Here is a 230,686-nt window from a genome sequence, read left to right on the forward strand (position 1 = left end):
TTGCTGGGCGCGGTTGCCCTAACGGTCATTTCGCCGCAGCTGTGCATCGCCGTGAACGCGTTGACCCGTTTGGTTTCTGGCATTCTGCTGTTTACGCTAAAGGATATCGACCAGAATACGGCCGCAGAGAAGTTCGAGGAAACGCAGTGTCCGGAAGGTGGAGAAGGGCGTAAGCCAAGCTTTATTCAATTGTGGAAGCAAGGGTGGTCCGTGCTGGTAGAACGGCGATTGCTGCTCAGCAGCTTTATCGTCAATATGACCGTGACGCTGGTGATCCTGATGATCGATTTTCAATTTCCGACGCTATACCGGGAAATCGCTCCGAATAACGAATCCCTGCTTGGCTGGATGATCGCTTCGACCGGCGTTGGGGCCGTCTTGACGATTCTGCTCTTAAATCGCCTCGGCAGGGTCCGCTACGGGATCGGGATCGGAGGCGGTGTGGCGCTGATCGGAGCAGCCTTTGGATGCATGGGGCTGCTTAGCCCGGAATCTTCGGAAGCGTGGAGCATCGTGCTCGGGCTGTTCATCGGCATCGGCAACGGGCTGACGATCGTGACGTATAACTATGTGCTGCAGAAGGAAACGCCGGAAGGGTTGACGGGCCGCATTTTCGGCATTCAAAATACGTCGGCCAGCACCATGATGATCGCAGCGCCGTTGATTGGAGGCGCACTGATTCAAGGAATGGGCGTGGGCAAGGTTTTCTTCATGCTGGGAATTGTGGTTCTCGTCATCGGAGCAGGCTGTCTGGCGTTTCAACGGTTGCTGTGGCCACCCTATCAGGTAACAACTGATTTACAAGCTTCGAAGGAAGTCTCCGGCTAACCGCAAAATGATGTATAGGGATTCGGAATGAGAGATGAAAGGCGTGACCCGGTACCGTTCGAAAATAGATTGACAGCCTTTTCCATTCTCACTTTAATAGAGGTTGAGGTGATGATCAATGACAACCGCTTTACTCATCATTGATATGCAGATTGCTTTATTCTCCTATGAGGGCGAACCTTTATACAGGGGAGAACAAGTGCTGGACAACATCGGCCGCCTGATTGATGGGGCCTGGCGTGCCGGGGCACCGGTCATTTACGTGCAGCACTGCAGCCTGGAGGACGACGAGTTCCGGGAAGGCAGCGACACGTGGCCGATCCATCCGCGGATTGCGCCGCAGGAGACCAACTTTATCGTCAAAAAATACTCCTGGGACGCTTTCCACGGAACGCCGCTTCAGGAATACCTTCAAAATCAGGGCGTTCAAAAATTGGTGATTGCCGGCGGACAAACGGAATTCTGCCTGGACACCACCTGCCGCAGAGCATACAGCATGGGGTACAAAAATATTCTTGCGCAGGATGCGCATACCACCTTGGACAGCAAGCTCATGACGGCCCCGCAGATCATTGCCCATCATGAACATGTGCTTGGGGGGAGATTCGTGGAGCTGAAGCCGTCGGCAGAGGTTATTTTTAAATAAACGAAAGAAAGCGGGGAATTCGCTATGATCCGATATCCGATCTTGAAGGAAGGGGCCGTCATCGGCAGCACAGCGCCTTCATCCGGCGTGGAGCAATCCATGCACGGCCTGATCCGGGAGGCAGTCAGCCGCCTGGAAAGCGCAGGATTTAACATGGTGGTCGGAGATACCGTATGGACGCAGGCCAAAGCCAAATCCGCACCGGCGAAAGTGCGCGGCGAGGAGTTTAACCGCATGCTGCGCGACGATGCCATCGATCTGATCGTGCCGCCATGGGGCGGTGAGCTGCTGATCGAGATTTTGGAACATTTGGACTTAGAACATATACCGGAAAAATGGATTCTCGGCTACTCCGACATCAGCTTGCTGCTGCTTACGATCACGCTCCGAACAGGCCTCGCAACCGCCCACGGCACCAACTTGGTCGATCTCCGCGGCGAGTATGCGGACGACACGACCGCGATGTGGCATACCGTGCTGTCGACGAAAGCCGGCGATTCCGTGCTTCAGCACTCGTCAGCCCGGTACCAGAAGGAATGGAATCACGCTGAACCCTCGCCATGCGTGTTCCACTTGACCGAGCCGACCGCTTGGGTGGCGGTGTCCGGTGGCAAGGTCAGCCTGAAAGGCCGCCTGCTGGGCGGCTGTATCGACGTGATCCGGCACGTAATCGGTACGCCGTACGGCGATGTCCGAAGCTTCCAGCGGGATACCATCGGGGGAGAGCCCGTCCTATGGTATCTCGAAAACTGCGAGTTAAACATGGCCGACCAGCGGCGGTCGCTGGTACAGATGAAGCTGGCGGGATGGTTCGACTACTGCTCGGGATTGATGTTTGGCAGAAGCGGGGCCAATCGCCCGGTTGAAGGGTACAAGGCCGAGGACATGTACCGCGAGCTTGCGGAAGAACTGCAGGTGCCGATCGTGTATGACATCGACTGCGGCCATGTGCCGCCGCAAATCACCTTGATCAACGGCGCGTACGCCGAGGTGGAGGTAGAGAACGGGCAGGGGAAGATTACGCAGTATTTTAGACCGTAAGCGTGCTACTTTTTCCGCCTGAGCGGTTTCGAACCAGCGGCCGATAGGGCAAGCCCAACCGGCTTACGGATGGAGATACTAGCCGGATGGAAAACAGTTGGCGGCGAAATGCGTGCATAGGTCTTTGTTTTTTAACAATCATGTGCAAACGTAGCGGAGGGGGCGGAATCGTTCTGAAGAAATGCAACGGTCGCCTTTGTCTCCGAATTTCAACCTTGTTAAAATAAAATTAAAAATTTGGAGACAACAGCGATCGGAAGAACGATCCGTCACCGGAGCGGCCACAAAGCACGATGACCAAAATTAAACGCCAAAGGACAGCCATGTCCCGAGGCGTTTTCTTTTTACAAGCTACACATTCACCTTAAAAAATCACCAGCCCATAACACAGGACGCCATGCAGCCTACACCATTCAGGCAGTAGTATATAGGCAAGCACAACCCGTGCATAAGAGGCGAAGGAGGCTCGTGATGTCCAACCAAACCGAAACGGCTGCACGCTTGCCAACCGGCATCAAGAGAAAAACGAACAAAGATAACAACATTTGGCGACTGATATGGAAATACAAGGTGCTTTACCTGATCTCCATCCCCAGCATTCTCTACTTCATCATCTTCAAATACATCCCGCTGGGCGGCTCGATCATCGCGTTCCAGGAGTACAACATTTTCAAGGGCTTCGGCGGCAGCGAGTGGGTTGGTTTTGCCCATTTTGCCGAGATGTTCAGGCACTACGACTTTCTGCGGATTCTCAATAACACAGTACTGATCGGCTTGTATGACCTGATCTTCGCTTTTCCGGCGCCGATCATCCTGGCGATCCTGCTGAACGAGCTGCGGCTCATCGTGTTTAAGAGGGTCGTGCAGACGGTGGTCTACATGCCGCATTTTCTCTCCTGGGTCGTCATCGCCGGTATGTCCGTGGCGATTTTGTCTCCGACGACGGGCGTACTGAATCAGCTGCTTGGCCTGTTCGGTATTGATCCTCTCTATTTTCTCGGCGATAACTCCTACATCCGCACCGTGCTCGTCGGTTCGGGCATTTGGAGGGATACCGGCTACGGCACCATTCTGTACTTGGCAGCGCTCGCGGGCATCAATCCCGAACTGTACGAAGCGGCGCAAATCGACGGGGCCAACCGCTGGAAGCAGACGCTGCGAATTACACTGCCGGCGCTGCTGCCGACAATCATGATTTTGTTCCTGCTGCATATTGGCAAGTTTCTGGATTTCGGCTTCGAACGGGTGTGGGTGTTCCTGAACGCCCTGAACACGGAGAACGGCGAGATTTTGGATACGTATATTTATCGCGCGGGGCTTCTCTCCCAGCAGTACAGCTATACAACGGCCGTCGGCTTGTTCAAATCGATAGTCGGGCTTGTGCTGGTGATGGCGGGTAACTTTTTCAGCCGCAAAACGACGGGCGAGAGCCTGTACTAACGAGGAGGGGACAACAGCATGTACGGAACCATATCCAAAAGCTACAAAACCTTCAACGCGTTCAATATTCTGTTTCTAACATTGCTCGGGCTGATCATGTTCCTGCCGTTCCTGAATGTCATCGCGCAATCGTTCAGCTCGTCCGCGGCCATTACGGAAGGAAAAGTCAGCTTTTTGCCGGTAGACTTTACCTTGATCAACTATCAGTATGTATTCAGCGATGCCTCCATCTGGCGGGCTTTCGGCGTATCCGTGTTCGTCACGATTGCCGGCACGCTGATCAACCTGGTCGCAACCGCGACGCTCGCGTATCCGGTCTCCAGACCCGAGTATGTGGGACGCCGGATCGTCGTGCTGATGGTGCTCATCACGATGATTTTCAGCGCGCCGCTCATTCCGAACTTCCTATTGATTAAAAACCTGCACATGATGAATACGCCGTGGGCGCTCATCATTCCGGGCGCGGTCAGCGCATTCAACTTTTTCGTGATGCATTCCTTCTTCAAGCAGCTGCCGCCGGAAATCATCGATTCCGCACGGATCGACGGCTGCGGAGAACTGCGGATCATGATGAAGATGGTTCTTCCTCTATCCAAGCCGGTCATGGCTTCGCTCGGCATCTTTTATGCCGTTGGGCACTGGAATGCATACATGAGTGCATTGTATTATATTGATCAGCCGAAATGGTGGCCGCTGCAGGTCAAGCTGAAGCGAATGTTCGAAACTGACGACATCAGCATCGACCCGAGCGCATCGCAGTTCACGGACCTGGCACATACCTCGCCCGAGGGCATCAAAATGGCGACCATTATCATTGCCACACTGCCGATCATTATGATTTATCCGTTTTTGCAAAGGCATTTCGTGAAAGGGCTTACACTTGGGGCGGTGAAATCTTAAAAAATGACATGTGCACATGAAGCTGCGACCTCACGGTATCTTCAAATTTGAGGATACAATCGAGTATATAAGCCAAAGTAGCGAAGGGAACGGAATCGATCTGAAGAAATGTAATGGTCGCCTTTGTCTTCGGATTTCCCCCTTTACAGGACTAATTCAGGAAATCCGAAGACAACAGCGATCGGAAGAACGATCCGTAACCGTAGCGTCCACCTAGCACGATGATGTTTTGTATTGCTTCTAAGACTTACCCGCAGCAATTCATTATTTCGGAAAAGAGGGGATTTGTTTGAAGAAGTGGGCCAGCTTGGCGTTAACCTGCATGCTCGCGATGAGCTTTTTGGCAGGATGCTCGGGGACAAAGGAACCGGCAAAGGAGGAGGCCGCAAGCGGCGGCGACAAGCCGGTGGAAGCAGCGGCGGATGAGGTCACGAAGTTCTCGATTTCCCTGCGGACGCTCAATTTCGGTTATGTGGAGAAATCGCCGGACATCAACGCGGATAAATGGGTGAAAAGACTCGAGGAAATGACGAAGACGGATATGGATATTCGTCTCGTGCCTCATAAGGAATATGAGCAGAAGATGGTGCAGATGTTCGCCACGAACGATATCCCGGACGTCGTGCAGGGACAGGGCGGCACGACCGGCAAAGAAATGGCGGGATCGGTGGAGGCGGGCGTGTTCATGCCGCTGGATGATCTCTTGAAGGAGTATGGACCGCATCTGCTGGAAAAAATTCCGAAAGAAGCATGGAATCGGATGTCCTATAAAGGTAAAATTTATGGTATCCCGGAATGGCTGGGCAATCCTTCCCGCCGGGCGACCTGGATCCGCAAGGATTTGCTGGACCAAACGGGATTACCCGTCCCGAAAACCGTGGATGAATACCTGAACGTGCTGCGCGCCTTCAAGAAGCTGGGCGTGGAGAACCCGTATATGGGACGCCAGGATTTCAAATACGCGGATACGTTTTTCGGCTCCTATGACGTGTTCCCTTACTTAAATCAGTTTGAGGAATCAGATGGTCAGGTGCAGCCGAAATTCATGGATTCGGACAATATGATGAAAGCGCTGTCTACTTATAAAACGATGTTTGACGAGGGCCTGATCAATAAGGAATTCGCAACGATCAACCCGACGACGTTCAAAAACACGATCCTGGCCGGCAAAGCAGGCATGTGGACGATGAATGCCAACGAGCTGATCCAGTGGCAGACTCAGCTGCAGGATACCGTGAAGGACGCCAAGCTTGAAATCATTCCTTCTCCGGTCGGACCGGACGGCAAAGGCGGCTATTACCTCTATGGCGACGTAGCCCGTTCTTATTTCATCAATGCCAAATACAAGCATCCGGAGAAGATCATTCAATTCTTCGACTGGATGGTGTCGGACGAAGCCGAGCAATTCTTCACTTATGGCGTTGAAGGCGAGAATTACACCAAAGAGGGAGACCAAATCAACTACAAACAGCCAACCGATTCCCAGGCTGTCGACGAGGAGCGCTACCGCCAGGCCTTCCTGTGGATGGTACAGGATACGACCTACAATAAAGGATCGCTGAGCCTGACAGAAGAGGGCAAAAGCCTGATGAGCGTCTTTGACAATACGCTGGCAAACGAAGGCCGGGACGGCATCGAGTTCGACCCGCGCCTGGAAGCATTCAAGAAGAATCCGGATATCACGCCGCTTTCCGATACGCCTCCGCCGCTGCTGATTACCCATATGGTGAAAATGGTATACGGCCAGGAGCCGATCGAGAATTGGCCGAAGGTCATCGAAGAGTGGAAGTCCAAGGGCGGCAGCGACGTGCTTAAGGAAGCGAACGAGCGCTATCAAACCAAGGAAGGCGTGTTCCTCCCTCGTAAATAGCGGACCAGCGCCATGCAGCCTGAAGCCGTGCCGGGATTGGCAACTATCCGGATATCTCTTCGCATATGGAATCGAAAGGAGCTGCATACGCATGTACCGAGTTCTTATTGTCGATGATGAGCCCATGATTCTGAAAGGATTAACGGTATTTTTGCAGCAGTCCGGTATCGGCACCGCTTCCATCCGTTCGGCTTCGAACGGAGAGGAAGCGCTCGCGGCGATCAGGGAAGAGCTTCCCGATTTTGTATTTACGGATATCCGGATGCCAATCATGGATGGCCTGGCGCTATGCGCGCGCATTGCGGAGATGGATCAGCAGATCCAGACTGTGGTGGTGTCCGGCTACGATGATTTTACGTACGCGCAGACCTGCATCAGCTATGGGGTGAGGGAGTATCTGCTCAAGCCGATCAGCAAGCGCGACCTGCAGGATACGCTCCGCAAGCTGATCCAGAGGGCAGAGGCGGCGAAGCCCGCCTCCTCATATCTCTCCGTGGCCAAGATGGATGAATGGCTGGAGGACATGGAGCAGGCGGTGTATTACATGAACCGGGAGCATGCGCAGGAACAACTGCGGATCTGGGAACGGGAAATTGCCGACTTCCATCTGCAGGATGCGCAGAAATCGGAGATGCTGGTCGAGCTTCATGTCCTGCTTATGAAAAAGCTGAAGGCACGGGACGTGAACATCGAACTGCGTCCGCTGCCCGGCCTGGAGCGGGAGCTTCCGTTCCATACGGCCTACGGACAGTTTGCAGGTAGCATTCTTGAAACGATGGAGAACCTGTACCGCCGCCGCAAGGGCAAGCTCAAGGACCCGATCGAGGAAGTGAAAATGTACATCGAGCAGAATCTAGGCAGCGAGGTATCGCTGGAAGAGGCGGCGGAGCTGCTCGGGCTGCATCCGAATTATTTTAGCGTCATGTTCAAGCAGATGACGGGTGAGACCTTCATCCAATACCGCACGAAGCGGCGCATGGAGCATGCCAAGCGCATGCTGGGCGAAGAGCGCTACCGGATTACCGATATTTCTTATGCGGTTGGATATGCCGATCACTCCAACTTCACGAAAACGTTCAAAAAATACGAGGGCATATCGCCCTCTGAGTACCGGCAGAAGCTGGGAATCTGATGCTCCGCATCTTCCGCAGAAGCATTTCGCACCGCATTTTCGGCTATTTCATGATTCTGATCGTAATTTCGCTTTCGGTGGTCGGCACCATTACCTATTTCCAGTCCTCCAAGCTGCTTGACCGGCAGCTGGAGCGTTATTTATCCCAGATGATTACCCACGCGGCCTATCATACGGATCTGTACCTGCAAACCTTCGACAACGCGAGCAAAATCATTTTGTCCAACGGGGATGTTCTGAAATTCGTGGAGATGGACCCGGATAACGGCTACCAGTATTATGAGCTGTCCAAAAAAATACAAAGCCAGGTGTTCGACTCGGCTTTTATTATCTATCCGCAGATCGAGCTCATCTATATCATCAATGAGGACGGGAAGGCGATCACGACCAAAGACATCATCCAGGACGAGGTCAAGGACTATAAATCGTATTATCAGCTGATCGAAAAAAACCTTCCGGAAAACGGTCTTGGCGCACTCATCAACTCCGCATCCATCGCTCCCGAGGACGATCAGTACATCACATTCGTCCGCCGGGTGCGCGGGATCGTCTCGCATCAGCCGCGAGGCATCCTCGGCATGAAGCTGAACACGCGCGAAATATCCAAGCTGTGGGGACAAATGGATCTCGGGGAAAAGGGATATTCGTTCATTATCGATTCCAAGGGGAATTTCGTGGATAAGCCGGGCCACGTTGCGGCAAGCGAATACATGGATGACGAGGTGAAGCGGAAGCTGCTCGCCGGGGACGGCGGTACCTTTACGGCCCGCGTGGGCGGAGAGAAGCGGATGTATGTGTCCGAAACCCTGCATGCAGCCGATTGGCGCATGGTGATCTCGGTACCGGTCAGCGAGCTGCGCAAGCCGATTATGAATATACGGTATACGACGGTCATCGCGGGCGCAGTGACGCTGCTGGTGGCATTATGGATCGCCGGACGTTTCGGCAAATCACTGGTACAGCCGCTGAAGAAGCTCGTGCGCAGTATGCGTCAGATGGAAAAAGGCGAATGGCAGCTGATCGAAACGGATCACAGGCAGGACGAATTCGGTTATTTGATCCTGAATTACAACAAAATGCTGACCCGGTTGTCCGAAATGATCGAGCGGGTCTATGAAGCGGAGCTGAAGTCGCAGAAAACGGAGCTGAATTTGCAGCGGATTGAGCTGGAGCAGCACAAAGCGGAGTTCCAGGCGCTTCAGCTGCAGATCAATCCCCATTTTCTGTATAACACGCTGGAGACGATCAAATGCTACGCGGTCGTGCAGGATTCCGAGGAGATCATGGACATGGTCGAAGCGATGGCCGCTATGCTGCGCTACGCCATCCAGACGAGCCTGACCGAAATCACGGTCGTCAATGAGCTTAAGCATGTCCTGAACTACATGACGATCCTGCGATACCGTACGCAGCGGCAGTTCGAGCTGGACGTCGATATTCCATCCGAGCTGCTGCTTCACAAAATGGTCCGGCTGACGCTGCAGCCGCTCATCGAGAATATGTTTCAGCATGCGTTTCCGAACGGCATTCAAGATCATCACCGGATCCGTATCCTTGCGTTTGTGGAAGGAGAACAATTCCATCTTGCCGTGGAGGACAACGGCGTCGGCATGACGGAGGAGAAGCTGCATGGGGTGCAGGAGAAGCTGCGCCTCAACCGGTTGGCCGAATCGGACTCCCACTCGCTGTACCATAAGGGCGGGCTTGGGCTGATGAATGTGCACCGCCGCATCCAAATGGTGTATGGCGATTCGTACGGGCTGTCCATCGACAGCAAAATGGATGAAGGGACGAAGATTACGATGTCGCTGCCGCTCGACGGCAGCATCACTTGCATATATGAGGAGAGAGTAGGATGACCATTCAACTGCAGGGAAAAATCGCTTTGGTAACTGGTTCGAGTTCAGGAATCGGGCGGCAGATCGCGGAGACGCTGGCTGCGTCAGGAGCGGCTGTGGCCTTCCATTATCGGAGTGGAAAAGAAGAAGCGGAGGCGGCGGCTGCGAGCATCGTGCAGGCCGGGGGCAAAGCTGCCGCTTTCTACGCCGACGTGACGAAGCTTGAGGAGATGGATCTGATGGTGGAAGCCGTAAAGGCAGAGCTCGGTGGCACGGTCGATATCCTTGTCAACAATGCGGGCGATCTGATCCGCAGGGTGCGAAACGCCGAGATGACCGAGGAGCATTACAACCAGGTCATGGACGTCAATTTGAAATCCTGCGTGTTCTTGAGCAAGCTGGTGCTTCCCGGCATGACCGCGAAAGGGGCCGGAAAAATCATCAATCTGACCTCGGTGGCGGCCCATGACGGAGGCGGACCAGGCGCGTCCATTTATGCGGCGAGCAAGGCAGCCGTCATCGCGTACACCAAGGGCCTGGCCAAAGAAGCCGCTCCCCTCGGCATCAACGCAAATTGCATCTCGCCGGGATTCATCGGCCAAACCGCTTTTCATGCCACGCACACCTCCGATGACGGGCGGAAGGCCACGGTCGCCAAAATTCCGCTCGGCCGCGAAGGAACGCCGCAGGATGTCGCGGACACGGCTTTGTTCCTGTCTTCTTCCTTGTCGGACTACCTGACGGGAGAGACGATCGAAATCAATGGCGGAATGTTCATGCGCTAATCTAAACCCTAAACCAAGGATGGAGGCATGCTAGACATGGGCACCACGAATGCGCTGTACCAGCCATTAAGCGGAGATTTGACGGTTCAGTACCTGCCCTGCGAGGAAGTCCGGATTAGCGAGAATCCGCCGCGGTTCACCTGGATTCCCGCGAAGCTCGAGGACGACAGCTATATGCTCGAAATCTCGTCTTCGCCGGAATTTGCACCGGAGAACACGAGAACGTACGGACCGGTTCCTTATAATTTTTTCACGCCTGACGATGCGCTGCTGCCGGGCAGCCACTACTGGCATTATGCGTTAATAGAAGGCTCGGGAAAGGAGGCGTCGCAGTCCGAGTGGAGCCTCACGCGGAAATTCGAGGTTCCCGAAGGACTGCCGGAAACGCCGCTTCCTCCACGTGCCGGCCGGTACGACGGGGTGAGCGGGAGTCATCCGCGGTTGTGGCTGCAAAAGAGCGGAATTGAAGCGTTCCGGGAGCGGCTGCAGCAGGATGCGGATGGAGCGGGCTGGACCGAATTCTATGAGAAATCGGTTCTGCCGTGGCTGAGTCGGGAATTGGTCGCCGAACCGGCTCCGTATCCTAACCATCAACGGACGGCTCCGCTTTGGCGGCAAAGCTATCTGGACTGCCAGGAAGTGCTGTACGCGATCCGGCATTTGAGCATCGCCGCGGTGGTCCTGCAGGATGAAGCTTTGGCGGACCGGGCGAAACAGTGGCTGCTGCATGCAGCTTCCTGGGATCCGCTGGGCCCGACGAATCGGGACTACAACGACGAGGCTGCTTTCCGGATCGCCGGGGCGCTCGCATGGGGATATGACTGGCTGCATGATGCGCTAACGGTCGACGAGCGGGAGCTTGTCCGCGGGCTGCTGCTGCAGCGGACGCGTCAGGTCGCATTCCACGTCATTGAGCGTTCCAAGATCCATCAGGTGCCTTATGACAGCCATGCGGTCCGCTCGCTGTCCTCCGTGCTGGTTCCGTGTTGTATCGCTTTGTTCGATGAAGAGCCGGAAGCCAGGGAATGGCTGGATTATACGGTGGAGTATTATTACACGCTTTTCTCCCCTTGGGGAGGCGAGGACGGCGGCTGGGCGGAAGGGCCGCATTACTGGACGACAGGGATGGGGTATCTGACCGAGGCGCTGGACCTATTGAAAAACTTTGCAGGGCTCGATGTGTTCCGGCGGCCGTTCTTCCAGCATACCGGGGACTTCCCGCTATATTGCTACAGCCCGACCACGTCCACCCGAACCTCCTTCGGCGATAACTCAACCCTTGGCGACGATATTATCAAGAAGGTGGGCTATAATATCCGCCAGTATGCCGGGGTGACGGGCAACGGCTGGTACCAGTGGTATTACGAGCAGCTGAAGGACCGGAATCCGGAGGCGGACGCTGCCTTTTACAATTATGGCTGGTGGGATTTCAATTTCGACGAGATGCTGTACCGCTCTAATTATCCCGTCATTCCGGCGGTGGAGCCGGCGGACATCGAGCCGGTCAAGTGGTTCCGCGACGTCGGCTGGGTGGCGATGCACCACCGGATGCATGACAAGGCGGAGCAGATCTCGCTTGTGACCAAGAGCAGCCGATACGGATCGGTCAGCCACAGCCACGGCGACCAGGGAGCGTTCATGCTGCATGCGTTCGGTGAACCGCTTGCCATCGAAAGCGGCTATTATATCGCATTCAACAGTTCCATGCATCTGAACTGGCGCAGGCAGACGCGTTCGAAAAACGCGATTCTGATCGATGACCAGGGCCAGTTCGCGGACCTCAACAAAGCGCTGAATATCGCAGCTAAGGGCGAAGTCGAAGACGCTTGTCACACCAAGGATTATTCCTATGTGCGGATGAACCCGACACAGGCCTATCTCGAGCATGTTCCTTATTTGAAGCAGTATAAACGGGAGATCTACTTTGTGCAGAATGCGTATTTCGTCATCATCGATTCCGTCGACCTGGAGCAGCCCGGCCGCATCCAGTGGTTGTTCCACTCGCTCCATGAGATGGAGCTGAAAGGTCAATCCTTCCATGTTCACGGGCAGCATGCGGACATGGAGGGCCGGTTCATATTGAGCACGGCCGGAGAGCTCCTGTTGACGCAAACGGATGAGTTTGCCGGCGTCGACCCAGCGGAGATCGAAGGGCTCGCAAAGCATTGGCATCTGAATGCCGAAACGCCGCCTGCCGCTTCGCACCGGATCGCGACGCTGCTCGTGCCGAAGCGGCACACCGAGCGCGGCAAATACGTTTCCTATTTTATGGATGATCAAGGCTTCAGTTATAATCTATACTTAACGGATAACGGCCGGACGCAGAAAATCGAAATCGCTAAGGCATTTTAAGTCCAGCCGGTCGCCTGGCTTAGCCTGCATAGAGGAGGAGATCAGAATGGGCAATATCGGAAAATGGGAAGATGCTGAACCCGGTGTGATTCGCAAAATTATGCCGCCGGGGGCTTCGCTGATGATGATGGAGGTTCATTTCGAGGAGGGAGCCGAGGGCTACGAGCACTCGCATCCGCATGAGCAGATGTCCTACTGCCTGAAGGGGCAGGTTGAATTCACCATTGAGGGGGAGAAGACCGTTATTTCCGCAGGTGAGACCATCGTCATTCCAGGCGGAGCGAGACATGGAGCCAAGGCGCTTGTACCAAGCGCGCTGCTTGACTGCTTCACACCGCTGCGCGAGGACTTGATCCGTAGCTAAACATACGTAAGGAAGGAGTCCCGGGAGGGACTCCTTTTTAAGATGTCAAAACGTATTAACTCCGAAGAGGCGCATCCTGGTATCGCAAGAAATGATTCTAATAATGGCCTTTTTTCAGGGAAATGACGTCGATGGACGTTTTTTTATTTTCTTTGAATGTATATATGAAAATACTGCCGTGCTAGAAATTATGTTAGTATTTGGAAAGAGGAATATTACTACAAATACATAGGCAGTGCCCAAGGGAGAGATGCGAATTGATAGAAACAGCGGGAAATTCTAAGGAACGCGTAATATCTATCCGCAATTTGAGAATGAGTTATGGAATCAAGCCAATTTTGCAGGGCATCGATTTGGATGTGTATGAGGGCCAAATTATTGGATATATCGGTCCGAACGGCGCCGGCAAAAGCACGACGGTCAAGATTATGCTCGGTCTCGTGGATGGCTACCAAGGAGAAGTGAGTATTTTTGGCAGGGACATCGCAGATGGGAATATTGAATACAAGCGGCGCATCGGTTATGTGCCTGAAGTGGCGGAGCTGTACGACAGTCTGACCGCACAGGAGTATCTGGGGTTCGTAGGCGAGTTGTATGGGCTTACCCAGCGGCAGGCGAACCATAAGGCGAGACGGCTGATGGGGAAATTCGGCATGGAAGAGGTCTATTTCGACCGGATTTCGTCATTCAGCAAAGGCATGCGGCAGAAGGTGCTGCTCATCTCCAGCCTGCTGCATAATCCGGACATTCTGTTCCTGGACGAGCCGCTCAGCGGCCTGGATGCCAACAGCGTCATGATCGTGAAGGAAATCCTGGCGGAGCTTGCGGCCGCGGGCAAAACGATCTTTTACTCATCGCATATCATGGACGTCGTGGAGAAGATCAGCAGCCGCATTCTGTTGTTGAACGGCGGGCAGATCGTCGCCGACGGCAGCTTCGAGGAGCTGCGCGAGCAGTCGCATGAGCGTTCTCTGGAGCAAATATTTAATGACCTGACGGGATTCCATGAATATAGGGACGTAGCGGCGTCGTTCGTGTCGATCGTCCAAGAGGTGTAGCCTATGGATACGATGAAATGGCTTAAGATCCTCGACCCGCTGCGCGGCGTGTTCGAAAAGTCCGGCGTCGATTATGTCATGATGCGCAAAATTTTGGAGATCAAGCTGCTGATGGACGGGCGTCGCGCGCCTACGATCATTCAGAAGTCCAAAAACGCCGATCCCGCCACGCAGTCCAACCAGTTCATCAAATCATTATGGATTTATGTGGTTCTCAGCATTGTGTTGGTGCCATTCGTTGCCATGAAGATGAACTTCATGTTTCAGATGAGCCTGGTGTTCGGCATTTTGATGTTCATGGTTACCACTTCGATGATTTCCGACTTTTCCTCGGTGATGCTGGATGTGCGCGACCGCAACATTCTATTTTCCAAGCCGGTTCAGCGCAAAACGATCAATATGGCGAAGATGCTGCATGTGATGATTTACCTGCTGCTGTTGACCGGATCATTGACCGTCATTCCGCTTGTGGTCGGACTGTTCAGGCAGGGTATCCTATTTTTCCTGCTGTTCCTTCTTGAAATCATTCTGATGGATATTTTTATCGTCGTGTTGACCGCGGCGCTGTACTGGCTGGTCCTGCGATTCTTCGACGGAGAGAAGCTGAAGGACATCATCAATTACGTCCAGATCGGACTCACCATCGCAATGACTGTCGGCTACCAATTTATCTCCCGGTTATTTAATCTGATGGATTTGAAGGTCACATTTTCGGCAAAATGGTGGGAGATTTTCATTTTCCCGACCTGGTTCGCTTCACCGTTCGAGTGGCTGCTGGGCAGCAGCCGGGAAGTGTTTATCGTCATCTTTTCGGTTCTATCCATTATTGGACCGCTGGCGGCCATATGGATCTATACCCTGCTGATGCCTTCCTTCGAACGGAATTTGCAAAAGCTTGCCAGCCATCAGGCTCGAGGTAAAACGAATCGGATTCGGCTCGGAGAAAGGTTCGGGAGGCTTTTGTGCCGGGGATCGGTGGAGAGAATTTTTTTCCGGTTTGCCTGGGATATGATGGGGCGGGAGCGCGATTTTAAGCTGAAGGTTTATCCGCAGCTGGGTTTCTCGATGATCTTTCCGTTTATTTTTATGTTTAACATGCTGCGCTTGGAAGGCGGATTTGCTGCGATGAGAACGGGAAGCGGTTTTTTGTTCTTGTATTTCTGCGCACTGATGATTCCGACCATCATCATGATGCTGAAGTTCTCGGGTAACTACAAAGGGGCATGGATCTATGGGGCGGCGCCGCTGACGGATACGGCTTCGATTTATAAGGGTACGCTTAAGGCGATGATCATTAGGTTGTTTGCTCCGGTGTTCGCTATTCAAACTGTTATTTTTATAATTATTTTCGGTGCGAGAATTATTCCGGACGTCATCGTTATTTTGCTGGGCATTTTGCTGTACACCGTTCTCAGCTTTCTGATTCTCGAAAAAGAGCTTCCGTTCTCGCTGCCCTTTCAGAACACGCAATCCGGCAACGGATTCGTCATTCTGGGGTTGATAGTGTTGCTAGGAGTATTCGCGGGTGCCCATTTGGGCTTTAGATTTTTACCATATGGGGAGTACTTGTGGATGCTCATACTTCTGGTCTCCAACTTCATCGCCTGGAAGCTGACTTTCCGCAAGGTGCCTGCAAGCTCGTTATCCAATGCGTGAAAAATGCGCTATCTCCCGGGCAGGAATATTCTTTGCACTTTACTGCCTATATTTCACACTTTGATTATGTCCCAAAGAAGTAGTACATTAATAGATGAAATCATAAGGAGGTTTCTGAATTAATGTTCTATGAAGACAATGAGAATTTGACCATCATGACCTACACCTTGAATAGTGGCATTAAAGGAACTGTACCTTTATCGAATAAGCAAATTCAGGAATGGATCGAGTGCTATCGTACCGATGCGAAATTCATCACAGCTATTGGCAAGGAGTTTTTCGGCCTGAATCCAGAGCTGGTTGCGGATTTTAAAGTGCATAACCGTTTCTCCAATTACGCTGAAGTGCTCAAGCCTGTAGGCAACCCGATCACAGAACCGGATAATGCCGATCAGCTTTCCAAAGCGTATGAAGAGAACCGTGTGTACTTTAAAGTCGACTGCAAGTGCGGTACCACCTACACGACCTTTTCCCAATACTACACGACGAAATGGTATTGTTCCAAATGTAAGGAGATCGTGTTTTTGGACAAGAAGAAGGGCAGAGTGTCGACCGACAAAGGCGATGCCTGGTACATGACCAACAAGTATTATGTATCAAGGGACTAGCATGAACGAGCGAAAAGCACCCGTCGCAGGGTGAAGATATAGAAGATCAATTGAACATGTTTTAAGGGACTGCTACCGGGCTGAATTACGGCTCGGAACAGTCCCTTTTGTTTTGTGGTTTATTTGAAAGTCTATAGTTTGAACTTCTCAATCAAATGCTGAAGCTTCTCGGATAGAGTAGAGAGAAAATGGGCGGAAGAGTCTACCTCCTCCATGGCAGCCAGCTGCTGCTGGGAGGCTGCCGACATGGTTTGTGCGCTGTCATTGTTCTGGTTGGCGACATCCACAATGGTTTGAATGGAGGATACGAGCTGAGCAGAACTCTCTGACAGCTTGTGAACGGAAGCAGAGATATATTCGCTTTGCTCGGCAATGAGGCTCGCGGAATGCTCGATCTCGCTGAAGGAGGTTCCGGCGGATGAGATGAGCTCACTGCCCTGCACAATCTGAAGGGCGGTTTGTTCCATGCTGGTTCCCGCTGTTTCCATCATATCCAGTGTTCTGAGTATCATGCCCTCAATTCGCTCCACGGAGCTTGCGGATCGTCCTGCCAGCTTGCGTACGGAGTCTGCCACAATCGCGAATCCACGTCCTTCTTCCCCGGCCCGTGCGGCCTCTATGGCGGCATTCAGGGCAAGCAGATGCGTCTCCTTGGCGATGTCCGAGATGATATCGAGCACGTTTTTGATCTCATGGGAGTGACTGGTCAGCTGCTGTATCGTTTGCGCCAGCTCCGCGAAAGCCTCATTGACCAGACCCATCTGATTCGCAGTATTCTCCATCGCGATGCAACCGTCGCGTGCCTTCTTGAGGTTGCCGCTGGCGGAGAGCAGAGCCTGCTCCGCATTCATGGATATATTGCGGATAAACAGGGACATATCCTGCACCAGCGCGGACCCCCTGCCAAGAATATGAAGCTGCATATCGGCGCCTTCAGCAAGCTCTGTTGTCACAAGCACCGTATGTTCTCCCGCTTCGCCGGTCTGTGTGGCGCTCGCGGATAACTGCTGCGCCGACGCCGAGACATGCCGGGAGGTTTCCCGAACTTCCGTAATGATATTTTTTAAGTTTTGCGTCATCTGATCGAAACTTCGTGCGAGCCGGCCGATTTCATCGCGTTTGGTGAAGGAGAGCGGACCAAGCGTCATGTCTCCGGCAGCTACAAGCTCTACCCTCCGGGTGAGTATGGTGAGAGGTCTGACCATACGGCTGACCATGAAATAAATGACGACTGCGGTAGCGAGCAGCATGGCAGCTCCCAGGGCATACGGCTTGACGATCATCTCCAACGTGCGCTCTTGAATGATGGAAGCGTCGAAATTGACTGCCATCAAGCCGACGATATCCTTGGTGGGATCATTCTCTTGAAAAATAGGTGCATAACCCGTTTTGAGCCGGGCCCCGTCGTATGTATAAACCTGCGAGTATAAGGGATGCTTCATGGTTCGCAACATTTGTGCATCTGCGGCATTAAGATAAAAATGGCTTCCTGCTTCATAACCTCTTTTTTGGAGCTTGCTGTCTGCTGCTAAAATAGTGCCGTCCATTGCGATGATAAAAGCTTCCTTAAAGATAGGCTTGTGCGAGGTAATCCAGTCGATGGTGTTCTCCACCTTGTCACGGTCAGCGGCATTCCCGCTTGAGAGCGCCTCGATTTCTGCCGGATCGACGAGTCCGGTCGTGATGTTGGCGCAGCCCACCAGCTCGATGCCTGCGGACTCGTCTACCTGACGGTATGCCATTCGAAATCCGAATAGTCCTACCGACATGCCCATGATGAAGAGCAGGGAGAGCATTGCCAATGTGATTTTTTGAGCCAGTTTCATTCACATGAACCTCCATTTACCGATATTGAGTTTTTGCAAAATCCTTTTCAGGGAGTAATGCCGCAGGAAAGAGTTTTTGATGGATCTAGGGAGATTTTGGTAATCATTGCGATGATTTTGGGTAATGAATCATGGGCTGCACCGGAGTACTGGAGTGGATATGTATGTCAATTCATAAGCCGGCGAGGGGTATTGCCTAAAATTTTTAATATTTTGTGACATAATTCACATTAACTTATTTTTGGACCGGAGAATGTGACATTTATCACATTGAAAGCATCGTTCGTCTGCCAGAATACATACATGAAAAGGATTTGCAGGAATCACTACAAGCATTGGAATCGGTTTTTGCACAATCCGAAAGCAAACAAATCATATGTGTTCACGAATCCGGGAAGTACGGGGTTCTAAGAATAACTTTGGAAAGAGGGAAGAAAAATGGATGTATTGATGCTGTCTCGGATCCAGTATGCGGCAACGACGATTTTTCACTTTTTCTTTGTACCCGTGTCGATCGGACTCGCTTTACTGATCGCCATCATGGAAACGATGTATGTCGTTAAAGGCAAAGAAGAATACAAAGCGATGGCCAAGTTCTGGGGTAAGCTGTTTCTGATCAACTTCGCTATCGGCGTGGTTACGGGTATTCTTCAGGAGTTTCAATTTGGCATGAACTGGTCGGATTATTCCCGATTCGTCGGTGATGTATTCGGAGCGCCACTGGCGGTCGAAGCGCTGCTTGCCTTCTTCCTGGAATCTACGTTTATCGGACTGTGGATTTTTGGCTGGGATCGTTTGTCCAAAAAGGTCCACGCGGCTTGCATCTGGCTGGTTGCCATCGGCACCGTGATGTCGGCCTTCTGGATTCTGGCTGCGAACTCTTTTATGCAAAGACCGGTCGGTTTCACTCTAAATAATGGACGCGCGGAAATGAATGACTTCCTGGCACTCATCACCAACGGCCAGCTGCTGCTGGAATTCCCGCACACCATTCTGGGTGCCTTCCTGACGGGAGCGTTTCTGATGGGAGGCGTGAGCGCATATAAACTGCTGAAGAAACAGGATGTTTCTTTTTTCAAAAAATCATTCACGATTGCCGTTATCGTTGGGCTAGTGACATCCATTGGCGTAGCTCTTGTGGGTCACCAACAGGCGCAATATCTCGTTAAAACACAACCGATGAAAATGGCCGCCACCGAAGCATTATGGGAAAACAGCGGCGATCCCGCGGCCTGGACGGTTACGGCATTTATCGATACGAAAAACCAAAAAAATTCGGGCGAGTTCCAGATTCCATATCTGCTCAGCTTCCTGTCGTACAGTAAGTTCTCCGGCGAAGTGAAGGGCATGAAGGAACTGCAAGCCGAGTACGAGCAAAAATACGGCCCTGGCGACTACATTCCACCTGTCCGCACGACATTCTGGAGCTTCCGCCTCATGGTGGCTGCGGGCTCGTTGATGATCTTGTTCAGTTTGTATGGCGTGTATCTGGCAGCGCGTAAAAAGCTCGAAAACAAAAATAAATGGTTTTACCGGATTATGCTGTTCAGCATATCGCTTCCGGTCATTGCCAATACATCCGGCTGGCTCATGACCGAAATGGGGCGTCAGCCATGGACCGTGTTCGGTCTCATGACCACGGCGGACAGCGTTTCGCCAAGCGTAACTGCCGGACAGGTGCTGTTCTCCATCATTGCTTTCGTAGGAGCTTATGCGATTTTGGGAACCGTTATGGTGTATCTGTTCATTCGTACCATTAAAAAGGGCCCTTACGAAGTTAAGCCCGTCAATGAAGAATCCCATGATCCATTCGATAAGGAGGGATACCATCATGCTATCTCTTAATGAACTTTGGTTTTTGCTGGTCGCTGTTTTGTTCACAGGCTTTTTCTTCCTGGAAGGCTTCGATTTTGGCGTCGGGATGTCTACGGGCATCCTGGCCAAAACGGATGGCGAACGACGCTTGCTCATCAACTCCATCGGACCTTTTTGGGACGGTAATGAGGTATGGCTCCTGACGGCGGGGGGCGCGATGTTCGCGGCCTTTCCGAACTGGTATGCCACGCTGTTCAGCGGATTTTACACCCCGCTTGTGCTCCTGCTGCTGGCGCTGATCGGGCGCGGGGTTGCTTTTGAATACCGGGGTAAGGTCGAAAAACAGTCTTGGAAAAAAACCTGGGACGTCATTATATTTACTGGCAGCCTGCTGCCACCACTACTGCTGGGCGTGGTGTTCTCGGACTTGATCCAAGGGTTGCCGATCGATCAGGCGATGGAAATGAAAGCTTCGTTCTTCGGTGATATCGTCAATGTCTATTCGGTGGTTGGCGGTCTGACGATGGTAATGCTCTGCCTCGTGCATGGACTTCTGTTCGCAACGCTGCGGGTAAGCGGCGATCTGCACGACCGAGCACGCAAGATGGCGCGAAATCTGATGGTGCCGCTGGCGGTGCTGGTTGTGGCATTCCTGACCCTGACGTATTTCAATACGAATGTTTTTGAGGTTCGGGGCGGTATTTTGGCGGTTGTCATCGTCCTTATGCTCATCGCTTTCGGACTGGCGGCGTTCTTCTCCGGCAAGAAAAAGGACGGCTGGGCCTTCGGTATGACCGGCGCGGTGATCGCGCTGACGATTGCTTTCTTCTTCATCGGGCTCTTCCCGAACGTGATGGTCAGCTCGATTGATGCGGCCTTCAACCTGACCTTAACCAACGCGGCATCCGGACATTACTCGCTTAAAGTGATGACCATCGTGGCTTTATCCCTGCTGCCTTTCGTGCTTGGTTATCAGATCTGGAGCTACTTCGTCTTTCATAAACGGGTTCACGAGAAGCATCTGGAGTATTAATGGATCGGAATTTACTAGGCTACAAAGGGATAAAGCCAACACTTGCCATCGTACTGCTGCTCACGCTGGTTCAAAGCGTATCGATCGTTCTGCTGGCAAGATGGCTGGCGGAGGTTCTCTCCGCCCTCTTTGCCGGTGAACCGCTTCATACGCAGTACACTAAATTCATGATGTTTCTCGGTGCTTTCCTGATCCGGCACATCATGAACTTCATTCAGCAAAAAATCAGCTACGCCTTTGCGGAGCGGACGGGAGGCAGCCTGCGTAAGCAGGTCATGGAGAAACTGTTCCAGCTCGGCCCCCGGTTCGCCAAGCAGGAAGGAACGGGAAATCTGGTAACGCTTGTTATGGAAGGTACAGCGAAGTTTCGTAACTATCTGGAACTGATCGTACCGCGGATGGCGGGCATGTCGATCATTCCCTGGGTCATTCTGGCGTACATTTTCATGCAGGATATCACGTCCGGGATTATTCTGATTCTGTCGATGCCGATTCTGATCGTATTTATGATCTTAATCGGGCTTGCCGCCCGCAAGCATACGGAGAAGCAGCTGGATACGTACCGCACGCTCTCGAACCACTTCGTGGATTCGCTGCGAGGCTTGGAAACGCTGAAGCTGCTGGGGCAGAGCCGCTCGCACGGCGATACGATCGCCCGGGTGAGCGACCGTTACAGATCTGCGACCATGCGCACGCTGCGCGTGGCCTTTCTGTCCTCGTTCGCGCTGGATTTCTTTACGATGCTATCGGTTGCCGTTGTGGCCGTAGGCCTTGGTTTGCGGCTCGTAAATGGCGATCTGGCATTGGTAACCGGGTTGACCGTGCTGATCCTGGCTCCGGAATATTTCCTTCCCGTCCGTATGGTCGGTGCAGACTTTCATGCGACGCTGGATGGGAAGGAAGCCGGCGCGGCGATGCAGCTGATCATCGATGAACCTCTGAGTCAGGAGTCGGCTGCTCAAGATGCCGGTCAGGAAGAGAAAAAACTGAACTGGTCGCATGACAGCAGCCTGGCACTGTCCGGGGTTGGCATACAGCATAAGCAGGAGGGGCCCCATTCGTTGGATGAGGTTACCCTGGATATTCACGGCATGGGTAAAATCGGCATCATCGGCGCAAGCGGCGCCGGCAAATCCACCCTTATAGACGTGTTGGGCGGATTTCTGAAGCCGTCGGAAGGGACCGTTGATCTGGACGGCCAGATTCTAAGTTCGCTTACGACGGACGCCTGGAGACAGCTGACGACTTACATCCCGCAGCATCCGTATATTTTTAGCAGCACGCTGGCCGATAATATCCGGTTCTATGCACCGGATGCGGGAGCTTTGGAAGTAGAGCAGGCCGTGGCGGCCGCAGGGCTGACGGAGCTGGTCAGCAGCCTGCCGCATGGTGCGGAAGAAATGATTGGCGGCGGGGGCCGCCAGCTGAGCGGCGGGCAGGAGCAGCGCGTGGCGCTGGCCCGGGCCTTCCTCAGCGATCGCCCCGTGATGCTGCTGGATGAGCCGACGGCCCATCTGGATATCGAGACCGAATATGAACTGAAGCAAACGATGCTGCGGCTGTTCGAGGAGAAGCTGGTATTTCTGGCGACGCATCGCCTGCACTGGATGCCGGACATGGATCTGATTATCGTGCTGGAGCACGGACGGGTGGCGGAAACCGGCACTCACGAGGAATTGATTGCCCGTAAGGGTGCCTACTATGAGCTGATTCAATCGCAACTGGAGGGAGCGTAAGTGAGAGAAGAAGGATGGCTGTTGCCTTATATTCGCACGTACTGGGGCCGTTTTCTGATGATCATTGCGCTGGGCTGCCTTACGCTCCTGACGGCTTCGATGCTGATGTTCACTTCGGGCTTCCTGATCTCCAAGGCGGCGCTGCGCCCGGAAAATATCCTGATGGTGTATGTGCCGATCGTTCTTGTTCGTACTTTCGGGATCGGGCGTGCTGTCGTTCACTATGTGGAACGTTTGGTCAGCCATGATGCGGTGCTTCGGATCGTATCGCTGATGCGCACCAGACTGTACCGGATTCTGGAGCCGCAGGCTCTGTTCATATCTTCGCGGTTCCGTACCGGAGATATGCTTGGCGTCCTGTCGGATGACATTCAATACTTGCAGGACGTGTATTTGAGAACCGTCTTCCCGAGCGTAGTTGCCTTCGTCATGTACATCGCCTCGATCGTTGCACTGGGTTGGTTTGATCTCCGGTTTGCGCTGTTCATGGCCCTGTATATCTTCATCCTTGTCGCCGTGCTCCCATGGGTGTCGCTGTTAATTACCAAAGCGAAAAGCCGCCTTGCCAAACAGCAGCGCAGCAGCCTGTACATCAAGCTGACCGATGCCGTGCTTGGCATGAGCGACTGGGTTATCAGTGGAAGGCAAGCGCAGTTTCTCGCAGCGTATGACGCGGATGAGCGGGAGGCTGAGCGAGTGAACCGCCAACTGAAGAGCTGGGCACGTTGGCGTCAGCTGATCGGGCAGGTCGTGATTGGCCTCAGCGTCATCACGATGACCGTGTGGGCGGCCCGCGAATATGCCGGCGGGCATATTCCGGCCACGCTTATCGCAGCCTTCGTGCTGGTGGTGTTTCCGATCATGGATGCGTTTATGCCGGTATCGGACGCGATAGAGAAGGTTCCAAGCTACCAGAGTTCGCTAAAGCGCCTCGGTGAGATTGAACAGTCAGCGGGTGAGAGTGGACGCGCCGGCGTTCCGATTGAGGAAGTCCGCCAACTGGCAGCATCGGATGTCCACCTGAAGGTGCAACATGCCAGCTTCCGCTATGATGAAGCTTCTCCCTGGTCGCTGCAGGATGTTACCCTTGATTTGCCGCAGGGCAAGCGAATTGCCATCATCGGCCGCAGCGGGGCGGGGAAATCGACGCTGTTGAAGCTGATCGAAGGCGCCCTGGTTCCTACGTCAGGCAGCGTCAGCCTGAACGGCACGGATGCGTTTGAGATTGGTGAACGTATGCCGCAGGTCGTGTCCGTATTGAATCAAAGCCCTCATCTGTTCGACACTACCGTGGCGAACAATATCCGTCTCGGCGACCGCGAGGCCGAGGACGAGGATATCCGGCGTGCAGCCGCACAGGTGAAGCTGGACCGGTTGATCGAGTCGCTGCCGCTTGGCTACAAAACGCCGATGCACGAGACCGGTCAGCGATTCTCGGGTGGCGAGCGCCAGCGGATCGCGCTGGCGAGGGTGCTGCTGCAGAATAATCCTGTTGTCGTTCTTGATGAGCCGACCGTCGGATTGGACCCGCGTACGGAGAATGACCTACTGGCCACCATTCTGGATACGATGAAGGGCAAATCCCTGATCTGGGTAACGCACCATCTGGTAGGCGCCGAGCATATGGATGAGATTATTTTCATGGAAAACGGACGCATCGAGATGAGGGGTTCACACACGGAGCTGATGATATCGTCCGAGCGGTACCGCAATTTGTACCGGCTCGACCGTCCGGAGGCGCTTATGGCGAAGTGAAGAGAGGATATTAGGAGTCACGCAGCTAAGAAGCGGCGCGGCTCCTTTTTTGATGGGTAAGGAATGTCGAATGCATAGCTGCATCATTGAATCTGATCGGAATCCGAACCTGCCGTCCCATGCTGATATTTGCATCTGAGCTTATGGCAATCTCCCCAAAGATGCATAAAACGCAGCGCACCGCTGCATCCTACATATGGGCAAGTTGGCAATTCATTGGTAACTGAAAGGGGTGCAAGCACAGGTGAGCAACAATTCCCAGGAGCCTAGCAAAGCTGAGGTGCAGACCACGAAGCTGAACAAAATGCCGGTACCGGACAAGCAAAGAGAAGAATTTGCCGATGAGATGGTGCAGGACGCGAAGGAAGCGTTCGGCAAGCAGCAATCGAAGAATCAAGAGTAGTGTTTTGGAGGGACTGGCGGCAGGAAGCTTCCGGTTCATTCAAGAGTAAGGAATACAGGGTGCACCATGTTTCTTCATGGGCACCCTGTTTTTTATGAAGCATAGGATGAACAAGCACACGGCAGCGAAGGCATATGCCATTGTGCTCGAATTATTTTCTTTAAAGAGCAGAGCCAATTCGATATAATTCCAAAACCGCATACAAAAGAGCAGCCCGTCCAAAACCGGACAGGCTGCTCTGCTGCTATAAATTAGTCTTCTTTCGGATGAATCATTTGCTCCGGACGCACGACTGCATCAAATTGCTCCTCGGTCAGCAGGTTGCTCTTCAAGGCTGCTTCTTTGAGCGTCAGACCTTCCTTATGAGCAAGTTTGGCAACCGCTGCGGCATTTTCGTAACCGATATGCGGGTTAAGTGCCGTAACCAGCATCAGCGATTGATTCAGGTTGCGATCGATCACGGCGCGATTAGGCTCAATACCTACGGCGCAGTGGTCGTTGAAGGATACCATCGCATCAGCCAGCAAACGTGCCGATTGCAGGAAGTTGAAGATGATGACCGGTTTGAACACGTTCAGTTCGAAATTGCCTTGGCTAGCCGCAAATCCGATGGCTGCATCGTTACCCATCACTTGGCACACGACCATTGTCAATGCTTCGCTTTGGGTTGGATTTACTTTACCTGGCATAATAGAGCTGCCTGGCTCGTTCGCCGGAATGACCAGTTCGCCGATGCCGCAGCGTGGACCGCTTGCCAGCCAGCGCACATCGTTGGCGATTTTCATGAGATCCGCGGCAAGCGCTTTCAGCGCACCATGGACATACACGAGCTCATCATGGCTTGTCAGCGCATGGAATTTGTTCGCGGCGGAGGTGAAGGTTTTGCCTGTCAGTTGGCTGATGTTGGCAGCCGTCATGTCTCCGAATTTCGGATGCGCGTTGATGCCAGTGCCTACGGCCGTACCGCCGATTGCCAGTTCGCGCAAGGACTCGATGCTGGTGCGGATCATGCCTTCGCTTTTCTCCAGCATGCGGTGCCAGCCGCTGATTTCTTGGCCTAGGGTAAGCGGAGTCGCATCCTGCAGATGCGTTCTGCCGATCTTGATGATATCCATGTACTCTTCGCTTTTCGTGCGGAACGTTTCTTTCAGCATGGCGATCGCAGGGAGAACTTGATCCTCAACCGCAACAAGCGCTGCGATATGCATAGCCGTCGGGAACGTGTCATTCGAGCTTTGCGATTTGTTGACGTCATCGTTCGGATGAATGCGCTGCTCGCTGCCTTTTTCCTGCAGCATCTGGTTGGCGCGGTTCGCGATAACCTCATTTACGTTCATATTCGACTGGGTGCCGCTACCGGTTTGCCATACAGCCAGCGGGAAGTGCTCGTTCAGCTTGCCTGCAATGACCTCATCGGCTGCCGCCACGATTGCATCGGATTTTTCGGCATTTAGCTTGCCTAGCTCTTTATTAGCGAGAGCTGCACTCTTTTTCAGGATCGCAAATTCGCGGATCAGTTCCAGCGGCATTTTCTCTGTGCCGATTTTGAAATTTTCAAAGCTCCGCTGCGTTTGGGCTGCCCACAGCTTGTCCGCAGGAACCTTAATTTCACCAATGGTGTCTTTTTCAATTCTGAATTCCAATTGCATTTCCTCCTTCACCACACGTGTGTTCATATTCAATTCTGAAGTCCATCCCCAAAACATGCGTATTGCAATGGACCCACCTGTTATGAAATATATCATAATCTTCCTTCTATATAAAATGAAATAAAGCAAACCTAACTTTCTTTCAATTTATCGATATAAAATGAAATAAAGCAAACCTGGCTTTCTTTCAATTTATATACTTTTTCTCATTCTACTATTGGCGTGTCCAGGAATTATACATAGAATTAACATTTATTAGCATTTTGTTTAACAGTTTCCTCCTATACTTGCCTTAAGAATCATTCATTTGAAGGAGGAATTGTGATGAGAACGAAAAAACGGGGTATCGTGCAAGCAGCATTGTGTCTGACGGCGGCAGCAAGTCTGGTCATTTCCGGAGGGCTCGCAGAGGCGAAAGGAACTGCAGCATCTGCGAAAGCGACGACCAAAGCGAAGAATGTCATCCTGTTTGTCGGGGATGGTATGGGTACGGCGCAGCGAGATGCCATTCGCTTGAATACGGTAGGATTAAACGGCAAGCTACAGATGGATGATATGCCTTATTCCGCATTCCTCCGCACGCATTCCACAACCGCTGTAACCGATTCGGCAGCCGCAGGAACCGCCATTGCCAGCGGTGTTAAGACGTATAACGGCGCCGTAGGCGTCGATGTGAATAAAAAGCCCGTTAAAACCGTGCTTGAAGTGGCAAAGGGACTCGGCAAGTCTACGGGTCTGGTGACGACAAGCCAGATTACGGATGCAACGCCGGCCGTATTCGGTTCCCATGTCGAGGATCGATCGCAGCAAAGTAAAATCGCCAAGCAATATTTGGATAACAGCAAGGTGGACGTGCTGCTCGGCGGGGGCGAAGACTTCTGGTATCCTGCGGGCAACCCGGGTAAATTCGCGGATCATCCTGCGGAGGACCCCACAGAGGAAAGCAAGGGAACCGAAGGAAATCTTGTCGATCATGCCAAAAAACTTGGCTATCAATATGTAACCAGCAAGGAAGAACTGAAGCAAGCGAAGAACGGCAAGATTCTCGGATTATTCGCCAATGAAGAAATGTTCCAACAGAAGCCTGAAGGAGAAGGGGACGTGTACAATCCGGTCGTGCCGTTGAAAGATATGACCCAAAAGGCGCTGGATACCCTGTCCACAAACAAAAAAGGCTTTTTCCTGATGGTTGAAGAGGAAGGAACCGATGAAATGGCGCACGAAAACAACGCGAAGCTGACGATTAAGGCCGGACAAGAGCTGGATAAGGCCGTGGGCGTGGCCAAAGAATTCGCGAAGAAGCATCCGGACACGCTTGTATTGGTGTTGGCTGACCACGAAACCGGCGGTTTTACGCTCGAGGGCGTGGATGATAAGGACGAGTCGGGCGACGGTATCTCGAAGGAGGACGGACCGTTCAGCATCTTCGGCTCCAAGGAGCAGTTTTATGTGGACTGGACGACTTCAGGGCATACTGGAGTCGATATCCCGCTGACAGCGATGGGAAGCGGTGCGGAGCTTTTCACCGGCGTACATGAGAACACCTATGTGCATGATGCGATCCTCAAGGCATGGGGTCTTAAGAAATAATCCTCTCAATGACAGCGAACGATCCTTATAGCTCGTATGAAAATAAGCCGCTTATCCCTGACCTAGATCAGGGATAAGCGGCCTTTTGTGCATGGTGCCCAGCTACTTGGCGTGTTTCGGTTTCCTCGCCGGCTTGCGTGCTCTGCGCAGGAAGAAGGACAGGAGCAAAGCAATGATGGCAATCCAGGTTGCCACGATGAAGGCATCGTTGATCCCCTCGATGGTACCTTTTTCAGAGACGATTCCGAATACGCTTTGTAAAGCCAGACTGTAGCCTGTTTCTACCGGAACGCCCGCTGAGGCGGCTACGCTCTGCCCGAGCGCCGCCAAATCCTCGCTGACAAACGGGTTATCCGAGGTATAGTGGTTGGCAGCATCGGTAATATGTAGCGTAGAACGGGTCGACATAACCGTAACGAGCAGCGCTGTTCCAATCGAGCCGGCCACCTGCCTCATGGTGTTGGACATCGCCGTGCCGTGAGCGCCAAGCTGCGGCGGCAGCTGGTTCAGGCCCTCGGTCTGCACAGACATCATGATCAGTGACATGCCGAAACTCCGTACGGTGTACATAACCATCAGATGCGAGAAGGAGGTGTCTGAGGTCAGCTTGCTGAACTCAAAAGTCATCACGGCGGTGATGAACAGGCCAACAATCGCGAGCGGCCGCGCTCCGATTTTATCGAAGATTGCGCCGGAGATCGGTGACATGACACCCATTAGCAAAGCACCCGGCAGAAGGAGCAGGCCGGACTGCAAAGGCGTAAATCCGCGAATGTTCTGCAAATAGATCGGCAGCAGCAGCATTGCCCCGAACATGGCCATGTTAACGAGCCCGCCGACTATCGTGGAGACCGTAAAAATATCGTATTTGAATACCCGGAACTCCAGCATCGGTACTTCCATCCTCAGCTCCCTCAGAATGAACAGCATGATGAAGATCGCGCCGACAAAGAGGGAGCCGAGTACGGTGACGCTTTCCCAGCCCTTGTCTCCAGCGGAGCTGAAGCCGTACAGCAGAATACCGAACCCAAGCGTTGAGAACACCACGCCCCAGAAATCGAACTTCGGCTTGGTGAGTTTATTGACGTTGGTCAGCCACCTGAAGGCAAAGAGAATATCCAGCAGCGCCAGCGGAATGACCATGATGAAGAGAATGCGCCAGGTGTAATGCTCTACAATCCAGCCTGACAGTGTCGGACCAAGTGCGGGTGCAAACATCATGGCGATGCCCATCGTGCCCATTGCGGTCCCCCTTTTTTCGGGCGGGAAAACCGTTAGGAATACGTTCATCACCACGGGCATAATGATTCCTGCGCCACTGGCTTGGATAATCCGTCCAATGAGCATCAGTACAAAGGAATTACTAAGTGAGCAGAGAACGGCACCCGCGGTGAACAGCCCCATGGCCGACATGAAGAGCGCCCGCGTACCGTACGAATTAATCAAAAATGCCGTAACTGGCACCAGTACGCCGTTCACCAGCATATAGGCAGTGGATAACCACTGAACGGTCGTGGCAGATACGTTGAATTCATTCATCAGATGGGGGATGGCAACATTCAGCAGCGTCTGGTTCAGAATGGAGATGAACGCTCCAAGCAGCAGCACCGTAAGCGTGCGTCCCATATGAAATTCTTTTTCCATGGCAAGACCTGCCCCCTCGCTAAATGTGAATTCGGACGGTTGCGTTCATGCCAGGGACAATTCCGAGACCTTTGTAGCCCTCAATTGTGATGATAATGGGTACGACCTGCGTCACTTTGGTGTAGTTGGCATTAGAGTTCGTGCTTGGAAACATGGAGAAGGTGGAGGCGGTGGCCAAGCCGATCTGATCTATTTTGCCGGTAAGCGTCGTATCCGGAAAAGCATCTACGTACACATCGACCGTCTGCCCGACTTTGATTTTATCCAGTTTAGTCTCCTCGATATTCGCCGAAATCCACAGATTGTTCAGATTATAGCCTCTGGCCAGGGAAGTGCCAGGTGCCACATAGGAATGGGGGATGGCGTTCTGCTGAACGATCGTGGAGCTGAGGGGAACCGTGACATCAAGACGTGTTCCCTGTGCCGCTACGCTCCCGATCACGTCGCCGGTTTTGAAGTATTGGCCGACCTGGCCGTTCCAGCTGTCCAGCTTTCCTGCGGCAGGCGCGGTGATGGACACGGCTTGCCCCGTAACCTGAGCATTATCCGTTTTGACGTAACTGGATGTTTGATTGTAATAGTAGATCGCCGCTCCGCCCAGTCCGAGCACAATAATGACGACGAGTACATTGACAAGAAGTGCGCGTGAATTCATAACGTGTTGTCTCCTCCTAAATGGTTGCTATCTTTAGCCAATTACGAAAGAGCATCCCCTAAATGCGGAATTTGTATTCAGCCGCGTTGATTTCAGCATGACATCTGAGGAAGCCCGTGGATAAACATAGAGCTTCTGGGGATAAATAAGAAATCAAAGCATGGAAAAGGGGACATTCCGCATGAAAATATATGTGATTTACGATAGTGAGAATGGGCATACCGAGGCGCTTGCCCGATCCGTGATGGAAGGAGTCTCCGGGGTGGAAGGGGCGGAAGCCGAGATTGCCCATGTCAATGATGCCGATATTTATAAGCTGGAGGATATGGATGCGATTATTTGGGGCTGCCCGGGTCATTTCGGTACGATCAGCGCCGGCCTCAAAACCTGGATTGACCGTCTGGGATATTTGTGGGCTCAAGGCAAACTGGTTGGAAAAGTAGGAGGCGTATTCTGTACGACGGCTACCGTTCACGGCGGCTTGGAGTCTACCATGATCAACCTGATTACTCCGATGCTCCATAACGGCATGATTATTGTCGGCCTTCCCGGCAATATTCCGGAGAATGCGCTGTACGGATCGTATTACGGCGTTGGGGTAACCTGTCCCGTGGAACTGTCGGAAGATGACCCGAAGAATCTGCCAAGTGAAAACGACTTGATTCTGGGTCGGGCCCTGGGAAGACGGGTAGCGGAGGTAACCAGGCAGCTGGTTGCTTCTGCAGCAAGGTAGGGGTGAGTGCTATATGGTAATTGCTTTTGTTGTATTGGCCATTGTGGCGCTTATTTTTCTTTTCGTGTATAACTCCCGTTTAACGAAAAAATCCGGACAGCGCCGGGAAGCCAGGGAGGAGCCTCCAGCTCCGCCCGCAGCACCCGCTACTCCGGCAGTCCCGCCTGCTGAATCTCCTATACCTGCAGCCACGGCTGAAGTAAGGGTGGAAGAAGAGCAGAGAGCGGTTGTGCCCGAAGTGTCAAATCAAACTGCGATCATGGAAGCCGAAGCCGAAGCGCACCGGTCAGCCAGTGAAGGAGACCGCGCCTACCGTGAAGCCCTCCGGAAATTCGCGGGCCACGGGCCGCAGGAAGAACAAAGCCTGCCTCCGGCTGCAAAGCAGCCGGATTCCAGCTCTGACGATGCTTACAGGGAAGCGCTTCGTGCCATGATGCGGGACCAAAAGAAGTGAGAAGCTCTCGAAACTTGATACGCGATGCAACGAAAAGCAGCCTTGCCGGGGATCTTACAGCCGGCGGCTGTTTTTCTTTTTTTACTGCGGAACATTTCATTGTCACCGGCATGCGGCGAATGTTATTTTTAAGGTATAGTTACCATGGCCTGAATCAGCGGGCAGCGGGAGGAAATCATGACGGCAGCAATAACGGTAATTGTATGTTTGATCTTCATTGTGCTGGTGCTTTTGGGAGCCAGCTTGTACTTCTATCATGTCGGGATACGACGCAGCAAAAAGGAATTTTTGGAGGAAGATCCGGCATTGATTAAATTGGATCACCCTTGGGAGCAAGAGGAGGAATGGCTGAGCAGCCAGCCGCTTGAAATGCTCCATCTTCAATCCGAGGACGGACTTCCTTTAACGGGCTACTATATTCCGGCTGATCATCCGTCGGAGCGGACGGTTATCCTGGTACACGGTTACTCCAGTCAGGGCAAGGAAATGGGTGCATTCGCCAAACTTTACCACGAAATGGGCTTCCATGTGCTTATGCCGGATAACCGGGGTCATGGAGAAAGCGGAGGCGACTACATAGGATTTGGTTGGCCTGACCGCCGGGACGTCATGCAGTGGATCGGTTATCTATTGAAGCGGAGCGGCAAGGAGATGCAGCTGATGCTGCATGGCGTATCGATGGGCGGTGCTACGGTGCTGATGACGAGCGGGGAAAAGTTGCCGGAGCAGGTGAAATGCATCGTGTCGGATTGCGCGTACACATCCGTAAAGGATATTCTGACGCATCAACTCAAGCAAATGTATAGGCTGCCCCCATTTCCATTGCTCCCCATAACCAGTCTCGTATGCAAGCTGCGTGCCGGGTACTTTTTTGGCGAAGGAACGGCACTGAAACAGGTGGCCAAGACGCATCTGCCCGTCCTGTTTATACATGGGGATCAGGATACCTTCGTGCCTTACGAGATGGTGCATCGGCTAGCGGCCGCGGCAGGAGGAGAGCATGAGCTGTATGTGGTGGCGGGCGCCGTGCATGCCAATGCGTATTTTGTAGATAAAAAAGAGTACAGGGATCGTATAAGCCGCTTTATCGGCCGTTATATGGTACCAGCTACGGAAAAGGCCGGGAATCACCCTGCGGTCTGAGGAAGAAACGTTCGTCAATTCTGAGCAGAAGGCAAGCGGATTAACGGAGTCTGTATCAGATAATATGCCGCAAGCTCATCGCTTAAGGCGGAGCTGATGGGACGGATTCGGTTCTGGAACATTTGCGGAAAAGAATATAATAAAAAAAACCGGCACTGCTCTCAGCAGCATGCCGGTTTGTTCGTTATGAATTTCAAACGGGTCATATCGCCCGCTGAAATTGGCTGGAATACAGCTCGTAATAGTAACTCTTGGCTTCCAGCAGTTCATGATGGCTACCCTGTTCGGCGATGCTGCCGTCACGGATGAAGAGGATGCGGTCTGCATCTTGTATCGTGCTCAGACGGTGGGCAATGACAAAGCTGGTCCGACCCTTCATGAGCGTCTTCATCGCCTCCTGGACATGCATTTCTGTACGGGTATCCACGCTGCTGGTCGCCTCGTCCAGAATGAGGATCGCCGGATCGGCGAGAATTGCGCGGGCAATGGTCAGAAGCTGACGCTGCCCGTGGCTGATATTGCTGCCTTCTGCAGCCAAAATGGTGTCGTAACCCTCCGGGAGACGGGTAATAAAGCGATCCGCATTCGCAAGTCTTGCAGCTGTCTCCACTTCTTCATCGGACGCATCGAGCCTGCCGAACCGAATGTTCTCCCGGATGCTGTCCGAGAACACATAAGCATCCTGAAGCACAATCCCCACCTTGGAGCGAAGGCTGTTCTTATCCATTTCCTTGATGCTTCTGCCATCGATCGAGATGTCACCATCATCAATCTCATAGAAACGGGTCAGCAGGTTGACGATCGTCGTCTTACCGGCACCTGTCGGTCCGACAAGGGCAATCATGTCCCCCGGCTCAGCTTCGATAGAGACCTGCTTCAGAACGGGATTGTCCGGATTGTAGCCAAAGGATACCTGTCGAAATTCAACGCGTCCGCGAACATCATCAAGCTCCTTGGCATGGGGGCTTTGATCTTCGTATTCGGTTTTCAAATCAAACACTTCGAACACCCGCTCGGCCCCTGCAATGGCAGACTGCATCAGGTTAAACTGATTGGCAAGCTCCGTAATCGGCCGCCCAAACTGCTTGGAGTAATTGAGGAAACTAACGATAATGCCGACGCTTGTATGTCCATTGAACGCCATCCAGCCGCCTACGGCAGCGATGAGGGCAAAGCTTACATTGTTCACCATGTTCATGACCGGACCGACCAAGCCGGAAACAATTTGCGCTTTGATGCCGATGCGGTTCAGATTGCGGTTGATGTTCTGGAACTGCTGCATAACAACGGGCTCGCGCCGGAACAGCTTGACGATTTTCTGGCCGCTGACCGTTTCCTCGATAAAGCCGTTCAGTTCGCCCAAATGCTGCTGCTGCGATTTGAAATATTTGCGGGTCACACCGGTAATCTTCCGGGTTGCCAGCAGGACGAGGGGAATGCTGATCATGCTGACCAGGGTAAGGCTGAGATTCAGCCTCAGCATAATGGTCAGAGAACCGGCGAGCATAATCAGGCTGTTCAACAACTGCGTGACGCTTTGATTGAGGGAGTTGGATACATTCTCAATGTCATTGGTCGTCCTGCTCATTAGCTCCCCCGTGTTATGGGTGTCGAAGAACCGCAGCGGCAGCTGCTGATACTTATCAAACAGATCATGCCGCAGCTCTAATACGGTGCGCTGTGAGACACCGGTCATGACATATACCTGAACCCAGGAAACAAGACTTCCCAGCACATAGATACCGATCATGAGCAGGCACAGGGACAAGAAACCCTCATGCTTATCCGGCATAATAAACTGGTCAATCGCCTTCCCGATCAGAAAGGGACCAATCAGAGCGATGATAGAGCTCAGAATGGTGGAAACATATACGGTAATCAGTCCCCAGCGCTGCCGGTTCAAATATGACCATAACCGTTTCAGCGTAGCGGACGCCTGTTTGGGCTTGGCTTTGTTCATGATCATAGGGCCGGGTCCCCCCGGTCCCCGCCCCATCATGGGAGGCGCTCCGCCCCCGGCGGACATTCCGGGCTTAGTTGGTTGCGGCATGTGCATGATCCTCCTTCCGCTGCGAACGATAAATATCCTGATAGATTTCGCTGGCTTGAAGCAGCTCCTTATGCGTTCCTTGTGCAGCGATGGTGCCGTTATCGAGCACAAGAATCTGATCGGCTTCCATAACAGAAGAGATCCGCTGGGCAATGATAATGCTCGTACTGTTCTGAACCAATTCTTTGAGTGCGAGCTGGATGCGGGATTCTGTTCCAACATCAACAGCGCTGGTACTGTCGTCAAGTATCAGGATTCGCGGCCGGATCAGCAGGGCACGGGCGATGGATATGCGCTGCTTCTGACCGCCGGACAGGTTCACGCCCTTCTGCCCGATCACGGTATCGTAACCTTCCGGCGTTTGCATGATGAATTCATGGGCCTGGGCTGCCTGGGCTGCCTGGACAACCTCTTCATAAGAGGCATCGGGACGGCCGTATCGGATGTTATCGATAATTTTGCCGCTGAACAGAACCGATTGCTGCAGCGTCATGCCGATCATCCCGCGCAGCTCATCCATCGGAATATCGCGTACGTCATGGCCGTCAATGCGGACCTGACCGCTTGTCGCCTCATAAAGGCGTGGAATCAGATGGACGAGAGAGGACTTGCCCGACCCGGTTTCGCCCAAGATGGCGGTTGTCTGACCGGGCTTCGCCTTGAAACTGATGTTTTTCAGGATGAGTTCTCTTGCATTGTGTTCATGCTGCCCTCCGTAGTCAAAGGAAACATCATGGAATTCAACCTCTCCGGACCATGAAGTCCGCTGTTCACGGCTGTCTGCCGGATCAGGATCATGGATTTCCGGCTCGGTATCGAAGACTTCCTGAATCCGGTCGGCGGATACTTTGGCACGCGAGATGAAGGTCAGAATGTTGGTGATCATCAGCATGGCGAACAGCAGCTGGGTCACATAGTTGATAAATGCGATCAACTCCCCTGAGGAGAGAGAACCGCCTAAAGTGAGCTTGCCCCCAAACCAAAGTACAGCGACGATACTCAAGTTAAGGATTAGTGTCATCACCGGCATGTTCAATGCCAGCAGCCGAGTTGCCTTGATGGCGACGCCGGTGTAGGCCTGATTGGCTTCGGCGAAACGTTCGCGCTCATAATCGGAACGCACAAAAGCCTTTACGACACGAATGCCGGACAAATTTTCCTGCAGCACACTATTCACGCCATCCAGCATGGCCTGCACCTTCGTGAACAAAGGGAAGGACCGTCGGATGAGCATCATCAGAAATACAAATAACAGCGGTATCGCTATGAGTAAAATCAATGACAGACGCGGACTCATCACGAGAGCCATGATAAAACTGCCGATAAATAGCAGCGGCGAACGGATGCTCCGCAGCATCATTTGAACAAAAGTCTGTACTTGTACAACATCATTCGTCAGCCTTGTAATCAGCGAACCGGTCTTTAGCTCATCGATATTGCGAAAAGAAAAGGTTTGAATTTTGGTGAACAAGCTGTTTCTCAAGTCCATGCTGACATTTTGGGACGCGTAGCTTGAAAAGATTGTACAGCCTACCCCGCCGAGCAGACCGATGAAGGCAACGCCAAGCATCAGAAGTCCTGTTCGCTGAATATAAGCCAGATCGCCTGCAATAATTCCATTATTCACGATGCTTGCCATCAAGGCAGGAAGCCATAAATCCATGCTTACCTCCAGCACCATAAACAATGGAGCCAGTATGACGGAGGTTTTGTAGGGACTCAGGTATGATCTCAGTTTCCACATATTCTTTCCTCACTCCGTATCTTGTTGGTCTGAAGCAGAGTGGGGAGAGGTGGATGTGTCTTTTGCGGCGGTGGTTTCAATTTCCCGAAGTTCAAACGTGTGAATGTAATCCTGCATCACTTGGTCTACGGCCTTCAGTTCACCGGTTATGATGGGCGCTATCGATTGAAATTCCGGCTGGGTGAGCTGCTGCATCAGCGTGTTCCGCTGCACCTGCAGGCGCTCCAGAAACATGAGCACGCGTCCACGACGGAATGTCTGGGCACTTTGGAAATTGCGCGCTTGCTCTTCCTCGCAGCCACCGTCTCTTCGTCCCCGTCCGCCATGGTCATGTCTTCCGTGTCCGCCGCGGCGTCCTCCATGTCCTCCATGATCCTCCTTACCATCGCTTGTTCCTGGCTTCATATCTTTAGAATCATCCCTCATATCTTCACTCCTTCTATGTGTATACAAATGAATACGTTTTGTTTATTGTATACAAATGTATACGAGGGTGGTTTGTCCTGTCAATCCTCCAGTGCCTCCATATGGCAATCAAATGCCAAGAACGGTTATATAATACCCGATACAAATTTGTTATAATGTTGACATTCAAATAAGCTAACAAAATCATGAGCGATATCATAACCGAACCACAAGGAGAGTCCTCAAGATGAAGGAGAACCGGAGACTGAACGCACGCTGGCGGCTGAGCGACATGAGCATGAAGCGGCGGTTGCTGCTGGTATTTATTATCATCATTATTCTTCCGCTGTCCGTCATCAGCCTGATTTCGTATAACAGCTATTCACGCTCGATTCAGGAAAATACGGTTCTCTATTCACGCAATATGATCGGTCAGATGATGGAGAGGGTGGACGATTACATCGAGGATATGAAACGGATTTCGTCCATCCCTGCCTATATTGATGATATCAAGCTCAATCTTGTGCGTTCCAATCAATACCATGAGCAGAGGCAGATGGTTGTGGGGAAGGATGGCAGCAATACGTTCCCGAATGATTTTGATCTGCAGCTATCCATCCAGCGAGGGATTGAGGGAAACATTGCTTTTATAAACAATATTAAAAGAGGCGCTAATTCGGTCTATATCTTCGATCAATACGGTAACGGGTACTATTCCAGCAAGGACGGCGCCGTACGGCTGGATATAACGGACAGCTACGAGCTCTGGCAGGACAAGGTGGCGACCACGCACGGTGAAGCGCTTCTGTTCAGCACACAGGAATACCGCAGCAATCTGAAAAGTACCCGTTACGCTTTCACGATTGTTCGCAAAATCCTGGACCGTTCGCTCAGTCCCATCGGACTGATCGCGGTAGACGCGAATATCAGCGTGATCGAGGATCAGGTAGTGGAGCTCGATAAGGTTACCCGGGGAACCTCGCTCATCATTGATGAGCAGGGGGATGTGATTTACGACAGCGGCCGTAAAATGCTGGCGACCAATGCGTCCAGCAACCCGGTGGTGCTTAAGGCAAAAGGGAGTAGCGGCAGTTTCTACGATACGGTGGACGGCAAACGCCAGTTGTATATTTACTCCACATCACCGCTAACGAAGTGGAAGGTCATTATTCGGATTCCGGTCAAGGAGCTCACGAAGGAAGCGGATGTGACTCGGAATGTGACGCTGTTGGCCACATTGTTTATCATAGGCGTCGCACTCCTTGCTTCCATTTTTTTGTCGTTTGCTTTTACGAAGCCGATGAAGAAAATGGTTGAGCTGATGCGGCGGGTGCAGGCGGGAGACCTAAGTGTCAAATTCAAAGTGAAGCACCGCGACGAGATTGGGCAGCTGGGGAACCAGTTCAATCGCATGCTTAGCCGTATTCAGCATTTGATCGATGATATTTACCAGATCGAGAGCCAGAAGAAGGAAGCCGAGATGCAGGCGCTGCAAAGCCAGATTAACCCGCATTTTGTCTATAACACGCTCGAGACGATCCGGATGACCGCTGAACTTAATGATGATACGGACGCAGCCGACATGATTTCCATTCTTGGCAAAATGCTGCGTTACAGCATTGGCGGCAAGATACATGACGAGGTTCCTTTGCGCGACGAAATTGAGCATGTCATTCACTATGTGCAGCTGCTGAATTACCGCTATCCGAACCGGTTCGAACTTCATCTGGATATCCCTGAGCCTTTGATGAAGTACGCCATCATCCGTCTGCTGTTCCAGCCGATTGTGGAGAACGCCGTTTATCACGGATTGGACGATCTCAAGCTTACAATGAATATATGGATGGAAGCGGAAGTAACGCCACGGGTGACCCGAATGACCATCCGGGATGACGGATGCGGTATGGATGAGGAAACGCTGGAGGCGCTGAATCAGTCGCTCCAGGCTGCTTCTGCCCGGCGGAGGGAAGGCAACGGGGGGATTGGCCTACGAAATGTGCATGAGCGAATCCGATTACGGTATGGCAGTGCCTATGGGATGAAAGTATTTAGCCGCGAAGGGGCTGGAACGGAGGTTGTCATTGAGCTGCCGCCGGAAACCAAGCCGGTCATGCTTAAAGGCAGCCCGGAAGATCATGGGGGGAATAGCCATTGAGAAGAATTTGGAACCGCTGGCTGCTTATCGGTATACTGCTTCTGTCTCTGCCAGCCGCGGGAGGGTGCAGAGAAAAGGCACTGCCGGACCCGATCGCTGAACAGGCGAAAAATGGACCACAAGCGGACGTACTGATGAGCGGAACCATCCATGTCATGACAAATCGGGTTGATCTGATCGAAAATGGCACGCTGGAGAAGTATGCCAAGCGTTTTGAGCTGAAGTATCCCGGTGCCAAAGTAGAGTTTGAAGGCATTACCGACTATACCAATGACGTTATGGCACGATTGTCAACGAGGGACATCGGTGACGTGCTTTTACTTCCGGTCAGCATTGCCAATAAGGATTTGCCCAGCTATTTCGAACCGCTGGAAGCGTCGATGTTCGAGCACGTCCGTTTTCCGGACTTTAAAGCGTATAATGGTGTGCGGTATGGTATTGCTACAGGGAGCAGCACGATTGGGATCGTCTACAATAAGAAGGCCTTTGCCAAGGCCGGAATCAACGGGGTTCCACAGACGTTAGATGCTTTTTATGAAGCTTGTGCCAAGCTGAAAGCGGCGGGTACAATTCCGCTGTACATGAATTACGGAGCCAAGTGGCCTCTTCAGCAGTGGGGGGAGAACATGGTGAACTACATGACGGGATCTGCGGATGCGCTGAATAACATGGTGAATGAAGACGAGCCTTTTCAGCTGGATAATCCCTGGGGACAAGCCGTTGGCATCGCCAAAACCCTGATTAACCGGGGTTACGTGGAGGATCATTTATTTTCGAATAGTTGGGAAATTTCCAAGAGCAAAATCGCCTCCGGCGAAGCGGCTATGTATTTTCTGGGCAACTGGGCGATCCAGCAGGTTATCGATGCCGGGGCAGATCCCAAAGATATCGGTCTATTTCCGTTTCCGTACGATAATAATACGCAGCATTACTCGCCTCTGACTCCCGACTGGTTCATCGGAGTAAGCAAATTTAGCACCCATAAAGAGCTCGCGCGAGCTTGGATCGAATTTTATGTCAAGGAATCAGGGTATGTGAACGACTCCGGCTTTTTACCGGTAGATAACACCCAGAAGACGACGTTGCCGCAGTTTCAGGAATTTCTGTCCTATAAACCTGAGCTTGTTGAGAACAAGCAGCAGACGGACGAGTTCATTGAACTGGCGAATAAGGCAGGGATTTCTTTCTGGTCAGGCGGTTATATTCAGGAGCTGATTGCCTCTCCCGATCTGGGCAAAGCTTTTGAGGAGCTGAACCGCAGATGGAAGCAGGCCAGAAGGATTTCTAAGATTTAAATACACGGAGGCTTGAATCCGTTCGAATAGGCGAATGCTGTAATAAGAGAATTCATATGAATCATTGTCAATTGAGGTGGAGAAAGAAATGGCTAAAAAGATAACGATGCAGCAAATTGCCGACCATCTGGGCGTGTCCAAATTTGTTGTATCCAAAGCGCTGTCCGGCAAAGGCGGCGTGAACGAAATGACCAAGGAGCGGGTCATACAGGCCGCCTCCCAGCTAGGCTATTTTTCGCAGAAGAATGCTTACATGAGAACCGTAAAAACGGAGCGGCCGCAAGGCTTGACGGGCGGGAAGCAATCCGTCATCGTATTGATGCCGAATATACGCTTTCAGACCAAGGACTCGCTCTACTGGGGCAAAATTGTCGAAGGAATATCGAGCTCTCTGGAGGACTTGGGCCTGGGTATGGTCATTATTTCCGAGCAAAGTGTGGATAATTTCGTAAACATCCTGAATCCGGACGGGATTCTCGGGCTGATCGGAGTAGGCCAAATCTCAACGCCCCTTCTGCTGGAAGTTCACCGGATGGGATTGCCGATTGTTCTGGTCGACATGGAAGATCCGCTCATCCCTTCGGATACCATCTTCGTGAATAATATGGATGCCATGGCGCGATTGACAAACCATCTCATCGGAATCGGTCATAAGCGGCTGCAATTTATCGGCAACGATCGTTTTTCGCGGAGCTTCCGTGACCGTCACATCGGATTTCGCAGCACGCTGGAGGAGCACGGATTGATGGCGGGCGTTCAAGAAGGGCTGATGCTGCAGCTGCAGGAACTGGAGCAAGGCGACATTGAAGGAGAGTTCAGAAGCTGGGTATCGCGTAAACTGAAGGCCAAATCCTTGCCGACGGCTATGGTGTGCGCTAATGATTCCATTGCTGTGACAGCTATGCGGGTATTGCAGGAACTCGGTGTTAAAGTGCCGGCGGAGGTGTCCGTGTCCGGATTCGATAATATTGAAGATTCACCGCCGGGCGGTTCACGTCTGACCACGGTGCATGTGCCGAAGGAGGCTATGGGACGCCGGGCGGTTCAGAAGCTGCTGGAGCGGATTGAGAAGGGGACGGAGCCCATGGAAAAGATTCTGTTAGCCGGTGATGTTGTCTATCGCGACTCGACGGCAGCAGCTGCGGGAAGCCAGTCATCGGCAGAGTAACGAAGAAGCTAAGCTTAGCGGTAAGGATGACGACCGGAACAAACGGAGCATGACGCGGCCTTTATTCTCTGAAGAGCTGCTGTCTCAGAGAATAAAGAAAATGCACCCCTGGAATCAGGGGTGCATTATTATTGTCCTGCAATTAAGCAGGGGTTATATTCTTATTTCGTTTCGATGATCAGCGGAACAAGCTGCTGCTTATCTACATCCACCAGACCCAGGTCTGTGATCTTCGCTTGCGGGATGACCGGAAGCGTGACGACGATCATGCGGTGGATCGGGTTTTTGCCCGGCATGATCTCAGCCTGGATGATATCGATGAATTCCTTGATCTTCGGAGCAAAGGTTTCGCCTTCTTCCAGGCTCATGATTCCCGCGAGTGGAAGCGACAGGAATGCAATCACTTTACCGTCCTTGACGGCAATCATGCCGCCATGACGTTTGCGAAGCTCATTGGCTGCGATAACCATATCTTCCGTATTCACGCCGAGCACGGTCAGATGATGGCTGTCATGGGCAACGGTGGTTGCCACGGCACCCGCGATGATGCCGAAACCTGCGAGCAATCCGAGTGCCTTGTTGTCGTTCAGTCCATGACGGTGCCAGACGGCCACGCGGTTCAGCGGTCCCTTGTGCCCATCATAGCTTTCCGGAACAAGCTGTCCGTCTTTTACCGGAAGTACGGTTTCAATGAATCCCGTTGGCAGACCTGGCGCAAAATCATATTCGATCACACGAACACGTGCCTCAGAAGCATGGGCATCTTCGACATGGAGATGCAGATCCTCTTCATGGATTTCAGGCAAATGAACGGTTTGCAGATATTCCTGCGGAGGCTCCAGATGCTGCTGGCGCTCTGTCAGCTTGCCTTCCGCAACGATGGTCTTGCCTCCGATAAATACGTCGGATACATTCATGGATTCGAGTGCATCGACGAGCACGATATCCGCGAGACGTCCCGGTGCAATGGCTCCGATATCCTTGCGGTTCAAGCGGTTGGCAGCATTCAGTGTTGCGTAACGGATCGCATCTACAGCCGGAATGCCTTCCTCGATGGCGCGTACTACCACATGGTTGATATGCCCGCGTTCGATCAGATCGGAAGCCAGAACGTCATCCGTACACAGGGTTACGTTAGGGAGATAACCTTTGCCGACGATGGCTTTGGCTACTTCCGCCATATTGAGGGAGAAGGAGCTTTCACGGATATCCACGATCATGCCGGCACGAAGCTTCGCAATCGCTTCTTCCATCGTACGGCATTCATGGTCGGAATCGGGACCTGCCACGAGATAAGCGGACAATTCGCGCCCAACCACGGTTGGTGCATGTCCTTGTGGGATCTTGCCAGCGCGTTCATTCGCTTCAAGGATGCCCATCATGCGCGGGTCTTCGTGGATGACCCCATGATAGTTCATCACTTCGGCAATGCCGTCGATTCCATCCCAGGTCAGCATGCGTTCAATGACCTCAGGCGTGAATTCGGCACCAGCGGTTTCAACGGCCGGCGCGGACGGTACACAGGAAGGTGCCAGCGTCATGACGCGCAGATCAAGCACCTTGCTGGCTTCGACCATGTAGCGAACGCCTTCTTCGCCGAGAATGTTTCCAATCTCATGCGGATCGGTGACGATCAGTGTAGTTCCGTGAGGCAGCACGGTCTCAGCGTAATGAGCCGGTGTCAACATGCTGCTCTCAATGTGCAAATGCGTGTCGATAAGTCCCGGCACGGCGAATTTGCCTTGTCCGTCAATGGTTTTCAGTGCTTCAAGCTCGGTTTCACCGGGTGCGGTGACGTGGACGATGGTACCATCTACGATGCCGATAGCTGCCGGATAAATTTCTCCGGTGAATACGTTGACCAACTGGATATTATTAATAGCCAGATCTAATGGATGATCGCCGCGTGCTGCGGCAATAAGTTTGCGGTTCATGTTGATCGATCTCCTTATTCCAGATTATTTTAACCAGAGGTAGTAAACGAGCGGAATGCAGAGTATCCACAGTCCGATATGGATGTCGCGGAATTTACCCATAAATACTTTGATGATGACATAAGACAAGATGCCGAATACAATCCCGTTAGCCAAGCTGAACGTAAGCCCGGCAGCAATAACGGTAAGCAGCGCCGGAAGGGATTCTTCCCATTCGTCCATATTAATATTCTTCAGCGTTGCCAGCATGGACAAGCCGATAACAATTAGTGCAGGCGCCGTTGCCGCACTTGGAATTAACAGAATGATCGGCGTAATGAAAAGAGCAAGCAGGAATACGATCCCGGTGGTGACAGCCGTAAGGCCTGTACGTCCACCAGCTTCAACACCACTGGCCGATTCAATGTACGTGGTAATGGTGGTTTGCCCCATAAGCGCACCGCCCACTGTCGCAACGCCGTCAACGATAAATGGTTTCTTGATATCGGGCAGGTTGCCTTCTTTATCTAACAAATTCGCCTTTGCGCCTACGCCAAGGACTGTACCCATCGTAGAGAAGAATTCGCCCGTAAAGAAGGTGAACAATAGTGGGAAGAACGCAAGCTTCAGTGCGCCTGGAATGTCAGCCTGGAACATAATGGACGACGGGTTAGGCGGCAGTGAGAATAGATCGGCAAAAGAATGCGGAAGCTTGGTGATACCCATTGGAATACCGATGATCGATGTAATAAGGATACCAATGAATACAGCAGCTTTCAATTTGCGGGCCATGAGCCCGATGATGATAACCAGTCCGATGACGGACAGCAGCACCGTTGGCGAATGCAGGCTGCCCAGCGTTAATGTGCCGGTTTTATTTTGAACAATGAGTTTGGCGTTCGAAAAGCCGGTACCGATGATGAACAATCCGACGGCCGCCCCAATGGCATGTTTGATATTTTTCGGAATAATGTGGGATATCGTCTCGCGTAATCCCAGGAACGTAAGCAGTAGGAAGAGCACGCCTGAGATGAAAATCATGCCGAGGCCTTGCTGCCAAGTAGCCAGTCCAGCCGCTACAATACTATAGGCAAAAAACGCGTTTCCACCCATACCTGGCGCTACCGCGAAAGGGCGTTTGGCATAAAGCCCCATAATGATGCTGAAGAGGCCGGATGCAATCAGTACGGTAACCATAACGGCACCTTGATCCATGCCTGCGGCTTTCATGAGGTCAGGTTGAACCACGATGATGTAAGCCATCGTAACGAAGGTAGTAAGACCCGCGATAATCTCAGTCTTGACATTCGTTTGGTGCTGGCTGAGCTTAAAGAAACGATCTAACCAGGATGAATTCGTGTTGTTCATGATTGCTAGAGGACTCCTTTTCGTCTTGTGTTTACGTTATTGTGCCCTGTAACTATAACATGTACTTTTCGAAACCGTCAAAGCCAAAAGCGAACTTTGTATAAATAAACAAACATGAATGTTCGTATTTACAGAAATCGTAAATGCTGAGGCAAGAGAAGATTGAACCCGGATTATCCATAGAAATTTGCTCGCGGCAGTGATATGGTGTATAGAAGTGAGGATGATTTTACAGGAAATCTGGCGCGCCAGAAAAAGATTGGAGCTAAGCAGATATGCAGATGACAGAAGAACTTATTCAGTGGTTAGGTACTATAGGTTCAGACTCGGATGGCGGGGTAACCCGTCTTTTATATACGCCTTCATGGAAGGAGGCGCAGGAAGCATTGGCGGCTAAAATGGAATCGCTTGGCCTGCAGGCTTATTTTGACGATGCGGGGAATCTGTGTGGACGTCTGCAAGGAACCGATGCCGATTGTTCGTGTATTTTAACAGGTTCACATGTCGACACGGTACAGCGTGGGGGTAAATACGACGGAGCGTATGGCATAGTGGCCGGAATCACAGCATTGTCGCGTCTTCGCGAGCGTTACGGCGCGCCGAAGAAGAGCATTGAAGTGGTGGCTTTTTGTGAAGAAGAGGGCAGTCGTTTCCCTTACAATTATTGGGGTTCAACTTTCATGACCGGAGCCGCGACGTATCAAGATATCGAACAAGCACGGGATCAGAAGGGGATACCGTTCATGACAGCGATGGAAGAGGCCGGATTCGGTCCGGGAACTCACGGGCGGGGTCTACGCGAGGACATTGAGACCTTTATCGAGCTTCATGTGGAGCAGGGGGCAATTCTGGAGCAGGAGCAGCAGTCGATCGGCATTGTGGAGCAGATTGTGGGTCTGCAGCGTTACACGGTTCGGGTTCAAGGAGAAGCCAATCACGCAGGTACAACGCCGATGGTTTACCGGAAGGATGCTATTCGGACCGCAAGCGAGATGGTCATTGCCATCATGAACAAGACGGAAGAGATGGGTGCTCCGCTGGTCGCGACCGTAGGACAGATGGAGCTAATACCGAACACGCCCAACGTCATTCCGGGACAAGTGAACTTCACCATTGATGTTCGCCATCCCGATGGAAGCGTTCTGGATGGCGCTTGCCAGCAATTGGTGGATACCGTTCGTTCAATTGCTACGCAGCAAGGCCGGGAAGTGGGGATCGAACGATGGATGAACGTTGCGCCAATTGCCATGGATTCGGCACTGACGGATGCAATTGAGGATATTTGTCAACAGCAGGAGCTGTCCTACCGCCGGATGCCAAGCGGAGCAGGACATGACGCTCAGATATTCGCCTCGTATTGCCGTACGGCGATGGTATTCGTACCCAGCCGAGGCGGCATCAGTCACTCCCCTCTGGAATATACAGAGCCGCAGCAACTGGAAGATGGCGTTCGCGTGCTCACGGACTTGCTGTATAAGCTTGCGTACTAACCCGGAACTCAAGTGTTGCGTACGTGAATCCCTGAATAGAGACAAGCCGGAAAAAGGCAGACCTGATGGAGAATTCCATCGGTCTGCCTTTTTTTGTGCAGTGGAGCTTTATTTCGCAACTTGCAGATTGCGTTCAACCAGCTCCAGACGCTGCTGAACACAAGCGTAGGAACGAAGAGGATCTTCCGGTGTATTCATCACATAGTCGAGCAGCTGCCCCACGGTCGTTGTTGCCACATGTACCCGTGTATCCGAGGATGCATAGTAGATATAGACCTCCCCATTGTCACGGGCAATGACGCCGTTGCAGAAGACCACGTTGGACACGTCGCCGACACGCTCCTCGCCCTCTGGCGCAATGAAGTGACCTCCTGGGGCATGGGTAACGCGGTAAGGCTCATTCAAGTCAGACAGGAAGGCATACAGCACGTAACGCAGCCCTGCAGCAGTGTTGCGTACGCCGTGCGCGATGTGCAGCCAACCCTTTTCGGTTTTGATCGGAGCGGGTCCCTGTCCGTTCTTCACTTCCTTGATGGTGTGGTAGTACCGCTCATCGATGATGATCTCGTGCTCGATAACGGCCTGTTCAATCGACTCCGACAAGCCCCAACCGATGCCGCCGCCTGAGCCTGTATCAATGAATCCATCTTGCGGACGGGTATAAAATGCGTATTTGCCGTCCACGAATTCCGGATGCAGCACAACGTTGCGCTGCTGCGGCGAGCTCGTCTTCAAATCGGCCAGGCGCTCCCAGTTGATCAGGTCCTTCGTACGGGCAATGCCGCACTGGGCGACAGCGCTGGACAGATCACCGCGGGGGGCATCCGGGTCCTTGCGCTCCGTGCAGAATAAGCCGTAAATATAGCCGTCCTCATGTTGCACGAGACGCATATCGTACACGTTAATGTCCGGATTCTCGGTCTCCGGCATCACGACGGGACGATCCCAGAAGCGGAAGCCATCTACGCCGTTATCGCTCTCTGCTACCGCAAAAAAGGATTTGCGGTCAACGCCCTCTACCCGGGCCATCAAGTAAAATTTGCCGCCAAGCTCGATCGCACCAGGGTTGAACACGCCATTTACGCCTATCCGCTCCATGAAATAGGGATTGGTCGCTGCGGAGAAATCATATTTCCAGATCAGCGGGGCATGCTCGGCGGTCAAAACCGGATATTTGTAACGGTCGTAAATGCCGTTGCCATCAGGCGATTTTGGATTGGGACGGGCGATTAGTGCCTCATAACGTTCTGTCAGCTGTTTCTTGCGTTCTTCGAAAATTCCGTTCATTGCGCTTCTTCCTCTCAAAGTTAGGATAATAGGAGAATATTCATTCCAATTCAATTAACTAAGACGTTCAATCATTTCCATGCAGGCCCGGCCATTATGATAAGGGCATTTCCAGGCACTGACCTTCGGCTGATCCCGGTTTGGCCGGCCTTTGCGGTCGGCGTTCCAGAACCATTCCCCATACTCATGATCGATGATGCTCTGCCCAATGAACTGCCAGGAGCGGAGGGAAGCCTCGCGGAATTTAATGTCGCCTGTCAGCTGATACGCATTATAGAAACCGACCATGGCTTCAGCCTGCGGCCACCAGTCTTTACGGGTATCGATGTATCCGCTGGCATTGGCCTCGTTCACCATGCCGCCGTCTTGATCAACGCCCCGGGCCAGCGCATGCTCTGCCATGGATACGGCTGTCTGCTTGACGCGGCTTAGTAATTCTTCATCTCCGAGTACTTCCGCGGCCTCGGCCATAAGCCAGCTGCCCTCAATGTCATGTCCGTAGGATATATGATCGGACTTTGCCACCCATGTCTCATCGAAGAACAGGAGGAAATGACTTTGATCCGGATGAACGATATGATTCAGAGTTACTTCAATGAGCTCGGTCAGCTGATGATGGAGCCTTGGATCAGGCCATACGCGGTATAGATTGGTATACGCCTCCAGCACATGCAGATGGGTGTTCATCGACTTTTTTTCGTTCAGATCCTTATCGCTCAGACTGAAATCGCCGGTCTGCTGCCAACTGCGCGATAGAGCCTCAAGGTACCCTTTGTGCTCGGAATCATAGCTGTACTCTTCCAGCAGGCGAAACAGGTGGATGGCCAGATCCAGTGCTTCCTCCTGCTGCACTGCCCGATAATACTCGGATAGCGCATAAATGGCGAAGGCTTGACCATATACCTGCTTTTTGTCATTAGACACGCTTCCGTCCGCGTGAAGCATCCAGAACAGACCACCGTACTCCCGGTCGACGAAATGACGGAGAATATATTGATAAGCACGTGTGGCTGGCTGCAGGTAAGTTTCGTTTCCGTACAGCCGGTAGGCGGCTGCAAATGTCCATAAAATACGGGCGTTCAGTACCAGGCTTTTGTCCGCATCGTCTCTCACCGTTAAATCCGTCGCGATTTCTCCGAGAAATCCGCCATGCTTCTCATCCAGGGCATACTTCATCCAAAAGCCGAGAATATGCTCATGCAGCTCCTTTTCCAGCTCGGATTTCCACGTTTCGGCCTGCGCCAGGAGATTCATGGGGCTTCTCTCCTTTCCGTTTGCTGTATTTTGGTTTCGTAATAGGAGCGGATGACGTGTTCGGCCTTTTTGGCATAAGGACAGTAGTCATCATTCGCTGCGGCCAGCCCCGGTTCATAGAGAGAAGCTGGCCAATCCCACAGCATGAATCCGGAAATCCAGTCTCGTTGTCCGCAGCTTTGGAACATTTGGTTATAATACCGAGCCTGTTCTTCCTCGCTGGGTTCTCCGGCAAGTCCCCAATCATTCGGAATTTGACTCGAACCGGTGCGGCTTGGACAGCCTGCCTCCATGAAGAAGAAGGGCTTGCCGTGCAGTTTCACGAGCGGTCCAATCCGGTCCAGCTGTTCTTCCCAGCTATCGATTGGATAGTAGCCGCTCGATGAGATGATATCGACAGCATCCCACCATTGAACCTGGTTTTCCTGGTACTTATCGCAGTTGTAAGTCACCAGGCCGGAGTATACCTTTCGTACTTCCCGGATGAGCTGACGCCATTCCAGCTCCCGGCGGTCCGTCTGAACCATTTCGCAGCCGATGCACAGCATCTCGCAGCCGGTTTCTTCGGCAATCTCGGCGTAGTGGAGGATAAAGCGGGTATAGGATGCAAACCAATCGGACCATTTTGGCTCACACGGTACATCCATATCAAAGAAGTTAATATGGGCGCGCCATGTGCCATCCGCGCAGTTTACCACCGGCTTGAGGCAGACATGAAGACCCAGTGAACGGGCTTCCTGAATTGCCCATCTTACTTCCGCATCCGTTACAGTAGGCTGTTCCCCGAGGTGAATCTCCGTAGATTGGGCTGTATCCTGGAGAGCCCCCAGTGCAATGGCTGTCCAGTTTACGCCCAGAGCATTCTTCATCTCCTGCATGGAATGAACCGCCTCCGGTATGTTCCAGGTTCCGCGAATGCCTGTCCAGCCCCAGGTCATCCCGGCGACATATTCGGGCAGTTGCTTTGATTGCATGTGATATACCCCTTCTTCCTCATGTTATCATAAACGCGATTTTGTTATCATAACGAGATACCTTTTTTATAATACGAATCCGTAAATATAGCAACCTTTCTCATGTAATTAACTAGAAAGCGCTTTAATAGATACGCGTAAACTGAAAATACAGACTATTTAATTCCAAATTAGTGAGTGTCTATGTATTGAAATCGCTATATTAAATAAAGTTATTATTTTGTTATACATGTCAATTGAAGACTATAAATAAAAATACAGACCATTTTTTAAGCGGTTTACATGCTCTATAATCGATTTTGTAAACGCTAACAAAAATGATATAAGGGGAGAAAACCATGAAAAAATTATTATCGTTATCATTGGTAGTGTGTCTGATGATAACAATGCTTGCAGCTTGCGGTGGAAAGGATACCGTCTCCAGCACAAATACGGGTACGGATGCGGCCGGCTCGGATAACAACGCTGAGACAAAGGATACCGGGGACTCTGCCAAGGATGATGGACCAAGCGGGAAGCTTGTGTTTCTGACCAACCGGACCGATATGATCGGCAAGCAGTATGACGACTACAAAAAACGTTTTGAAGAAAAGTATCCGAATGTGGACCTGCAGTTTGAAGCAATCACAGACTACGATAAAAATGTAAAAATCCGTATCTCCTCGGGTGAGTATCCGGATGTGGTATTCATTCCTACCATTCCGAATGCAGACCTTCCAAAATACTTTGAGCCGCTCGATGATATTCAGTTCTCCGGAGATCTTTATTTTAAAGATGCGAAGGTTCAGGATGGCAAAATGTACGGCATATCCTCCGGCGCTTCGACGGTGGGGATCGTATACAACAATAAGGCGTTTGAAAAAGCTGGTATCACCGAGATGCCTAAAACTTATGATGAGTTTCTTGCCATCTGCGAAAAGCTGAAGAATGCGGGCATTGTACCGCTGGCTTCCAACTTTAAGGACAAATGGCCGCTCGATACTTGGGTATATGATGTACCTTCCATAATCAGCGGCAAGACGGACCATGAAATGAAACGTGCCGAAACCGACACGCCGTACACCATGGACAACGAATACGGGAAGTCGTGGGGCATGTTAAGAGAGCTGCAGCAGAAGGGTTATTTGGAGAAGGATGTTAACTCAACCAACTGGGAGCAGTCCAAAAAAGATATCGCTCAAGGCAAAATGGCCATGTACCTTCTTGGCAACTGGGTCATTAACCAGGTTATCGAGAATGGCGCACCTTCGGAGGATGTCGGCTTCTTCCCGTTCCCTGCGGACAATTCCGGACAATATAAAGCCCCTTTGAACCCTGACTTCTTCTATGCCGTCAATAAAAACGGTAACGTGAAGGCGGCGAAGGCTTTCGTGCAATGGATGATGGAAGACTCGGGCTATGAGGATTTTGCCGGCTTCATCCCTGTCCTGAAGAACAAGGAACCTAAACTGCCGCAGCTGGCCGAGTTCAACAACTATAAACCGCAATTCCTGGAGGCTGTTTTTGGGGATGACACGGCGACTGCGATTCAAAACAAGGCTCAAATGGACCAACAAGCCATGGTGCAGGAGTTTGTATTAAGCAAGGATCCGCAGAAGGTACTGGACAAATATGATGCAGCGTGGGCAAAGGCGAAGAAGAGCTTGGGGAAATGATCCGCCAGCAGCCGATGAATCGAACAGAAGACTATAGATCGCCATGAAGCATGGAACATGCCGCAGCGGCTTTCGGGAGGGAAATTCCGGAAGCCACGCGGCTGATCTATTTGCTCTTCGACAGGCGATCATCATCAATGTGGGAGGAAGGGATACCATGCTCAGCCATCTTTCGTTTCGCAAGCAGAAGACCATTATCATGATCCTATTCACGGTAGTGCCTCTGCTTTTGCTGCTTACTTTTGCCTATTATCCGGCCGTTGAGCTCGTTCGTTTAAGCTTCACCAACTGGGATGGACTGAGTCCGGACAAACAGTGGATCGGGTGGGAAAACTATAAGGAGGTTTTTTCTAATCCGGAAATTTTCGGGGTATTCAAGCATAACCTTGCCTATTTTGTGGTAGGGATCGTCCAGAACCTATTGGCAATCTATTTTGCCGTCCTGCTGAACAGCAAGCTAAGGGGCAAATTATTTTTCCGTCTGCTGCTGTTCCTGCCCTATATCCTGAACGGGGTAGCCGTAGCCTATCTTTTCGGTTATGTATTTGACACCACTCAAGGCTCTCTGAATACGGTTCTTGGGGTGTTTGGGCTTCCGTCGGAGACCAGCTGGCTCGGCAGTGAATCCTTTGTAAACTACACGCTTGCATCCATCGGGCTATGGCGCTTTATGGGCTTTAATATGGTGGTTTATCTGGCAGCGCTGCAGTCGATTCCCAAAGACATTTATGAAGCGGCGGCGATTGACGGTGCCAGCGGGTGGCAGTCTTTTGTCCGTATTACGCTTCCGAATATATATCAGATTATCGAGCTTAACCTGTTTTTGACGGTAACCGGAGCACTTGAGGTATTCGATATTCCGTTTGTTCTCACCCATGGCGGGCCAGCAGGCGCGAGCGAAACCTTCGTCATGAAAATTCTCGAAACGGCGTTCCAGTTCAATAACTACGGGCTGGCTTCGGCCATGAGCGTTGTCTTGCTGGTGCTCGTTGTCGCCGTGCTTGGCGTCCAGCGTTATTTCTTGAACAAGGGGAGGGGTTAGGCTATGGTTACTCAAAAGAACGGCGCTCAGATTGCGATCCAGACGCTCAAATACATCTCTTTACTCATTGCGGTATTCGTCATCCTGTTTCCTCCATATATCATTGTGGTCAACTCCTTTAAGACGAAGGAGGAATTCCTGAATAATCCGACGCTGTCACTGCCGGATAACTTTTTGAATTTCAGCAACTTCATCCATGCGTTCAAACAGGCGGATATGGGCCTTGCTTTCGGCAATACCCTGATCATTATTGCGCTGACGCTCATTTTGAATATATTTCTGGGCTCCGCGTTTTGCTATGCGGTGGGCCGGTTCGATTTTCGCGGTAAAGGCCTGATCGTGGGTTTGTTTCTGTTTGCGACGATCATTCCCCAGATTACGACGCAGGTCGTGAATTTCAAAACCATCCAGGGCATCGGCCTGACCAATAACCTCCTCGGTCCTGTCCTGCTCTATATCGGGGCAGATATTATGCAAATCTATATTTACCTGCAATTTATCCGCAATATTCCGAATGAACTCGACGAAAGTGCGATGCTTGAAGGAGCTTCTTTGTTCCGGATCTACCGCTCCATTATATTTCCGCTGCTGGCTCCGGCCACGGCAACCATCGTTATTCTGAAGACGATTGCCATATATAATGATATGTTTACGCCATATCTGTATCTACCGAGACAGGAGCATGTCGTGGTGTCCACCTCGCTGATGCGATTTTTCGGCGTTAACAGCGGAGATTGGCAAATGGTCTCTTCAGCGATTATGATTATCATGATTCCGACAGCCATTTTGTATCTGTTCCTGCAGCGGTATATTTTCGCGGGGGTGACGAGCGGCGCGGTAAAGTAGTATATGTTTCTATTGGTTGTACTCTACCCTCATATGTGTAAGGATACGACTTGCGAAAGGGTGTGATGGCCTTGAATATCATGATCGTGGACGATGAGGAGGTTATCCGGCTGGGATTGGAAAAGATCATATCCAAGATGGACTTGGATGTGACGGTGATCGGTTCCTTCGGCAATGGGATGGATGCACTGAATCAGCTGTCCAAATATAATCCGGGCGAGGTGGATTGCCTCATTACCGATATTAAGATGCCGATGATGGATGGGCTGCGCCTGATCGAGCATGTGAGGGAGAAACTGGACCGACTTGCGATCATTGTGTTAAGCGGTTTCAGCGAGTTCGAGTATGCCCGTCAAGCGCTCCGATTCGGAGTGATGGACTACCTGCTGAAACCCATAGATAAGATGCAGCTGTATGAGCTGCTTAAGCTGTTAAAGAGTAAAGCTGTGAACGATAACGGCACAATGTCTATGAAGGCGGCGGAAGACACCGGAGATTGGGCCGATCACGAGGCTGGCGAGCATTATGTGGTGGATCAGATTAAGGGTTTTCTGGATAAGGAATATGATAAAAACTTCGAGCTCGAGCGTTTGGCTGAGACGACGGGCATGAGTCCGAGTTATATCAGCCGCCTGTTCAAATCCACAACCGGTCATACGATTACGGATTACTTGATCGAGGTGAGGATTGAGAAAGCTAAGCAGTTTCTGGTGGATCATCCGGATCTGAAGAATTATCAAATTTCGCAATTGGTTGGTTATAGTGACCCTGTATATTTCAACAAGCTGTTCAAACGGATGGTGCAAATGACACCCAAGGATTACAAGAAACGAAATACCAAATGACAGCGGTATATGCAAAAAAGAAGTCTCTCCCCGATCGGGGAGAGACTTCTTAGGTTTGGAATGCAGCATATTCGTCTTCTATGGGCATGGTACCGATGGTGACGGCGCTGAGTGGTTTACTTCAAAGGCTGCTGGTTCACATAGCTGTCAGACAGATTGAGCAGCTTCAAAGCCCGGTTGTACTCATCCTCGGTGGTACCTTTGCCGACTGAATCGTAACCGCTCAGCGGATACTGGGTGCCATCTTCATAGCCGCTGCCTGACATGAACATCGCGTTATCGTTCAAGAAGGAACCTGTCGGCAGATAGTAACGCTCGGGAATCAGATTGTACGTTTGATTGAGCAGATCCTGTCCGAAATGAATATAATTCTTCATGGATACTCCAAGCAGATTGGCGACCGTTGGCATGATATCAGACTGTGCGCCGATCTCTTCGCGGATCTGTTCATGCTGGACGCCGCTACCGGCAATGATAAGCGGAATGTTGAGCATGTCGGTGTACGAATATTCATGACCGTATATTTCCTTCATGAGCTCTTTATCATCGTGATCCAGCGAATAAATTGGAAGACCCATATGATCGCCGTAGAGAACGATCAGGCTGTCATCCCAAAGGCCTTTGCTCTTGAGATCGTCGATCAGTCGACCCAATGCATAATCGGCATAGTTCTGGGCCCGGATATAATCGCCGACAAAGGTGCCCTGATATCGTTCGGGAAGCTCCATCTTATACTTGTTCGCCGGAATGGTGAACGGGTGATGCGCCGACATCGAAATGATCTGGGCATAAAAAGGTTTGTTATCCTGGTCCATTTCCTTCATTTTATCCGTGGACTTTGCGTACAGCACTTCATCAGAAGAGCCGAAGAACACCATGTCCTCTGTACCGAAGAAGGATTGGTCGTAGTAATGCTGGAAGCCAAGAGATGAGTATAGCTCCGCGCGGTTCCAGAACTGCACGTTATTGGTATGCAAAGTGGCGGTGTTGTAACCATTCTCCTCCAGCAGCCGGGGCAAACTCGGAAGTTTTTTGTCTACGTACTTCTGGGTTGCCGCGCCGTCTGGCGGGATATAAAAGGAAGTATTCACGACGAACTCGGCGTCGGATGTATTTCCCTGTCCAACCTGTTGGTTGAAGTTTGAGAAATAAAGCTGCTCGTTTGCGAGTTTGTTCATATTCGGCGTAATTTCCTTGCCGTCGATCTTCAGGTTAATGAGAAAGTTCTGGAAAGATTCCAATTGGATGATAATCAGGTTTTTTCCCTTTGCGTTGCCGTAGTACTTCGGATTTTCAGGCACGGTAATTCCCTTTAACTTGTCGATGGAAGCTTGGTTGATGTTCTTTAATGGCACAAGTGGTTCCTTCTTAAGAGAGAGAATGGTATAGGCCTCGTAATTCAGAATGCCCATTTGCTGGGCTTTTTTGATTTCGTTCATGCTGGCCCGGTTCGGGAGAATGTTGAACAGACAGACCATCAGGCACAAGATGAATACGACCGATACAATGCTTTTTTTGGTCTTGTGCTTTATGCTGCGTCTCCAGTCTTTGACCCTCCGGCTCTTAAGCAGCAGCACGAACAGGACGATAATATCGGCGAAGACGAGCAGATAATACGGATCCATGAGCGAGAATACACTGCTTTTCACTTCGGTCACCTGGTTGACCTGAGCCAGAGCATGATAGGTAACGATGACGCCGTAATACTTGAAGTACATAATGACTGCAAAAAATACGCCGGTGAGGATCAGGTTCACAATGGTGTAGTTCATTAATTTTCGCTTGGAAGAGAACCATTCGATAAGGCAGAAGAGCAACCAAACAAAAGGTACCTCGGTAATCAGCACCTTCCAGGGCAGCCAGTCGCCGAAGGTTACGGCCCAGGCCAGATATCCTTTGAGCAGGAGTATGATCGTAAAAATAACGAACGGTTTTTTGAAAAAATGGGTAATGGATTCACGTGACACGATACAACTTCCCTCCGTTGTAAAACAGCTGGTCAAACGACAATTGGCAGCGATTGGTTAAATAACTTAGCTGATAAGCTTTTTATATTGATAAAAACATTATGCCCCGGGGGAGTGAAGAAGTCAAAACCAGGGAAATACCTGCCTAGGTATATAAGAAAAATATGTAAATATGAATCAAGGCTGTTGACGTTTTATTTCCTGCTGTCACATTGTTATGAGTAATGAATATATGTAGGCTGGACCGGAATGTTGACTGGTTAGGGGCCAAAAAACATGCATAGGAACCGTTTATTATTAATAATAGTAGGAAACAGAAAGGGTACAGCAAACAAAGATGCTCGGCAGATGGGTGTAATTAGCGGCTTCCCGCACGGAAGAAGAATAAAAAACGAAAAAGCATCCGGTTATCCGAATGCCTTTTCGTTTATTTTATAATGAAGAACGAATTAGATCACGCCTTGAGCGATCATCGCGTCAGCCACTTTGACGAAACCGGCAATGTTGGCTCCGACCACGAGGTTGCCTGGGTAGCCATACTGCTCGGCCGCTTGGGCGCTGTTGTTATAAATATTGATCATGATTTGATGCAGCTTCTCGTCAACCTCTTCGAAAGTCCAGGAGGTACGGATGCTGTTTTGGGACATTTCCAGCGCGGATACGGCTACGCCGCCAGCGTTGGCTGCCTTGGCAGGTCCGAAGAGCACGCCGTTCTCGAGGAACACGTCGATGGCTGCCAGCGTCGAAGGCATATTGGCGCCTTCTGCAACGGCTTTAACGCCATTGGATACGAGCAGCTTCGCAGCTTCTGCATCAATTTCGTTTTGCGTCGCGCAAGGAAGCGCGATATCGCAAGGAATCGTCCAGATGTTGGAGCATCCTTCGAAATACTGCGCGTTCGGATGAATGTCCACATACTCACTGATCCGTTTTCTTTCCACTTCTTTCAGCTGTTTCACTGTTTCGAAGTCGATGCCTTCCGGATCATAGACGTAACCGGCGGAGTCGCTGCATGCCACGACTTTGGCGCCGAATTGGTTGGCTTTTTGAATCGCGTAGATAGCTACGTTACCGGAGCCGGATACAACGACTGTTTTGCCGGAAAGGCTCTCGCCCTTATCCTTCAGCATTTCATTCACGAAGTAAACCGTACCGTATCCTGTAGCTTCCGGACGCGCCAAGCTTCCGCCGTAACCGATGCCTTTGCCTGTCAGAACACCGGCTTCGTTGCCGCTGCGGATGCGTTTGTATTGTCCGAACATGAATCCGATCTCACGTGCGCCTACGCCGATATCGCCGGCAGGAACGTCCGTGTCTGGTCCGATGTATCTGTACAGCTCTGTCATGAAGCTTTGGGTAAAGCGCATCACTTCAGCGTCCGATTTACCTTTGGGATCAAAGTCGGAACCGCCTTTACCGCCGCCGATAGGCTGGCCTGTCAGGGAGTTTTTCAAAATTTGCTCAAAACCGAGAAATTTGATGATACTGGAGTTTACAGAGGGGTGAAAGCGAAGTCCGCCCTTGTATGGGCCAATGGCACTGTTGAATTGAACGCGGAAGCCGCGGTTGACGCGAACGGTTCCTTGATCGTCGACCCAAGGTACCCGGAACGTAATCAATCTTTCAGGCTCAACCAATCTTTCCAAGATGCCGTTTTCCATGTACTTCGGTTCCTTGGCAAGCACTGGAACGAGCGAGTCGAGAATTTCCTTCACAGCCTGGTGGAATTCACTTTCATTCGGATTCCTTTTACATACCGTTTCGAAGATTTCATTGACGTAAGTTTTGGCTTTCTTTTCAGCGGGCAACTCTACATGCAAAAATGTCATTGGCTTCTCTCCTTATTCCCTAGATTCAAGATTACAGAATGCTGAAGCATTAAATGGCTTAAGGCTCACGCATTCTGTAAGCATGAATCTGTATTTAAAAAAGAATTATACACGAGTAGTCGGGAAATCTTCAACCCTTTAATACTTTAAATAGGCATTGAATTTAAAAAAATTTTTATTTTCTGAAACATTTCAGACACTTTTATGGGATATTTAGCCTCAAAGCAAGGGCTGAGTAGGCTCTGTTTTTAGGTTGTGGTATGATGAATAAAAATAAAAGGGGAACGGGTGATCCTATTGTCTGGTGCAGAAGAGGAAATGACGGTCGTTCATATTTCGGTAAGGCCGCTCGTGGAATATGTATTCAGAAGCGGGAGCATAGATTCCGGGTTTCGTACCGCCACCGCCATGCATGAGGGGACCCGAATTCACCAGAAGGTGCAGCGGAGCTATCAGGAAGGGGACCAAAAGGAAGTCTACCTAAAAGCGGAAATTCCGCATGATGGCATCGTGTACCAGATCGAGGGAAGATGCGACGGGCTGATTCAAACAGAGCATGGCTGGATGATCGATGAGATTAAATCAACTTCGGCAGGGCTCGATATGCTGGAGGGGGGACGCGACGTACATTGGGCGCAAGCACAAGTGTATGCCTATATTGTAGCGAAGGAACAGGCGCTTGCGCAAGTGGGCGTGCAGTTGACCTACGTGGATACGGTTTCGGGGGAGGAGCGACGTTACAATCGTTCATTAACCCGAACAGAGCTTACCGATTTCGTGCAAAGCGTGGTATCGCAGTATGCTCCGTATGCTGTGCTGCGGCTGCAGAATGGCAGAGAGCGGGATGAGAGCATCCGGGTCCTTCCATTTCCTTTTGATACCTACCGCGAAGGTCAGCGGAAGTTGGCTGGGGCCGTGTATGGGGCGGTCAAAGAAAAGAAGAAACTATTTGCTAAGGCGCCTACCGGGATTGGCAAGACGATGTCCACTCTGTTTCCATCGGTAAAGGCTATGGGTGAGGGGCTGGTACAGCAAATTTTTTATCTGACGGCCAAGACCATTACCCGCACCGCCGCTGAGCAAGCGCTGTCACTTCTGGAGAACAAGGGGCTGCGTCTGCAGGCTCTTACCATTACGGCGAAGGACAAAGTATGCTTCCAGGAGGAAACGAATTGCAGCAAGGAAGCCTGTCCCTTTGCCGACGGATATTACGACCGGATCAACGGAGCCGTGCTGGACATTCTTTCACACGAGACTCTCATGACAAGACAGGTGCTGGAACAGTACGCTCGCAAGCACAGGGTGTGCCCGTTCGAGTTCTCGCTGGATACCGCCTACGGCGTGGATGCGGTTATCTGCGATTATAATTATATTTTTGATCCCAGGGTGTCGCTTAAGCGCTTGATCGAGGAGCAGAAAAAAAGGACGGTGCTGCTGGTCGATGAGGCGCATAACCTGGTGGACCGGGGACGGGAGATGTTCTCTGCAACCATTGGTAAAGCAGAATTTTTGCAGCTCAAGCGCGACTATAAATCATCGAACCGGGCGATAGCGGGGGCAGCCGATGCCATTAACAAGTATTTCATTGAGCTCAGAAAAGCCTGCGGCGATGACCGTCAGCAGCTGTCCAAGGAGCCGCCGGAGGAGCTGGCAGGCCTGCTGGAGAGCTTTGCGGTTGAAGCGGAACGGGTGCTGGCCGGAGGGGGAGAGGATCGACAGCTGCTGCTGGATGCGTATTTTGCCGCGCAGAATTTTATCCGCACGGCAAAGCTGTATGACAGCCGTTATATCACGTATGCGGAAGTACAGCGCAGCGATGTCACCTTGCGGATGTTTTGCCTCGATCCTTCATACCTGCTGTCCCAGGCGGATAAAGGCTTCCGTTCGGCCGTGTTCTTCTCGGCAACCTTGTCGCCGATCTCCTATTACAGGGACATGCTGGGCGCAGATGGGGAGGATTACAGCATCTCCGTCCCTTCTCCGTTCCGCAGGGAGCAGCTGGATGTCCGTATCCTGCCTGTGTCCACGAGATACCATGACCGTGAGCGGACACGTGAGCAGATCGCCGATTTACTCTTTGAAATGTTTTCGGAGCGTCTTGGCAACTATATGGTGTTTTTTCCCTCTTATCAGTATTTGCAGAGCGTTTATGAAGTCTTTATGGAGAAATACCCCGGGATGCGGACGATCGTGCAAGGATCAGGCATGGCTGAAGATGAGCGGGAACGGTTTCTGGATGCTTTTCAGGCTGATAACCGGGAGACGTTGGCGGGTTTCGCAGTTCTGGGCGGTATTTTTTCGGAAGGCATTGATCTGCAGGGTGACCGCCTCATCGGCGTGGCCGTGGTTGGCGTCGGACTGCCTCAGCTCGGGCTGGAGCGCAACTTGATCAAGGAGCATTTTAATGGAGAAGGCAAGAACGGTTATGATTATGCATACGTACTGCCGGGGATGAACAAGGTGCTTCAGGCCGGGGGGAGGCTGATTCGCTCAGAGCAGGATGAGGGCGTTCTGCTATTGATTGATGATCGCTTTCGTCAGCCGCATTACCGTAATCTGCTCCCGGCAGAGTGGAAGGATTAATGGTGCGTATAGTCCCTGCACGTATCCCGAAAAGGAAGGATAGCCCGCAGGAGATGTGTTAGGTATAATGGACGGTAAATATGCGTAAAAGGTGGGCATCTGTCATGACGCTACAGATCGGAATCATCGGAACGGGCTGGTTCAGCCAGGTACATGCAGACATTCTTGCGGCGGCCGAGGGCGTAAAGGTACAGGCATTTCTTGGAACGAGCAAGGAAAAGGCGGAGCAGAAGGCAAACGCCTATGGTGCGACAGGGTACGGGGAATTGCATGAAATGCTGGATAAGGAGCACCTCGACGCGGTGTATATTTGTGTTCCGCCGATGTCGCACGGTCCCATTGAAGAAGAGCTCGTCCGGCGCCGTATTCCTTTCCTGGTGGAAAAGCCTCTGGGTGTGGATGCTGAGCTTCCCCGGAGCATCCTGGCCAAGATTGAAGATGCACAGCTCATCACCTCGGTAGGCTACCACTTCCGATATCAATCGAACGTGGACAAGCTGAAGGAGCTGCTGCAGCAGCAGACAACGGGCATGATGCTTGGGCGCTGGATGGGCAGCATGCCGGGTGTAGCCTGGTGGAAGAGGCAGGACGGTTCGGGCGGGCAATTCGTCGAGCAGACGACGCATTTGGTGGACTTGCTGCGTTATCTGGCAGGCGAAGTGGAAGAAGTGTATGCGCTTTACGGAAACCGAATCAAGCATGAACAGGTGGACGGGGTAGAGGTTGCGGATGTAGGCACGGTGACGCTTCGAATGGCAAGCGGCCTTGTTGCCAATATCTCCAATACTTGCGCACTTCCGGAGGGAGCGGGGCTTAGCCAAACCGGACTAACTTTCTATACGGATCAGGGCGTCCTAGACTGGAACCCGCAGCGGCTGCAGGTAGCCCGGCCTGGAGAGCAGACTGAATATCAAGAGCGCTTCAATCCCTATGTAAAAGAAACGGAAGCCTTCATCCATGCGCTGCGCACGGGTGACGGCTCCCGGATCCGTTCGGATTATGCGGATGCGTTTAGAACGCAGGCCGTTACCTGCGCCGCGCTGGAAGCAGCGGCAACGGGCAAACCGGTCCGCATCCGTTATTAATAGAAGGAATGCTGGCTAGTGCATCAGGACGGCCATCATGAGCGGTGCTGCTCCAAGCGTGAACAAGGCAGCCAGGATCATTGAAATGCTGGATATGGTCCCGGACAGCGAGCTCATCTCGAACGCCTTGGAGGTGCCTGTACCGTGAGAACTGGTGCCGTACAGAATGCCGCGCGCGATGTCGTTTTCAATCTTGAAAATGCGCAGCACCATTGGGCCGATCATGGATCCGAGCAGTCCCGTAATAATGACAAACACGGCCGTTATATTCGGTACGCCGCCGATAACTTGCGATACATTCATGGCTATCGGGGTTGTAATGGAACGCGGCATCAGGCTGGTCACAAGCGACGAGCTTAAGTGCAGCCATTTAGCCAGGAACACCGAAGAGATCATGGCAACGCACGAACCGGTAAGCACGCTGACGATAATTTCGACGGCGTGCTTTTTGAGTACCTTGAAATTTTTGTATAGCGGCACGGCAAAAGCAATGGTTGCAGGCTGGAGCAGACTGCTCAACCATTTGCCGCCTGAATTATAGGATTCATAAGGAATCTGAGCCCAGATCAAAATAAAGATAACGATAATAGGCGTAATCAGGAGCGGCGACAGATATACCTTGGGCCGCTTGGCATAGATGCGTTTGCATATGGCATAAATGCCGAGTGTAACGAGCAGACAAATGAGGCCGATCATCGTGAAGCCCTCCGTTCTTTCTGTTTGGCAATCCGGGATGCGAGCAGGCCGGAGCTGGCCATGACGATAAATGTACTGAAAATAACCACGATCAGAATACGGACGCCGTCACTTTCGAGCATCGGAATATATTTCATGACACCGACAGCCGCGGGAATGAAGAAGAGCAGCAGCTCCGCAAGGAGCCAGTTAGCTCCGAGTTCAATCCATTCCAGGCGAAGAATGCCGGTCTCCAGTAAAATGAATACCACGATAATCCCGAGAATGCTGCCGGGCACCGGCAAATGCAAAAGTTCGGCCAGCTTGTTCATCAGCAGCGAGAAGATCATGAGTGCCGCTACCTGCACCGTACCTTTTACAATATTGTTCACAGGGATTCTCTCCTTTCATCGATATGAAAATTTTACATCAATTATTTTCATGGGTAAAATGAATAAAACGAATGATTATCATGCAATTTTTCTATAGTTAACAACGACGATTAGAACTTGAAAGGAGATGGGGGCATGGACATCCGGCATTTGCAATATTTTATGGAGGTGGCCCGGCTGCAGAGCTTCACGAAAGCTGCTGAATCTCTGTATATCACGCAGCCCACGATCAGCAAGACGATCCGTAATATTGAGGACGAGCTTGGCGTTACGCTATTCGACCGGTCCAATAAACGAATTGAGCTGACGGACGCGGGCAGAATTATATATGAGCAGGCGCAGCCGATCGTCAAATCTTTTCAAAGCTTGTCCGCGGAGCTCGGAGATCTGAAAAATCTCCAAAAGGGACATATCCGGTTAGGTCTGCCGCCCATGGTGGGCTCCAGTTTTTTCCCGGAGGTGATCGGCCAGTTTCACAAAAAATATCCGCAGGTCACTATGCAGGTGTTTGAGGATGGCGCGAAGAAGGTAGAGAAGGATGTGGAGAGCGGGCTGCTGGATGTTGGGGTGGCGGTCTTGCCTACCGAAGACGATCTGTTCCACTACTTTTCGTTTGCGAGGGAGAATTTAATGCTCCTGGTGCATCCTTCCCACCGCTTATCCGGACGGGGAGCCGTGCCGCTTGTTGAGCTTGCGGATGAGAGCTTTGTACTGTTCCGGGAGGATTTCGCGCTGCATGATCGGATTATCAGAGAGTGCGTCCGCGTTGGATTTCAGCCGCGCATCATCTATGAGAGCTCTCAATGGGATCTGATCAGCGGCATGGTGGCGGCCAATTTGGGGATCGCGCTGCTGCCGGAGACGATTTGCCGGGAAGTGGATCAGGAGCGGATCCGTATTTTGCCGCTCATTAATCCGTCGATTCCTTGGCAGCTGGGAATGATATGGCGCAAGGAGCGATATTTGTCGTTTGCAGCAAGAGAATGGATCTCATTCGCCAAGAGCATTTTAATGGTGGAAAAACGGGAAGGCTAACCTCCATTTGGGCGGCAATGGCAAGCGTGAAGCGGCTGACCATATGTATACATTGACATTGATTTTTGGGAAGGGATATAATTTAGGAGCACTAATTAATAGGTAAAGTAAATTAGTTTCTTAGCTATCTGGAGGTGTACGAAAAAATGACCTCAAATCAATCGAATGAAGGGAGATGTAACTTGGAAATGAGTGAACATTCACCGGTCGAAAACTCTACCGCCCTTAAGCTAATGCAAGCCACCATGCGTTTCAATAAAGCAGAGTTTCGGCATCGGAAAATCGTGGGTATCAAGATGAGCGAGCTGGGGCTCTTATTCAGTATAAAAAAGAATGTGAAACCTGGAACAACCGGGCTTATGGTTTCGGAAATCAGCCATATCTTGCGTGTCACATCGCCGACGGTAACCCAACTGATCAAATCGATGGAAAAGAAGGAATGGGTCGAGCGAACCATGGATGAGCTGGACCGCAGAGCGGTTCGGATCAATCTCACGGAGGAAGGCGAAACCGTCGTCCAAAAAGCGATTGATTCCACTATGGAATCCTTTGCTGGCCTGATTGATTATTTGGGCGAAAAGGAGGGGAATCAACTGGCTGATTTGCTAACTAAGGCGTATACCTATTACGAAGCCAAGGCAGACCCTTCTGCGGGAGGTGCGATAGAAACATGCTGAAACTATTCCGTAATCTGAGACCTTACCGGTTGCCGATTCTGTTTGTGTTTTTACTCGTATTTGTTCAGTCCATGTCAGATCTATACCTGCCTACGCTGATGTCCGATATCGTGGATAAAGGCATTATCAACGGGGATATTCCTTATATCTGGAGGATAGGCGGGTTTATGCTGCTCGTAGCTCTAGGCGGAGCCATCTGCTCGATCGGGGCCAGTTACTTATCCGCGAAAGTAGCGGGCGGCTTCGGCAAAAATCTGCGCGGCCGGGTATTTCACCATGTCCAAAACTTCTCGCTGCAGGAGTTTGACAAGCTGGGAACAGCTTCGCTGATTACCCGCACAACAAATGATATTACCCAGGTTCAGCAGGTGCTGACCATGATTCTGCGGATGATGATCAGCGCGCCGATGATGTGTATCGGCGGGATTATCATGGCGGTGTCTAAGGACGCGAAGCTGTCTCTGGTTATTGTCGTTGTCATTCCGGTGTTGGCTGGCGCCATCGCCATCATTGCCGGCAAAGGAATTCCGCTATTTAAGGCCATGCAGGTCCGTCTTGATAAGCTGAACCGCGTTCTGCGCGAAAATCTGACCGGCATCCGCGTCATCCGTTCATTTAACCGTATCGAGCATGAGCAAAAGCGTTTTAACGAAGCGAACTTCGATCTTACGCAAACTGCTGTGAAGGTCAATAAAATCATGGCGGCCATGATGCCGATCATGATGCTGGTGATGAACTTTTCGACGATCGCCATCGTATGGTTCGGCGGCATCCGGATCAGCAACGGGCATATGCAGGTCGGGGATTTGATGGCTTTTATCCAGTATGCGATGCAAATCATGTTCTCGCTGATCATGGTATCGATGATCTTCGTCATGGTTCCGCGTGCGTCAGCATCGGCGACCCGCATTAACGAAGTGCTCGACATGGAGCCGCAAATCGTGGACCCGGTCCGCGCCGGATCATCGGCCGCGGCTGCCAAGCAGCGGGGCTACCTGGAATTCCAGGATGTGACTTTCAGTTATCCGGGCGCTGAGCAGCCGGCTATTCATCATATTTCATTCGCTGCCGGACCTGGAGAAACGACGGCGATCATTGGAGGTACCGGTTCCGGTAAATCGACGCTGCTCAGCCTTATTCCGCGATTCTATGATGTGGACGGCGGCAGCGTGAAGGTCGACGGCCAGGATGTGAAGAGCATGACCCAGGAGGAGCTGCGCTCCAAAATTGGCTTTGTGCCGCAGAAAGCCGTATTGTTCACGGGAACGATCGCGGATAATCTCCGCTACGGCAAGACGGATGCAACCGATGAGGAACTTCATCAGGCAGCGGATATTGCGCAGGCGACCGAATTCATCTCCAAGATGAAGGATGGCTTCCAGTCGGAGATTTCCCAAGGCGGGAATAATGTGTCCGGCGGCCAGAAGCAGCGTCTGTCCATTGCCCGCGCACTTGTGAGAAAGCCTGAAATCTATGTTTTTGACGATAGTTTCTCAGCCCTGGACTTCAAGACCGACTCGAAGCTACGCGCAGCGCTCAAGGAAGTGACTAGAGATGCCACGGTACTGCTTGTGGCACAACGGGCCAGTACGGTCATGGATGCCGATCGGATCATCGTGCTGGATGAAGGACGGATTGCAGGCATCGGCAAGCATCGTGAACTGATGGAAACCTGCGACGTATATCGTGAAATTGTATCCTCGCAGCTGTCAGAGGAGGAGATCGCATGAGTGAAGATAGAAAACGTCATGGAAGCCGTCCGGCAGGTCCGCGCCATCCCGGCGGCCATCCCGGACAGATGATGCCTGCCGAGAAGGCCAAGGATTTCAAGGGCTCATTAAAAAGGCTTCTTGGATACTTGCGGCCGCGCCGGGCAACGCTCGTCACGATTTTTCTGATGGCCATTCTCAGTACGGTGTTCAGTATCGTAAGCCCGAAAATTCTGGGTAAAGCGACGACCAAGCTGTTCGAAGGCATCGTCGCCAAAATGAAGGGCGTGCCCGATGCGTCCATTGATTTTAACTATATTACGCAGATTCTGCTGATCCTGATCGGCTTGTATCTGTTTAGCGCAGCCTTTAGTTTTTTCCAGCAGTATTTAATGGCAGGCGTAGCGCAGCGGGTCGTTTACGATATGCGTGAACAGATCAACCGCAAGCTCTCCCGGCTGCCGCTGAAATATTTCGATTCGAAAACGCACGGCGAAATCCTGAGCCGCGCTACCAACGACGTGGACAATATCAGTACGACGCTTCAACAGAGTTTGACCCAACTGATTACCTCCATCGTAACGCTGGTGGGTGTTATCGTAATGATGCTGACCATCAGTCCTTGGCTGACGCTGATCCTGATCGTGACGCTGCCGCTCAGCTTTATCGTGATCCGGATGATCGCGTCCCGTTCACAGAAGCACTTCATGGGCCAGCAACGCTCTTTGGGCCAGCTGAACGGACATGTGGAGGAGATGTATACGGGCCATAAAATCGTTAAAGCCTTCGGGCGCGAGGACGAGTCCATGGCCGCGTTCAATGAGATCAATGAGAAGCTGTACAATTCGGGCTGGAGAGCTCAGTTTATATCCGGCATTATCATGCCGATGATGTCCTTTATCGGCAACATCGGTTACGTCCTGGTATGCGTGGTCGGAGGTATCTTCGTTACGCACAAGACGATCACGATCGGTGACGTGCAGGCCTTCATCCAATACGCGAGACAGTTTACCCAGCCAATCATGCAGACGGCGAATATCGCGAATATTATCCAGTCGACGATCGCCTCCGCTGAACGGGTCTTTGAACTGCTGGATGAGAAGGAGGAGGTTCCAGAGGCAGCCGAACCGGTTGTGCTTGCAGATCCTCAGGGCAACGTCAAATTCGAGCATGTGAAGTTCGGTTACAAGGAAGATGAGATACTCATTGATGATATGAACATTGATGTGCTGCCTGGACAAACGATTGCGATCGTTGGACCGACCGGCGCGGGCAAAACAACGCTCATTAACCTGCTTATGCGCTTCTATGAGCTGAATGACGGTGCGATCACGATCGACGGAGCCAACATTACGGAGATGAAGCGCAGCAATTTGCACAGTATTTTCGGAATGGTGCTTCAGGATACCTGGCTCTTCAATGGCACGATTATGGAAAATATCGCTTACGGCCGCAGCGGTGCGTCGGAAGAAGAGGTTATTCAGGCGGCTAAGGCGGCCCATGCCGACCACTTTATCCGTACGCTGCCGGATGGTTACGAAACGGTGCTGAATGAAGAGGCTTCGAACATTTCGCAGGGGCAAAAACAGCTGCTGACGATTGCGCGTGCCATTTTGGCTGATCCATCGATTCTGATACTCGACGAAGCGACGAGCAGCGTCGATACCCGGACGGAGGTATACATTCAGAGGGCCATGAATGATCTGATGAAGGGCAGAACCAGCTTTGTTATTGCACACCGCCTGTCTACGATCCGTGACGCCGATCTCATTCTGGTCATGAACAACGGCAGTGTGATTGAGAAGGGCACTCATAACGAGCTTCTGGAGAAAGACGGATTCTATGCCGATCTGTACAACAGTCAATTTACGGGAGGCAATGCTCTGGAGGTCAGCTGAGCTCTTCCCTTTCGTTTCAAGAAGAACGATATAACAAGGACATCCCTCTGATATGAGGAGATGTCCTTGTTTTTTGTGCGTTTCATGGTTTACGTATGGAATATTTTAGATTACAATAAGCCTCTGGCACGGAGTTGATAGCGTTAACATTTGCCAGGAGAATTCTTTGAATTGGAAAAGAATAATTGAATAAAAGGGGAACGAAACAACATGTTGAAAATGAAGGGCAGCTTCAAAAAGCTGACTGGACTGGCTCTCGCCGCCGTGATGACGGTATCCGGCGCTTTGGTATTCCAGCCGACCAGCGTCAAAGCCGCAGACGACCAGGAAACGCATATTACACTGCTGGCCACCTCCGATGTTCACGGACGTTTTATGCCATGGGATTACGCGATGGATACGGCGAACACGAACGGGAGCTTTACCCAGCTCTACACACTGATCAAGAAAGTCCGTGCCGAAAATCCGAATACGATCCTGCTCGATGCAGGGGACGTGATTCAGGACAACTCCGCGGAGCTGTTCAACGATCAGCCGAAATCGCCGATGATGGTTGCGATGAACGAAATGGGATACGATGCGTGGGCTATGGGCAATCATGAATTTAATTTTGGCATCGATACCTTCAATAAAGTAACGGGCCAATTTAACTCTACCAAGCTCGCGGGCAATGTATATAAGGAGAACGGCGAGCGTTTCCTTCCAGCGACCAAAATCGTGGAGAAGGCCGGTATCAAGGTGGGCATCATCGGGATGACCACACCGCTGATTACCGACTTTGAGAAGGATACCGATCATCTTAAGGGTCTGGTTGTCAAAAACCCGGTCGATGAGACGAAGAAGGCCGTCAAAGAGCTTGAAGGCAAAGCCGACGTTATGATCGGTCTGATGCATATGGGTCTGGACAACGAAAATTCGCTGCCAGGTACAGGTGTATCGGATATTGCGAAGGAAGTACCGCAGCTGACGGCGATTTTTGCCGGCCACATGCACAAGCTCGTGAAAAGCGAGACCGTGAACGGCGTGCTGATCGGTGAACCGGACAAATACGGCACGCATGTGTCACGCATTGACCTGACTTTCGTGAAGCAGGATGGCAAGATGGTTCTGAAGGACAAGGTAGCGACCGCAATCCCGGTGAAGGGCGCTGACGGCACACCTGCCGTATCCGATCCGGACCTTGAGAAAGAGCTGCTGCCATATCATGAATTCGCCCGTAAAGACGCCAACATCGTGGTGGGTGAACTGACCGGCAAAAACAACTTGGTACCTGCCAATGAAATCAAAGGCATTCCGGCCGTGCAGATCCAAGAAACGCTGCTGTCCGATTTCTTTAGTGAAGTCATGCTCCATTACAGTAAAGCCGATGTTGTTGCGCATCAAATTGATAACGACAAAGCCAAGCTGGACGTAGGTCCGATCCGCAAGAAGGATATCGCCTACAACTATCAGTTTGCTCTGGGTGAGATCACCAACTATCAAGTGACAGGCAAAGACCTGAAGGATTACATGGAATGGTCTGCGGGCTACTTTAACAGTACCCGTCCAGGTGACGTGACCGTGAGCTTTGATGAGAAACGCAGATCCTCCAAATACAGCACCGATGATTTCTTCGGCGGCGTGAAATACGAGATTGACCTGTCCAAGCCATACGGCAGCCGCATCACGAACCTGCGTCATATGGACGGAACGCCGATTCAGATGAATGATACGCTGACTTTGGGTATGAACTCTTACCGTATGGACGCTCTTGTTGCCAAGGGCGGGGCACTTGAAGGCCGCAAATTCAATAAATTGTGGACATCCAAGGCGGAAAGCGCCTTTGGCGAAACCGGCGGAACCATCCGCAACCGTGCCATCGCTTATCTGAAGGACGTCATGAAAGGCAAATACGAGCCGAAGATCCAGGACAACTGGAAAATCATCGGCGTAGATACTACTTCCAAAGCACGTGCGGATGTTGTGGATCTGATGAACGCCGGCATGTTGACGGTTCCGACGACAGAAGACGGCAAATACACCAACATCGCTTCCATTAACATTCTGGATCCGATAAAAGCAGAGGATGTAACCAAGCTGGCTGAAAAGGCGGGCGTGGATGCTGCGCTTCTGGCTGATGCGAAAACAACGGGCGAGCTGTACCACAAGCTGAATGAAGCGGTAAAAGCGGCAGCGAAGCCGGATGTAACCGAGCCGGCACCTGCGGAGAAACCAGAACCTCCTGCGAAACCGGAAGTTGAAAAGCCTTCTACCAAACCAACGGAGGAACCAGCACCAACCAAGCCTGCAAAACCGGTTACTCCAGCCAAACCGGTACCGACTGCACCAGCAGTAAAACAAGCCAAGATTACTGCCGACTACCTGAACGTGCGCACGGGAGCTTCCGCGAAGGCGAAGATTCTGGGATCGGCTCCTAAAGGAACCGTTATGGACGTTACCGGCACAGCTCCTTACGGCTGGTTGAAGGTTGTCTACCAAGGCAAAACGGCGTTTGTATACGGAAAATACGTAACGATGCTGCCATAAACTCGTTGATTGAGTTATGCAAAAAGAGGCCTTCTCTAAGAGGGGCCTCTTTTCGTTCAACAGAAGTTTAAATGGTGACTCATCGATGGCTCATCAAGTATAAGAACCAAACAGCATGATTCTGCTCATCCATGGCGATGCGGCGCAGCTGGTTTTTCAGATACAGATCCTGCGCCCGATCGGATAAACTTAAGTAGGAATCAACGGTTTCCTGTTCATCCTTAAACGAAGCATTGAGACCTGCCTTGTACTCCTCGGGACAGGTTTCCGTTTGAACAGGCTTATGGGTCTGACCCGTCAGATGTGTGTATACATTCGTGAAAAACTGCAGGTGCTTCTGTTCGTCCTCGCGAATTTCTAAAATACGCTTCTTGGCATGTTCGGTGGGAGCGAGCTTTGCCAGCTGCTCATAGCAGTTGATTGCACTGTATTCGCCATCAATCGCTTTTATAAGATCTGCTGTCAAGGCGGTGTCGGGATTCGCTGCAGGACGGTAATAGAATCCGTTCGGAATCAAGAGGGTATCCTCCTTTTTTTGTTAATGCTTGGGCTTCTATACCCTATGCATATCAAGAAGGAGAGGTGCAGAGAAAGGAGTAATTTGCTAATTTCAGCAGGATAGGCTAACTTATAGGGAACATTTATGCGAACACCTGTAAGTCGAGATGATGAACGGAGGAGAGATCCATGCCCAAAAGTATTCCATTGGTAGAGCCCTTTAACGCGGAGCTGGTCATGAGGTCGGTGAGGAGCCAGAATCCGATGCTGGTGTACGCCGACCTGCAGCATCCTGTATTTACCAAGGTGCTTCCTGCCGGCACCCGCAAAATTCCGGTTAAGGTGACGCTGATTCAGAGTGGTGAGGGTCGCGCTGCTGAAATTGATTTTCTTGAGCCTTGTTCTGAAGCGGAACAGGAGGATGCTGCCGGATTTATCAGCCGTATGCTCTCCAATCACGTGAATTTGACACCCTTTTACAGTCAGCTCTTGGCAGAGCCGGTCATCGGATCGATTCTTCCGGATCTGTACGGGATGAAAATCCTGCTGGAGCCGAATCTCTATCAGAACCTGGTGCGTACCATTATCGGACAGCAGATGAACCTCAGCTTTGCCGCGGCGCTGGTCAGCCGGATTACGGAGCGCTACGGAGCACCCTTCCAAACGGAAGGACGTATGCTATACAGCTTTCCTGAGCCGGGCTCTCTGGCCCGTCTTGAACCTGAGGAGCTCATGGAGCTTCAGTTCAGCCGGCGTAAAGCGGAATATGTCATTGGCTTGTCACGGATGATTGATGATGGATCGCTTGATTTGTACGCGCTGCCCGGCATGGAGGATCAGATGATTTTCGAGAAGCTGCTTCCCATCCGGGGAATCGGCAAATGGACGATCGAATGCTTCCTGCTGTTTGGCGTGGGTCGGACCGACTTTTTTCCGGCCGATGACATTGGCCTCAAGAATGCGATGAAACTGCTATGGGGCTTTGATGCACAACCCTCTTCTCCGGAGATGCTGGCCATCAGCAGCAGCTGGTCGCCTTGGCGCAGCTATGCCGCCTACTATTTATGGGCTTGGCTGGATGAATGGAAGCTGCAGAAAAAGGCCGCGTCTGCGGCCAAGAAGAAGTAAAACGATTACGAATCTGAAGGCATTTGGGAGCCCCCGGAGCGGAATTCGGGATTTAATCCGACTCCGTTCCAGAACATTAAGATAATGTCATGGGCGAGCTCTGTCGGAGAAGGTGCAAATTCCTTCGCCACTTCCCGGTTGCCGAGCATCAGCATGGAGGCAAGCGTGTGAGCCATCAGGAGAGGATGCAGAGGACGCACCTCTCCTTTTTCAATGGCTTCCGTGAAGCTCACTGTAAGCACATCATGAATGCTCTCCTCACTTCGCCGGATACTCTCCAATTGTTCTTTGGACAATGAATCCGCGGCTTCGCGGAGAATGGTCTCAAAGTCTCCATGTGGAAACCGCAGTTTGCGTTCTGCGAGCATCACGAGCCTGTCGTATAAGGGCATGTCCTGCTGTGACATGATTTGCTGGGAAGAGGACTGCGCCTTCTCCATCATGGCGGTTACAGCCGCGGTGAAGAGCTGGGCTTTATTTTCAAAGTGATAGTATATGGAAGCCTTGGTCACACCACAGGCCTTGGCAATCTGTTGAAGGGATATCGGTTCATAGCCGTACTCCATGAACAGTTCAGAAGCCGTTTTCAGAATAAACAGGTTGGTTTCTCCCGCCTGTTCCTGACGTTTGGGCCTGCCTGGAGAGCGTTTGGTTTTGGGTCCTTGCTGGGAAAAATTCATGTTTAATCCTCCACTGACAAAAAACTTGTTTGATAATTAACCTTCCGGTATATATAATTATTATAAACCGTTCCGAAGGTGAATACACCTTCTGATTTTTGCACTTCAAGGCAATACATATACTATACCATGTACACCTGTATAAGGGTGAGGAGGAGAATCATGCAGGAAAAATCAGGATTTGGACGTTTCGTTGCCGGAAAGCGGAGCAAATGGATCACGCTCGCGGTCTGGATTATTATCGTGGGAGTTCTCAGCGCTTTGTGGCCGATGGTCAACAAGGAAGTCCAGAATAACGCAGCCAATCTGAAGGAAGACACGCCGTCCGTTCAGGCGGAAAAGATAGCGGAAGAGCAGTTCAGCGGAGGCTCCAGCGTACCGGCCTTGCTCGTATGGCATCGTGAGGGCGGGATGAAGGATGAGGACCTGCAGCATGTGCAGAAGCTGTACGCGGAGTGGGGCAGCTCACCTGTGCCTTATCAGGACAGTGTGCCGCCGTTTGACAAGATGCCTGCTCAAGCATTGAAGGCACAGCTGTCCGAGGATCAGAGTACCCTGGTTACACCGGTTCTTTTCAAAAGCGATGCGGACAGCGATCAGCTGAAGGAAGGCGTGGAACAGCTGAAAGAACAGTCTGCCAAAGAATTCGGGGCCGATCCGTTTGCAGTGAAACAGAATGCGGCAAGCGAACTCAGTGCCCGGGTGACCGGTCCAGTCGGCATCTCGATCGATGCGGTGGGATTGTTCAAAAATGCGGACTTTAAACTGCTGATGGCAACGGTCATTCTTGTTCTTGTCATTTTGCTCTTAATATACCGCTCGCCCATTTTGGCCTTCATACCTATCATTGCAGTGGGCTTCGCTTATGGAGCCGTCAGCCCGCTGCTTGGCCTGATGGCCAGCAAGGGATGGATCACCGTCGATTCACAGGCCGTATCCATTATGACGGTTCTGTTGTTTGGCGCAGGTACGGACTATTGTCTGTTCCTCATTTCTCATTTCCGTCATCTGTTGAAGGAGGAAGGCAGCAAAGGAAAGGCGCTGGCGCGCGCCCTTACCGAGACTTCAGGCGCTATCGCCATGAGCGGTTTTACGGTCGTGCTGTCGCTGCTAGCCCTGCTGCTGGCGAAATACGGAGCCTATCACCGTTTTGCTATTCCGTTCAGCGTATCCATCCTGGTGATGGTCATTGCGAGTCTCACGCTCGTTCCCGCGCTGCTGGCTATTTTCGGACGCGCATCGTTCTTCCCGTTTATTCCGCGTACGCCGGAAATGGAAGAGGAACGTGCCCGCCGAAAGGGAAAAACAGCGCATACGCATAAACGGAAAAAAGAAAGCTTTATCGGCCGATGGGTTGTTACCAAGCCATGGCTGATCGTGATCGTGACGCTGGTCGTGCTTGGCGGGCTTGCTTCGTTTTCGACCCAGGTGAAATTCACCTATGACATCATGTCCTCCTTCCCGAAAGATATGGCTTCAAGAGAAGGGTATGATACGATCGGCAAACAGTTCTCTCCTGGCGAACTTGCTCCCGTCAAGCTGATGGTGGACGCTGGCGGGCAAGAGGATGTACTGGGGGCGAAGCTTGCTGAGCTGCCTTATATCAATAAAGTTTCCAAGCCGCAAAAAGGTGAGAAGGACGCTAACATCCTCGCTTACGATATTGAATTGAACATGAACCCGTATTCGAGTGAAGCGATCGATCTGATACCACAGCTGCGCAGTACGGCGGAACAATCGCTGCAAGAGGCCGGAGTCGCTTCACCTGCCGACAAGGTATGGATCAGCGGTCAAACGGCTACCCAGTATGATACAAGAGAAACGGGCGACCGCGATACAATGGTCATCATTCCGGTGGTCATCGGTATGATTACCCTGCTGCTGCTCGCTTATCTGCGCTCCATCACGGCGACCATTTACCTGGTGCTGACGGTTATTTTGTCATATTTCTCGGCTCTTGGCCTTGGCTGGATCATTATCCATTACGGTCTTGGGGCAGAAGCGATACAGGGGGCCATTCCGCTCTACTCTTTCGTATTCCTGGTCGCCTTGGGCGAAGACTACAATATTTTCATGATCTCAAGCATCTGGAAGAAAAGAAAGGTCATGCCCCTGAAGCAGGCCATCAAGGAAGGGGTAGGCGAGACCAGCTCCGTGATTACTTCTGCAGGGCTGATTCTCGCTGGAACATTTGCCGTACTGGCTTCCCTGCCGATACAGGTGCTGGTGCAGTTTGGCATTATTACGGCTGTAGGCGTGCTGCTCGATACGTTTGTCGTCCGTCCGTTCTTGGTGCCTGCGATTACGCGGCTGCTTGGACGTGCCGCTTTCTGGCCGGCAGCTCATGTAGAGGTGCCGGAAGCAGAGTCAAGCAAGCAAATCTAAGGTCGGCTGAATAAGGAGTTTGCCAAGGGTGGAAGGGTTACCGGAAATCGGTAACCCTCCCACCTTTTTTTGCATCATTACGGTTCATATTCATTTACAGTTCATATTCAGTTCATATAGCTTTTTTATAATCAGAGTACCAAAGGTAAAGGAGCTAAAAAAATGGAGAGTGCGTTAAAAGGCGGTCAAGGGATTTTAGAGAAGAAAAATAACAAAATCCTTGTTATGATCGGCTTACTTATAGGAATCATATTTTCCGAATTGGACGAAACGGTCGTCAGTACCGCGATGCCGACGATCATCCGTGAGCTTGGCGGGCTGTCCCTGTATGGATGGGTAGCCGGGGTTTATATGCTTGCCATGTCGGCGTTCATGCCGATTTTAGGGAAATTGGCCGACTTGATGGGCCGAAAAAAGATTTATTTAATATGTATGGCCTTATTTATCGGGGGTTCGATCGTGTGCGGACTTTCCCATTCGATGACCTTATTATTGATTGGACGCGGCATACAGGGAATCGGTGCCGGCGGTTTGATGCCGCTTGCGATGACGATTTCGAGCGATCTTTTTCCAGTGGAGCAGCGGGCTAAAGTACAAGGTTTAATGGGACCGGTCATGTTTATTCCCATGCTGCTGGGGCCACTGATGGGCGGATTTTTTGTCGATCAGGTGAACTGGCATTGGATCTTCTTCGTCAACATTCCGGTTGGAGTGATTGCAGCGTTCTTTTTGGCAAGCGGACTTCGCGAGTCGAAGCAGGTGAAGAAAGTAGTGATAGACTGGGGCGGGGCCATACTGCTGGTCGCTTCGATCGTATCTCTGCTAATCACGCCCGTACTCGTTCAGAATAGCGGATACGCTTGGGGCTCACCGCTTATTGTTGGTTTGATCGTGCTGGGCATTGTGCTGCTGGGAATCTTTATATGGGTAGAGTCCAAAGTCAAGGAACCGATCGTTCCGCTGCATTTATTCAAAAACCGCAATATTTTGGTTTTATCCATGATTGTATTTATCGTGGGTCTTGGGCTCATGGGCTCCTTCTCGTCGTTTCCGTATTTCGGGCAAAATGTGCTAGGGCTCACGCCGACGGAGTCCGGTTATTTGCAGCTGCCCATGATGGTTGGTGCCGTCGTTTCGTCCATGGTTTGCGGATTCTTGTTAACGAAGGTTCGCTATCGCGAAATATTTGGCATCGGATTTATTCTGCCGGTGATCGGTTTCTACCTCTTTTCGCATATTAATATAGATACGACCATCATGCAGATCATCATTTTCTTTGTGATCTCGGGCCTTGGAATGGGTGTTCTGTTCGGCGGCGATAACTTGATTGTACAAGAGTCTGTTGAAAAAGAGCACACTGGGGTTGCCTTGGCAACCGTTCCATTATTTCAAACGATTGGTGCAACCATCGGCGTAAGTTTGTTCGGCAATCTCCTATCGTCGACGCTCATATCGAAAATAGGAACCTTAGGCCCGCAGCTGCCTGAGAGCGTCAAAGGACATATGCAGGATTTGGCCGCTGGTGGTATACCTAAGGATCTTCCTCCAAATCTGGTCACGACGGTGAAAACGATGTTCGTAGAGTCGTTCCAGCACATCTACATGTACTCCTTTGTCGCGATGATTATCGTGTTCATATTGTGCTGGTTTTTGAAGAAAGAGGTGCTGTCATCCAAGCCTAAGGATGCTGAGGTAGAAACCGGGGCATAAATGATGGATGTTATCATGGCTCCGCTGATTCTTATGAGACAAGATTCACGAATATATCAACTCTTCAAGGGTACTGCGGCTTATTTAAGCTTATAATAGAACAGTGCTAGGGTTATATAGTTGAGGTGAATATTCGTGAAGACACATGACATACTGCAGCAGGAAGCAGAAAATTATATTTTAAGGTGCTATCAGGAACTTGGAAAAACAGATCAGGAAGTGGCCCAAAGGCTTGTAGAGATTAGGGCCAGCATCGAAGCTTCCGGAACATATGAACATACGTATGAGGAACTTGAACATGGAGCTAAAATGGCTTGGCGCAACAGCAACCGCTGCATCGGGCGCCTGTTCTGGGATTCGATGCATGTGATTGACGAGCGCAGGCTGGAGCATGCCGGGGATGTGGCTGAAGCGCTGCTGCGCCATATCTCCTATGCAACCAATGGCGGTAAGATCATTCCCACAATAACGGTATTCAGGCCTGCGCTTCAGGACAAGAAGGATGTCCGCATCTGGAACCATCAACTGATCCGCTATGCGGGTTATGAACATAACGGGACGGTTACCGGTGATCCGGCTTCCGTTGCGTTCACCCAAATATGTACGGAGCTGGGCTGGAAGGGCAAAGGCACGTCTTTCGATGTGCTTCCCCTTGTCATTTCAGCAGGGGGGAGCAACCCGGAGTTCTTTCCAATTCCACCTGAGCTGGTGCTTGAGGTATCCCTTACCCATCCGGATTATCCGGCATTCGGGCATCTTGGCCTGCGCTGGTATGCAGTGCCGATCATTTCGGACATGGATATGGTCATTGGCGGAATTCGCTATACCGCAGCGCCATTTAATGGCTGGTATATGGCAACGGAGATCGGCGCCCGCAATTTCGCGGACGTGAACCGCTATAACGCGCTTCCGCAGGTTGCTGAGCTGATGGGTCTGTCTACCGCCAGCGAAACCACGCTGTGGCGGGACCGTGCGCTGGTCGAGATGAACGTGGCTGTGCTGCATTCTTACAAGCAGGCAGGCGTCAGCATGGTGGATCACCATACCGCAGCCGCACAGTTCCAACTATTCGAGCAGCGAGAGGCCAAGTGCGGACGCCCGCTCACGGGATATTGGAATTGGCTGATTCCACCGGTGTCTCCGGCTACGACCCATATATTCCATCAATCCTATGATAATACGGTTGTCTATCCGAACTTCTTTAAGCGATCCGAAGACTGAAGCTCCTTTCAGGCTCTTCCGGATTCCCGGGAATGACAGTTAAACGTGGCCTGCCTTCGATGAACGTTGGCAGGCCTTTTTTAGCTGCCAACATGCCTTTGACGAGAATGGAAATTGCTTGCTTACTTGTTGCATTTTTGCAGATTGCTCGTATAATAGCTATAGAAATTTGGAATAGCAGAGGAGACTGGGAATCAGCGTTGGAGAAATTGAACTTGAATCGGATCGTAGATCAGCTGCTGCAGCGTTCGGGCCTTGAACTTTCAGTTAGATTGGAAATGCGTTTTGAAGACGGCCGCTTGATCGGCGGTAAGTATGGCATGATCTCCCGATCCGTGACGATGTATACGGAAGTCATTCAGGAGCAGTGTTTACAGTTGTTCGGTTCCGTGGGGCGGATGGAAGATTATTTTACGGTCGTGCTGGCTCATGAACTTGGCCATGCGGCAGATGCTGATTTACCCCGCCTTTGTGAGGAGCTGGAAGATGCTGCGATGAGCGGAGAGCGACGGACTAGAATCGCACTTCAAATCGAAGAAAATGCATGGAATTATGCGCTGGCATTGGTGCCTGAGGTGGATGCTGCATTCTTCAGCATCGTGATCGATGAGTCGCTGCTTGCTTACCGGATCCAGGTGGAAGAAGCGGCAGCCGCGGCGGCTACAGCTTAAATGGCGGCGATACAAGATAAACAAAGGATAGCACGGACTATGGCGCGGGAAGCGCAGTCCGGCTATCCTTTTTTTAACACAACTACATCTAACCGAGGTCTGTCCTCTGTGGAAAAATCAAAGGATAGTGCTACTCGGACGCATTCAACGGGCTGACGACAAGCTCATACTGGTTCAGTGAGGAACCCAGAATGGCGTCATGACCGCCTTGTCCGCGATGGGACTCGCGGAAGGATTCGCTGGAGGTCCAGTTGCGGAAGGATGCTTCGTCCTGCCACACCGTGGATACTTTCAGCTCTTCGCCTTCAGCATCCTTGCTCTTGCCGAGCCATACTTCCATCCGTACGAACCCGGGCATTTCCTTGACCCCCTGGGCCTTGGCAAAGCGTTCAGACATGGCTTTTCCGGTACCTTCTTTGAGCCGGATTGTGTTCGTAATGACTATCATCGATGAATCGCCTCCGCTTGGTAAAATGGAATAAACCTTACATCTAAAGTTTACTCGTGTCCATCCAGTTTCTCAAGCGGCTCGGTTGCCGGGCCTTCGATGACTGCGCCTTCATAGGTGAACCGGGAGCCGTGGCACGGACAATCCCAGCTTCGTTCGGCCTCGTTCCATTCACATTCGCAGCCCAAATGCGTGCAGGTGGTATCCACCAGATATAGATTGCCCTTGGCATCCTTATAGCCTCCGGCGCGTTTACCATCGAGGGTAATGACGCCGCCCTCATCAGGCTGCAGATCCTCGGCGCTCCGGTTCACCAGACCCACCTTGCCGGCAACGAAATGCTTGGCCACATCCGCGTTCTGAACCACGAAATTTTTGACGGAAGGATCGGCTTTGAAACGCGAAGGCGTATACAGCGGCGTATATGGGTTGTCTTTTCCCAATATTTGATCAGAGAGGATCATGCCCGAGAGCGTACCTTGAGTCATTCCCCATTTGTTGAAACCGGTCGCGACATAAATGCCTTCATCCCCCGACGTGATTTGTCCGATATACGGTACCTTGTCCAAGGTAACGAGATCCTGCGCTGACCAGCGGAAGGGGATGCTCTGAATTCCAAATAGTTTGCCGCCAAACTCTTCGAGCTCTTCGTAGTGATTGTGCGTGCAAATGCTTTGACCGGTCTTATGGTTTTCTCCCCCTACGAGCACCAGCTCCTCGCCATTCCATGAGGCCGTGCGCAGCGATCGCTTCGGCTTGTCGGCGCTGAGATATGTCCCCCCGGCGAATGCGGTTTCCGGTTTGATGGCTACCACATAAGAACGTTCTGCATGAAGGCGGGAGAAATACAAGCCGCCTCCATCGAAAAATGGAAAATGGGAAGCGGATACGACATGGCTGCAGCGTACTTTATGTTTGCCGCGGTAAGTGGTCAGCGTGAATGGCCCTTCCTTTTGCAGCGTCGTGATGGTTGTATGCTCGAAGATTCTCCCGCCTGCTTTGAGAATTTCATCGACCAGCGGTTTCAAATAATGCAGCGGATGGAACTGTCCCTGATCCGGCATTTCGATGGCGCCGCTGACATGCAGCGGGATGGGGAGCTTGTCTCTCCATTGGCCGGGAATGCCGAGCTTGATATAGGCATCGAATTCCTTTTGCAGCTTTTGCAGCTCATCGTCACTTTCCATATACAAATAAGCGCTTTCCGGCTGAAGCTCGCATTCAATGTTCAGATTGTTCACGTTGTTTTGAATCAGATTCATGGCATCACGGTTCGCCTGGTAATACATTTGTGCTTTTTCCTCGCCGAAATGATTCAGCAGCTCATCATACAGCAGGCCATGCTGGGCAGATATTTTGGCTGTGGTGTGGCCGGTCGTGCCGTTCAGAATGCTTCCCGCCTCGAGTATAGCGACCTTACAGCCTTGCTGCGAGAGCAAGTAAGCCGTTGTAATACCGGCTATGCCGGCACCGACAATTGCGGCGTCCACCTGAATGTCCTCGTTCAGTCGTGGAAAGGAGGGCAGATCGGTGTTGGCTCTCCATAAGGATTCGGGAAACTGCGGCATTTGCCGGGAAACGGAGTCAGATGGTTGCATGTAATATCCTCCTATCATTATTCATTCTCATTTATTACCACTTGCTGCCTAAAAGAAACGAAGCCTTTCCATGGAAATGAAGGTTGTTTACAATATGGAGGAAGAATATTCTACCAAGGGAGGCTTTGCTTGTGACTATGAAATACCGAAGATTGGGTAAGAGCGGGCTTAAGGTGAGTGAAATCAGTTTGGGCAGCTGGCTAACCTATGGGGGTTACGTCGAAAAGGACAACGCGGTCAAGGCGATTCAAACAGCCTACGATAAGGGCATTAATTTCTTCGACACCGCGAATGTGTACGAACGCGGAGCGGCAGAGGAGCTGCTGGGCCAAACGTTGAAAGCGTATCCGCGCGAGTCTTACGTGCTGGCGACCAAAGTATTCGGGAAAATGGGCGACGGCCCCAATGATATGGGACTGTCCCGCAAACACATTATGGAGCAGTGCCATGCGAGCTTGAAGCGGCTTGGCCATGATTATATTGATTTGTACTACTGCCACCGCTATCATGCGGAAACACCGATCGAGGAAACGCTGCGGGCGCTGGATGATTTGGTGCGTCAGGGCAAAGTCCTGTATATCGGAGTAAGCATGTGGACGGCAGCCCAGATGGAAGCGGCGCTAGGAACGGCCGACCGTTATCTGTTGGACCGGATCGTGGTAAACCAGCCGGTGTACAATATGTTCAACCGGGGAATTGAGCAAGAAATTATCCCGCTCGGCGAGGAAAAGGGGATCAGTCAGGTCGTTTATTCACCGCTGGCCCAAGGTCTGTTGACAGGCAAATATAAAACGGCCGGACAAGCACCTGAAGGCAGCCGTGCCGCCAAGCTGAACTGGAAGGAAGAGCAGATCAGCGAAGAAAAAATCGGCAAAGTGCAGGAGCTCAGCATCATTGCGGATGAACTCGGCATTCAGATGAGCCAGCTTGCTCTCGCCTGGATTCTGCGCCAGCCGAATGTGGCCAGCGCACTTGTAGGTGCCAGCCGTCCGGAGCAGGTAGCAGAGAACGTACAAGCTTCTGAAGTGGCGCTTCCGGCTGAGGTATTGGAACGAATTGAGCAGATTCTGGCATAAAAACATTATCGGGGCTGCACGTAGAAGGAGGACACTCGCTTCTGCGTGCAGCCTCTTTTTAAATGATGTAGAGTAATCCGTTTTCGGTTCGGGAACGCTCTGAAGAAGGGAATTCTTTCACGGGTTTTGGGACGGAGGCGGCTTTACATCGAAGGGGCTTTGCTTGTAAAGTTGTCTACACAGAAGCGGTCTTTGAAAAGAGCAGCAGGTGGAGGTAGCGAATGTGAAGCATCGATACGAATTCATTGAACATCATGAGAACAAGCCTTTTAAGTTGTTTATCAATAGCATTGACCATATCCCGTTTCACTGGCATAAGGAGATTGAAATCATTTATGTGCTGAAGGGCTCGATTGATATATTCGTCGACAAACAGCGGTTTATCCTGGGGGAAGAGGATCTGCTTGTTGTGAACAGCATGGATATTCATAAGCTGGATGCCACGAATGAGGAGAACGTGCTATTGACGCTGCAGCTCGATCCCGGAATGTATCAAGGACAGAACCAGCTGACCAAGCAGCGAATTGACTGCAATTCCTCCCGTCAGGGAGAAGAGGGGATATTTGCAGCCGTGCGTGCTTACCTGGCTCAGATGATGTGGGAGCTCAGCAAGCGTGGGGATGGATATAATGATAAGGTGATGGGGTTCCTGCATCTTCTGATAGGCCATTTCGTACGCTACTTCTCTTCCCCCGAAACAAGGGATGACAGTCTGAGCTCCAGCAATCAGGATCTGGAACGGCTGCGAAGAATCATTCAGTTCGTTGACGAGAATTATATGACCAAGATCAATCTCAATCAGATGGCTGAGCAGGAGCATCTCAGCTTTTATTATTTTTCCCACTTTTTCAAAAGCAAGATCGGCATATCCTTTCAAAAATACTTGACGCTGGTCAGACTCGAGAAGGCGGAAATCCAGCTGCGGGAAACCAGCAAAAATATCATCGATGTAGCGGCGGATTGCGGTTTTGCCAACGTGAAGCTATTTAACAAGAATTTTAAAGAAAAGCTGGGTGTCACACCCTCGGAATACAGGCAAAAAAATGAGAAAAAATCGGTATCTTCGGCGGAAAAGCATCTACCTTTGACCAAAGAAACAACCGAATATGGCTCCTACATTCAAGTAGACACCGTCAAAGTGCTGGACGGGCTCTATAAACATCTTCCGCAGCCGTGGTCATCCCCTGAAATCAGCTCTTTTGACCAATCCGTTCAGGGATGCATCGTCGTTGACGCCAAGCTGCCTGGAGAAGAATTCGTTCATCATTGGAATCAGCTGCTGACGGCAGGAAGAGCGGTAGAGGGATTGCGGCAGGAATGGCGCAGACAGTTGGCAGATATCCAGTTGGAACAAAGCTTCAAGTATATTCGTTTTCACGGCATATTCAATGACGAAATGATGGTGTATAACGAAACGGACGAGGGTAAGCCTTTATATAACTGGAGCTATGTCGATGAGCTGTATGATTTCCTGCTTTCCGTGAATATCCGGCCTTTTGTTGAGCTCGGGTTTATGCCGGGCAAGCTGCGGAAGTCCGATGAAACTTTATTTTGGTGGAAAGGCAACATCTCGCCGCCCAAGGATATGGGGAAGTGGAAGGGGCTGGTCGGCAGCTTTGTCCGGCACTGCATTAACCGTTACGGCATGAGCGAGGTTAAGTCATGGTATTTCGAGGTCTGGAATGAACCGGATGCGTATGAGATTTGCTGGGCAGGGACCAAAGAGGAGTACTTTGAGTTTTACTGCGCCACGGTAGATGCGATTAAGGCGATCTCATCCGAATTACGCGTTGGAGGGCCCGCGCTGAATTATATTACCGTATGGGAAACGTCGTGGATCCATGATTTTCTGCAATATAACTTTGATCATGACGTGAACATCGACTTTTTCTCTTTTCACAGCTATTCCGAATACTGGCCAGATGGCGAACACTCGACGGGATTATCCAATACAAAGCCCCCGGGATTTTTTACGGACACGATCCATAAGGTAAGGGAGCGGATTGCAAACTCCCCCTTCCAAAGTCTGGAACTGCATCTGACAGAGTGGAATTTCTCCCTATATCCTCGTAATCTGCTGCATGACACGATGTTTATGGCACCGTTCATCATTAAGAATGCTGTTGATTCCATTGGATTGCTGCAATCGCTGGGCTTCTGGACATTCACGGATATTTTTGAGGAGACTGGTGCCGGAGAAAGTCCATTTCACGGGGGATTTGGGCTCATAAATATGCAAGGACTGAAGAAACCATCCTACTACGCGTTTAGACTTCTCAATAAGCTGGGGCACCGTGTGCTTGAACGTGGACAGCATTTCATTGCTACCAGGGAGCATGATGATATACAGCTTTTGGTCTGGAATTACGTTCATGTCGATGCACTGTTTTCTAGCGGGGAATGGTCGGCAATCAGCGAGAAGAACCGGTACAGCGTGTTTGAGAAGAATGAGAGCCTCGAATTGGAACTGAAGTTTGCGGGTCTTGAGGGAGATTATAAAATGACGCGGCATACCATAGACCGGGAGCATGGATCTGTTTTCGATGCCTGGGTTCAAATGGGTGCGCCCGGGTTCCCTTGCCGGGAAGAGATTGACTTTTTGAACCAAAAAAGCGGACCGGCTTTACACACCGCAACGTTGGCCGAAGCGACATCCCACACGCTAAACATAACCGTTCCACCGCATGGTGTGTGCTTAATTACCTTGAATAGAATCTACTGATTCATGTGAAAGCCCCTTGCAATCCATCGGCGATTGGCAAGGGGCTATTTGCTGCGGGCGGATAAAATCGCAAAAAACGGGGTACATCTGAACAAAAGAGAAGAAGATGCGAACGGCCTTTGCGTCTACAATAAGCAGTATAAGCCGGATGATTCTGCAAACGTCTACATTTCATGATAAAAGATATGATAAAAAGGACTGAATACACAATGAGCAACGCTATAGCTAATCTTCTCTCGTCGCTGACCCTGGAAGAAAAGGCTTCACTTGTCGCGGGTGCGGATATGTGGAAGACCCAAGAAATCACAAGAGCCGGCATTCCGGCTATTCATATGTTTGACGGTACGAATGGAATCCGAAAGCCTGAAAGCACTCAAGAAATGGGCCTGTTCGCTGATAATATACCGGCAACATGCTTTCCTACCGGCGTAGCCCTCGGCTCAACCTGGAACGTGGATCTGCTCCATGAGATCGGTATTGCGCTGGGACATGAGAGCCGGAGCCTGGATACCCAAATTTTGCTTGGCCCCGGAGTGAACATGAAGCGTTCACCGCTCGGTGGCAGGAATTTCGAATATTACTCGGAGGATCCCATATTGACGGGAGAACTCGGGGCTGCCATGGTCAATGGACTCCAGAGCACGGGAGTGGGCGCTTCAGTCAAACACTTTGCTGGCAACAATCAGGAAACGGAGAAAATGATATCGAATTCCGTCGTTGACGAACGGACCTTGAGGGAAATCTATTTAAGGGCTTTTGAGATCATCGTTAAGAAGGCTAATCCTTGGACCATGATGTGCTCATATAACCAATTGAATGGAACCTATACTAGCGAACATGAGCATCTGCTCAAGGATATCCTTCGCGATGAGTGGAACTATGATGGAGTCCTCATGTCGGACTGGACAGCGGTCTATGACCGTTTGAAAGGAATAGGCGTAGGCCTTGATCTGGAAATGCCGGGACCGGCTCAGTACAATGCGGTACGCTTGGTTGAAGCCGTACGCAGCGGCGAGCTGGACATTGAAGTGTTGAACGAGTCCGTGCGCCGGATTCTCATCCTTATTGACAGAACAACTTCAGCATCCCCGGCAGATCATGGCTGGAATGTGGAGGAGCATCATGCTTTGGCCCGTAGAGCTGCAGCCGAGAGCATCGTTCTGTTGAAAAACGAAAAGAAAATCCTTCCTCTTCGAGTCGAACATCTGAAATCGCTCGCCATAATCGGACGGAAAGCTAAGAACCCCCGCTATCAGGGCGGCGGTAGTGCAAGGGTCACGCCAACCATGCTGGATGTTCCTTTGGATGAGATTGCGAAAGTGATCGATGGCAGAGCCGAATTGAAATTTGCGGAAGGATACCATGACGACAACCGGGTGGATGATGCATTAATTCAAGAGAGCGTCAGAATTGCCCAAGAATCGGATCAGGCGGTCATTTTCGTGGGTCAGCCCGAAGGAACGGAATCGGAAGGATATGACAGCGATCATATTCATCTGCCTCCCGCCCAGACCAAATTGATTCAAGCGGTCTCGGCCGTTCAGCCCCGTTGTATCGTTGTGTTATGTAATGGTACGGCACTTACGATGCAGGAATGGATCGGACAGGTGCCGGCCGTTATCGAATTATGGCTTGCCGGTCAAGGAAGCGGCTCGGCGATCGCCAAGGCCCTGTTCGGTCTCGCCAATCCGTCAGGCAAGCTGTCCGAGACCTTCCCGGTCAAACTGTCTGATAACCCTTCGTATCTCACATTTGGCGACGGAAATCATCAAGCCGTATACAGTGAGGGGATTTTTACCGGGTATCGGTATTATGACAAGAAAGAGATTGAGCCTTTGTTTCCGTTTGGTCATGGACTGTCCTATACCACCTTTGAATACAAGGGAATGGATGTGAGGACTGACGGGGATGTGACGACCGTACAATGCGAGGTTCAAAATACAGGCGAAGTCTATGGCAAAGAAGTCGTCCAGCTGTATATCCACGATGAAGTTAGCAAACTGATTCGCCCGCTGAAGGAACTGAAAGGCTTTACGAAGTTATCACTTCAGCCGGGAGAGACGAAGACGGCGACGTTTACGCTGGAAACAAGAGATTTTTCTTATTTCGATCCGAAACGTAAAGCGTGGATTGCCGAGACAGGGTTTTTTACGATCATGGTTGGCAGTTCCTCCCGGGATATCCGTCTCTCCACCCGCGTGAACATGGATTTTGGTCCTTTACCGGAAGCCGGGCTTGGAAAATACAGCTTGGTGGGCGAATGGATGTCCTTCAGTCCATCCTCTAAGCGGGTTCTGCTGCAATTTATCGATGGGATGAACGCACAAATTACCGATAAAATCCACATTGATGATAAGTCTATGGCCTTTCTCGGGGATTTTCCGCTCATTAAACTTATTCAGCTGTACGGGCAGGAGATGCTTGGGGAACAGTCGCCGGATACGATTGTACAAGAGCTCATTGCATCCGTAGACAAAATACAACCACGGATTCCCGCGGAGATTTAGCATGACAGGCGCAGCGATCGTGACCGATCCTGTGCCTCTTCTTTATTTAGAGCAGATAAACGGGGAATTCAGCTGATTCTGGCAAGCCACCGGCCAACTAAACAACAAAAAACATGAAGATTCTCAACAAAAAACGCAATGAAAGCGATATCACCATTTTTTATAATGAAGCTATGAACAGCAAGGGATAATAGATATCCAAGCAAGAATGCAGAAATGAAAGCGGGGCAAGAAATATGGAGGCACAAGCACAAAAGAATTTAGGAGCTTCGGTATACGGCAGACTCAGTTCCTTTAGAATGATGGGATACGGTTTAGGAGATGCGGCCAACAACTTTGTCTGGGGAATGACTTCCGTATATCTGATGTTCTTCTATACGGATGTATATGGAATCAGCCCGGGTGCGGTTGCGTCGCTGTTCCTGGTTGCGAGATTTTTGGATGCAATATTCGATCCGGTGATCGGGATGATTGTCGACAAAACCAATTCGCGCTGGGGAAGATTCAGACCTTATCTGTTGTTTGGCAGCATTCCGCTGTCGCTCATGTTTGTGTTATGCTTTTCGACTCCTCACATGGGGGATACGGGCAAACTGGTGTATGCCTACGTGACTTATATTTTACTCGGCCTCCTGTATTCTTTGGTTAACATTCCGTACTCCGCCATGTCGCCAGTGATTACGCAGGATCAGCGGGACCGAACCAAATTAATGACCTACCGGATGATCTTTGCCAATACGGCCATGTTGATCGTATCTTATGCGACCAGTCCGCTGGCAAGCTGGTTCGGTGGCGATAATACGGCTAAAGGTTATCAGTATACGGTTGGATTATACGCTATCGTTGCCATTGTGCTTCTGCTCGGTTGTTTTAAAAGCACGCAGGAAAGGATCCCGATCCAGAAAGAGGTCAGCACGAAAGCCGGTTTGAAAACACTGGCCCAAAACAGACCGCTCTTGCTAGCATCCTTTGCGATGATGCTGAGCGGCGGTGCTAACACCATCTTTTTAGCCATACCGGCTTATTACTTTAAATACAATGTAGGAAGAGAAGAACTTGCAGCTTATTACATTCCGGTTGTCCTGCTCGCGGGCATGGTAGGAATGGCATGCGTTCCATTCGTCGAGAAAAGGATCGGGAAGAAAAACACGCTGCAATTAAGTTTCCTAATCACGATTATCGGCAGTATTTGCTTGTATTTTACGAACTACAGCAATGTTCCTTTGATCTTTGTTTTTTCGTCCGTGATCGGATTGACGCTGACCGTGCCATGGGTTGTCGGCTGGACGATGGCTGCCGACTCCGTCGATTACGGGGAGTGGAAGACGGGGGTCCGGGCCGAGGGCATCAGCTATGCTTCCTTCAGCTTTGCCCAGAAGGTGGCGACGGCATTGGCAGGTTCCCTGTCCGGCATATTACTGACCGTTACCGGATATGTAGCCAACCAGCAGCAAACCTCCACCGCCCTGCATGGCATTGGGTTTTCACTGACGCTTGCACCGGCGATTCTGACATTCGGTGCAATGGTATTGATCTTCTTTTATAATTTGTCCGACCGGAAGTATGCGGAAATTATACAGGAACTCGAGAAACGCAAATCGGTTCAATCATAAGCAACAAGGATGGCCATGATGGCCATCCTTGTTTGCTTTGCCAGATGGTTGCAATGTCTGTCCCGGCTATCGGATTGGCGTTCCTCAGTAGGGAAAGTTATACTTAAAGTATACCTTTACTATAGGGGGAGAAAGGCAATGGAATGGCTTAAAATTGACGATGTTGCCAAGGAGACGGGTTTGACGAAGCGGTCGATCCGGTATTACGAGGAAATTGGTCTGATGAAATCGCCTGAGCGTTCCGATGGGGGCATCCGATTATATACCGAAGAAGACGTTCAGCAGTTGAAAAATATCGTGCTTGCCAAGAAGGTGCTGGGTTTCTCCCTGCAGGAGATTCAGGAGTTTCTGCAAATTCATGATCAGGTCATCCAGCACCGCAGCAATGCCTCCTCATCTTCCGATGATGCTCTTCGCCAAGCGGAGCTGGAGCATATGGCCGAAGCGGTGAACAAGCAGCTGGAGCTGGTCGATTATAAAATTACGGAAATGGCAAAGGTCAGAGAAGAACTGGCTGGCCTGAGCGGACGGATCACCAAAGCGATGAACAAATAGCAAAAGGACAGCCCCGGATCAGCGGGTTGTCCTTTTTTTCATGAGCTGTTTTATTTTTGAGTATCTCATCGTTCGATAAGTTGAGCCGAGGGATGGAGCGGTTCCAGCCGTCCGGCTGCACACACCTTATTGCGTCCGTTGTTTTTGGCCTGATACAGCGCTTTATCCGCCTGCTCGACAAGCACATGATCTGTCTGCTGCATGCCTTCCGTGTCTGCGGGATACGTGGCTGCCCCGATGGAGACGGTAATCCGCAGTTTTTTCTGATTGATCGTTGGCAGTTTGAAAACGTTGGCTTGTACCGCCTTTCGAATCTTTTCTCCCAGTACAAAAGCGGCTGGAGCCGAGCAATTCGGCAGAAGAACGGTGAATTCCTCCCCGCCGTTGCGGGAAACGATATCCAAAGGACGTGCCTGATCCAGCAATATTTTCCCAAGATCCCGCAGCACTTCATCGCCGGCAGCATGGCCGTAAGTATCATTGACAAGCTTGAAATGATCGATGTCAATGACCAGCAGGGACAGACTCTCCCCGCTTAGCTTCGCTCCCGCCATTTCATTTTGAAGAGACCATTCAAACTGGCGCAAATTGTTCAGCTGGGTCAGATGATCGGTTGAGGCCCTGATTTGCAACTGGGCGAACAATACATTCGAGGAATCGATATGTTCGGTGATGACGTATAAAAATAAACAGGCAATCACTGAAATGATTAACTGCGTTGGATAATACCGCATCACTGTTGTCATATTATTGAGATTCAGGCTGAGCGTAACGAATATAACGGCCATGCTTGCCAGATTCATCACATTCATTTTGAACAAACGGGACCAGGGAAATGTAGAGAGCCACGCGCATAAAAAACCGACCGTCAGCAAGCCGATGCATGCAATGAACGCAGCAATGGACCAGCCGTATAGGGCAATCCTTGCGATACTCAGCACAATGCCGCATAAGAGCGCGGGCAGCCATCCCATATATACCCCGACAACCACAACGGTCAGATGGCGCATGTCGGCAATGACGTGAGGACCAACCGGGAAACTGTAGTTCATCAGAATGATGCCGTACAGGCCAAACAGCAGCCCGGAGCTGATCTTGACGGGCATGGACAGGGAACGGGATCCAATCACATATTTCTTGGACAGGACTCCGGAAAAGAATAGGAATGTCACAAAGATACAAACGTTCACGAAGAGACTGCTCAGCATGTCCTCTAATAACCCTCCACTACCCAATTTCTTGCATCTTGCTTCCTATATTAGCGGATTTGATAGAAATATGTCAGCTTTTATGGAAACTTTTCATAGAATTTCGAAGAAAGAAAGCAGATTTTCAAGGAATAGTCCTCTATGCCTATGAAACGGATGATGATAGAATATTTTAAGGGAAATGGATATTAGTTGAAAAAATATTGTGCAATATTCCGATAATATATGAATAAGTGCCTAAATAACTATGTCCATGGTACGATTTTTGGGGTAATTTCCCCTAGATTATTAATGCTGAAAGGAAAATGCCATTGTGAAACGATTGTCTTTTACTATCAAAAGAAAGTTGTTAATTACGTATCTTATCGTTTTACTCGTCCCGAGCTTTATGATTGGCATTCTGTCCTATGAATCCGCCAAAAACGCGAACGCCAAGGATATGATGAACAGCGCGCTCGAGAGCACGAAATCAGCCGATAATATTGTTACCCAAAATGTGCAGGCTAAGATTGATGACCTTACATATTTGCTGCAGCAGCCTTACGTGAATCGTGCCATCGCGGATCCCATGGGGAAAAGTGGGGAGTTGAAACTGCAGTTCAGACAGTACATGACGATGCATAAAGACGTAAAAGACATTATTTTGGGAATTGACGGCGGATCTTTTATTCGCGCTTCCGAGGATCCGTTGCCGCAGCAGTATGACGTCACCAAGCAGGATTGGTACATCCGCGCGTTGAAGCAGGGCAAAACTGCGACCATTTCCCCAGTATTCAAAGCGGCTAACGGCAAAATGGCGGTTTCCATTTCTCAGGCAGCGTCTTCCGGTAATGGAGTGCTCTCCATTGAGCTGAACCTGGACAATATCCGGACGCTGACGAACTTGAAGCTAGGCATAGAGGGGTATATCTTTATTACCGACCAAGCCAAAAACTATGTGGTTCATCCAAAATATACCGGACAGTTGGCAGTAGGAGATTTCCTTAAGCCGATGTACGCCGGCGCAGAGGGACAATTCTCATACACATTTGAAAATGAGAAGAAGCGAATGGCCTTTACGACCAACAAGCTGACGGGCTGGAAAATCGCCGGCTCGATGTATGAAGATGAGATAGAGGCATCAGCAACGGGTATCCGGAATTCGGTCATCATCGTTATGGCCGTTTCCATTCTGGCGGCACTGGTGATTATATTCCTGAATATCCGTTCGATTATCCGCCCGATCACCAAGCTGACACAGGCGACGGAACGGATCAGTCAAGGCGATTTGACGGAAAATATCGATACCTCAAGCAAGGATGAAATCGGTAACTTGAGCCGCCACTTTCAGGCAATGGTGGACAGCCTCCGATTGATGATCGTGAATGTACAGGATATCACGGGACAGGTCAGCATGTCGGCAAAAGGCCTTTCGACGGGAGCGGATCAAACGACCCGGGCGATTGAAAATGTGACCGAAGCCATTCAAGAAGTGGCGGTGGGAAGTGACCAGCAGCTTCGCAGCGTAGAGAAAAGCATGGAGAGTATGGATGTCATGTCGATGCAGTCCGAGCGAATCCGCAGTCACATGGATGATGCATCCGCGAAAATGTCCCGTACCTCTGCTTCGGCAGAGGAAGGACATGCGGCTGTCGAGGATGTTACGGGCAAAATCCAAGGAATACATACGACGGTCAGTGATCTGGACGGCATCGTATCCCATATGAACGAACGTACCAGCCGGATTGGCGAAATCGTTACGCTGATTGGCGATATATCCAAGCAGACGCATTTGCTGGCCCTGAATGCATCCATTGAAGCAGCTCGTGCCGGAGAGCATGGCAGAGGCTTCGCCGTTGTGGCCGTAGAGGTGCGTAAGCTGGCTGAGCAATCCGGCCATTCGGCACAACGCATCGAAGAATTGGTGTTAGGCCTGCGTACGGAAATGCAGCGAGTATTGGCAGCCATGGATGATGCCAAGGGCCGAGTGTCCGAAGGGATACAAGCCGCGGACGTCACCGGCAAATCGTTTACACGTATCCGGAAGGCTGTGCAGGGTGCGGCAGATGGCATTCATTCCGCAGCGGAGGCCTCCAAGGAGCTGGCACGCAACGGAGAAAACGCAGTAGAATCCATTCGGCATATCCAGGGCATTTCCGAGATCGCTGCGGATAATACGCAGTCTGTCTCCGCTTCCGCACAGGAGCAGCTCGCATCTATTGAAGAGATCGCCTCTTCGGCGGAGCATCTGAGCCGTCTTGCCGAGCAGCTGCAGGAGCTAGTGTCCAAGTTTAGAATTGCATAATTACCGAGGTAATAAAATTAAAACAGCAGCGCTTCTTCGGCGCTGCTGTTTCTTTGTATCCGGATTTATCCTTTGCCTCCACATAATTTATCCAATTTTGGCACAAGCTATGGCGTAAACATTCCAGGTCTTGGACGGCATATGAGGTGATAGTGGAAATGGGTAGACGAAATTCAACAGGTAACTCGGCAGGGGCATTGTCATCCGGCACACCGCTCGGACTTCCTTCTCCTCCTTGGGAGAAACTGCCCGTACAGAAAAGCTTGGACCAGAACATTCAGACACTGAAGACGATATTTAAAGACTGTTCGGATATGATCTATCGCACCATTGACATCGCTCCGGACATTAAGGCCTTTGTCGTTTATGTGGAAGGTATCGTGTTCTCGGCGGAACTCGAGGCGCATATGCTGGAGCCCATGGTGGAGGCATATGTCCGGATGAAGAGCGCCGTTCCGGCTGAGCGGATTGAAGCATCCCAGTTGGAGCCGCTTGAGAATACGAGGGTTTCCCTTTCTCAAGTCATGACAGCCGATCAATGGATCGATATCGTGGAAGGGATCTTGAATTCCAGCGTGGCCGTTTTCGTGGATGGGCTGAGTGAAGTCCATCTCTTCAATATCAAGGGAGGAATCCGCCGGCCCGTGCAGGAGCCGGAGACCGAATCGGTCATCCGTGGTCCCCGTGAGGGCTTTACGGAAATGCTCCGTATCAACACGGCGCTGGTACGCTTTAAGATCAAAACGCCGAACCTGAAGATGTACAGCATGGTGCTCGGAACGAATACCAAGACCGATATTGTCGTTTCTTATATTGAAGGGCTGGCTGATCCCAAGGTAGTAGAAGATGTGAAGAAACGGCTGAAGGATATCAAGATCGACGGCGTTTTGGAGTCGGGTTATCTTGAAGAGCTCATTGAGGACCATCCCTATTCGCCGTTTCCGCAAATGATGTATACAGAACGCCCCGACAGCATAGCGGCGCAGCTGCTTGAAGGAAGATGCGCCATCTTCGTGGACGGTACCCCGTTTGTCTTAACCGTGCCGGTAACCTTTTTTCAGTTGATGCAGGCAACGGAAGATTATTACGAGCGGTTTTTTATTACGAACTTCATTCGGTGGATTCGGTATATTTTCTTGTTTATCGCTTTGTTTCTACCCGCGCTTTATATCGCGGTGACGACTTACCATCAGGATATGCTCCCCACGACGCTTATCCTGAGCATCGCGGCGGCTAGGGAAGCCATTCCTTTCCCTGCGCTCGTGGAAGCCATGATGATGGAAATTTCATTCGAAGCGCTGCGCGAGGCAGGGATTCGGCTCCCCAAGACCGTGGGGCAGGCAGTCAGCATTCTGGGCGCCCTCGTGATCGGGCAGGCCGCCGTACAGGCGGGCATTGTGTCGGCACCTATGGTCATCATCGTGTCGATGACAGGAATTGCTTCCTTTACCATTCCTCACTTTAACTTGGCCATTACCATCCGGCTGCTTCGTTTCCCGCTGATGCTGCTAGCAGGGGTACTTGGGCTCTTCGGCATTATTCTGGGGGTCACCTGGATTCTGGTCCATGTGACGCAGTTGACCTCGCTTGGTGTTCCTTACATGTCCGGCGTCAGTCCTTTCCACGGTTCGGACCACAAGGATATTTTTGTGCGGGCTCCTTGGTGGAAAATGAAAAGACGGCCATCCTGGTTGTCGAAGGAGAATCAAGAACGGGAAAAGCCGGAAATCAACGGCACGCCCAACTCAAACAAGGTATGGTGATGTCTTATGAAAAGATCCCTTTTCACAGGCGTTCTGCTGCTGTGTATCCCGCTGGCGTTGTCCGGATGCTGGGACCGCACGGAAATCAATGACGTGGCCTTTGTGATCGGCTCCGCGGTGGACAAGGAAAAAGGGTTATACCGAAGTACCCTTCAGATCGCCCTTCCGGGCAATTTGGGAGGCTCGGGGAGCGAGGGTGGAGGCGGCGGAACGGAAGGTAATAAATCATATTATCTGGAATCGAAAACCGGGCTTACCCTTCGGAATTCCAACATGGAGGTGCAGGCGGGAAACTCCAGAAATCTATCGTTCGCCCATCGCAGAACGCTGCTCCTTGGTGATGACTTCGCTAGAGGCGGCATCGCATCCATGCTGGATCAATTTGCCCGGATTCCGCAAAACAGGCTATCCTCCCTGGTTGCCGTAACCGAAGGGCCGGCATATAAAATTTTGGATGCCTCTGCGCCCATGGAGCAATTTCCGAGTGAAATGGTTCGCGAACTGATGAACCAATTCACGAAAAGGCCGGTTACGATTAAGTATCTGGCGAACGATTTGCTGTCGGAAGGCATCGATGTTTCCTTACCCTATATTTCACTGCAAGAGGCGGTTCCCGAAGGGGAAGGTCAGCCCAAAAAAAATATTCAGATTACCGGAATGGCCTTGTTCAAGGAAGATAAACTAGTCGGTGTTTTAAGAGGCCAGGAAGTGAGAATGATTAATTTGGCGATGAATCAAGCCACATCACCGGACGTATTGGTATCCGGCCCGAACGGCAATGGATATGTCACCATCAGGTTTACGGAGAATGTGACGTCGTTAAAGCCTGTCATTCATGGCGATGATATTACGATGCATATTAGCATTTTAGCGAAAGGTTCGGTAATCGAAAATAATTCCGATTACAGCCTGGGCGGCGAGAAGAACATGAGCAAGCTGGAGCAAAGCGCAAGCAAGGAAATCATCCGGCAGATCCATTCGGGTATGCGTCTGCTCCAGGATAAGTATCATTCGGATGCTTTGGGCTTCGGCCGAGCCATCCTGCAGAAGGATCCGCATGCATGGGCACGTCTCAAAAATCACTGGGACGAGGTGTACCCGACCGTTAAAGTGGTCATTGATACCAATCTGCACGTGGAAAACATCGGGGCAGTGAACAAGCCGTTCGGCAGAAAGGACAAGGAATTGAAAAATGATTAAGCTCCTGCTTATTTACATCGTGTCGGCTTTGATTATTTGGCTTATTGATCATAAGGTGATCCGCAATCTCCCCAAGGTCAACCGCTGGTTTACCTATATTCTCTTGGTTGGGGGAATGGTGATATTCACGTACAGCCTTCAGGTCAAACATGTGATGTACCCGTCGGTATGGCTTGGTCGTTGGCTGAGCCCGCTGGTTCCCTATTAAGAGTAAGTGCATCCGTCTAAGGAGGACTTTCCGTGCAAAAGATTACTCCCCGTCAAATCGTATTGCTAGGGGTTACCTATGTGATTAATCTTACGATGGTCAATATCCCGAGCCAGATTGTTAACAGGGCAAGCCAGCATGGCTATTTGTCTTACTTGCTGGCTGGTGCTCTCGTACTGCTGATGCTGTTTTTTCTGACGCGAAGCTCCTATCGTTTTCCAGGAAAGGATTTGTTCCAGTCTTTGACAGCCCGCTTCCCCTTCATCGGAAGAGCCATTGTCCTGCTGTACATCCTGTTCTTTTTCATGATTCTGGTTCGGGATATTCGCATCATGACCGACTTTACGAACGTCATTTTACTGCCGGTCACGCCGATACTTATGATTTCACTGTGCATAAGCGCGACGGTCATTTATATCGCCAGGGGCGGTGCGAGGACGGTACTGGGCATTACGGAGTTGTACGGACCCATCATGATTATCGTTGTGCTGATCATGCCCGTGATCGCTTTGCGGGATTTAGATTTCAATTTGATGAAACCTTTTTTTTATGTCAACTGGAAGGGCGTGACGGAGGGTGGATGGTTATCCGTCTCGTATCTTGGACAGCTGCTGGTTCTTCCGTTTATTTTCTCCAGCAAGGATTATAAATTCAAGTACGGTTTATATTCGATGCTGATCGCTCTAGGCGTACTGACAATCCTGATACTGATGGCGATCATGCTGCTTGGAGTCCCCGTTTCCGGCAGAATGATGTATCCGTCGTACGAGCTGGTGCGCCAGATGCGGGTTACCGATTTTCTGGATCGGTTTGACCTGATCGTGGTTGCCTTATGGTACCCTGCGGTGCTGCTCAACATTGCGATCAGCCTCTATATTGTCTGTTATGGTCTTAAAAATGTGATTCCCACCGTCTCGGGTAAAATGATGGCGGCTCCATTGGGACTGTTCGCGTACAGTTGCGCCTTCTGGTTCTACCAAAATTCCATCGAGCTGTTTGAATTCAATAGGCAGTGGACGGTAATAGCCCTGTTTTTCATCGTGGTCCTGCCACTTCTGATCTTTGCGATTCACCGGCCGTCGAAAGCTCGAATAGAATAGGGACAGACCGGAAAGAATCGTTAGAAAAAGGGGCGCGGAAATGATACAATGAGCATAAGGGCGGCCTTGTATGGTACGGCTCCCCAGACGGCATTGCGTCGGTTTGGGCTATGAAGGGTGATCACATGACAAAGAAGCGCAAGAAACATAATCTATTTCATAAATTTTCCCGGAAACTCAGGTTTAATATGATTAAGCTGTTCCGTTCCCCGGGCGGGGCGAGAAAGGTATCCCTCGGCTTCGCACTCGGTTTCGGACTTGAGATGATCGTGATCTCGACGGGTTCGCTTGTATATCTCATCTTTTATCCCACCGTCAGACTTGCAGGAGGATCACTTCCCGCCGCCATTATCGGCAATGTGATCGGCAAACTGACTTTCCTGCCTATTGTCCTTCTTCCCTTTGCGAAAAAAATCGGCGAGTGGTTCTTTCCGAAGAAAACGATGGATATGCCGATGGAAGAGAACGCATGGCGCAATCTGCTGCATGGAGACTTTACGATATTCAAACATTTGCTGCAGGGCGGCCTGCATGTGTTGATCGGGATGTCTGTGTTCGGCTTGGTGCTCGGCGTGATTTCATACTTTGTTGTCCAGTATCTGTACAATCAGCGCAAAAAGCACCGTCTCGCCAAAAGAGCGGGCGCATCGTTGTAAAATTCCTTTCCCTCTTCCGCTTGGTCAAGTATACTGGTTCAAAACAGGGCGAGCTCCGGAAGAGGGGATACGATATGGCGAATCGATTGACAGGCAGGACTGTTGCATTAACAGGCCCGCGAAAAGCGGGAGACATGGTCAAAATCGTGGAAAAAATGGGCGGTACGGCCTTGATACGTCCGGCTCAGGGTACAGTGTTCTTGGATGACTCGAAGGTCCGCAGTGATTTGGCAGACTGGATTGCAAAGCCGCCGGCATGGACAATTCTGACAACCGGGATGGGGCTGGATGCTTTATTCGGGATTGCTGCCGAGATGGGCATGGAAGCTGAGTACCTCGAGATGCTGCGGAATTCGTCCATAGCCGCCCGTGGCTATAAGACCGTCAATGCTCTTCGTAAAAGAGGACTAACACCGCTTGTTCGTGACGACGACGGCAGTACTTCCGGTTTGATCCGCGGCCTGGAGGAATTCGGCTTCCAAGCGAAGGATACCGTGCTCCAGCTTCACGGAGACCCGGCACCCCGGCTTGAAGCCTGGCTCTTGGAGCAGGGGACGGAAGTGCGCAAAGTGCTGCCGTATCAGCATATTCCCCCGGAACCGGAGCAGCTGGAGCAGCTTCTGCGCGATATTCTGGAGCACCGGATCGATGCAGCTGCCTTTACCAGCGCGCCGCAGGTTCGCAATCTCGCGGAACATGCTCGCAGTCAGGGCAAGCTGGATGAGCTGGTGCGTGCTTTCCAAGGACCGGTTGTGGCGTCAGCCGTCGGTAAAATTACGGCACAGGCTTTGCTGGAAGAGGGAATTACGCGGGTGGTGTATCCTTCGGAAGACGAGCGCATGGGCAGTATGCTGGTTGAGCTGGCACGGTATTTTCAAACGGCGGATAACGAAAACCCAATAAAATAATGATTTTAGTATTGCTATAGGAGGGGATGCGAAAAGAGATGCATCCTTTTTTTATTAGATCAATCCCATGTTTATTCCCAAAACATCATCTCTAATTTGCGTTGTAGTGCGTGAGATGGTTTATTTTTCTTTAATATATTCGATAATGTGGAATGCTATCGGATAAACATACAAGAATGAACGGTGCACCAAAAGGAGGAATAGCCGTGTATAACAAAAAAAGCATCTTGCTGGGTGATTACACCCATCCCAAATTCCATCCATTGCAGGGTATCGATGCGCAGATCAGCCATATTCTGAATGATGTGATCTCCGTACAATGCAGTGAGAACAAAAACCTGCTGCTCCTGGAACATTTGAAGCCCTTTGATCTTTGCATCTGCTATTTTGATCTCTGGGATGAGCAGGTGTCGAGGCAGCAGACGTCGGGGCTTCTCTCTTATGTCAGTCAAGGAGGCGGCTTGCTTGTCATTCATAATGGCCTGTCTCTGGGAAACCGGCGCTTCGAGCTGGCTCAGCTGATGGGAGGGCGTTATGAGGGGAATGGTCCGATTCAGCCTCTGACTTTCAGAACGCAAGGCGAGCATTTCATCACCGAGGGAATTGAGCCGTTCGAGCTCGCGGAAGAGCCTTTCCAGATTCAGCTCAGCCCGTTCACGGAACGTAAAGTGCTCCTCGAATACAAGGAGGGGGATACATGGCATCCAGCGGCCTGGAGACATAATTACGGACTCGGCAGAGTCGTATTTTTCATGCCGGGTCATCATGAGCCGACCTTCCGACATCCGCAGATCAGGCAGCTTATTTTGCAGGCAGCCCAGTGGGCGGCGCATTTGCCTGGTTAACCTTGCCTATTTCATATTGGCCAAGAGTTCAGGTTATAATAAGGAAAATATAGCATTGGGAGGGAATATCATGAGTGATCTGTTAAAAAAAGCGATCTCGTTAGGATGGGGTCTTACCATGGTCAGTAAGGAGAAGATCGAAAAAACGGTTGATGATTTGGTCAAGCGTGGGGAACTTGCCCCGTCGGAATCCAAGGATTTGATTGAGCGCCTTGTCGAACGCGGCGAGGAAGAGAAGTCTCAATTCAAAGACTTTTTACGGGAACAAATTCAGCGTATTTTAACAGAGCTTCATGTGCCTTCCGAAAACGATGTAGCAAGCCTGGAGCAGCGCATCGCTGTCATGGAAAAACGGATCGCAGAGCTCGAAGGAGCGGATGCGAAAATGAGTCCGGAAACGGACATCGAAACGGATACGCCATAAATGGCTGTAAGGATCAGGCATACCGGACGTTACCGGGAGATCGCCATGGCGCTCATGCGTCATGGCTTTGGCTACATGGTGGAGGAACTGGGACTATTCCAGGTACTGTCCCTGCCACGGCGCTGGGTTACGCATGAAACGCCTGAAACGAAAACGCTTGGTGAACGCATCCGTATGGTGCTTGAGGATCTGGGCCCTACCTTCGTGAAGCTGGGGCAGCTTGCCAGTACGCGTTCGGATCTGCTGCCGGAGTCGATCATTCAAGAGCTCGTCAAGCTGCAGGATCAGGTGCCTCCGTTCTCCTCTGAGGCTGCGCGAAGCATCCTGGAGGAAGACCTGGACGCTCCGCTCGAGGATATGTTCTCCTGGTTCGACGATACGCCTGTCGCCGCGGCCTCCATTGGACAAGTCCATCTTGGCAGGCTGAAGTCCGGGGAAGAGGTAGCGGTTAAGGTTCAGCGTCCCGGCGCGCTGCAGACCATCACCCGGGATTTGGGCATATTACGTGATTTGACAACCCTGGCTGAGAAGCGCTGGGTGTGGGCCAAGCGTTATCAAATGGTCAGACTCGTCGAAGAATTTTCCAAATCCATGCTGGCGGAGATGGATTACAGCAGGGAAGGCCGCAATACGGAGAAGATTGCGCTTCAATTCCGGAGCGACCCACATATTTTCATTCCGGAAATCTATTGGCAATTTACCTCCTCCCGCGTCTTGACGATGGCGTATGTGGATGGGATAACGTTAAGCCAGCGCGATCAGCTGGAGAAGGCGGGCTTTGATCTGAAGCTCATTGCGAAGAAATTCGTGAACGCGATGCTGCATCAGATGTTCATTGAGGGCTTCTTTCATGCGGATCCGCATCCGGGCAACCTGCTCGTTCGGAAGGATGGCAGTTTGGCTTTTCTGGATTTCGGCATGGTCGGACGGCTCAGCGAAGACATCAAAGATCATTTATCCGAGCTGATCATTGCTCTTATGCGCAAAAACACCGACAGCATGATCCGGGCGATTCTTCACCTCGGGCTGCTGCCTGATGATCATGATATGGACGCTTTGCACAGGGATCTCAATGCACTGCGTGATGAATACTATGACATTCCCTTTGCGGAAATCGGCATAGGTAAGGCGCTGAACGATCTGTTTGGTGTTGCACAGCGGCACGCGATTGTGATGCCTCCGGATTTGACGCTGCTTGGCAAGTCACTGCTCACAATGGAAGGGGTTATCCAGAAGCTGGACCCTGCCCTGAGCATCATCGATATGGCCGAGCCATTCGGGCGAAAGCTGGTCAAGGAACGCTTCAGTGCCCGCCGCTTACGAAGCAAGCTGCTCGGCGGAGCTACCGGACTTGCTGAAGCGCTGCTGGATCTGCCTGCACAGGCAAGGCAGCTGTCCGCACTGGTCAGCAAAGGCAAACTGAAGGTGGAAATCAGCGTGCCGGAGATGGAATCTCTGATGAGAAAGCTGGACCAGATCAGCAACAGGCTGTCTTTCAGCATCGTATTGCTGGCGTTCAGCATTATTATGGTGGGGCTGATCATCGGATCATCTCTAAACCGGCAGTCCTCGATCCTTTGGCATTTTCCCGTCATCGGGATCGGATTTGTTGTTGCATTCTTGATGGTACTGTGGCTGTTGTTAGCCATTTTTAAATCAGGGAAATTTTAAAAAAAGAACTTGTTGCCTAAGGGCCGGACTTCTATGGTAAGATAATTTTTTAGATATTAGAAAGTATAAACTTTCATGGATGCACATCCTGACATTGCAGGAAGAACTTCCGCTAAAAGCGGTCTGTTAAATCACGTTGAACGGCGTTTTTCTAACATGCTAATTGCGGGATGATGTAGATCCCGGAGAGAAATAGAATTTAATGAGGTGGATGTTTTGCCAAATTTTTTAGAGCTGGGCATACAGGAGCAGTGGGTTAAGACCCTGAAGGAGAACGGGATCACCGTACCGACGCCGGTACAGACGGAGACAATCCCGCAGCTTCTGGCCGAACGGGACGTCATCGCCCGCGCACGGACAGGAACTGGCAAAACGCTTGCCTTCCTGCTGCCGATCATGCAAAAACTGGATCCGGCACGGGCCTTTCCGCAGGCCTTGATCATCGCTCCTACGCGCGAGCTGGCGCTGCAAATTACGGAAGAGGCTCGAAAGCTGGCGCGTGGCACGGAAATTCGTATTCTTGCCGTCTATGGCGGTCAAGACGTGGATAAGCAGCTGCGCAAGCTGGAGGGCGGGCGGCACCTGATTATCGGAACGCCGGGACGCTTGAACGACCACTTGCGCAGAGGGACGCTCGAGCTTGGCGGCGTGAAGACACTTGTGCTTGATGAAGCGGATCAAATGCTGCATATGGGCTTCTTGGACGAAGTGGAGACGCTGATCCAGGCTCTGCCGTATAAACGGCAAACCATGCTGTTCTCCGCGACGATGCCTGCTGAAGTAAAGCAGCTGGCTTCCTACTATACCCGCGATGCAGTTGACGTAACGATCAAGGTGGAAAACTCACCGGTGCCGCTGAAGCATATCCGTCAACTCGTGGTGGAGGTTTCGGATCGAAACAAACAGCAGGCGCTTGTATCGTTAATTGAGTCGAACAAGCCTTATCTGGCCATCATTTTCTGCCGCACAAAGCGCCGTGCATCGACGTTGAATGCTGCGCTGCTGGAATTGGGGTATGCCTCCGATGAGCTGCATGGAGATTTGTCGCAGGCTAAACGTGAACAGGTCATGAAGCGTTTCCGGGATGCGAAGCTCCAACTGCTGGTTGCTACGGATGTAGCGGCAAGAGGCCTGGACGTAGAGGGCGTTACCCATGTCTATAATTACGACATCCCGCAGGAAGTAGACAGCTACATTCACCGTATCGGCCGTACGGGCCGTGCCGGGGAGAAGGGAATGGCGATTACGTTTGCTTCCCCGCGAGATAAGGGTGAGCTGCAGCGCATTGAACAGGGCATCCAGTTTGCCATTGAGCGCAGCCATTACGAGAAGTCCGGTACAATCGTGGAGAACCGCGGTTCATCCCGCACGTCCTCTGGAGGCGCAGGAAAGAACGGCAGTCGTAAGGATAAGGAAGGCCGCGGTAAAGAGGGCCGTCCATCGCCCGGTGGTCGCCGTGGCGAAGGACGCGTATCCAATGGAAGCCGCCGGGGTGAAGGCCGTTCCGGCGAGGCGCGTTCAAGTCAAGGCCGCTCGCGCGGGGAGGGCAGAGCCCAAACCTCCTCTGCCCGTACGGGAGGCGAAGGCCGGGGCGGTTCCAATCGGGGGACATCAGGCGGACGCAGTCAGGGCCGCAGTGATCCGCAAGGGCCTGGCCGCGGTGGACGCGGCTCCTCGACTGGTCGCCGGGGCGGATCGGGCCGCAAATCGTAATGAATTGAATCTATACCGGGAGCAGCCATCCAAGGCGCTTCCGGTATTTTTGCATGGGAATGATGACTTCGGAACGCATAATTTTAGTGTCGTGACTGTAAATGATATAATGTGAGCATTTCAGAAGTTGGCAAATGAAACGCGAAAAAGGTTCATATTCATACCCATCATTCAAAACAGAAAGGTCTTGATACCATATGATAAAGCTTAGCATGTTGGATCAGTCGACCATCTCCGAGGGAAGTTCGGCGGTTGAAGCGTTAGCCCAAACCAGGAAAATGGCCCAGGAAGCCGAACGTATGGGTTATCACCGTTTCTGGGTATCGGAGCACCATTTTTCTCCCAATCTGGCGGGGTCAAGCCCGGAGGTGCTTATCTCGCATCTGGCAGCGGTCACTTCAACGCTCAGGGTCGGTTCCGGCGGGGTTATGCTTCCGCATTACAGCTCTTATAAGGTCGCGGAGAATTTTCGTGTCCTGGAAGGGTTGTATCCGGGCCGCATCGATCTAGGCCTCGGGCGTGCTCCGGGAGGCATGCCGCTTGCGACGCGGGCGCTGCAGGAAGGGAAGATGCACAACGGGGACCGTTATGCGGAGCAAATCGCTGACCTAAGCGCTTATCTGACAGATACCTTAAGCCCGGGTCATCCATTTGCGGGGTTAGTGGCCACGCCACTGATCAGAACGATTCCGCAAATGTGGATGCTCGGCTCCAGCGGCGGGAGTGCCGGTATTGCTGCGCAGCAGGGCACCGGCTTTGCATTCGCGCAGTTCATCAATGGCTCCGGCGGAGCGGACGTGATGCGCTGGTATCAGGAGAACTTCAGACCTTCCGCGGTCCTCGATAAGCCAAGGTCGCTGCTGGCTATTTTTGCGGTCTGCGGGGAAACCGAAGAAGAGGCCAATCGTTTAGCTTCCAGCATGGATCTGTCTCTGCTGCTGCTCGAGAAGGGCGGCGCTTCGCACGGAACGCCTTCGGTAGAAAGAGCCATGAACTATCCTTATTCCCCCTATGACCGCATGCGCATGCAAGAGAACCGCAAGCGAATGATCGTGGGCTCTTCCGAGCAGATCAAACGGAAGATTGAGAGTCTGTGCGAGGAATACCGAACGGATGAGGTGATGGTCTCGAGCATTATCCATCGTTTCGAAGACAAGATAAAATCGTTCCAACTGATGGCGGAAGCCTTCGGACTTTCCAATAAGGCGTGAACGAATACAGCGGAAACTTGCACTTGCATCTCCCTGGTGTATGATGGAAGAGAAAAGGCTAAATAAAACGATTTTCAAAGAAAGCGGGGTAAGGAAATGTCTGTTTATTCGTATTCAGCCGCTACGCCGGCGGGCAAGGAAGTATCTCTTGAAGATTACAAGGGGAAAGTGCTGGTCATCGCCAACACTGCCAGCCAATGCGGACTCACGCCGCAGTATGGCGATTTGCAAAAGCTTTATGACCGTTATCAGGAGCAAGGGCTGGTTATTCTCGGATTTCCGTGCAATCAGTTCGGTGCGCAGGAGCCGGGCAGCAGCGAGGAAGCCGCTTCTTTTTGCCAGCTGAATTACGGCGTAAAATTCCCGGTTTTTTCGAAAATTGATGTGAACGGGGACCATACACATCCGCTCTTTACGTATCTGAAGGAGCAACAGCCAGGAGATAGCGGAAACAGCGACATCCAGTGGAATTTCACGAAGTTTTTGGTGAACAAGAGTGGAGAGGTAGTAGCCCGCTTCGAACCGAAGGAAGCACCGGAAGTGATGACTGGAGCTATCGAGCAGCTGTTATAGCACCGCATCATGAATGATGACATAAGATGAAAACCAATAAAGAGGAGAGTCTGTCCGAAGAGCGGCAGACTCTTTTTTACAAGCGGTAATCAAAAAAGGAATACATAGGAGGTACGATCAGGTCATGAAACCAATCAGGGAAGTTGCAGGTTCGATCGGAGTGAGGGAGGAGGAGCTTGAGCTGTACGGCCGCTACAAGGCCAAGCTCAGTCCGGCTTTGTATGAGCGCGTGAAGACGCATCCGGATGGCAAACTCGTACTTGTCACCGCTATGAACCCGACGCCGGCGGGGGAAGGAAAAACGCTAACGACGATCGGACTCGCCCAGGCGCTGAATGTGATCGGGCATAGGACGGTGGCAGCTTTGCGCGAGCCTTCACTGGGACCGTGCTTTGGCATGAAAGGCGGAGCTACAGGCAGCGGGAAGGCGCAGATTATTCCTGCCGAGGATATCAACCTTCATTTCACAGGCGATCTTCACGCCATTACATCAGCGCATAACTTGCTGGCAGCCATGATCGATAACCACATTTTTCACGGTAACACGCTCCGGCTTAATCCACAGCGGATCGTATGGAAGCGGGCGATGGATATGAACGACCGCAGCCTCCGCGGCATTGTGACTGGGCTTGGGGACGGAAATGGTGCTGTTCGAGAGGGCGGTTTTCTTATCACGACAGCCTCGGAGGTCATGGCTGTGCTGTGTTTGAGCGAGAGCATCATGGACCTTAAGGAGCGTCTAGGGCGAATCATCATCGGCTACAACCAGGAGGGGGAGGCCGTGACAGCTTCGCAGCTTGAAGCCGTGGAGGCCATGACCATTCTATTGAAGGATGCGATCAAACCGAACATGGTCCAGACATTGGAGGGGACTCCGGTGATCGTGCATGGAGGGCCATTCGCCAATATTGCCCATGGTTGCAGTAGTGTGATCGGGACGCGTCTTGCGCTGAAACTCGGGAAGATCGTGGTGACGGAAGCGGGCTTCGGCGCGGATCTCGGCGCGGAGAAATTTTTGGATATCAAATGCCGTCAGGCTGGTTTGAATCCGGCAGCTGCCGTACTGGTCGTGACGGTCAAAGCGCTGAAATACAACGGCGGTGCAGCCAAAGACAAACTTCATGAGCCAGATATGAAGGCGTTGGTGGATGGGCTGGCCAATATGAAACGGCATGTGGAAAATTTGAAAAAGTTCGGTGTGCCGGCCGTCGTGGCAGTGAACCACTTTGCGGATGATTTGCAAGATGAAGTAAACCGTGTGCTCGCCGAGTGCCAGGAGATGCATGTTCCAGCGGCTGTGTCGAATGTGTGGGCGGAAGGCGGCGCCGGCGGGATCGAGCTTGCGGAAGCCCTCGTCAAGCTGCTTGGGGAGGAGGCATCAGGTTATCGTCCGCTGTATGGGCTTGATATCGATATGCGCTCCAAAATTGCAACGATCGTCCGGGAAATCTACCGGGGGGCGGACGTAGCCTATTCTCCCGCGGCTGTGCGGAGTCTGGCCGATATTGAAAAGCAGGGATACGGAAACGTTCCGGTGTGCATGGCTAAGACGCAGTATTCTTTCTCGGATCAGCCGCGCCTGCTTGGAGCGCCGGTGGGATTCACTGTTCAGGTAAGGGAGATTTCGCTGTCGGCAGGCGCAGGCTTCGCCGTTGTGCAGACCGGGAGCATCATGACGATGCCCGGCCTTCCGAAATCTCCGGCGGCCGTGCATATGAGCATGGATGAAGAGGGGCGGATTTCAGGGATGTTCTAGGGATGTTCTAAGCGCATAAAAACCAGCTGTTTCCCATTTGGAAGGAAATGGCTGGTTTTTATTGTGCTTTAAGTTATGTGGTGCATACGTTTTATTTTCCATCCTCGTCCGTATGACTGAGATTTTGGAGAGCAGCTTCCAGCGGTTCGGAGCCTTGAATCAGATCGAAAGACCGATTTCGGGTTTCATTCATGCTTAAGGCTAATACGGCCGCGGAAGCGACGTCGTCACGCGAAATCCGGCCGGAGCCTAAAGTCCGAAGCGAAGCCGTCACGCTGCCGACAGCTGGATCATTGGTCAACCCGCCCGGGCGAATGATCGTGTAGGTCATGCCGCTTTCTTCAAGCACCTTTTCCGCTTTGCGCTTGGCAATGAGAAAAGGCTTGAGGAACGGAGGCATGTCATCCGGATTCATCGTACCCATGGAGCTGATCAGCACGAACCGGGGGATTTTATCCAGTACGCACTGTTCAATCAGCCTTACCGTCCCCACATGATCGACATGCTCGGGATCGCCTTTGGCACCGGCACCGACCGCACAAACCACGATGTCCGCGCCCTTCAGGCCATCCGAAAAGGATTCAGATAAATCACCGAGATAACCTGTGGCCCCGGCTGCTTCCACATCACGTTTATGATCGTCACTACGCACGAGTCCGCGTACATCGTAGCCTGCCTTCACCAGTTCCCTGACGATCCGCCCTCCGGTCTGACCGTGGGCTCCAGCAACGAACACTGTTGTCATCGCCTAACACCTCCATGTTCTTTTTACCCATTCTAGCTTGTCCTTCAAGCATAGAAGAAGTTCGCATAAAAGACAACGAAACGCTGGTTTGAGGTTGAAGATTCGGATTTATTTGTGATTTAATTCACATATTCATTTTCCTTTCTTGGCTATAATGAAAATGAACAGGAGACCATGGATGATATCCAAATACCTGATTCGTTCAAAACTGTATAGATTAAAATTTAGATAAGGTCGATCCTTCCATACAAGCATGTAAAGGAGAGAGCGTTATGGCTTCCTACAAACCTCAGCAGATTGCTGAACTCACCGTGGAAACAGGGATCAAGAAGGCGCATAATCCGCTGCTTGCGGTATTGGTGCTTGGATTTTTGGCCGGAGCATTTATCGCACTTGGCTTTTTGCTGGATATTCGGGTTATCGCAAGCGCTCCGAAAGAATGGGGTTCCTTCGCCGGATTCATCGGGGCGGCAGTATTTCCAACGGGCCTCATTCTGGTGCTGCTGGCGGGTGGGGAATTGTTAACGGGCAATATGATGGTCGTCTCCCTGGCCCGCATGGCGAAAAAGATTACGACGCTTGAGATGTTGAAAAACTGGGGTTTGGTGCTTGTGGCCAATTTTGCCGGCGCGTTGTTCGTCGCTTACTTCTTCGGTCATGTCACCGGGCTGACGGAGAGCGGCCCTTATCTGGATAAGCTGGTGGATATGGCGGGGCATAAGCTGGATGACAGCTTCCTGCAGGCGTTCGTTTCGGGCATCGGCTGCAACTGGCTGGTCGCTCTGGCGGTATGGCTCAGTTACGGATCGGACAGTCTCGGCGGCAAAATCCTCGGGATCTGGTTTCCGACGATGGCGTTCGTCGCCATCGGCTTTCAGCACGTTGTCGCCAACATGTTTCTGATCCCGGCAGCGATTTTCGCGGGTCATTTTACATGGGGGGATTACTTCATGAACTTTATCCCCGTGCTGCTCGGCAATCTCGTTGGCGGTGTGGTATTTGTCGCAGCGGCGTACTGGGCATCTTACCTGCGGGACGTCAAGCCGGCGGCCGCGAACAAGATGGTCGATTCCAAGGCTGCCGGGCTGCGCAAGCAAGCATAGAGAAATGCGTTTGACCATGAGAAAAACCGGACGTTCCCAAAGTTGGGGACGTCCGGTTTTCTATTCGTACAGGTTTTATTTAACTAAAATAAAATTCGCCATGATAAAGTTCGGGGGAACGAAACTTTACATGGCGAATTTTTGGGAGTGGTCCATGATATGGCATAGCTGGCGGAACGAGTCGTCGTCCCAAGTGCTTTATGCTCTTATTTGAAGTTTACCCTGTACTCCCGAAAGTGAAACAACATCATTCGATTTTCTTTGCGCATTCTTCTGTCGCCGATTAAGATAATAGAAGAGCATATGATCATGGAAAGTTCAGAGGAGAGTGTAGCGGGAATGATCGAACAGAAAAATGGCGTATTCCCGGCGGTTTGCCCGCTGGATTGCCCTGATACCTGCGGCCTTCTGCTGCATAAGGAAGACGGGAAAATCACTAAAGTGACCGGTAATCCTGAGCATCCGGTGACCCAGGGAGCAATTTGTAACAAAGTCCGCAACATGACGGAGCGGATTTATCATAAAGAACGTATTTTGTATCCCTTAAAGCGCACGGGACCGAAGGGTTCTGGACAATTCTCCCGGATTACATGGGAGGAAGCGGTGCAAGAGATCGCAGGACGATACCAAGGGCTGATCGAGGAATATGGACCGGAGTCCATTCTGCCCTATAGCTTTTACGGCAATATGGGTATTCTCAGCGTCGACGGCATGGATCGCCGTTTTTTCAATGCGCTGGGCGCGAGCAAGTTAGATCAAGCGATATGCAATTCCGCCGGAAATGCCGGCTGGAAGTACACGATGGGCTTCAAGGGCGGGACATCGCCGGAGGATACGGAGTTTGCCGATCTCATCATTGTTTGGGGCGGCAATCTGATGAGCACGAACATGCACCAGGTGGTGTATGCCGAGAAGGCGCGCAAGCGCGGCGCGAAGGTCGTCGTCATCGATGTTCATAAGAACCGTACGGCCCAGTGGGCGGATTGGTTTATTCCACTATATCCGGGTACGGATACCGCGCTTGCGCTTGGCGTTATGCATATCCTGTTTCGGGACGGGTGGACGGACGAGGCGTTCATGCAGCGCTACACATTGGGTCATGAGGAGCTTCGCGAGCATGTGAAGAACTACACGCCTGACTCGGTCTCGGCCATTACGGGAGTCCCTGCGGAGGATATCGAGAAGCTGGCACGTATGTACGGGGAGGCGGCTGTTTCCTTTATTGCCATTGGCAACGGACTTCAGCATCACGACAACGGCGGCATGAATGTACGAAGCATTGCCTGCCTGCCGGCGCTGACCGGCCAGTGGCTGAAGAAGGGTGGCGGCGCGGTCAAAACCAACGGCGGATACAATGCCATGAACAGCGACTACTTGGAGCGGCCGGATTTGCGTCCGAATCCGGAAGCAAGAACCATCAACATGAACCGGATCGGCGAAGCGCTGGAAATGCAGGAGCAGCCGATCAAAGCGGTATTCGTATACTGCAGCAACCCGCTGGTCGTTGCACCGGATACTGAGCGCGTACAGGCAGGTTTTGCCCGCGAGGATCTGTTCACAGTAGTGCATGATCTTTTCATGACGGACACGGCCAAGTATGCCGATATCGTTCTGCCTGCGGCCTCATCCTTTGAGACAACGGAGCTGTTTGGCTCCTATTGGCATCATTTCGTACAGCTGCAGGAGCCTGTCATTGAGAAGATAGGCGAGGCGAAAGGGAATGTGGAGCTGTTCGCCATGCTGGGTCGCGCGATGGAATTAGATGAGCATGCCTTTTCTGAATCCGAGGAAGACATGATCGCAGGTGCGCTTGAATTTCCCGAGAACCCGTATTTAAACGGAGTGACGCTGGAGGCGCTAAAGGAGAAACGGTTCGTGAAGCTGGATATGACAGCCCAGGCGTCGTATTTGGATCGGCTGAATACGCCGTCCGGCAAAATCGAGTTATATTCTTTAGCCATGCAGGAGGCGGGATTGCCTCCGCTTCCGGAATATGTACCGCTGCAGGAAGGTTATGACGGAGTAAGCCGGCCTGGACAAGACGAGCTGTATCCGCTCATGTTCATCTCGCCGCCGAATCATAACTTTCTCAATTCCACCTTTGCCAACGTCGAGAAGCATCAGAGGCTGGAGAAGGAACCGCAGCTGCAGATTCATCCGCAGGATGCCTCAGAGCGGGGGATCAACGAAGGGGATATGGTTTGTATCTATAATCAGCGTGGACAGCTTGAACTCAAAGCCTTGGTTACCGATAAAATGCTGCCGGGGACGGTCATCAGCCAGGGATTATGGTGGGATGGCAAGGGCGGCAAGCAGCGTGCCAATGCCTTGACGGCGGACCGGCTGGCAGACATGGGCGGAGGAGCCACTTTCTTTTCGACCGTTGCCCAAGTAAAGCGTCAGTGAGAGCTATTGCCGGGACTACGATAATGATGGATACTGGTTCTTGGACATGAAAAGCGTGAAACCTCATTTCCTAAAAGCCCCTTTGGGGGCTTTTGGTGGTTTTGTGAGTTGATTTTACCTAAGCCTGAAATGGCATGTCTTTCATCGTAATTTGCTAACAGGAGAAAAACATATGAAATTTCTGCAATCCTATCCGAAGGAAGTCAAAATTTTTCTTGCAGCCAGCCTAATCAATTCCGCCGGTGGATCGCTGATGTGGCCTCTGACCACAATGTATGTCTTTGATGAATTGGGACGGAGTATGGCGGATGCGGGACTGGTCGTGATGATCCAGGCATTCGGCGGCATTATTGGGCAGCTTCTGGGCGGGGCATTATACCATCGCGTAGGAGTGAAAAGACTCATCGTCGGCTCGCTTGGTCTCAACGCACTTGGACTGTTTACGCTGCCTTTTATAAGCTCGCACTGGATGGTTTATATGGTGATGATGGGATTTATCGGACTGTGCAATGCCGTTTCCATGCCAGCCATTCAAGCCTTTGTCGGTTTCCGCTTCGCTGACCGGCGAGGCGAGCTGTTTAATGTCATTTATGTCGCCAATAATATCGGCGTGGCGCTGGGGACAGCGCTTAGCGGTTTTCTTGCCGATGTATCTTACCATTTAACTTTTGTTCTGAACGGGGTCACTTCCGCCGTGTTCGCGATGTTCTTCCTGAATTATTTGAACCGGCTGGACAAGCAGGAGGGTCCTGTGCATCTGGAGAGAAAGAGCAAGGCCGAAGCAAGGGAAAGCATCCCGTCACTGCTTGGCAATACGCGAATTTATTTGTATTTGGGCTTAGGCTCCCTGTTCCTGTGGTTTGGAAATTCGATTTGGAACACAGGGGTTTCGCCGCATATTATATCTGAAGGCATGAACAAGAGCTCCTACGGATTTTTATGGACGCTAAACGGAATATTGATCTTTGTTGCACAGCCGGTTACCACATGGATTAAACGCTGGTTTGCCAAAGCCTCATCGGCACAAATGACGGCCAGCAGCATCTTTTACCTGGCGGCTTATATCGTCATTCTGATGCTGCCCAGTTATGGGGGCATGGTGTTTGCCATGGTGCTGGCCACGTTGGGGGAAATGCTCGTTTCTCCGGCGGTCCCTGCGTTTATCTCGGATCATGCTTTCAAAGCGGCCCCTTTCTATATCGGACTGACAGGCGGGATGACGGCTGTTGGCCGCATGGTAGGTCCTTATTTCATGGGCATACTATACGACCAGGGTGGGCTTCAGCCGGTAGCGTGGCTCTCCATCGTCATTGCGATTGTAGCCGTAGCCTTTTTCGTCATTCATTCGGTACGCAACCGTGCCGCGGAACGATCTTTGGCGGAGTCGGTTAGCGGCTAGCCTGGGTGCAAACGCCGGAATCCGGCATCAGTAAGTTTCTTGAAAAAAAGAGGTGTGAACCCATGAAGCTTCATCAGCAGACTTTGACGATCAGGCTTTCCCAAATCAAAGATGCCCAGTCTCTGATGGACATCGATGCGCTGGTGTGGACCGAAAGAACAGCGCCCGAACCACTGCTCTGGCCATCCAGAGAGGATTTCCTTCAGCACTGTCCCCCGGCATCCCAGCTTGTGGCTGAGGCTGACGGGATCGTATGCGGGTACGTCGGTTTTCGCCACCCTACCGGTCTTGCGGGCAACAGGCATGTCTATGAGATCAATATCGCCGTACATCCCGCTTATCAACGTGAAGGTCTTGGCACAAGATTGATCCGCGCGGCCAAGAATTGGGCCGCGGAAGAGGGAAAGCTGAAACTGAAACTGCGAGTGCTTTCGACCAACCCAGGAGCCATAGCCTTTTACCGCAAATGCGGGTTTGTGGAGGAAGGACGCTTCATGGAGGAATACCAGGTGGAAGGCAAGTATGTGGATGAGATCTGGATGGCCTGTTTTCTGGAGGAAAGACCTAAATTTGATATTTTGGTGTGACGGACTTATTCTTAAATGAATAGAGTGAATATATGGACTTTCACGATGTGAAGGTCCTTTTTAAGATATAAGGAAATATGGCACAAGCCCAATTAGTAGAAATTTCCTGTTTGTCCCGGGATGTAAATGTGTAATATGGGGTATCTGTGTCTTTGTGATCAGGGATCATTGCAGCATTTCAAATGATAATAAAAAAACTATAATTTATATATTAAGAAAAGGGGTTGTCATTATGGATTTGCAACTTCAAGGCAAAAAGGCGCTGGTCATCGCCTCCAGCCAAGGTCTCGGCAAGGCTATTGCCGCAGAGCTCGTGAAGGAGGGAGCGGATGTCATGATCAGCAGCCGCAACGACGATAAGCTTGAGGCGGTACAGCAGGAACTGCAGCAGCTCGGCAGCGGACAGATCGAATATTATGCGGCCGACATCACGATTCCGCATGAGGTGGAAGGTCTGATCCGTTATACGGCGGAAACCTTCGGCCGTATTGATATTCTCGTCAACAATGCAGGCGGGCCTCCTTCAGGAACGTTTGAATCCTTTACCGATGAAGATTGGGAGAAGGCATTCCAATTGAATCTGCTCAGCTACGTGCGAACGATACGATGCGCATTGCCGCTGATGAAGGAAAAAGGCGGTCATATCGTCAATTTGACGTCGAGCTCGATTAAGCAGCCGATCCCCGGATTAATTCTTTCGAATACCTTCCGCACGGGAGTCGCGGGCATGAGCAAGACGTTGTCGCAAGAGCTGGCACAGTACGGCATTCTGGTGAACACGGTTGCGCCAGGACGTATTGCAACGGATCGCATCAAGAAGCTGGATGAAAGCAAGGCCAAGGCGAAAGGAATCACGGCCGAGGAGATGAAAGAGCAGTCCCAGCAGGAAATCCCGCTTGGACGCTACGGAGAGCCTGAGGAATTCGCGAAGGCGGTTGTTTTTCTGCTGTCCGGAGTTAACACTTATATTACAGGCAGCACGCTCGTCATTGATGGCGGTCTGGTCGAAGCCTTATAGATTTCATTTTAAATACTTTTTGAGCCATGCCGTGTTCTTCTGTTATGATGAGAATCATCAATACATAGGGGGAGCAGGACTCATGATGAGGGCGGAAGCAACGGAACCGGTTCGCCGGATTATTTCAGTGAACGTAGGCAAACCTATAACAGTGGATTATCAGGGAAAGCCGCTGGTTACAGGTATTCATAAACAGCCCGTAGAGGGCCCGGTATTCGTAGGATGCACGCAGATGGACGGAGACGGACAGGCCGATTTGAAAAATCATGGCGGTCCCGATAAAGCCATTTGTGTGTATCCTTTTGAACATTATGCGTATTGGGAGCAGCAGTTTGGTAAAAAGCTGGACTATGCGGCTTTCGGCGAGAATCTAACGGTTATGGGCTTTTTGGAGAATGAAGTGAACATTGGAGATGTGTATGAGATCGGGGAAGTGGTCGTACAGGTCAGCCAGCCCAGGTTTCCCTGCTTCAAAATTTCAAGCAAGCACGGCATTAAAGAATTTCCGGCCCGCGTGCTGGATACCGGATACAGCGGATTCTATCTCCGCGTATTGCAGGTGGGCAGCTTGACTGGGACTTCTCAAGTCATCAAGCGTGAATCCCATCCAATGCAGGTCAGCGTGGCATCCGTACTACGGCAGATGGCCTTGGGCCGCAGTCAAGCGGACCCGATCGAACTGAGACGAATGCTGGAGTTGGATGCATTGGCATCCAGCGTAAAGGATAATTTTCAAGCTTGGCTGAATGAAGTATAACAAATACAAAAAAAAGCGCCGCCGCTCCTTCAATGGACAGGCGGCTTCGTATGTACATATCTCTCATCGGGATGGGTTAACGCAACAGCTTCCATTCGCTTTGCACCATTCCGTATATGGCATGATTAACGCTTCCATGTGATAATTGCTCGGCTTCCCGAATAACGCCTTCCAGTACAAACCCGAGCCTTTCCGGTATCGCGCGGCTTTTCCGGTTGCCTGTGGCGCACCGGATTTCCACCCGGTTAAGATCCATATCCATCAAGGCGTAATCTACGAAGGTACGGCAAGCACTGCTCATGATTCCTCTGCCTTCGTATTCCCGGCCAAGCCAATACCCGATACTGACAGATCGGTTATGCCAGTCGATTTGATGATAAGAAATGATGCCGGCCATTTCATCGTCAACCCAAATTCCTGCGGTAATACCGCCATTCTCCGCTCCTTGCTTGATCGCGTTACGCACAAAATTCACGGTATGTTCTATTTCTCTGATAGCATCGACCCAAGGGAGCCATTCGCGCAGAGAAACACGTGATCGGTCCGTCAAATGGAATAAAGGACGTGCATGCTGGAGTGCCAATGGCTTGAGCTCAATGTGGTCGTCAAGTGCATAAGAAAACATGATGATGACTTCAGTCCTTCCTAACTTTTATTTCCATGCTACCCTATTCAAAAGCCCTCGTCAAAACGGATGGGGATGAATTTTATTGATTATTTTTCTATCGGTTAAGGAGAAGTGAGCGCATGCTCTATTTGAAAAAAAGCGCGTTATCTGGTAGAGCTGATGATTTTCATACTGGATATTTACTTGATCGTATGGCTTGTGAAAAGGGTCATCCGGCGGAATCGTTGAACAATCCGGTCATTACAGGTATATTTAAAGGAAACACGCTTATACAGAATAGATATAGAGTGGGGCAGAAAACTGCCATCGTTTCATTCTATTGAAGCGGCATAATTCAGGATGAAAGGTTGATTACTGTGGAGAAACCAAGCACCCCCTCCAATTTTATTAAGAACGTAATTACGGATGACCTGGAGTCCGGCAAGGTCCAGAAAGTGATTACCCGCTTTCCGCCTGAGCCTAACGGCTACTTGCATATTGGACATGCCAAGGCCATCTGGATTAACTTTACGCTAGCGCAGGAGTTCGGCGGTTCGACGAATCTCCGCTTTGACGATACAAATCCAATGAAGGAAGACGTTGAATTCGTTAACTCCATTGAGAAAGACGTGAAGTGGCTCGGTTATGACTGGGCGGAAAAACGTTTCGCTTCGGATTATTTTGAAGAGATGTACACACGCGCTGAACTGCTGATTCAAAAGGGCAAAGCTTATGTGGATGATCAAAGCGCCGATCAGATCCGCGAAAATCGCGGCACCTTGACCGAGCCGGGTCAAAACAGCCCCTATCGCGAGCGCAGTATCGAGGAAAACCTGGAACTGTTCCGCCACATGCGCGCAGGTGAATTCAAGGACGGCGAAAAGGTGCTCCGCGCCAAAATCGACATGAGTTCGCCGAATATCAATTTGCGAGACCCTGTCATTTACCGGATTGCCCATGTAGTCCATCACAATACGGGTGACAAGTGGTGCATCTACCCGATGTATGCCTTTGCCCATCCGCTGGAGGATGCCATTGAAGGCGTCACGCACTCGCTCTGTTCCCTGGAGTTCGAAGACCAACGCCCGTTCTATGACTGGGTGATTGCGGAATGCGAAATGCCAAGCACGCCGCATCAGTATGAATTCGGACGTTTGAATGTCGCGCAGACACTTACGAGCAAACGCAAGTTGAAACTGCTCGTGGATGAAAAGATCGTGGACGGCTGGGATGATCCGCGCATGCCGACGATTTCAGGACTTCGCCGCCGCGGGTATACCCCGGAAGCGATCCGCAGCTTCGTATACGAAACGGGCATTTCCAAGAGCCAAGGCCTGATAGATCTGCAAATGCTGGAGCATTTCGTGCGCGAGGATCTGAAGCTGAAGTCACCGCGTACCATGGCTGTGCTGAAGCCGCTCAAAGTGGTCATCACGAACTATCCTGAAGGCCAGGTCGAGTGGCTGGAAGCTGAGAACAACACCGAAAATCCGGAGATGGGAAGCCGTCAAATTCCGTTCTCGCGCGAGATTTACATCGAGCAGGATGATTTTATGGAGAACCCTCCGAATAAGTACTTCCGTCTTTTCCCTGGCAATGAAGTTCGCCTGAAGAATGCGTACTTTATTAAGTGCAATGATTTTATTAAAGACGAGGATGGAAACGTCACCGAAATTCACTGCACCTATGACCCGGAAACCAAGAGCGGCTCCGGATTTACGGGTCGCAAGGTGAAAGGTACTATCCATTGGGTCGAAGCTTCCCATGCTGTACCGGCCGAGTTCCGTCTCTATGAGCCTCTGATGAAGCCGAAGGAAGAAGAGGCTGTGGAAGGAATCGAAGGCGCAGAAGAAGCAGAGAAAGTGGAGAAGACGTTCTTGGATGAAATCAATCCAAACTCCCTTGAAATACTGAACGGGTTCGTGGAACCGGAGATGAAAGATACGAAGCCGCAGGATAAATTCCAGTTCTTCCGCCATGGATATTTCAACGTGGATCCGAAGTATTCCAAACCGGGGCAACCTGTATTTAACTTGATCGTGTCAATGAAAAGCTCATTTCAGCTCCCTAAATAAAAAGATGTTGAATCATTGAGACAGAAGAAAGGCCAGCGCTTAGAGATGTTCTCTCTGGGCCCTGGCCTTTTTTTATTACATCGTATGGATATTATGTTTCCGCCTGGCGAATGAGATTGCTGGAAACGATGTTTCCCATATCAGTGCTGCGCCTAGAGCAGTTCTTCCAGTTCGGCCTCCGTTGAATCGCCCTTGTGGTGACCTTGCATCCGCAGCCAGTACCACATGATAATAAAGCCGATGGCTCCAAACATGGCCAGCATAAAACCGGTATTGTACATAGCCTGTCCGCCGAAGTTCTGAAACAGCCAGCCGCCGGCCAAGCTGCCTATCATGCCGGAGATTCCGCTCCAAGTCAGCGTGAACAGGGACTGGGCAGAGGCGCGGTGTACCGGAGGTACGAGCTGGCTGACGACCTGCGTGCCGACAAAGAAGTAGCCGCCGAAAGTAATGCAGTGCATAATCTGAATGATCGCGACTTCAAGGGGATGCGTGGCACCTGCCATGAGGAGCCAGCGTATGCAAAAGAGCACGCTCACCAAGGCCAAACAGCCAATCAGAGTAGTGAGGGATCGCTTCAGGAAGCGATGAAAGAGCACGAGCACGGCAACCTCGAGGAAGGATGAGAGAAACATGGCTAGTCCAACCATCGTCTTGGAGCCGCCAAGCTCCGTAATATACAGCGACATGAATGTATTGTTCATAACATTGGGCACGGAGACCAATACGCCAAGCAGCGTAAACGCGACGAAGTAGCGATTGATGACTATTGTTCCGAATCCTCTGAGGCGGATGGGCGGCGTTTCCGAAGCTGCCCGCAGCGGGGGAAGCAGCAGAACCGTACCTATAGCCAGCAGCAGAATGCCCGTAACGAGGAACGACAGTCTGGAAATTCCGATCCGGTCAATGAGCAGCCCTGCGGAGATGGCAACGACGGCCCACCCTATGGATCCCCAATTGCGGTAGGCCCCGAAATTCTGCGGCTTATCCGCGATGTATCCCAAGATCAGGGTGTTGCTCTGCGCGAAAAGCGGGCTCTGAAAGAAGAAAAAAAGGATCATCGCCACATAGATCATATTGTACGTACCCGCGTGGAATACGAATTGAATGAGCAGAAGGGTACCGGTCATCATAAACAGCAAAATACGCCTTGTGTTTTGCAGGCGGTCACTCCAAAATGTCCAGAAAGGATTGGCGATAAGAGACACGAAGGGACCCAGCGCCATCAAGCTGCCGATTTCCAGTTTGTCCATGCCTGCATCCTGCAGGTATAATTGAAAAAAGCTGGTGAAGATCACCATGGTGCCGTAGATTAAAAAATTAAACGCCTTAAGCGACGCCAGCTTGGACTGTTTTTTTACAGCATCCTGCACAGTGCACATTCCTTTCCGACCGAATGCAAAACGATTGGAGGCTTTTTTGAAGCCGCCAATCCCACTTTATCATTTGTTGAAAAGGGATACAAACCATTAATTGTTAAAGTATCCAGTTGCAAGTTTTTTAAACCGATCATGGTTTGGATTTATTGAGGATCCAGGCCTTATATCATGTTGCTAAAGGAAGTGATATCGCCATGGGAATAGAAATAACGGGCGTAGTGCTGGCAGGTGGACAGTCGAGCCGGATGGGGAGAAATAAGGCACTGCTCACGGTCGGCCGCGAAAAGGTCATCGATACCATTATTAGCGCGATGTCGGAGGTAGCTCAGGATATTCTCATCTCAGCTAATGACCTTAATGCTTACCGGGAGCTTGGCAAGAAAATCATAGAGGATCAGTTCCCGGGGCAGGGGCCGCTGTCCGGCATTCATGCTGCACTGCAGGCTGCCAATACTCCCTGGATCATGGTGGCGGCTTGTGATATGCCTTTTGTGTCTTCCGATCTGTTCCGCTTCCTAGTTAAGACAGTGGCTGAGGTACAAATCAGCGATACGGGCGAATCCAATTGCCAGGCAATGATTCCAATCGGAGATGGAAGAGTACAGCCTCTGCTCGGAGCTTATCACATCAGTTCTCTTCCGGCTCTTGAGGAATCGTTGAAGAGTGGGAAGCTTAGGATGACAGACTGGCTTGCACAGCTTCGGGTTCAATACATTACGGAAGAAGTCCTTCTTCATGAAACGGGCATGGAAGCAAGTCGTGCGTTTTTTAATATGAACAACCCGGAGGATTATACGTTGGCAGTGCAAAGGCAGGCAAAAGAAGAGGGGGAGCTGAGCTGAGGCAGCTTCCTCTATGATAAAGACATTAAAGAACTCAATTTTGAACATTTTATTAAAATTTTAAATATAACTTGCCGTTTTATTATTTGATGTGAATAATATCACATATGAGCTTTCTATTTTAGGTTAAGGTGAGATCAGGAACAGGAAAGCGATATCTTGTCTTGCGTTTTTAATGAAGAGTGGAGACATTTATGATAAGGACCTTGATAAAGGAGGATTCAGCTATGACGACGATGGCTGTGGAGACACTGCTGGACACCGTGGAAGGAACTCGCTGGCTTCAGGGAAGAGGCTGGGTATACCAGCTGCTGATTGATTTTTTGGAGGATCCGCCAAGCTTGTCGCAGATGGCATCGTGGCAGCGTCAGGCCGCAATGCGTGAGGAACTGGGTCTGACGGTAGGAGGACGACGGTTGCAGGAATACTTGAGTAAGCTGGAACCTTGCGAGCTGCCTCAAGTCTGTGAGGAAGAAACAAGAGAGTACAAGCGGCTGTTTGCTTGTTCCGATGCTGTCCTCCCTTGCGTTTGCGAAAGCATGTACCGTGCTACGGATCAGCGCAGCGGTCAACGCTGCCTGCAGCAAATTCGGGAGGCCTATGCGGGCTGTGGCATTGTATTCAACAAGCTGCAGAGCGAGAAGGATGATCATCTTACGATTGAGCTGGAGTTCATCGCTGTAGCCGGCGAGCATATGGATGACACGCAAGGTATGCCGGAATGCCAGTTGATGTGGCTGGATACGCAGATCGATTTTCTGGAACATCATTTGATGCAATGGACCCCTGAGTTCTCGGAAGAACTCACGGCTCTCGCCCAAACCCTGCTGTACCGGGAGATTGGCCATGTTCTGGGCGAGTTTATACCTTATGATGTGCAGATGCTCCGGCTGTTGCGAAAAGAATTGGCTTGAAAATAGAGCGCATGTCTCAAGCAGGCATGCGCTTGCTCTTTACCCGATCGGCAACAAAAAAGACGCGTCTCCACCCTAACGGGAGGGGCGCGTCTTTTTTTATAAACGAATCTTCACATCTTAATCTTCCACTTTGGCTTTGCGGAACTTCATCAGGAACTCGTATACAACCGGTACGATGACGAGCGTCAGCAGTGTAGAACTGATCAGACCGCCAATAACGGTAATGCCGAGGCCTCTGGAGATGATGCCCGCACTGTTTTCGAGTCCGGATACCAATGGGAGCAGGGCTCCGATCGTAGCCAGGGCTGTCATCAGGATCGGACGAAGACGGGTGGCGCCTGCTTCGAGCAGGGCTTCACGCGTCGACATACCTTCGCGTTCCTTGTGGATAACGCGGTCGATCAGTACGATCGCGTTGGTCACGACGATACCGATCAGCATGAGCGCACCCATAAGTGAGGATACATTCAGCGTTTCTCCGCCTATCCATAGACCCACAAGCGCACCGATAATGGTGAACGGCAGGGAGAACAGGATCGCAAACGGTGCAAGACCGCCGCCGAAGGTTACGACGAGTACGAAATACACGATCGCGATGGCTGCTGCCATAGCGAGGCCGAGCTGCGTAAAGGTATCGTTGATCTGTTCGGTTGTTCCGCCGAATTTGATCTCTACACCGTCCGGCTTATTGATTTTATCAATTTGCTTCTGCAGATCGGACGATGCTTGACCTACATTGGACGATACGATGTTGGCTGTTACGTTCACGACCATCTTGCCGTCCGTGCGCGTAATCGTATCCGGAGAGGAGCCTTTTTCAACTTTTGCTACATCTTTGATCGGTACGTTCATGCCGAGCGGCGATGTAATGGTTTCATTCGAAATATCATCTATGCTCTTGTATTCCTTGCTGTCTGTTTCAATGTAGACCTTGTATTCCTTGTTATCCACCTTGATCTCGGTCAGTACTGGGCGTTCCCGTACCGGACTGAGTTTCATGGCGATCTGACCTGCGGTAAGCCCCATCGAGCTCAGTTTTTGCTGGTCAGCGATAATGGTGTACTGGTCATAGGCTTTGGACAGGCTTGTTTTGGCTTTTTCGAAGTTCTTCGCGTCAGCTTCAACCAGCTTCAGGATTTGATCGGATACAGGCTTGATGTCATCGAGGCTGTTGCCGAATACGCTGACGCTGAGCGAGCTTCCGCCCATGCCGCCGGACATATCCATTGTAGCCCATTCACCCTTGTTGACTTGTTTTTTCAGACCTTCAACAAGGTTCTTCTTCACGTTTTCAAAATCTTTGGTGTCTTTCTTGTATTCAACATAGAAAAGTCCGGAGTTGGAAGAGCCGCCGCCCATCGGGTTGCCGCTGCCCCCAACGGAATACTGCATCTTATCTACGTTTGGCTGTTCAAGAATATATTTCTCGGCATCCAGCGCACGCTTCTCAACGCTTTCAAGCTGGGCACCAGGCTCTGGCGAATAGGTTACCATGACATATTTGTCTTCCTGAGACGGCATGAAGCTGGTACCGATCAGCGGTGTCAGGAAGCAGCTCGCGATGAGCAGGATGACGGCAAGTCCGAAGGTGATCAGCTTATGAGACAGCGACCAGTTCAGGATGCGCTGATAGCCGAGGGCCATTTTGCCCGGCTTGTCATGATCATGTTTTTTCGATGTTTTGATGCCTTTTTTGAACAGGGAATGCGCAAGCATCGGCACCAGGGTAATCGCAACGAGCAGAGATGCCAGCAGGGCGAATACCATGGTAAGTGCAAACGGCATAAACAGTTCCCCGACCATGCCGCTGACGAAGGCTAGCGGCAGGAAGACGGCAATCGTAACGATCGTCGAAGACATGATCGGCACGAACATTTCGCGTGTTGCTTCACGTACCAGCTCACGTCCGCGCAGCTTCTCGCCGCCGCTGGTCATTCGCCGGTAAATATTCTCGATAACGACAATGGAGTCATCGACAACGCGCCCAATGGCGACCGTCATTGCGCCCAGTGTCATCATATTCAAGGTGACATCCATTCTCCACAGGATCAGCAGAGCGATTAACAGGGAGAGCGGAATGGATAGAATCGAGATAATGGTGGAACGGATGTTTCTCAGGAAAATCAGGATGATGAGTACGGCGAACAAAGCCCCGAATACGGCTTTACTCAGCATCGTGGATACCGCATCTTCGATAGGTTTGCCTTGGTCGAGCAGAACCGTCAGATGCATGCCCTTGAACTCGCCTTCAAGTTCCTGGGCTTTATCCTTCACGGCATTGACGACATCAACGGTGTTGGCATCGTTGTCTTTAACGATTTGCAGACCGATGGACACCTTGCCGTTCGTACGGGACACGGATTCCGCCTTACCAATGACTTGAATATCTGCGATATCACTCAGCTTCACGGTAGGGATGCCTGCAGGGATACCTTGAGCGGCATTGCCTTGCAATGCGGCACCACCGTTACCTTGGGCTGCGCCGCCAGGAGCGCCTTGGGCACCAGCCGCCGCGTTACCAGCTCCTTGCCCTTGAGCACCGGCAGCAGCTCCGCCCGAGCTAGGAATGACAGGTATCGTCAGATTCTTCAAATCGTCCAGCGAGACGATGTTGCCATCGACGACAACAGCTTTTGAGGACTCATCCAGGGTGAATAGACCCAGTGGAACACGGATGGAGGAGCCTTGGACAATCCCCTTAACGGTATCTTCAGAAAGCCCAAGCTGGGCCATTTTTTCCTTGTTAAACTTCAGTTGTACTTCTTTGACATATTGACCCGAAGTGGATATGGAGGCTACACCAGGAAGTTTTTCGAGCGCAGGTTCCACCTGATTCTCGATATTTTTGGTCAGCTTCTCCAGATCGTTGGAGTCATCTGAAGCACTAAGCGATACGACAGGAAAGGAGCTCATGCTGAATTTGGAAATGCTAGGCTTCTGGGCTCCTTCAGGCAATGTCACTTCATTCAGTGCTTCACGGACAGCCGCGGTCGCCTGATCCAGATCCGTACCGTAATCGAATTCCATCGCAATGTTGGAGGCATTCTCCATCGACGTCGAGGTGACGGTTTTCACGCCGTCCACATTACGAAGCCGCTGTTCGAGCGGCATGGTTACATCTTGTACGACACCTTCTGGAGCTGCCCCGGGATAGACCGCGGTGACGCTAAGGAACGGAATGTTAATGTTCGGTATCGTTTCCTGCTTCATCGCCAGACCGCTATAGAGCCCGGCTGCTGCAACGATGATCGTTAAGATCCATATTGCGAATTTATTATTGAGTGAAAAATTAATGATCCCTTTCATTTGGCAGGTTTCTACTCCTCTCTATATACCTTTCAAAAGTACGTTCATGAACGGTCAGATCTTGAGTTTACATAAAGCTGGTAAATTTCTTTCAGTTCTTCACTCATCGGCGAGAGCTCCGGTATTTGTTCCAGATTACTCATCATGCCGATCAGGATGGTCTTGCGCGGCTCCATATCCAGCAGTTCCTTTTCAATAATCTGAATGGATTCGAGAGCGAAATCCCGCCTAGCCTCATCGATGGTAATATCCTTCAGCCTATCTTTCATTTGCTTGGTTACCATCAGGGGATGACGCAGACTGCCGGAGGCTTCCATGTACTTCTCCATCCAGTGCGACCAGATCTGCGTGGCTATCAGCGGTTCCTTGCTTGAACGAAGCGTGCTGGCAACGACGTCATCCAGAAGCGTAATCAGATGCTCTGCCATTCTGCGCAGGTTCAACGGAAGCCCCGGAATCATCAGCATTCGGATGTAGCCGCTCAGCATTCCCCCGACGAACATGGTTAAATCCATGGTGTAAGGCTGTACATCCTCTCCGTAGATCAAGACCAGTTTATTATGGAACCAATTCAGGGCATGCATATGCTTCTCGCGAAGGCATCCGTTCAGATCGGGCTTCTTGCCGCCCATATGCTGGTCACGCAGCTGCATCACGACGAATTCGCGCAGTTCGACCAGACGGTTCAGAAGAACTTCAACCTGCTTGTGAAGCTGTTCTTTGGGAGTCAGAAGATGCTCCTGCTCCACCTGCATAACACTGTCACGGATCATCCCTTCGCAGTAAAGGTAGATACTCTGTTCCAGTTCTTCCTTGGACTTGAAATGCAAATAGAGGCTTCCCTTGGACATGCCGCAGTATTCCGCGATTTCCTGCATGGAGGTGGATGATATCCCTTTGGTGGAAAACAGCTGCAGGGCGGTCTTCAGAATCTGTTTCTTTTTGTCCGCCAGTTTCTCAGACAAATGAACATTCACTCCTTTCTGAACACTTCGGTTCTCAATTTGACCGTGTAGTCAGAATTATTATATTACAAAAGGCAGGGTGGATTCAAATTGTGGTCGCCGCTTGGGGGCATCCAGTTATTAGGAAGATACTCAGAGGAAAGAATGACGCTTTCCAACGTCTTGTGATCGATGAGAGGAAAGCCATTCAGCGGAGGCTTTGCCTGGGGATATTACAATGGCACGGCTCAGCTTGGAACTCTCTCATTCCAATAAAAAACCGCCGGAAAGGCGGAAGGCACACAGCTACATACGTTTGGAATGATGGCTTGGATTCATTTTTTTGAAAATAGCATACAGTGGCTTGCGGAATGTTATTCTTCGTTTCCAAGATTTGTTTGATGGAGAGAGGATTGCATGAACTTCAGCTTCGCGGGATTTTTGATCATATATAAATACTGCAGCCGGTCTCCCGATGCCGTAAATCGGAAGCAGAGCACCGCTTGAACTTCATTCCGGCTCATATATACGATATTGATCTCTCCATTGATCTCGATCAGGCACGCTTTCCATGTACGCAGATCCCGGTAAGCTTTTGGAGATGTGAAGAGTCTCAACAGACGTTCACGGCTGACAATCGGACGGGTGGCCGTACGCGACGCACCTCCGCCGTCGGAGATCAGAACCGCGTCCTCTGCCAGCAAACGGAGCAGCTCCTTGGCGTCATAATGTTGAAATGCATCGGCAAAACGCTCGATCATCGCTCTGCGCTGCCCGCTCTCATACGAGATCGCAGGCATTTCGGCTGCTTTGAGCTGCTGCTTCGATCGGCTGAAGATCTTGCGGCAGTTGGCTTCCGTCTTGCCCGTCATCTCGGCGATCTGATGATATTCATACTCAAACACTTCCCTCAGCAGAAAGACCGCACGCTCCACCGGGCCAAGGCGCTCCAGCATCAGCAGATAGGCGTAGGACAGGGTGTCCTTTTGCTCTGCAGCTAGCTCAGGGAGCAAGGCTGTGCCTGACACCGGTTCAGGGAGCCACTCGCCTACGTACTCCTCACGCGTCTTCTTGGCCGAATGCATCAGATTCAGGCAGCGGTTGGTGACTGACTTGGCGATGTAGGATTTCATGTTCAGAATCTCCGTCATATCCTTGTTCGCAAGCTCGGCAAACAGATCTTGAACGACATCTTCGGCATCGGTAAATGTACCGAGCATTCGATAAGCAATGGACAGGGCATAGGAACGGTAGGTGCGGTAGATCGATTCGATTTCCGTGGGTTCAATCATTCGAGAGCCTCCTAGATACGGATGAACCCAAGAAGATTGGAGCCTGGGTTCAGGTAGAATCGTTACGGGTATGCAAAAAAATCGGTTCAAGGCATAGGGATGGTACGGTAGGATCGATGCAAATCTATTTCGTTCCTATCATATAATTATGAAAAGAAGAAAGAAACCCTGCGCCTTATTAAGGTCAGGGTTTCTTTCTGTTTACAGGAGTTTTTGTTGGATTATCTCAATCAAAACATCCCGGGAACATGCCCGTGGATATCGCGATCCGGTTCCAGCTGTTGATCGTATTGATGGCCAGAATCAACTCCATAAATGTTTTTTCGTCAAAGGCCTCTCTGGCCTGGTCATATACGTCTTCCGGGACGCCGTTCTCGGAAATTCTCGTTACCGCTTCAGCCAGCGTAAGCGCGGCCCGTTCCGGCTCTGTGTAGATCGGAGCTTCCCGCCAAGCATTCAGCAGCAGAATATGGTCCTGGTAATCCCCGAGTTTCAGCAGATCCTTGGCATGCATATCGAGGCAAAATGCGCACCCGTTGATTTGGGACACACGGATCTTGATTAGCTCATGCAGCACCTTATCAATGGATGAACTTGAATCGGATTTTTGCAGGTTCATCATCGCTTGTAGGACATGCGGACTCGAGGTCCGGTAATTTAATCTTAACTTCATTGGGTTTCTCCTCCTTGGTCCCTGATCTGTAGGATGGTTCATTATCCTTACCTAAGGAAGACAAAGGAGGAGTCTGCTTTGTGACATGAATCAAGAAATTAATTTAAGACCTACGGCCGAGCCGAGAATCATCGCGATGAACAACACTCTCCGCCATTCCTTCGGCTCCCCGAACAGAAGCATGCCAACCACGGTACTGCCGACGGTTCCAATCCCGGTCCATACGGCGTACGCCGTACCCATCGGGAGGGTGTTCATTGCATAAGAGAGCAGCAGGAAGCTGCAGACGAAAGACGCGAGCATGAGCAAGTAGGCAGACCAGCCCTTTTTTTGCGTCACGCCCTTGATGCCGATGACCCCGAAAATTTCGCATAATCCGGCGATTACAATTGCTGCCCAAGCCATTACGCATCCGCTCCTTTCTTGCTGCCTTCATCCGCCGTAATCAGCTTCAAGCCGATAACGCCTGCCAGCAGTACGAGAATGAGCAGGGTCTTTGACCATCGGAAGGGCTCGCCGAAGACCAGCATTTCCGTAACGACGGTTCCCGCCGTTCCAAGGCCCGTAAAGACCGCGTATACCGTACCCACAGGCAGATGTTTCGACGCGTCGATAATGAGAAAAAAGCTGATGATAATAGCCACTGCCGTCAAAATCCATTCCAGGACGTTGCTGGAGTGTTTCAGGCCCGATACCCACAGCACCTCCACAACACCGCCCAAAATAACAAATAACCAATGCCGATTCATGGTGTTCTCCTCCTTTACTGTCCCCTATGGGGATCAGCTGCTTGAATTCCTGCCCAGTAAATGGGCCATGAAGCCTTCAGTCTCCGCTGAGCGCCGGGCAGCCCGCCATATACCATCTCTACAAGGATGCCGTCTACCAGCGTCATATATGCAACAGCCGCATCTTCCGGATGGGCCGCAATTTGGACGAAACCATCTGCCTTGGCCTGCTCCATCAGGTGGACAACTTGTCTTTCCATCGAATCCAGGAAGGGGTAAATCAGTTCCATTACCTCGTCGTAGAGAGAAGAGGGCGGGAAAAAGGCCATCCGTAGCACGAATTTGCTCTCGCTGCTGCGGGTGTATTCCTCCTGCAGGAATTCCAGCAGCTCGGATAGGCGTTTCTCAAGCGGTTGGTCCCTGAGGCTGACGATATAGCGGGTAATCCGCCGCTTTTCTTCCTTCAGCGCATTTTTGAGCGTGCTGAGGAACAGATCATCCTTGCCCTTGAAGTGGGCGTATATGGAGGGCTTTTTAATGCCCACGTCTTCGGCTATTTTTTGAAGGGATGCTCCTTCGTATCCTTCCTGTGCAAAATGAGCCAGCGCGGTTTCCACAAGCGTGCGTTTTGCATTCATATCATCAACTCCATCTTTTTGCTAACTAACGATCGTTAGGTAATATCTTTTCACGAAATTACATGACTGTCAAGCGTTTCGAAAAAACTGCATAACACGATACCAATCAAGAAGCAGAACCTACTGCTAAACTTCCGCCAAAATCAATTATTCTCTGTGGAAATGCGTCGAACAGACCGTTTTTTTCTGTATTTTATATAGGAAGATCGGCCCTGTTCATGTAAAATATAACTTACTGGCTCTCATCGATTCGTTCTGAAAGAGTGATGTTGATATAAAAGTGAGGGAAGATATGAGAAGAGGAATACAGGCTGTTTTGGTAGCCGTTTTATTATTCGTTTTTTATTATTTCGGCTTTGGTTTTTTCGGTAAAACGGCGGGGACCATCGTCAGTATTTTCTCTACTCTGACGGTCGTATCGCTCGGATTTATGATATTTATGGAAAACAGGAATCCTTCCTCTACCATGGCCTGGATTCTGCTGCTTGCACTCATGCCTGTCGTGGGGCTGTTTTTTTATTTTCTTTTCGGACAAAACTACTTCAAACGCCGTAAATTCAACAAGAAGGCTGAACAAGATTTGAAGTCCTACGAACGATTGGAAGAAGGTAACGTGCGTATTCACCAGGATCTGTCGGGCTTCAATCCGATGCAGCAGCAACTGCTAAGGCTGTCGCAGAGGCTGGCGAGAACGCCGATTTCCTTTTCAAGCGAAACCAAGATTTTGACAAACGGAAAAGAGACCTTTTCGACCTTGCTGCAGGAGCTGCAGAAGGCCAATCATCATATCCACATGGAGTATTACATCTACCGGGCGGACGACATCGGGACCCGAATTCAGCGGATTCTGATCGATAAAGCCAAAGCCGGTGTTCATGTGAGGTTCATGTATGATGCCTGGGGCAGCATGCAGCTCCCCAAATCTTTTTTGCAGGAAATGTCGGCCGCAGGGGTGCAGGTGGTTGCATACGGCAGCTCGAAAGCCTTTTTCTTGTCGAGGGTCAATTACCGTAATCATCGCAAAATTGTTGTCGTTGACGGCGAAGTCGGCTTTATCGGCGGACTGAACGTAGGTGACGAATATCTAAGCCGCAATTCAGCCTACGGATTCTGGCGCGACACGCATATGTCCGTTAAAGGCGAGGCGGTAAGGACGCTCCAGATTATTTTTCTTCAGGACTGGCACTACATGACGGGAGAAAAGGTGCTTGAAGCGGAATACCTCTCGCCGCTCCTGTCCGAGCGCAGCAGCGGGGCGGTGCAGATTATACCGAGCGGACCGGATAATGACCGCCGCGCGCTTAAGAATATTTTTTTCTCCATGATTACTTCCGCACAAAAGTCAGTTTGGCTGGCTACGCCGTATTTCATACCGGATGACGATATTCTGACCTCCCTGCGCGTAGCTGCGATGTCGGGCCTTGATGTGCGTATTCTGTTTCCGGCCAAACCGGATAAATGGCTGCCTTTCTTGGCATCCCATTCCTATTTTCCGACACTGCTCGATGTGGGCGTCCAAATTTATGAATATGAAAAAGGCTTTCTCCACTCCAAGCTGCTGATTATCGATGGGGAAGTGGCCACGATCGGTACGGCGAATATGGATATGCGGAGTTTCCACTTGAACTTCGAAGTGAATGCCCTGCTGGTACAAACGGATAGCGTTCAGCGCATTGTGACGGATTTCGAACGGGATTTGAAATCAACGAAGCAGATTAATCCGGAGAATTTCATGAAAAAAAGAATTTACGAGCGCTTCCTGGAGTCGCTTGCCCGGCTGATGTCCCCGCTGCTATAGCGGGTCTTTCCTTCGGGATGGAGTTGACAGCGGGGTGCGGACATTTTATTATTAGTGATAATGATTATCAATTATTAGAGTGGATACAAGGCGATTTACTATGACATATATTTCACAGGATCGTTGTGACCGATAATATATACTTAAAGCAATGAAATGAAGAACAGAGAATGGGGAGGTAACCGGCGATGACCCTTTTGCAAACCGAATCACTGACGCTCAGTTACGGAGATACGGAGATTATTAAGGACCTCAGTCTTCATGTTCCTGAAGGCAAGGTGACCGTGCTGATCGGCAGTAACGGCTGCGGCAAATCGACGCTGCTGCGTTCGCTGGCGCGCCTTCTCAGACCCAAGAGCGGTTCTGTGCTTCTGGACGGAAAAGAAATACACCGTACGTCGACCAAAGAGATTGCCCGGAATATGGCGATTCTGCCGCAAGGGCCGACCGCGCCGGAAGGGTTGACTGTACTGCAGCTGGTGAAGCAGGGCCGTTATCCTCACCAGTCCTGGCTGAAGCAGTGGAGCGTGGAAGATGAACGGCTGGTACGCGATGCGCTGGCGATGACGGGATTATCTGACCTTTCGGAACGTACCGTCGACTCTTTGTCAGGCGGGCAGCGACAACGGGCTTGGATTGCCATGACTCTTGCGCAGAATACGGACCTGATTCTGCTGGACGAACCGACAACTTATCTGGATCTCAGCCACCAAATCGAAGTGCTGGATCTCTTATACGAACTGAACCGTGAACAGGGACGTACCATTGTCATGGTGCTTCATGATTTGAATTTGGCCTGCCGTTATGCGGATCATATGATTGCAGTCAAGGATCAGGGCGTATACTGTGCCGGAGCTCCGGAGGACGTATTGACTCCTCAAATGGTCAAGGAAGTGTTCTGCATGGACTGCATGATTGCCGAGGACCCGATTTTTGGTACTCCGATGTGCGTACCGCACGGTAAAGGCCGCATATGCGGGGAACGATGTCAGCTTAAAGCCGTGTGTGAGAAATAATTGGAATGAAAAGATGCTCTGCCTCAGGCAGAGCATCTTTTTTTGTGTTTGTATAAGTCGAATGGGTCCATATCCCCAACCTAGAAGGTGGTGAAGCCAAGCGCTTTTTGGATGCGGAACAACACATCCTTGAACCAGGTGGATTTTTCCTGATAGGCACTGAGATCCAGACTGAAGGATCCGTCCTTATTGTTCCATAGCCGCTCGAAATATCCTTCCATCTGCTTGTCCAGGGGATCTCCGGATGGGACGGATACCCACAGGTCATTTTCAAGATTGTAGTTGTCGAGATTGCGCGGTGTCATGTTGGTCGAGCCCCCGAGAATAATGGACTGGCCTTCGGACTTATGGATATACATCATTTTCGTGTGAAACTGCTCCTGCGTCGTATGGTACCACCGAATCGCGATGCGTTCTTTAGAACGCTTTGACAACTCAGCGGCTACCGGACGATTGGGAATGCCGATTTTCTCCTGACCGAAGGCATTTTCGTTGGGATCCAGCAGCAGCCGGATATCCACGCCGCGGTCTGCCGCGGACAACAGTGCGTTTAGCACCTTCTCATCGGCGATATAGAACATGCCCATCCAGAGTGTATCCCCTTTTTGCGCGGCATCGATTTCCTGAAGCACATACTTATATACTTTGCCTTCCGTTAGATATCGTACCCCGATGGGTCCATCATTCGCCTTGTCATTCCCGTCCGGAATGTACTGCGGAAGCGGTCCCCCGCCCGACAAATCGGCTGCCGCCTGCTCCGAAGCAAGAATATCCCGGATGATCGGTCCTTGCACCTCGAAGGCAACATTGGAGTGATAGGCGCTGGCGTCATGCACATTGCCTGAAGATATCAGGGCCGTCTTCTCGCTGACGATGACCTTCCGATGATTGGCCTTGACGTTGACAAGCTTGAAGTAGGATCGGACGGTCATTTTGGGACCGTCACTGGCCATGAGATTGGGAATCCAGCCCTTACCCGATTGTCCGAACCACTGGATGAATGTGCGCCACACGGAAGAATAGATGGGATTGGAGTCGCGGAGCGGATCTACATCCGTCACGATGACCCGGATTCCTGCCGCTTTCAGCTGCTCCAGCAGCGGGTTCGGAGCCGAGCCGTAATTCGTATTCACATCATCGGTGATCAGGACCATGTCCATATCAGGATAATTCTTTTTATGCTGAACCAGCTTGTCCGTTAATCCCTGACTGATTTTGGGGAAATCCTGCCCTTTATGAGTGTAGTTATTAAAAAGGAAAAGGTCGATAACTAGAAATTTGCGCGAGTCATCCACGATTTCATGAATCCTCTGCAGTATCTGCTGCTCACTGACCACCTTGCCGCTCTCGTTCGGATAGGTTAAATCCTGGAGAAAGCGGACCTGCTTCACATGGTACAACGGGCTTTCATAGGATATGCCGGGAGGAAGGGGCTTGTGTGTCTGGTAGACGATCACGCCTGCAAGCCAAAGCACCAATAGAGCGATTACCGTGAATATCCAGCGCCGTTTGCGGTGTTTATGCCTGTTCGGTTTGCCTGTCCGGTTCGACAGATCGGCTTTAGACGGATCATTATGGTCGTCTTGATTCGTTATATCTAATGCCATCTTTATCCTCCTTGCGGGAAACTTGTCCATCCAACTATGTATTTTAAGATTTAGGAATAAGCTTTGGTCTGGTCTGACCAAGTGCCCGATATGTTATTAACGTCGAATCTCCTGTTTGAAGCAGGGGGCACTGTGCAAAAGACTGGAAAGGGAAAAGCTGTACAGCCTTTAGAAAAAGGTGCCGTACAGCAGATAAATGTTCAATGCGGCGATGATGACCGCGACAAATCTCGCCAGCACGCGAACCCAGCGGGGCGCCACAAAAGGGCCCATTTTGACCGGATCCGAGGTGAATTTAATAAGCGGGAAGATGGCAAAAGACAGCTGGAGGGAAAGGATCACCTGGCTGAAGATGAGAAGTTGCCCCGTAGAACCTTCGCCGTATAGTCCAATCACGATCACCGCGGGAATAATGGCGATCAGCCGCGTTAGCAGCCGCCGAATCCATGGTTTCAGCCTCAGGTTGAGAAAGCCCTCCATCACAATCTGCCCGGCAAGGGTACCTGTCAGGGTAGAGTTTTGCCCTGAAGCAAGCAGCGCTACGGCAAACAGGACACTGGCCATTCCTGTTCCGAGCAGCGGGGTGAGCAGGTGATAGGCGTCCTGTATCTCTGCTACCTCAGTATGCCCCGTTGAATAAAAGGCAGATGCAGCCAGAATCAAAATAGCAGCATTGACGAACAGCGCAATGGTTAGAGCAACGGTTGAATCAATCGTAGCAAAGCGAATGGCGGACTTTTTGCCGGCTACACTTGGATCGATTTTACGGGTCTGGACGATAGAGGAGTGCAGATACAGATTATGGGGCATCACCGTGGCACCAAGCATGGCAAGGGCGATATAAAGCATCTGCGGATTAGTCACGATGTCGGTCGTTGGCACGAAACCGCCCATGACACTGGCAACATCGGGTTTGGATAAGAAGAGCTCAACGCCAAAGCACAGGATAATGATGGCAATAAAAGAAATGACCATGATCTCAATATGTCGGAAGCCCTTATTCTGCAGCATCAGGACCAGGATGACGTCCACTGAGGTAATCAGTACGCCGTAGAGGAGAGGAATGCCGAATAGCAGCTGGAGCGCGATGGCTGTTCCGATCACTTCCGCGAGATCGCATGCGGCGATGGCAAGCTCACAAAGTATCCAAAGTCCCATGCTGACAGGTTTGCTATAGTGATCGCGGCAAGCCTGCGCAAGATCGCGGCCGGTGGCGATGCCAAGGCGGGCAGAGAGGGACTGCAGCAAAATCGCCATGAGATTGGAGATCATAATCACGGATAAAAGCGAGTAGTTGAACATGGCGCCGCCGGCCAGATCGGATGCCCAGTTTCCCGGATCCATATATCCGACAGCGACGAGATAGCCAGGTCCGGCGAAGGCTAGCAGCTTGCGCATAAACCCACCCTTCAGTGGGACTTTCATCGATTGATGGACTTCGGGCAGGCTTGGAGACTCATTTCGCTTTCGCCAGCCTCGGCTTGCGGCAGTTACTCTGCTTTCTTCACTGGCATTCATGGGCAGTACTCACCTTCCTGTAGCAAGGATATATTTTGCGGACAGCCGCTGAAGGGCTGACACGAACGGTAACGGACTGGACGGGGCTCAAACTTGCTACCTCATCATATGGAATGGGCGCGGCAGAATTGCATGTACGTAAAACATTTTCCTGAGGGAAACTTTAGGCCCCATCCCACTGGAAAGTGACATGCTGTCGCGCATCATGACTCATGCTCCCTTTGTACATCTTTTTATATTTACTGTCTGCTTTGTATGCTGGTATTATTTGGTTAATGGGTTTTTGAAGAAGTCGCTTTATGGCGTGAACTGCACCTTTAGTCGGCATGGCGGTTAAATGTCTGTCAGACAAAGCGGGATGCCAGGAATCGATGGTTAAGTATACTCTTGCCTGCAAGAATGCTTTTGCTAGTGCGTCTTCGCATGAAGATCTCGGTAGGCGGGAGTGTCACCAGGTGGGGTTATACATGGAAAGGCAGGCGTTATAAATGACACATCAGGCGGTTATTATTGGGGCGGGACTTGGCGGATTATCCTGCGCGATCACACTCGCTTCCAAGGGATGGAAGGTTACGATACTGGAACGCCAGCATACAGCGGGCGGGAAGCTGCAGCGTGTCCAGAAGGAAGGATACATATTTGACCGTGGCCCGAGTTCGATCACGATGCCCCATGTTTTCCGCGGCATCTTTGAGCAGGGCGGCGCCAAAATGGAGGACTACATCGGGTTGTACGAATTGGAGCCGCGCTCGCGGAATGTTTTTGCGGACGGGTCTGTAGTGGACATGAGCCGAGATGCAGAGAAGATGAAAGATCAGATTTCGACATTCAGCCCTTCCGACGCATTGCAATACGAGAATTTTCTACGAGAATCGGCTGAGCTTTATCAGCATTCGGAGGAAAACTTTTTGAACCGTCTTATGCTCAACTGGCGCGATAAGGCAAGGCCCTCCATGCTGCGCAGCCTATTGCGGGTAAGACCAATGACCCCACTGAGTTCCTTGCTGCATCGTTATTTTCAGCATCCGAACACGCTGGCGATGATGGGCAGATATTCGACTTATGTCGGATCATCACCGCAACAGGCGCCGTCCATGTTCGCGATGCTCGGTCATGTGGAGGCGGAGCTGGGGGTTTACGGAGTTCGCGGCGGTACGTACTCCATTGTGGAAGGCATGGTAAAGCTCGCTAGAGAGCTGGGGGTTGAACTCATTACCGACACGGAAGTGAAACACATTGCGGTATGGGGCGGCAGAGCGACAGGCGTGGATACCAGCAGCGGTTATTATAAAGCCGATACCGTCATCTCTAACGGAGATGTACTCACGGTGAACCGGACGTTACTCGACGAGGAAGACCGTCCCTCCATGAGCAATGAGAAAATCAGCAGCTTTGAGCCTTCGCTTTCGGGTTTTGTCACGCTCGCGGGAGTTCCGCGTCAATATAACAAGCTGCTGCATCACACCGTCTTTTTCCCTGAACATTATGATCGCGAATTCCAAGAGATCTTCGTGGATAAACAACCGCCCGAGCATCCTGCGCTCTATGTTTGCTATTCAGGATACTCTGAAGCGGGCATGGCTCCGGACTGCTGCAGCAACCTGTTTATTTTGGCCAATGCACCTTATCTCAGCCCGCTAACGAACTGGAACCGGGAGACGGAAGCTTATGGCGAGAAAGTGCTCGCTGACCTGAAAAGCCACGGGTTGAAGGACATTGATAAAAGCGATGTGCTTCTTCATTACACGCCGCAGAACATCGAGGAGGATACGCTGGCATACAAGGGGGCCATATATGGCATATCTGCGAATTCGGTCAAGCAGACCTTCTTCCGTCCGGGCAACCAGAGCAAGGATGTCAAAGGACTGTGGTTTGTCGGCGGAGCGACCCATCCGGGCTCAGGAACGCCGATCGTGACATTGACCGGAAGACTTGTAGGTGAATATATCGATTCACATAAGGTATAATATATTTTTCGAGATTCTCGAACGGATGTGCAGTTTGGATAACTACGGCTGTTCGGAAAGGGGTCAAGCCATGAACGGAAAACATGATGAGAACCGGTCGCTCCTGCCGGATGCGCCTACGGGCGAACGGAAAATAGAGCATGTGAGGCTGTGTTTGAACGAAGAGGTGGGCAGTGTCGGTGTGACTTCAGGATTGGAAAAATACCGTTTCCGCCATAATGCGCTGCCGGAGACGGATTTCAACGAAATTTCTTTGGGAACATCCTTTTTGGGGATGTCGTTACGCACTCCACTGCTCATAAGCTCGATGACGGGCGGTAGCGCGGCTACCGGCGCGATCAATGAACGACTGGCTGTTGCCGCTGAAGAACGGGGCTGGGCGATGGGAGTGGGTTCCGTGCGCGCGGCCGTGGAGAAGGGAGAGCTGGCTTCAACATTCCATGTGCGCAAGCATGCACCCACGATCCCGGTGATTGCCAATCTTGGCGCGGTGCAGTTGAATTACGGATTTGGTGTGGATGAATGCCGGCGTGCTGTTGAAATTGCCGGGGCGAATCTGCTGGTACTTCACTTAAACGGGTTGCAGGAGTTATTTCAGCCGGAGGGCAATATCAATTTTAGCGGACTGTTATCCCGAATTGAGGAAGTGTGCCGCCAGCTTCATGTCCCTGTAGGCGTGAAAGAGGTCGGATGGGGGATCGATGGCGAGACGGCAGCAAGATTGTTCCGTGCTGGCGTGAATTTCGTGGATGTAGCCGGAGCCGGAGGCACCTCGTGGAGCCAGGTTGAAAAGTTCCGCAGCAAAGATCCGGTACGCCGGGCCGCGGCGGAGGCTTTTGCCGGATGGGGCATTCCGACGGCCGAGTGTATCACGGAGGTTAGAAAAGTATCGCAGCAGGCGGGGCTAATCGGCAGCGGCGGGCTGAAGAATGGCGTCGATGCAGCTAAAGTGCTCGCGCTTGGTGCAGATTTGGCCGGTTATGGCCGAAGCGTGCTTGGTCCGGCAGTGGAGTCGGAGGACTCGCTGCATGCTGTACTTGCTCAGGTGGAGTTCGAGCTTCGTGCGGCAATGTTTGGCATTGGAGCCGGCGATATCGCGGCCTTGCGGGGAAACACAAGATTGGTACGAAGCCTGTCCTAAGGGAGCGGATGAGCCTTCAGCCCGATGATAACGGGAACGGGGGGCTTTTTTTGCATCCTTTGTCTAAGGAGGCCTTTGTCTTGATGACCCCAAGGTTCTAATATATAATGGGTAGGATTGAGAGACGCTGCTCTCCAGTTTGATCACATTCATTTATAATGATAGCTAGCCCAGGCTTTTAGCCCATTCTAATATGAAATAGGAGTGTCACATCCATGGCTTTGAAAGCAGGTATCGTGGGATTGCCGAACGTAGGCAAATCCACCTTGTTTAATGCGATTACGCAGGCGGGTGCGGAATCCGCCAACTATCCTTTTTGCACGATTGATCCGAACGTAGGTGTGGTTGAGGTTCCGGACGAGCGTCTGGACAAGCTGACCGAGCTGGTACAGCCGAACAAGACCGTTCCAACCGCCTTTGAATTTGTAGATATCGCGGGGCTGGTTCGCGGTGCTAGTAAGGGCGAAGGACTCGGTAACAAATTTCTTGCCCATATCCGTGAAGTAGACGCCATTGTACATGTGGTGAGATGCTTTGAAGACGAGAACATCACGCACGTCGATGGCAAAGTGAACCCGGTTAGCGACATTCAGACGATTAATCTGGAGCTAATTCTGGCGGACCTCGAGAGCGTCGAGAAGCGGATCGACCGTTCCCGCAAGAACATGAAGGGCGGCAACAAGCAGTATGAGCAGGAAGTTGCCGTGCTTGAAAAAGTAAAAGAAGCGCTGTATAACGATCAGCCAGCACGCAGCGTGGAGCTCTCGGATGATGAGAAAGCAATCGTGCGCGATCTGCATCTGCTGACGCTGAAACCGGTTCTCTATGCGGCCAACGTCAGCGAAGATGAAGTATCGGAAGCGGATAACAACCCTTATGTTCAGCAGGTCAAAGACTTCGCAGCTGCCGAAAATGCTGAAGTCGTGCCGATCAGTGCCAAGGTTGAAGCTGAAATCGCCGAGCTTGAAGGCGAGGACAAAGAAATGTTCCTGGAGGAGCTTGGCCTCGAAGAATCCGGCTTGAACCGCCTGATCAAAGCGGCATATCGCCTACTTGGCCTCTACACTTACTTCACGGCGGGCGTGCAGGAAGTCCGTGCTTGGACGATCCGCAAGGGTATGAAAGCTCCACAGGCTGCAGGCGTCATTCACACCGACTTCGAACGCGGCTTTATCCGTGCCGAGGTGGTATCCTATGATGATCTGGTTGCCGCAGGCACCATGAACGTGGCCAAAGAGCGCGGCCAGCTTCGCCTGGAAGGTAAGGAATATGTCGTTGCAGACGGCGACGTTATGCATTTCCGTTTCAATGTGTAAATGGATTTGAATTCTTAAAGGCTGCCAGGATAACACAAATATCAACATTGGCGAATTCAATAGAAAACCTTGAGCGGCATCACGCCACTCAAGGTTTTTTTGTTACTCTTTTCAGTTAATTTACTCTCCGTAATTCACTTTAATACTGCTGTTAGAGGTCGTCAGCTCAACCTTGTGGGTGCCGTCGCCAAGCGTAGCGCCAGCCTTGTTGTCGCCGCTTTCCTCGCTCCAAGGTATGTCGCCCTTGATGGAAGAGTTGGAGGTCTTAGCTTTAATTACGGCGCTCGTGTTCTTGGGAACGTTCAGGGAGATGCTGCCGTTCGTGCTGGTGCAGGTCCAATCCCCGCCAATGGCTGACGTCCCCTTAATGGAGCTGTTGCTCGTTTTGGCCGTCACCGCACCGGCGATCCGATCCAGCGTCAGGCTGCCGTTGGTCGATTTGACCTGTGCAGCTCCGCCGATGTCGGCCAAATGGACCGAGCTGTTGGACGTTTTCGCGGAGACGCTGCCCTTAATATTTTCCAAAGTGATGGACGAGTTGGAAGTTACGGCCGTGAACCCGGCATCCAGCTGCTCACCTTTTACGGAGTAATTCTTGGTATGCACTTCGACTTCAAGTGCTTTGGGTACATCCACGTTCAGATATTCATCCTCAGGACTGAATCCGATATGAAAGAATGAATCCGCGCTATCCTCAAACGAAAGCACGAGGGTATCCCCGGAGGGAGTTACCTTCCATTTCTCTTTGATTTTGCTGTCGGCGGCTTCTTGGCTGGCGACATCCCGAAAACGGAATTTACCGTCATATGAAACCTTGGCATCGTCGGAGCCAATCACATTGACCTTTCCATGATCCACGAGAATTTCCACGCGTTTAATGCTGCTCCCGACTTCAGCCGAACCTTGAACGGCAGTCGCATATCCTTGGTTGAACAGGGTGCTCCAATTCGGAATGGCTACCTGGGCGGCGCTGACGAGCATCAGCAAAATCAGGATCGTCACGCTGCCTCCACCAAGGCGGACCCGTTTGTCGGAGTGTAGAACGTTAGCCAGCACCACCTCAAGGCCAAGAAGAATCAGAAGTACAGGCCATACATATTTTAACGATTCGAACGAAATCAAGTGATTGAACTGCAGCAGAACCAGCACACCGATGCCAATCAAGCCGATGGCTGTGGTCCACCTGCCTACCTTAACGGTAGGCGGCGTGTTGTTAATGGGGGTGTTCATAAAGACTCGCTCCCTTTACGATCAGGTTTCTTGAATAAAATCCAGAGGCCGTATCCGATCAATGCGACCGCCAGCAGCACGCTTGCCACATTTTGCTGGAGCAGCCAGTGCCACATATCGGGGAAGATGGTCATCAGAAGCACCATCCCGCCGACAAGGATGCAGCCGGCACCGGTCCATACCGGATTTAGAGTGCTTTCTTTTTGATATCCACCAAGCGTCATCCAGTCCTGTGCGCTCCAAGGATAACCGAAGGTTTCCTGGCCCATCATCATACGCTCGTGTTCGGCGGCAGCGGCTTTCATCCAGGAGGCTTTTTGCAGCGCATCGAACATCTGATAGAACCACAGAATCGCCAGCGCGAATGAGAAGATCAGCGGGATGGATGGAATTAGAATAATACAGGCGCAGGTGCCGATCATAATCTGCAGTCCCTGTTTGGTGAAGTTGAGGTATAGGTGGCCGAGGCCGGGAATCAAGGCAAGCAAAAAGGTTACCCATTTGTGTTTTTTAATCATCGTTTACCCTCCTTTAATATATGGTCCACAGAATTGGAAAAGATCTCCGTCGCTTGCGTAATGCCCGTTTGCAAATGCTCGAATACTCCGAATTGGAATAAGCAAAAGGCGATGCAAGCGGCGAGCCCGAAATGGGCAATCATTGTTTTCCGTGAATCCCTTGGCTTTATGCGCGAAGCCTGGCGTTTATATAGGGGCGGCATCTGCCGGATTTCATCCATGATGTCGGCCGTCATATCGGGAACGTCCAGCTCTGGTCCAGGCTGCTGCCAGATGCGGGCCATCTCCCGTACCTCCTCGAGCCAAGCCTGGCATGAAGGACAGGTACGAAGATGCTTTTCAATGTAAAGGGAGGATTCGGGCGGCAGCTCACCTGCGGCATAAGCCCCCAGCTGGTATTCAATAAATTCGCATTTCATCGTAATTCCTCTCCTTTCTTCCGCATCATGGCCCTTGCGCGGTACAGCTGCGATTCCACCGTTTTCGGCGTAATCCCGCGCCTCTCGGCGATTTCCTGATAAGAGCATTGTTCAAAATAATACATCTGGACAGCCGAGCGGTAAGGTTCACCCAGCTCGTCAACGATCCTGCGGAGCTTGCTGCTCCGTTCTTCGGACAATACGATTTGTTCGGGTGTTTCGTTCGTTACCCAGTCGTTTTCGGTGACTTCTCCCGGACTCCGCCGTGCCTGCTCGCGCTGATGCGCGCGTTTCCAGTCGAGACATTTACGGACGGCAATCTGATAGAGCCATGTGGAGAAGGAGGAATCCTCTCGGAAGGCTGGCAGCGCCGAGTAGGCCTTCATAAAGATGTCCTGCGATAAATCTTTGGCCGATACGTCATCGGCGGTTATTTTCAGGCACACATGGTACACCATATTCTGATAACGCTGCACCAAAAATTTATAGGCTTCCGGGTGGCCTGCCTTGACGGCCCGGACCCACTGCAACTCTTCCAGTCTTCTCCCCTCCTCTGCTTCATTTAGTTTGACGCCGCTGCTTGATGTATCCCTGCAAATTTTTTTTAAAAAAATATGTGGGAGGATAATCCATTATTTTCCGTAGCACACATAAAGGCAAGAACAATCTTAGGAACCGTGGAATACGGACTGCTTCGCTATTACAACTCTCCTGCCAAGATGTGAATCACCAATTTTGGAACTGGCAAATCCGTGATTTCCATGGTATAATAAAAAGTCGTCTGTCCAATATAAATTGAAATAAAGCTTGTTCTGTCATCATCTTGAATTTCCTTTATTTCATTTATGTGATTGGTTTTAGGATGGGATATACGGCGCTTTTCATATTCGTAATGATTGAAAGCATTTTGAACAGGAGAGGTGAACCCCCTTGTTGGACCGATTACAAGCTTTGGCAGACCGCTACGAGAAGCTTAGCGAGCTGTTGTGTGATCCTGATGTTGTAAATGACAGCAAGCGACTTCGGGAATATTCCAAAGAACAATCTGACTTACAGCCTGCATTCGAGGCTTATACTGAATATAAAACTGTAACCGAAGAGCTGGATGCCGCAAAAGTCATGCAGGGCGAGAAGCTTGATGACGAGATGCGTGAAATGGTAAAAATGGAAATCGACGAGTTATCTGCCCGCCAGACCGAACTCGACGAGCGCATTCGCGTTCTTCTGCTGCCGAAGGATCCTAACGATGATAAGAACGTCATCGTGGAAATCCGCGGCGCAGCCGGCGGTGACGAAGCGGCACTGTTTGCGGCTGACTTGTATCGCATGTACACCCGTTATGCCGATAATCAAGGCTGGCGCGTCGAATTGATGGATGCCAATACGAATGACCTTGGCGGATTTAAAGAGGTTATTTTCATGATTAACGGACGCGGAGCGTACAGCAAAATGAAGTACGAAAGCGGCGCGCACCGTGTGCAGCGCATTCCGACGACCGAATCCGGCGGACGGATTCATACTTCGACCTCGACGGTGGCAGTTATGCCTGAAGTTGAGGATCTCGATATCGAGATCCATGACAAGGATATCCGCGTGGACACGTTCTGTTCCAGCGGCGCGGGCGGTCAGTCCGTTAACACTACGAAATCGGCTGTCCGTGTCACGCATATCCCGACAGGGATTGTGGCGACCTGCCAGGATGGCAAATCGCAGAACTCGAATAAGGAAAAGGCACTGCAGGTGCTTCGCGCCCGGATCTTCGATATGAAGCGCCAGGAAGAAGAAGCGAAATATGCCGGCGAACGCAAGAGCAAAGTCGGCACGGGTGACCGCAGTGAACGGATCCGCACCTATAACTTCCCGCAAAGCCGTGTAACGGATCACCGCATCGGGCTTACGCTGCACAAGCTGGATCAGGTGATGAACGGTGAAATTGAAGATATCATCTCCGCGCTGAACATTGCCGAACAAGCGGATATGATGGAAAAAGGGGAATAACGCTTTGCATGAAACCACTTTTGTGATGAAGCCAAAGCAAACGATACGGGAAGCCTTCATAGAGGCTTCCTCTTTTTTAACAGAATGCGCGGTTACGGAACCGCAGCGCAGCGCTCAGCTGCTGCTCGCGCATGTGCTGGGACTTGAAGGAGCTGCCTATTACATGGCGCTGCCCGATCCGTTCCCCGAGGAACGTAAATCACTGTGGGAGCAGGCTATTACGCGCCGCGGGGCAGGGGAGCCTGTGCAGTACATCACCCGGGAGCAGGAGTTCTACGGCATCCCGTTTGAAGTGACGCCGGCGGTGCTGATACCGCGGCCGGAGACGGAGCTGCTCGTGGAGGCCATGCTGATGCAGGCGAAGCGGCTCTGGCCCGAAGGCGCAGCGCCTAGCCGGAGCGAGGGCGGCGCACTGCGCCCGCTTGAGTGCGCCGACATCGGCACCGGCAGCGGTGCGATCGCCGTCACGCTGGCGCTGCAGGCCCCGCGCTGGCATGTCCGTGCCAGCGACATCTCGGACGGCGCGCTGCAGGTTGCCGCGCGCAACGCCGCCGCCAACGGTGCCCAGGTTGCCTTCCTTGAAGGCAACCTGCTCGAACCGTTTGCGGGCGAATGGCTCGACATCATCGTGTCGAACCCGCCCTACATCCCTGCAGCCGACATTGCCGGGCTGCAGCGGGAGGTGCGCGACCATGAGCCGCGCACCGCACTGGACGGCGGTACGGACGGCCTTGGTCCGTACCGCATCATGATGGAGCAGCTGCCGCTGCTAAAGGCACCGCCCCGGCTCATCGGATTTGAGCTCGGGCAGGGGCAAGCCCAAGACGTCGCGGAGCTTCTGCGCGCCGCGGGCCACTGGGACGAGATTATCATCGTCCCGGACTTGGCCGGGATAGAGCGCCACGTGCTCGGCGTGTCGAATAGATTACGATAATTTTTCTTTGCATCCGGTTTAAACTACAATAGAGATATTGAGGCCTTGATTTCATTGATTCCTGATCAAATTGGAGGATGCCGCATGCTGCAGAAATTCAAACGAATGGATATGTCCATCATCTTGATCCTGCTGGCGCTAATGGCCTTTAGCCTATTTTCCATCTACAGCGTAACCATGGGCAGGCCGAAGGTCGGACATTATACGGAGCGCATGGGCGTATATTACGCCGTGGGCTTCGCAGCTTTTTTAGGTTTCTCGCTGGTAAGCTACAAGCTGTTGATCAAGTATGCCTTGTACATCTATCTCTTTGGGTTGATGCTGCTGGTATTGGTACTTTTTATCGGCAATGAATATTACGGGGCGAAGGGCTGGATGACGCTCCCGGGAGGACTCAGCCTGCAGCCCGCAGAGCTGTTCAAGCTGTTTCTCGTCATTTTCATTTCCTTTTTACTGGTGAAAAAACGGAAAAACAAACTTTCCTTCTGGCGTGACGTGGTGCCGATCGGTCTTCTCACGCTTGCGCCTTGGGCGCTGGTTATGCTGCAGAACGATCTCGGCAATGCGCTCAGCTATATGGTCATTTTGGCGGGACTCCTATGGATCGGGAACATTAAATATACACATGCGCTGATTGGTTTGGCCGTCGCCTTCGCTGCGGTCTTCAGCGGCATTCAGGCTTACATTCATTATCACGACAAGGCAGTCAAGCTGATCAGCGAGGATCTGGGCAAAAAACACTGGATTGCGCGCTTTGATCCTTGGCTGGTTCCGGATCTTGCTTCCCGCGACGTCAGCTGGCAGACCTACAACGCGATGCTGGCTATCGGTTCGGGAGGCATCGAGGGCAAGGGCTACATGAAAGGAACGACCATTCAGTCCGAACGTGTTCCGCTGGCGTATGCCGATTCCATTTTCGTGCAGGTGGCCGAAGAATACGGATTTATCGGTTCGTCGGTACTGCTGTTGCTGTATTTTATCCTGATCCACCGCATGGTCCTGATTGCTGCCGATTGCCGCGACCGTGCCGGACCTTATCTGATTACGGGCATTATTACGATGTTTGTCTATCAGATTTTTGTGAACATTGGCGCTTTTATTGGGCTGATGCCGCTGACCGGCATTACGCTTCCTTTTATCAGCTACGGGGGGACCTCACTCCTCATCAATATGATGAGCGTGGGCATTGTCATGAGCATCCGCATTCACGGACAGGAAGAGGAGGATCCGTTTCCTCTGCCGGAAAGACCGGTGGAGGGCGGCTGGTTCAGCAGAACTTTGCAGCATATCCGCAATGGATTTATCAGGAATTGAATCTAGCATGGCTATTCCTTTACAATAGACAAGTGAGATTGAGCACGCATCACGGCAAGAGGGGCGTAAAGAGCCCCGCACAGGAGGATAGCAAATGCTTCAAAAGCTGAAAAAAGTGGATTATGTCGTCGTATTCATACTTTTAATATTTATGGGCATTAGTCTTATGGCCATATACAGCGTCACGACCGGAACCAAATTCGCAGGCTCCCATATCAAGATGCTTGAGTTTTATATTTTGGCCTTTATTGCCTTTTTTGCGCTGATTTTATTGGACTATAAGCTGCTCGTCAAATACGCCCTTTACCTTTATTTATTCGGAATTATGCTGCTCATTGCGGTCAATTTTTTCGGATCGGACGTCAACGGGGCACAGGGGTGGTTCAAAATCGGGGGCTTCAGTTTGCAGCCGGCCGAGTTGTTTAAGCTTCTCCTGATTATTTTTCTGACCTATTTGCTGATGAAAAGGCCCAAAGCCAAACTCTCTCTCTGGAGAGACGTACTGCCGATCGGGGGTTTGACGTTTATTCCGTTCGCGCTTGTTATGATCCAGAATGACCTCGGAAATGCGCTCAGTTATGTGCTGATTCTGCTCGGACTGCTATGGATCGGCAATATCAAATTTCTGCATGCGTTCCTTGCGCTCATCATCCTGGCGGCGGTTGCCGTAGGCGGGATTTTCTCGTACATCCATTACCATGACAATATCGAAAAATTTTTGAATAATATTGGACGGAACCACTGGACCGAGCGGATCGACCCGTGGCTGGTACCGGATAAAGCGACGGCCAAAGCCTCCTATCATACGAAAAATGCGAAACTTGCCATTGCCTCCGGCGGGATGATGGGCGAGGGCTATATGAAAGGTACATCAGTGCAATCGGGCCGCGTCCCTTATACTTATTCCGATTCGATCTTTGTGGAAATCGCCGAAGAGTTCGGGTTCGTAGGATCTTCCATCGTGCTTCTGCTCTATTTTATTTTGATTCACCGCTTGATTCTGATCTGTCTGGAGTGCCGGGACCGTGCCGGGCCTTTGCTGATTGTCGGTGTGGTGTCGATGATGCTCTATCAGATTTTTGAAAATATCGGTGCTTTTATCGGTATTATGCCGCTCACCGGTATTACGCTGCCATTTATCAGCTATGGCGGTACCTCGCTGCTGATTAACATGGCGAGCATAGGTGTCGTGATGAGTGTACGCGTTCATGGTCATGAGGTCAGTGAAGATTTCATCACGCCGACGCAGAAAATTTCGTCAACTAAACAGGCCTGATCGAACAGCAATAGACCGCTTGCTCCTCGTTAAGAGATGATGCATGCGGTTTTTCTGTATGAAAAAAATACATTCCGCCCAAATCATAGATTCATAGAAACCTGTGTTTAGACTCTATCAAATCCGGACATACTGATCATTATCATAGGATGATTTGATAGAGGGGGCACAAACGATATGTACAAACATAATCATGAAAAAGAGGACCGTCTCCGGTCTTTGGTTAAGAATACTGCCATTATTTTTTGTATTATGTTCATGCTGGCCATGACTTGGGAAGCACAAAAAACCGATGCGGCGGTGGCTGGGGGCCCCATTCCGCAGGAATCGATACGCCTTCGCATTCTGGCCAATTCGGATAATCCGGATGATCAACTGGTCAAACGCCAAATCCGTGATGCCGTGGTTGAAGAGATGGATGGCTGGGTTAAAGACCTGGAGAATCCGCAAAGTATTGAAGAGGCACGGGTTACGATCCGGCATCACCTTCCTGAACTGAATGATCTGGTAGGCAGGGAGCTGGAGAAGAAAGGGATCACTTACGATTACAATGTTGAGCTTGCGGTGGTGCCGTTTCCGACGAAATTGTACGGAGGAACGGTATATCCGGCGGGAAACTATGAAGCGCTGCGGATAACCTTGGGTGAGGGCAGGGGCCAAAACTGGTGGTGCGTGCTGTTTCCGCCACTTTGCTTTATCGATGCGGGGAGCGGAGACGCGGCTGCGCAGCCTGCGACAGCGAAAGCGGAGACGGGCAAGGAGCAAGGCGGCAAAGTGAAGAAAACGGCTTACACTCCGGCGAAGGTGGACGGACAAACGGAGAAAGCGGCTGATGCTGCACCAGTGAAAGCTTCCGAACCGGAAGTGAGGTTTTTCCTCTGGGATTTGTTCGAAGGCATTGTGAACTGGTTCAAGTCCTTGTTTTAAGGGAGTCTGTTCGGCCGAGGCGTTTTTGTTCGATCTGTGTTAATATATTTATGAAAGATAGCGCTGGGTGGCCGTACGTACGAAAGCAGTCCGCTGAAGAAGCGATATGTTGGCTTGCGGTTATCGAATCATTTGGCACTGCCCAAGTGTTATATTCTGACTTTAAACGAACGATAAAGTGCTATGTCCATGGGCAGCAGGTTAGCGGCTAGACCGCAGCTTCTGTCAAAGGCCTTGGCGCTTTTTTAGATATGTGATGAATACGAAGAGAAAGACGGGATGGAAATGGCGCATATTGAAAAAGAAATCGGGACTGGCCGTATGCCGTCCGCTCCTTATTGGCATATTGATTCTGAAACGGCAGCAGACCCTGCCAAGCTCCGGGAGAAGGTCAAAGACGCGGCGATGCTCCTTCGAGATGGAGGCGTCGTCGCTTTTCCGACGGAGACGGTATATGGACTGGGGGCAGATGCCCGGTCGACGGCTGCCGTGGAGGCGGTATTCGCTGCGAAGGGAAGACCCTCGGACAATCCCTTGATCGTCCATATATCCAAGAATGCGCAGCTGGAGGGGTTAGTTGAGCATGTAAGCCCGGCAGCTCGAAAGCTGATGGAAGCCTTCTGGCCCGGGCCGCTGACGGTCGTGCTCCCGGTTAAGGCGAACGTCCTGTCCCCGCGCGTGACGGCAGGATTGGACACCGTGGGCATCCGTATGCCGGATCATCCGGTAGCATTGGCCCTGATCGAGGAGTCTGGATGTCCGGTGGCGGCTCCGAGCGCGAACCGTTCGGGCAGACCTAGCCCGACGCTGGCCAGCCATGTCGTGGAAGACCTGGGCAGCTTCATTGACGGAGTCGTTGATGGCGGCGCGACGGGGGTGGGCGTGGAATCGACCGTCATTCAGGTTTCTGAGGACGGCAGTGTTACCGTACTGCGTCCGGGAGGGATCACGCTGGAGCAATTGTCTCAGGCAGCCGGCGCTTCCGTTCAACTGGATCCTGCAATTTTGCCGGAATCAGATACTGCCGGAGATCTGGCACCCCGGGCTCCGGGTATGAAATATACCCATTATGCGCCGAAGGGAACGTTAAGCATCATAACCGGCGCATCAAACAAGGTATCTGAATACATGAGCAGGAATTTGCAAGAAGCCGCGGGACGCGGGGAACGGACGGGAGTTCTCGCCTTTGATGAGCATATTGGCCGATATCAGGCCGATTGCATCGAATCGCTGGGCAGCCTGTCCGATTTGAGCACGGCGGCACATCGGTTATATGCTGCGTTGCGCCGAATGGATGAGGAGAATATCGGCTTTATTTTATCCGAGGCCTGTCCTGAAGAAGGGATTGGGGCCGCTATTATGAACCGTCTGCGCAAGGCCGCCGGGCAAACGGTGATCCATCTCGATGCAACTGCCCGTTAAGCATTGCCTGCATGTACAAGTCATGATTGTCCTATTGTCCGCATATGGTTGTACAAGAACCTAACGGACATGGGGGAGTTGGAATGTTTGAGACATCTGCCGGTTTAGGGCAGCTGATTACCGTCCTAATTATGGCCGCCGCTTTAGGGATGGACGCTTTTTCCTTGGGGATTGGCATTGGCATGAAGGGGATTCGCCTGCTGCATGTGCTCAAAATCAGTGTTCTTATCGGTTTTTTTCATATTCTGATGCCGCTTCTGGGTATATTCACAGGCCAATATGTGAGCTCTTTGCTGGGACAGGTCACGACCTATGCGGCTGGGGGCTTGCTGATTTTGCTAGGGGCTCATATGGTATTTAACTCCTTTAAAAGCGGCGATACCCGGATGATAGACCATCGCACACTTCTGGGGATGATTCTGTTCTCACTCAGTGTGAGTGTGGATTCCTTCTCCGTTGGCGTGTCGCTCGGCATGTTTCAGAGTAACTTGATTTTAACGGTTTTGGCATTCGGCATTTGCGGAGGAGCGATGTCGGTGATGGGGCTCCTTCTGGGCCGGAGAGTGAGCCGTAATTTAGGGGATTTGGGGGAGGCGCTCGGGGGCGTGATCCTGCTCGGATTTGGCCTTGCCTTTATCTTTTGAAGATATTAGAAAGTATAAACCTCGAGCTTGTGTTATCCTGATATGCAAGAAAAACATCTGCTAGAGGCGGTCTGTCTCCCATGTGTGTTTACCGATAGACGTTTTTCTTTAGATATCAGGAAGAATACAATTCGAAGTATCGGCTAACTGATATCGCAAGAAAAACATCTGCTAGAGGCGGTCTGTCTTCCATGCGTGTTTACCGATAGACGTTTTTCTTTAGGTATCAGGAAGAATACAATTCGAAGCGTCGCCTACCTGATATCGCAAGAAAAACATCCGCTAAATGCGGTCTGTCTTCTGTGAAAGTTTACCGATAGACTTTTTTCTTATACAATAATCGCCAAAGAACAATCCGGGAGGTGCGATAGACGTGAAGCATATTTTGTTTGTATGTACAGGGAACACGTGCCGCAGCCCGATGGCGGAAGGTCTTCTTCGTAAAATGGCGAAAGACCGCGGTATTGAAGTTGAAGCGCGTTCGGCCGGTGTTGCCGCTATGGACGGAATGTCGATGTCCCGTCATGCGGAGGCGGTCCTGCGCGATCATGATATTGATGATCGTTTGACGTCCAAGTCGTTAAAGCGGGATGCAGTCATTTGGTCTGATCTGATCCTCACGCTGACGCAAGGACATAAGCAGCATGTGATCCGGAGCTTTCCGCAGGCGGCTGACAAAGTGTACACGCTCAAGGAATACGCCGAAAGTGATGGCGATGTGCTGGATGATCTTGCCGAGCTTGACAGCCTATACGCGACTTGGGAGGTCAAGCGTTCGCTTGGACAGGATCTGAGCGATGCGGAGAGGGAGCGGCTGATCGAAATTCAGCAGCGGGTGCCAAGTTTCGATATTTCTGATCCATTCGGCGGATCTCGTGAGGATTATGATTTGGCCGCGGCAGAAATTCGCACGGCAATTGAGCGTTTGCTGGATAAACTGGAGTCATTCCATACTTCCTGATGGTAATTTTACTTATTGCTTTTCAGTCTTGAATGTTTTATGATGGGTGTGAAAAATACTCGGTTCCGGTGTAACTGGCGACAGATGTGGATCAAACCACGATGGAGCACCGGAAGATACGGCCGGTCGCCTGGGCAAAAGAGCAATTCTGCGGATATCTGCGGACTGCTCTTTTTTGTATTTAAGTGTGGGTTCCCCGCAAAGTATCCATAAGAAACCTGCGGAGAAGAGGCTTCATTTTGCGAGGTTATTTTCATCTTACCGCTCTGAAATAGGGTATAATGGTACGAGAAGTCACAATAGCACGAAATTTCAGGGAGGTATTTCAAGAGATGAAGATTGCTGTGGGAACAGACCACGCGGGAGTGCGTTTAAAAGAAGACATCATTGCCGTCATTCGGGAGATGGGACATGAGGTTACGGACGTAGGGTGCAGCTGTGCTGACTCTGTGGATTATCCTGACTACGCCCTGCCTGTATGCGAGCAGGTAACCTCGGGCGAGGCTGATCGCGGCATTCTGATCTGCGGAACTGGAATTGGTATGAGCATTGCAGCAAACAAGGTTCCCGGCATTCGCTGCGCACTGGTGCATGATGTGTTTTCCGCCAAGGCGACCCGCGAGCATAACGATTCCAATGTCCTCGCGATGGGCGAACGCGTCATTGGCCCGGGCCTTGCGCAGGAAATCGTGAAGACCTGGATCGGTACGCCGTTCAGCGGAGGTGAGCGGCATGTCGGACGCGTAAACAAAATCAAGGCCATTGAGGACCGTTATCTGCAGCATTAGGGAGGTGTTCGTATGGAAAACACCCATTCGGGTGTCCCATCGGAAGTTTCACTAAAAGAGCAAGTGTCGGTAATTTTACGCGAGCTGGCAGAGGCTGCCGCACTTGGACCCGGCAAGGTAGTCGTTGTCGGGACCAGCACCAGTGAAGTAGCAGGACGCCGCATCGGCACTTCGGGAGCCCTTGAGGTGGCAAACGAGCTATTAGAAGGCATTGATAAGGTTCGGGGGGAATATGGCTTTGAAGTCGTATTCCAGTGCTGCGAGCATTTGAATCGTGCGCTGGTGATGGAACGCTCCTTACTGGAAAGCTTGGGTCTGACCGAAGTTGCTGCCGTTCCGGTTCCCAAGGCAGGAGGCTCCATGGCGAGTGCGGCGTACCGGTCCATGAAGAGCCCGTGTCTGGCCGAAGCCATCGAGGCTGATGCCGGCATCGACATCGGTGAAACGCTGATTGGCATGCATTTGCGGCGTGTGGCCGTTCCTTACCGTACACAGCTTCGCTATGTCGGGGAAGCGCGTGTGAATACTGCCTATACCCGGCCCAAGCTGATTGGCGGGGAGAGAGCAGTATACAGGATGGATGCTCAACCCGAAGAAGGAAACGCCCATCTTTGCGATTAAACAACTAAAAAAGAGAATTTATATTCAAGGGAGGAACAAGGAATTATGGATCAATTGCGTAAGAAGGACCCGGCTGTACTGGATGCGATGAATTTGGAACTGAAACGTCAGCGCAGCAACATCGAGCTGATTGCCTCGGAGAATATTGTCAGCGAAGCGGTGATGGAAGCCATGGGCTCCGTCCTGACGAATAAATATGCGGAAGGTTACCCAGGTAAACGTTTCTATGGCGGCTGTGAGCGTGTTGACATCGTCGAGGATATTGCCCGTGACCGTGCGAAGGAATTATTCGGCGCAGAGCATGTTAACGTTCAGCCGCATTCCGGCGCTCAAGCGAATATGGCGGTATACCTTGCTGCCCTTAAACCTGGCGATACCGTGCTTGGCATGAACTTGGCTCATGGTGGACACCTGACGCACGGCAGCCCGGTTAACGCGTCCGGCCTTCTTTACAATTTCGTGGCCTATGGCGTTCAAGAAGACAGCTTCCTGATCGATTATGATGAAGTTCGCAAAGCTGCCTTCAAGCACCGTCCTCGTCTGATCGTTGCCGGTGCCAGCGCCTATCCGCGTGCAATTGATTTCGAAGCCTTCGCTTCCATCGCGAATGACGTGGGCGCACTGTTCATGGTCGATATGGCGCATATTGCCGGACTGGTTGCTGCAGGCGTTCATCAAAGCCCGGTGCCTCATGCTCATTTCGTTACGACCACAACGCATAAAACACTGCGCGGACCTCGTGGCGGCATGATTATGTGCAGAAAGCCATGGGCACAGGCTATCGATAAGGCCGTATTCCCGGGTTCCCAAGGCGGACCGCTGATGCATGTGATTGCATCCAAAGCTGTCGCTCTCGGTGAAGCGCTGGATCCATCCTTCAAAACCTATGCCCAAAACGTCGTGAAAAACGCCAATGTGTTGGCTGAGACTTTGATCAGCGAAGGCTTGAACATCGTTTCCGGCGGAACAGACAACCACTTGATGCTGGTGGATACGCGCAGCGTGAATATCACTGGCAAAGAAGCGGAAAAGGTTCTGGACTCGATTGGCATCACGGTCAACAAAAATGCTATTCCTTTCGATCCAACCAGCCCGTTTGTAACCAGCGGTATCCGGATCGGTACCCCTGCCGCTACTTCGCGGGGCATGGACGAGGATGCGATGGTAAAAATTGGCCAAATCATCGCCATGACGCTGAAACAGCCTAAGGATGACACCGTTTTGACTAAAGCTGCTGCCCTGGTGAAGGAATTGACGGATCAATATCCGCTTTACCCTGAATTGACTTACTAATTTAACATATTTGGACGCTTTCGATATATAGAAAAAAGGCTGGAGGCCTGGCCTCCAGCCTTTTTTTTATAGTCATTTCGGGGACATCGTGCCCTTACAAACATCAGATAGCCTTTTCCCATGAAAGTCCCGTTGTCACAAAAGGTTTAATTTGCGGCATATTATGGCGAAAATAAACATGTCTTATGTAAATGAATTGAAATAGAGAAGCATCCGCTCATTAAGAATAGGGCAAGCAGGATAAGGGTGAAACAAGCTTTAATTCATTTTATGTAGGTGCAATTTCATTTCAGGGAATGATATAATAAACAGGATTTGTGTACCTGCACGTATTTGCGCAAGGCAAAACCGGCACTGGCAGCACTAAGACTTACAATTACCGGAGGGACAAAACAATGGGAAAACTGGTGATTTGTGATCACCCTTTGATTCAACACAAGCTGACATTTATCCGTGATGTGCGGACAAACACAAAGGATTTTCGTGAACTTGTAGATGAGGTTGCTTCTTTGATGGCTTATGAGATTACACGTGAGGTTCCACTTGAAACGGTTAAGGTCCAAACACCTGTAGCCGAAATGGACGGCAAGGTTCTCGCCGGACGCATGCTTGGGCTTATCCCGATTTTGCGTGCGGGTCTTGGCATGCTCGACGGGATGCTAAAACTGATCCCTGCAGCGAAAGTAGGGCATGTCGGCCTGTTCCGTGACCCTGAAACGCTGCAGCCCGTAGAATACTACACCAAGCTGCCTACAGATGTAACTGAGCGCGAGCTGATTGTGATCGATCCGATGCTGGCTACTGGCGGATCGGCGATTGCGGCGATTGACGTGCTGAAAAAACGCGGTTGCACCCAGATTAAGATGATGAATCTGATCGCTGCCCCAGAGGGTGTTAGAGCGGTACAGGAAGCTCATCCTGATGTGGACATCTATGTTGCTGCTCTCGACGAAAAATTGGACGACCATGGATATATCGTACCGGGTCTTGGTGACGCGGGAGACCGTCTATACGGAACCAAGTGAAGCGAAAAGAGGGTATAACTCATGTCTAAAATAAAAGTAATGACCATTTTCGGGGTGCGCCCGGAAGCCATTAAGATGGCTCCGCTCATTCTGGAACTGGAAAAACATCCCGAGCATATCGAATCGGTGGTCTGCGTTACCGCGCAGCACCGCCAAATGCTGGATCAGGTGTTGGAAGTTTTCAAAATTACGCCGGATTACGATCTGGATGTCATGAAGGACCGCCAGACGCTGAATGAAATTACCATCCGCGTGCTGGAAGGGCTGGAGCCTGTTCTGCGTGAAGCGAAGCCGGATATCGTACTGGTGCATGGGGATACGTTAACGACCTTCCTGGCCAGCTATGCATCGTTCCTGCAGCAGATTCAAGTAGGACATGTGGAGGCGGGACTACGCACCTGGAACAAGCTTTCTCCTTATCCCGAAGAGATGAATCGGCAGCTTACGGGCGTTCTTGCGGATCTTCACTTTGCGCCAACCGAATGGTCTGCGGGCAATTTGAAAAAAGAGAATAAAAATGAATCAAGAATATATGTCACAGGCAACACGGTGACCGATGTGTTTCAATATACCGTACGGCCTGACTACCACCATCCCGTACTAGACTGGGCCGCAGGCAAAAGGCTTGTTCTCATGACGGCCCATCGCCGGGAATCCCAGGGTGAACCGCATATGAATATTTTCCGGGCTGTCAAGCGGATTGCCGACGAGTTTGAGGACATTGCCATCGTTTACCCGGTGCATCCGAGTCCGGCAGTCAAAGAACCAGCACATGCTGTACTGGGCGGACATCCTAGAATCAAACTAATTGAGCCGCTGGATGTCGTGGACCTGCATAATTTCTATCCTCATACCCATTTGATTCTGACGGATTCCGGCGGACTCCAGGAAGAAGCCCCTTCTTATGGCGTTCCTGTACTTGTGCTCCGTGATACGACCGAGCGTCCGGAAGGAATAGATGCCGGTACACTCGAACTGGTAGGAACGGATGAAGAGACCGTTTACGAGCGCACCAAAAAATTGCTCAGCGATCAGGCCCTTTACGACTCGATGAGCGGGGCGGCAAATCCGTATGGAGACGGCAAAGCTTCAGAACGGATAGTTCAGGCGATTTTGCATCATTTTGGCATCAAAAACGAGCGTCCAGAACAATTTCACAGAAAGTTCACAAAGGAAAGTTAAGCCATATTCTTAGGGCTAAGAGTACAGCATACAGTTAAACTGTACGGTTTACACGGTTTTGAAGCGTTTTGCTGTGATTATTTTCATAGTTTCAGGCTGAAATGACATGCATTCGCTCAATTGACAAACTCTTGTGACATTCAGTAAAATGAACTGGGATTATGAGGGTGGACTGAAAATGAGTAAACCTGAAAAGCCGCTAAAAACCAATAAAAACAATGCAAGCCCTATGAAATATATGGGACTTGTAAGCGCAATCGGAATTGACCTGGCAGCATGCACTTTGGGGGGCTTTTATCTGGGCTCCTGGCTGGACAAGGTTTTGGGAGGACCAGGACTGTGGATCGCCTTTGGCGTTCTGCTTGGGCTCCTGATCGGCGGCGTAAGCGTTTTTATGATCACCAAGGCAGTCATGGGGGAAAGTGATGAATGAATTATGGAAATACCGCAGGGTATTGACCAGAACCACACTTTATTTCCTGGCCCTTTGCTTTTTGGGTGCTGCTGTCTTTCCGCAATACCGGAGCATTGCGCTAGGTATGGTGCTTGGCTCCAGCGTAAGTTTGCTTAACAGCTTTTATCTGGGGTACAAGGTGCAGAAAGTGTTGGATACTGTCACCGGCGGAGAAGGTAAAAAGGTGAATATGGGGTTTATGACCCGCGCTGCCATAAGCGTGCTGGCCGTTGTAGTGGCTTATCAGAAGCCGGAGACGTTCAATCTTTACGCTGTTGCAGCTACCCTGATCTTATCGCAGTTCCTTCTCTTATTCATAGGAATTCGATTGTCTCGTAAGGAAGAGTAGATTGTTCAACTGAGAAAGGGGTGAGAAAAACATGCATAAATCACCGATTATTGAATTGGGCGGCATTCCATTTGACCTTTCCATTATCCTGATGCTCATCGTGACATGTATTGTCGTCTTCGTGATTGCCAAGTTGGCAACCCGAAATCTGTCTGTGGAAAATCCGGGCAAACTGCAAAACTTCATGGAATGGGCAGTTGAATTCGTTCAAGGCCTGATTTCGAGTACGATGGACTGGAAAAAAGGGAAGCACTTCTTGTCTCTTGGCCTCACGTTCATCATGTTCATCTTCGTAGCGAACTTGCTGGGTTTACCGTTTGGTATCGTCACTGATTACCATGATGCGAGCCATGCTCACATCTTCGGTAAGGAGATCACATCCGTGACGGAAGAGTTTGCGAAACATCCGGATGTTGAAGAAGTTGGAGTTGCTTGGTGGAAATCGCCGACGGCCGACGCTTCGGTAACGATGGCACTGGCTTTGATTGTCTTCCTGCTGTCGCATTTCCTCGGAATAACGAAGAATACGAAGAGTTATTTTAAACACTATTTCCAGCCGTACTGGTTCTTCTTCCCGATCAACGTCATCGAACAGTTCGCTAAACTGCTCACGCAGGGCATGCGTCTATTCGGTAACATTTTCGCGGGTGAAGTTCTGATCTCCGTATTGCTGAAATTGACAGCGCTTGGCGCTGTGGGCTGGGTTGCTTCCGCACTCGGACTCGTTGTTTGGCAGGGCTTCAGTATTTTCGTCGGCGCCATTCAGGCCTTCGTCTTTACGATCCTGACCATGGTGTACATCTCGCAAATGATCGAGACGCACGACGAACACGAACATTAGCTTCAACAGTTAAGCTGAAGCAATGCTTCACTCTTAACTAAAACATAAATTCTAACAAATACACATCTCTAAGGAGGATTTTACAAATGGGAGTTTGGGCATTTTTGGCAGCTGCTATCGCAGTAGGTTTGGGCGCACTTGGCGCAGGTATTGGTAACGGTTTGATCGTAAGTAAGACAGTTGAAGGTATCGCTCGTCAACCAGAAGCGAAATCCACGCTTCAAACAACAATGTTTATCGGTGTAGGTCTGGTCGAAGCCCTTCCAATCATCGGTGTAGTACTCGCGTTCTTGTTCTACGCAGGAGCATAATTTAAAACGAGCAAGGTTTGGCGGGGAAGGCCACGGCCATCCGCGCCTTCTTTTTAGCCGTCAGAATGATTCTTTCGGAAGCGAGAGTGAACGGCAGTGTACGTGCACCGGAAAGGAGTGACTAGATTTGAGTATTAACATCGCGTCTTTTGTACTCGCGTTAATCGCATTTGTGATTTTGTATCTGCTTCTCAACAAGTATGCTTTCGGACCGCTCTTTTCCATCATGGAAAAACGCCGCGAGCTGGTGATGCAGCAAATGAACGAAGCATCGCAAACCCGTGATCAGGCAGTCGCTTATGTAGAGGAGCAAAAACAAGCTCTCGAGGCGGCTCGCAAGGAAGCATACGAAATTATCGAACAATCCAAACAAACGAGCAGCAAACAGGCTGATCAGTTGATGGCACAAGCGAAGGAAGAAGCGTCCCGCATCAAAGAAGAAGCGGTTCGCGACATCGCAAGCGAAAAGAACAAGGCGGTTCAGGAACTGCGCAACGAAGTGGGCGCCGTGTCTGTGAAGATCGCTTCCAAGCTGCTTGAAAAAGAAGTGAGCAGCAACAATGTACAGGAAGAGCTCGTGGACCAATACCTTAAAGAGGTAGGGGGCAGACCATGAGCCGGGACACAATAGCAGCCAAGCGTTACGCAAAGGCGCTGTTTGAAGTGGCTGCACAGCAGCAGAAGACGCTGGAAGTGGAACAGGAACTGAAGGCTGTCGTGGAAGCCATTGCGGCGAGCGATGATGTGCAGAAGTTTATCTCCACACCCAACATTTCCGAATCAGTGAAACTGGATGTGCTGAAGAGAGCCCTTCAAGAGAAAGTATCCCAGCCGGTCATCAATACCATTGAACTGCTCATTGAGCGGGGCAGAGCTGATACCCTTTCGGATCTTCTGGATAGCTATATCCGGATCGAAGGCGAAAGCCTCGGCATTGCGGATGCTATGGTGTACTCCACTTATCCGCTGAGTGAGCAGGAGCAGGAGGCCGTTGCTGCACAATTTGGAGCCTTGGCTAACAAGAAAATTCGCGTGAACAACGTGGTTGATAAAAGTCTGCTCGGCGGCGTGAAAGTCATCATCGGCGATATGCTGTATGACGGCAGTCTGGCAGGGAAACTGGAACGGCTTGAAAAGTCTTTTATTAGACAAGCACAGTAGATAGGGGTGAAGACACTTGAGTATCAGACCTGAAGAAATCAGTACGCTGATTAAAAGTCAAATTGAACAATATAAATCAGATATCGAGGTATCCGAAGTCGGTACCGTTATTCAAGTAAGCGACGGTATTGCTCGTGTTCACGGTATTGAAAACGTAATGTCCGGCGAGCTCGTGGAATTCGCAAACGGTGTCTCCGGTCTTGCGCTGAACCTTGAAGAAAGCAATGTCGGTGTCGTTATCCTGGGACCTTACAAGGAAATCAAAGAAGGCGACCAAGTGAAACGTACCGGCCGCATCATGCAGGTTCCTGTAGGCGAAGGACTTCTCGGACGTGTTGTTAACCCTATGGGTGAACCGCTGGATGGCAAAGGCCCGATTGAAGCCGCTGAATACCGTCCGGTAGAGAACATGGCTCCTGGCGTTATCGATCGTAAATCGGTACATGAGCCAATGCAAACGGGTATCAAGGCCATTGACGCCATGGTTCCAATTGGCCGTGGCCAGCGCGAGCTCATCATTGGTGACCGTCAAACCGGTAAAACCCAAATTGCAATCGATACGATCATTAACCAAAAGGGCAATGGCGTAAAATGTATCTATGTTGCAATCGGACAAAAGCAATCTACTGTAGCACAGGTGGTCGAATCTCTCCGTCGTCATGGCGCGCTTGATTACACGATCATCGTTACAGCATCGGCTTCCGAGCCATCCCCACTCCTGTACATCGCTCCTTATGCGGGCTGTGCAATGGGTGAGTACTTTATGTATAAAGGCGAGCATGCGCTGATCATCTATGATGACTTGTCCAAACAAGCAGCTGCATACCGCGAACTTTCCTTGCTCTTGAAGCGTCCTCCAGGCCGCGAAGCATATCCTGGTGACGTATTCTATCTGCATTCCCGTTTGCTGGAACGTGCAGCGAAGCTGAGTGATGCATTGGGTGGAGGTTCATTAACCGCTTTGCCATTCATTGAAACACAAGCTTCCGACGTATCGGCATACATTCCGACGAACGTAATCTCGATTACGGACGGTCAGATTTTCCTTGAATCCGAGCTGTTCTATGCAGGTCAGCGTCCGGCGATCAATGTGGGTATCTCCGTATCCCGTGTCGGCGGTTCCGCGCAAATCAAGGCCATGAAAAAAGTAGCCGGCGGTATGAAGCTCGACCTTGCCCAATACCGTGAGCTTCAAGCGTTCTCCCAGTTCGGTTCCGATTTGGATAAATCCACGCTTGCCCGCTTGAACCGTGGTGCAAGACTGATGGAAATTCTGAAGCAAGGGGTTAACCAGCCGCTCCAGGTTGAGCAGCAGGTTGCCAGCTTGTACACGGCAGTTAGAGGCCATTTGGATGACATTCCAGTGGGCGATATCCGCCGCTTCGAAAAAGAATTCCTGGCATTCCTGGCGAGCAATCATCCGGAAATCCTGGCTTCCATTCGTGATACCAAAGATCTGGTCGCTGACAATGAAGCGGCTTTGAAAGATGCGATCGCAAAATTCAAAAGAGGCTTTGCTGTGATGGCGTAAGTCATTAACATGAACCGGGCCGCAAGGCTCGGATTCATCTTTTTCAGATATAAGCGCTTTGACACTGCAGTCAAAGCTTAGCTATTGCTTTCGAAGTAAACTTTGGCTCTGCCAAAGTTCGATTTACGCTTACGAAGTTAACTTTGGCTTCGCCAAAGTTTGAAGGTGGTGAAAACATGGCAAGAGGATTGCGTGAAATAAAACGTCAGATCAAGAGTATTCAAGGTACGAAGCAAATCACGAAAGCGATGGAAATGGTTGCTGCCTCCAAGCTTAGAAAAGCTCAGGAAATGGCACAGCATGCACGTCCATACTCGGATAAGCTGAAAGAAGTGGTGTCCAGCATCGCTTCGGGTACGAAAGGCATCAAGCATCCGATGTTTGAGAAACGTCCCGTGAAAAAGACCGGTTACCTGGTTATTACCTCGGACCGTGGTCTTGCCGGTGGATATAACGCCAACATTTTGAAAAAAGTGATGACGACAATCAAAGAGAAGCACAAGTCGACTGATGAATACGTTATTTTCGTCATCGGACGTAAAGGTCGTGACTACTTCCGCCGCCGCGAAATGCCGGTTGTGAAGGAAGTTACCGATTTGTCCGATACGCCTTCCTTCTCGGATATCAAGTCGATCGCTTATGCGGCGGTCCGTCAGTTTGAAGATTCTCAGATCGATGAACTGTTTATCTGCTACAACCGCTTCGTGAACGCACTGACTCAGGTTCCTGAAGTGGATCAGCTTCTGCCAATGGAAAGCATGGAAAGTCAAACAACCGGCGTAACGGCAAGCTACGAGTACGAACCGTCTCCGGAAGGCGTGCTTGAAGTGCTTCTGCCAAGATATGCGGAAACGTTGATTTTCAGCGCGCTGCTGGACGGCAAAGCGAGTGAGCTCGGAGCGAAGATGACAGCGATGGGCGCTGCGACGAAGAATGCATCCAAACTGATTGGCGATTTGACACTTACGTACAACCGTGCGCGTCAGGCTGCCATTACTCAAGAAATTTCCGAGATCGTGGCCGGAGCGAACGCTCAGGCATAAGAATAATGTTTTATGTATCAATGACAAACCCCATGAACGGAATATGGCGTTAAGCTACTTGCAGCTTACGATGATGGTTTGCATATAAGCAGACTTGTAGGAGGGAATCAAAAAGATGAACAAAGGACGCGTAATCAGCATTATGGGTGCGGTTGTCGACATCGAGTTTGAAAGAGGTCAACTTCCGGAAATCTTCAATGCGATTAAAATTGAGGGCACTGTCGCTGGCGGACGCCAAATTGACTTGACCCTGGAAGCTTCAAACCATCTGGGTGATAACATCGTACGTTGTATCGCGATGTCGTCCACAGACGGCCTGGTTCGTGGATTGGAAGCTGTCGATCAAGGCGCTCCAATTTCGGTTCCGGTAGGTTCCGTAACACTTGGCCGTGTATTTAACGTTCTCGGCCAGCCGATTGACCAAGCGGGTGATGTGGTTGCTGAAGTGAACAACCCAATTCACCGCGAAGCTCCAAAATATGATGAGCTGTCCACACAAGCTGAAATGCTTGAGACAGGAATCAAGGTTATCGACCTTCTTGCTCCTTACCAAAAGGGTGGTAAGATCGGTTTGTTCGGAGGCGCGGGTGTAGGTAAAACCGTTGCGATCCAGGAACTGATCAACAACATCGCGCAGGAACACGGCGGTATCTCCGTATTTGCGGGTGTTGGTGAACGTACTCGTGAAGGTAATGACTTGTATCATGAAATGAGCGACTCCGGCGTTATCAGTAAGACCGCGATGGTATTCGGACAAATGAACGAACCACCGGGTGCGCGTCTTCGCGTAGCATTGACAGGCCTGACGATGGCGGAATACTTCCGTGACGAAGAAGGCAAAGACGTGCTGCTCTTTATCGACAACATTTTCCGCTTTACCCAAGCCGGTTCCGAAGTATCCGCCTTGCTCGGCCGTATGCCGTCCGCGGTAGGTTATCAGCCTACGCTGGCAACGGAAATGGGTCAGCTGCAAGAGCGTATCACTTCCACGAAAAAGGGCTCTGTAACATCCATTCAGGCGATCTACGTGCCTGCGGATGACTACACTGACCCGGCTCCTGCAACGACATTTGCTCACTTGGATGCTACAACGAACCTTGAGCGTAAAATCTCCGAGATGGGTATTTACCCAGCGGTGGATCCACTCGCTTCAAGTTCCCGTATCCTGGCACCTGAAATTGTAGGCGAAGAGCATTATAACGTAGCTCAAGGCGTTAAGCAGCTTCTTGCCCGCTATAATGAGCTTCAAGATATTATCGCAATCCTCGGTATGGATGAGCTGAGCGAGGACGACAAACTGCTCGTAGCTCGTGCGCGTAAAGTACAACGTTTCTTGTCCCAACCGTTCCACGTTGCGGAAGCATTTAACGGCATGCCAGGTACGTATGTACCTGTCAAAGAAACGATCCGCAGCTTCAAGGAAATCCTTGATGGTAAACACGATGATCTTCCTGAAGCAGCTTTCCTCTTCGTAGGAACGATCGACGAAGCCGTAGAAAAAGCAAAAACACTGGAATAGGTCCTGCAAGGGAAGCTATAGCTTGCCGAAGCGAGCTGTTCAGGAGGGATGAACGTGAGTACCTTTTTATTGGAAATTGTGACGCCGGATCACTTGGCATATTCCGGAGAGGTAGAAAGCCTGACGGTTCGGGGAGTGGAAGGCGATCTCGGTATCTTGCCGGGACACATTCCTATGGTTACCCCGCTTCAAGTCGCTCCACTTATCATCAAAACTGGCAAGAAAACAAGCCAGATCGCGGTGAATGGCGGCTTTGTGGAAATCCGTAAGGACAAGGTGGTTGTTTTGGCAGAAAGCGCCGAAACGGCCGAAGAAATCGATCTGCAGCGTGCTGAGGCTGCCAAGGAACGCGCGGAGCGTCGCCTTGCAGTCAGCGGCAAGCAGGATGAAGTTGATTTCCGCCGCGCCGAACTGGCTCTGCAAAAAGCCATTAACCGGATCACCGTTTTTGGCGGTAAAAAGTAAATAAGCTGTCCAGCCCGTCTCTGTCGTTTGGAGACGGGCTGTTTTTTTGTAAGAGCTGTTGAATAAGGGTACAAAAAGTAGAATCAGAAGTTATTATTGGGAATATTTCCGAGGAAATGAACCAACATATGTAGAGAAAGCGCTTTATCGAAAAAGAATTTGGTAATTACGAATTTGATGCTGGATTCTTTGGTCGCTGCCCAGTATTATATAATAGTCCCTTTGAATGTATGATGATGGGTCAATTCGAAAAAGATGGAGGTGTCATAATGGATTCAAACCTCAAGAACAACCTGGTGGGCAGTATGGGTGTCAGCGGTCTGATCTCGATTATCGTCTCTCTGATCTGTATTGGTCTGTCTTGGTGGGCTCTGCAGAATCTGAAGCTAGACCTGTTCATTCGCTTTCCCAAGAGCGCACAGGGCAAGCTGCTTCATCTGCTGCTGGCCATCGTTTTGGGACATTTCGTAGCTAAGTTCCTGCTTGATTACTTGAGTTGGAGCCAAATGGTTAAGTATATGTTTTAACGAAGCCTTCTTTGGTTATATCTCTGTTAGGTTGTTGTCACACAGGATGTCGGATGGACAATGAATGTGTCGAATAATAACATTTTTTTATGTCAACAATGAATACAACAGTATAAAATGAACTAAAGCATAATATAATGCCTTCTGAATTACCCGATGAGATGACAGGAGAAGGTTTGTCTCTTCTTTAGTTCAATTTATAAAAGATTTCATGCTGGTAAAACCCCGTGTTAAACAATTGATTTTGGGCTTTGCGCAGCAGATTCGGTGTGCACGAAAATCCCTCTGCTTCATTGACAGATCCGGCTGAGTTCAGGCAATAGGCCTTCAGTCCCAGGATCAGCCGTGTTTTGGGTCTCATTCGCCAAAAAACGCTTGTATCCATGAAAAGGTCGGTGTTATGATGGAAGTTAGGGAATTAGCAATGTAATTTCTTGAAAATACAGAATTTGTGGAAAAAAATGAACGCGGAGGGAATCATGATGAGCAAATTTATCGTCCGCGGTGGCAATAAACTGACCGGAAGCGTGAAAGTCAGCGGAGCAAAAAATTCAGTTCTTCCGATCATCGCTGCCTCTCTTCTTGGGGAAGAAGGAGTAAGTGTCATTTATGACGCACCTCCTCTTGACGATGTAATTACAATCAGCAAAGTGTTGGAATCGATAGGTGCAAGCATTACATACGAAAATGATGTAATGAGGGTTGATGCCCAAGCTATTTCCTCTTGCGAAGCACCTTACGAATGGGTGCGAAAAATGCGTGCGTCTTTTCTGGTCATGGGTCCTTTGCTCGCAAGAATGGGGCATACGAGGATTTCTCTGCCGGGCGGCTGCGCAATTGGAACAAGACCGATTGATCAGCACTTGAAAGGCTTTGAAGCTTTAGGTGCCGAGATCAGCCTTGGACAAGGATACATTGAGGCGAAAATGAATGGCAGACTGCGTGGGGCTAAAATCTATCTGGATGTAGCCAGCGTAGGCGCTACTGAAAATATTATGATGGCCGCCACTCTTGCTGAAGGCGTGACCGTAATCGAAAATGCGGCGAAAGAGCCGGAAATTGTCGATTTGGCCAACTACCTGAACGGAATGGGTGCCAATGTTCGCGGTGCGGGCACAGGCGTGATCCGGATCGAAGGCGTCGAAAAAATGCATGGTACAGATCATACGGTCATTCCTGACCGGATTGAAGCTGGTACTTACATGGTGGCCGCAGCGATCACCGGCGGCGATGTGTATGTCGAAGGAGCGATAGCGGACCACCTCGGCCCAGTGATTGCGAAGCTGGAAGAGATGGGCGTTTCCATTGAACCGGATGAGAACGGCGTGCGTGTCACGGCGGATCAGCCGCTGAAGGCTGTGGACATTAAAACTCTTCCTTATCCAGGCTTTCCAACCGACATGCAGTCACAAATGATGGCCTTGCTGCTGAAATCCCAAGGCACGAGCGTGGTAACCGAGACCGTCTTTGAGAACCGTTTCATGCACGTGGATGAATTTCAACTCATGAATGCAGAGATCAAGGTAGAAGGCCGTACAGCAATTGTTACTGGCGGAGCGAATCTGAAAGGCGCGAAAGTATGCGCTACGGATTTGCGTGCAGGAGCAGCTTTGATTCTGGCGGGCCTTATTTCGGAAGGAACCACAGAAGTGAGCGGAACGCACCATATCGACCGCGGATATGTGGATCTGGCCGAGAAGCTTTCCGGGCTGGGCGCCGATATCTGGCGCATCTCCGTGGAAGAGCCTGTGCTGGACCAACCGGTCATTGCGAAGAAAAAGGTGGAACTGGAAGAAGAGGTGGAAGTTCCTCTGTTCAATGTTCAGCCAACCTGGGTATAACCGTTTTCGGTTCTCTTATGAGAAACGAGAATAACATTGTACTGGAAAAAGGCAATAACCTGGACTGTAAATGATTATAAAATCTCAGGAAAGACCGAACCCTTCGGGGTTTGGTCTTTTTTGCTTGTTCCGCTTGTTCCTCCCATATGAATCCTCCTATTCTCTCAAAAACGGTTCTATCATTTGTAATTGGCTCATAACTATCATTATCGGGTCTAAGAGGCGCGAAAGATTAAGATAGTGCCGACGTTCAAATTGAACGGCGGTTCCGAATCCGGATCCGAGGAAATTTGAGTGTCTGAATCAAACAGATGATCAACGACAAATGGAGGTAGGAAACATATGAACGACCCGCGGACACAAATTAAAGTATCTGTTGCGCAGAGAAATAAAACGGCAGGGCCGGACATTCCTATAGATCAGCCGGATGCAAAAGCTGCAGCAGGGGGCGGGCGGGAACGGATCCCGGCCGGAGGGCCAGTATCGGGCCTGCGGCCTCAGCCCGATGCTGGCCCCAGGCCCAAGCCCCGGCAGCACCTCAGCGGGCTGCCGGGTGCTTCTGTGCAGACGCCACAGGCCGCTGCTGCGCCAGAGATGCCGGAGCCGCGTGAACCGCTCCGGCATCCACAGCCGGGCGAGCCCGTAGGCGCCCGGCGGCCATGGGCCACGCCGCCTACAAGCGGCCGCAGCGGCGCCAGGTGGCCGCACCGCCCGGGCAGCGCCCGCAGAGTGCCCCCCGCTGCTTACTGGGCGGGGGGGCTGCTCACGCTGGCGCTGCTGATCCCTGCGCTTGTGGTGGCAACGCACCACAAGGAAGTGCCTAACCCGGCGCCCATACCTGCGCCGACCGCTCCGGCAACAGTGCCTCAAGTACTGACACAGCCGCAGGTGTCCGTCTATCTATCAAAGACGGGCAAGGTGGAGACATTGTCACTAGAAGACTATGTTGTTGGCGTAATCGCCGCAGAGATGCCGGCGGAATTCGATTTAGAGGCGCTTAAGGCACAAGCGGTTGCGGCACGGACATTTATCGTACGCAGACTGGCGGACGGGGATAAGAGCGGCGTACCCGGCTTGCAGGCGGATGTGACCGATACCGTTAACCACCAGGCCTATCTCTCTAAGGAACAGCTCGAGACACAGTGGAAGGGAAAGTCCGAGCAGCTGGCCAAGATAAAGCGCGCGGTTGAGGAGTCCCGGAATACCATCATGACCTATAAAGGCAAGCCTATTACAGCTTCCTTCTTCTCTACCGGCAACGGATATACCGAAAACTCAGAAGATTATTGGAGCCAGAACATCCCGTACCTCCGCAGCGTGGCTAGTCCATGGGACAAGCAGGCGCCGGGATACGAAGAAACCGTAAAAATGAGCCGGGGAGACTTTCTGACCAAACTCGGATTGGCAGGCAAGAGCGTACCGGCTGCGACGATGGGAGAGAATCAACCTTTCATAGAGGTTCTATCATCGACCGCGGGACATCGCATCAAGGAGATTACAATCGGAGGGGTAAAGTTCACTGGCCGTGAAGTGCGTGAGAAATTGGGTCTCCGTTCCAGTGAATTTAGCTGGAAGACCTCCGGCGATGATGTACTGATCACAACATACGGTTACGGGCACGGCGTGGGCATGAGCCAGTGGGGAGCGGAAGGAATGGCCAAGGAAGGTTATACGGCAACCGAAATTATGAAACACTACTATACTGGCATCCAATTTTCGAAAGCTTCGGATTTCGTTAAAAAGTAGTTTTCGCCTCATACCCGTTCCTTTGATATCGAGTCATCACTATTAGAGGAATCCGGCGAGGAATATAGAAAACAGAATGAGAGATACAGAATGCAGAGAGTTCTATAGATGCAACATCTTTTTCATTACCTGTCACGGTAGAGAGATTGAGAGGTGCAGCCAGGCTGATGCCTCTGGTCAAGCCCGGTAGCTTCGGCTTTGCAGAGTTACAAATGATCATGCTCTATCCTTTTAGAAAAAATAATATAAGAGATACGTATAAAAGGTTTGACCCCGGTAACAATGATTACTGAGGTGATAACCATATGAATGAACAAAACAAAAGTAATCAAAACCATGGAGAAACTCCTAAAAAATCACAGGGAGAGCTGGTTAGCCAGCCGTCTGCATGGAAAAAGCTGTTGTCCAAACGGTGGGTATACCCGGCAGCTTACGTGGCCGCAGCAGCAATTATACTAACCTTAGTTTGGGTCTACCAGGATGCCAGCCAGAAGAAACTCGCTCAAGACCCTGCTAAAGTATCGGAGACTGCAACGGCCCCTACCACGAATGAAGCGGGTAAGGATGCTGCCAAGGATCCAAATGCTGTAGAAGTCACTGCAACAGTCGTAGACCTGGCATGGCCGGTAGCCGATGCCAAGGATGTCAAAGTCGTGAAGCCGTTCTTTGAGGAAAATGGAACTGCCGAGAACAATCAGGCAGCCATGGTGCAGTACAACGACACGTTTACGCCGAACATCGGTGTAGACTTGGGCCGTGAAGACGATAAGACGTTTGAAGTCAAAGCAGCACTTGACGGTAAAGTAAGCCGTGTGGAACTGAACCCGCCGCTGACGGGTACGGTCATCGAAATCACGCATGATAATGACGTGAAAACGGTATACCAGGCTCTCTCCGATGCGAAAGTCAAAGTTGGGGATACGGTAAAACAAGGCGACACGATCGGTACGGCCGGACGCAGTGAAGTCGAAAAGGAACTTGGCAACCATGTACACTTTGAAGTGTATGAAAAGGGTACGCCGATGAATCCGGAAGATCTGCTTCCCAAAAAATAAGAAAAACGTCTGTCGAAGCGGAAGTTTTTCTTACGGGATCAGGAGCGCATGCTTCGGTACATCAACCTTCTGATCTCAAAAAACGGCATGAAAAAGGCAGGGAAATCCCTGCCTTTTTTGCGTGCTCCCGAAAATAAATGGGCCTTGCGTAGCTTGTCAGGTCCTGAAAGCGCGAATATATAGGCACGCCCCTCATATAATGTACCAAACTATCCACAGTAGGGAGGCGGGAGCGTGCACGATTACATCAAGGAACGGACGATTAAAATTGGACGTTGTATCGTGGAGACAAAGCACACGGTCCGGACAATTGCCAAAGAATTTGGCGTATCAAAAAGCACAGTGCATAAGGACTTGACCGAACGCTTGCCGGAGATCAATCCGGATCTGGCAGACCAGGTTAAGCATATTCTCGAATATCACAAATCGATCCGTCATCTCCGCGGAGGGGAAGCCACGAAAATCAAGTACAAAAAGACGAAAAAGCGCGAAGCCGTGGCATCGGCCAAATCATAGTTTTTGCGAAGGAAAAGCCGCTTTAAGCCATTGAATCCGTCCCCTGAAGTATGATATGTTAAAAGATGGTATAAGGTCGAAAATTGTGATCCCTGCATCCCTATTATACATATTCCTGCCGCATCTTGTCGAAAAGGGACTTTCAAAAGGCTCAGGGACTCTTTTACCATAAAATATGACTTTGGGGGCTCTTTTCATGATGTTTAGCAAGGATATTGGGATTGATCTGGGCACGGCTAACGTGCTGATACATGTCAAAGGAAAGGGAGTTGTTCTTGACGAACCTTCCGTCGTGACGATCGAAAGTGACACCAAACGAGTCCTTGCCGTAGGTGAAGAAGCACGCAGAATGGTGGGGCGTACTCCGGGCAACATCGTGGCTATCCGTCCGTTGCGTGACGGTGTTATCGCCGACTTTGCCATTACGGAAGCAATGCTTAAATATTTTATTGACCGTGTCGGAGGACGCAGTTGGAGCAGTCGTCCCCGCATTCTCATCTGCGCGCCGACCAATATTACGTCGGTTGAACAGAAAGCGATCCGTGAGGCAGCCGAACGTAGTGGGGCTAAAGATGTGTTTTTGGAAGAAGAACCCAAGGCCGCGGCAATTGGTGCGGGAATGGATATTTTCCAACCTAGCGGTAATATGGTAGTTGATATTGGTGGCGGTACAACGGATGTTGCTGTGCTTTCCATGGGCGACATCGTGACCGCTTCTTCTATTAAAATGGCGGGGGACAAGTTCGACGAGTCCATCGTCAAATATATCAAGAATAAATATAAATTGCTGATCGGTGAGCGCACCTCCGAAGATATCAAGATCAACATCGGAACCGTGCGTCCGGGAGGACGCCAGGAAGAAATGGATATCCGTGGACGCGATATGGTGTCCGGGCTGCCGCTTACGGTCAATATTTCCTCTAGTGAAATCCAAGAAGCTCTCTGGGAGCCGGTATATTCCATCGTGACTGCAGCCAAATCGGTACTGGAACGCACACCGCCGGAATTATCAGCGGACATTATCGACCGTGGCGTTATTCTGACAGGCGGCGGAGCGCTCCTGAACGGACTGGACGAGCTGCTGGCCGAGGAACTTCGCGTTCCGGTGCTGATCGCAGAGGATCCGATGCATTGTGTCGTTAAGGGCACAGGCATTATGCTGGATAATTTGGATAAAGTGGTTAAGAAATCGTTCTAAGCCACCGATATATATAAATAAATGAAAGAAGAAATAGGTAGAGCATCTACAACACCACATCATTAAATGGTGATGGTAACAAAACGAGATTTTGTTCTATCTATAATGCTAAATGAAATTATGGGTTTATCGCGACCCATTTATTATAAAACCGGATGATGCTAGCACAGGAATTTGGACTAGATAGCACAACCATGAAAGGGGTGCCCCACTCGCATGATTAGAGGACTATACACAGCCGCCGCCGGTATGCTGACCCAGGAGAACCGACATGATACAGCGGTACAAAACTTAGCCAACGTGAACACGCCCGGATACAAACAGGTAAATAGCGTTGCCCGGTCTTTTCCGGAAATGTTGCTGACAATGTTGGGCGGAACCAGTGATGCGCCTGTTTCAACCATCGGCAAGCTGAACACGGGTGTGTTTGCGGAAGAGGCTTTGTCGATGTATCAGCAGGGTGTCATCAAAGCTAGCAGCAATCCGACGGATTTTGCGCTGGTTTCCGATATGGAAATGACGGATCCTGCCACCGGACAAAACATTTCGTTTGACGGTTCGGGCAAATATCTCAGTGCTAACGGAGATGTCATTTATAAGCCTGAAGCTTTCTTCACGGTGGAAGATCAGGATGGACAGACACGCTACACGAAAGACGGCAATTTCAAGGTCAGTACGGACGGAAGATTGCTGACTTCAACGGGCTACCAGGTATTGGATGGCAATAACCGGCCAATTGTGTTGACAGGCTCTGTGGACAGCTTTAAAGTGGACGAGCAGGGGTATGTTCTAGACCCGAATACTGGAGCACGAGGGCAGCGAATCGGTGTGTCCGTCGTGGGCCAGCCTTACCAAATGGTGCGTGACGGCGAAGGCGTATTCCGGATCGATGATCCGCAGGGAGCCGATGTCCGTGCACTTGGCATAAACGATAGGGTGGAAGTGCGTCAAAACTACCTTGAGAGCTCGAACGTGAATGCGTCCGAGGTTGTGGTGGACATGAATACGGCACTGCGTGCCTATGAGGCCAATCAGAAGGTCATTCAATTTTATGATAAAAGCTTGGATAAAGCCGTTAATGAAGTAGGCAAGGTATAAGGCCGACGAGGCATAAGGGAGGTTTATGATGAATAACTCCATGATCAGCGCATTGGTATCCATGAACAGCATTCAGCGGAAACTGGATGTCATTGCTGACAACATCGCGAACCTGGATACGGTGGGATATAAACAGAAGCAGACCTCTTTTGAGGATACGCTGACTTCAGTCATGCAGCAGCCTAAAGATTTTCAGCAGCAGGGCAGATTTTCACCTCTGGGATATACAACCGGATACGGCGTCCGTACGGGAGATGTCACACGGGATATGACCCAAGGGCCTATGGACCAGACAAACAATCCGTTAGACCTCGCTATCGAGGGCAGCGGCATGTTCGCGGTTGAAGCTTATGGAAATCGTGCGTATACACGGGAGGGGGGCTTTCACTTTGCTCCCGATCCAAGCGAGCCAGGTTCCATGGTGTTACTGAATAATCAAGGATATTTTGTGCTGAATGATAAAGATGAACATATCAAGGTATCGGATAAAGCTAAGGTAGCGATTGATTCCCATGGGCGGGTGATGGTGGACGAGAACGGCACCATTACGGCAGCAGATACGCTCAAAGTGCTTAAGCCGTCTCGTGAGGATGCGCTTCAGCAGATGGACGAAAATCTCTTCGTGGTTCCGACGAGCTTGACGGAGAATCAAGTGTTTGAGACACCGCCTACGGGTGGCGGCATTCCTCAGGGTACCTCGATCCGCTCAGGCTACCTGGAGAAATCCAATGTGGACTATATGAGCCAAATTACGGATATGATGCAAATGCAGCGCGCCTACCAGTTGGCTGCACGGGCAATTACTTCGAGCGACATGATGATGAACCTGGCCAACAATATGCGGGGTTAAGGTGGAAGCGGCTATGAATGAAAACAATAAGCCTGCTGACAAGCTGACGAGAATCCAGAACCGAAAAGAGCCGCCCGCAAAGACCGGATCGGATGGGGATAACCAGAAGCCGGCCAGGAGAAAGACGGCTCGCTGGAGAATTGTCATTCGTTGGATGATTCCGCTGTTCCTGCTGCTCGCTTTATTAGGAGGAATGACTGTCGGATACGTAGTCATTGGCAAGCAAAGCCTGTCAGAGGTTTTCGAATGGAAGACATGGCAGCACGTCATCGACTTGGTCTTTGCTCCTTAACGCCAGTGAGCTATATCCACAGATGGACTATAAGACTCCCCCGCTCGGCTGGGGGAGTTTTCTTTTTTGGCTCGGAAAATGTATAATGATGGGGGACTTGGGGTCAACAAAAGGGCCCCGTCCGCGCCACTGCGGTTAGACCGTGGCTTGCGGAAAGAGCCCCTTATCTGAACCTTCACTTCTGCAGTTGGTGAAGGATAACTATAGTTTTTTCCGTATATTCGTGTTTTTATGCAAAATAGCAGGATTTAAAGGCTTAAACAGCCTAAATTGCCAATTTCGGAAGGAGATTTGATGTCGTGCTAAATGTCAAAGAAATTATGGAGATTATTCCTCATCGTCCTCCATTTTTGCTGGTGGATCGGATTGTGGAAATGGAGGTTGGCAAGCGTGCAGTCGGCATTAAGAATGTGACGATTAACGAGCCGTTTTTTACTGGCCATTTTCCCGAATATCCGGTAATGCCAGGAGTCCTAATCACCGAAGCTTTGGCTCAAGTGGGGGCTGCCGCAATTTTACAGGAAGAGAGTAATAAAGGCAAAATTGGCTTTCTGGCAGGGCTTGACGGCTTCCGTTTCAGGGGACAGGTTGTACCCGGGGATACGCTTCGTTTGGAAGTGGAGATAACTCGGTTAAAAGGTAGTATAGGCAAGGGGCATGCCATTGCCAAGGTTGAGGATAAGGTTGTTGCTGAAGGTGAGATTATGTTCGCTTTGTCCGATCCTTCCAAAGCCTAAATACGATACCAAACAACCGTAACGGTGAAAGGGGAAGCACTATGACACAATTAAGCAAATCGGCAGAAGAGAATGTACAACGGTGGTTGTCGGATACTTCGATTGACGAAGAGACCAAACAGGAGCTTCAGGGCCTGCATGAGCAAACGCAGGAGCTGGAAGACCGTTTCTATAAAGATTTAGAATTCGGAACAGGCGGTCTTCGCGGCATCATCGGCGCAGGAAGCAATCGGATGAATCGTTATACCGTCGGTAAGGCAACGCAGGGTTTTGCACGCTACATATTGGAGCAGCACGGCCAGGCAGAAGGTAAGCCATCGGTTGTGATTGCTCACGATTCACGCCATTTTTCTCCGGAATTTGCGCTCGAAGCCGCGCTGGTGCTTGCGGGCAACGGCATAACAGCGAAGCTCTTTCCTTCCCTGCGTTCAACGCCTCAGCTTTCTTTTAGTGTGCGCCATTTAGCAGCTACAGGCGGCATTGTGGTCACGGCAAGCCATAATCCCCCGGAATATAACGGGTACAAGGTATACAACGCCGAAGGCGGTCAGCTTGTACCGGATCAAGCCGAGAAGGTCATTGGCTACATCCAGGAGGTTGATTCTTTTGCTTCGGTGAAACGACTTGAACAGTCCGAAGCAGAAGAGAAGGGACTGTTGGTTTGGCTTGGTGAGGCAGATGATGAGGCTTTTACGGACACTGTCGCCGCAACCAGCGTTAACCGGGATCTGATCCGGAAGAAGCTAGGCCAAGAGTTTAAAATTGTATATACCCCGCTGCATGGAACAGGTAACATTCCCGTGCGCAGCGTGCTTGAGAAGGTCGGATTCTCGAATGTTCATGTTGTTGCAGAGCAGGAACAGCCCGACGCTGAGTTCTCGACCGTGAAATCCCCTAATCCGGAGGAGCGGGAGGCCTTTACGCTGGCGATGAAGCTCGGCAAGGATATCGGAGCAGACATCCTGATTGGAACAGATCCGGACTGCGACCGGATGGGCGCTGTCGTGCTGAATGATGCTGGCGAATATGAAGTGCTTTCCGGTAACCAATCCGGCGCTATTATGATTCATTACCTGCTGAGCCAGTTCAAAGAACAAGGCAAACTGCCTAAAAACGGAGCGGTCATCAAAACGATCGTAACCAGCGAAATGGGAGCTGCCATTGCTCGTCACTATGGGGCTGAGATTTTCAACACGCTGACCGGATTCAAATATATCGGCGAGAAAATGACCGAATTCGAAAAAACCGGCAGTCATACGTATTTATTCGGATATGAGGAAAGCTATGGTTATCTCGCTGGCAGCTATGCCCGCGACAAAGATGCCGTGCTTGCTTCGCTCCTGATCTGTGAGGCGGGAGCCTATTACAAGGCGCAAGGCAAGACGTTGTATGATGTGCTTCGGGAATTGTATGAACAGTTTGGATATTTCCGCGAAATGTTGGAATCCCGCACGTTGAAGGGCAAGGACGGTCTGGCTCAAATTCAGGCGAAAATGACCGACTGGCGCGCAAATGCGCCGGAGAAGGTTGCCGGAGCATCCGTGAAGGAAGTTCTGGATTACTCTAAGGGTCTGAACGGCTTGCCTCAGGAAAACGTGCTGAAATATATGCTGGATGACGGCTCATGGTTCTGCTTGCGCCCATCCGGTACGGAACCGAAGATCAAAGTATATTTTGCGGTACGGGGATCTTCGCTGGCTGATGCCGAAGAGCGGATTCAGAAGCTTGCGGCTGAAGTCATGGCGCGGGTAGACGCTTAATAATTCAAGATATGGATAGTCTGCAAGGCCGCCGCGACCGCTGTGGCTTTGCGGAGTTATAACGAGGAGGTACTTTTGGTGCATCAAAAATGGCAGCACTTCGGCACGGTATCGCGCAAATGGCTGTGGATCCTGGTCGTTCTTGGCATACTTGCCGCACTGCCGGTTGCATATGACCGGTATCAAACGGAATCATCATCAAACAACGTGGAGCTGGTATTCAATTACCGAGGCTTGACCGAGGTAGCTTCCTACCATTCGCATCCGGAGCAGTTCATACAGGAACAGCTCGATAAGTTGAAGGCTGCCGGCATTACCAGCATGGCGATGTTTGAAAGCACTTTGGATGACTTTAAGAAAAGCCGTCGGCTGATGGTGTACAATGCCCAGGATATTGCGCAAATGACGCAGAGCGTTGTGCCGACTGACGAGAACTTCACTTACATTCTGTTTACCAATGAAGAGAATGCGGGCCGGTTAACACCTCTCATTGAAGATACGTTCACGAGTATCGGCATTAACGTGAAACCTTGGGAGTTTCATAACCAGAAGGGTCTGATTGTGGAAACATCGCCGGAGGATGCCGCGCTAAAACCGATGCAGCCAGATCCGATTTCATTTGAAATGCTGCGCAGCAAAGGATTTAATATCGTTCCACGGATGTCGGACAGCCTTCCTTATGATCAAGATGCCATGGAGAAGCTGCTGGCTTATTATGAGGCAAACGGCGTGAAGCGTATCTTGTTTGAAGGAGATTCGGTCAAGGGCTTCAACGACAACGTAGACAAGCACAGCCTGCAAAGCTTCTCGAACCTGCTCAATCAGCACGGTATCGGCATTGCGGCGATCGAGAATACGAAGAAGCCTCAAGCGGGTATCGCGAAGCTGGCGTATTCCATCGATTATAATGTGGTTCGTTTGTATTCCTTGAGTGACAAGGATGCCAATCTCGATGAAAAGACAATTGCTGACCGATTTGCTTTGGCTACCAAAGATCGGAATATTCGTATGATTTATATCAACACAGCACCTAGTAAGAATGCATCCAAAGCCATGGTAACGGATTCCATTGATAATTTAATCAAAGGATTGGACGAGCCTGGTCACGCGATTAAGCAGATGGAGAATAACGGATTTAAGATGGGACGCGCGGAAGCTTTCCATATCACCGATTCATCGGCACAACGTTATTTTAAACTGGTAGTTGTTCTTGGCGGAGTTGCTTTTATTTCGCTGTTGGTCTCCTACTTCCTGCCTTCTCTTACGCTGCTGGCTTTCGTTCTTGGAATGATCGGCAGTGCGGGATTATATGTTTTGAAACCTACACTGTTCGAGCAGGCACTGGCCTTGCTTGTGGCTATCAGCGGCCCGACTGTAGCGATGATTCTGGCGATCCGGAAGGTGAACTCGCTCAATGCGACGAACGCTGAGATGGCGACTGGACGACGTCTGACTGCGTCGATCGTGCTCTTCATCAAGACGTCCATTATTTCTATGGCTGCCATTCCGTTCGTGATTGCTCTGCTGAATAATATTACGTATAGCCTGGTATTGAGTCAGTTCCGCGGCGTGAGTCTGCTGCATGCGGCACCTATTTTGCTGATTGCCGTATTTGTCGTCTTGTATCGCGGCGGCCGTCCGGTTCAACAAATCGGCAAACTGTTCAAAACACCGATTACGCTGGTGTGGGTTGTGGCAGCCGTGTTGATCGGTGCTATCGGATTCTATTACTTAAGCCGCACGGGCAACGGAGGCAAGGTCAGCTCTATTGAGATGGCTATCCGTCCGTTCCTGGAAAATACATTCCACGTGCGTCCGCGGAATAAGGAAATTATCGCGCATCCGTTGTTCCTGCTCGGTCTGTTCCTGTCAGTGAGATATCGGAACGCGATTTTCATCATGATATTCGCTGTCATCGGACAGCTGTCCATGGTAGATACCTTTGCCCATATCCACTCACCGATGAAAATTTCATTCGCCCGTGACCTGCTTGGTCTCGGAATTGGATTTATCCTCGGACTGATCGCCATCTTGGTATGGCAAATCGCAGAAGGGTGTTGGAAAAAATGGTCACCTCGCCTCAAAAGACAATAGTCATCTCGGGATATTACGGCTTCAAGAACAGCGGCGATGAGGCCGTGTTGCAATCGATATTGACGGCTCTGGAGGAGAAGGGCAAGCAGGAGGGCATTCAGATCAATCCTGTCGTGCTTTCCATCGATCCGGAATGGACCTCCTCTACCTATGGCGTGCAGGCGGTCCACCGCATGAAACTGGGCGAAGTGAGACAAGCTCTTAAGAATAGCAGTGGACTTATCAGCGGCGGCGGCAGCCTTTTGCAGGATGCGACCAGTCCAAAGACCATTCCTTATTACTTAGGTGTGATCAAGTTGGCTCAGTGGTTGAAAAAGCCCGTGTTCATTTACTCCCAGGGTGTGGGTCCGGTGAACCGGAAACTGTTTAATCCGATGATTAAAAATGTTTTTAAAAAATGTGAATACATTTCGGTGCGCGACGTGCAATCTTCGGAGCTGCTTCAAAGCATGGGGCTGCAAAACAGCCGCATTCACGTGGTACCGGATCCGGTCTTGGGTTTGACGCCTGAATCCGAGAACCTGTCTTCTATAGAACCTGAGAAGGGTCAGCGGCTGCCTGTTATCGGGATTTCCGTTCGCTACTGGGATCCAGGGCGTAGAGAGCTCAAAGGAATTGCCGAGGGACTTCGCCAAGTTTGCGAGAAGCAGCCGGTGCATCTGCGGTTCCTTCCCTTCTACTTTCCGAATGACGAAAAGGCATCGCAGGAAATCATCCAGCAGCTTGGTGATATTGCCTCCGGCGGCAGCAAGGTATCGGTTTGCAGGGAGGCTGTTCATCCCCGGCAGATGCTGGCGGAAGTGGGGCGCTGTGATCTCGTGATCGGCATGAGACTTCACAGTCTGATCTACGCCGCGAATCAGCTCGTACCGCTCATCGGGGTATCCTACGATCCTAAAATCGATCATTTCTTAAAAAGGCTCGAAATTGCTCCGGTAGGAACAAGCAGCTCGCTTGATCCCGGTAAGCTGGCGTCTGAGATCTCTCATCTATTAACAGGTGCCGAAACCTGGAAGGAAGCAAATAAGCCGAGCATCAACAGATTGAAACAGGAAGCGGAGGCTCCAGCGCAGCATATCATTGATTTTTTGAAGAGATAAGAAAGTATAACTTCAATGCCTATGCTTCCATATATCGCAAGAAAAACTACCGCTAAGTGTGGTCTGTCTTCAATGAATTACGTCGATAGATGTTTTTCTCATCAGCAAAGGACAAGGTGATACAACCGTGAATTCATTAGAACAAGTGCCTACGGTTTCCATTTACGGTCTGCAGGTCAGCAGATTGGGCATGGAAGACACTGTTAAGTATTTAGCCCAGATCGTGCAATCTGAAGAACGACAACCTTTTCAGATCATTACGGCCAATCCGATCATGCTTATGAAGGCTCTGGAAGAGCCGGATTACATGCAGGTCATGAAGAATGCGGAAATGCTTGTACCAGACGGTACCGGAGTGGTGTGGGCCGCTTCCAGAACGGAAACACCCGTACGGGAGCGAGTAGCAGGCTTCGATCTTTTACATGAATTAATGAGGGTTGGAGAAGACTATCATTGGAAGGTATATCTGCTCGGTTCTACGCCGGAAGTGATTCAGGCGGCTGCTGAAAGGTTACATTTGAAGTATCCGGGAGTTGAAATCTCGGGATTTCGTGATGGTTATTTTAAAGAAGATCAGGATGCGGAAGTGATTGCTGATATCCGAAAAGCGGCCCCTGATCTCCTGTTCGTTGCACGGGCAGCAGACACGCAGGAGCCCTGGATTGCGCGCTATAAGAAGCAACTGGGCGTACCCCTGATGATGGGCGTTGGCGGAAGCTTCGATGTGATCTCGGGCAAGTCCAAACGTGCGCCCAAACTATTCCAAAAACTTCGTGCGGAATGGCTTTATCGCCTTCTGCGAGAGCCGACAAGGGCATCGAGAATGCTTGCGCTGCCGAAATTCGCACTAAAAGTGATGCGGGATAAAGAAAACATGACAAAACCGAGATAAAAGAATGAAATGAGCCGCAAAAACCCGATATTTTGCTGAAAAACAGGATTGGTTTTATTTTTTTGATGAGAGTATAATTCAATCCGGTAAAGAAAATGGGGGTTGAACGAAACATGTTAATGATAGCCATCATCGGATGCATTGTGTCATTAGCCTTGGCACTGCTATTAACGCCGCTGGTGAAAAAATTTGCGATTAAAATTGGCGCTGTGGATGTCCCGAACGCCCGAAAAGTGCATACGAAAATCATGCCCCGGCTTGGCGGATTGGCGATATATCTGGCATTTATGCTGTCCATGTTTGCCGTCCTTCCATTTGTCGCGGACCATTTTTCCATTCGGGATACGAACTTTATTAAGGCCTTTTTGCTTGGCGGGTCACTGATCGTACTGATCGGCGCTCTCGACGACCGTTTTGAACTGTCAGCCAAAGTAAAGCTGCTTGGCCAAATTATCGCTGCATGCGTGGTCGTATTCGGATTTGACATCAAAGTTGATTTTGTAAATATACCTTTTAACGATACGTATTCATCGCTCGAGAACTGGATTGCGATACCGCTCACCATCTTCTGGATTGTAGGCGTCACAAATGCCATCAATCTGATTGACGGACTGGATGGTCTGGCTGCCGGGGTATCCGGAATTGCTATAGGTACGATTCTGGTCATGTCACTGCTGATGGGCAACTGGACGGTAGCGCTCATTTGCTTGCTGCTCCTTGGAGCCATTATCGGTTTTCTGTTCTTTAACTTTCATCCGGCACAGATTTTCATGGGAGATACGGGCTCGCTGTTCCTGGGCTTCTGCCTGGCCATGCTTTCGATGCTTGGATTTAAGCAAATCGCGATCGTATCCTTTATTACTCCGCTGATTATTATCGGCGTACCGCTATCGGACACGTTCTTCGCGATCGTGCGGCGCTGGATTCAGAAGAAACCGATTTTTGCTCCGGACAAAGGGCACCTGCATCACTGTCTGCGGGAAATTGGCTTCAGCCACCGTCAGTCTGTTCTCATCGTATATGGCATCGCCGCATTCTTCGGCGTACTGGCTGTCATTCAGTCTTCTGCCGCGATGTATGAAGCGAATTGGGTCACCTTCGTTGTCATCTGCGTCATGATGTTCTTCCTGCAGATTGGCGCGGAAGTGATCGGCCTAGTTGGCAAGACGAAACGTCCGATTCTGGATTTGGTTGCAAGATTAAGAATGAAAGCAAGTGCGGAGCGCGGTTCGAAATAGTGAAAATCAAATGGCTCTTATATCGTTTATATCAAAGAAAGCATCCACTGGTACGAAAAGGTGGATGCTTTTTTATTTGAAGAAAAAGGAAAAAAAGGTACTTTGAATGAGGGGGTTTTCTTATAAATTCCTTCAAAAAAGGGACTGGATAACCGATAAAGAGAGTAACATGGATGAAAAAGGAGAGATAAGACGCATGCAACGTATGAAAAAATCATTCATATGGATGATTTTAATGGCGCTTGTTGTATCGATCGTGCCCCAAGGCTTGGCACCTGTGGCGCATGCCGATGGGTTACCAGATGCGCAAACCAGTTATTTTACACCGGATATTAAAGACATTCGCAATACAGTGCAATTGACACAGGATGGACCTGATACAACCATTATTAAACGTGAAAGACTTTATCATGTGACCGACTCGCAGTTAACCGTCACGGGTACATTCACCAAGGTTACAGGCTCTACACTTGGCGTGAATGTACAGCAGTTGAACTGGGAAGAAAATAAATGGGTTGGCAGCAACACGCATGTGACTCCGGGAGTTATTCAGCTTGACGTGGAGCGCCCGGATAACCGCTTCAAGGCCAATCTGACCTTATACCAAGGCGTTAACAAAATTACTTTCACAGGCGCTCAAGGCTTGAATGAGCGTTCCGAAACGTTCTATGTCCTCTTTGACACCGTTCCATATGTGGAGAAGCTTACGGTTCTAGGCGGCTCGGATAAGCTGAATTTGAACGAAGGAGCTCAGATCGTCGTTCCAGTTCAACAAATCACTCTTGAGGGTAAGGCCCAAAATGCGACCAAAGTAACTATTGCGGCGAATGGCGGTTCGGCTTTGGCTACGACGCTGCTGCAGGATGGAACATTCTTTACGCCTCAGCTTCAGCTCAACCCGGGACTGAATGATTTGAAGCTCGTCGTGCAGAATGCTTCGGATTCACTTACGTTCAACTATCAGTTGTATTATTATGACGAGAAGAATCCGATTGTGAGCATGTATTTGGCAGATTCTTCTGATGCAGGTCAAAACGTACTCAATCAGGTTCCCGTTTTTACGGAAAATAAAGACAACGGCAAGCTTTATGTACAAGTATTAGTTCCGGATAACAATGGAGCTTCTTTTGCAGGAACCGCCAATGTTCAGCTGAACAATAATGCGGCCCCTGGATTGGAGTATTTTAAAGATATCAAGTTGAATAGCGGAAAAATCACCACGACAGCAGGTTCGGAAATTTTTATACCTTCTGTTTCCCAAAATACGCCGGCTTACCGACTTGTAACGTTCAAGATTGATCCACTTGCATTTAGTAAAGAAACTAATGGTGATATCTCGTTGTCGCAGATCCATAATCTTTCCATTACTTATGGCACCAAGACCATCAGCAAGAAAATCGAGTTTGAATATATGCAAGGCAAAACAGTAATCACCGATTTGAAGTATTTAACTGGATATACGGGTACGGGAGATGTGCCGGTAGGTGAGCCACTGAACGGCGCAAAGGTGAACTCCAGCGATTTTTACATCCAAGTGACGACAAACAGCGCTCCGAGTGACGTTACAAAATTGCTGGCTCAATACCTTCCTTTGGCATCAAAAAACATTTCTATTCAGTATGTAACGACGATTACAGGCACGACGCAGTATATTTATAAAATTAGCAATTTTCAAAACGGCAATCAGACTGTCCGGTTCAATTACGAGGGTTCCAGCGCATACAAGGATGCAGTCATTTCCTTTGCGTCCAAAAGCTATATTTACGTGTCGAACTTAACGGATGGCCAATCCTACAAAATGGACTCAAACGGCACTAAAAAATTCCCGATCAAAGGACAATATGTAGATTTTGATCTTGCAAGCCCGTATTTTACGGCAGATCTGTACGTGAATGGAACTAAAATCAATACAGACAATTCTTGGCTTGATGCTTCAGGTAACTTCACTCAGAATCTTGACGTAGATGCGGCTAAAGGTCCGTTTGTATACGGCGAAAACCGCATCGTACTGATCGGAACCACGAAAGATGATAAGGGACAAACGCGTGAGGTTAAAAAGGAACTGCGCATTTATATCCTGGATCAGAACGTATCTACGATTAGTAAGTTCCAACCGGCCATCGGAAAAGACCGCCCTGCATTCCCATCGCGTGATTTTGACGACAAGAACGAACAGCTGGCCAAAATTTTTAACTTAACGCCTGATTTCGTTTATAAGGATACACAGTTTAAGACCAGCTTGAAAACATATGACATCGTACTTCGCGGTAGCGGTGCGAAGCGACTGAACTTGAATTTGGGTACCAAGAACATCCTTTCGGTGGATATTCCAGCAAATACGACAACAAATGAAATAGTAACTTTTGCAGATAATATCCGTTATACTTACGAATTTGCAGGCAGTCAAAAAGACTTTGTGATGCGAATTCAAGACTTTGTATCGGATATGCCGGGTACGTATGTATATACTTTGGAACTGATCAACGAAACCGGCGCTAAAACAAGTCAAAAGCTTGAGCTGGTTAGAGAAGAAAGTGCGTACCGTATCATTGCTCCGCAACCGACGGTTGGCGGCAAATACGTAGTTACTAAAAACTTCCTTCACTTTGATATCGAAGCAGAGGGAGCTACATCGGTACTGATCGACAAGGAAGAAGCCGTTAAGCGTACAGACCTTGGAGAATACCGCTTTGCTCTTGATTATGTTGGACTGAAACAAGATAAATCCAACAAGATCAAAATTACGATTAAACGAGGCAACGTCACCAACACGGATACGGTAGAAGTATTTTATAGTGGTACTGTTGCCGTCGATGCTGAGTACATGGCACCTAAGGTTGCCAATAAATACGCAGTGTTCAACAAAGCCCTCCAATTGGAATTTCCAAAGGGAACCGTAATGCAAAGTACGGATATCCGCGGACTTAAAAAGTATTATCCTGAAACCAAGCTGCTGTTCGGCATTGCAGATCCAGTGAATGGAATTGTGGAACGCCGCAATGATTATGGCAACATTATCGGCTTCCCTGGTACGGGAGAAGACAGCGGTACACCTTCGTGGTCTATTCCGGATGAGTATATGCTGAGATTTGGATCTACGGCAAAAACGAACAATTTCACGCGCGTATCCAATGTGTATTGGCTTAGCGGAGGTATGGGAGAAACGACAACCCCTTATTCTCCGGCAACCAATGGACTGGCACCATACTCAGTCAATGGACTGTTTGGTGATCCAACGATCGCATCCGAGCGGAAGATCACTCCTTCGCAGCGGGGAACATTGACTCTGTCTTACAATTCAAACGTTGTTGATGAAGCCGGATATACCATTACGGTGTTCCGTTATACCGCTAAACGCGAATGGGAGAATATCGGCGGGGAAGTGGATTCGAAGAGCCACACCGTTTCGGTTCCATTTGATGAATTCGGTTATTATGTGGTTATGAAAATGAGCCGCGGCTATTCGGACGTTACCAACCATGCATGGGCACGTAACATCCTGAATGCTTTGTACTCCAAAGGTTTCATGAATAACCTGCGTTTTGAACAATTCGGAGCGGATGATCAAACGACTAGAGGCGAATTTGCGACCCTTCTGGTGAAGGGCTTGAACATGCCTCTGAATTACGACGACAACAAAACGTTCGTTGACCTTGTACCGACAGCCAGCTCGACGACTTGGGATTATGCTCATATCGAAACAGCTGCGAGAGCAGGTATTGTTACAGGTCTCACAGACGGAGTCTTTGCTCCGGATCAGCCGGTTACTCGTGAACAGGCAGCGGTGATGATCGCGCGGGCTCTTAAGCTTAAGCTTTCACCTACCGATCAGAAGCTGAAGGACGCTTTGGCCAAATCATTCCTGGATAGCGGAAAGATGGACGTCTACTCCATGTCTTCCATTCAGGCGGTGACCAAAGCCAATATTATGGCAGGAGCCGTTGTGACACAGCCTGGACAGAAGAAGCCGTCTTACAACTTCAATCCGAAGTCAAACATGACTCGTGCGGAAGCAGGTAAGATCGCCGTAGAACTGCTTAAAAAGGGTACCAAAGTATTCCCTAAAAACTTGAGCTAAGGTAAAGACTTGTTCATGAAAAGAGAGGGCCTGAGGGGCCCTCTCTTTCAATTTCCAATTACATGTCTTTGTAATTTGTCAGAGTTTAGGATACAATGTCGTAGAACGATAATTTATATGTATAAAGGGTGAAGGCTATCTTATGAAACCGATCTATTCCAAGGCTCAGCTCGACTATATGAGAGCAAAAACCAAATTTGAGAATAAGGCCAGCACATTGGAGCAAAAGATTGAGATGACTCGCAAAACCAGAGAGATTACTCAAGAAGTTATGGAAGGCCTTGTACTGGAGACGGGCTTTCATGATGCCTATAACGAACTGATGAAATCCGAAAACGAACTTATTGAATGGTCTCATACAACCATCAAGCACGAGAAGACATACCGTGAGAACAAGCAGCCCATTGAACAAATGTATCAGAATCTGAATACAAGCCCAGAGATGCGCGCGCAGATCATCGAATTGGCGATGAAGATTCGTTAATTTTTTGTAACCTTTACAGCTACCTTTCAATAATAAAGGACGCCTTTCGGCGTTCTTTTTTTATTTTGCTGTTTAACTTCCAACTGTCGCGGTTATTTGATTACCATATATTTCTTGTACAAACCTGTCGGTTTGGTTATAATTCTGAGGGCAGGTAACAATTTTGAAATTTTTTTAAAAAAGGTGCAACTTTTCAAAACTTACTGCGTCTAAGATGTAGAGTCAATTACGGTGGGCGGTTCCAACAATGACCTGTATAAGAAATATGTCTATATTATAGAAAAATGTTCTTTACGGCATCTAGACCCCATTGTATAATACTTAGGTAGGATTAGGAATCTACTCTTTTTTTGTCGTATTCCAAGTTTACCAGTTTCTGTGATTTCGTCACAGACATCATTTATATGAAACTTTGCTCAAACTCGGGAAAGGGGGTGCATTGACTATGAGTAACAAGAGCTACCCAATTAAAGAAAACTCTAATGTGATGAAAGTTCAAGGAGGAGAACAAAAGGTTATGAAGAAAATTTTAACAGTCGCATTGTCTACAGCTATGGCATTCTCCATGTTTGCATCTGTAGCATTCGGTGATTCCGCAACGGCAGTATCTGTACAAGACAAATTTGATTCCCTGAAAGCTAAAGGAATCTTCAATGGTTACCCAGACGGCTCCGCTCATCTGGAAAAAGACATGACTCGCGCTGAGTTCGCGAAAGTCATCACTAAACTTCTTGGACTGAAAGAAGTAACTGGCACATTGTCTTACAAAGACAAAGGCTACGACGCTAAAAACTGGGCTGTTCCTTACATCGAAGCAGTAACTGCTGCTGGTATCATGGAAGGTCAAGACACAGTTAAGAAAATCTTTAACTACAACGGTCAAGTAACTGTTCAAGAAATGGCTACTGTATTGACTCGTGCATTGAAACTTGAAGTTCCAGCTGACGCTGACAACAGCGCATCTGCTTGGGCTAAAGGTTATGTGCAAGCTGCAATCAACAAAGGTCTGATCTCTAAAGATCTGAACTTCCAAGCGAATGCAACTCGCTCCCAATTGGTTGAAGCTGCTTACACAATCGACCAATTGAAAAACGTTTCTGTAGCTTCTTACAAAGTGGCTGACAACGGTAAAGATGTTGAGTTCACACTTAACACTGGCGAAGTTGTTAAAGTAACTTTGGAAAAAGCTCTTGAAGCTAACAAAGAAACAGAAGTTACATTCAAAAACGCTGCTGGCCAAGAAATTAAAGCTAAAATTACTTGGGTAGTAACTAGCGCTACTAAAGTTCAAAACGTAGCTGCTGACAACCTGAAAGAAGTTGTAGTAACTTTTGATGGTGAAGTTGATAAGGCTACTGCTGAATTGAAAGACAACTACAAGCTGAGCGACAGCCAAGCTGTTAAAACTGCTGTGTTAAACGATGCTAAAAACGCTGTAACTTTGACTCTCGAAGGTAACCTGAGAAACCAAGCTAAATACAACTTGTCTGTATCTGGTGTTAAAGCTGGAAACAAAACAATTTCTGTAAGCAACTATGAGTTCGCTCCTGTGGACAATAAACTTCCTGAAGTTGTTAGCGTGACTAGTCTCGGAACAAAAGCAGTTAAAGTTGTGTTCAGCGAGCCAGTAAAACAAACATTGACTGGCAGCTTCCTGCTTGACGGTCAAGGATTCTATGGATCTCCTTCTGTAGATGGTCGTGAACTGGTTATTAAAGCTCCAACTGCACTGAGCGTTGGCGAACATACTCTTTCTGTTGCAAATGTTGAAGATTTCAACTCATTTAAATCTTTGAAATCCGAACATAAATTTACTGTTGCTGAAGATAACACAGCTCCAACAATTTCCGAAGCAACTGCTACTTTGGAAAAACTGACTGTAACGTTCAGTGAAGATATCGATCCTGATACTTTGGATGTTGCTAACGTTTACCACAAACGTGGTGATTCCAAACTGAAACCTAATAAAGCTGTTAGAGTTTCTGGCAACAAATACGAATTCTATTTCGATACAGACAAAGCCCTTCCAACATATGCAACAACAATTTATGTTGAAAAAGTGAAGGACTATTCCGGTAACGAAATCAAAGAAACATCCAAACAAATCACTGCTACAATCGACACTGAGCGTCCAGAGGTATTGGATGTACGTGTTAACCCAACAAACAAATCTCAATTGGTTGTTACATTCAGCAAAGATCTCGCTGACAACCAAAGCTGGACTAAATTGATCACTGTAAAAGATAAAGACGGAAAAGTACGTCAAGTATCTGGTGCTTCTCTGAAATCCAGTGATGCTAAGAATATCCTGTTGGTAAACTTCTTCTCTGAATTGCCAGAGGGTACTAATACTCTTGATATTAAAGGCATTAAAGACAACACAGTACTGGGTAACGTTCTTGCTGACTACTCCACTACGTTCTCGATCAATGATTCTGGATCACCTAAGGTAGCTGGTGCATCTTTCAAAATTGATAATGATGCTCGTCGTGCTGTAATTTACTTCAGCGAAGCGATGGATGTTCAGTCGTTGACTAACTATTCTAATTACATCCTTACATTCAATAATTCTTTGACTGCACTTCCTTCTTCTGCAAACATTGCAGTTATCGAAGGCGGTAAAGGTGTAGTAATCGATCTACCAGTTCAAATCGGTGGTATTGATGTGAACAGTCTGAATTGGACTGGAATCAAAGTACAAGGAGTTAAGGATCTTTCCGGTAACTATCTTGAAAATTACTTCAAGGATATTACTGTTGGAGACTACTCTACTCTGAAGCTTTCTAAAACTTACAACAGTGACAAAGATACTGCTTCTTTGACTTCTAGCAAAGAAATCAAAGTTCAATTGGATCAAGCTGTTGCTAAATTCAATGGCAACCTTGGTACTGTTTCTGTAAAAGTTAATGGAAATACTAAAACAGTAACAAATGTAGTTGCTAACAACAGTGATGTAATTACTGTGAAACTTGCTGATGATGTTTACAGTAATGAAAATCTGGTTGTAACATTCACTGGTACTTCGTTCGTAGGCGTTGCACAAAATAACATTACTTTGGGAAGCGCAACTACACCTGCAGTAGTGGGTGATGCTACTTACACAATTGCTGATGAAGTTGCTCCATCTGTGAAATTGAGTGAAGGTCAAACTGGATACCCAGTAACTACTACTGGTTCCACTTATTCTGCAATCATTAACTTCACAGAAGCTTTGGATGTTACGATCCCAGTAAATCTTCTTGCTCAAGACTTCGTGGTTACTCGTTTGACTGGCGGTACTGCAACTATTCCGGTTGCAACTGGCGCTGCTGGCCAAAACACTTACTTCCAAGTAGTGGTTGACCCAGCTAATCATAGCAAGCTTATTGTTAAAATTACTGATCCAAGCGTAACTGCTGGAGAAGGTAAGTATTCGATTGAAGTTCGCGAAAATGCGAAATATATCCAAGACAAAGCTGGTAACACAGTTGATGCTAAAGAAGCACTGCGCACTTTTAATGCAAACTAATTAGCTTCTTGAAAAGGAGCAAGGGGATTTTTATTCCCCTTGCTCTTTTTAATTTTATAAGCAAAATGTAATTTTGTAATTATCCTTAATAAGGAGGAAATTATGAGGAAAATTTTGAAAATCACTTTAGCCACGACGCTTGTATCAGCAGGCATCGCCCTAGGCTCTATCTTCAACATCACCGCTCAAGGAGCTGGTGCAACGGGCCAAGCGGGAACAGCTGATGACCCTGTCGTTACCAAAAGCTACGTAGATCAACAAATCCAAAAAGCTCTAGGTGGAGGCGTAAGCACACCACCAACAACGCCTACCAATCCAACAACACCACCACCAACCACAAATCCGTCCGACAACAAAGAAACGACGGTTGTAGAAAATACGGTATCCGTGGTTACCCTTAAACCAGGTGAAAAGCTGATTGCCAAAGCCGGAACTGAATTCATCATCCGCAGCGGCAAGGGAGTAATCTACAGTGAGGATGCAAATGGTGTAGCTGATCTGACCGATGGTAAAGACATTGCCAATGGACAAGCTGCCGGCAATAACCATTTGCTGTCTTTCCCTAGAGATGGCCGAGGAATCATGGTTCAGGAAGGCAACAAGTATAATTTGATTGTCATGGTACGTGGTGGATACTCGATTCAATAATGAGTCCAAAGGTCATGAATTTAAGCGTAAAAAATCTCAATGATTATAAGCTTATTTTTGCCATAAGTAACAATCATTTATACGTCTAGAGCGAACTTAATTACAAATACTACTCTTGCAGTACCAATTTGCAGGAGGTGTATTGAAATGGCCAGAAATAATAATCGTAAAGTTGTCCCTGAGTCGCGAAATGTCCTGAATCAAATGAAGTATGAAATTGCTGCAGAATTTGGTCTTGGAGCAGCTTACGGTGGGTCTTACAATGCTTTTGCGGATACGGAATTTGGTTCGGAATTAGGTGAAGCTGGTGGAGCATTTACTGGTGGAAGCGGATACGGTGGCCACCTCACTTCGCGTGAGAATGGATCCGTTGGCGGGGAAATGACCAAGCGGTTGATTCGTCAGGCTCAGCAAAGCATTTTATAACAATAGCACTGTTCTTCTTGCGTTGACATAGGTTGACAAATACGTTAATATGTCCATTGAGGATTATCATGCAGCCTTTTCCTACTAGAGGAAAAGGTTCATTTTTTATGTGAGACATACTGTATACTTACGCCATTGTTATGATTATTCTTATAATCGCAAGAAAAACTTCACGCTAGTTTACTGTGAAGTTCGCCTGGGTAAAGTTTTTCTTATATTATCTTTATAGGAGGTTGATACTATGTCTGTAAAAGGACGCCATCTGTTTACATCAGAGTCCGTTACGGAAGGACATCCGGATAAGATTTGTGACCAAATTTCCGATGCGGTGCTTGATGCTTTCCTGGAAAATGATCCAAATGCGCGGGTAGCCTGCGAAGTCTCAGTTGCGACTGGACTTGTGCTTGTGATCGGCGAAATCAGTACTAAATCCGAGTATGTTGATATCCCATCTATTGTTAGAAATACGGTAAAGGAAATTGGGTATACTCGCGCCAAGTATGGCTTTGACTATAATACATGTGCGGTTTTGACCTCCTTGAACGAACAGTCCGCTGACATCGCTCAAGGCGTGAATGCTGCTTTGGAAAACCGTGATCCTGCCCAAATGGACAAGGAAACGGAAAACATCGGTGCAGGCGACCAGGGTTTGATGTTTGGTTTTGCAACCAACGAAACGCCTGAGCTTATGCCGCTTCCTATCGCACTCTCTCACCGGATTGCACGTCGTTTGTCTGAGGTTCGCAAAGATGGTACTCTCGAGTATCTTCGTCCGGACGGCAAAACTCAGGTTACGATCGAGTACATGGACGACAAACCGGTACGTGTAGATACCATCGTTGTATCTACACAACACGCCGAAGATGCAACCTTGGAGCAAATCCAGGCTGACATCAAAGAAAAAGTCATTCTCCCTGTAGTTCCAGAAGAACTGCTGGATGAGAACACCAAATATTACATCAACCCAACGGGACGTTTTGTAATTGGCGGACCTCAAGGTGATGCGGGTCTGACAGGCCGTAAAATTATCGTTGATACTTATGGTGGTTACGCTCGTCACGGCGGTGGTGCATTCTCCGGCAAGGATCCTACGAAAGTGGACCGTTCCGCAGCATATGCCGCACGTTATGTCGCGAAGAACCTCGTAGCGGCTGGCCTGGCTGACAAATGCGAAATTCAGCTTGCGTACGCGATTGGTGTAGCTACTCCGGTATCGATCAACGTGGATACGTATGGTACTGGCAAAGTAAGCGACGAAAAGCTTGTTGAGCTGATCCGTGGCAACTTTGATCTTCGTCCTGCCGGCATCATCCGCATGCTGGATCTGCGCCGTCCGATTTACAAGCAAACTGCAGCTTACGGTCACTTTGGCCGTACAGACGTGGATCTGCCTTGGGAACGCGTGGACAAAGTGGAAGAGCTTAAGATTCAAGCGGGTCTGTAATATAATAGTAGAAGATAACCCTGGGAGGACGCTCGTCCTTTCAGGGTTTTTTTGATGATTCTAGAAGTTATAGCCTTTTGGCGGTGATGAACTACCATTCTATAATCTCAAGGAAAAGCATCCATTAGCTCTATCTTTCTTCTGTCGAGGTAATTTGATAGACAATTTTTTGGGGTTTGGATATTCCGATTCATGAAGATGATAGGCAATCATGCCGCTAAGCTAAACTTCGATCTTATTTTTACCGAAAAAGTATTATAAGCGACTATTTTTAAAAGCGTATATAAAAAGATAGGCTACCGATTGGCTCAAGCTTGAAAAAACATATAGAAGGGTAGGGGTTATACATACATGAGGAAAGCACTCATTTTTTTCTTGGTTATGCTTATTGCTTTTGTGGATTTGGGAAGTACGAAAATTTTGGCGGCACCAGATGCAACTGGAGGAAATCCGGTCATCACGGTATCCATTTCCGGAGGAAGTGAGGGAGTATCGCGAAATCCGGTGGTTACACTTAAAGCAGATAAGCCAGTTTCTATTGCGGCGGGAACAGCCGGTAATTCAGCGGGTATTCGGGTCATTGATGCGTCTTCAGCCAAGACCGTTAATATCGATCCTTCAAAAATAACACAGGATACCAGCCGTGATAGCATGACGTATTACTTTCAAATCCAAGCACCCGATACGTTAGCTTTTGGGCGCGGATATCAGGTCCAGGTCGATGCGGGAGTGTTCAAGGATCAGAATGATTCTCCGTCCTTGAAGGCGGATTATGCTTTTCAAACGCTTCACGCGTTCGATGTAGTACAAACAAACCCTGTGAAGGACGCAAGCGGGGTTAGTACTACGCTACCACAATTAGCACTAACTTTTAATGAAGACGTGGTACTGGGAAGCGGAAGCGCTCGTTTGGTACGCACGTCAAATAATCAGACTGTCGACACGTTTACGATAACGAATGGTACAGGAAATGCCCAAGTAGGGGTTGATGGAAAGATCCTTAACCTTAAATTGTCCAAGACTTTGGAAGAAGGTACAAGCTATTATGTTTTAATGGATAAAGGATTCGTGGCGACGAAGGATGGTATTATTTTCGAGGGGATAAACGTAGGCAGTCAGTGGTTTTTCAAAACAACAGGGAAAACCTCAATCATTAACAAGAGCCCGTCTAATGGAACCACAGGTGTTGCGGTTGGAAGTAAACTGCAAATGACATTCAACAACGCTGTCTATCCCGGTGATGGCACGATAAGCATTTATAAAAGCAATGGAACCCTGATAAGATCCATTGCTTCGCAGTCCGCTCAGGTATCGGGAGGCGGCTCGTCCGTGATCTCGGTCGATACGGGAACGTACCTGGAAAACAACGCGAATTATTACGTGCTCGTTTCAGAAGGAGCTTTTCTGGATGGTGAGGGCAATAAAGTATCGGGTATATCTTCCAAAAGCGACTGGACCTTTGCCACAGCGGTGACGATTACGACTCAAGTAACTTTGGACAGCTTTAGTCCTACCGACCGCAGTACGGGGGTCTCTGTAGATTCTGATCTGGTGCTCTATTTTAATAGAGACGTTCTTCGCGGAAACGGAAGGGTAAGTGTCAGAAAATCTGGCAGCGATGTGGAAATACCCACACAGGTTGTCGTTTACGGCACGAGAGAGGTACGAATTCGCCTAGTCAGCGGTTATAGCTATAGTATGGATTCTTCTTACTATGTGACCATAGAAAGAGGCGCTTTTTATGACAAACAAAATGCGAACAACATCTACGCAGGATTAAGCGGCTCGTCATGGACTTTTCAAACGATAGGCTCCGATAAGACGCCACCTGTTCTTCAAAGCAGTGAAATGTACAGTAATACAACCATCAGGCTCGCGTATAATGAAATCCTGTATTCGGACTCATGGTTTTCGAATGGGATGTTCACTGTAACGGTTAATGATGAAACGCGCAAAGTTTCAAGTGCCTACACCTCCGGTGAGAGTGTGTATATATCCTTGGAAACAGGCGTTGCTGTCGGTCAGACGGTGAAGATCAGCTACAATGGAGGTTCCAGACCGATCAGGGATGCAGCGGGTAACTCTGCGGCTACCTTTTCCCAGCGTGAAGTGGTTAATGGTATCGATACAGCGCTCCCTAAGCCTAGCAGCGGCTATGTATCCTATAGCACAGTGACCCTGAGTTTCAGCCAGTCGCTCAAAAGTATTTCATCGTATGCTTATGAACAGTTTACCGTTAAAGCAGATGGCACAACGATGGGAATTCAGTCGATCAGACAAAGTGGGCAGACCCTATATTTGACGCTGAGCAGTGCCGTGTCTGACGGACAGATTGTGAAGGTCAGCTATACTCCGGGAAGTTATGCCCTTCAGGATAACCGCGGACAGAACATCAGTGCATTCAGCGACTTCTTTGTACGCAATTATCAAGATACGAAACCACCGGTATTCCAATCGGCAGAAGGTGCCGGGAATAAAGTAGTGCTGTCCTATAATGAGGCGCTAAGTACCACCAATATCCCTATGAAAAGCCAATTTTCCGTTCTCGTGAATGGTTTGCCAAACTATGTTAATACGGTAGAAATCAAAGAAAATCTGGTTACACTTACTTTGGCCTCGGCATTAAGTAAAGATTCCAAGGTAACGGTATCCTATGTGCCGGGTACAAACCGGTTAACCGACTTGAACGGCAATGCCGCAGGATATATCAACCTGGAAACGGTAAAAGTTTCGGAGAGCGGATTAACGGGCGAAATTAAATCCGTCACTGTTCAAGGAGATGTCCTGCAAATCACCTATAATAAAACGTTGCTGACACAGTCCTACGTCGCTGCTGAGCAGTTTCAGGTCTATGTGGACGGAATGCTGCGCGGCGTGAATCAAGCCTTTGCAAGCGGCAGTACAGTCACGCTCAAGCTCTCTAGCTCGGTGGCAACCGGACAAAAGGTGGAGGTTACCTATTTACCGGGAACGAACGGCATCAGCGATAGCGCGGGGATCCGTATGTCCTATTTCAATCGGCTGGTTGCCAGTTTCATTACCGGCAGCAGCACGGATGCCAATCGTCCGGCTTATCTTACTTTTACGGATCTGAAGGAATTTGGTACTTCCACGTTCGGGTTAACAGATCAATCTTTCATCATCACTGACGTGAAATCCCGCAATAATCAACTCATCAAGAAATTAACCGTGGATACAGACAAGCTTAAAGGTTCGTTTGATTATATCGTCAGCGCAAATGAAAAGACGCATATGATCATGTTCAATGCTCCGAGCGGCTACAGTTCCGTTCTAACGAGTATTTCGCTAAGCACCCTGGAAACGATTTATGGCAAGGATAAGAACGCAGCTATCGCCGTTCGGGCGGGAGATGCCATATACGTCCTGCAGCTCAGTCAGCTGAATATAACGGAGATTTCCAGAAGCTTGAATACTTCATCCTCTAATATCCAGTTGAACATAGGAGTGGAAAAGCTGTCTGCAGATGCGGGCGCGGTACTGAATAGCAAAATTACGGCAGCTTCCGTTCAAAAGGTTACTGAACCGTTCGATTTCTACGTGACAGCAGTGAATTCCAGTAATTCCGCAAGCTCGGTAGAATTGTCAGTTACCAATCAATATTGGATTCTAAGCAGCATCGCCGCAACGGCAGATAAGGTAGGGTTGTTCCAGTGGGATTCCGCGTCGGACACCATGACATTTGTGCCTGCGCTCATTCAAACGACAAGCGATCGGCAAGTGTTCCGGGCCAAGATTAAAGGGAACCATACCGTCGTTGGAGGCATGTCTTACAAATACTTCAGCGATCTTGGAAACCACTGGGCCAAAAATGCGGTTAATATGTTGGCAGGAAAGCTGATCGTTGATGGACGAACCAAAACCGGTTATGCGCCAAATAAAAATATTACGCGCGCCGAGTTTGCCGAATATATCGCAAGAGGATTAGGTCTCTCTGGGGACATCAGTACGTCGCAGCGTTTTTATGACGTGACCAATACGAAAGAGAACGCATTTATCGGAGCGACGGTGAAGGCGGGAATCATTGTAGGTAATAAAGACGGTTCCTTTAAGCCGAACAATTCGATCACGCGCGAAGAAATGGCCATCATGATGATGCGGGCCATGAACTATTCCGGATTCCGGACATCGCTAAGCTATTCTCCTGAAATGTATATAAAGAAGTTCGATGATTACAAGAAGATTCAGTCTCCAGAGACGATTGCTAAACTGTTAAATGAGGGAATCATTCAAGGGGTTAGCGCAAAATCATTCCAGCCTAAAGGAAATGCGACAAGAGCACAAGCGGCAGTCATGCTGCAAAGACTTTTGGAGAAAATACAGTATATGTGATCAAGAGATCACAGATATGGTTGATCCCTTCTCTCATCCACGGATGAGGGGAGGGATTTTTTTGTGCCAATTCTACCGATTTCGCTAAAAATGCTGATTTTTCCGTAACTTTTCAGGTTTAAATCAGTCTATTAAATGTATGGAAGTTACAAGATAGTAACCTCTTATGATGATTTTTGAGGATATTTTCCTTGTTTTTGGGTGAAATCAAGGAACATTTTTACAGGTTTGAACGTCAGTAGATTCGTAGGTTTGTGCAAACAATGGGGAACGAAAGTGTTTGAAAGAGATGGGAGAGTAGCGCTTCATGAAATGGAATAACAAGCTGAATGAGAATAAAGGCCGGTTCGTATCGGGTAAAAAATGGATGGTAGTATCCCTGGCAGGTCTGCTCTTTATCGCGCCGGTGGTAGGCAGCGGAATTCCGCTGAACGGACATTCGATCTCTTCGGTCGCCAGTGCGGCAGCATCTTCGGTTACGAAGCTGGGAGAAGATCCGGTTACTTCGGGAGCGATTTTAACGAAATACAAATTCACGACGACGCGTTCAGGGAAACAGGCAACAGCGCTTGCGGATGTGATTCGCATCGATTTGCAGAACCCGTATGTGAAAATGGACGTGATGAACGGCAAGGATGGCCAGTTCACGACCAAGCAAAGCACAGGGGGCATGGCGAAGGAAACCGGGGCGGTCGCAGCGGTGAACGGGGACTATTTTAACACAGGCGCAGACGGAGCTCCGATTGGTGGGCAAGTGACGAACGGACAGCTAATGTCGACCCCTTCGGATATTAAAGGTATGTACTCCTTTGCGGTGACGAGTGATGGTAAGCCGATCATTGATGAGTTTTCCTTCGACGGCTCTGTAACAGCTCAGGACGGTTCTTCCTTCCCGCTCGCAGGGATCAATAAAACCTCCTACAATCCGGAGAGCAGCACTTCGTCATATAGCCATGTCAATGCGATGTATATTTACACCAGCGCATGGAAATCGACCGAACGCCCGAAAAATAGCTCCACCACCCCGATAGAGGTGCTGGTTCAGAATGGCGTTATAACGCAAATTTCAGATCTGGGTGGCTTTGGCGATATGGCGGTGCCGCAGGATGGTTACATTTTGCGGACGCATGGAACGGCTGCGGATTTTGTGAAAAATCACCTTGCAGTTGGACAACCGATCAAAACCAGTTATTTGCTCAAATCCAAAACGATGGGACAATCCGTGGACCCTGCCACTTTGCAGATGATGATCGGCGGGCATACCATTCTGGTGAACAACGGCCAAGCGTCGTCTTATTCGCGTGACGTGTCCAGCATTGGCGGATACCGTGCCAGAACGGCTCTTGGATATTCGAAGGATCAGCGGTATGCCTATATTATCGCTGTGGAGAAGAATGGTAACAGCTCCGGCATGTCGCTTGGGGAATTGCAATCCTTCATGGTGAATATCGGAGTATGGAAAGGCCTTAATCTGGATGGAGGCGGTTCTACGACGATGGTCAGCCGTCCTCTGGGTGAAGATAATAACGTACTTACCTTTAACACTGAATACGGTACGGAGCAACGCAGCGTAGTGAACGCCGTCGGCGTATATACAAGTGCTCCCAAAGGTGAGCTCAAGGGCCTGAAGATCAGCGGAAGCTCCTCTATACTGATCGGACAGCAGGCTTCGTTTAAATTGAAAGGTTACGATAACTATTTCAATCCGGTAGATACTTCGAGTCTTACGCCAACTTGGAAATCCAGCAATGGCAATATCAAGGTTAGCGGACAAACGTTGACGGGCGTGACGCCAGGCACATCCAAGATTACCGCTGTCAGCGGTAATGCCAGCACGAGCATGGATGTGAAGGTGCTTGGAGCCGATGATCTGAATGCACTTAACGTGGCTTCAGCTACGGCGCCGCTCAAGGCAGGAAGCACGGTATCGGTGTCGGTTACGGCTACGACCAAGGATGGACAGCAAATCAGTGTGCCTGATAGTGCGTTGAAGTGGGAATTCATCGGCTTCAAGGGCAGTGTGCAGAACGGCAAGCTCTCTGTAACGTCTGTGGATGCCAACGCCAAAGTGGGGTATGCGATTGCCCGTTACAATGGTTTCAGTACGGCGGTTGTGTTGTCGGCGGCCGGCGAAGATATGTGGGAGAATTTCGAAAATGTCAGCTATCCGGTGCAGTTTACGAGCAACAGCGCCCAAGTGAACGGTACGGCTGCCGTAACGCAGGGAAGCGGCGATCATGCCAATTCCAAAGTGCTTCAGCTGACATATGATATGACCGCGGGAACAGGCAAAATGTACGCCTACGCAGAGCTGAACGGCTCTACGGGCAAGGCTATCAACGCAGCGGCAACCTCCATGTCCATTGATGTCATGGGAGATCACAGCCTGAACTGGGCACGTGCCGAGCTCAAAGACAATAACGGCAACACGGTTTATGTAGACCTTGCCAAGACGATTGATTGGGATGGCTGGAAGACGCTCAATATCGATCTGAGCGATAAAGGCATTGCATTCCCGGCACAGCTCAAGCGTGTATATGTGGTCAATGTCGAAGAGGGTCAAGATGAGCGGGCGAAAACAGGTACGGTTGCTTTTGACAATATCAAGTTCACGATGCCTTCCCTGTCCAGTGAAGCCGGGTTACCTACAGGTAAAGTCATCATGGCTATCGGTCAAAAGTCCTTTATGACCAATGGACAGAAGAAAACGATGGAAACAGCACCAGTCATGAAGAACAACAGCACTTATATTCCGATCAAATACGTGCTGGATACGTTTGGCGGAAACGCGACTTGGGACCCGGCCAATCAACGAATAACGATCATTCGTGGTGGCAAAGTCATGGATTTGAAAATCGCAAATAAGGACTTTATTCTGAACGGCAAACGCAAAGGTGCAGATGTTGCGCCTTATATCAGCCAAGGTCGTACTTTAGTCCCACTTCGGCTCGTATCAGAGCAATTAGGATTAAATGTAAAATGGGAACAAAACACGAAGACCGTCACTATCGAATCATGATATGGTATGATATGTATAGAAATGAACTAGAAAACATGGATGACAGCTCATTCTATATAGAACTGTAGTGGTAAGAAATGGAGTAGAAGTACGTGGATTTTCAAGCCGATGCGATAGACCGCGTCATTAAGAACGCCATCCAGGTGGTGGAGAACAGCAAATATCAGATGTTTGAGATTCTTGAGGCGGCCCGTGACGAACTTGCCTCTTTGAATCAGGAACTGCAGTATGTGATGAAGGAAACCATCGAGACGCTGCAAAAGGTGGATCAGCTGGAGCTGAACTACCGGCGTTCTCGCGTCCGGCTGACGGAAGTCAGCCGGGACTTCGTCCGTTACAAGGAGGATGACATCAGGCAGGCGTATGAAAAAGCGACGCAGCTTCAGCTTGATGTTATGATTTATCGTGAGAAGGAAATGTATCTCAAGGCCAGACGCGATGAATTGCAAAAGAGAGTCCGAAATGTTGAGAACTCTGTTGAACGTGCTGAATCCATCGGATCACAAATGGGTGTGGTACTGGAGTACTTGTCAGGCGAACTGGGACAGGTGACACGGATTATCGAAACGGCTAAGAACCGCCAGCTAATCGGTCTGAAAATCATACTGGCTCAGGAAGAGGAACGTAAACGTATTGCCCGCGAAATCCATGATGGTCCCGCGCAGCTGCTTGCCAATCTGGTCCTCCGCACGGAAATTGTGGAAAGAATGATGGTAAAGCAGGAATTTAAGATGGTGCAGGACGAAATATTAGATTTGAAGGGACAAGTGCGCTCCAGCCTAGAAGAAATGCGGAAGGTTATCTTTAACCTGAGGCCCATGGCACTCGATGATTTGGGGCTGATCCCGACAATGCGGAAATATGTGCATGATTTTGAGGAAAAGACCAAAATCCGCACGATTTTCGAAACACGGGGGAAAGAACACCGCCTCTCTTCCGCGATGGAAGCAGCCATATACCGTTTGGTACAGGAAGCGCTCAGCAATGCGGCCAAGCATGCCTACCCGACCTATGTGGTAGTCGAAATTACATACCAGGCGCAGTTGGTCAAAATTGTTGTTCAGGACAATGGCCTAGGCTTTAAAGTCGAGCTTCTGGAGCAGAAATCGAAAGATCATTTCGGGCTGATCGGCATGCGTGAGAGGGTAGAGCTTCTCGAAGGAAGAATGGAACTTGAATCCGCAGAGAACCAGGGTACAAAGATCGTAATCCATATCCCAACGAACGTGGAGAAGGGGAAGGAGTAACAGGATGGAAAACAGGGATTCTGGCAAAACAACCATTAAAGTCCTCTTGGCTGACGATCATCAATTGTTTCGCGAGGGTCTGAAGCGCATTTTGAATATGGAGGATGACATTGAGGTCATCGGCGAATGCGGGGACGGCATTCAGGTATTGGAATTTTGCAATGAAATCAAGCCGGACATCGTGCTGATGGATATTAATATGCCTGTCGAGAACGGCGTGGAGGCAACCGAGAAACTGCGCGAGCTTTTCCCGGATGTGAAAGTTATTATCTTATCCATTCATGATGACGAAAGCTATGTATTCGAAACGCTGCGCAAAGGCGCGAATGGATACCTGCTGAAGGATATGGAGGCAGAGTCGCTTATTAATGCGATCCGCTCCGTACAAGAAGGGTATGCTTTTATCCATCCCAAAGTAACGGGCAAGCTGATTCAACAGCTGCGCCGCATGACCTTCCTCAACGAGACAGGTGCTATGACGGAGAGCGGCGTGAAGGAAGCGGGCGTGAAATTCGTAGCGGGCGAGAACAATCCGTTAACCCGCCGTGAAGCGGAAGTGCTGCGATTGATGGCTGAGGGCAAGAGCAACAAGATGATCGGCGAGTATCTCTTTATCAGCGAGAAGACGGTTAAGAACCATGTCAGCAGCATTCTGCAAAAGATGGAGGTTGACGACCGCACACAAGCGGTAATCAACTCGATCAAATATGGTTGGGTAACCCTTTAAATTCGGGTATATGTAATTTTGGTTTTATTGTAAATGATTGTGAAAATTACCACTGGATATAGGCGGCGGCCGTGACCCTCGAAAAGGGTGCGGGCTAATGATGCGCTTACATTCACCGACCTCATCTTACCAGCATATAGTGTTGGTATAACAGGGAGGTGAGTCTGCATGCTGACCCCGCTAATGTGGATCTTGACGGTATATGCGCTTGCTGCTGTGGCGGTTCATGTCTACCATGCCTGGCAAAAGCGCAGGAATACACGCCGGATTCACTATATTCTGGTGACTTCCAATCATGAACGACAGATTGAATGGTATATTCGGGCCCTTGGACTGTATGCTTTGTTTACAGGTAAGCGGCTTGGGCTAACGGTGCTGGACCTCAATTCGGATGATGACACACTTGGCATTATTCAGCGATTAGAGGGAATCGCGGGCGTTGAGCTTTCGATATCGAAGGATTTTTCGATATTGAGCCGTGGCGGAGAGCCGAATGTAAAGATTATCGATTTACGAAATCCGCATGCAGCGGGGCATATTCCATATGTATAGGATAGGGCCTGCGGCTGACAGCGGCATATTAAGAAATACAAGGTGAAGCACACTTATGTACGGGTTAACCGTGGGGTGTGCTTTTTTGCTGTTTGGATGTGCGGCTTGATCCGGGGCAATCGTGTGAGATGGAGTAAGGCTACTGCGCTCGGTTGTGGATTAAAAAATCGTTGATGGGTATGCATCTTGGGAAAACATGAATTACCCACAGGCTTAAAGTCGCTAAAAAGGGGAGAAGCCTGCTGGAAAGCTAATAATGGCACAGCAAACTGTGAATGATGGGGATGAATCTGTGGGTTTGTGGATGGATATGGTGCGTGGCGGAAAGAAAAGTGAAGACAAGAGGGGAGGACTGTGGACAAGTATGGATATAGATGGAGCTCCACAGTTTTGTGCATACTGAAGGTTTTAAAATGATGTTTAAAAAGGCTGTAAAAATCGGATTTTTAACGGTGAAGTCCATTTTGGCGATGGATCGAAAGGAGTTGGACGGGTGCGGCTGGCAGTTTATGGCCTGTGGAACGGGAGAAGTTGGACGATTAAACGATCGCTGGATATGAGGGTAGACGTGCTGTGGTGGGTCCGGAACAGAGAAAAGCTCGGCAGGTCTGGGAAAATGGTATTTCCGTCTGACGCAATAGCGTTCAGTCATGCACTTGAAATCGGGGAAACATTTGCGGAGCAGGCGGGCATGGGGAACTGGAGTTTGGATGAGTGGCATGCTTGGGTCATAGAGCTGTTGGGGGAAGCGAGCGTAGGGGCTGGGAAGAAGCGGAAGGCAGAGGTACCAGGGCGTGTGGATCTTTCATTTGGAGCGGGCGCTGCATCCTTGGGAGATTCCATATCGAACCAAAATGGGTTTGCAGGATGGATATGGAATCTGCATGAAGCGGCTCCGGACGACGTGCACCGGCTGCTCGCCGAGCCAGCGGGAGCAGGCCGGATGGATGCAGCTCTTCATACGGCAGGCGGCATGGCTGAGCTGGATGGACAAGCCGTGCTGCTAAATCAACTGCTGCAGGGGCGATCACTGCTTGCTTCGGAAGTGGACGCGCTGCTGGAGGAGATGGCGCCCTGGCTTGCGGGCGCCTGGTTCAGTGCTGCGCAGCTGGCCAGCCTGCAGGGCCGGCTGGCGCTTGACGCGGGCGTGGCGGCGGATGCCCGCCCGGGGGAGCGCGGCCCGCTTCGCTTGGGCCGCCAAGGGCTACCCCGCTGCCGGCGCTGCGGCAGCGAAGCCACCGGCCGCACGGCATGCGCCGCGTGCGGCCGCGCGGACTGCGCCTACTGCGAGGCATGCCTCGCGCTCGGGCGCAGCCGCGCCTGCTCGCTGCTGCTGCGCACAGCAGCGGGAGGGCACCCGGCCGTGCGTGCCGCGGCCGGGCAATCCACCGCCGCGGTGCGCGGGCGGTGGGGGCTTAGCGCAGCGCAGGGCGATGCCGCCTGCGCTGCACTGGGTTTCCTGGCGGAGCCGCCCCGCAGGGGCTCCGCCGAGAGGAGCGGCCGCAAGTGGTGGCCGCTCGCTGTACACGCCGGGCACATTCAGCCCGTCGGCAAACCCTTCGCGCCCTCCCGCTTTCTCCTTTGGGCCGTGACGGGCGCGGGCAAAACCGAGATGATCTTCCCCCTGCTAAGCTCGATTCTCGAACAAGGCGGCCGCGTGCTGGTGGCCACGCCCCGCCGGGATGTGGTGTTGGAACTGGCCCCGCGGCTTGCGAAAGCTTTCAGTGATACGAGGATTGTCACGTTATACGGCGGTAGTACGGAGCGATGGCAGGCAGGGGAACTCACGCTGGCAACAACGCACCAGCTCATGCGTTTTTACCAGGCTTTTGATCTAGTCGTCATCGATGAGCTGGACGCTTTTCCCTACCACAATGACCCCATGTTGGCATTTGCTGCACAGAACGCTTGCAAGCCGGATGGGAAGTTTGTCTACTTGTCAGCTACGCCGCCCCGGCCGCTGCAACGGGAGGCCGTGCGTGGAACGCTGCAGCATGCCAAGGTGCCGGTCCGCTTTCACGGCCATCCGCTGCCGGTGCCGAAGCGAATTAGCGTAAAGAGCATCGAACAGTGCCTCCGGCAGCCCCTACTTTTAAAGCGACTCACAGAAGTTCTTAGGCAATCGCTAGAGCGGGATGCCCAGGTTTTTCTGTTTGTGTCGCGTATTCGTCACATCGACCCGCTCGTTCGCATTCTCTGCCGTACTTTTGATGGCTACCGTATTGAAGGTACTTCATCAGAGGACCCACTTCGCGCAGCGAAAGTCGTAAGCTTCCGAGAGCGGGAGATCCGGCTGCTGGTGACGACGACCATTTTAGAGCGGGGAGTCACGGTTCCGCGCAGCGATGTTTTTATAGCAGATGCAGACAGCGGGCTTTTTGATGAGGCGTCTTTGGTCCAGATGGCCGGCAGGGCCGGGCGTTCCTCTGAAGATCCGGCGGGAAGGGTGATCTTTGCTTCTCCGCAATGGACGATATCGCAGAAAAGGGCGGTCCAACAGATTGTAGGCATGAACCGGATTGCCAGGAAGAATGGATATTTGAAAGAGCTGTAGTTTTAAAAATTACAAATTTGGACCATACCTCACCGTATTCGAAATCTCACGGGTTCGTTTTATTTAACTCTTTGTATTTTGTCGATAACATCGAAATCAACCGACAGGAGGTTACCTCGTGCACTCCCTTCGCTCCTCTATATCTTTTTTTGTTCGCGATCTGCTTGCACCTCCCGGAGACATTTGCCTCACATGCGGAAGCCGAAGCAGATTGACACGAGAATGGCCCGGTATTTGCGAACGATGTGCTTCAGCCATTCCTTGGATCGACAGACCGCGTTGTCCCTATTGCGGCAGAGCATTTGGCTGTCCGGATTGTCTGCGGAGGGAGGCGCAGCACCGGTCTTTTGTGTTGAATCGCAGCGCCGTGCAGTACAATGAAACCATGAGAGAATGGCTGGCCCAATATAAGTATAGGGGACATGAGAGATATGCCCCCTTATTGATCAAGATGATAAGCCGTGCTTTGATTCGGATGCAGCAGGAGATTTCTTTTCAGCTCAATCACCATCAAGCAGGTAGCAGAGAAATATGGAAGCCGCATCTTGTAACCTTCGTTCCCGTCAGTAGGGAGCGCCTCACCGAACGCGGTTTTAACCAGGCTGAAGTACTCGCTGTAGGAATAGGGGAATTGCATAAGCTGCCGGTCGTCCCTTTGCTGGTTCGGAGCGAGCATACGGGCAAACAAAGCTTTAAGACAAGGCAAGAACGTATTGATTCCATGAAGCATGCATTTGATATCGAGCCGAGAGGCTTTGAGTATCTGCAACATACGGTTATTTCCAATCCCATCACTTCTACAAAAGCTGCGAAATATACTACACGAAGTATAGAGTGTCTGCGTATCCTGTTGATAGATGATATTTACACGACAGGCAGTACGATTAACACCTGCGCAGCGGTTATCCAAGGAGAAATGCAACGTTGCCCTGATATAACTACAGAGGTGTATAGTTTGACATGGGCGCGCTCATAACCGACAAATTTTGCTAAAAACATGCCGATTTCGTGAAAAGGGATGGACGAGGCAACGTTGAATCATGTAAGCTATATATGTTTAGGATGGTTCAGGAATTTCTATACAGTTTCTTCTAGATATCAGTGAGAAGGAAACGTAGTTTTCCGTATAGAGTACATAGCATGAATCTTTCCGGAATTCACTTTGTAAAGAACGAAGGGGGCGTAATCGTGAATCTGGCAAACTGTCCTCGCTGCGGCAGATTGTTTGCGGCTAATTTTAAAGACATGTGCCCAAACTGCATCAAAGAAATTGAGCACGAATATGAAAAGTGTGTTCAATACCTGCGTGAGGAAAAGGGCGCAACGATTCAGGAGCTGTCGGAGGCTACCGAAGTTTCTATCAAGCAAATCACCCGATTCATCCGGGAAGGCCGGATCTCGGTGATGAATGCGCCGAATTTAATGTATCCCTGCGAAGTATGCGGAAACTTGATCCGTGATGGACATATGTGCGACTCTTGCCGCTCACGCCTGACCAAAGAACTGAATCAGGCCATGCATGAAGAGGCAAATAAGGATTCAGGCACTAAAAAACAGGGCGATGCAACCTATCGGGCTGTCGATAAATTTCATAAATAACAGACTAGCGCACTAAAAACATATACAACTATAAATAATGTTTCATTTATGACCGATAAACTTAGTAAAGATTATCGGTTTTTTACGTTGGTCTGGCGTGAAGCACCCGCCTGGATGCCATAATTATACGTACCCAAGAAACGCTTGAGGCGTCCTTATATATTTGAAAGAAGGTGGAAGATATGAAAATTAATGATACCGGAAGAGTTGGTGGAGTTAACCCTTATCAACGGAATATGGAGACTCAGCGGCAGGAAGCGAAAAAGATGGAGCGCCGCAAGGATGAAGTATCCATTTCCTCGGAGGCGATCGAAATGCTGGAGGCTCAGGAGCGCAGCACCGACCCTGATCGAGTACAACGGATTCAAGACCTCAAACAGCAGGTATCCTCCGGCACCTATCATGTAGAAGCAGGAAAAATTGCCGAGAAGCTCATGCCGTATTTTAAGTCTTTTCCAAATAAGTAGGGGGCGCTTATGCCATTACAACCATTAATAGAATCATTGGTCAGACTGAACGATGAGCATAAATCCATGCTTAAGTTGGCGCAGGGCAAGAAAGATGCGGTTATGAACAATGATGTTGACAATTTAATTCAAATACTTAATCATGAATCGCGATTAATGAAAAGAATTGATCAGCTTGAAAATGAAAGACAAGAACATTGCTATGCTTATATAAGAGAGAAAGGAATCAAGTCTCTATTAAATCTGAATTTAACGGAGTTATCACGACTTGTTTTTGATCCTCAAGAAAAGCAGCAGTTAAAGGATATACAGTTGGAGCTCGCCAACACATTGCATGAATTGAAGCAATTAAACGATCTGAATCAGCAGTTGATTAGCCAGGCCTTGGCTTTCGTGGATTATTCTTTAGATCTTCTTGGTGCGTCTCCGGGTGATGAACCAACCTATGCGCATCCTGCTGGAAAGACGAATAGTACAAATCGGGCTGGTCTATTCGATGCAAAGGCCTAATTTAGAGATTCTGAGGAGGATATATGACTTCTACATTTCATTCAGTGGAAACTGCGAAACGAAGCCTGTTTACTCAAACAGCTGCATTAAATACTACTGGTCATAATATTGCTAACGCCAATACTGCGGGTTTTACACGCCAGCGGGTCAATATGGTGGCTTCAAAACCGATCGAAGCATACGGAATGACTCACTCAACAGTTCCGGGACAGCTCGGAACAGGCGTAGAGTTTTCATCCGTAGAGCGAATAAGAGAATCTTTTTTGGATGAACAATATCGCAATGAAAACAAAGCTCTTGGCAATTGGAATATTCAATATGATACATTGGATAAACTTCAAACCATTATAAATGAGCCTTCTGATACAGGAATTAGCAGCTTAATAAATAATTTTTATAAGTCATGGTCTGATCTGAGTAAGGATCCAGAGAATGTCACGAACCGGAAGATTGTCAAGGAAACAACTCTTGCCCTAACTGATGCTTTGAATCATACAAGTAAGCAGCTGACGGACTTAAATAGTGATCTTACCAATAGCATTGATCTAAATGCCAGCAAGCTTAACTCCATGCTCTCTTCCATTTCAGATCTGAATAATCAAATAACACGTATTGAAAGCTCAGGTAGTGACAATGCCAATGATCTTCGAGATCAAAGAGACTTGCTGGTTGATCAATTATCTAGCTTAGTAAACGTAAAAGTAACCGAAATGCCTGATGGATACCAGGTTACGATGGGAAGCCAGGTTCTGGTGGAAGGCAGCATAGCGAATCAGGTAAGTTCGGAGACACTGCAACAAGCTTACGCAAGCGGCGATTTGAACAGCGGTGAAGTGTATGGCACGTTTGTTTCGAGAGATCGTTATGTTGCAGATTATCAAAAGCAATTGGATCAACTTGCTAATACACTTGTTAATGGTGACATTCAAATTACGATTCCTGCTGGCTCCGTTCTACCTGAGGGGACAGTTTTAGATGGTAAAACCTATACTGGTGCAGGAAGAACCTTATCTTCAGATTTAACGGTTACTGTGAAAGGTATTAATGGTCTTCATAAGCTCGGTTATGGTTTAAATGAAGGGAAACCAGTGGCTGGTGGGGATTTCTTCTCTGCCAAAGGTGATGGTCCTGTTACAGCGGCCAATATTACATTGAATCAAGCGATTATAGATAATCCGAGTTTGATTGCATCTTCAATGAGAACGATGGGAACCGATCCGAATGAACAAGTCGTAAAAGGGAACAACGGGCTGGCTATTCTCATGTCCAATTTGAAAGATACGAAATTCGACTTTGGGGGTGGACTCACTGCACCAACTACGGTTGATGACTACTTTAAAGCTATTGTTGGTCAGGTGGGAGTGCAGGCCAATGAGGCCAAACGCCAAGCAGAGAATGCCCAGGTACTAACGACTCAGGTTGATCAAAGAAGACAGTCAGTAAGCGGAGTTTCCCTTGATGAAGAAATGTCCAATATGATCATGTTCCAGCATGCTTATTCTGCTGCCGCGAGGGTTATGACGACGTTCGATGAAATGCTTGATAAATTGATTAACGGAACGGGCGTTGTTGGACGCTAACCTAGGGGGGTAAAAAATGTCGTTACGTGTTACTTCTAATATGATGAGCACACAGCTGATGCATAATTTGAATCATAATTTAAATGCTATGTCAGATCAGCAGAATCAGATGTCGACTGGCCGTAAACTGAATAAACCTTCAGATGATCCGGTGGGCGTCACTTATGCCCTTCGTTACCGCTCCGAACTTTCATCCAATGACCAATATCAACGTAACGTTGATGCAGCTTTGGGATGGTTGGATACGACGGATTCGGTCATGTCACAATCGGAGGCTGTTATGAGCAGAATTAAAGCACTTACGGTTCAGGCAAGCACGGGAAGCAATCCTCAAACAGCCCTTGATAGTATCGAATCGGAGCTCCAACAATTGAAGCAGCAACTGGGGGAGCTTGGAAACACTCAGTACAACGGAAAATATATTTTCAATGGCCAAACTTATGACAAACAGCCTTATAACCTAGGAGATCCGACTTCTCTTGCTGGAACGGACACGGATACAAGTGGTGTAGAATATACCGTTGGTCAGGGTGTAACATTTCAGATTAATACGTCGGGAAATGAGTTTTTTGGCAGTAAGAGTGAGGATGACAACATATTTAATGTTATTGACAAGCTATCTACCGCTATGAAAAACGGTAAATATGATGATATTTCCAAAGAGGCAGCCAATATCGATTCAAGATTGCAGAAAATGGTTTCAGTACATGCTGAGGTCGGAGCTAGAACCAATCGAGTGGAGTTAATGCAAAATCGTTTGAGTGATGAGAATCTCAATCTTACTAAGTTGCAATCCAAAACAGAAGATGCGGATATCGCTAAATTGACAATTCAATCTTCCGTGTCTGCTAATATTTATCAGGCATCTTTATCTGTAGGAGCGAAGATCATTTCCCCTACATTGGTTGATTTCATTCGATAGAAAACGGATAAAAAAGATATATAATGAAGCTATGAACAATATGCGTTCGTAGCTTTTTTATTACAGGAGGAATTAAACATTTATGCATGTTCCTAATATGGAGAATGAAGAAGTTCGAGTGAAAGAGGAAGTTTTTGAATTTAAAAATGGTATACCAGGTTTTGAACAGTATAATCGATATATGATTCAATCCCATGACGAGTATTTTTCGATTCTGCAATCTGTTGAGAATGAGGGAGTTGCTTTTATTATTACCAACCCCTTTATATTTTTTAATGAGTACGAATTTGAATTGTCAGATAATGACCAAGAGTTGCTTGGTATTACAAATATCAAAGATGTGGTTGTCCGTTCAATTGTTACTTGGGGGGATGACCCCACCAAGACCACAACCAATCTTATGGCTCCGATTATTCTAAACGTTCAAAATAAACGAGGCAGACAGGTTGTGCTGTATCCGACGCCATATAACTCTAAGCATCCGTTGTTAATACAGGATAGCGGCAAGAAGGGCGGAGAAGAATAATGCTTGTTCTTACAAGAAAAAAAGGCGAGGCTCTTGTGATATCGGAAAATATAGAGCTTACCATTTTAGGCATAGAAGGAGATACAGTGAAAATTGGCGTTAGTGCCCCTAGAGATATAGAAATTTATCGGAAGGAAATTTACCTTTCTATTCAAGAAAGTAATTCTGAAGCAACGTCAGAACCTCAGGAATTACTCCGCAAGTTATCAGAATGGAAGGATTCCCATAAATAATATAAAAAAAATATTTTCTCTATTAACAAAATTTCCTCTACCACCGATATAAATTATAGAGAGGTTTGAAACGGGCGGCCGACCTTCAAACCGTTCACCACAAGGATGTGGGAACTTTACAATTCAGGGAGGAAATTAAAAATGATTATCAACCACAATATTCCAGCTTTGAACACTCACCGTAACATGGGTCTGAACACTAACGCAGCAAGCAAAAACATGGAGAAATTGTCTTCCGGTCTGCGCATCAACCGCGCTGCTGACGACGCTGCTGGTTTGTCCATCTCCGAATCCATGCGCGGTCAAATCCGTGGTCTCGAGCAAGCTCAACGTAACGCTCAAGACGGTATCTCTTTCGTACAGACAGCTGAGGGTGCAATGAACGAAGTAAGCTCCATGCTGACTCGTATGAAAGAACTGAATGTTCAAAAATCGAGTGGAACATACAGCTCTAACGATAAAGCAAACATCAATGAAGAGCTGAAAGAACTGGGTGCTCAAATCGATAACATCATGACTAAGACAACCTTTAACGGTATCAGCATCACTAAAGGTGCTACAATCACCGTTAATGACAAAGCAACTGGTTCGATCACCATTGGTACTATTTCTACTACAGGCTTTAGTGGTTTGGGTTCCAATACTAATCTGTCGGCAATTGAAACAGCTATTAATAATGTGTCTACACAACGCGCTAAATTAGGTGCTGTTCAAAACCGTCTGGAGTACACTTCCAACAACATCGGTACAACTGTTGAGAATCTGACTGCTGCCGAATCCCGTATCCGTGATACTGATATGGCGAAGGAAATGGTTGCACTGTCCAAAAACAACATCTTGCTGCAAGCTTCGCAATCGATGCTGGCTCAAGCGAATTCTGCTCCACAAGGAATTCTGTCTGTACTTCGTTAATATCTTTTTCTCGAAAAGAGGCCCTGTTTACAAGGCCTCTTTTTTGCTGTTTCGTCTTTATAAATCAATGATTTATACCGATATATACAATAACAACTTGAATCGAAGAAACTGGTGATCAATACCTTGCTTTCAATATAAGGGAGGGAATATTTTGTGGACAATCGGATATCGGTCAATAGTCCAGTAATGGGATTGGGAAAGCCGACTTCATCCAAAGGTAGTTCAGAAGAAGTCGTACTAAATACTGAAGTTATTTCGTCAAACATGTCTTACCCTACTGGAAAGCTTTCAAATGATCAGGTGCAGGCAGTTCAACAGATAGAAAAGGCTATTAAGGCTGTGCAAGGTCCGGAAAAATCATTTGAAATTTCTGTTCACAAAGGAACGCATGCCATTATGGTAAAAGTTTTTAATAAAGAAACAGGTGATTTAATTCGAGAAATTCCACAAGAGAAGCTACTTGATGTAGCAGCAAGCATGATGGAGATGAATGGATTAATTATTGACAAAAAAGCATAACTAAGGAGGCACATATGAGAATTACAGGTTTAGCGTCAGGTTTAGATATAGATTCTATGGTCAAACAGCTTATGAAAGCTGAAAGGGTACCTCTGGATAAGTTGAACCAACAAAAGCAGCAGACAGAGTGGAAAAGGGATGGATATCGTCAAGTAAGCACTAAACTGGTTAGCTTAAATGATAAATTGACCAATTTGAACTATAGCAGTTCGGTAAATGCTAAAAAGGCGACAGTTACTGGTGCTTCAAATGTAATAACAGCGAATGCCACAGGAGCTGCTTCGGACTCCGTACTGAATATTACAGTTAATAATCTGGCAACTGCATCAAATGTGGTTTCAAGTGGTGTAACGGTTCCTAATCCTTCAACAACCAAAATCTCTTCCATTTATGGAGGCACGGATACCAGTATAACCATTGGTTCATCTACTATCAGTTTTAGTCCAGATGATACTATTGATTCGTTAATCAATAAGATTAATAGCGACAGAACAGCAGGAGTTACGGCCGTTTATGATGCATCCTCAGGCAAGATTTCTTTAACAAGCAAGGAGACGGGGAAAAAAGATATCACCTTTAGTGGAGATCTGTTAACTAATGTATTTGGCTTAAAACAAGCTGATGTAAAACAAGGTGTTGATGCATCTGTTACAATTAATGGCATAACAACAACTCAAAGTTCGAATAGTTTCACAATTAATGGTGTTGAAATCACCTTAAATGGAGTCACTCCTTCAGGACAATCTTCACAGGTTGAAGTAACTCAAGATATCGATAAAATGGTAGATACCATTAAAGCCTTTATTGATTCTTATAACGAAACCCTAGCCTTAATGAATCAGAAGACAGGAGAAGAACGTTACCGTAAATTTGCTCCTTTAACAACCGAACAAAAAGCGGACATGAAAGATGACGAAATCAAATTATGGCAAGAAAAAGCACAAAGCGGTATGCTTAAGGATGATTCTATTCTTAACAAAACCATCAGTGACATGAGATCAGCCTTAATTTCAGATGTCGTATTACCAAATGGTCAAAAAATAAATATAACTGAGTTCGGAATAACTACAGGAACCTACAGTGAAAAAGGTAAGCTTGTATTAGATGAAAAGAAACTCAGAGCAGCGTTGGAAAAAAATCCTGAAGGAGCCTCGGCTTTATTCGGACAAACTGACGCTACAGCAACCGTAAGCAGTAACAGCAAGGATGGAATTTTCAATAGAGTGAAAAAAATAACTTCCGTTTCCTTACAGAGCATATCTGACCGTGCGGGAACGTCTCGATATAGCAGCGATCTTACAACGGCTTTTCTTCCTAAGAGTGAAATGGGAGATCAGCTGAAGAATTTGGATGATCGTATTGATGCTATGAATGATCGACTGACACTCATAGAAAATAGATACTATAAGCAGTTCACAGCCATGGAAACAGCCATGAATAAATACAATAGTGTATCGTCCAGTTTGACGAGCATGTTATCCTGATCATAAAGGAGAGAACGGGTTTGATTAACTTACCTTATCAAAAATACCAACAGACACAACTGCAAACCGCTCCCCCGGCTCAATTGTTGCTTATGTTATATGATGGTGCTATACGTTTTGTACGGATTGGAATATCCGGGATCGAGGAACAGGATTATGAGAAGGCTAATACGTATCTGTGTAAGGCTCAAGCCGTAATTCATGAATTGATCGCAGCACTTAATTATGATTATCCTATTGCTAAAACGTTGCACCGTGTATATGAATACATGGTATATCAATTGATCCAGGCAAATATGAAAAAAAGCACTGTCCCGGCTAAAGAAATTTTATCCCACCTACAGGAATTGCGTGAGGCATGGGATACAGCTAGCAAGTCACTAAATAATGCGGAGCAAAATAATGAATGAGGTTAATCCTTACGTTAGTCAACTGGTATATTTGACAAAGGATATCGTAGAACGGCTTGACCGGGTTGAATATGAGGAGCTCGCATTGTTTTCGGATAAAAGGGAAGATATCGTCCATAAGATTGAAGCACTTAAAACTCATCTTTCGTCAGAAAATAAGCTCGAACTGAGAAATCTATGTCAGTTTGATCAGGCGATTCTTAGTAGGATGAATCACTTGAAACAGGAAGCGGGAGATTGGCTGCTCAGGCAAGGAACCATTAAAGTCCAGAAATCAGCATATCAGGCTGATTACGCACCTGAAAGCATGTTTTTTGACAGTAAGAAATAACTCGAGGGACGAAAACATATGAAACGGTTGAGTGTTTGTTTGATTGTTAAGGATGAGGAAGAGTTGCTTCCTCGGTGTCTGGACAGCGTGAAAAATATTGCGGATGAAATTATTATCGTTGATACAGGGTCAACAGATCGAACCAAAGAAATAGCGAGTTTTTATACCGATTTAATTTTTGATTACCAATGGACAAATGATTTTGCTGCAGCAAGAAATGTTTCTTTGCAACATGCGACATCAAAGTGGATCTTAGTGATGGATGCAGATGAATATATTGCTGTAGATGAACACAGTCAGTGGAATCTGTTTTTAGATAATGAGCAGCCGTTAGGCTACTTGGCTTACACACTTCCTGTCGTAAACTTCACAGGAGATAAGGAATACCAAGATGAAATTTCAACTTCTCCAGTTACGAGGTTATTTCCCAACTTCATGGGAATATACTTCGAGAGGCCTATTCATGAACAACTTACCCGTGGAGCACAAGGGGAGCTATACCATAAAAGGATAGATCTCATTATCTACCACACCGGCTATCAGGATCAACGCGTTAATGAGAAGAATAAGCATGAGCGCAACATGCAGATTTTCAACGATATGAAGAACAACAGCCAAATGAGCGATTACGATTGGTTTACATTAGGTAACCAGTATCGATATGTTCAAGATGAATTACAGGCACTAGAATGCTATGAAAAAGCGATTGAGGGAACGAGTGCGACATTGGCTTGGTACCCGCATTGCCTTGTCGGACTAATTATTCTCAATTATAAACAAGATCGTCTTGCTGAATCATGGAAGTGGACTGAATACAAACTATCAGAATTTCCTGAATACTCCGAATATTATGCAATCAAGGGGATTCATTTTGAAACTCTAGGCTTTTATGTAGAAGCTGCTGAGCAATACAGAAAAGCAGTGGAAGTTGCAGAAGCAAGGGCCGCTAAGCGTCAAGAAATATGGCTTGTGGATCCAATGTACAGTTTTGAGATGCCCGTGCAGCAACTGGTTAATGTAAGTTTCAAAATAAATGATAATCAGCAGGCTATCTATTGGTTATCTAAATTATTGAATAAGAATACCAGAAATCCAAGGGTATTGTTAAAACTTGTGGAGTGGTTAAATCATAATGAACAACCTGAATCCATTATTCACTTTCTAGATCAAATCTATGATAAAAGTAATAAGTCTGAAGCCGATTTGCTATATAAAGTATCTTTGGGCTTGGGGCGTAAGGAACTTGTAGACTATTACGAGCCACACATTGATCAGGAGAATCTATTAATAGAGGATCATCTTCGGCTTGGCATAGTGAGACATAATCATGACACGTGGCTCAAATATTCGGGGATGATTATTGGAGAAGACGACAAAGATATAGAGCAGTTTTGGATTCAAATTGCTGTTGGTTCACTACTGTGGAAAGATAATTCAATATTGAGAGTAGCTATAAACTCACGGAGAACAGAAGATGAGTTTAAAGGGTTGCTTTCATTGATTGCTTCTATTCCTTCCGAGGGAACAGGTAGGGAAGCACTTCTAACCGAATATGCAGACGACATTTTTTTAATAGCAAAACAGTTATTTATACTAAAGCAGTATGATTGTTTTGACCAATTTATACAAGCGACTAAAACGCCGAAATTAGTTAACCAGCTCGCTAATTATTTTTATGGTCTGAACCAAGTGGAGACGGCAATGAGTTATTATTCTGTTTTGCTGTCACAACAGCAATTAGACGAAGTGAGTTTAGAGAATTTAGGGTTTTATCACGCTAATCATGGTTATAGTACGGAAACGGTCGAATTTTTAGAAGAAGCTGTTCGATTACAACCTAAAGCGCGTCATCTTTACCACACGTTAATTCAGCATACAAGTAATGATTGTAAAGCTAACTTTATCGAGAAATTTATAACCGAATTTCCACAATTCAGCTCTATATCGTTTTTAAATAATTATTTTCAACATGAAAAGAAGATATAAAAGACTACCTAATAGTAGGTAGTCTTTTTCCTTTTTAAAATGATTTTTGAAGCTCTGATTTTATAGTCGTCGTAGATATATCCGGCGTACGTGGCAAGTATATGACTTCGCAATACTCACGTAACTCGTCAAACTTGCCAGACCAGTCGTCTCCCATAGTAAATATGGAAATACCCAATTGATTGACGTCTTCTTTCTTCTGCTCCCAGCAGCATTCCGGGATTACTTCATCTACATACTTAATGGCTTCCAGCATCATTTTTCGTTTTTCATAAGGGAAATAGACCGCCTTACCTTTAATGGCATTAAACTCATCTGTAGATAGGGCAACCGTTAAATGGTCTCCAAGTTCCTTAGCGCGTTGGAGCAAAAGAATATGCCCGTAGTGGAGCAAATCAAAAGTTCCATACGTAATGACCTTTTTCATAAGTCCACCTCCTAATTCATAGATAAATGTTTAAGTCTGTCCACGATCAGTGATCGGAGCTCAGGTTTATCGGTCATACTAAGAGCCAACTGGTAATATTGATGTGCTGTTTCTGTCTCACCGTTAATCTCATGCGCATATCCAAGGTTGTACACCAAATCCTCATCCCATGGAAAATGCAGGTGGCCTTTCTGAAACGATTGAATGGCCTCTTGGGGATTCCCATTCATTAAATGGAGCATACCATTCATTGCAAAAATATCCGGGTCGGCCAAATTAGTTTCCAAGTATTGTTCGATAGCTTGGTTGGCCTGAGCCAGTTGTTCGCTTTCGATCATCCCTTGAATGGTATGTTTAACTTGTTTCTGTAGCTCTTTATGTTCCAATTGCGTTCTTCTTCTGTCTAGGATTACATTCTTATGCTCCTCGATATAATTGTCAATTAGCTGCCAAATTCGTTCCGAGGCTTTATTATCTTGATATTGATGACATATATTTTTAATCGTATTCCTTTCCTGCTCATACCAGGAAGGTTCTAACAACAGTCGGGAAATCATTTGTTGAAGCTGATTCTGAGAGTAAGCTTTCGGTCCAGGTGCCCAAAACTCATAGGGCTCAAATAACAAGCCGCGGTTGTTTTTATACTCTTCCAGGTCCACAGGCAAAAAGAGAATAGGACGATTTAGTAACAAATAGTCTATATATACTGAAGAGTAGTCCGTGATAAGCATATCCGCTGCCCCTAGAACATCGTATAGATCGAGTTTATGCTCTCCAAGCATTTTGTCATTCAAAACAACGATCCGTTCCGATTTCATTCCGTTAAGTTCATTGCTGAAATAACTTTCCTCAAATGGATGCAGCTTAAGAACGAGAAAAAGATGGTGCTCCTCCAGAAACGCCGAGAGACTTCCCTTGTCGAAAGAAGGCAAGCCAAATATGTTTTCGAGTATCTTGTTTCCTTCCTTTTTATCTGGGGTCATTATCGATTTGCGGAAGGTTGGCATAAAGAAGATTACAGTGTCAGTCTGTGTATTTAAATGAGAATAAAGTTCATTCAGTCTAATTTTCGCACCTTCAGCCAACAATGCATCGTTTCTGGGAAGGCCCGTGATTCTATATTGGGAAATGTTAGACCCATTGCAGGCATTCATCGCCGAGTTATATAAAGTAGAATAAGACATGATCATATCAACCTTAGACCAATGGTGGTGGATATGATCATCTGGAGTGGTTTCTTGCTTGTCCATCTTAGCCATGCCTTTCAGGGGGAAACCGTGCCATAAATCGATATTAACTTTCTCGTAATTTGAGGAATATTCCCCATGCGTAGTAATATATACGTCACTTTGATCAATATGGCGATTGTAACGAAGTTGTTCCTCCGTTAGCAGTTCTATCTCATATTTATTTCTTAATTCATCGGAGGCAGCATGATATAAATAATAATTGTTGGAACCAGAGGAAGATAGGTGAAACAACGTTATCTTCACTTTTTCAGTTGTAGTCATCAGGGGTTTCCTTTCTTAAAATAGGATTTTCCTTATATATAGTTTATCGGCGAATGATAAAGAAGGATAAAGCAGTATGGGTTTTTTTATATTTGGAAAATAATTCATGTGCTATATTTCAAATATAAACCTCTTTGATTTCGACAATAAAACCGATAATAAACATATATTCATCGAAATAAGCCTTATGATATAACATCAACTATCTTCTATTCAGAGGAGTTTTTATATGCAAAAGACAAGTATTGTTATAGCTAGCTTATCTAATGATTTTGAATACACAAAAGAATCAATTGAGAGCATTCGCAGGTTCACAGAAAAGGGTACCTTTGAGATCATTGTCGTAGAAGGCGGAGGAGCGGAAGAGGCTTTAACATGGTTGGCTGAGCAGACAGATATAAGATCATTGTTTTCTGAAAACAAACTTACTTTGGGTAACGCCTGGAATCAGGGAGCACAAATGGCTGTGGGGAATTTTGTAGTGTTTATGCATCCGGATACCATAGTATCCCCCCAATGGTTGTCTTCTTTATCTGATGCTTTAAATCAAAATCAGCAATTGGGTGCTATTGAACCACTCAGTAATATTGGAGAGGATGGCCAGACTGGAAATCTCCATTTTGCTTCTATGGAAGAAATGCTCTCTCATGCAAATGAACTATATAGAAATAATGTCCATGTAGAAGAGAAAATTGTTCTTTCTGGATTTTGCTTCATGCTAAGAAGAAATACGATCGAAACTATAGGGGAATTTGATGTACAACTGGAAGGCAAAGCAATGATTGCCGACTATTGCCTACGAGTAAAATTAGCTGGACTGAGTCTAGGAATATGTAGTAATGCATTTGTTCACCATTATGGTGTTCATCAGATTAAGGAGGAGCAATTGTATGCGAGTTACTTCTCTAATAAATGGGGATTTTCCATCGAGGAAACAAGAATTGAGGATAGTACCGTTCAACTAATTAAGCGGACTACGGAAGATACGTTTAAAGTATTGATCATGGGAAGAGGCATCGGGGGGACCAGCTTGAAACTCAAGCAGTTGTTTCCTCATGCAGAAGTTTACGGATGCAGTTGGAATGGTAACTTAAATAAGGCCTCTGATTTACTTTTCCCCTTTATGTCCTGCACAATGATTGAATCTTCTTTACTTTGGGATCAGCATTTCGATTATATTATTTTAAACCCTGGCATCGAAATTGAATACGTAGAAGTCTTACCAACTGCATTTGCCCTTCTGAATAAAGGGGGGCGCCTGATTACCGAGATTGCAAACGCGAACAACTGCTCTTTGGTTAAGAGGATACTTCTTGGACAAGGCTTGGAAATGGGCAAGAAATATTGGAACATGGCGGATATTCCTAGTTTGTTCGAAAATGCAGGTTTTCAGGAATTGGATTTTGACTATGTAATGAATGAAGTTGGGGAACAGAGTGCTTCACTCACCAATGAACTTGGTCAATTTGTAGGACAACTCCCACAAGAATTTGACATATCCAGTTTTCTTATAACTGCCTACAAAACTTCTCAAGATAAAATATTGCATACGCTTTTTAAAGAACTGTTGAGTGAGCCTACAGACGCTGTCCTACTTGAAATTTTTACGAATTCTACAGCTCAGATCCTTTCATCTCTAGAAAGATATGAAGGGCCTGTAGTTTCAATTTTAAACTATTTAGGTATTTCTAATTTTGAAAAAAAACAATTAGATGAGGTACTTCCATATCTGACTAAAGCTTGTGAGCTTGATCCATTAAACTCGGTTACACTCATCAATCTTGCAACTTTGATGTATACGATTGGAGAAGATGAAGCTGCCCTCGAATGGCTTAATCGACTCGAAGAAAAAGACGAGCAGATTGAAACATGGATTAAAGAAATTGAGCATAACATTTACTCACACAAATTAGCTGCAAACATAGTTAAATTTTTACTTCGTAGGATTGAAAATGAAGTGGATCGAGAGGAAGCATATAGTGAATTGATCATGTTGCTCAGCAAAAATACGGTCTCTATTCAGGATATTATTCGTTCAGTAGAGGTTGACATCATTCATAAAACAGCAACATTAAACCGGATGGCAGTAAATTGCTTTAGTTCAGGTGAATATGATTATGTCATTCCTTTGTTGGAGAAGTCGTATTCCCTTGATCCGGAGGATGTAGACACATTGTTTAATTTAGGATACATCTTGTATAAATTTGGGGCGAATCGCGATGCTCTGAATTTCTTGACTCAGATCGATGAGCCAGATGGGGACATAATAGATCTGCAAAAAGAGATTGAGGTGGCAATAAACCATGAGCAACAATAAGATTTGTTTTATTACATGTTTTAATGATGAAGTTCTCTATGAGGAGTCAGTTAGATATATCCGTTCACTGTATATACCAGAGGGATATGAGCTAGAGCTAATTGCCATACGTGATGCGAAAAGCCTTACTGAAGGTTACAATCGTGCGATGAAACAATCCGATGCAAAGTTTAAAATCTATCTTCATCAAGATACATTTATTGTGAATAAGCATTTTCTCTATGATATCTTGAATATATTCATCAGTCATTCCCAGCTTGGCATGATGGGAGTTATCGGAGCGAAAAAGATACCGCCTAGTGGTGTCTGGTGGAAAGCAAGTGAGCGTTATGGCAAGGTATATGATAATGGACGTGAGGGTGGAATGAAGTTATTCCAGACGAGTGAAGTACAGGGCGATTATGAATCTGTAGAAGCGGTTGACGGATTAATTCTTATGACACAGTACGATCTCCCATGGAGAGAAGACCTGTTTAAAGGTTGGCACATGTATGACATATCTCAGGCTATCGAATTCAAAAAGGCCGGTTATGAAGTAGGGGTTCCTAATCAAAAGGAGTCTTGGTGTATTCATGATTGCGGGCCTTTAGAGCTAAATGGTTATGAAGAATATCGTTTGATCTTTCTTAAAGAATACGGTTCAATTATTTTACCTAAAGTAAGTATATTAATCCCTGCATATAATCGTCCGTATTATCTCGAACTTGCCCTGAGAAGCGCAATATATCAATCCTATCCAAACATAGAAATTATTATTTGTGATGATAGCACTAATAATGAGGTGGAACGGGTAGTAGAACCTTATCTGAAAGAATATAGCCACATAAAATATTATAAAAATCCTGTTAATTTAGCATTACAGAATTGGTACAAGCTATTTGATTTGGCAGAGGGAAAGTATATCAATTATTTAATGGACGACGATTTATTTAAATTCAACAAAATCGAGAAGATGGTATCCTTTTTAGAATGTGATCCCGACATTTCATTAGTAACATCATTTCGTGAACGAATAGACGAAAATGGTGAAAGATTGCCTTCTACTTCATCTACGAGACGATTATTCGATTCAGATGTTTGTATAGATGGACGGGAATTTGGCTCCTTGATGCTCAAGCAGACAGAAAATCTCATAGGAGAACCTACTACAGCTATGTTTAGAAAAGAGGATATAAATAAATTTGGACATTTTAATGAGAATGAATATTGTGTGTTAAACGATCTCGCTACCTGGCTTTCTCTAATGAAAAAAGGAAAAGTAGCATATATCTCTGAAGCGTTAAGTTATTTTAGAATTCATAGTGGACAAAATCAAAGAAATACTAAATACATGGTTCTGTCAATAGAAGAGTGGCTGAAGCTATTAACTTCGGCTCTGGAAGATGAATTTTTTTCCTCGAAAGTGGATTATAAGAAGTCATTAATTCGATACTTACAGAATTCACTAAGTATTATTGAAATCTATGTTCAGAATGAATTAACGGACGTTCTTGAGTATAACAAAACCAAAGAAAAAATTGAATTTACTTTAAATGAAATAATATCATAGTGAGTGGGTGTAATATTATGCGAAAATCGATTCCCTTTTTGAAGCCTAATCTTGTTAAAAAGGAAACATACATGAAGTATCTAGATGTAATTGATGAAACAAGAATTTATAGTAATTACGGAAATCTGAATACTCAATTTGAGAAAAGAATATTATCAGAGTATTTCCAAAATAAAGGGGCTGTTTCAACAGTAAGTAATGCAACAATTGGTTTAATGTTATCTATTATGCTAAGTAAAAGAAAAAAGGGTCGATATGCTATTATGCCAAGCTTTACTTTCTCTGCGACTGCACAAGCAGCTTTATGGTGTGGCTTGGAGCCGTTGTTCATTGATATTCGTTCAAAGGATTGGTGCATGGACGAAAAATTAGTTCAAAATTATGTTGATAAATTAGGTGAGGAAATTGCGGTCATAGTTCCATATGCAACCTTTGGAACTGTTGTTGATCTTAGCTACTATCAAAACCTAATGGAATTGGGCGTTCCTGTCGTTGTTGATGCAGCTGCTAGTTTTGGATCAACCTATGATGGGCTAGGGTTAGAAGCAACCTTTTCTGGACCAATAGTTTATAGTTTTCATGCTACTAAAGCGTTTGGTATTGGAGAAGGAGGACTCGTATATAGTCAGGATGAAGCCTTTATAGAACAACTTAGAAAAGCTGGTAATTTTGGTTTTGGGCCTAACAGAAACTCTGAACAAATAGGATTGAATAGTAAGTTAACGGAATATGCAGCTGCAATTGGATTGGCTAGTTTGGATAAATATCCAGAGAAAATTTTAATTAGACAAGAGATACGAAGAAAATATGAAAAAAGTATGAAGGAGGTTGGGTTATTCGATCACGGGTGGCAACTTCATCTTACTAGAGGTAATGTTGCACATCAAAATGTTTCTGTATTAAGCCCAGATGATTGTAACGCTATTGATGTTGTTTCCTTTTTGGAACAGTCTGGAATTGAGGCTAGGACATACTTTTCTCCCGCGTGTCATCAGCAGAGTTTATTCCTGAATTCTAATAAATCCATTATGGAAACTACTGAAAATATCGCTCGGAGAATAATTAACCTACCTCTCTGGGAAGAAATATCCGATCAAGAAATTGATTTTGTTGTAGGGCAATTAAGACTTTTTCAAAGCAAACAGAAAGAAGTAATTATAAATTCATGAAAAATAGACGCATTGCTGTTATCGATACTAAATTCCCTTGGATGCTGAGTGGTTTTCGTTACTGGGAAAACTACTACATTCAAGAGGAGTGTCCAGATACTGTATTCATTGCGATACAACCTCATACGGATCCTTTTCCAGCTAAGGTATATTCATTTTCAGAAATAGAAGATGTCATTATAAAGTACGGTATAACAGATTTGTATTGTGTCTTTTTAAACTTAGTCTTGAGCCTATTAGGCAAAAACGAGTTGAAGACAGGTGCCATGGTGCCTGGTTCCAATATTTTGTGGTGTATTATAGATCTGATAAATAAGTATAATCTAAAACTGCATACTACCCTTTATCCAGGAGGTGGATTAGATCCCAGAACCAATAAAAGTTTTATCGAGAGGGTAGGAAGTGAGTGTAAAACTGTATTTACAAATGTAGACGAAGTGATGAATGTGCTGCCTCAAAGCATTTATATTCCAGGGATTATTAATACTGAATTCTATAATCTAGAGGAAAAATCGCAGGTTTTCCCTATCCATCTTATATTTTGTGCAGTGAATGCTCCTCGAAAGGGATTTTCTACTTTAGTAAATGCATTTAACCAATTAAATGAAGATTTCCATATACATATTGTAGGGAATTGGGAATCTGAATTAAACACGATTAAAAATAAAAATTTCACGTTTTATGGCGTTTTAAATCCGCTTCAATTAAGACAACTATATAAAAAATGCCATGTGTTTATAAGTTGCAGCACTGAGGATGAAAATGCTATGGATGGCTTCCCAACAACCGCTGCAGCTGAAGCAATGTCAACGGGGTGTTTATTAGTTAGTACAAATGTTAGGAATGAGACAAGAGTATTCCGTGATCACTTTGATTATTATAGATTTGAAGCGAATAACTCGGACATGCTAGTTAGTGTGTTGCATAAAATAAAAGAAGAATTCCCTATAGTTCAGCAAATGGGATATCGTTCTGCTAATACAATACGTTCTTTAGTTGATGCCAGAAAAAATGTTGGATTTAAGCTGAACCAAATGTTAAAAGATTAAGAGAATAGAAGGGAGGGAGCAAATTGAAGAGAGCATATATTAAAGGGATTGATTACCATGTTCCTGAACTTTTTGAGAAGAATTCAGAAAGCGACAGAATTACTCGAAAAGTTGGAATATTAAAAAGGCCTATCGCTAATTGTGACGAGTACGCATCTGATTTAGCGATTGCTGCGGCTAAAAAAATGCTCACTAAACAAAATATAGATATAAGTACCATCGATATGTTGATCTACTGTACACAATCTCCTGACTATATTCTTCCTACAACTGCATGCATACTACAAGATGCCTTAGGTTTGTCGACAAGATGTGCAGCATTTGATATTAACTTAGGGTGCTCAGGATATGTCTATGGGCTTTCAGTCGCCAAGGCTTTTATAGAATCCGGCATGGCCAACAATATTTTGTTTTTAACGTCAGATACTTACAGTAAGTATATTAATCCGAAAGATCGAAGCGTGAGAGTTTTATTTGGCGATGGAGCAAGTGCAACCTTAGTTTCAGGTAAAGAATCGGACAGAGAATTAATTGGACCATTTGTTTTTGGAACTGATGGAACCGGTAAAGATAACCTGATTATTAAATCAGGTGGTCTAAAGGAACCCATCACGAAACAATCTGAAATAGAAGAAGAAGATTCATTCGGAAATATTCGCTCCAATAGAAATCTATACATGAATGGATCGGAAATTTTTAATTTCACTTTGAGAGAGATTCCACTGGCCGTTACCAAATTATTAAGTATATCTGGTATGAAGATTAAAGATTATAATCGATTTGTTTTTCATCAAGCAAACAAATTCATGTTAGAAAATTTAAGGAAAATACTGGACATTTCCGAAGAGAGATTTTCACTCAACCTTGAGAATTATGGAAATACGGTATCTTCCAGTATTCCGATTTCTTTGTGCAAAGATTTGGAAAACAAAAAAGCGAGCAAAGAAGATACTGCTATGTTAGTAGGCTTTGGAGTGGGTTATTCATGGGCTGCATGCAATATTATATTATGATAATTATAAGCTGGAAGGATGATGAAAATGACTAAGAATGAGTTTTTGAAAAGATTGGAAGAGCAAGTAATTATGCCTGATGAGGAAATAATTCTGACCCCGGATACAGTTTTGGATGATTTGGAGGAGTGGGACTCTTTGGCCGCAGTTGCATTTTTGGCATTTTCTGATCGGGAATTAGGTGTTCATGTAAACCCGGATCAATTGAAAAATTGCAAATTTGTTCGAGATATAATAAATCTGGTTTCAAGTAAGCTAACGGAGTAACTATGATAAAAAGCACTCATGTAAGTATAAGAGGCATTTGTTCAGCGTTACCCAAAAATAAGGTGGATCTAAGTACGGATATACCATACTTTACAACAAAGGAAATTAGGAAAACTCTAAATGTAATCGGAACGAATACAGTATTCAGAGCCCTTGAAGATCAGACAACAGCAGATCTATGTACTACAGCAGCTGAGAAAGTTCTTCAAGATCTTGATTGGGAACGGGACACAATTGACGCTCTTATTTTTCTGAGCCAAACACCTGACTATGTATTGCCTGCTACTTCATGTGTTTTACAACACAAATTAGGGCTATCTAATAATTGTATTGCATTCGATATTACGTTAGGTTGTTCAGGCTATGTGTATGGGTTGTATATAGTTTCTCAATTAGTACAATCTGGGGGCATCAAGAGGGCCCTACTTCTAGTTGGGGACACAATTTCTAAGTTAATTTCTCCACAAGACCGCTCTGTTAGTCTTTTATTTGGAGATGCAGGATCAGCAACGGCCTTAGAGTTTTCACCTGAAGTTAATGAAATTTCCTTTGTGATGGGAACTGATGGAGCGGGTGCAAAAAGCATTATCGTTCCGGCAGGTGGCTACCGCGAAAGATATAACGCTAATTCGATGACAAAAATACTCCATCAAGACGGTTATTTAAGAGCGCATGAAGATCTATATATGAATGGAACAGAAGTTTTTAATTTCACATCAGAAGTCGTGCCAAGATTAATTAGTGAAATCCTTGAAATGCATCAGTGGACTGATCTTGATGTGGACTATTATATGATGCATCAGGCCAACAAATTTATACTAGGTTTTCTTGCAAATAAATGCGGGATAGACATCACTAAAGTGCCAATTAATATTCATAAATTTGGTAATACAAGTTCGGCCTCTATACCGTTATTAATGACGGATAGCGAAGTGATATTAAATAAGAAGGATAGAGCAAACCTTATTCTAGCGGGCTTTGGTGTAGGGCTATCTTGGGGCGCAGCCGCATTAACATTAAAAAATGCAACTTTGTCTACTGTTTATGTATAAAAAAGAGGGGGGTTACAATTTTAATGGAGTATCCCTATTCGTTAAATAGTAAAACAATATTGATTACTGGTGCTTCTTCCGGTATTGGACGAGAGACTGCAGTTGTTCTTGACCAGCTTGGAGCAACCTTGATTCTTACCGGAAGAAATAAAGAATCACTTGAGGAGACTAAACTAAGTCTAGATGCCACGAAGCCGCATATAATAGCTCCATTCGATCTAAACAGTACCAGTGATATTAAAGCTTGGATGAAAGATTTAACAAAGCAATATAATATTTTGATTGATGGGGTAGTTCACTCGGCTGGGCTACACAAGACCATTCCCCTTAGATTAGGTGATTTGGCTCACTATGATCAATTAATGAATATTAATCTTTACGCTGGTACAGCTCTCTTACAATGCATGTTAAGTAAAAAGGTGGGGAAATCAGGCTTTTCTTTTGTATTTATGAGTTCAATCATGGGAGCAGTGGGACAGTCAGGAATTTCTGCTTATTCTGCTTCGAAAGGTGCCATAAATGCATTTGTTAGATCAGCTGCATTGGAAGTTGCTGATAAGAATGCTAGAGTAAACTCAATTGCTCCAGGGTTTGTGAAGTCTGAAATGTCCGAGAATTCTTTTTCATTGCTAACTATTGAACAACAAGAAAAAATAATAGAATATCATCCCTTGGGAATTGGTAATCCTAAGGATATAGCTTATGGTGCTGCCTTCTTGTTATCAGATGCAGCGAAATGGATAACTGGTACAGTTTTGACTATCGACGGAGGGTATACATGTCATTAAACAGGAGACTTGTTATTGCTGGCGCAGGAAGCTTTGGCAGAGAAGTATGGCAATGGGCGAATGACATGCAATCGGAACGAAGAGAATGGGATTCGATTGTATTTATAAATGACGATCTTAACGTAGCTCAAAAAATTATTGATTCAGGTATTAACTGCTCGATTATTTCAACAATAAATGACTATATACCAGAGCCTAATGATGTGTGCGTTTGTGCAATCGGGGAACCTAAAGGGAAACTTCAAGTTATTGATCGACTTAAAAACAAAAATGTTGTATTTACCAATGTTATCCATCCAACAGCGGTAATTGGTGTAGGAAGTAAACTGGGCATAGGGATTATTCTTTGTCCCCATTCTGTCGTTACTGTGAATGTAACTATAGGAGATCATGTAATTGTGAATATAGCATCATCCATTGGCCATGATGCTCACCTTGAAGAAGGAGTAACACTTAGCGCTCATTGTGATGTGACTGGTTATTGTAGATTAAATAAAGGGAGTTTTCTTGGTTCCGGGGCCAGAATGCTCCCTAAAAGTATATTAGGTGAATTTTCAGTAATAGGTGCTGGAAGCGTAGTTTTGAAAAAGGTAGCTCCTAATCGAAAAGTATTCGGAAATCCTGCTTACTATGTGGATTGATAAAAAGAGTAAATCATCTAAAAGATGCATTGAATATTAATTCAAAAAATTAAATAAACATAAATGTAGGGTGATTAATCGTGAGTACTTCTATTGAACTTATTAGATCCATTGAGCTATATGTCGATTTTATAATTAAGAAATTTGAGAAGTTTGAAATAGATCAAGATTTTGAAGATGCAGTTAATACTATTGCTGATAATTATGTATTTCTTTATGAATTAATCTTTAAGCAACAGCGATTTTATGAATTGAAATTATTTGATGAATTTACTGACACCTTGGTTGAGTTTATAGACCTAGTGAACGCAAAAAAGATGTCACAAGCTCTTTATTGCTTTTTGGAACGTTTAGTTTCACGATTCTATCTTGTCAAGGCAGTAGTAAAGCTCGAAGAGTATAAGTATTCTTACTATATCAAAGAAGGATCACGAATGGTAATAGTATGGGATATTCATGCGGAATGTTTAGGTAGAGAAGTAGAATTGCATCAAATAAATGAAATTGAGTTTGATTATGTGAATATAACAAGTGCAGAATACAATCTCATAAAAACAGGGCTAATCAATATTGGTGTTGATGATAATAAAATTTTACCTTCAAGCTATCCACATAAAAATCCAATTGAGACTTTCAGTCCTGATGTATATCTCAAGTTAAGAAACCGAAACTTTAGTATTGTATCAGATGATTGTTGGGGAGGATTCGTTTACAAACAGCTTGGATTGCCTTATAACACACCTTTTATGTGGATGTATTTTCGTAATAAGGATTATCTAAAATTGATTAGTGATTTGCAGTTCTATTTAAATAGTAAGCTTGAGTTTATCGACATACCGAGTTTCAATCATCCTGTTGGTTTATTGCAAGATATACACATTTACTTTAATCATTATAGAAATAAAGAAGAAGCAGAAGGGAAATGGAAGAAAAGATTACAGAAATTCAATTGGGATAATGTATATTTTAAGATGTCAACAACAAATGAAGAAGATGCAAATGAATTCAACAGAATTTTGTCATATACAGAAAAAAAAGTGAGCTTTTCCTTTGAAGAGTATGATTACCCTACAAATATACCTATGCTTGGGTGGAATAGTGAACAAGTACGAAATAGGTATGCAGGGTTTTATCAGTATTTGCATCTGCATTCTAATGATTATTTTGATTACGTGGAATGGTTTAATGGTGGTAGCAATTTCAGAAAATAAAGGTGGTAGCAATTCTATGCTTTTGCCAAAAAAGACAAGTATTATCATTCTCACATTCAATAAACTTGAATATACAAAAATTTGTATTGAGAGTATACGGAAGTTTACGCCAATAGGAACCTATCAATTAATCGTTGTGGATAATCTATCTACAGATGGCACACGTGATTGGCTTGCTGAGCAGACAGATATTATTACTATTTTTAATGAGGAAAATGTTGGTTTCCCAAGAGGCTGTAACCAAGGGATGGAGTTGTCGACAGGTGATAGCATACTTTTGTTGAACAATGATGTCGTGGTTACAGAAAATTGGCTGACATTATTAAATGATTGTTTGTATAGTTCAGATGATATTGGGGCAGTTGGACCTGTAACTAACAGTGCTTACGGAGATCAAGAGATCGCGGCTTCCTATTCAACATTGGATGAGATGTGGAGCTTTGCGAATAACTACAATAGAATTGAGCAGCCGGATTGGGAACAAAGGTTGAAGTTAATAGGCTTCTGTATGTTAATCAAAAAAGAAGTAGTTGATAAAGTTGGACTATTAGATGAAGTCTTTACACCTGGAATGTGTGAAGATAGTGATTTCTCATTTAGGTTAATAAAATCCAACTATAAACTAATGCTTTGCAGGAATGTATTTATACACCATTTTGGGTCTACTTCATTTGGAGAGCTGCCTGAACAAAGGAAGCAATTATGGAATAGAAATCGAGAGAAGTTTGAAGAAAAATGGGGGTTTCACACAGCCTTTCACACGCAATCTAGAGATGAACTGGTTCAGTTAATGGATGAACAGGATCGGTATAAGAAAATTAAGGTTCTAGATATTGGATGCGCTTGTGGGGCCACACTATTAAAAGTGAAATATAGGTATCCTAATTCAGAGTTGTTTGGTGTAGAAAGAAATGAATACGCAGCTTCCATAGCGACCTTCATAGGTGACGTGACAATAGCGGATGTAGAAGATATTTCTTTTGAGGCAAGTTTCTTTGACTATATTTTCTTAGGAGATATTTTACATCAGTTGAAGAATCCAGGGGAATTATTGATCCGGCTTAAATCTTCTCTGAAATCCAATGGCACCATTCTAGCAAGTGTCCCGAATGCCTCCCATTATAGCATAATTTTTTCGTTGATAAAAAATAAGACACTTTATGGGAAGGATGATGTTTTGGGACAAAATACTCTTAGATTATTCACATTGCCTGAGGTTCAGACTTTGTTTGAGCAAGCAGATTATAAAGAGATTAGCTATAAATTCGTTCACAATGAAACATCTAATTTGGAGCAGCGTTTCATACAGGAATTAAGCTCGCTCGCTGGATTACAAGATAACACTCACCTTGGTGCTTTAAAATATGTGATAAGAGCTGTGCGAGGAGGAATTTCATTATCAACCTTGAAAAGTCGACTGGAACAGATTAATCAAGGGGATAATCTTAATGAAGCAGTTCTTGAAATTATAGGAATGATGGCAGCTCACTCTATTAACTCATCAGTGATCATTTCAGAAGTAAACTCACTAGATATCGATAGGCAGCTTGTTTTCAATATATTGGCAAACCAGTTCTTCATGAATGGTGCATATAATGACATTATCCCCCTTCTAAATGCATCTCTTGAAATAAATAGCAGTCACTACGACACGTTATATAACTATGCCTATATCCTTCATTCTATTGGTGCAGACAAGGAAGCTTTACTATACTTGAATAAAATTGAAGAGAAAGATAGTGAATCTAACTTTTTGTTGGAAAAAGTTTTAACTCAGCTCACACTATAGGGGAATTTGCTTTATGAAAAAAATGCTTTCCTTAGTTATGATTGTTAAGAACGAAGGGTCCACTTTGAAACGTTGTTTAGAAAGTGCTTTTAAACTTGTTGATGAGATTATCATTGTTGACACGGGTTCAATAGACAACACGAAAGAAATTGCTCGGGAATTTGATGCTGAAATTTTCGATTATACATGGAGCAATGATTTCTCTGAAGCACGTAATTATGCTTTGGATCGATCGACGAGTGATTGGAACTTGGTGCTTGATGCGGATGAGTATATTTCTAACGACTGTAGAAATACCATTCGTCAATTCATTGAGGGACGTCAAGCCATAGGCAGAGTAAAGAGGATTGATAAATTTCAGGGGCATGATGGAATCAATTACGAACAGATTTATATTTCGAGATTATTTCCGGCATCCTGCAGGTATTCTGGGAAAATACATGAACAAATTGAATCGAACCTCCCTCATCTATTTGTCGATGTGGAAGTACAACATGATGGTTATTTTCAGCAGAGCAAGAATGAGAGAAATATAACCATTTTGCAGGGCGTCCTTCGGGAACATCCATTAGATCCATATTATCATTATCAAATCGCTAAGGAATACAGAGGTCTTGAGAATTATGAAAAGGCTTATTATCACTTGAAAATAGCCTATGATAATATGAAGGGCAATGAGGGATACGCCCCTAGCGTCGCTGTGAATTTATTATATGCTATTATTTCAACAGGTTATTTATCTGAAGGGATAGCAATCATTGATCAACAAGTTAATAAATTGGACAATTATTCTGACTTTTTCTTTGTTGCAGCTCTTTATTTGCTTGAACTTATACAGAGTGATCCAGTTCAGTTTGGAGAGTTGATACCTTTAATAGAACGTTATTATAAAAAGGCACTCGAAATAGGGGAGAATGGGCAAGAAGGAAGTGTACGGGGAACTGGGAGTTATGCAGCACTTCATAATTTAGGAGTTTTTTATGAGGTAACGGGACAAACTGATTTGGCCATTTATTGTTATGAAAGAGCTTCAGAAATGCTTTATAAGCCATCGATGGACAGGCTTCAAAATATCAAATCCTAAGATTGAATTATTAAAAACGGCTTCAATGTGATTCAGTTAAACGGTCTCTGTTTAATAATAATTATTAACGTTATAGTCTGTATGAACCAACCATCACTCGTTTGTAATGTAATTTAATTACAATAAATCATTTTCCTTTCCAATTGACAATGGACGAGTTCGGGTGGTATATTCAGGAATGTAGACGCAAGTCACACT

General features: G+C 49.0%; 195 protein-coding genes, 1 pseudogene and 1 riboswitch (1 of these 197 cut by a window edge). Of the genes and pseudogenes, 156 read left to right on the forward strand and 40 right to left on the reverse strand.

The features are described from left to right. The 14 genes from GRF59_RS22870 to GRF59_RS22935 all read left to right on the forward strand — a co-directional run. Nucleotides 1–828 carry the 3' portion of an MFS transporter gene (locus tag GRF59_RS22870; RefSeq protein ID WP_160500025.1) on the forward strand. Its footprint begins 492 nt before the window's first position, so the window shows 828 of its 1,320 coding nt (coding positions 493–1,320); the start codon falls outside the window, past its left edge; the stop codon is at nt 826–828. A gap of 118 nt (nt 829–946) precedes the next feature. Next, a complete protein-coding gene (locus GRF59_RS22875; protein WP_160500026.1) occupies nt 947–1,474 on the forward strand; it encodes a cysteine hydrolase family protein in 528 nt (175 codons plus the stop codon). Between the two features lie 24 nt (nt 1,475–1,498). Then, nucleotides 1,499–2,515: a S66 family peptidase gene (locus GRF59_RS22880; RefSeq protein WP_160500027.1), complete on the forward strand. Its 1,017-nt coding sequence runs from the start codon at nt 1,499–1,501 to the stop codon at nt 2,513–2,515. Between the two features lie 471 nt (nt 2,516–2,986). Then, a complete protein-coding gene (locus GRF59_RS22885; RefSeq protein ID WP_160500028.1) occupies nt 2,987–3,955 on the forward strand; it encodes an ABC transporter permease in 969 nt (322 codons plus the stop codon). 18 nt (nt 3,956–3,973) lie between these two features. Then, nucleotides 3,974–4,855: a carbohydrate ABC transporter permease gene (locus tag GRF59_RS22890; RefSeq protein ID WP_160500029.1), complete on the forward strand. Its 882-nt coding sequence runs from the start codon at nt 3,974–3,976 to the stop codon at nt 4,853–4,855. 289 nt (nt 4,856–5,144) lie between these two features. Beyond that, on the forward strand, nt 5,145–6,725 hold the full coding sequence (locus tag GRF59_RS22895; RefSeq protein WP_423802976.1) for an extracellular solute-binding protein: 1,581 nt from the start codon (nt 5,145–5,147) through the stop codon (nt 6,723–6,725). 91 nt (nt 6,726–6,816) lie between these two features. After that, a complete protein-coding gene (locus GRF59_RS22900) occupies nt 6,817–7,857 on the forward strand; it encodes a response regulator (RefSeq protein WP_160500030.1) in 1,041 nt (346 codons plus the stop codon). Between the two features lie 50 nt (nt 7,858–7,907). Then, nucleotides 7,908–9,716, forward strand: a complete 1,809-nt coding sequence (locus tag GRF59_RS22905) for a cache domain-containing sensor histidine kinase (protein WP_160500031.1) — start codon at nt 7,908–7,910, stop codon at nt 9,714–9,716. Next, entirely contained in the window at nt 9,713–10,480 is a 768-nt protein-coding gene (locus GRF59_RS22910) for an SDR family NAD(P)-dependent oxidoreductase (protein WP_160500032.1), read from the forward strand. Before GRF59_RS22905 ends, GRF59_RS22910 begins: the two co-directional genes overlap by 4 nt. Before the next feature lie 36 nt (nt 10,481–10,516). After that, nucleotides 10,517–12,832 (forward strand): DUF4962 domain-containing protein, encoded by a 2,316-nt coding sequence (locus GRF59_RS22915; RefSeq protein ID WP_160500033.1) that lies wholly within the window; start codon nt 10,517–10,519, stop codon nt 12,830–12,832. A gap of 46 nt (nt 12,833–12,878) precedes the next feature. Then, nucleotides 12,879–13,196 (forward strand): cupin domain-containing protein, encoded by a 318-nt coding sequence (locus GRF59_RS22920; protein ID WP_160500034.1) that lies wholly within the window; start codon nt 12,879–12,881, stop codon nt 13,194–13,196. Between the two features lie 314 nt (nt 13,197–13,510). Next, nucleotides 13,511–14,254: an ABC transporter ATP-binding protein gene (locus GRF59_RS22925; RefSeq protein ID WP_160500035.1), complete on the forward strand. Its 744-nt coding sequence runs from the start codon at nt 13,511–13,513 to the stop codon at nt 14,252–14,254. A gap of 3 nt (nt 14,255–14,257) precedes the next feature. After that, nucleotides 14,258–15,910 (forward strand): hypothetical protein, encoded by a 1,653-nt coding sequence (locus GRF59_RS22930; protein WP_160500036.1) that lies wholly within the window; start codon nt 14,258–14,260, stop codon nt 15,908–15,910. Nucleotides 15,911–16,032: 122 nt separating this feature from the next. Next, on the forward strand, nt 16,033–16,518 hold the full coding sequence (locus GRF59_RS22935) for a hypothetical protein (RefSeq protein WP_160500037.1): 486 nt from the start codon (nt 16,033–16,035) through the stop codon (nt 16,516–16,518). A 131-nt stretch (nt 16,519–16,649) separates the two neighbouring features. Here the strand turns inward: GRF59_RS22935 and GRF59_RS22940 are convergent, their stop codons facing one another. Further along, complete coding sequence (locus GRF59_RS22940) at nt 16,650–18,344, reverse strand: methyl-accepting chemotaxis protein (RefSeq protein WP_160500038.1); 1,695 nt, start codon at nt 18,342–18,344, stop codon at nt 16,650–16,652. A gap of 438 nt (nt 18,345–18,782) precedes the next feature. Between GRF59_RS22940 and GRF59_RS22945 the strand changes: the two genes are divergently transcribed. The 5 genes from GRF59_RS22945 (at nt 18,783) to GRF59_RS29490 (ending at nt 25,086) form a co-directional block, all read left to right on the forward strand. After that, nucleotides 18,783–20,189: a cytochrome ubiquinol oxidase subunit I gene (locus tag GRF59_RS22945; protein WP_160500039.1), complete on the forward strand. Its 1,407-nt coding sequence runs from the start codon at nt 18,783–18,785 to the stop codon at nt 20,187–20,189. Further along, a complete protein-coding gene (cydB, locus tag GRF59_RS22950; protein ID WP_160500040.1) occupies nt 20,176–21,192 on the forward strand; it encodes a cytochrome d ubiquinol oxidase subunit II in 1,017 nt (338 codons plus the stop codon). Before GRF59_RS22945 ends, cydB begins: the two co-directional genes overlap by 14 nt. Next, on the forward strand, nt 21,192–22,928 hold the full coding sequence (gene cydD / locus GRF59_RS22955; protein WP_160500041.1) for a thiol reductant ABC exporter subunit CydD: 1,737 nt from the start codon (nt 21,192–21,194) through the stop codon (nt 22,926–22,928). Before cydB ends, cydD begins: the two co-directional genes overlap by 1 nt. Continuing rightward, complete coding sequence (cydC, locus tag GRF59_RS22960) at nt 22,929–24,683, forward strand: thiol reductant ABC exporter subunit CydC (protein WP_160500042.1); 1,755 nt, start codon at nt 22,929–22,931, stop codon at nt 24,681–24,683. A gap of 244 nt (nt 24,684–24,927) precedes the next feature. Beyond that, a complete protein-coding gene (locus GRF59_RS29490) occupies nt 24,928–25,086 on the forward strand; it encodes a hypothetical protein (RefSeq protein WP_341480125.1) in 159 nt (52 codons plus the stop codon). A 251-nt stretch (nt 25,087–25,337) separates the two neighbouring features. On the opposite strand, the gene fumC is transcribed toward GRF59_RS29490, so the two are convergent. Continuing rightward, nucleotides 25,338–26,729, reverse strand: a complete 1,392-nt coding sequence (fumC, locus tag GRF59_RS22965) for a class II fumarate hydratase (RefSeq protein WP_160500043.1) — start codon at nt 26,727–26,729, stop codon at nt 25,338–25,340. 330 nt (nt 26,730–27,059) lie between these two features. On the opposite strand from fumC, the gene GRF59_RS22970 reads away from it, so the two are divergent. Then, complete coding sequence (locus GRF59_RS22970) at nt 27,060–28,325, forward strand: alkaline phosphatase (RefSeq protein ID WP_160500044.1); 1,266 nt, start codon at nt 27,060–27,062, stop codon at nt 28,323–28,325. A 102-nt stretch (nt 28,326–28,427) separates the two neighbouring features. On the opposite strand, the gene GRF59_RS22975 is transcribed toward GRF59_RS22970, so the two are convergent. Next, nucleotides 28,428–29,969, reverse strand: a complete 1,542-nt coding sequence (locus tag GRF59_RS22975) for a DHA2 family efflux MFS transporter permease subunit (RefSeq protein ID WP_160500045.1) — start codon at nt 29,967–29,969, stop codon at nt 28,428–28,430. Between the two features lie 19 nt (nt 29,970–29,988). Beyond that, nucleotides 29,989–30,624, reverse strand: coding sequence for an HlyD family secretion protein (locus GRF59_RS22980; RefSeq protein ID WP_160500046.1), 636 nt, complete (start codon nt 30,622–30,624; stop codon nt 29,989–29,991). A gap of 181 nt (nt 30,625–30,805) precedes the next feature. On the opposite strand from GRF59_RS22980, the gene GRF59_RS22985 reads away from it, so the two are divergent. The 3 genes from GRF59_RS22985 to GRF59_RS22995 all read left to right on the forward strand — a co-directional run bounded on the left by GRF59_RS22985 (nt 30,806) and on the right by GRF59_RS22995 (nt 32,954). Further along, nucleotides 30,806–31,357 (forward strand): NAD(P)H-dependent oxidoreductase, encoded by a 552-nt coding sequence (locus GRF59_RS22985; RefSeq protein WP_160500047.1) that lies wholly within the window; start codon nt 30,806–30,808, stop codon nt 31,355–31,357. Between the two features lie 13 nt (nt 31,358–31,370). Continuing rightward, nucleotides 31,371–31,811: a hypothetical protein gene (locus GRF59_RS22990; protein WP_160500048.1), complete on the forward strand. Its 441-nt coding sequence runs from the start codon at nt 31,371–31,373 to the stop codon at nt 31,809–31,811. Between the two features lie 177 nt (nt 31,812–31,988). Next, nucleotides 31,989–32,954 (forward strand): alpha/beta hydrolase, encoded by a 966-nt coding sequence (locus tag GRF59_RS22995; RefSeq protein WP_160500049.1) that lies wholly within the window; start codon nt 31,989–31,991, stop codon nt 32,952–32,954. A gap of 202 nt (nt 32,955–33,156) precedes the next feature. On the opposite strand, the gene GRF59_RS23000 is transcribed toward GRF59_RS22995, so the two are convergent. From GRF59_RS23000 to GRF59_RS29495, 3 genes are read right to left on the reverse strand one after another with little or no spacing between them, the layout of a single operon-like run. Continuing rightward, nucleotides 33,157–35,004 (reverse strand): ABC transporter ATP-binding protein, encoded by a 1,848-nt coding sequence (locus GRF59_RS23000; protein ID WP_423802977.1) that lies wholly within the window; start codon nt 35,002–35,004, stop codon nt 33,157–33,159. Beyond that, nucleotides 34,988–36,748, reverse strand: coding sequence for an ABC transporter ATP-binding protein (locus GRF59_RS23005; RefSeq protein WP_160500051.1), 1,761 nt, complete (start codon nt 36,746–36,748; stop codon nt 34,988–34,990). Before GRF59_RS23005 ends, GRF59_RS23000 begins: the two co-directional genes overlap by 17 nt. Nucleotides 36,749–36,757: 9 nt before the next feature. After that, nucleotides 36,758–37,153, reverse strand: a complete 396-nt coding sequence (locus GRF59_RS29495; protein WP_202128815.1) for a hypothetical protein — start codon at nt 37,151–37,153, stop codon at nt 36,758–36,760. Nucleotides 37,154–37,400: 247 nt separating this feature from the next. Between GRF59_RS29495 and GRF59_RS23015 the strand changes: the two genes are divergently transcribed. The 3 genes from GRF59_RS23015 to GRF59_RS23025 all read left to right on the forward strand — a co-directional run bounded on the left by GRF59_RS23015 (nt 37,401) and on the right by GRF59_RS23025 (nt 41,771). Beyond that, nucleotides 37,401–39,308 carry a sensor histidine kinase gene (locus tag GRF59_RS23015; RefSeq protein WP_160500052.1) on the forward strand — a complete coding sequence of 636 codons (1,908 nt, stop codon included), beginning with the start codon at nt 37,401–37,403 and terminating at the stop codon, nt 39,306–39,308. Further along, a complete protein-coding gene (locus GRF59_RS23020; RefSeq protein ID WP_160500053.1) occupies nt 39,305–40,603 on the forward strand; it encodes an ABC transporter substrate-binding protein in 1,299 nt (432 codons plus the stop codon). The genes GRF59_RS23015 and GRF59_RS23020 overlap by 4 nt, the downstream gene beginning before the upstream one ends. 88 nt (nt 40,604–40,691) lie before the next feature. Beyond that, the gene (locus tag GRF59_RS23025; protein ID WP_160500054.1) at nt 40,692–41,771 is read left to right on the forward strand and encodes a LacI family DNA-binding transcriptional regulator; all 1,080 of its coding nucleotides are present in this window, start codon (nt 40,692–40,694) and stop codon (nt 41,769–41,771) included. Between the two features lie 161 nt (nt 41,772–41,932). Here GRF59_RS23025 and ade read toward each other — a convergent pair whose 3' ends face one another. After that, nucleotides 41,933–43,705 carry an adenine deaminase gene (gene ade / locus GRF59_RS23030; protein ID WP_160500055.1) on the reverse strand — a complete coding sequence of 591 codons (1,773 nt, stop codon included), beginning with the start codon at nt 43,703–43,705 and terminating at the stop codon, nt 41,933–41,935. 24 nt (nt 43,706–43,729) lie between these two features. Beyond that, complete coding sequence (locus tag GRF59_RS23035; protein WP_160500056.1) at nt 43,730–45,052, reverse strand: NCS2 family permease; 1,323 nt, start codon at nt 45,050–45,052, stop codon at nt 43,730–43,732. A gap of 275 nt (nt 45,053–45,327) precedes the next feature. Between GRF59_RS23035 and allC the strand changes: the two genes are divergently transcribed. Then, complete coding sequence (allC, locus tag GRF59_RS23040) at nt 45,328–46,542, forward strand: allantoate deiminase (RefSeq protein ID WP_160500057.1); 1,215 nt, start codon at nt 45,328–45,330, stop codon at nt 46,540–46,542. 108 nt (nt 46,543–46,650) lie between these two features. On the opposite strand, the gene GRF59_RS23045 is transcribed toward allC, so the two are convergent. Genes GRF59_RS23045 through GRF59_RS23055 form a run of 3 tightly spaced genes read right to left on the reverse strand, consistent with a single transcriptional unit; the run spans nt 46,651 to nt 50,057 of the window. Next, nucleotides 46,651–47,829 carry a glycoside hydrolase family 130 protein gene (locus tag GRF59_RS23045; protein ID WP_160500058.1) on the reverse strand — a complete coding sequence of 393 codons (1,179 nt, stop codon included), beginning with the start codon at nt 47,827–47,829 and terminating at the stop codon, nt 46,651–46,653. Nucleotides 47,830–47,883: 54 nt separating this feature from the next. Next, nucleotides 47,884–49,083 carry an AGE family epimerase/isomerase gene (locus tag GRF59_RS23050; protein WP_160500059.1) on the reverse strand — a complete coding sequence of 400 codons (1,200 nt, stop codon included), beginning with the start codon at nt 49,081–49,083 and terminating at the stop codon, nt 47,884–47,886. Further along, entirely contained in the window at nt 49,080–50,057 is a 978-nt protein-coding gene (locus GRF59_RS23055; RefSeq protein WP_160500060.1) for a glycoside hydrolase family 113, read from the reverse strand. The genes GRF59_RS23050 and GRF59_RS23055 overlap by 4 nt, the downstream gene beginning before the upstream one ends. A 338-nt stretch (nt 50,058–50,395) precedes the next feature. Here GRF59_RS23055 and GRF59_RS23060 point away from each other — a divergent pair, with 338 nt between their 5' ends. From GRF59_RS23060 to GRF59_RS23075, 4 genes are all read left to right on the forward strand, one after another. Further along, a complete protein-coding gene (locus tag GRF59_RS23060; RefSeq protein WP_160500061.1) occupies nt 50,396–51,712 on the forward strand; it encodes an ABC transporter substrate-binding protein in 1,317 nt (438 codons plus the stop codon). A gap of 157 nt (nt 51,713–51,869) precedes the next feature. Then, nucleotides 51,870–52,754: a carbohydrate ABC transporter permease gene (locus GRF59_RS23065; protein WP_160500289.1), complete on the forward strand. Its 885-nt coding sequence runs from the start codon at nt 51,870–51,872 to the stop codon at nt 52,752–52,754. A 3-nt stretch (nt 52,755–52,757) separates the two neighbouring features. Beyond that, a complete protein-coding gene (locus GRF59_RS23070; RefSeq protein WP_160500062.1) occupies nt 52,758–53,600 on the forward strand; it encodes a carbohydrate ABC transporter permease in 843 nt (280 codons plus the stop codon). 80 nt (nt 53,601–53,680) lie between these two features. Further along, entirely contained in the window at nt 53,681–54,445 is a 765-nt protein-coding gene (locus GRF59_RS23075; RefSeq protein WP_237392015.1) for a response regulator transcription factor, read from the forward strand. Between the two features lie 116 nt (nt 54,446–54,561). On the opposite strand, the gene GRF59_RS23080 is transcribed toward GRF59_RS23075, so the two are convergent. Together GRF59_RS23080 and gdhA are read right to left on the reverse strand one after the other, a co-directional pair. Continuing rightward, nucleotides 54,562–56,415: an LTA synthase family protein gene (locus GRF59_RS23080; protein ID WP_160500290.1), complete on the reverse strand. Its 1,854-nt coding sequence runs from the start codon at nt 56,413–56,415 to the stop codon at nt 54,562–54,564. Nucleotides 56,416–56,861: 446 nt separating this feature from the next. Further along, a complete protein-coding gene (gdhA, locus tag GRF59_RS23085) occupies nt 56,862–58,241 on the reverse strand; it encodes an NADP-specific glutamate dehydrogenase (RefSeq protein WP_160500064.1) in 1,380 nt (459 codons plus the stop codon). A gap of 318 nt (nt 58,242–58,559) precedes the next feature. Here gdhA and GRF59_RS23090 point away from each other — a divergent pair, with 318 nt between their 5' ends. Next, nucleotides 58,560–60,824, forward strand: coding sequence for a helicase C-terminal domain-containing protein (locus GRF59_RS23090; RefSeq protein ID WP_160500291.1), 2,265 nt, complete (start codon nt 58,560–58,562; stop codon nt 60,822–60,824). 104 nt (nt 60,825–60,928) lie between these two features. Beyond that, nucleotides 60,929–61,909, forward strand: a complete 981-nt coding sequence (locus GRF59_RS23095; RefSeq protein WP_160500292.1) for a Gfo/Idh/MocA family protein — start codon at nt 60,929–60,931, stop codon at nt 61,907–61,909. Nucleotides 61,910–61,924: 15 nt separating this feature from the next. Here the strand turns inward: GRF59_RS23095 and GRF59_RS23100 are convergent, their stop codons facing one another. Further along, complete coding sequence (locus GRF59_RS23100) at nt 61,925–62,605, reverse strand: CidB/LrgB family autolysis modulator (protein WP_160500065.1); 681 nt, start codon at nt 62,603–62,605, stop codon at nt 61,925–61,927. After that, nucleotides 62,602–62,976, reverse strand: coding sequence for a CidA/LrgA family holin-like protein (locus tag GRF59_RS23105; RefSeq protein WP_160500066.1), 375 nt, complete (start codon nt 62,974–62,976; stop codon nt 62,602–62,604). The genes GRF59_RS23100 and GRF59_RS23105 overlap by 4 nt, the downstream gene beginning before the upstream one ends. A gap of 135 nt (nt 62,977–63,111) precedes the next feature. On the opposite strand from GRF59_RS23105, the gene cidR reads away from it, so the two are divergent. The 5 genes from cidR (at nt 63,112) to GRF59_RS23130 (ending at nt 70,821) form a co-directional block, all read left to right on the forward strand. After that, complete coding sequence (gene cidR, locus GRF59_RS23110) at nt 63,112–64,011, forward strand: cidABC operon transcriptional activator CidR (RefSeq protein WP_160500067.1); 900 nt, start codon at nt 63,112–63,114, stop codon at nt 64,009–64,011. A gap of 188 nt (nt 64,012–64,199) precedes the next feature. Further along, nucleotides 64,200–64,688: a MarR family winged helix-turn-helix transcriptional regulator gene (locus GRF59_RS23115; RefSeq protein WP_160500068.1), complete on the forward strand. Its 489-nt coding sequence runs from the start codon at nt 64,200–64,202 to the stop codon at nt 64,686–64,688. Next, a complete protein-coding gene (locus GRF59_RS23120; RefSeq protein ID WP_160500069.1) occupies nt 64,682–66,418 on the forward strand; it encodes an ABC transporter ATP-binding protein in 1,737 nt (578 codons plus the stop codon). The genes GRF59_RS23115 and GRF59_RS23120 overlap by 7 nt, the downstream gene beginning before the upstream one ends. Beyond that, nucleotides 66,415–68,295 (forward strand): ABC transporter ATP-binding protein, encoded by a 1,881-nt coding sequence (locus GRF59_RS23125; RefSeq protein ID WP_160500070.1) that lies wholly within the window; start codon nt 66,415–66,417, stop codon nt 68,293–68,295. The genes GRF59_RS23120 and GRF59_RS23125 overlap by 4 nt, the downstream gene beginning before the upstream one ends. A 267-nt stretch (nt 68,296–68,562) precedes the next feature. Continuing rightward, nucleotides 68,563–70,821 carry a 5'-nucleotidase C-terminal domain-containing protein gene (locus GRF59_RS23130; RefSeq protein ID WP_237392018.1) on the forward strand — a complete coding sequence of 753 codons (2,259 nt, stop codon included), beginning with the start codon at nt 68,563–68,565 and terminating at the stop codon, nt 70,819–70,821. Nucleotides 70,822–70,900: 79 nt separating this feature from the next. On the opposite strand, the gene GRF59_RS23135 is transcribed toward GRF59_RS23130, so the two are convergent. Next, nucleotides 70,901–71,338 carry a ferritin-like domain-containing protein gene (locus tag GRF59_RS23135; RefSeq protein WP_202128817.1) on the reverse strand — a complete coding sequence of 146 codons (438 nt, stop codon included), beginning with the start codon at nt 71,336–71,338 and terminating at the stop codon, nt 70,901–70,903. Nucleotides 71,339–71,508: 170 nt separating this feature from the next. Here GRF59_RS23135 and GRF59_RS23140 point away from each other — a divergent pair, with 170 nt between their 5' ends. Further along, nucleotides 71,509–72,447, forward strand: coding sequence for a DNA-3-methyladenine glycosylase family protein (locus GRF59_RS23140; RefSeq protein WP_160500071.1), 939 nt, complete (start codon nt 71,509–71,511; stop codon nt 72,445–72,447). A gap of 5 nt (nt 72,448–72,452) precedes the next feature. On the opposite strand, the gene GRF59_RS23145 is transcribed toward GRF59_RS23140, so the two are convergent. After that, nucleotides 72,453–73,127 (reverse strand): TetR/AcrR family transcriptional regulator, encoded by a 675-nt coding sequence (locus GRF59_RS23145; RefSeq protein ID WP_160500072.1) that lies wholly within the window; start codon nt 73,125–73,127, stop codon nt 72,453–72,455. Nucleotides 73,128–73,289: 162 nt separating this feature from the next. On the opposite strand from GRF59_RS23145, the gene GRF59_RS23150 reads away from it, so the two are divergent. The 4 genes from GRF59_RS23150 to GRF59_RS23165 all read left to right on the forward strand — a co-directional run bounded on the left by GRF59_RS23150 (nt 73,290) and on the right by GRF59_RS23165 (nt 79,114). Continuing rightward, nucleotides 73,290–75,512: an MMPL family transporter gene (locus GRF59_RS23150; protein WP_160500073.1), complete on the forward strand. Its 2,223-nt coding sequence runs from the start codon at nt 73,290–73,292 to the stop codon at nt 75,510–75,512. Nucleotides 75,513–75,674: 162 nt separating this feature from the next. Beyond that, on the forward strand, nt 75,675–77,222 hold the full coding sequence (locus GRF59_RS23155) for an MDR family MFS transporter (RefSeq protein ID WP_160500074.1): 1,548 nt from the start codon (nt 75,675–75,677) through the stop codon (nt 77,220–77,222). Nucleotides 77,223–77,357: 135 nt separating this feature from the next. Further along, on the forward strand, nt 77,358–78,443 hold the full coding sequence (locus tag GRF59_RS23160; protein ID WP_341480127.1) for a nitric oxide synthase oxygenase: 1,086 nt from the start codon (nt 77,358–77,360) through the stop codon (nt 78,441–78,443). A 215-nt stretch (nt 78,444–78,658) separates the two neighbouring features. Next, nucleotides 78,659–79,114, forward strand: a complete 456-nt coding sequence (locus GRF59_RS23165; RefSeq protein WP_423802978.1) for a hypothetical protein — start codon at nt 78,659–78,661, stop codon at nt 79,112–79,114. Nucleotides 79,115–79,244: 130 nt separating this feature from the next. Here GRF59_RS23165 and GRF59_RS23170 read toward each other — a convergent pair whose 3' ends face one another. Together GRF59_RS23170 and GRF59_RS23175 are read right to left on the reverse strand one after the other, a co-directional pair. Continuing rightward, nucleotides 79,245–79,562: an antibiotic biosynthesis monooxygenase gene (locus tag GRF59_RS23170; protein WP_160500076.1), complete on the reverse strand. Its 318-nt coding sequence runs from the start codon at nt 79,560–79,562 to the stop codon at nt 79,245–79,247. 50 nt (nt 79,563–79,612) lie between these two features. Further along, nucleotides 79,613–81,160, reverse strand: a complete 1,548-nt coding sequence (locus GRF59_RS23175) for an FAD-dependent oxidoreductase (protein WP_160500077.1) — start codon at nt 81,158–81,160, stop codon at nt 79,613–79,615. Nucleotides 81,161–81,297: 137 nt separating this feature from the next. On the opposite strand from GRF59_RS23175, the gene GRF59_RS23180 reads away from it, so the two are divergent. From GRF59_RS23180 to GRF59_RS23200, 5 genes are all read left to right on the forward strand, one after another. Continuing rightward, complete coding sequence (locus GRF59_RS23180; RefSeq protein WP_160500296.1) at nt 81,298–82,236, forward strand: aldo/keto reductase family protein; 939 nt, start codon at nt 81,298–81,300, stop codon at nt 82,234–82,236. Between the two features lie 223 nt (nt 82,237–82,459). Beyond that, nucleotides 82,460–84,958 (forward strand): GH39 family glycosyl hydrolase, encoded by a 2,499-nt coding sequence (locus GRF59_RS23185; RefSeq protein ID WP_160500078.1) that lies wholly within the window; start codon nt 82,460–82,462, stop codon nt 84,956–84,958. Nucleotides 84,959–85,167: 209 nt separating this feature from the next. Beyond that, a complete protein-coding gene (locus GRF59_RS23190) occupies nt 85,168–87,465 on the forward strand; it encodes a beta-glucosidase family protein (RefSeq protein WP_160500079.1) in 2,298 nt (765 codons plus the stop codon). A gap of 236 nt (nt 87,466–87,701) precedes the next feature. Next, complete coding sequence (locus tag GRF59_RS23195) at nt 87,702–89,078, forward strand: glycoside-pentoside-hexuronide (GPH):cation symporter (RefSeq protein WP_160500080.1); 1,377 nt, start codon at nt 87,702–87,704, stop codon at nt 89,076–89,078. Between the two features lie 138 nt (nt 89,079–89,216). Continuing rightward, a complete protein-coding gene (locus tag GRF59_RS23200) occupies nt 89,217–89,633 on the forward strand; it encodes a MerR family transcriptional regulator (protein ID WP_160500081.1) in 417 nt (138 codons plus the stop codon). 65 nt (nt 89,634–89,698) lie between these two features. Here the strand turns inward: GRF59_RS23200 and GRF59_RS23205 are convergent, their stop codons facing one another. Then, nucleotides 89,699–90,841, reverse strand: a complete 1,143-nt coding sequence (locus tag GRF59_RS23205; protein ID WP_160500082.1) for a GGDEF domain-containing protein — start codon at nt 90,839–90,841, stop codon at nt 89,699–89,701. Nucleotides 90,842–91,163: 322 nt separating this feature from the next. Here GRF59_RS23205 and GRF59_RS23210 point away from each other — a divergent pair, with 322 nt between their 5' ends. From GRF59_RS23210 to GRF59_RS23275, 14 genes are all read left to right on the forward strand, one after another. Continuing rightward, the gene (locus tag GRF59_RS23210) at nt 91,164–93,125 is read left to right on the forward strand and encodes a methyl-accepting chemotaxis protein (RefSeq protein ID WP_237391992.1); all 1,962 of its coding nucleotides are present in this window, start codon (nt 91,164–91,166) and stop codon (nt 93,123–93,125) included. 158 nt (nt 93,126–93,283) lie between these two features. Continuing rightward, entirely contained in the window at nt 93,284–94,888 is a 1,605-nt protein-coding gene (locus GRF59_RS23215) for a spore germination protein (protein WP_160500084.1), read from the forward strand. Between the two features lie 6 nt (nt 94,889–94,894). Continuing rightward, nucleotides 94,895–96,088 carry a Ger(x)C family spore germination protein gene (locus tag GRF59_RS23220; protein ID WP_160500085.1) on the forward strand — a complete coding sequence of 398 codons (1,194 nt, stop codon included), beginning with the start codon at nt 94,895–94,897 and terminating at the stop codon, nt 96,086–96,088. Beyond that, nucleotides 96,081–96,296, forward strand: a complete 216-nt coding sequence (locus GRF59_RS23225; protein ID WP_160500086.1) for a hypothetical protein — start codon at nt 96,081–96,083, stop codon at nt 96,294–96,296. Before GRF59_RS23220 ends, GRF59_RS23225 begins: the two co-directional genes overlap by 8 nt. Nucleotides 96,297–96,328: 32 nt before the next feature. Next, complete coding sequence (locus tag GRF59_RS23230; RefSeq protein ID WP_160500087.1) at nt 96,329–97,396, forward strand: endospore germination permease; 1,068 nt, start codon at nt 96,329–96,331, stop codon at nt 97,394–97,396. A gap of 125 nt (nt 97,397–97,521) precedes the next feature. Then, the gene (locus tag GRF59_RS23235) at nt 97,522–98,052 is read left to right on the forward strand and encodes a DUF2062 domain-containing protein (protein ID WP_160500088.1); all 531 of its coding nucleotides are present in this window, start codon (nt 97,522–97,524) and stop codon (nt 98,050–98,052) included. 74 nt (nt 98,053–98,126) lie between these two features. Continuing rightward, nucleotides 98,127–98,960 carry a uroporphyrinogen-III synthase gene (locus GRF59_RS23240; RefSeq protein WP_160500089.1) on the forward strand — a complete coding sequence of 278 codons (834 nt, stop codon included), beginning with the start codon at nt 98,127–98,129 and terminating at the stop codon, nt 98,958–98,960. A 206-nt stretch (nt 98,961–99,166) separates the two neighbouring features. After that, nucleotides 99,167–99,805, forward strand: a complete 639-nt coding sequence (locus GRF59_RS23245) for a ThuA domain-containing protein (RefSeq protein ID WP_160500090.1) — start codon at nt 99,167–99,169, stop codon at nt 99,803–99,805. Between the two features lie 70 nt (nt 99,806–99,875). Further along, nucleotides 99,876–100,229 carry a phasin family protein gene (locus GRF59_RS23250; protein WP_160500091.1) on the forward strand — a complete coding sequence of 118 codons (354 nt, stop codon included), beginning with the start codon at nt 99,876–99,878 and terminating at the stop codon, nt 100,227–100,229. Next, a complete protein-coding gene (locus tag GRF59_RS23255; RefSeq protein ID WP_160500092.1) occupies nt 100,230–101,900 on the forward strand; it encodes an AarF/UbiB family protein in 1,671 nt (556 codons plus the stop codon). 216 nt (nt 101,901–102,116) lie between these two features. Further along, complete coding sequence (locus tag GRF59_RS23260; protein WP_160500093.1) at nt 102,117–103,613, forward strand: DEAD/DEAH box helicase; 1,497 nt, start codon at nt 102,117–102,119, stop codon at nt 103,611–103,613. A gap of 197 nt (nt 103,614–103,810) precedes the next feature. Beyond that, a complete protein-coding gene (locus GRF59_RS23265; RefSeq protein ID WP_160500094.1) occupies nt 103,811–104,824 on the forward strand; it encodes an LLM class flavin-dependent oxidoreductase in 1,014 nt (337 codons plus the stop codon). 96 nt (nt 104,825–104,920) lie between these two features. Further along, nucleotides 104,921–105,397, forward strand: a complete 477-nt coding sequence (locus GRF59_RS23270; RefSeq protein ID WP_160500095.1) for a glutathione peroxidase — start codon at nt 104,921–104,923, stop codon at nt 105,395–105,397. Between the two features lie 124 nt (nt 105,398–105,521). After that, entirely contained in the window at nt 105,522–107,153 is a 1,632-nt protein-coding gene (locus GRF59_RS23275; RefSeq protein WP_160500096.1) for a formate--tetrahydrofolate ligase, read from the forward strand. A 91-nt stretch (nt 107,154–107,244) separates the two neighbouring features. Here the strand turns inward: GRF59_RS23275 and GRF59_RS23280 are convergent, their stop codons facing one another. Then, complete coding sequence (locus GRF59_RS23280; RefSeq protein WP_160500097.1) at nt 107,245–107,898, reverse strand: SDR family oxidoreductase; 654 nt, start codon at nt 107,896–107,898, stop codon at nt 107,245–107,247. 272 nt (nt 107,899–108,170) lie between these two features. Here GRF59_RS23280 and GRF59_RS23285 point away from each other — a divergent pair, with 272 nt between their 5' ends. The 6 genes from GRF59_RS23285 (at nt 108,171) to GRF59_RS23310 (ending at nt 115,168) form a co-directional block, all read left to right on the forward strand. Continuing rightward, nucleotides 108,171–109,001 (forward strand): formate/nitrite transporter family protein, encoded by an 831-nt coding sequence (locus GRF59_RS23285; protein WP_160500098.1) that lies wholly within the window; start codon nt 108,171–108,173, stop codon nt 108,999–109,001. A gap of 339 nt (nt 109,002–109,340) precedes the next feature. Beyond that, nucleotides 109,341–111,407: a molybdopterin-containing oxidoreductase family protein gene (locus GRF59_RS23290; protein WP_160500297.1), complete on the forward strand. Its 2,067-nt coding sequence runs from the start codon at nt 109,341–109,343 to the stop codon at nt 111,405–111,407. 172 nt (nt 111,408–111,579) lie between these two features. After that, nucleotides 111,580–112,806, forward strand: coding sequence for an MFS transporter (locus GRF59_RS23295; RefSeq protein ID WP_160500099.1), 1,227 nt, complete (start codon nt 111,580–111,582; stop codon nt 112,804–112,806). A 62-nt stretch (nt 112,807–112,868) separates the two neighbouring features. Beyond that, complete coding sequence (locus GRF59_RS23300; protein WP_160500100.1) at nt 112,869–113,393, forward strand: GNAT family N-acetyltransferase; 525 nt, start codon at nt 112,869–112,871, stop codon at nt 113,391–113,393. A gap of 232 nt (nt 113,394–113,625) precedes the next feature. Continuing rightward, nucleotides 113,626–114,411, forward strand: a complete 786-nt coding sequence (locus GRF59_RS23305; protein WP_160500101.1) for an SDR family oxidoreductase — start codon at nt 113,626–113,628, stop codon at nt 114,409–114,411. 82 nt (nt 114,412–114,493) lie between these two features. Continuing rightward, a complete protein-coding gene (locus GRF59_RS23310) occupies nt 114,494–115,168 on the forward strand; it encodes an MOSC domain-containing protein (protein ID WP_237391993.1) in 675 nt (224 codons plus the stop codon). 76 nt (nt 115,169–115,244) lie between these two features. Here GRF59_RS23310 and GRF59_RS23315 read toward each other — a convergent pair whose 3' ends face one another. Then, on the reverse strand, nt 115,245–115,793 hold the full coding sequence (locus GRF59_RS23315) for a GNAT family N-acetyltransferase (protein ID WP_160500102.1): 549 nt from the start codon (nt 115,791–115,793) through the stop codon (nt 115,245–115,247). A gap of 122 nt (nt 115,794–115,915) precedes the next feature. Between GRF59_RS23315 and GRF59_RS23320 the strand changes: the two genes are divergently transcribed. Both GRF59_RS23320 and GRF59_RS23325 read left to right on the forward strand, forming a co-directional pair. Continuing rightward, nucleotides 115,916–116,119, forward strand: coding sequence for a hypothetical protein (locus GRF59_RS23320; protein WP_160500103.1), 204 nt, complete (start codon nt 115,916–115,918; stop codon nt 116,117–116,119). A gap of 33 nt (nt 116,120–116,152) precedes the next feature. Further along, nucleotides 116,153–117,850 (forward strand): glutamine--tRNA ligase/YqeY domain fusion protein, encoded by a 1,698-nt coding sequence (locus tag GRF59_RS23325; protein ID WP_160500104.1) that lies wholly within the window; start codon nt 116,153–116,155, stop codon nt 117,848–117,850. A gap of 152 nt (nt 117,851–118,002) precedes the next feature. Here the strand turns inward: GRF59_RS23325 and GRF59_RS23330 are convergent, their stop codons facing one another. Next, nucleotides 118,003–119,223, reverse strand: coding sequence for an MFS transporter (locus GRF59_RS23330; RefSeq protein ID WP_341480128.1), 1,221 nt, complete (start codon nt 119,221–119,223; stop codon nt 118,003–118,005). Nucleotides 119,224–119,423: 200 nt separating this feature from the next. Between GRF59_RS23330 and mobA the strand changes: the two genes are divergently transcribed. Together mobA and GRF59_RS23340 are read left to right on the forward strand one after the other, a co-directional pair. Continuing rightward, nucleotides 119,424–120,071: a molybdenum cofactor guanylyltransferase gene (gene mobA, locus GRF59_RS23335; protein ID WP_160500106.1), complete on the forward strand. Its 648-nt coding sequence runs from the start codon at nt 119,424–119,426 to the stop codon at nt 120,069–120,071. A 227-nt stretch (nt 120,072–120,298) separates the two neighbouring features. After that, nucleotides 120,299–120,985, forward strand: coding sequence for a TorD/DmsD family molecular chaperone (locus GRF59_RS23340; protein ID WP_160500107.1), 687 nt, complete (start codon nt 120,299–120,301; stop codon nt 120,983–120,985). Nucleotides 120,986–121,105: 120 nt separating this feature from the next. Here the strand turns inward: GRF59_RS23340 and GRF59_RS23345 are convergent, their stop codons facing one another. From GRF59_RS23345 to GRF59_RS23375, 7 genes are all read right to left on the reverse strand, one after another. Then, entirely contained in the window at nt 121,106–124,294 is a 3,189-nt protein-coding gene (locus GRF59_RS23345) for an efflux RND transporter permease subunit (protein WP_160500108.1), read from the reverse strand. Between the two features lie 44 nt (nt 124,295–124,338). Then, nucleotides 124,339–125,259 (reverse strand): TetR/AcrR family transcriptional regulator, encoded by a 921-nt coding sequence (locus GRF59_RS23350; RefSeq protein WP_160500109.1) that lies wholly within the window; start codon nt 125,257–125,259, stop codon nt 124,339–124,341. Nucleotides 125,260–125,612: 353 nt separating this feature from the next. Further along, nucleotides 125,613–126,530: a sigma-70 family RNA polymerase sigma factor gene (locus GRF59_RS23355; RefSeq protein ID WP_160500110.1), complete on the reverse strand. Its 918-nt coding sequence runs from the start codon at nt 126,528–126,530 to the stop codon at nt 125,613–125,615. Between the two features lie 226 nt (nt 126,531–126,756). Continuing rightward, nucleotides 126,757–127,203, reverse strand: a complete 447-nt coding sequence (locus tag GRF59_RS23360) for a carboxymuconolactone decarboxylase family protein (protein ID WP_160500111.1) — start codon at nt 127,201–127,203, stop codon at nt 126,757–126,759. Between the two features lie 90 nt (nt 127,204–127,293). Next, complete coding sequence (locus tag GRF59_RS23365) at nt 127,294–127,608, reverse strand: DMT family transporter (RefSeq protein WP_160500112.1); 315 nt, start codon at nt 127,606–127,608, stop codon at nt 127,294–127,296. Further along, nucleotides 127,608–127,952, reverse strand: a complete 345-nt coding sequence (locus tag GRF59_RS23370) for a DMT family transporter (RefSeq protein ID WP_160500113.1) — start codon at nt 127,950–127,952, stop codon at nt 127,608–127,610. The genes GRF59_RS23365 and GRF59_RS23370 overlap by 1 nt, the downstream gene beginning before the upstream one ends. A gap of 14 nt (nt 127,953–127,966) precedes the next feature. After that, complete coding sequence (locus tag GRF59_RS23375) at nt 127,967–128,569, reverse strand: TetR/AcrR family transcriptional regulator (RefSeq protein ID WP_160500114.1); 603 nt, start codon at nt 128,567–128,569, stop codon at nt 127,967–127,969. Between the two features lie 292 nt (nt 128,570–128,861). Here GRF59_RS23375 and cls point away from each other — a divergent pair, with 292 nt between their 5' ends. Both cls and GRF59_RS23385 read left to right on the forward strand, forming a co-directional pair. After that, nucleotides 128,862–130,367, forward strand: a complete 1,506-nt coding sequence (gene cls / locus GRF59_RS23380; protein ID WP_160500115.1) for a cardiolipin synthase — start codon at nt 128,862–128,864, stop codon at nt 130,365–130,367. A 188-nt stretch (nt 130,368–130,555) separates the two neighbouring features. Further along, nucleotides 130,556–131,383, forward strand: coding sequence for an ABC transporter ATP-binding protein (locus tag GRF59_RS23385; RefSeq protein ID WP_160500116.1), 828 nt, complete (start codon nt 130,556–130,558; stop codon nt 131,381–131,383). Between the two features lie 80 nt (nt 131,384–131,463). Here the strand turns inward: GRF59_RS23385 and GRF59_RS23390 are convergent, their stop codons facing one another. Both GRF59_RS23390 and GRF59_RS23395 read right to left on the reverse strand, forming a co-directional pair. Further along, a complete protein-coding gene (locus GRF59_RS23390) occupies nt 131,464–132,990 on the reverse strand; it encodes a phospholipase D family protein (protein ID WP_160500117.1) in 1,527 nt (508 codons plus the stop codon). Between the two features lie 168 nt (nt 132,991–133,158). Continuing rightward, the gene (locus GRF59_RS23395; RefSeq protein WP_160500118.1) at nt 133,159–134,508 is read right to left on the reverse strand and encodes an Nramp family divalent metal transporter; all 1,350 of its coding nucleotides are present in this window, start codon (nt 134,506–134,508) and stop codon (nt 133,159–133,161) included. 488 nt (nt 134,509–134,996) lie between these two features. Here GRF59_RS23395 and GRF59_RS23400 point away from each other — a divergent pair, with 488 nt between their 5' ends. The 3 genes from GRF59_RS23400 (at nt 134,997) to ychF (ending at nt 138,932) form a co-directional block, all read left to right on the forward strand. Continuing rightward, on the forward strand, nt 134,997–136,475 hold the full coding sequence (locus GRF59_RS23400; RefSeq protein ID WP_160500119.1) for a phytoene desaturase family protein: 1,479 nt from the start codon (nt 134,997–134,999) through the stop codon (nt 136,473–136,475). 70 nt (nt 136,476–136,545) lie between these two features. After that, nucleotides 136,546–137,616, forward strand: coding sequence for a type 2 isopentenyl-diphosphate Delta-isomerase (gene fni, locus GRF59_RS23405; protein ID WP_237391994.1), 1,071 nt, complete (start codon nt 136,546–136,548; stop codon nt 137,614–137,616). A gap of 215 nt (nt 137,617–137,831) precedes the next feature. Next, complete coding sequence (gene ychF / locus GRF59_RS23410; protein WP_160500120.1) at nt 137,832–138,932, forward strand: redox-regulated ATPase YchF; 1,101 nt, start codon at nt 137,832–137,834, stop codon at nt 138,930–138,932. A gap of 120 nt (nt 138,933–139,052) precedes the next feature. On the opposite strand, the gene GRF59_RS23415 is transcribed toward ychF, so the two are convergent. From GRF59_RS23415 to GRF59_RS23430, 4 genes are read right to left on the reverse strand one after another with little or no spacing between them, the layout of a single operon-like run. Then, nucleotides 139,053–140,162 (reverse strand): LiaI-LiaF-like domain-containing protein, encoded by a 1,110-nt coding sequence (locus GRF59_RS23415; protein WP_160500121.1) that lies wholly within the window; start codon nt 140,160–140,162, stop codon nt 139,053–139,055. After that, entirely contained in the window at nt 140,159–140,680 is a 522-nt protein-coding gene (locus GRF59_RS23420; protein ID WP_160500122.1) for a hypothetical protein, read from the reverse strand. The genes GRF59_RS23415 and GRF59_RS23420 overlap by 4 nt, the downstream gene beginning before the upstream one ends. Further along, on the reverse strand, nt 140,677–141,099 hold the full coding sequence (locus tag GRF59_RS23425; RefSeq protein ID WP_160500123.1) for a zf-HC2 domain-containing protein: 423 nt from the start codon (nt 141,097–141,099) through the stop codon (nt 140,677–140,679). Before GRF59_RS23425 ends, GRF59_RS23420 begins: the two co-directional genes overlap by 4 nt. Continuing rightward, nucleotides 141,096–141,629 carry an RNA polymerase sigma factor gene (locus GRF59_RS23430; protein ID WP_160500124.1) on the reverse strand — a complete coding sequence of 178 codons (534 nt, stop codon included), beginning with the start codon at nt 141,627–141,629 and terminating at the stop codon, nt 141,096–141,098. Before GRF59_RS23430 ends, GRF59_RS23425 begins: the two co-directional genes overlap by 4 nt. Before the next feature lie 400 nt (nt 141,630–142,029). Between GRF59_RS23430 and prfA the strand changes: the two genes are divergently transcribed. The 24 genes from prfA (at nt 142,030) to GRF59_RS23550 (ending at nt 163,685) form a co-directional block, all read left to right on the forward strand. After that, nucleotides 142,030–143,097 carry a peptide chain release factor 1 gene (prfA, locus tag GRF59_RS23435; RefSeq protein WP_160500125.1) on the forward strand — a complete coding sequence of 356 codons (1,068 nt, stop codon included), beginning with the start codon at nt 142,030–142,032 and terminating at the stop codon, nt 143,095–143,097. Nucleotides 143,098–143,122: 25 nt separating this feature from the next. Continuing rightward, nucleotides 143,123–144,031 (forward strand): peptide chain release factor N(5)-glutamine methyltransferase, encoded by a 909-nt coding sequence (prmC, locus tag GRF59_RS23440; RefSeq protein WP_202128851.1) that lies wholly within the window; start codon nt 143,123–143,125, stop codon nt 144,029–144,031. An 84-nt stretch (nt 144,032–144,115) separates the two neighbouring features. Continuing rightward, on the forward strand, nt 144,116–145,345 hold the full coding sequence (locus GRF59_RS23445; protein WP_160500127.1) for an FtsW/RodA/SpoVE family cell cycle protein: 1,230 nt from the start codon (nt 144,116–144,118) through the stop codon (nt 145,343–145,345). A gap of 94 nt (nt 145,346–145,439) precedes the next feature. After that, complete coding sequence (locus GRF59_RS23450) at nt 145,440–146,621, forward strand: FtsW/RodA/SpoVE family cell cycle protein (RefSeq protein ID WP_160500128.1); 1,182 nt, start codon at nt 145,440–145,442, stop codon at nt 146,619–146,621. A 177-nt stretch (nt 146,622–146,798) separates the two neighbouring features. Continuing rightward, nucleotides 146,799–147,548 (forward strand): stage II sporulation protein R, encoded by a 750-nt coding sequence (spoIIR, locus tag GRF59_RS23455; protein ID WP_160500129.1) that lies wholly within the window; start codon nt 146,799–146,801, stop codon nt 147,546–147,548. Nucleotides 147,549–147,833: 285 nt separating this feature from the next. Beyond that, a complete protein-coding gene (locus GRF59_RS23460) occupies nt 147,834–148,970 on the forward strand; it encodes an L-threonylcarbamoyladenylate synthase (protein ID WP_237391995.1) in 1,137 nt (378 codons plus the stop codon). Nucleotides 148,971–149,053: 83 nt separating this feature from the next. Next, nucleotides 149,054–149,614, forward strand: a complete 561-nt coding sequence (locus GRF59_RS23465; RefSeq protein WP_160500131.1) for a manganese efflux pump MntP — start codon at nt 149,054–149,056, stop codon at nt 149,612–149,614. A 373-nt stretch (nt 149,615–149,987) separates the two neighbouring features. After that, entirely contained in the window at nt 149,988–150,575 is a 588-nt protein-coding gene (locus GRF59_RS23470; protein WP_160500132.1) for an arsenate reductase/protein-tyrosine-phosphatase family protein, read from the forward strand. A 60-nt stretch (nt 150,576–150,635) separates the two neighbouring features. Beyond that, nucleotides 150,636–150,718, forward strand: a riboswitch (ZMP/ZTP riboswitch). A 189-nt stretch (nt 150,719–150,907) separates the two neighbouring features. Next, entirely contained in the window at nt 150,908–151,363 is a 456-nt protein-coding gene (rpiB, locus tag GRF59_RS23475; RefSeq protein ID WP_160500133.1) for a ribose 5-phosphate isomerase B, read from the forward strand. A gap of 12 nt (nt 151,364–151,375) precedes the next feature. Beyond that, nucleotides 151,376–151,984 carry a TIGR01440 family protein gene (locus GRF59_RS23480; RefSeq protein ID WP_160500134.1) on the forward strand — a complete coding sequence of 203 codons (609 nt, stop codon included), beginning with the start codon at nt 151,376–151,378 and terminating at the stop codon, nt 151,982–151,984. A gap of 42 nt (nt 151,985–152,026) precedes the next feature. Beyond that, a complete protein-coding gene (locus GRF59_RS23485; RefSeq protein ID WP_160500300.1) occupies nt 152,027–153,277 on the forward strand; it encodes a serine hydroxymethyltransferase in 1,251 nt (416 codons plus the stop codon). Nucleotides 153,278–153,672: 395 nt separating this feature from the next. Next, the gene (upp, locus tag GRF59_RS23490; RefSeq protein WP_160500135.1) at nt 153,673–154,302 is read left to right on the forward strand and encodes a uracil phosphoribosyltransferase; all 630 of its coding nucleotides are present in this window, start codon (nt 153,673–153,675) and stop codon (nt 154,300–154,302) included. A gap of 21 nt (nt 154,303–154,323) precedes the next feature. Further along, entirely contained in the window at nt 154,324–155,484 is a 1,161-nt protein-coding gene (wecB, locus tag GRF59_RS23495) for a non-hydrolyzing UDP-N-acetylglucosamine 2-epimerase (RefSeq protein ID WP_160500136.1), read from the forward strand. A 178-nt stretch (nt 155,485–155,662) separates the two neighbouring features. Then, complete coding sequence (locus GRF59_RS23500; protein WP_160500137.1) at nt 155,663–155,917, forward strand: AtpZ/AtpI family protein; 255 nt, start codon at nt 155,663–155,665, stop codon at nt 155,915–155,917. Beyond that, nucleotides 155,910–156,287 (forward strand): ATP synthase subunit I, encoded by a 378-nt coding sequence (locus GRF59_RS23505; RefSeq protein WP_160500138.1) that lies wholly within the window; start codon nt 155,910–155,912, stop codon nt 156,285–156,287. Before GRF59_RS23500 ends, GRF59_RS23505 begins: the two co-directional genes overlap by 8 nt. Nucleotides 156,288–156,318: 31 nt before the next feature. Further along, nucleotides 156,319–157,128, forward strand: coding sequence for a F0F1 ATP synthase subunit A (gene atpB, locus GRF59_RS23510; RefSeq protein ID WP_160500139.1), 810 nt, complete (start codon nt 156,319–156,321; stop codon nt 157,126–157,128). 86 nt (nt 157,129–157,214) lie between these two features. Continuing rightward, on the forward strand, nt 157,215–157,439 hold the full coding sequence (atpE, locus tag GRF59_RS23515; protein WP_036706394.1) for a F0F1 ATP synthase subunit C: 225 nt from the start codon (nt 157,215–157,217) through the stop codon (nt 157,437–157,439). Nucleotides 157,440–157,566: 127 nt separating this feature from the next. After that, a complete protein-coding gene (atpF, locus tag GRF59_RS23520; RefSeq protein ID WP_160500140.1) occupies nt 157,567–158,055 on the forward strand; it encodes a F0F1 ATP synthase subunit B in 489 nt (162 codons plus the stop codon). Continuing rightward, entirely contained in the window at nt 158,052–158,600 is a 549-nt protein-coding gene (locus GRF59_RS23525; RefSeq protein WP_160500141.1) for a F0F1 ATP synthase subunit delta, read from the forward strand. Before atpF ends, GRF59_RS23525 begins: the two co-directional genes overlap by 4 nt. Nucleotides 158,601–158,616: 16 nt before the next feature. Continuing rightward, a complete protein-coding gene (gene atpA / locus GRF59_RS23530; RefSeq protein WP_160500142.1) occupies nt 158,617–160,131 on the forward strand; it encodes a F0F1 ATP synthase subunit alpha in 1,515 nt (504 codons plus the stop codon). 176 nt (nt 160,132–160,307) lie between these two features. Beyond that, nucleotides 160,308–161,174 carry an ATP synthase F1 subunit gamma gene (gene atpG / locus GRF59_RS23535; RefSeq protein WP_160500143.1) on the forward strand — a complete coding sequence of 289 codons (867 nt, stop codon included), beginning with the start codon at nt 160,308–160,310 and terminating at the stop codon, nt 161,172–161,174. Nucleotides 161,175–161,289: 115 nt separating this feature from the next. After that, nucleotides 161,290–162,693 carry a F0F1 ATP synthase subunit beta gene (atpD, locus tag GRF59_RS23540; protein WP_160500144.1) on the forward strand — a complete coding sequence of 468 codons (1,404 nt, stop codon included), beginning with the start codon at nt 161,290–161,292 and terminating at the stop codon, nt 162,691–162,693. Nucleotides 162,694–162,747: 54 nt separating this feature from the next. Next, complete coding sequence (locus GRF59_RS23545; protein ID WP_160500145.1) at nt 162,748–163,158, forward strand: F0F1 ATP synthase subunit epsilon; 411 nt, start codon at nt 162,748–162,750, stop codon at nt 163,156–163,158. Between the two features lie 269 nt (nt 163,159–163,427). Continuing rightward, on the forward strand, nt 163,428–163,685 hold the full coding sequence (locus tag GRF59_RS23550) for a DUF1146 family protein (RefSeq protein ID WP_160500146.1): 258 nt from the start codon (nt 163,428–163,430) through the stop codon (nt 163,683–163,685). Nucleotides 163,686–163,872: 187 nt separating this feature from the next. Here the strand turns inward: GRF59_RS23550 and GRF59_RS23555 are convergent, their stop codons facing one another. Next, complete coding sequence (locus tag GRF59_RS23555) at nt 163,873–164,046, reverse strand: hypothetical protein (RefSeq protein WP_160500147.1); 174 nt, start codon at nt 164,044–164,046, stop codon at nt 163,873–163,875. 121 nt (nt 164,047–164,167) lie between these two features. On the opposite strand from GRF59_RS23555, the gene murA reads away from it, so the two are divergent. From murA to GRF59_RS23755, 43 genes and pseudogenes are all read left to right on the forward strand, one after another. Further along, nucleotides 164,168–165,526 (forward strand): UDP-N-acetylglucosamine 1-carboxyvinyltransferase, encoded by a 1,359-nt coding sequence (murA, locus tag GRF59_RS23560; RefSeq protein WP_202128822.1) that lies wholly within the window; start codon nt 164,168–164,170, stop codon nt 165,524–165,526. 342 nt (nt 165,527–165,868) lie between these two features. Beyond that, nucleotides 165,869–167,272, forward strand: coding sequence for a stage II sporulation protein D (gene spoIID, locus GRF59_RS23565; RefSeq protein WP_237391996.1), 1,404 nt, complete (start codon nt 165,869–165,871; stop codon nt 167,270–167,272). 305 nt (nt 167,273–167,577) lie between these two features. Next, complete coding sequence (locus GRF59_RS23570) at nt 167,578–168,327, forward strand: M23 family metallopeptidase (RefSeq protein ID WP_160500149.1); 750 nt, start codon at nt 167,578–167,580, stop codon at nt 168,325–168,327. 234 nt (nt 168,328–168,561) lie between these two features. Then, nucleotides 168,562–168,843 carry a sporulation transcriptional regulator SpoIIID gene (gene spoIIID, locus GRF59_RS23575; RefSeq protein ID WP_036715046.1) on the forward strand — a complete coding sequence of 94 codons (282 nt, stop codon included), beginning with the start codon at nt 168,562–168,564 and terminating at the stop codon, nt 168,841–168,843. A gap of 199 nt (nt 168,844–169,042) precedes the next feature. Further along, on the forward strand, nt 169,043–170,041 hold the full coding sequence (gene mreB / locus GRF59_RS23580; RefSeq protein WP_202128853.1) for a rod shape-determining protein: 999 nt from the start codon (nt 169,043–169,045) through the stop codon (nt 170,039–170,041). Between the two features lie 216 nt (nt 170,042–170,257). Beyond that, the gene (locus GRF59_RS23585) at nt 170,258–171,139 is read left to right on the forward strand and encodes a flagellar hook-basal body protein (protein WP_160500151.1); all 882 of its coding nucleotides are present in this window, start codon (nt 170,258–170,260) and stop codon (nt 171,137–171,139) included. Between the two features lie 28 nt (nt 171,140–171,167). Beyond that, nucleotides 171,168–171,989, forward strand: coding sequence for a flagellar hook-basal body protein (locus GRF59_RS23590; protein ID WP_160500152.1), 822 nt, complete (start codon nt 171,168–171,170; stop codon nt 171,987–171,989). 13 nt (nt 171,990–172,002) lie between these two features. Further along, nucleotides 172,003–172,281: a DNA-directed RNA polymerase subunit beta gene (locus GRF59_RS30320; protein ID WP_160500153.1), complete on the forward strand. Its 279-nt coding sequence runs from the start codon at nt 172,003–172,005 to the stop codon at nt 172,279–172,281. A 299-nt stretch (nt 172,282–172,580) separates the two neighbouring features. Further along, complete coding sequence (gene fabZ / locus GRF59_RS23600) at nt 172,581–173,018, forward strand: 3-hydroxyacyl-ACP dehydratase FabZ (RefSeq protein ID WP_160500154.1); 438 nt, start codon at nt 172,581–172,583, stop codon at nt 173,016–173,018. A gap of 41 nt (nt 173,019–173,059) precedes the next feature. Further along, entirely contained in the window at nt 173,060–174,778 is a 1,719-nt protein-coding gene (locus tag GRF59_RS23605) for a phospho-sugar mutase (protein ID WP_160500155.1), read from the forward strand. Between the two features lie 78 nt (nt 174,779–174,856). Further along, the gene (locus tag GRF59_RS23610) at nt 174,857–176,872 is read left to right on the forward strand and encodes a DUF5693 family protein (RefSeq protein ID WP_160500156.1); all 2,016 of its coding nucleotides are present in this window, start codon (nt 174,857–174,859) and stop codon (nt 176,870–176,872) included. Further along, nucleotides 176,845–177,972, forward strand: coding sequence for a polysaccharide pyruvyl transferase CsaB (gene csaB / locus GRF59_RS23615; protein ID WP_160500157.1), 1,128 nt, complete (start codon nt 176,845–176,847; stop codon nt 177,970–177,972). Before GRF59_RS23610 ends, csaB begins: the two co-directional genes overlap by 28 nt. 190 nt (nt 177,973–178,162) lie before the next feature. Then, the gene (locus GRF59_RS23620) at nt 178,163–178,864 is read left to right on the forward strand and encodes a WecB/TagA/CpsF family glycosyltransferase (RefSeq protein ID WP_160500302.1); all 702 of its coding nucleotides are present in this window, start codon (nt 178,163–178,165) and stop codon (nt 178,862–178,864) included. A 113-nt stretch (nt 178,865–178,977) separates the two neighbouring features. Then, entirely contained in the window at nt 178,978–180,102 is a 1,125-nt protein-coding gene (locus GRF59_RS23625) for a glycosyltransferase family 4 protein (RefSeq protein WP_160500158.1), read from the forward strand. A 205-nt stretch (nt 180,103–180,307) separates the two neighbouring features. Beyond that, nucleotides 180,308–184,180, forward strand: a complete 3,873-nt coding sequence (locus GRF59_RS23630; RefSeq protein WP_237391997.1) for an S-layer homology domain-containing protein — start codon at nt 180,308–180,310, stop codon at nt 184,178–184,180. 142 nt (nt 184,181–184,322) lie between these two features. After that, nucleotides 184,323–184,664, forward strand: a complete 342-nt coding sequence (locus GRF59_RS23635; protein ID WP_160500160.1) for a hypothetical protein — start codon at nt 184,323–184,325, stop codon at nt 184,662–184,664. A gap of 445 nt (nt 184,665–185,109) precedes the next feature. Next, nucleotides 185,110–188,172: an Ig-like domain-containing domain gene (locus GRF59_RS23640; protein WP_160500161.1), complete on the forward strand. Its 3,063-nt coding sequence runs from the start codon at nt 185,110–185,112 to the stop codon at nt 188,170–188,172. Between the two features lie 102 nt (nt 188,173–188,274). Beyond that, nucleotides 188,275–188,820: a hypothetical protein gene (locus GRF59_RS23645; protein WP_160500162.1), complete on the forward strand. Its 546-nt coding sequence runs from the start codon at nt 188,275–188,277 to the stop codon at nt 188,818–188,820. A 147-nt stretch (nt 188,821–188,967) separates the two neighbouring features. Next, complete coding sequence (locus GRF59_RS23650; protein WP_160500163.1) at nt 188,968–189,246, forward strand: alpha/beta-type small acid-soluble spore protein; 279 nt, start codon at nt 188,968–188,970, stop codon at nt 189,244–189,246. A 241-nt stretch (nt 189,247–189,487) separates the two neighbouring features. Further along, nucleotides 189,488–190,690: a methionine adenosyltransferase gene (metK, locus tag GRF59_RS23655; RefSeq protein WP_160500164.1), complete on the forward strand. Its 1,203-nt coding sequence runs from the start codon at nt 189,488–189,490 to the stop codon at nt 190,688–190,690. Between the two features lie 351 nt (nt 190,691–191,041). After that, nucleotides 191,042–195,040, forward strand: a complete 3,999-nt coding sequence (locus GRF59_RS23660) for a SwmB domain-containing protein (protein WP_160500165.1) — start codon at nt 191,042–191,044, stop codon at nt 195,038–195,040. Nucleotides 195,041–195,347: 307 nt separating this feature from the next. Continuing rightward, nucleotides 195,348–198,059 carry a stalk domain-containing protein gene (locus tag GRF59_RS23665; protein WP_160500166.1) on the forward strand — a complete coding sequence of 904 codons (2,712 nt, stop codon included), beginning with the start codon at nt 195,348–195,350 and terminating at the stop codon, nt 198,057–198,059. A 92-nt stretch (nt 198,060–198,151) separates the two neighbouring features. Continuing rightward, complete coding sequence (locus tag GRF59_RS23670; protein ID WP_160500167.1) at nt 198,152–199,306, forward strand: histidine kinase; 1,155 nt, start codon at nt 198,152–198,154, stop codon at nt 199,304–199,306. A 4-nt stretch (nt 199,307–199,310) separates the two neighbouring features. Continuing rightward, entirely contained in the window at nt 199,311–200,033 is a 723-nt protein-coding gene (locus GRF59_RS23675) for a response regulator transcription factor (protein WP_160500168.1), read from the forward strand. A gap of 168 nt (nt 200,034–200,201) precedes the next feature. Continuing rightward, the gene (locus GRF59_RS23680) at nt 200,202–200,585 is read left to right on the forward strand and encodes a hypothetical protein (protein ID WP_160500169.1); all 384 of its coding nucleotides are present in this window, start codon (nt 200,202–200,204) and stop codon (nt 200,583–200,585) included. 413 nt (nt 200,586–200,998) lie between these two features. Continuing rightward, entirely contained in the window at nt 200,999–201,145 is a 147-nt protein-coding gene (locus GRF59_RS29500) for a hypothetical protein (RefSeq protein ID WP_202128824.1), read from the forward strand. Nucleotides 201,146–201,379: 234 nt separating this feature from the next. Further along, nucleotides 201,380–201,592, forward strand: coding sequence for a hypothetical protein (locus GRF59_RS30165; protein WP_341480130.1), 213 nt, complete (start codon nt 201,380–201,382; stop codon nt 201,590–201,592). Nucleotides 201,593–201,657: 65 nt separating this feature from the next. Further along, nucleotides 201,658–203,139 (forward strand): annotated as a pseudogene (locus GRF59_RS23685) (helicase-related protein); the annotation flags it as partial. 192 nt (nt 203,140–203,331) lie between these two features. Beyond that, the gene (locus GRF59_RS29840) at nt 203,332–203,520 is read left to right on the forward strand and encodes a hypothetical protein (protein WP_237391998.1); all 189 of its coding nucleotides are present in this window, start codon (nt 203,332–203,334) and stop codon (nt 203,518–203,520) included. Then, the gene (locus GRF59_RS23690; protein ID WP_237391999.1) at nt 203,507–204,115 is read left to right on the forward strand and encodes a ComF family protein; all 609 of its coding nucleotides are present in this window, start codon (nt 203,507–203,509) and stop codon (nt 204,113–204,115) included. Before GRF59_RS29840 ends, GRF59_RS23690 begins: the two co-directional genes overlap by 14 nt. 212 nt (nt 204,116–204,327) lie before the next feature. After that, nucleotides 204,328–204,738, forward strand: a complete 411-nt coding sequence (locus tag GRF59_RS23695; RefSeq protein ID WP_160500303.1) for a TIGR03826 family flagellar region protein — start codon at nt 204,328–204,330, stop codon at nt 204,736–204,738. 182 nt (nt 204,739–204,920) lie between these two features. Continuing rightward, the gene (gene flgM / locus GRF59_RS23700) at nt 204,921–205,205 is read left to right on the forward strand and encodes a flagellar biosynthesis anti-sigma factor FlgM (protein ID WP_160500172.1); all 285 of its coding nucleotides are present in this window, start codon (nt 204,921–204,923) and stop codon (nt 205,203–205,205) included. Between the two features lie 9 nt (nt 205,206–205,214). After that, complete coding sequence (locus GRF59_RS23705) at nt 205,215–205,715, forward strand: flagellar protein FlgN (RefSeq protein ID WP_160500173.1); 501 nt, start codon at nt 205,215–205,217, stop codon at nt 205,713–205,715. Nucleotides 205,716–205,738: 23 nt separating this feature from the next. Continuing rightward, nucleotides 205,739–207,295, forward strand: a complete 1,557-nt coding sequence (gene flgK / locus GRF59_RS23710; protein ID WP_160500174.1) for a flagellar hook-associated protein FlgK — start codon at nt 205,739–205,741, stop codon at nt 207,293–207,295. 16 nt (nt 207,296–207,311) lie between these two features. After that, a complete protein-coding gene (flgL, locus tag GRF59_RS23715; RefSeq protein ID WP_160500175.1) occupies nt 207,312–208,217 on the forward strand; it encodes a flagellar hook-associated protein FlgL in 906 nt (301 codons plus the stop codon). A gap of 82 nt (nt 208,218–208,299) precedes the next feature. Beyond that, nucleotides 208,300–208,743: a flagellar assembly protein FliW gene (fliW, locus tag GRF59_RS23720; protein ID WP_237392000.1), complete on the forward strand. Its 444-nt coding sequence runs from the start codon at nt 208,300–208,302 to the stop codon at nt 208,741–208,743. Beyond that, complete coding sequence (gene csrA, locus GRF59_RS23725) at nt 208,743–208,976, forward strand: carbon storage regulator CsrA (RefSeq protein WP_160500177.1); 234 nt, start codon at nt 208,743–208,745, stop codon at nt 208,974–208,976. The genes fliW and csrA overlap by 1 nt, the downstream gene beginning before the upstream one ends. A gap of 141 nt (nt 208,977–209,117) precedes the next feature. Then, nucleotides 209,118–209,888, forward strand: coding sequence for a flagellin N-terminal helical domain-containing protein (locus GRF59_RS23730; protein ID WP_160500178.1), 771 nt, complete (start codon nt 209,118–209,120; stop codon nt 209,886–209,888). Between the two features lie 156 nt (nt 209,889–210,044). Beyond that, entirely contained in the window at nt 210,045–210,410 is a 366-nt protein-coding gene (locus tag GRF59_RS23735; RefSeq protein ID WP_341480131.1) for a flagellar protein FlaG, read from the forward strand. Between the two features lie 14 nt (nt 210,411–210,424). Continuing rightward, complete coding sequence (gene fliD, locus GRF59_RS23740; protein WP_160500179.1) at nt 210,425–211,894, forward strand: flagellar filament capping protein FliD; 1,470 nt, start codon at nt 210,425–210,427, stop codon at nt 211,892–211,894. A gap of 20 nt (nt 211,895–211,914) precedes the next feature. Next, a complete protein-coding gene (fliS, locus tag GRF59_RS23745) occupies nt 211,915–212,304 on the forward strand; it encodes a flagellar export chaperone FliS (protein ID WP_160500180.1) in 390 nt (129 codons plus the stop codon). Then, nucleotides 212,297–212,635, forward strand: a complete 339-nt coding sequence (locus GRF59_RS23750) for a hypothetical protein (protein ID WP_160500181.1) — start codon at nt 212,297–212,299, stop codon at nt 212,633–212,635. The genes fliS and GRF59_RS23750 overlap by 8 nt, the downstream gene beginning before the upstream one ends. A gap of 18 nt (nt 212,636–212,653) precedes the next feature. Further along, entirely contained in the window at nt 212,654–214,621 is a 1,968-nt protein-coding gene (locus tag GRF59_RS23755) for a glycosyltransferase family 2 protein (protein WP_160500182.1), read from the forward strand. Nucleotides 214,622–214,655: 34 nt separating this feature from the next. On the opposite strand, the gene tagD is transcribed toward GRF59_RS23755, so the two are convergent. Together tagD and GRF59_RS23765 are read right to left on the reverse strand one after the other, a co-directional pair. Beyond that, nucleotides 214,656–215,048: a glycerol-3-phosphate cytidylyltransferase gene (tagD, locus tag GRF59_RS23760; protein ID WP_160500183.1), complete on the reverse strand. Its 393-nt coding sequence runs from the start codon at nt 215,046–215,048 to the stop codon at nt 214,656–214,658. Between the two features lie 11 nt (nt 215,049–215,059). Next, nucleotides 215,060–216,559, reverse strand: a complete 1,500-nt coding sequence (locus GRF59_RS23765) for a CDP-glycerol glycerophosphotransferase family protein (RefSeq protein WP_160500184.1) — start codon at nt 216,557–216,559, stop codon at nt 215,060–215,062. Between the two features lie 229 nt (nt 216,560–216,788). Here GRF59_RS23765 and GRF59_RS23770 point away from each other — a divergent pair, with 229 nt between their 5' ends. The 12 genes from GRF59_RS23770 (at nt 216,789) to GRF59_RS23825 (ending at nt 230,488) form a co-directional block, all read left to right on the forward strand. Beyond that, nucleotides 216,789–218,876, forward strand: coding sequence for a glycosyltransferase (locus tag GRF59_RS23770; protein ID WP_160500185.1), 2,088 nt, complete (start codon nt 216,789–216,791; stop codon nt 218,874–218,876). Further along, entirely contained in the window at nt 218,863–220,425 is a 1,563-nt protein-coding gene (locus GRF59_RS23775; RefSeq protein ID WP_160500186.1) for a glycosyltransferase, read from the forward strand. The genes GRF59_RS23770 and GRF59_RS23775 overlap by 14 nt, the downstream gene beginning before the upstream one ends. 17 nt (nt 220,426–220,442) lie before the next feature. Further along, nucleotides 220,443–221,594, forward strand: coding sequence for a DegT/DnrJ/EryC1/StrS family aminotransferase (locus GRF59_RS23780; protein WP_160500187.1), 1,152 nt, complete (start codon nt 220,443–220,445; stop codon nt 221,592–221,594). Beyond that, complete coding sequence (locus tag GRF59_RS23785) at nt 221,591–222,643, forward strand: glycosyltransferase (protein ID WP_160500188.1); 1,053 nt, start codon at nt 221,591–221,593, stop codon at nt 222,641–222,643. The genes GRF59_RS23780 and GRF59_RS23785 overlap by 4 nt, the downstream gene beginning before the upstream one ends. A 23-nt stretch (nt 222,644–222,666) precedes the next feature. Next, on the forward strand, nt 222,667–223,656 hold the full coding sequence (locus GRF59_RS23790) for a 3-oxoacyl-ACP synthase III family protein (RefSeq protein ID WP_160500189.1): 990 nt from the start codon (nt 222,667–222,669) through the stop codon (nt 223,654–223,656). A gap of 27 nt (nt 223,657–223,683) precedes the next feature. Continuing rightward, entirely contained in the window at nt 223,684–223,923 is a 240-nt protein-coding gene (locus GRF59_RS23795; protein WP_160500190.1) for an acyl carrier protein, read from the forward strand. Between the two features lie 2 nt (nt 223,924–223,925). Beyond that, a complete protein-coding gene (locus tag GRF59_RS23800; protein ID WP_237392001.1) occupies nt 223,926–224,975 on the forward strand; it encodes a 3-oxoacyl-ACP synthase III family protein in 1,050 nt (349 codons plus the stop codon). A gap of 23 nt (nt 224,976–224,998) precedes the next feature. Continuing rightward, nucleotides 224,999–225,763: an SDR family NAD(P)-dependent oxidoreductase gene (locus GRF59_RS23805; protein WP_160500192.1), complete on the forward strand. Its 765-nt coding sequence runs from the start codon at nt 224,999–225,001 to the stop codon at nt 225,761–225,763. Next, nucleotides 225,754–226,404 (forward strand): NeuD/PglB/VioB family sugar acetyltransferase, encoded by a 651-nt coding sequence (locus tag GRF59_RS23810; protein WP_160500193.1) that lies wholly within the window; start codon nt 225,754–225,756, stop codon nt 226,402–226,404. The genes GRF59_RS23805 and GRF59_RS23810 overlap by 10 nt, the downstream gene beginning before the upstream one ends. An 80-nt stretch (nt 226,405–226,484) precedes the next feature. Beyond that, nucleotides 226,485–227,615, forward strand: a complete 1,131-nt coding sequence (locus tag GRF59_RS23815; RefSeq protein WP_160500194.1) for a DUF1919 domain-containing protein — start codon at nt 226,485–226,487, stop codon at nt 227,613–227,615. Further along, nucleotides 227,560–229,404 carry a glycosyltransferase gene (locus GRF59_RS23820; RefSeq protein WP_160500195.1) on the forward strand — a complete coding sequence of 615 codons (1,845 nt, stop codon included), beginning with the start codon at nt 227,560–227,562 and terminating at the stop codon, nt 229,402–229,404. Before GRF59_RS23815 ends, GRF59_RS23820 begins: the two co-directional genes overlap by 56 nt. 13 nt (nt 229,405–229,417) lie before the next feature. After that, a complete protein-coding gene (locus tag GRF59_RS23825) occupies nt 229,418–230,488 on the forward strand; it encodes a tetratricopeptide repeat-containing glycosyltransferase family 2 protein (RefSeq protein WP_160500196.1) in 1,071 nt (356 codons plus the stop codon). Nucleotides 230,489–230,686: the final 198 nt, after the last annotated feature.

The organism is Paenibacillus dendrobii (assembly GCF_009807035.1).
In the GTDB taxonomy this organism is placed as follows: domain Bacteria; phylum Bacillota; class Bacilli; order Paenibacillales; family Paenibacillaceae; genus Paenibacillus_AQ; species Paenibacillus_AQ dendrobii.

Excerpts from the sequence above, each read along its gene's own strand:
- GRF59_RS22875 (WP_160500026.1), top strand. The coding sequence starts at position 947 with ATGACAACCGCTTTACTCATCATTGATATGCAGATTGCTTTATTCTCC.
- GRF59_RS22880 (WP_160500027.1), top strand. The coding sequence starts at position 1,499 with ATGATCCGATATCCGATCTTGAAGGAAGGGGCCGTCATCGGCAGCACA.
- GRF59_RS22885 (WP_160500028.1), top strand. The coding sequence starts at position 2,987 with ATGTCCAACCAAACCGAAACGGCTGCACGCTTGCCAACCGGCATCAAG.
- GRF59_RS22890 (WP_160500029.1), top strand. The coding sequence starts at position 3,974 with ATGTACGGAACCATATCCAAAAGCTACAAAACCTTCAACGCGTTCAAT.
- GRF59_RS22900 (WP_160500030.1), top strand. The coding sequence starts at position 6,817 with ATGTACCGAGTTCTTATTGTCGATGATGAGCCCATGATTCTGAAAGGA.
- GRF59_RS22905 (WP_160500031.1), top strand. The coding sequence starts at position 7,908 with ATGATTCTGATCGTAATTTCGCTTTCGGTGGTCGGCACCATTACCTAT.
- GRF59_RS22910 (WP_160500032.1), top strand. The coding sequence starts at position 9,713 with ATGACCATTCAACTGCAGGGAAAAATCGCTTTGGTAACTGGTTCGAGT.
- GRF59_RS22915 (WP_160500033.1), top strand. The coding sequence starts at position 10,517 with ATGGGCACCACGAATGCGCTGTACCAGCCATTAAGCGGAGATTTGACG.
- GRF59_RS22920 (WP_160500034.1), top strand. The coding sequence starts at position 12,879 with ATGGGCAATATCGGAAAATGGGAAGATGCTGAACCCGGTGTGATTCGC.
- GRF59_RS22925 (WP_160500035.1), top strand. The coding sequence starts at position 13,511 with ATGAGTTATGGAATCAAGCCAATTTTGCAGGGCATCGATTTGGATGTG.
- GRF59_RS22930 (WP_160500036.1), top strand. The coding sequence starts at position 14,258 with ATGGATACGATGAAATGGCTTAAGATCCTCGACCCGCTGCGCGGCGTG.
- GRF59_RS22935 (WP_160500037.1), top strand. The coding sequence starts at position 16,033 with ATGTTCTATGAAGACAATGAGAATTTGACCATCATGACCTACACCTTG.
- GRF59_RS22940 (WP_160500038.1), bottom strand. The coding sequence starts at position 18,344 with ATGAAACTGGCTCAAAAAATCACATTGGCAATGCTCTCCCTGCTCTTC.
- GRF59_RS22945 (WP_160500039.1), top strand. The coding sequence starts at position 18,783 with ATGGATGTATTGATGCTGTCTCGGATCCAGTATGCGGCAACGACGATT.
- cydB (WP_160500040.1), top strand. The coding sequence starts at position 20,176 with ATGCTATCTCTTAATGAACTTTGGTTTTTGCTGGTCGCTGTTTTGTTC.
- cydD (WP_160500041.1), top strand. The coding sequence starts at position 21,192 with ATGGATCGGAATTTACTAGGCTACAAAGGGATAAAGCCAACACTTGCC.
- GRF59_RS22970 (WP_160500044.1), top strand. The coding sequence starts at position 27,060 with ATGAGAACGAAAAAACGGGGTATCGTGCAAGCAGCATTGTGTCTGACG.
- GRF59_RS22975 (WP_160500045.1), bottom strand. The coding sequence starts at position 29,969 with ATGGAAAAAGAATTTCATATGGGACGCACGCTTACGGTGCTGCTGCTT.
- GRF59_RS22980 (WP_160500046.1), bottom strand. The coding sequence starts at position 30,624 with ATGAATTCACGCGCACTTCTTGTCAATGTACTCGTCGTCATTATTGTG.
- GRF59_RS22985 (WP_160500047.1), top strand. The coding sequence starts at position 30,806 with ATGAAAATATATGTGATTTACGATAGTGAGAATGGGCATACCGAGGCG.
- GRF59_RS22990 (WP_160500048.1), top strand. The coding sequence starts at position 31,371 with ATGGTAATTGCTTTTGTTGTATTGGCCATTGTGGCGCTTATTTTTCTT.
- GRF59_RS22995 (WP_160500049.1), top strand. The coding sequence starts at position 31,989 with ATGACGGCAGCAATAACGGTAATTGTATGTTTGATCTTCATTGTGCTG.
- GRF59_RS23000 (WP_423802977.1), bottom strand. The coding sequence starts at position 35,004 with ATGCCGCAACCAACTAAGCCCGGAATGTCCGCCGGGGGCGGAGCGCCT.
- GRF59_RS23005 (WP_160500051.1), bottom strand. The coding sequence starts at position 36,748 with ATGTGGAAACTGAGATCATACCTGAGTCCCTACAAAACCTCCGTCATA.
- GRF59_RS29495 (WP_202128815.1), bottom strand. The coding sequence starts at position 37,153 with ATGAAGCCAGGAACAAGCGATGGTAAGGAGGATCATGGAGGACATGGA.
- GRF59_RS23015 (WP_160500052.1), top strand. The coding sequence starts at position 37,401 with ATGAAGGAGAACCGGAGACTGAACGCACGCTGGCGGCTGAGCGACATG.
- GRF59_RS23025 (WP_160500054.1), top strand. The coding sequence starts at position 40,692 with ATGGCTAAAAAGATAACGATGCAGCAAATTGCCGACCATCTGGGCGTG.
- ade (WP_160500055.1), bottom strand. The coding sequence starts at position 43,705 with ATGAACCGCAAACTTATTGCCGCAGCACGCGGCGATCATCCATTAGAT.
- GRF59_RS23035 (WP_160500056.1), bottom strand. The coding sequence starts at position 45,052 with ATGAACAACACGAATTCATCCTGGTTAGATCGTTTCTTTAAGCTCAGC.
- allC (WP_160500057.1), top strand. The coding sequence starts at position 45,328 with ATGCAGATGACAGAAGAACTTATTCAGTGGTTAGGTACTATAGGTTCA.
- GRF59_RS23045 (WP_160500058.1), bottom strand. The coding sequence starts at position 47,829 with ATGAACGGAATTTTCGAAGAACGCAAGAAACAGCTGACAGAACGTTAT.
- GRF59_RS23050 (WP_160500059.1), bottom strand. The coding sequence starts at position 49,083 with ATGAATCTCCTGGCGCAGGCCGAAACGTGGAAATCCGAGCTGGAAAAG.
- GRF59_RS23055 (WP_160500060.1), bottom strand. The coding sequence starts at position 50,057 with ATGCAATCAAAGCAACTGCCCGAATATGTCGCCGGGATGACCTGGGGC.
- GRF59_RS23060 (WP_160500061.1), top strand. The coding sequence starts at position 50,396 with ATGAAAAAATTATTATCGTTATCATTGGTAGTGTGTCTGATGATAACA.
- GRF59_RS23065 (WP_160500289.1), top strand. The coding sequence starts at position 51,870 with ATGCTCAGCCATCTTTCGTTTCGCAAGCAGAAGACCATTATCATGATC.
- GRF59_RS23070 (WP_160500062.1), top strand. The coding sequence starts at position 52,758 with ATGGTTACTCAAAAGAACGGCGCTCAGATTGCGATCCAGACGCTCAAA.
- GRF59_RS23075 (WP_237392015.1), top strand. The coding sequence starts at position 53,681 with ATGATCGTGGACGATGAGGAGGTTATCCGGCTGGGATTGGAAAAGATC.
- gdhA (WP_160500064.1), bottom strand. The coding sequence starts at position 58,241 with ATGACATTTTTGCATGTAGAGTTGCCCGCTGAAAAGAAAGCCAAAACT.
- GRF59_RS23090 (WP_160500291.1), top strand. The coding sequence starts at position 58,560 with ATGACGGTCGTTCATATTTCGGTAAGGCCGCTCGTGGAATATGTATTC.
- GRF59_RS23095 (WP_160500292.1), top strand. The coding sequence starts at position 60,929 with ATGACGCTACAGATCGGAATCATCGGAACGGGCTGGTTCAGCCAGGTA.
- GRF59_RS23100 (WP_160500065.1), bottom strand. The coding sequence starts at position 62,605 with ATGATCGGCCTCATTTGTCTGCTCGTTACACTCGGCATTTATGCCATA.
- cidR (WP_160500067.1), top strand. The coding sequence starts at position 63,112 with ATGGACATCCGGCATTTGCAATATTTTATGGAGGTGGCCCGGCTGCAG.
- GRF59_RS23115 (WP_160500068.1), top strand. The coding sequence starts at position 64,200 with ATGAGTGAACATTCACCGGTCGAAAACTCTACCGCCCTTAAGCTAATG.
- GRF59_RS23120 (WP_160500069.1), top strand. The coding sequence starts at position 64,682 with ATGCTGAAACTATTCCGTAATCTGAGACCTTACCGGTTGCCGATTCTG.
- GRF59_RS23125 (WP_160500070.1), top strand. The coding sequence starts at position 66,415 with ATGAGTGAAGATAGAAAACGTCATGGAAGCCGTCCGGCAGGTCCGCGC.
- GRF59_RS23130 (WP_237392018.1), top strand. The coding sequence starts at position 68,563 with ATGACGGTATCCGGCGCTTTGGTATTCCAGCCGACCAGCGTCAAAGCC.
- GRF59_RS23140 (WP_160500071.1), top strand. The coding sequence starts at position 71,509 with ATGCCCAAAAGTATTCCATTGGTAGAGCCCTTTAACGCGGAGCTGGTC.
- GRF59_RS23145 (WP_160500072.1), bottom strand. The coding sequence starts at position 73,127 with ATGAATTTTTCCCAGCAAGGACCCAAAACCAAACGCTCTCCAGGCAGG.
- GRF59_RS23150 (WP_160500073.1), top strand. The coding sequence starts at position 73,290 with ATGCAGGAAAAATCAGGATTTGGACGTTTCGTTGCCGGAAAGCGGAGC.
- GRF59_RS23155 (WP_160500074.1), top strand. The coding sequence starts at position 75,675 with ATGGAGAGTGCGTTAAAAGGCGGTCAAGGGATTTTAGAGAAGAAAAAT.
- GRF59_RS23170 (WP_160500076.1), bottom strand. The coding sequence starts at position 79,562 with ATGATAGTCATTACGAACACAATCCGGCTCAAAGAAGGTACCGGAAAA.
- GRF59_RS23175 (WP_160500077.1), bottom strand. The coding sequence starts at position 81,160 with ATGCAACCATCTGACTCCGTTTCCCGGCAAATGCCGCAGTTTCCCGAA.
- GRF59_RS23180 (WP_160500296.1), top strand. The coding sequence starts at position 81,298 with ATGAAATACCGAAGATTGGGTAAGAGCGGGCTTAAGGTGAGTGAAATC.
- GRF59_RS23190 (WP_160500079.1), top strand. The coding sequence starts at position 85,168 with ATGAGCAACGCTATAGCTAATCTTCTCTCGTCGCTGACCCTGGAAGAA.
- GRF59_RS23195 (WP_160500080.1), top strand. The coding sequence starts at position 87,702 with ATGGAGGCACAAGCACAAAAGAATTTAGGAGCTTCGGTATACGGCAGA.
- GRF59_RS23200 (WP_160500081.1), top strand. The coding sequence starts at position 89,217 with ATGGAATGGCTTAAAATTGACGATGTTGCCAAGGAGACGGGTTTGACG.
- GRF59_RS23205 (WP_160500082.1), bottom strand. The coding sequence starts at position 90,841 with ATGCTGAGCAGTCTCTTCGTGAACGTTTGTATCTTTGTGACATTCCTA.
- GRF59_RS23215 (WP_160500084.1), top strand. The coding sequence starts at position 93,284 with ATGGGTAGACGAAATTCAACAGGTAACTCGGCAGGGGCATTGTCATCC.
- GRF59_RS23220 (WP_160500085.1), top strand. The coding sequence starts at position 94,895 with ATGAAAAGATCCCTTTTCACAGGCGTTCTGCTGCTGTGTATCCCGCTG.
- GRF59_RS23225 (WP_160500086.1), top strand. The coding sequence starts at position 96,081 with ATGATTAAGCTCCTGCTTATTTACATCGTGTCGGCTTTGATTATTTGG.
- GRF59_RS23235 (WP_160500088.1), top strand. The coding sequence starts at position 97,522 with ATGACAAAGAAGCGCAAGAAACATAATCTATTTCATAAATTTTCCCGG.
- GRF59_RS23240 (WP_160500089.1), top strand. The coding sequence starts at position 98,127 with ATGGCGAATCGATTGACAGGCAGGACTGTTGCATTAACAGGCCCGCGA.
- GRF59_RS23250 (WP_160500091.1), top strand. The coding sequence starts at position 99,876 with ATGAGTGATCTGTTAAAAAAAGCGATCTCGTTAGGATGGGGTCTTACC.
- GRF59_RS23255 (WP_160500092.1), top strand. The coding sequence starts at position 100,230 with ATGGCTGTAAGGATCAGGCATACCGGACGTTACCGGGAGATCGCCATG.
- GRF59_RS23265 (WP_160500094.1), top strand. The coding sequence starts at position 103,811 with ATGATAAAGCTTAGCATGTTGGATCAGTCGACCATCTCCGAGGGAAGT.
- GRF59_RS23270 (WP_160500095.1), top strand. The coding sequence starts at position 104,921 with ATGTCTGTTTATTCGTATTCAGCCGCTACGCCGGCGGGCAAGGAAGTA.
- GRF59_RS23275 (WP_160500096.1), top strand. The coding sequence starts at position 105,522 with ATGAAACCAATCAGGGAAGTTGCAGGTTCGATCGGAGTGAGGGAGGAG.
- GRF59_RS23280 (WP_160500097.1), bottom strand. The coding sequence starts at position 107,898 with ATGACAACAGTGTTCGTTGCTGGAGCCCACGGTCAGACCGGAGGGCGG.
- GRF59_RS23285 (WP_160500098.1), top strand. The coding sequence starts at position 108,171 with ATGGCTTCCTACAAACCTCAGCAGATTGCTGAACTCACCGTGGAAACA.
- GRF59_RS23290 (WP_160500297.1), top strand. The coding sequence starts at position 109,341 with ATGATCGAACAGAAAAATGGCGTATTCCCGGCGGTTTGCCCGCTGGAT.
- GRF59_RS23295 (WP_160500099.1), top strand. The coding sequence starts at position 111,580 with ATGAAATTTCTGCAATCCTATCCGAAGGAAGTCAAAATTTTTCTTGCA.
- GRF59_RS23300 (WP_160500100.1), top strand. The coding sequence starts at position 112,869 with ATGAAGCTTCATCAGCAGACTTTGACGATCAGGCTTTCCCAAATCAAA.
- GRF59_RS23305 (WP_160500101.1), top strand. The coding sequence starts at position 113,626 with ATGGATTTGCAACTTCAAGGCAAAAAGGCGCTGGTCATCGCCTCCAGC.
- GRF59_RS23310 (WP_237391993.1), top strand. The coding sequence starts at position 114,494 with ATGATGAGGGCGGAAGCAACGGAACCGGTTCGCCGGATTATTTCAGTG.
- GRF59_RS23315 (WP_160500102.1), bottom strand. The coding sequence starts at position 115,793 with ATGTTTTCTTATGCACTTGACGACCACATTGAGCTCAAGCCATTGGCA.
- GRF59_RS23320 (WP_160500103.1), top strand. The coding sequence starts at position 115,916 with ATGCTCTATTTGAAAAAAAGCGCGTTATCTGGTAGAGCTGATGATTTT.
- mobA (WP_160500106.1), top strand. The coding sequence starts at position 119,424 with ATGGGAATAGAAATAACGGGCGTAGTGCTGGCAGGTGGACAGTCGAGC.
- GRF59_RS23340 (WP_160500107.1), top strand. The coding sequence starts at position 120,299 with ATGACGACGATGGCTGTGGAGACACTGCTGGACACCGTGGAAGGAACT.
- GRF59_RS23345 (WP_160500108.1), bottom strand. The coding sequence starts at position 124,294 with ATGAAAGGGATCATTAATTTTTCACTCAATAATAAATTCGCAATATGG.
- GRF59_RS23355 (WP_160500110.1), bottom strand. The coding sequence starts at position 126,530 with ATGATTGAACCCACGGAAATCGAATCGATCTACCGCACCTACCGTTCC.
- GRF59_RS23360 (WP_160500111.1), bottom strand. The coding sequence starts at position 127,203 with ATGAAGTTAAGATTAAATTACCGGACCTCGAGTCCGCATGTCCTACAA.
- GRF59_RS23365 (WP_160500112.1), bottom strand. The coding sequence starts at position 127,608 with ATGGCTTGGGCAGCAATTGTAATCGCCGGATTATGCGAAATTTTCGGG.
- GRF59_RS23370 (WP_160500113.1), bottom strand. The coding sequence starts at position 127,952 with ATGAATCGGCATTGGTTATTTGTTATTTTGGGCGGTGTTGTGGAGGTG.
- GRF59_RS23375 (WP_160500114.1), bottom strand. The coding sequence starts at position 128,569 with ATGAATGCAAAACGCACGCTTGTGGAAACCGCGCTGGCTCATTTTGCA.
- cls (WP_160500115.1), top strand. The coding sequence starts at position 128,862 with ATGAGAAGAGGAATACAGGCTGTTTTGGTAGCCGTTTTATTATTCGTT.
- GRF59_RS23385 (WP_160500116.1), top strand. The coding sequence starts at position 130,556 with ATGACCCTTTTGCAAACCGAATCACTGACGCTCAGTTACGGAGATACG.
- GRF59_RS23390 (WP_160500117.1), bottom strand. The coding sequence starts at position 132,990 with ATGGCATTAGATATAACGAATCAAGACGACCATAATGATCCGTCTAAA.
- GRF59_RS23395 (WP_160500118.1), bottom strand. The coding sequence starts at position 134,508 with ATGAATGCCAGTGAAGAAAGCAGAGTAACTGCCGCAAGCCGAGGCTGG.
- GRF59_RS23400 (WP_160500119.1), top strand. The coding sequence starts at position 134,997 with ATGACACATCAGGCGGTTATTATTGGGGCGGGACTTGGCGGATTATCC.
- fni (WP_237391994.1), top strand. The coding sequence starts at position 136,546 with ATGAACGGAAAACATGATGAGAACCGGTCGCTCCTGCCGGATGCGCCT.
- ychF (WP_160500120.1), top strand. The coding sequence starts at position 137,832 with ATGGCTTTGAAAGCAGGTATCGTGGGATTGCCGAACGTAGGCAAATCC.
- GRF59_RS23415 (WP_160500121.1), bottom strand. The coding sequence starts at position 140,162 with ATGAACACCCCCATTAACAACACGCCGCCTACCGTTAAGGTAGGCAGG.
- GRF59_RS23420 (WP_160500122.1), bottom strand. The coding sequence starts at position 140,680 with ATGATTAAAAAACACAAATGGGTAACCTTTTTGCTTGCCTTGATTCCC.
- GRF59_RS23425 (WP_160500123.1), bottom strand. The coding sequence starts at position 141,099 with ATGAAATGCGAATTTATTGAATACCAGCTGGGGGCTTATGCCGCAGGT.
- prmC (WP_202128851.1), top strand. The coding sequence starts at position 143,123 with ATGAAGCCAAAGCAAACGATACGGGAAGCCTTCATAGAGGCTTCCTCT.
- GRF59_RS23445 (WP_160500127.1), top strand. The coding sequence starts at position 144,116 with ATGCTGCAGAAATTCAAACGAATGGATATGTCCATCATCTTGATCCTG.
- GRF59_RS23450 (WP_160500128.1), top strand. The coding sequence starts at position 145,440 with ATGCTTCAAAAGCTGAAAAAAGTGGATTATGTCGTCGTATTCATACTT.
- spoIIR (WP_160500129.1), top strand. The coding sequence starts at position 146,799 with ATGTACAAACATAATCATGAAAAAGAGGACCGTCTCCGGTCTTTGGTT.
- GRF59_RS23460 (WP_237391995.1), top strand. The coding sequence starts at position 147,834 with ATGGCGCATATTGAAAAAGAAATCGGGACTGGCCGTATGCCGTCCGCT.
- GRF59_RS23465 (WP_160500131.1), top strand. The coding sequence starts at position 149,054 with ATGTTTGAGACATCTGCCGGTTTAGGGCAGCTGATTACCGTCCTAATT.
- rpiB (WP_160500133.1), top strand. The coding sequence starts at position 150,908 with ATGAAGATTGCTGTGGGAACAGACCACGCGGGAGTGCGTTTAAAAGAA.
- GRF59_RS23480 (WP_160500134.1), top strand. The coding sequence starts at position 151,376 with ATGGAAAACACCCATTCGGGTGTCCCATCGGAAGTTTCACTAAAAGAG.
- upp (WP_160500135.1), top strand. The coding sequence starts at position 153,673 with ATGGGAAAACTGGTGATTTGTGATCACCCTTTGATTCAACACAAGCTG.
- wecB (WP_160500136.1), top strand. The coding sequence starts at position 154,324 with ATGTCTAAAATAAAAGTAATGACCATTTTCGGGGTGCGCCCGGAAGCC.
- GRF59_RS23500 (WP_160500137.1), top strand. The coding sequence starts at position 155,663 with ATGAGTAAACCTGAAAAGCCGCTAAAAACCAATAAAAACAATGCAAGC.
- GRF59_RS23505 (WP_160500138.1), top strand. The coding sequence starts at position 155,910 with ATGAATGAATTATGGAAATACCGCAGGGTATTGACCAGAACCACACTT.
- atpB (WP_160500139.1), top strand. The coding sequence starts at position 156,319 with ATGCATAAATCACCGATTATTGAATTGGGCGGCATTCCATTTGACCTT.
- atpE (WP_036706394.1), top strand. The coding sequence starts at position 157,215 with ATGGGAGTTTGGGCATTTTTGGCAGCTGCTATCGCAGTAGGTTTGGGC.
- GRF59_RS23525 (WP_160500141.1), top strand. The coding sequence starts at position 158,052 with ATGAGCCGGGACACAATAGCAGCCAAGCGTTACGCAAAGGCGCTGTTT.
- atpG (WP_160500143.1), top strand. The coding sequence starts at position 160,308 with ATGGCAAGAGGATTGCGTGAAATAAAACGTCAGATCAAGAGTATTCAA.
- atpD (WP_160500144.1), top strand. The coding sequence starts at position 161,290 with ATGAACAAAGGACGCGTAATCAGCATTATGGGTGCGGTTGTCGACATC.
- GRF59_RS23550 (WP_160500146.1), top strand. The coding sequence starts at position 163,428 with ATGGATTCAAACCTCAAGAACAACCTGGTGGGCAGTATGGGTGTCAGC.
- GRF59_RS23555 (WP_160500147.1), bottom strand. The coding sequence starts at position 164,046 with ATGAGACCCAAAACACGGCTGATCCTGGGACTGAAGGCCTATTGCCTG.
- murA (WP_202128822.1), top strand. The coding sequence starts at position 164,168 with ATGAGCAAATTTATCGTCCGCGGTGGCAATAAACTGACCGGAAGCGTG.
- spoIID (WP_237391996.1), top strand. The coding sequence starts at position 165,869 with ATGAACGACCCGCGGACACAAATTAAAGTATCTGTTGCGCAGAGAAAT.
- GRF59_RS23570 (WP_160500149.1), top strand. The coding sequence starts at position 167,578 with ATGAATGAACAAAACAAAAGTAATCAAAACCATGGAGAAACTCCTAAA.
- mreB (WP_202128853.1), top strand. The coding sequence starts at position 169,043 with ATGTTTAGCAAGGATATTGGGATTGATCTGGGCACGGCTAACGTGCTG.
- GRF59_RS23585 (WP_160500151.1), top strand. The coding sequence starts at position 170,258 with ATGATTAGAGGACTATACACAGCCGCCGCCGGTATGCTGACCCAGGAG.
- GRF59_RS23590 (WP_160500152.1), top strand. The coding sequence starts at position 171,168 with ATGAATAACTCCATGATCAGCGCATTGGTATCCATGAACAGCATTCAG.
- GRF59_RS30320 (WP_160500153.1), top strand. The coding sequence starts at position 172,003 with ATGAATGAAAACAATAAGCCTGCTGACAAGCTGACGAGAATCCAGAAC.
- GRF59_RS23605 (WP_160500155.1), top strand. The coding sequence starts at position 173,060 with ATGACACAATTAAGCAAATCGGCAGAAGAGAATGTACAACGGTGGTTG.
- csaB (WP_160500157.1), top strand. The coding sequence starts at position 176,845 with ATGGTCACCTCGCCTCAAAAGACAATAGTCATCTCGGGATATTACGGC.
- GRF59_RS23620 (WP_160500302.1), top strand. The coding sequence starts at position 178,163 with ATGGAAGACACTGTTAAGTATTTAGCCCAGATCGTGCAATCTGAAGAA.
- GRF59_RS23625 (WP_160500158.1), top strand. The coding sequence starts at position 178,978 with ATGTTAATGATAGCCATCATCGGATGCATTGTGTCATTAGCCTTGGCA.
- GRF59_RS23630 (WP_237391997.1), top strand. The coding sequence starts at position 180,308 with ATGAAAAAATCATTCATATGGATGATTTTAATGGCGCTTGTTGTATCG.
- GRF59_RS23635 (WP_160500160.1), top strand. The coding sequence starts at position 184,323 with ATGAAACCGATCTATTCCAAGGCTCAGCTCGACTATATGAGAGCAAAA.
- GRF59_RS23640 (WP_160500161.1), top strand. The coding sequence starts at position 185,110 with ATGAGTAACAAGAGCTACCCAATTAAAGAAAACTCTAATGTGATGAAA.
- GRF59_RS23645 (WP_160500162.1), top strand. The coding sequence starts at position 188,275 with ATGAGGAAAATTTTGAAAATCACTTTAGCCACGACGCTTGTATCAGCA.
- GRF59_RS23650 (WP_160500163.1), top strand. The coding sequence starts at position 188,968 with ATGGCCAGAAATAATAATCGTAAAGTTGTCCCTGAGTCGCGAAATGTC.
- metK (WP_160500164.1), top strand. The coding sequence starts at position 189,488 with ATGTCTGTAAAAGGACGCCATCTGTTTACATCAGAGTCCGTTACGGAA.
- GRF59_RS23660 (WP_160500165.1), top strand. The coding sequence starts at position 191,042 with ATGAGGAAAGCACTCATTTTTTTCTTGGTTATGCTTATTGCTTTTGTG.
- GRF59_RS23665 (WP_160500166.1), top strand. The coding sequence starts at position 195,348 with ATGAAATGGAATAACAAGCTGAATGAGAATAAAGGCCGGTTCGTATCG.
- GRF59_RS23675 (WP_160500168.1), top strand. The coding sequence starts at position 199,311 with ATGGAAAACAGGGATTCTGGCAAAACAACCATTAAAGTCCTCTTGGCT.
- GRF59_RS23680 (WP_160500169.1), top strand. The coding sequence starts at position 200,202 with ATGCTGACCCCGCTAATGTGGATCTTGACGGTATATGCGCTTGCTGCT.
- GRF59_RS29500 (WP_202128824.1), top strand. The coding sequence starts at position 200,999 with ATGATGTTTAAAAAGGCTGTAAAAATCGGATTTTTAACGGTGAAGTCC.
- GRF59_RS29840 (WP_237391998.1), top strand. The coding sequence starts at position 203,332 with ATGCGGAAGCCGAAGCAGATTGACACGAGAATGGCCCGGTATTTGCGA.
- flgM (WP_160500172.1), top strand. The coding sequence starts at position 204,921 with ATGAAAATTAATGATACCGGAAGAGTTGGTGGAGTTAACCCTTATCAA.
- GRF59_RS23705 (WP_160500173.1), top strand. The coding sequence starts at position 205,215 with ATGCCATTACAACCATTAATAGAATCATTGGTCAGACTGAACGATGAG.
- flgK (WP_160500174.1), top strand. The coding sequence starts at position 205,739 with ATGACTTCTACATTTCATTCAGTGGAAACTGCGAAACGAAGCCTGTTT.
- flgL (WP_160500175.1), top strand. The coding sequence starts at position 207,312 with ATGTCGTTACGTGTTACTTCTAATATGATGAGCACACAGCTGATGCAT.
- fliW (WP_237392000.1), top strand. The coding sequence starts at position 208,300 with ATGCATGTTCCTAATATGGAGAATGAAGAAGTTCGAGTGAAAGAGGAA.
- csrA (WP_160500177.1), top strand. The coding sequence starts at position 208,743 with ATGCTTGTTCTTACAAGAAAAAAAGGCGAGGCTCTTGTGATATCGGAA.
- GRF59_RS23730 (WP_160500178.1), top strand. The coding sequence starts at position 209,118 with ATGATTATCAACCACAATATTCCAGCTTTGAACACTCACCGTAACATG.
- fliD (WP_160500179.1), top strand. The coding sequence starts at position 210,425 with ATGAGAATTACAGGTTTAGCGTCAGGTTTAGATATAGATTCTATGGTC.
- GRF59_RS23750 (WP_160500181.1), top strand. The coding sequence starts at position 212,297 with ATGAATGAGGTTAATCCTTACGTTAGTCAACTGGTATATTTGACAAAG.
- GRF59_RS23755 (WP_160500182.1), top strand. The coding sequence starts at position 212,654 with ATGAAACGGTTGAGTGTTTGTTTGATTGTTAAGGATGAGGAAGAGTTG.
- tagD (WP_160500183.1), bottom strand. The coding sequence starts at position 215,048 with ATGAAAAAGGTCATTACGTATGGAACTTTTGATTTGCTCCACTACGGG.
- GRF59_RS23765 (WP_160500184.1), bottom strand. The coding sequence starts at position 216,559 with ATGACTACAACTGAAAAAGTGAAGATAACGTTGTTTCACCTATCTTCC.
- GRF59_RS23770 (WP_160500185.1), top strand. The coding sequence starts at position 216,789 with ATGCAAAAGACAAGTATTGTTATAGCTAGCTTATCTAATGATTTTGAA.
- GRF59_RS23775 (WP_160500186.1), top strand. The coding sequence starts at position 218,863 with ATGAGCAACAATAAGATTTGTTTTATTACATGTTTTAATGATGAAGTT.
- GRF59_RS23780 (WP_160500187.1), top strand. The coding sequence starts at position 220,443 with ATGCGAAAATCGATTCCCTTTTTGAAGCCTAATCTTGTTAAAAAGGAA.
- GRF59_RS23785 (WP_160500188.1), top strand. The coding sequence starts at position 221,591 with ATGAAAAATAGACGCATTGCTGTTATCGATACTAAATTCCCTTGGATG.
- GRF59_RS23795 (WP_160500190.1), top strand. The coding sequence starts at position 223,684 with ATGACTAAGAATGAGTTTTTGAAAAGATTGGAAGAGCAAGTAATTATG.
- GRF59_RS23800 (WP_237392001.1), top strand. The coding sequence starts at position 223,926 with ATGATAAAAAGCACTCATGTAAGTATAAGAGGCATTTGTTCAGCGTTA.
- GRF59_RS23805 (WP_160500192.1), top strand. The coding sequence starts at position 224,999 with ATGGAGTATCCCTATTCGTTAAATAGTAAAACAATATTGATTACTGGT.
- GRF59_RS23810 (WP_160500193.1), top strand. The coding sequence starts at position 225,754 with ATGTCATTAAACAGGAGACTTGTTATTGCTGGCGCAGGAAGCTTTGGC.
- GRF59_RS23820 (WP_160500195.1), top strand. The coding sequence starts at position 227,560 with ATGATTATTTTGATTACGTGGAATGGTTTAATGGTGGTAGCAATTTCA.
- GRF59_RS23825 (WP_160500196.1), top strand. The coding sequence starts at position 229,418 with ATGAAAAAAATGCTTTCCTTAGTTATGATTGTTAAGAACGAAGGGTCC.